The following is a 162,815-nucleotide window of genomic DNA, read 5'->3' as shown; positions in this document are numbered from 1 at the left end:
GGCGACGCCTAATTTTCAGGAGATTGGTAACCCGTTGCAAATCTATACAGTACTAAAAGTGACGCCCGGCTGTTTTAACCATTTACGGTAAGCATAAGAACATCAATCTTAGACTATGCCTCAGCGCAAATTTACTTTCATAGATTTGAGACATTTAAACCTCACTGGTTTTTGGTTGATAGCTTTAACCTTGGGAATGCTCTCAATCTGTCTGGTGGCTGACACAGCTAATGCAGTTTGTACAAGAAATTCTGGTATGTCTGAAATTGTCATTTTAGACAGCGATCGCGCAAAAACTTTTGAGGTAAATGTCGGTGACTTAATTGCGATTCATCTCCCAGAGAACCCTACTACTGGTTACCGTTGGGAACTCAGCAAAGTTGACCATCACCTTGTGGAGTTCGAATGTTCAAAGTACTCTAAGACATCAGAAGTTAGGATAGGTGGTGGAGGGATGCGAACATTCCATTTGAGAGCAAAGTCTCTCGGAACGGGACAGATCGTACTAAAGCGACGGCGTTCGTGGGAACCTGAGGCTAAAGCAATTGATCACTTTACTGTGAATCTTGTCGTTAAGTAAGCAATTTAATTGTCTTCTTGAGTTTTTAGCGATGTGGAAAAAGGGGGACAAGGAAGCATCTACCTTGTATCCCCCATCTTCCTATATCGGTTGAAATCAGTCCCCAGTACCACGTTTTGGCTTTTTATCTGATTCCTCAGCTTGCGGTTTAGCGTACTTACCTGGATACTTCTCATTAAAATAAGCTTCCATAACTTGTAAGACCATCGGTGCGCAAACAGTACCACCATGTTCGCCAGTATTTTCACCAAACGCGACCACAGTAATTTCTGGCTTATCGCTGGGAGCATAACCACCAAACCAAGTATGATTTGGACGACCAACACCGGCTTCTGCAGTACCACTTTTTGCCGCAGCTGGGGGAATTGATGGTACATTTAAGCGTGTACCTGTACCTTCAGACACCACCTTCCGTAATCCCTCGCGTAGGACTTTTATCGTGTCTGGTTTCATATTTAAAGATACTCGCCAGCTTTTTGCTTGTTCATTGTCTTTGAGCAAATGCGGTTGAACTCGGTATCCGCCATTAGCTGGGACGGAAAACATAATTGCAGATTGTAAAGGTGTGACTTGCAAAGCGCCTTGACCAATTGACATGTTAATAGAATCACCTACAGTCCAAGGCATTTTCCAATATTTCTGCTTCCAAGCATCATCTGGTACTAAGCCTTTTGACTCTTCATCTGTAAACTCAAAGCCAGTTCTTTGACCAAACCCATATTTACGAGCCCACGAAATTAAAGTTGGACCACCAATCCTCCTACCAACTTGATAGAAGAAGGTATCGCTACTCATCGCGATCGCCCTTGGAAATCCTAAGGGACCAAATCCAGCGTGGTTCCATTCCCCAAACGTCACGCCCCCAACAGTGAGGGATCCAAAAGTTTGTAATACTGTGTTGGGAGAAAATTTACCCGATTCAAGTCCAGCACTTGTCGTTACAATCTTAAAAGTACTAGCAGGTGGAAAGGCGCTTAGGGCACGATTAATCAAGGGATGGTCTTTACCTAGTACACTATCCCAGTCTTTCTTAGAAAGTTTTTGCTTGGAAAAGATATTTGGATCATAGGTAGGGTGAGACACCATTGCTAAAATAGCACCATTGTTTGGGTCTAAGGCGACGATCGCACCTTTAGTATTCCCCAAAGCTTTTTCTGCTGCTCGTTGCACATTTAAATCTATCGTTAAGTGTATATCTTTACCTGGCTTGGCCTGTTTTTCACCTAAAACTCGAATGGGGCGTCCTCTACCATCCACTTCAACTTGCCGACCACCCCATTCACCGCGTAGCTGATGCTCATAAGCCTTTTCAACTCCCATCTGACCGATCACATCTCCTAGCCGGTAGCCGTCTTTCTGCTTGTGTTTTAATTGTTGGGCTGTCAGTTCACGTGTGTAACCTAATATATGTGCTAACTCTCTGCCTTCCGGGTAGTAACGAACTGCATCAGTATTAATTTCTACACCCTGAAGTTCGTTTGCATACTCCTTTACCGCTGTGATTTGTGCTTCGTTAATGTCACGAGCAATCCGCACAAGTGAAGACGAGTTGGGACCTGCTTCGTCAAGTTTCTTATCCATTTCCTCTATGGGTATGTTAAGAATCTTTGATAAACGTGGAGCTACAACTGACCATGATGGTTTGGTGTGAGCCATAGGCCATAAATAGATAGAATGAGGATAACGAGTAGTGGCTAAAAGCTTTCCATTCCGGTCAAATATATTGCCTCTTTCTGGTTGTTTAGGTATCGTCCTAATCCGGTTTGCTTCAGCTCGTCTCCGATGCTGTGCTCCTTCAAATATTTGTAAATAAGACAACCGGGCTGCGATCGCACCTGTCATTAGTAAGGTAAATATAATTAAAAATACAGACTGGTAACCTCGTCCGACTGTTCGTGTATCTTTTGTTCTACCAAGATGACGTTGTTGTAGTAAAGCCATAAGACTAAGAGTAATTCCGAAATTTAGTATTATCTGTATACGAATAAGTTAAAGTTATACCCAGGATAAAGCATTAAAGTGTTAGAGGACTATATTTCTGATAGATTCTTTTTACCAGATACAATAAACCAAAGTGTAATATGTAGTCTGCTGATCCCGCTTACATAAATCCTCGATAAATAAGTAAAATTACTGAATATTCTTTACGATTATGGCTCAAACCGCAATACAAAATCAGGGTAAGAAGGTAAATTTTGAGTCCCTTGATGTGGAAATGTGTAATGTTTTTAAGTTTTTTAATAAAGAGCCTGCCGTGCATGGCATAGACTTGGACATTAGGCGGGGAGAATTTTTTAGTATTTTAGGTCCTTCTGGATGTGGTAAGACAACAACTCTACGTTTAATAGCAGGATTTGACAAGATTGACGCAGGTAAAATATTGATTCAAGGTCAGTCTATGACTAATGTCCCCCCTTATCGCAGACCCGTCAACACCGTGTTTCAAAGCTATGCTCTGTTTGACCACCTGAATGTATGGGACAATGTTGCCTTTGGACTGCGACTAAAAAAAGTCAGCCGCGCGGAAATTGAAAGCAGAGTTAAAGATGCTTTGGTTTTAGTGAAAATGGAGAGTTTGCGATCGCGCTTTCCCAATCAACTTTCTGGAGGACAACAGCAGCGAGTAGCATTAGCACGCGCACTTGTCAACCGCCCTGCTGTAGTGCTTCTAGATGAACCGTTGGGAGCATTAGACTTAAAACTACGCAAGCAGATGCAGGTTGAACTGGCGAATTTACACAAAGATTTAGGATTTACGTTTATCATGGTAACTCACGACCAAGAAGAAGCGCTATCCTTATCTGACCGCATTGCTGTGATGAACCAAGGGAGAATCGAACAAATTGACACACCAAAGGCAATTTATGAACAACCTAAAACAGCATTTGTGGCTGATTTTATTGGCAATACCAATCTGTTCGAGGGTGAAATAGCAGAAGTCAACGCATCCAGCGTACAAGTTTCCACAAAAACAGGGTTAACCATCGTCGTGACTCGTATCGAGAATACACCAACAGCTTTATCTCAAGCGGTATCTGTGAGCGTGCGCCCAGAAAAAATTCAGCTTTCACTTTATAAACCCAGTTTACAAACTAACTGTTTTGAAGGAAGGCTAGTTAATATTATGTATTTGGGTACACACGTTAATTATGTTGTGCAACTAACAAATGGTTTACAAATAACTGCTATGCAGCCCAACGTTTTTGGTAAAATAGCAGATTATGAAACGCCTATATACGCTTGGTGGGCAGAAAGTGATTGTTTAGTGTTGTAAATTTCCCAAAAATTGCTATATTTGGGTGTTTTTAGATGTAAAATACTGTCGATATAAGTCACAGCTTGGTATCACTTTATTTTTTAACTGTTTGATCAGTCCCATACTGCTAAGTTTATAAGGAGCTTTTACCCATTTCTTTTGGGGCTTTAATCCGAACTAAAGCTCTAAATCTTGCTTAGGGGAGAAGAAAATGATTTATGCAAAATTTTTAAGCTTCAACTTAATAGATTATTAACCAGAGGCGATATCGCTTTTGCTCAGATCCTAATGAGGAGCCTACTTTCGAGTTCTTTCCCCTCTCATAATTTCTTTTTAGACTCCACAGAACTGCATAAAGTTTCAACTCGTATGCCTATTGAAGTTCAGAAGACAAGCCTAAATTAATTAGGCAAACAAAATACTAGCTCCCACTAAAACTATTCTAAGAGGTTAAGAACAATGATCGTAGTTATGAAATCCCATACTCCGCTAGGAGAAATCGAGACAGTAATCCAAGAAATCCGCAAATTGGATCTCGTAGCAGAAACAATTGAGAGTAATAACAAAGTTGTAATTGGTGTGGTGGGTGATACAGCCGCTATTAGCCCTGATCACATACAACAAGTTAGCCCTTTTATTGAGCAGGTTATCCGAGTAAAACAGCCGTTTAAACGAGCGTCCTTAGAATTTCGCTATGGTGAACCATCAGAGGTTGTTGTACCAACTCCCAATGGTCCGGTAACTTTTGGTCGAAATCATCCTCTAGTGATAACTGCTGGACCCTGTTCAGTTGAAAATGAACAAATGATTGTAGAAACAGCACAGGTAGTAAAAGCTGCAGGTGCACAGTTCCTCAGGGGAGGAGCCTACAAACCTCGCAGTTCGCCTTATGCTTTCCAAGGACATGGAGAAAGTGCTCTAGAACTTTTAGCAAAAGCGCGTCAAGTTACAGGGTTAGGAATTATTACAGAAGTTATGGATACCGCTGACCTAGAAAAGGTATCAGAAGTTGCAGATGTGTTGCAAATTGGTGCACGCAATATGCAAAATTTCGCTCTACTGAAAAAAGCAGGTGCTACACTTAAGCCAATTCTGTTAAAGCGAGGGCTGTCTGCAACTATTGAAGAATGGTTGATGGCAGCAGAATACATTCTAGCAGCTGGTAATCCCAACGTGATTTTATGCGAACGCGGAATTCGCAGTTTTGACCGACAATATACAAGGAATACCCTTGATTTATCTGTAATACCTGTCTTGCATAAGCTAACGCATTTGCCAATCATGATTGATCCCAGTCACGCTACTGGGTACTCTGAGTACGTACCAACAATGACCAAGGCTGCGATCGCAGCTGGCACAGATGCATTAATGATTGAAGTTCATCCTAATCCCAAAGCAGCATTATCAGATGGACCTCAGTCTCTCACACCACAAGATTTTATAGAATTAATGCAGGAAGTCACTCCCATTGCTCAGTTCTTTGGTCGTGGTAATAAATTCAAGACTACAAAGGCTAAGGCAAACTTTGGTAACAAAATTGCCTCCAACGCACGTATCTAAACTAGTCAATTAAATTTTTTAACTTTAGGGTAGGCAATAATATACGACAGGAGCCCGAATTGAGAACTTAGAAGTAAAAAGGGCGTTTTGTCTGGCTTTTACACAAAAGCATTGTACCTTACCTACTTGCAGTGTGCTGTATTCTGGCAGCATTGATGTCTACCCTAGAATTCATTCATCATCCTGAAGTCATTGAATATCTGAGCAATTTATCGCTATTCGTTTTATTCAAGTGCATCAGTTAATTTTGCTTGCATTTATATAGTTATAGCGGTCGTTACGGTCACTACCCCAAACTATCCGTTTAGCAAATTAAGCAAGGCTGATGTCGCCAAGTAGCCAAACCATCTTGGTAATGATTTTTGCAGTCACATAAAAGAGGTAAAAAATGGTATATTCCAATGCTTGCTACACAACTAAAGGGGGAATCTTTGTATCACTTTCTGTAACTAATATTTCCTCATCTCTAGATATGGCGATAGAAGAGATTTTAGTACGTCTTGATTCCCAGCGTGGCGGCTTGCTAGCAAGTAGCTACGAATACCCTGGACGCTATAAAAGGTGGGCGATAGGTTTTGTCAATCCACCTTTAGAACTTGCCACCTGCAATAACACTTTCACCATTACAGCACTTAATGAACGAGGAAAAGTACTACTGAATTATCTGGCAGACCATCTTTTGCACCAACCAGATCTTGAGGCTCTAAACAAAGAGAATAATCGCATCGTTGGCTCGGTTAAACAAACGGAACGTTTATTTTCAGAAGAAGAACGGAGCAAACAACCATCTGTTTTCACTGTCGTTCGCGAGATATTATCTGCTTTCAGTAGTCCAGAAGATGAACACTTGGGACTTTATGGTGCATTTGGCTATGACTTGGTTTTTCAGTTTGAGCAAATGCCAAAGCTTCTAGAACGTTCATCAGAGCAAAGAGATTTGGTACTATACCTACCTGATGAATTGTTAGTCGTTGATAACCATCTGCAACAAGCGTTTCGTTTGCAGTATGATTTTGTAACTAGGAATGGTAGCACGAGGGATTTGCCTCGTACAGGTGAAATTATCGATTATCGAGGTAAGCGTTTTAACGTTACGAAATCCTCTGATCATGCACCAGGTGAATATGAACAACAAGTAAATACTGCACTTGATTACTTCCGTCGCGGTGATTTATTTGAGGTTGTTCCCAGTCAAAGTTTCTTTCAAGTTTGCGAAAACTCCCCTACCGAACTTTTCCGAACACTCAAAGAGATTAATCCTAGTCCCTATGGATTCATCTTTAATTTAGGTGGGGAATATTTGATTGGTGCATCTCCAGAAATGTTTGTGCGTGTGGAAGGTAGGCGCGTAGAAACCTGCCCAATTAGTGGTACGATTCGGAGAGGATTGACTGCAATTGATGATGCGATGCAAATTCAGAAGCTGCTTAACTCTCGCAAAGATGAGTCTGAACTGACCATGTGTACTGATGTGGATCGTAACGATAAATCGCGGATTTGTGAGCCAGGATCAGTGCGAGTGATTGGTCGTCGCCAAATAGAATTATATAGTCACCTGATCCATACAGTAGACCATGTAGAAGGCTTAATGAGAGCGGAGTTTGATGCTTTAGATGCATTTCTCAGTCATCTTTGGGCAGTTACAGTCACCGGAGCACCAAAACGCTCAGCAATGCAGTTTCTCGAACAGCACGAGCATAGTCCCAGACGTTGGTACGGTGGCGCAGTTGGATACTTAAGTTTTAAAGGCAACTTGAATACTGGCTTAATTCTACGCACTATTCAACTAAAGGACTCAGTAGCAGAAGTACGAGTCGGTGCAACAGTTCTTTATGACTCTGAACCAGAAGCCGAAGCCCAAGAAACTATTACTAAAGCTAGTGCCCTGTTTAAAACACTTGACAGAGTGAATCATAAGAGTGCCAGTTTGCCTGATATACTCACCCTTGACATTGAAGAAACTAATCCAGCATCTGGCAAGCGTGTTTTACTAGTTGACTATGAAGACTCATTTGTTCACACCCTAGCAAATTACATTCGGCAAACAGGGGCTACAGTTATAACATTAAGGCATGGTTTTACAGAATCAGTTTTTGATACAGAAAAACCAGACCTAGTTATCTTATCTCCTGGTCCGGGCAAACCGAGCGATTTTAAGATCACAGATACAATTGCAGCTTGCCTAAAGCGCCGAATCCCGATTGTTGGTGTGTGTTTAGGGCTACAGGGAATTGTTGAATCGTATGGAGGACAACTCGGAGTTCTCAATTATCCTCAACATGGTAAGGTATCTCGTGTTCGTGTTGTGGAGCCTGATTCTGTTTCCTTTAAAGACTTACCACAATCATTTGAAGTTGGCCGCTACCACTCTTTATATGCCCTCCAAGATAGTTTACCTAAAGAATTAAAAGTTACAGCTATTTCCGAGGATGGTGTGGTTATGGGGATTGAGCACAAAACCCTACCAATTGCCGCTTTTCAATTCCATCCAGAATCCATTATGACTTTGGCAGAAGGCGTGGGCTTGGCAATTGTCAAGAATGTAGTCACTGCATTCACAAGTAAACCCTCCCTAGTCCAGCAGTTTTAAGTATTGAGATTTTTGATTTTAGATGGCAACATGTTCTACCCACGGAAGCGAACAGTCAAGGCACCAAGGGTGCAAGGAAGAAGAAAAAATAGATAATCTTGCACGAAAGGTAGGTCAATTTAAAATCCAAAATTCAAAATCCAAAACTCAAGATTCCAAAAAGATATGATTTCTAATATGAATAACCAACAGACCGCACAGCTGAGCAAACCACGTCATATACTCGAAGAGATTGTTTGGCAAAAACAACACGAAGTTGCTCTTATGCTTGAGCAGTTGCCACTAGCCGATTTAAAACTTGGGGTAAGTTCTGCTCCTCCTGTGCGAGATTTTCTAAAAGCCTTACGACAAGGTTCTCCTAAACCTAGCATAATTGCAGAGGTGAAGAAAGCCTCACCAAGTAAAGGAATCATTCGTGCCGACTTTGACCCGGTAAAGATTGCCCAGGCATATGAGCGAGGCGGTGCTACTTGTATCTCAGTGTTGACCGATGAGAAATTTTTCCAGGGCAGTTTTAAGAATTTGTCGGTAGTTCGGAGTAGTGTGAATCTGCCTCTACTTTGTAAAGAGTTCGTTATCGATCCGTACCAAATTTATCTGGCGCGTGTCAATGGGGCAGATGCAGTTTTGCTAATTGCCGCTATCTTGTCCGACGAAACTCTGCAAAGTTTTCTCGAAATTGCTCACAGTTTAGGCATGACTGCTTTAGTGGAGGTACATACTTTAGCTGAGCTTGATCGGGTGCTAGCGTTGCAAAATGTGCAACTAGTCGGGATCAACAATCGTAATTTGGAAGATTTTAGCGTCGATTTAGAAACGACTAAACACCTGTTCGCAGAACGCCGGCAAAGGTTAAGTAGCTTGGCTATTACAGTCGTGAGTGAGTCTGGTCTGTACACATCTGCCGATTTAGCTTTTGTGGTTGAAGCAGGTGCTGAGGCTGTCTTGATTGGAGAATCTTTAGTTAAGCAAGCTGATTTAGAGCAAGCTGTAAAGCAACTTAAAAAGAAACCTGCCTGAGTTTTGCATTTTTTTTCTTTCTTTCCCCTAGCTAAATAATAGTTGCCTTTGAGTAGTTAATTATTATGACTTACATTTCTCAACATTTTGAATCTTTACGTGCAAAAAAGCAATGTGCTTTGATTCCTTTTATTACTGCTGGTGATCCTGATTTGGAAACTACCGCAGAAGCCCTAAGAGTTTTGGATGGAAGCGGTGCAGATTTGATTGAGCTAGGAGTTCCCTACACTGATCCATTAGCTGATGGACCTGTTATTCAGATGGCTGCTACCCGTGCGGTTAAACAAGGAACCCGTTTAGCTCATGTTTTAGAGATGGCGCAGTCGATAACTCGTAGTTTGCGATCGCCTATTATCCTCTTTAGCTACTATAACCCAATCTTAAATATGGGCGTGCAGCAGTTCCTTAAAAAAGTTGCAGATTCTGGGATCAAAGGGTTAGTTGTACCGGATTTGCCTCTAGAGGAAGCTGGTAATTTGCTTCAGTTCGCTGATAGCGTTGGAGTTGAAGTTACATTGTTAGTAACCCCCAACAGTTCCCAAGAGCGCATTCAAGCTATTGCTCGCCAATCGCGTGGATTTATTTACCTAGTGAGTGTCACAGGTGTTACAGGTATGCGTTCCCAAGTGCATGGCCGTATTAAGACTGTTCTCAGTGAAATTCGCAGTGTCACAGACAAACCTGTTGGTGTTGGTTTTGGCATCTCTAGCCCAGAACAAGCGCGTCAGGTGAGGGAATGGGGTGCAGATGCAGTGATTGTGGGAAGTGCTTTTGTGCAACGTTTAGGAGAAACTACACCATATCGGGGACTGCGAGCTATTAGCGATTTCTGTAACGAATTGAAGGCATCAATTACCCCCACTGTCGCAATTTAAAGTTAAAAGTCATAAAGCCCACTTCATATTTAACGCATCGGTATTTTTTAAGGAGAAATAATGTTAACAAATACATCAACAGACAATGTTTCTACCACCCTATTGCGTCAACAACCTGATACACTCGGTCGCTTTGGTCAATTTGGCGGCAAGTACGTCCCTGAAACATTGATGCCTGCATTACACGAGTTAGAGTCTGCGTTTTACCAATATCGTAATGATCCCAATTTTCAAAACGAACTCCAACATCTTTTACACGACTATGTCGGACGTGCTACGCCCCTATACTTTGCTGAACGTCTAACTAATTACTACGGTAAAGCTGATGGTAGTGGGCCACAAATTTACTTAAAGCGCGAAGACTTAAATCATACAGGTGCTCACAAAATTAATAACGCTTTAGCTCAAGTATTACTAGCTAAGCGCATGGGTAAGCAAAGGATTATTGCTGAAACAGGAGCAGGTCAACATGGCGTTGCAACCGCGACAGTATGCGCCAGGTTTGGTCTGAAGTGCCTAATTTACATGGGTATCCACGATATGGAACGACAAGCTCTGAATGTGTTTCGCATGCGCTTGATGGGAGCAGAAGTTTGTCCTGTGGAGGCTGGTACTGGAACTCTCAAAGACGCAACCTCCGAAGCAATTCGGGATTGGGTGACAAATGTGGAAACAACTCACTATATCCTAGGTTCTGTGGCTGGTCCTCATCCCTACCCCATGATGGTGCGAGATTTTCAATCGATAATTGGTAAGGAAACTCGCAAGCAATGCCAGGAAAAATGGAGCGGACTGCCCGATATTCTTCTAGCTTGCGTCGGTGGAGGTTCCAATGCTATTGGACTTTTCCATGAATTTGCAGAGGAACCATCTGTACGCATGATCGGAATTGAAGCCGCAGGTGAAGGGATTGATACAGATAAACACGCAGCAACTATGACACGTGGTCGCATTGGTGTTTTACACGGAGCTATGAGTTATGTTCTGCAAGATGAAGATGGTCAGATTGTTGAAGCACACTCTATCAGTGCTGGGTTAGATTATCCTGGTGTGGGGCCTGAACACAGTTATTTTAAGGACATTCAACGCGCTGAATATTACAGCATTACTGACCAGCAAGCATTACAAGCATTTCAGCGGCTCTCACAACTAGAAGGAATAATTCCTGCACTAGAGACAGCTCATGCTATTGCTTACTTAGAAACGCTTTGCCCGCAGCTGAATGGTAACCCCCGAATAGTTATTAATTGTTCCGGACGTGGTGACAAGGATGTGCAAACGGTTGCCAAATTTTTCACTCATCCATAAAAAGTAATTTTCAATCTGCGTAAATCTAAATTAATAGGAGTCTTATCAAATGGTGTAGAATGATGTTCTTATGCTTACCGTAAATGGTTAAAACAGCCGGGCGTCACTTTTAGTACTGTATAGATTTGCAACGGGTTACCAATCTCCTGAAAATTAGGCGTCGCCAAAATGTAAAATGACTTTACAGGTTTCTGAGTGCACATGACAAAACGGTTAACTAACCTCTGATTGTCTAATGCTATAAATGTTTAACGCCTAAATTTATAATTCCAAAACCTTGTCTGCTTTCTTCTGCTTTTATCATCAACCAGCAAAACCAGGTTCTGCTTTGTTAAGCCGGTTATAAACGCTCAAAAGCTTCTCGCACAGTAGCTTAAATGCTCATAAAGAATAGGTAATCTCGCAGTGTGAAAGGAGTAAGCATAATGCTTTAGACACTTTTTTATCTGAAAGTTTTTAAATCAGAGAGTTTGAAAAATCAAGTTTTTCTGAAGAAACTGTAATTTTTGCAACCTAAATCAAGATTCAGTAACTAGGATAAGATGCTGTTTATGAACGCGACTGCTGCTAAAAACTCTTCCAGATTTTTTTGTATCAACACTGTTGTGAAAGGAGTCACTTTGTTAAGTTTGTTACTCCTAATTATATATCCAGCCAGTGCAGAAACCACCGTCTTTTCTAGACAAGAAGCAGAGTCGTTAAATGAACCCCAGGTAGAAGAAAGCACATCTGGAATGAGTCAGGTGACAAACGTTAATCAACTAAGTGATGTTCAACCTAGTGATTGGGCATTTCAAGCATTACAATCTTTGGTTGAACGCTATGGTTGCATTGCTGGGTATACTAATGGTACCTTTCGCGGTAATCGGGCGGTAACCCGTTATGAGTTTGCTGCTGGGGTCAATGCTTGCTTAGACCGGGTTAATGAACTAATTGGGACAGCAACAGCAGATATAGTCAAAAAAGAAGACTTGGCAACTTTACAAAAGCTACAGGAGCAGTTTGCTAGAGAATTAGTTGCTTTACGGGGCCGGATAGATACTTTAGAAGCACATACAGCTGAACTGGAGGCTCATCAGTTTTCCACAACTACCAAAATACAAGGTCAGGCAATCATTTCTGTTAGTGCTGGTGGATTTAATGGCAGAACCATTACTATCCCTGGTAACCCTAGTAGTCCTGGGAACCCCGGCAACACAGCTGGTCCTGGAAACCCTGGTAGCTTTGGGAACCCTACTGGTACTTCCCCCAATCGAGTTATTGCTTTCCAACCTAATCCTACATTGTTGTTTCGAGCAGGTGTAGATTTAAACACTAGCTTCACTGGAACTGACTTGCTTAAAATCCGCCTTGATACTGGAAGTACTGATCTTAGTGGTGGACCATCGGCAAGCAATGCTCCAGGTCTGCTGGAGCCAAATTTTGGTAGTGTTATAGATTACTCAGTCAAGCCACCAGTAAATCGTCAGCTAATTCTCGATAGATTGTATTATACCTTTCAACCCTTTAAAGACTTTCAGGTCACTGTTGGTCCAAATATTTACCCAACCGATTTTGTAGACCGCAACAGTTATGCTTACCTAAGCTTCCTAGACTTTAGCACTTTAGCTTTTACCAATAACCTAATTCTTTTCCCAGTTGGGGGTCTTGCTGCTGGAGCCGCAATTGATTGGAAACCAAATAATGGGCCAATTTCAGTGCGAGGTTTATATGCCGCATCAGACGCCGCCAATCCAGGACGTAGCGGACAGATAAATGGTGCTGCATCGTTTGCTCCGTTACTATACCCCAGTTTTAATCCCCCTAACACTTCCAATACACCGCGAGGCTTGTTTGGAAGTACCTATCAAGGTATGGTGGAAATAGAATATGCTCCTTCAAGGGCGTTCGCTGTGCGCCTACAATACAGTGGCGGTGAATTAACCAGTAACCACTTTGATGTGATTGGAGTAAATGCTGAATTAACCCTTGCACAAAAGTTTGGTATCTTTGGTCGATACGGTTACGGAAGTTTTAATAACACCTCCTTCGGCAACGTTAAGCCCAATTACTGGATGGCCGGAGTTGCAATGAGAGATTTGCTTAGACGCGGTTCTTTAGCAGGTGTTGCTGTTGGTCAGCCATTTATTGCTAGTCAAATTGGCAATTCAACTCAGACCAATTTCGAAGCGTTTTATAACTACCCGTTTAGTCAAAGTATCCAATTAACACCAACAATTCAAGTGATCGACCACGCCGGAAATCAACAAGGTAACGGCACAATCATCACAGGAACACTCCGTTCAGTCTTCTCTTTTTAATTCTCATTTATAAAAGTAGGAAGATTATGATCCAACTCAGTCTTGAAAAAAATTTATCAACTACTAACGAGCCCTCTCGTTGGTCTCTAATATTACAGCAATTGCTTGACGGTCAATCTCTTTCTGTTTCCCAAGCGTCAGATTTAATGTGCGGCTGGCTCACTGAAGCTATTCCTCCGGTTTTATCCGGTGCGATTTTAGCAGCAATTCAAGCGAAGGGGGTATCTGTTGAAGAATTACTTGGCATGGTCGAGGCTTTACACTCCCAGTCAGTAAAACCAAACTTGCGCGATCATTTTGTTAATTCACCATTGGTTGATACATGTGGTACTGGTGGAGATGGAGCATCAACGTTTAATATTTCGACGTCTGTTGCTTTCGTTACAGCAGCTTGTGGGCTAAAAGTTGCAAAGCATGGTAATCGCTCAGCTTCTGGTAAAACTGGCTCTGCTGATGTATTGGAAGCTTTAGGTATCAATCTCAAAGCCGACGCTGAAAAAGCTCAAGCAGCCTTAGATGCAGTAGGGATCACTTTCTTATTTGCACCAGATTGGCATCCAGCACTTTCAGCGATCGCTCCATTAAGAAAAACTCTCAAAGTCCGCACAGTTTTTAATCTACTTGGCCCGTTGCTTAACCCACTACGACCAACAGGACAAGTGATTGGTGTTAATAACCCAACTTTGATAGAGACTTTTGCGAAAGTTCTTAATCATTTGGGGACGCGTCGAGCAATTACACTTCACGGACGGGAAAAATTAGATGAAGCAGGATTAGGAGATAAAACCGACTTAGCAGTGCTGTCAAACCGACAAATACACCGACTCGAACTAGATCCAAGGGACTTAGGTTTAAACCCAGCTCCAATTAGTACACTACGAGGTGGAGACGTTCAAGAAAATGCAGAAATCCTCAAAGCGGTTTTGCAAGGTAAAGGTACTTTGCCGCAGCAAGACGCAGTTGCTTTAAATACTGCTTTAGCGCTATATGTTGGTGAATATCTCACCGATAGTGGTAATTATACAAACACTTTTTCTGATGCCGTCATTCTTGCTAGAGGTGTTCTTCAAAGTGGAGAACCTTGGAGAAAATTGGAACAGTTAGCCAAATTTCTCGCTTAAAAAACCTCTAATACCCAAACTCCACCTCTGATCTCTGGCACACGGGCTTGGGAGAGGGGTGGTTTCAGGATCTAAAGAAAACCCTAAGCTTTCTTAATATACATACGTTGCTCGAACTCTAAAGCCAGTATTGGATCGCTAATTTGTCTTGCCAACTGTTTTACCAACTCTGGCGGTGAGATTTGTGGGTGAGATTTCAAAACCTGCCGAACCATATAACTAGCGATGGGGCCAACTGAATAAGCTAACTCACGCTCACATTTACTCATAAAATTGGCATCGACTGTTTGAGCAGTTTTAACTGGTTTGTTGCTAGGCGAAACAGTAGATGATTCCAATAAAGCCATTGCCTGTTGCTTCAACTGTTCTTGTTGCCTTGGCGCTACATAGGTAGCTAAAATCTTTACCAATTCTTCGAAGTTTTCTGCCTTTACTAAGGCTTTTTGTAATATCGTTGGCGCGATTGATCCTATTGATTGCTTCAGAAGCTGTTCAAGTTTTGTATACTGTTGTGAGTCTATCGTTAGATCGGGTCCAAGTTGTACCCTAGTCGAAGAATTACTATTAGCAGTAGAAGAAACAGCAGGTGCCTTTTGAAATGACTGGGGTTTCGGGGAGGCTACGCTTGGGTTTGTTTTTGAGGATTGTGGTGGGTTCTGTAGAGTAGTAGGGAAATTGTGAATATTTTTCGACGATTTCTCGTTGTCTTCTTCCTGGTTATTCTCTTGAATTGTGTTTTGTCTCTCCTGCAATTGTTGGAACACTACGGAAATATTTCCAGGTAAGATATCAATTACAGCTTGTGTGTCAGATAGCCAGACATGAAGGTCAATGCCTTTTTCCTGTGAAAGTTTTTGTAGTTGAGCAATGCATGTAGCAACTGACAATCCATTTCGCGGATTTGCTGCAACAAGGGTTTTTAGGAGCATTTGGGAGAATAATTCTGGCTCCTGTGTTCTAGAAGCAGCGGCGATTAAGCATTGTCCATACTCTGTATCACATTGCAAATCTTCAACCCAGCTATCGAGAGAAGTCGCTTCAGGACAATCTAGAATAATTATATATTGAGCTTTGTAAGAACGTCGTAGCTCTTGTCTTAACCAAGAACGACTCAGGCGCACGCCATCAGCTAAAACTAACCAGGCTTCTCCATCTTCGATTTCTTCAACGCACCCGCGTAAGTACAATAAAGAAGTTTGTGTCCCTTTGAGAGTTCCCAGTTGTGTTAAGGATTTTGTTTCTGATTTACTATCCCAGCGAATCCATTGTTGAATTCTGCCTCGGATTTCTGACAAAGTTTTGCTTTTTGGCGAAAGATGCTCTACTTCAAACCCACCAGCCCCGCCAAACACCCGTCCCAAGTCAGTAATTGTTTTGTTATTAGAGAGCCCATCGATAACCAGCGCCCGTCGCAGCTTGCACGATTGAACCTTGGAAGGTTTAAATCCGAGAACTAATTCTCCGACTCCTTCGACAATTCGCTTGGGTGTTTGCAGAGGATATTCTGGGTAAAGTCTACCATCCCCACGATTAAGTTTTTGCTGGTTAATCAAACGTAACTGCTGATTTAATTTATCAATATATTGCAGCGTCTGGCGATATACATATTTGTAAAGTCCATCAGCTTCTATGATGCCTTGTGAATCGGCTGCCTCGCCTAATAACCCCTGCATTAAATAGTAAGTAAATATTCCATGCCCTAGTTCTGGGAACTCCCAAGACTGTTGTCCTTGATCGCAAGATAGTAAGGCACAAAATCCTTTACTTCGGGCGGCGCGTTGTCGCAAAACGTCCATCATCTGTGGTGTAGGGTTCACTAAAGTCTCGGAGGTATTTCCGCCTCTGGCTTTACCAGCGCCTTTCCCTAACAACCTCATGTCGCCGCTGTGACATGTATCTAGGCAAACTAGCTGATGTTTAGCAGAACTAGTCCCCAATATTTGCATTAGTTCTTGTAAGTTCAACCCTGTACCCAGCAAGTTGTCTATTTGCGTATCTCGCATACACAGTACAGCTTGCTGATTATTTGGCTCCAACATTCCGTGCCCTGAGAAATACAGCAAGATGGAGTCTTGAGATTGGCTTTGTGAAACAATTCGTTGTAGACTGGCACGAATTGCGGCCAACGTCGGGGGTTGTTGTGCAAAATCGTGATGAATAATGACTTCTTTGTTAGGAAATCCCTGAGTAGCTTTGTTCAGTGCTTCACCTAAACCTTGGCAATCTACAGCTGGATAGCGTAAAGAAGCCAAGCCTTGATCTTGATATTCGTTAACACCTACTAGCAAAAGCCAAACTTTAGCTTTCCCGGTTGCTAGTATACCAGTTGAGTAGCTAGAATAAACACCTACAGAAGACATATTTATTATCTGACTCCTCAAACTTCTGTCCCTAAAGCGCAGAAGTTTATTTTACTTACATCTATATTATTAATAATCAGAATGGCTCTCGGGCTTTCCGTAATAGGAAACGTAATCAAGAGGGCTTTTGTTTAAAACAAAATCACACAATGCTCATTGTGTCAATTACTATGCCGTGGTCAAAACGGCTATGTGTTATGGATGGGACAAGGGTGTCTGTGTTACAGTACCCGTCCGTTGTTATCTGTGATAGATCTTTTTGTAACCTCGTTATGCAAAAATAATATGCGTTCTCGTCAAGGTATAACTGAGCTATTTTCTACTTTTTTACAATTAGACACAGACAGGGTAATTGGTTGGGCTGTTGATGGAAGGCTGCGCCGCAATATCCTACATTGTCAGGCGCGTCTACCACAACCAGAGGAATCAGAAAATTTTTGGGTATCTTACTGGTGTAAGATCTGGCAGGAACAACCAGAAAGTTTAGCAAAAGGACATTTATCAGCTTATTTACAAGAGGTTTGCTATTGGGCTGCTCAAAAAACAATTGTTAAGGTTTCCTCTACGCAATACTCTGTGTCAGACTGCTTTCAGATGGCGATCACTCGTATTGATAAGGTTTTAAAAGGGTTTAAACCTAACATAGGCTTCAGCCTTAAGAGCTACAGCAGTGTGATTTTCAGTACTGAACTCAAGGAATTACTGTGTCAGCAACAAGAAATTGATATTTGTACCAATTGGCGGTTGTTGCGAAAGGTGACTCAAAAGCGTTTGGTAGAATCTTTACAAAATGTTGGACTTAATGCCGACACAATACAAAGCTATGTATTGGCTTGGAAAGCCTACCAAGCTTTATATGCTCCACAGAAAGCTAGTGGCACCCGCCAACTACCAAAGCCGGATGCAGCCACATGGCAAGCGATCGCCGAATTTTATAATTCGGAACGCCATACTCAACTGTCTGTACCAGGGGTAAATTGTACTGTCGAAACAATCGAAAAATGGTTAGTTGGCTGTGCAAAAGCAGTGCGCAGCTATTTTTACCCAGATTTTGTCTCTATAAATGCCCCAAGAGGGGATGATTCGTCAGCAGAATATCAAGATATATTACCCCAACTTCAGCAAGAATCGTTAATAACAGAATTCATCGCAGAAGAAGAACTACTTGACAGACAATCCCAGCATTCTCAAATAAGCACAGTATTAGCGGCAGCATTAAATGATCTCGATCAGGAGTCACAAATCATCATACAATCGTACTACAATGAGCGTTTAACTCAACAGCAGATTGCACAAAAGTTGCAAATCAAGCAGTATACTGTTTCTCGTAGGCTCACCAAGGCTAAAGACTCGTTATTACTCAAGCTTGCTAACTGGAGTAAAGAATCATTGCATATTCAACTTAATCCCTCGGTACTTAACTACATGAGTACCTTCATAGAGGAATGGTTACAAGCTTTCTATAGTCCTTCGTCTTCTTAGTTCAAGGAACTCGCTGCATCTTCTAACCAAAGATAGTAGATAAAGGATCTACACACTCTTGGTAATCTTTTTCTGAAAAAAACTGAGCTTTTTAGTTGGAGTGGTGACTATACTATGTTTAACCCAGACGCGCTAACTTTAATAAACTCTGACCATCTCTGGTTAGAAATACCTGAAACTGAGCTTGCTAAAAATTGGCAGCAAAGCCAAGCTTTTTCAACATCTAGTCGCCGTTGGATTACATATCTCAACCGCTTGAGCCTAAATACTTTTCTGCCTTGGTTGCGAAGCGAGTATGCTCCTGAGGCAAATCCTTTTCCCAGTGTAGCAAATTTACCGAGTATTTCGGAAGTCGTTAATGGTACAGGGATTTCCTTGAAAGGAGTACGATTAGCATTGATTCCAACTGAAGCTGCTGATTTAAGTGAACTGCGCGTTCCCCAAGAATGGGTAGATATTCCTAGTTGGGTAGCTGATTACTACTTGGCTGTACAAGTCAATGTGGAAGAACGGTATATCAGAATTTGGGGATATACAACCCACAAGCAACTCAAGAGCATGGCAAGTTACGATGCGGGCGATCGCGCTTATTGTTTAGATGGAGAAGACTTGATTTCTAATATCAGTATTCTGTGGGTAGCGCGTCAAATATGTCCCGAAGAAGTCACCCGCCTTGAGACGCCACAACTGCCAGAATTATCCGCACCACAAACAAACAACCTGCTTAACCGCTTAGGAAATCCCGCGATCATTTCACCACGTACTGCCGTACCTTTTCAAATTTGGGGAGCGCTTCTAGAACATGGCGGTTGGAGACAACGCTTGTACGAACAACGCCAAGGAATGCAACAACAGTGGTCAATTACCCAATGGTTGCAAACTGGTGTGTCAGAGTTTGGTCAAAAGTTTGGCTGGGGAAGTATTGATTCGCAGCTCAATCTTGCCGGAGCACGCGGCTCTAGCCAGGCATCTACATTGCCTACTTTAGTACGAAGATTAACCATTGCTGGAGAACAATACGAACTACGTGTGCAACCCAAAGGTAACATTACTTCAAGAGTATGGCGTTTCGAACTCCGGAAAGCAACTAGGGGCGAGTTGATTCCTAGTGGAGTTAAATTTAGACTCTTGACTGAAGATTTACAGCCATTTGATGGTAATCAAGTGCGAGCCAAAACTCCTGTAGATCAGCTTTATATTGAAGTGGCTTTGGGCACTTCTAGTCAAGGATTGGTCTGGCAAACAGAGCCCACTCCAGAAGACTACCAATCTGAAATCTTGTTCTTTTGAACAACCTCTTCGACTAGCGGCTTACATTACGGGCAAGATCGAGAAGATCCCTATTTTTCGGCGTTTTTAAAGCTCTTGCTGGAGCAGGATACTGAAATGTGAGTTTTGGGAAGCCATGATTATTTTGTAGGAAAGCTAAAAACAGGAAATTTTCAGCGTAATTTATTTACTTAAAACTGTATTAAATAATAAATAACATGAATCAACAATACAAAAATGATAGCACAAATTCAGCCCGGGACTTTAGTTAGTAATCGTTATCGCATTCAGAAACTTCTTGGACAAGGGGGTTTTGGACGAACTTACTTAGCATTTGATACTCAACGGTTTGGTGAAAAATGTGTTTTAAAAGAGTTTATAGCTGGTGCAAATGCCAAAGCGGATATAGTTCTCAAATCTCAGGAATTATTTGAACGAGAAGCAAAAGTTTTATACCAGATTCAACATCCGCAAATTCCTAAATTTCTTGCTTGGTTGACTGAAGAACAGAGGTTGTTTATCGTACAGGAATATATTGATGGACAAACTTACTGGCAAATTTTAAACCACCGTCTCTCTCAGCAAGGTAGGCCATTTTCTGAAGCTGAAGTAAGAGCATGGTTAATAGATATGCTGCCAGTCTTGGAATATATCCACGGATGCAAGATCATTCACCGGGATATTTCACTAGACAATATCATGCTTCCCCATAACAAATCCAAGCCTATACTGATTGACTTTGGAGTTGTTAAGGATAAATTCACTCAGATTTTGGCTTCTGAAACGAATATTCGCTATTCATCTCGCGGTTCAATCGTAGGAAAAATTGGCTACTCGCCACCAGAACAACTGCGTTTTGGAAATTGCTATCCCTGTAGTGATCTCTACGCACTTGGCGTTTGTGCGGTTGTCCTTTTGACTGGCAAAATGCCACATATGTTGATAGATAATTCCCTGCGCTGGAAATGGCGTTCTCATGTACGTATTAGTGATTTTTTGGCAAAGATACTGGCCAAAATGTTGGCAGAATTACCAAGTGATCGCTATCAATTAGCTAAAGAAATTCTCCTGGAGCTTAATCCATCACAAAATCATATTGCACAAACAGGGAATCAAAAAGCAATTACTGAACCGCCTACACAAATACCTGTTTCTGAAAATCCAAGGTTTTTGGAAGAATGTCGGCGAGAATTGACTAGTTTTGTGGGACCTTTAGCCAGCGTTTTGATAGAAAGAACTTTGGATAAAACTCCACAAATAGCGACAAAAGAATTTATTAAAGTACTTAGTGAGGCAATTCCTAACCCAGAAATTGCACAAAAGTTTGTAAATAGCGTTAAACTTCCTGTTGAACCTGATTTACTAAAACTTGAGAATATGACCATGCAGGAACCCTTAGGAAGCTATCCTGCAATTAGTAATCCAAAGTTTCTGGAAACTTGCCGGCGAGAACTGACCAGTCTTGTTGGAACTTTTGCTAGCGCTATTCTTCGAGATACATTAGATCAATATCCACATTTAACACCAGAGCAACTTGTTGAAACGTTAGTGGCAGAAATTCCTAACCAGAAAAGAGCAGAACAGTTTAAAGAGCGCGTCTACCGACATAAGTAGCAAAAAATCGAAAAGTATAGGTACTCGCCCTTGACGCTGCATCCGGGCGATCGCGAAGCGTGGCGGCGAAGCCAATCGCATAAAGGCGGCTCCGTGCGTGAGCATCGCGAAGCGCTGCTAGTTTGTAGAAGGCTGGAAAGCTCGTTAACTCAAGTCACAAGGAATCAGAGTCATTACTAAGCCATCCACTGGTAGGGTTTTTGAGTTGGGCAATGCATAAAGAAAATTTTCTATCTGTAGGTAATTAATAGTGAATTGACAACAGGTTAATTGAAAGCAGTCAAAAATCTGAATCATTGCAGTCTACACTTTTAAGATTAACACACTTTTCTAGATTTTTCACAAAGAATAACTTCAAGTAAGGAGAGAAAATATATGAGTTCATTAGTTAAAAGAACTAACCTTACAAAGGAAAAAAGTATACATATTGATGGAAATCTTTTCATCATTGTCTGTATCTCACTGATATCTATTTTAGGGGTAACTAGTATTAGCCCTGTAATGCCAATAATTGCCAAAGGGCTTAACGTTCCACCCCAACAAATTGGACTAATAATGGCAGTTTTTCTAATCCCAACCACAGCTGGAGCTTTTATGTTTGGAGCATTAGCTGATAGTGTAGGTATCAAGAAAATCCTGATTCCTTCATTGCTACTGTTTGGGGCAGGTGGAATTCTATGTACATTTTCCCAAGATTTCCGCAGCTTATTAGAGTGGCGCTTCTTGACAGGTATTGGTGCTGCTAGTTTAGACACTTTGGAACTAACTATCATCAGCAGTTTATATAGTGGTAAAATGTTGACTGCTGCAATGGGGCTTAACGCCGCAGCAATTGGGATTGCTGCCACAATTTATCCGGTTATTGGTGGAGTATTAGGAGGGTTAAGTTGGAGATACCCATTTCTACTATCGATATTAGCCTTTCCACTTGCGTTGTTGATTTGCATCAAACTAAAGCTATCTAAGAAGCAAAAGAACGCTCAGACTGTGAATTTTAAGGGTTACCTCAAAAATATCTGGGAGAGTATTAATGATGTGCAAGTCTTTGTGCTACTGTTCACAGTGTTTGTTTTATTCGTTGTTGAGTTTGCTACCTGCTACGCCTATATCCCAATTTATGCGGGAACTTATCTAAACGCTTCTGGTGCAGAGATTGGTATTATCATTTGCTGCTTCCCGCTTGCTATGGCTTTTACTGCCTCACAATTAGGTTTACTAACACGTTGGATTTCAGAAAAAAGGTTGATTGTATTCGGTTGTATTCTATGTGCATTATCAGTAGTACTTGTCCCTGTAATTCATAGCCCTTGGTTGCTGACCGTTCCCTGCGTTATATTTGGTATATCTCAAGCTTTGGCTTTTCCACCTTTACAAGCAATATTAGCAGAAACTGCCCCGGAGGGCTACCGGGCTGGTTTTATGGCACTGAATGTTACAGTGCAATCCTTAGGAAGGTCAGTGGGTCCCTTATTCGCAGGCATTACCTTTGGTTTTTGGGGAATTCAAGGAGTGTTCTATACTAGCACGGCTCTTGTCATAATCACAACTGTAGTCTTTAGTTTGTTAGTAGCACAAAGAGTGCCGAAATGCTCTCACAGCTAGAACTAGAGAACTAATTTCAAATATAAATGGAAGTGCCAATTTCCCAGGGGTTGAGAGAAGTGCTACTCTCGACCTTTAAGTATATAGTTCAGAAATTTTAATAAAAAGTGGATATATAGCGATATTTAAGCGAATCAATATAAAAAGGGGCTCAAAACCCAAATTTACTAGCTCTTTCTTTAAATAGCGATAAAACAAGTTCTGTTAAGAGTGTGCATATCTTTCAAAGGTTTACCTCTACTTATTAAATGTGTAAACCAAAAGGAGAAACAACAATGACTCAACCGTCCCCAATTCTACAACGTGGTGCTACAGGTGCATTTGTGGAACGTTTACAACGCGATTTATCCCAACTGGGATATGAAATTGGACCTAATGGCGTTAATGGTGAATTCGATGAATATACCGAAAACGCTATTAAAAAATTCCAGCAAGACCACAATTTAACAGTAGATGGAGTCGTTGGACCACAAACTGGAAAACAGTTAGGCGCTGCTCTCGCTTAACCTAAATGTTAAGTGAATGGCGGGTTAAATACTCAACCCGCCATATCATTAAATACCAGTTCTACGAATTACAAAGTAACCCGTTAGTTGATTAAATAATAAAAGCATGAAAACCAAAGGAATAAGTCAATCAACTATGACAACCCAACCAAAGAGTCCGACGAATATATTCAAGGATCGGAATTTATATATTTTAAGCTGTATAACTTTGATTGTAGTTTTAGGAGGAAATATTCTCAATCCTTCTCTGCCAACCATTCAAAAATTTTTCCAGGTTTCTAGCGAGCAAGTCTCATGGGTAACAACTCTGTATCAGTTACCAGGTGCGATTATAACTCCGATATTTGGAATGTTAGCTGATACTATTGGCAGAAAACAAATTCTCATTCCCTCACTGTTGCTGTTTTCTCTTGGTGGAGGTTTAGGTGGGGTTGCCCAAACTTTTCGCGCGCTACTGGAGTGGCGATTTGTACAAGGTGTTGGTGCTGCCAGTCTAGAAGCTCTAGTGTTCACAATTATGGGCGATATTTATTCTGGGAGAAAGATGCCAATAGTGATGGGATTTAACGCTAGCTTGATTGGTATCAGTTCCGCTCTTTTTCCTCTTATTGGCGGATTCTTAGCAGCGTTTAGTTGGCGATATTCACTTTTAACATCACTAATTGCCATTTTTGTTGCACTGCTTATATTCATAGGACTAAAACTTCCCAAGCATCAAACTACGCATCAAGCTCCAGTGCAAAAAGTTGAACTTAAATCTTATATTCGTCAAACTTGGAACAGTATTAACAATCCTCACGTCTTGGGATTACTCTTTGCAGCAATGGCGCTATTTACATTGCAAATTGGAACCTGCTTTACTTATATTCCTATCCTTGCAGGAAATTTTTTCAAGGCTTCGGACTCATTTATTGGCATTATGCTTGCCACTATATCAATATCTGTTGCTATAGTCGCTTCCCAGCTAGGATTCTTTGTGCGGCATTTCTCAGAAATTAAGCTAATCAAAATTGCTTTTATTCTGTTTGCTCTGGGAACATTAATTATTCCGCTAGTTAATAACATTTGGCTACTGTTTATTCCGATTTGTTTACTTGGTGCAGCCTTTGGTTTATCATTTCCATCCACCCAAGCACTACTAGCTGGACTTTCCGCACAAGAATCTAGAGCAGGTTTTATGGCGGTGAATTCGACAGTTCAATCGTGGGGTCAAACACTTGGTCCCTTGCTTGGAGCCTTGATCGATTTTATTTGGGGAACAAAGGCAGTTTTTTATATAAGTGCTGTTTTTTCGGTGTTCTCACTCGTTGTATTTCATCTGCTGCTAACTCCTAAGAAATCTGAGTTTACCCTTGCTCCCACATCACAAACAGCGTTTTTTGCTCAACCTGAAGCTCCAAGATCTATAGCAGCGCCTACAATTCTGCAACAACCAGTTGCCCAACTATTGCATGTGCAAACTAATAGAATAATTGAACTACCTGAGGATTTCTCAGTCATCTATATCGGCAAGCCAAATGGTCGTATTCCTGTAGAGGTAGACGTTTCAGACTTACCCAATTCTGGACTTACCTCACGTCTTCACGCTCAGATTCGCTTTGACCAAAACGAGTACTATATTCAAGATATGGGCAGTTCTAACGGAACTTATATTAATAAGTATCCTTTAGTCCCTGGAATTTGGTATAAATTGAAACCGGGATTAAGGTTTAGTCTTGGTCGACGAGATTTGATGACATTTATGTTTGAAATATCCTAGCCAGAGTATCTAATATCAATTCTCCATAAATATGCGTATAAGTTTACCCCCCTGTAGTTCCCCCTTAGTAAGGGGGAACTACAGGGGGGGTGAATATAAGAAACGGTAGGAGCGGGAGGATTACGGCGGGATAGCTAAAGTCATTTATTTTTTGAGACTTCAGAGTATTTTAAGAGAAAGTCAAAAATAAAACTATAATGCTTAATTAAGAGTTGGTAATAACAGGTGCTGAAGATTCATAAAAATTTTTTATAGTATTAAAAAATCAGGCAATTATGTGTAATATTTATATAGGATCTGTAGAAAATTAAAATAAAAACCATGAAAATCGGAACAAAAGTAAATATCATTTTAGTGATAGTTTTTATTGGCAGTATTTTAATTAGCAGTATTGCTTTAGCAAATGTAATTCGTTATAAAACAGAAGAAGAAATAAGTAATAAAGCAGTGATACTTATGGAATTTGCTAACTCGGTGAGACAATATACTAATGATAAAGTACAACCTTTATTATTACCTACAATTGATAGCAAAAAAGAATTTATCCCAGAAGCGATACCGTCTTTCTCTGTGAGAGAAGTGTTTGATTTTTTGCACAGAAAACAAGAGTATAAAAATTATATTCACAAAAATGCCACTCTAAACCCAACAAATTTAGTAGACAAAGCCGACTCATTTGAAGCTGATATTGTTCAAAAATTCCGCAAAGATTTGAGTTTAAAAAGCTTAGTTGGTTACCGAAAATTATTTGGGCAGCAACTGTTTTATAGTGCGCGACCTTTTGTAATTGAAGAACCAAGGTGTCTACGGTGTCATTCTACTCCCGAGCAGGCTCCAAAGAGTCAAATAGCAACATACGGTGCAGAAAATGGTTTTGGTTGGAAGCTTAATGATATCATTGGAACTCAAATAGTTTATGTTCCAACCCAAGACGTTTTTAAAATTTTTAATCAGTCTTTTATTCAGGTTATAGTAGTTTTAGGAATTATTTTTACAATCATCACTGTAACCATAAATTCCTTGTTGAGAAGAACGGTTCTAAGACCCATTAAAAAAATTGCTGCGGTGGCAGAACAAGTTAGTATTGGCAATATGGATGCTGATTTTGGGAAACAATCCAAAGATGAAATCGGAGCTTTAGCAGAAGCTTTCAACCGGATGAAGTATAGTTTAGAAATCGCTCTCAAGATTCTAAATAATAAGTAAATCGCCAAAGCAAAGAGATGAAGCCAATCACCCCTACCTGCTTTCTCCTGTTGCAGAGGCTTCTCTAGCGGCTCTCGGTAGGGGTTTGCAAGGGTCAGCTTGCAATGAGTCATTAGTAGGTACTAACCTCCGGATAAGCACAGCAAGAGCCAAATTTTTTTCGATTGCTGATCTGGTGTGCATAAACCCAGTTGAGTGATGGGTATGAAAGAAATGAAGAGGTTGAAACGCAGGAGCCAAGGGAGCAACAAGCAAAAGCACTTCCCAAGGTAAACAGCTTTTCCGCCTAAACACCATCTTTCAAGTTTTCCTTAATCACTTTTTCTGAGAGGTATCTAAAAATGGACACCAAAATCATACTGGATATGTGCCGACAAGTTAACTTCCCAACCAGTAAGCGGATCACTATCCTTGGTGCTGGAATTGCTGGTTTAGTTGCTGCCTATGAGCTAGAACGTATGGGTCATGAAGTAGATATTATGGAAGGCAGCCCACGAGTTGGCGGTCGAATTTGGACTCATCGTTTCAGTGACGACGAACAAGCGCCCTACGCAGAGCTGGGAGCAATGCGCATTCCTAAAGAACATCAGCACACACTACACTATGTCGAAGAATTGGGACTCGCTGACAAGTTGTGCAAATTTGTTACAGTCTTTGAAGAACACAACGCTTTCATGAACGTCGAAGGGAATATTTTCCGCATTAAGGACGCACCTCGTCTATTCCAACAGCGCTATCAAGGAATCTTTACTGATACTCGTTACAGTGAAAGAACAAGGCTTTTTGCAGCATGGCTGAAAACAATTGTCGATGCCATCTCCCCTGGCAATTTACGCGAAAGTTTAGACGCTGATCTAAAGTCACACTTAATGGATGAGTTGGAACGCTTGGATTTAGGCGCTTATTTTAGCTCTGATGGTGAGACTATTGACCTACAGTCATTTATTCGAGATAACCCTGGCTTTCGGGCTCGTTGCAGTAAAGCCTTAGATATGTTCCTTTCAGACATCGTCGTTGAGACTAGTCACGATTTATTACAGATCAAAGGGGGAATGGATCAAATTATCCAACGTCTGGTATCCTCTATCAAGGCTCCTATTAAGTGTAACCAAGAAATTGTAGCGCTACGGGTGCGTCAAGACTATACAGAAATTGATTGGGTAGAAAATGGACAGTTACATACCCGTCGATGCGACTATGTATTATGTACAATTCCCTTCTCAGTGCTGCGGAAGATGGAGTTAAGCGGGTTTGACAGCAGAAAAATGCATTCAATCCACGAAACGATCTACTGTCCTGCAACTAAGGTGGCATTCCACACCCAGCAGGCTTTCTGGGAAAAACACGGGATCAAAGGTGGTGCATCCTTTAGTGGTGAGGGAGTTCGCCAAACATATTATCCTTCTGTGAAATTCAACCCAAATAGTGGTAGTGTAATGTTAGCGAGCTACACTATTGGTGATGATGCTGACCGCTTAGGAAATATGTCTGAGCAACAGCGTCATGACTACGTCAAAAATATTGTCGGCAAAGTTCACCCCGAACTTCAAACTCCTAGTATGGTTGCGGACGTGGCTTCAATTGCTTGGGGTAACTACAAGTGGAGTGCCGGGGGATGCACAGTTCATTGGGGAGATAATATGTCGGATGAATCTAACCATAGCATTAATTACTTGGAAGCCGCTAGACCGCAAAACACTCTGTTCTTCGCTGGTGAACATTGCTCCAAATATCCGGCTTGGTTGCAAGGTTCGATAGAGTCTACACTTGAAGCTATTTACGATATCGTATCCCATAAACCTGCAACAGTGACCAAGTCTCCTTTTATCAGTGTAGAAAATGGTAAAACTTTCCAACAAAATCAAAATCGTCAGTCTGTTAAAGTTGCTTAATCATCTCAATTTGCCCCACAATCCTGTGTTTGTATTCTGGGGCAAATCAAAAAAGTTCCAGCGTCGCCAAGACTCACTCACACTTTACGAAGTCGTCGTTATTCGGGTTTTAGTAGTTCAATAATTAAGCTTTTCGGTAACTCCTGGGTCAGTTCTACAAAAGCGCAGATATTGCCTTCTAAGTATATAGTTCAGACAAGTGCATAAGTATATTCGCTCTCACTCTATATACTCCTAGTCAACTTATGGTTACCAACCCTAACTAATTTTTCGCTTTCTTGCCTTACTATGTATAAGTGTAAATATGAGTATATTAAATTTTCCTCGCCTACACTTCCAAGGTTTTGCCCGCATTCACGCACCTACAGGACATAAAAACGGTCTGGTTGACGTCGGTAGCAACATAGTTTATAAAGATGGTAAGCCATTTGACCACACCCTACCAGCATCCGAGTACCACGAATATCTTTATAATTTGGGTCCTCGGTTTAATGCCGAAGGGCAATTAGATGAAAATGGTTCTTTTAGTATGGCAATGGGGTGGGACTTTGGTGGCAATGGTCACTTCTCTATCGAAGCACAAATTGTTAGCACTCAACGAGAGTTTGGACACATTGACCAACAAGATCCAGTAGTAGGGTGCAGTGTTGATTTATGGGGTCATTATAACGATTACGTCAAAACTAGTTTCAATCGCGCTCGCTTCTTTGAATGTGACCCAGCTTCTAACTGGACTAATACAATCATGTTGGGTCAGCTGGGTTTTGGACGTCAAGGCGGTTCCCATGAAGTCCCCTATATGCTTTCTGCTCCCATCACAGGTATGCAGTTAGCCCGCTGGCAGGATTTCAACCACATTCGAGAATTACCGGAACACTGCCTTAACCATGAGTTTAAACGAGCTGCTGTTTATCAGTTTGCAATTCCTAAAGAATCTCAAGATTTTCTGTGGGGTGAAGAGGTTACCCAGTCGCCCACAGTATCGATGTTGCAAGAAGCAATGAACGAAGAGCATGTTTTGGGACTGGTGGTGCAATTTAGTATCAGTAATATGTCCGCTCCAGTTCAACCTGACTCCCCTTCTTTTTGGGAACTTCACGGCACTATTGGTTTATGGTGTAAAGAAGAACTTAGTACCTATCCTCACGGTCGGCTACTCACCCCCCGGTATACACTTCAAGAGGGTGAAGCTTCATCTAGACTGCTTTCCAACCTTACCCTACAAGTCACTTCTCAAGGTGTGAGTTTGAATATGATTACTGCAGTGCCTGGGGTAGGACGTGCCGTAAAGCCAGGACCAGTACCAACCCATAAGATAAATTCTAAGCTAGACCTTGGCAATTTGGAAGTGCGTACAACTAAGACTCAACGGTTGATAGCAAAGATCCCCAAGCAGGCATACCAACAACAGGCGCATCGTCTAACAAGTGGGATTGTAGATGTACCTTTAACGGAACAATTTGAAAATTTGCGCGATGAAATAGAACAGCAGGAATTATGCATTATCGGGACAACCCCTGACGGAGATCGGCAAATTCTGGTTCAAGAAGAAGAAATAAATCTCCAGACAGATGACGCTTGTCTGTTTGTCGAGTTTCCTAATTGGAAACAAGGTGAAGACTATGCAGTCGAGTTAGAGGTGCGGTCTTTTGTTCGAGGGCGTCCGGCAGCAGTGAAGGAGATTTACCTGCGCCAGTTCTACAATCCCAGAGCATTCCCGCAACTACGCTACACGTTTGAAGCACAAGAAGCCAATATCGGTAAGACTTTTCATTATCCCCGCAGTTCAGAGATGGAAATTGTCCACTTTAAGCCAGGGAAGCGAGAAGCTAAGGGAGACTTTGCTCCTACATGTGTTATTGCCACCAACTCTGAGGGGCGCGCCTGGGTAACCTTACGTGGTGCTAAACCGGGAACGACACGAGTACTGCTGTCCGCTCGATCTGACGAGCTTTTGTGTGATAAAGATTGCCTTAATGAAGCGGAAATTGCTTACGATAACAATGATCAACTAGGTTTTTGGTCTGGGGCTGGCTTTTTTGCAGTACGGGTGATGAGTGACGATTGGCATTTAGAAGATATTCCGGATGAAGCTGTAGATTTTGACCTTATATATAAACACATTCTTGCTTTCTACGAGTTTAGTTTCTCATTCATGAAAGTAGATGTCTTCAGTCTTGCTGACCAGTGCAAGGTTGAAACATACGCGCGACTGATGTGGCAGATGTCTGACCCTCGTAACAAATACAAGACCTACTATATGCCTCCATCACGAGATATGTCCCAACCCAAGACGGCGCTGTTGCGAAAGTTCCTGCAACATCAGCAGCGAGTCGGCTACGTTCCTCCTGCTACACCCGAAGCAAAGACCGCCCAGCGCACGATCCAAACTCGTGATGAATTGGTGAGTGCTCTGCAACAAGCGGCTGAATTAGAAGTGACTGTGATGCTGCAATACGTTTATGCAGCATACTCTATCCCCAATTACGTTACTGGATCTGAGTATGTACGTCGCGGTTTGTGGACTCCCGAACAGTTGCATTTAGCTTGTGGCGACGGTAAGGAAGTACATAATTACGGTATGCGCGGAGTGTTGCTGGAAATTTCCCGTGAGGAAATGATTCACTTTTTGATGGTCAATAATATATTGATGGCAATTGGGGAACCTTTCTACCCAGCAGTACCTAAGTTCGCCGAACTTAACCGTTGCTTTCCCATTGATGTAGATTTTGCCCTAGAACCATTCAACGTTGCATCCTTACAGCGCTTTATTCGCTTGGAAATGCCCGATTTCTTGGAAGAAAACCTTGCCAACGAGCCTATATCTGGAGATCCAACTATTGACCGTCTACACGGATATGGTTCGTTAAGTGAACTGTACTATCAGATTCGAGAGGGGTTGCAAACCATCACAGATCTGTTTGTGGTTAAAAAGGGTTCTGTTGGTGGAGAGCATCGTTTATTCTTGCGTGATGACTTTAATAAAGTTCACCCAGACTATCAGCTCCAAGTTGACGATCTAAATAGCGCACTCTTCGCCATCGACTTGATTGTTGAGCAGGGAGAAGGATGTAACGCTCAATCACCCAAATTTGAGCGTTCCCACTACCAGCAATTCTATCGTTTGGCAGATGCGCTTGCTAAAGAGCAGATGATAAATCCCCGGACGGGAGACAAATTGCCCTGGAACCCCTCCTACCCCGCCTTGCGTAACCCGTCACTCCACAACCGAGATTACAACACCAATGTCGTCACCGTCCCCCAAACCCGCGCGGTAATGGAGATATTTAATGAAAGTTATTTTCTGATGATGCAGCTAATGGTGCAGCACTTTGGTTTGATGCCTACTAGTAGCTTGCGACGCTCTAAGTTAATGAATGCTGGCATTGATGTGATGACTGGTATGATGCGTCCCCTAGGTGAGTTGCTGATGAGTATGCCCTCGGGCAAACGTGGTAAAACAGCAGGTCCATCGTTTGAGATTGCCTCACCTAGTTATATTCCCACACCTGAAGTGGCAATGAGTGCGATCGCTCGACGATTTCAGGGACTAGCAAATCGCTCTCGAGAGTGTGAAGTTATCCCCAGCAGTGTCTGTTCACTGTTCGATTTCTACGCGAGATTCTTTGAAGGCTTGGCTAATAATCCTCAGTCTTTGTTCCATTGAAATAGTTCTTTATTAATTAGAAGTTTGGGATAAACGACAAACAACTAGCACTAAACCCACAAACCCCAGGAAATAGCTATGAACGACATTCTTGAAACAGATGTATTAATAATTGGTGGCGGACCTGTTGGTCTAGCATTGGCCGTGGAGCTACGCTACCAAGGTATAGATTGCATCCTCATTGAGCAAACCGACGGCGAAGTTACTGACCCAAAAGTAAGTACAGTGGGGCCACGCTCAATGGAGTTTTGCCGCCGTTGGGGAATTGCTCAGCAAATACGCGATGCTGGCTGGCCTGCCAACCATACTCTAGATATTGCCTGGGTAACATCTGTTGGAGGGCACGAAATATACCGAGTCCACTTCCCATGTTATGCTGAGCGATCGCTCCCTGACTACTCCCCGGAGCTAGAGCAAGTATGTCCTCAAAATTGGTTTGCCCCGGTGTTCCTAAACCACCTAGGACAATATCCACAAGGATCACTTCGGCTTCTTTCTCGCTTAGATAGTTTTGAGCAAACCAATGATGGTGTAATCGCCCAGGTGACAAACCTGGAAAAAGAGTCGAAAGAAGTCATTCACGCCCGATACATGGTAGCATGCGACGGGGCTCGTAGTATGGTACGTAAAGCTTGTGGGGTTGAAGCTCCCACATTCCACTCCACCCAAGTATTTCAAAGTGTTGTTTTCAAGGCACCTGAACTAGCAAGTCAACTCGGATTACACAACGCAATGGTCTTTTATTTAGTCAACCCAACTATCCAAGAACCATTGCGAGCAGTAGATGGCAACTCATTGTATCGCTTAATTCTAAAACCGCAACAAGACGGTCAAATGCGCGACGCCAACGAAGCCATCCGTGCAGCTATATCAATCGATACCCCTATCGAAATTGTTTCCAATATGCAGTGGCGTCTAACCCACCGAGTTGCAGACCACTTCCGCTCAGGACGAGTCTTCTTCGTTGGCGACTCTGCCCATACACTCTCACCCTCTGGCGGATTCGGTATGAACACCGGGATTGGTGATGCAGTTGACCTAGGCTGGAAACTAGCCGCCACTCTCAAAGGCTGGGCTCCACCTGAATTGCTCAACACCTATGAAATTGAACGTCGCCCAATTGCAGTCCGAAACATGGAAGAGGCAAACGCCAACTTGCAACGCACGCAAAAACGCGCCATTCCACCAATCATTATGCAAGATTCCCCTGAAGGCGAACAACTTCGCTCTTCAATGGCTGAGGGTATGGAACGCAGTAACGTTAAACGCGAATTTGATGCGCCTGGGGTTCACTTTGGCTTTCGGTACGAATCTCCTGTCGTTATCCCCGACGAGGCTACACCCCCCGGCGACGATCCTCACCAGTGGAAGCAGAGTAGCTACCCTGGCTGTCGTGCACCCCACGCTTGGTTAGAACCTGGTAAATCGACCCTTGATTTATTCGGTCATGGGTTTGTGCTGATGTGCTTTGATTCTTCTTTACAGGAAGTAGAGTCATTTGTCAATGCTTGCCAACAAAAAAGAGTACCAATCATCAGCCAGCACAGTGAAAACCCTGAAATTGCCAAGCTTTACGAGCGTAGCTATGTTTTAGTACGACCTGATGGACACGTAGCTTGGAGAGGTAATACGCTACCTAAAGAACCAACAGCACTGATTGATCGAGTTAGAGGCTGCTTTTAATTGAACAGGGTGTAGGGGGTAGGGGCAAGAGTATAGGGATTCAAACCGAATCGCACTTATAGGGCGGGGTGTCCTCAAACTCCTACGATATTCCCTACACCCGAAACTTGCAACCCCACACCCAGGAGCGAAGCGACGATAACTCCTTTCCTTGCCCAAAAAGGGGAGGGCTGTAGACGCTAAGAACACCAAGAATAAGCTAAGTAGGTTTCACCCGCTCTCACTTGCGTCTACGTTTGTGTTCGTCTTCTAGAACTATTGCACAAATCTACTTGAGTTATGAAACTTTACTACGCCCCAGCATCATCATACTGCCAGCGAGTCCTCATCGCTTTGTATGAGAAAGAAGCTAACTTTACACCTATTTTAGTGAATCTTTTTGACCCGGAAACCCGGAAAAAGTATACGCAAATTAACTGCTTTGCTAAAATACCTACCTTGATTAGTGAAAAAGAAAATATTCTATTTGAGGCAAACATCATTATTGAGTACCTTGATCAAAAATTTCAAAATACACCCCGCCTCATTCCTGTTGACCAAGAACAAGCCTTAGAGGCGCGGATGTTGGAACGAATAATCGATGTATACATTAACGGTGGGAGAGAAATGCTGTTTGCTGATACCCAGCGTCCAGAACAAGAGCGAGGAAAAAAAGAAGTCGTCAAAGCAAAGAGATTATTGGAAACAGCGATCGCTCTACTTGATGAAAAACTGGCGAATCGTACTTGGTTAGCAGGCGAAGAGTTTACAATCGCGGACTGTGCTGCTGCTCCCACCCTTGCATACCTACGTATAGTTTACAACTACAAACACCTTCCTAACTTAACAAGTTACGTCAGGCGTTTGGAGTCCAGACCATCTGTAGCTCAAGTTCAAAGCGAGGGACGCGACCAGATGATGCAAATGCTTGCTGGATTACAATATCCCTTACAACTGGTGTCTTAAGAGAACCCTTGAGTATTCAAAAAATATACTATTTTTCATTGGAGTTGACAATGTCCATTTCTACAATGGAGAGATTAAATCCATTTTTGCCTGAAGTGATTTCAGAAGCTGTTGACTTAGAGGGGCTGATTAACCAACTGTGCGATCGCTGATTTGATGCGTTTGTGGTGGTGCTGCGCAATTGAGCTTACTGCATAAGTTCAATTCTCTGAACCCTATTTAGATATGATAAGATAACTATCTTAGATTTTCCTCGCCTACACTTCAAAAATTTCGCCCAGATTCACGCCCTAACAGGACACAAAAACGGTTTACTAGATATCACTAGCAAATTACGTTAGGTGTTTAGAGAAAAGACTATCTGTAGCGCGAGTTTTCAATGCCGGATGGAATCAGATGACACAGATGTTATCTACACTGCGTTTGTAAAGACACGATTCTGTTTATCTATAATTTTGTTGGAGATAAAAAATGTCTACTTCCACAATAGAAAGATTAAACCCATTTATACCTAAAGTTATACAAGACCCCTACAAGGTCTATGAACGCTATAGAGAACAAGATTCAGTTCATTGGGGGATTTCTTCAAATCCCCAGCTGCCAGGAGCTTGGTACATCTTCAAGTATGATGATGTTATGAAGGTGATGGAAGACCGCAGATTTGGGCGGGAATTCGTAAAACAAGAAGTGGAAACCACTCCTGTGCCGACAGCTTATGAAGCGTTTCTTGGTTTGGTTAGTAAGTGGATTGTCTTCCGGGAACCACCCGATCATACACGGCTCAAGTCACTGGCAAGCAAAGCATTTACTGCAAAGATTGTCGAAAACATCCGTCCTGCTATCTTCCACATCGCCGATAATCTGCTAGATAAAATCCAGAACCGTGGAGAGTTGGATTTGGTTGAAGAGTACGCTTTTCCTCTGCCAACCAAAGTAGTCGCCACTATGCTAGGTGCTGATCCAGAAGACTTGCCGTTATTCCGTCGATGGGCTCTTGCTATGCAACATGCCAGCGCCTCCCGCTTGACACCGCCACCGGAAGTCTATGAGCAGGCAAACCAAGCAGCTCAAGCATTTATTGACTATTTTACCCCTTTGATTACAGAACGACGTACCCAACCGCGAGAGGATTTGATCTCAGCACTCGTCAAGGCTGCTGATGAGGGCGACAAACTCAGCGACTTTGAGATCGTCGCTACTTGTACTCACCTGTTAACCGCAGGACACGAAACCACAATTAACTTGATTGCCAAGGGAACTTTGGCGTTGCTGCAAAACCCAGATGCACTTAATATGCTGCGATCGCACCCCGAGATGATTCCTCCTGCTGTAGAGGAGTTAATTCGCTACGATACCCCAATCCAGATGATTATTCGCTGGGCATACGCAGACATTGAAGTCGGTGGGAAGTTAATTCGACGTGGGGAAAGTGTGGGACTTATGCTTGGTTCTGCCAACCGAGATCCTGAGCGCTTCAAGAATCCGGATGTCCTAAATATACAGCGTGAAGACAACAAACACTGTGGCTTTGGCAGCGGTATCCATTTCTGCCTTGGGTCAGCGCTAGCCCGTGCCGAGGGACAAATCGCTTTGAATGTCCTACTTAACCGTTTACCTGAACTTCGTCTACTAGACGAGAAGATCGAATGGGCAAACAACATTGTATTTCATGGTCCCAATCACCTACATGTTGGCTTCCGAAAACCAGTAGGTATGTAATAGCTCTTAAGCACAAAAACCCCATTTCAAAAAAAACTTAGTCTTAAAGATAAAAAGGAGTCAGGAGTTAGAATACTCCACCAATAAAGGGATGGAGTTTAAATGAGGAAAAAAGTTTCATCTTTGTTTGCCTATAAGGGACGAGGTTTTAAACCAATATTCGTCCGCCCTTCGGGTTCAGCAATCGCTCATGGGGAAAACCCCTAAGACCCCGCTGCTTCAGCACTTGTACAGAATTCAGGATGAATCTGCAGAACTGGCTCCTCCTGAATTCTTCTTGATAAAATTCAATTCACAAACCGGGCACCTAAAAATCATCCCACAAAAAATAATCAATAAAGTGTAAATCATGAAAGTTATTAAAGGTTTAACCAAAGCTATTCTTTACGTAAAAGACATCCACGCCCAGGTAAGATTTTACCGTGACATGTTAGGACTTGAAATTAAACACCAAATAGGTTTAGAAAAAGAAAGTGAAAAGTACTGGGTAGAATTTGTAACAGGTGAATGCACTTTAGTATTGCATGGTAATGTGCAGAAGCAAGCAGGTACAGATAGACCCACACTCTTAGCATTTCACGTAGATGATATTGAAACAGCTCACAAAGAACTCACAGAACGCGGGGTTAAACTCAGTGCTATTCGTTCTCCTTCACCAGGATTACAAGTAGCTGAAGGTGCTGATCCTGAAGGAAATCCATTCACTATCGATTGCCAAAAATAAGAAGTTGCTGAGCAGAAGTATGAAACGAAAAAAAGGGGTATTTTAAAACTCTTTCCCTTCACGACGTCTGTTGTCACCTGGAAGACTTCTGCATACCCGTTACTGGCTCGCCTTTGGGTAAGGCGAATTCATCCCGTGAATAAAAAATAAAAAATAAAGTACATATCATGGAACAAAACTCTATTCAGCCTGAGAATAAAAGCTGCCCTCACCTTGGCGAAAAATACCAACCATTCGTCAATCCACAACTTGAAGATCCATATTCCTTCTATAAACTGACAAGACAACAAGAGCCACTATTTTATAGTCCACTGTTGAACAGCTATATTCTCACTACCTATGATGAAATCTTGAAAGTACTTAAAGATCCAGCAAAATTCTCATCAGCGGATACTCTAACTCCGGTAATCGAATCCACCCCAGAGACACAGGAAATCCTCAAACAAGGTTTTCCTCAAGTTCGTGATTTGCTTAATAGCGACGGCGAAGAACACAAACGCCTGCGTACTCCTTTCATGAAAGTGTTTGCACCAGAACGGCTTGAGGCTATGGAAGGATCAATTCACACTATTGCTAACAGGTTAGTAGACAGCTTTGTCAATGATGGTCATGCCGACATCATATCGCAATTTTCCTATCCCCTGCCCCTTGAAGCTATCCTCACAATGTATGGTATTGGCCCAGACAGGATGGCAGATCTCAAGAAGTGGTGCTATGACATGGATGAATTCATTTCGACACCAATGACGCCAGAACGTCAGCAAGAATGCGCTCGTAGTTTTGTAGCCATGCAACACTACGTTGCAAGCCTGATTGAGGAGCGGCGGCAAACACCTCAATTGGACTTAATTAGCGAGGTACTGTCCTCTGACCTAACCATGATAGAGTTAGTGAGTATTTTATGTGGGTTAATACAAGCAGGACATAGGACAACTTCCCATTTGATTGGAAATGCCCTTAAACACTTGCTAGAACATCCACAATTGTGGCGAGCTATTTGTGACCGCCCGTCACTCATTCCTATAGCTATTGAAGAAATACTGAGGTATGATGCTCCAGTCACATCTATGACTCGCACAACAACAGAGGAAGTTGAGCTAGCAGGAGTCATTTTACCTAAGGGTAGCCGAATCTATTTAATATATGGCTCTGCCAATCGGGATGAAAGTAAATATACCGATCCTGATATTCTTGATATAGAACGATTCAAAGATATAACCCCTAACCATCTTAGCTTTGGTCATGGTGTTCACCGCTGTATTGGTTCCAATTTCGCTCGCCGGGAAGCAAGGATTGCGTTGGAGATTTTATCTAAGCGGCTACCAAATCTACGACTCTGCCCCAACCAAGAAATCGTCCACTCCCCGAATATGATATCTCGTGGATACTCGCACCTAGAGGTAGAGTGGGATGTTGCGTGAGAGAAGTGTACCTACGATTTAAACTTCACCCTAGTAAATTATTGTTCAATGTTGATATAGGAGTAATAAATAAAATGGTTACCGACTTAATTCTCCAGGACGACTGGCATGTAGTAGCAGGCTCTCAAGACTTGCAATTAGGAAAAATCCTCAAGGTTTGTCTACTGGGGCAAGACATAGTACTGTGGCGTAGTAGTGACCAAGTCGTAGCTTGGGAAGATCGCTGTCCTCATCGAGGAGCGAGTCTGGCAGGGGGATGGATTGAGAACGATACTCTGGTTTGTCCCTATCACGGTCTTGCCTTTAATGGTCAAGGTAAATGTATAAAAATTCCGGCTCACCCAAATCAACTACCACCAGAACGGTCAAAGGCTTGTGTGCGACCATACCACGTTCAAGAGCGTTACGGTATGATCTGGGTTTGCCTGGGAACACCACAACATGATATACCTGCCTTTAGGGAGTGGGATGACCCGAACTATAATAAATTTTTCTTCACTGGTGCTCTCTATCGTTCTAGTGCTTTACGCGCCTTTGAGAACTTCATTGATATCAACCACGTTCCTTTTGTCCATGATGGAACCCTAGGTAACCCGGAATATGCTCAAACTGGTAACTATAAAGTAGAAGTTAAGCCAGATGGTATTCACATCCACGAAGCAGGTGCTTGGCAAGCTAGCCTGCAAATGACTGGAGAGGGAAACACTGACCGTGCGAACTTCCACATTTCGCGTCCCTTGACTGCGTGCTTGCGTAGGGGAACAGACCTTGAACGCATGACAATATTCTTTACAGTCTCCCCTACAGATGAGGAGAAGTGTTTCGCCTGGAGATGGATGTTACTCAACTATGAGGTTCCAGAAAAAGAGTTCAGGGATTTCACAGATACGATTATTCATCAAGATGTTGAGGCTGTAGAATCCCAGAAACCACACCGTCTACCCTTAGACCTACAAGCAGAGTATCATCTACCAAGCGATCGCGCCACTATTATTTACCGTAAGTGGCTCAAAACCAAGGGTGTAACTTTCGGTGCTATTTAGCTAGACAGCCCCACGAGATGCGCAACGCCCTAAGTAAATAAAAGTAACAGAGTGATAGAAAGGACTATAAAAGAGAGATAACACGGAGCAGAAGTAGTAACCCAAGTTGCTAGTTATGCATGTAGGCGATCGTAAGGGTCGATAAAGCAATAAAATCCCCTCCAGAAAGAAATGTAGGAGGGGAATATGTTCACTAAAATAATTACGATGATTTGGGTATTTCTGCCAAAAGTGGATGCTCCCAATTTGACTCTCTTTGATTTCAAATATTTTTAAATTTTTATTAATTCCTTTTAACTTCAAAAGTTATCGATACAGTTCCAGAATTTTAGTAACTTTATAATAAAAATGCAGAAAACTGGTGAGGGACGGGCGCACAGCGCCGTATTCATTAATTTAGGGGGGAGGAGGGCAGTTACTTTCATCTGAGAAACCCTAGTCGAGTACTGCTTCGTGAATGCTAGTTGTAGCAGGCGCGGTGCCGTAATATGATATGCTAATGCCTCTGAAGAGGACAAAAACCCACCTTTTCATGGCTTTTTATTGAACAGACAATTTATGAGATTTGATTCTCAAAAACAGAATTTTTTCTCCCGAATATTAATGGTGTTATTTGTCATTTTTGTAATTATAAAACTACAAAACAATCCTCCTATAATTCCAATTTTGGGATTTCATGGTATCATTGATACTAAAATACCAGCTTCTCAATTTGCTAAAGCAAGTCTTCACTATCCGAAAAAAGACTTAGAGAAACTTATAGAATATTTTATTGTTCATAATTATTGGTTCTTAACATCTCAAGAATTGTACGATTTTTTCTTAAAAAAATCAGAAAAAATTCCTGAAGAACATTTGCGGCAAAAGCCTATTTTAATCTCCTTTGATGATGGTTATAAAACTGTACATACAAATTTGCTACCTATTTTGTATAAGCTCGAAGAAAAATATGGTAGCAAAGTCAAAGTTGTTTTGTTTATCAATCCTGGAACTTTAGCGAGGGAGGGGAGTATTGATTCAACTCACTTACGATGCGAGGAATTAAGAGAAGGATTAGAAGCCGGATTTTACGATATTCAATCTCATGGAAAAAATCATAAAAAATTAACGAATCTTGCTACGACAAGGTTAGTTCAAGAACTATTAGAAGCCCAGACTGAATTAAGAGAATGTACAAAAGACCTAGATCCAGAACATCAAGTAGCGTCTCATCTCGCTTACCCTTATGGAGCTTACAATAAGCTAGTAAAATTCTATGCTTCTAAATATTATTTATCAGGCTATATGTACAATAATGAAATACTAAGTTACGAAAATTTGACTGACAATTACGAAATTCCTAGGCTACGGATTAACAGACAAACATCTGTTGGAGAATTGATAGAAATCGTTGAAAGTGCTTATTGAAGAAGAGGCAATAGTAATAGGAAAATTCTCGATGGGATTTCTATGCAACAAAACACTACTATCACTGTTGCCGATGGAAAACGTGTCTATCCCTTGGATGCACTGCGTGGATTTGCAATTTTAGCAATGGTCTTATCAGGCACTATAAGTTATAAGATTTTGCCACATTGGATGTATCATGCTCAGGAACCCCCACCTACCCATACTTTTCATCCTCACCTATCTGGTTTGACTTGGGTAGATGTTGTTTTTCCACTTTTCCTGTTTTCTATGGGATCTGCGATCCCCTTGGCATTATCTCACCGTGTTACTCAAGGATTCAACACGAAACAAATCATTTTACATATCCTCAAACGAGGTTTTTTGTTAGGAACATTTGCAATATTTCTTCAACATATTAGACCATTTACAATAAATCAAAACCCAACAACACAAACTTGGTGGATAGCTTTGCTGGGTTTTTTGATACTCTTTTGTATGTTTGTTCGGTTGCCTGTTAAGGTAAAATTGAAGCGCTACACAAGATGGATTACCTTGATTGGGACTTTAGCAGCAATTATCTTTGTCTCGCTTGTGAGATATTCAGATGGTAGAGGATTTTCGCTTTCTAGAAGCGATATTATCCTGATTGTCTTGACAAATATGGCTGTTTTTGGTTCGTTAATCTGGTTTTTTACTAAAAATAATTTGTTGTTGCGTGTCGGTTTATTAGGTGTATTGATTGCTTTGCGGTTATCAGCTACCGTTAAGGGCAGTTGGATTGCTGTGCTTTCGTCGGCGTCACCTATTCCCTGGATTTTCCAAATTGATTATTTGAAGTATTTGTTTATCGTTATTCCAGGAACAATTGCTGGTGATTCAATTCTAGTTTGGCAGCAAGCTTCACTAATAAATGAGGGCGATGAGGAGCTTAAATTAAGCTGGGATAAGCTGCGGTTTTATAGCATAATTACATTGATGTTGCTTATTTGTCTGGTTCTACTAATTGGCTTGCAAGCTCGATGGGTATGGCAAACAACGTTGATCATTGGGCTGCTTTGTTCAAGTAGCTGGTTTCTATTTATCAATCCGGTTCATCAAACGGAAAAGTTGCTCAAATCGTTCTACCAGTGGAGTGTTTACTGGTTATTACTGGGCTTACTCTTTGAACCATTTGAGGGTGGAATTAAAAAAGATCCCTCGACGTTGAGTTACTTCTTTGTTACCACTGCGATCGCGCTTCTTCTTTTGATTACTTTTATTATCCTCATAGATATCTTTAAACAGCAAAGAAATCTTCAACTTTTTATTGAAAATGGCCAAAATCCTATGATTCCCTATGTAGCGTTTGCCAATCTCGTCTGGCCTATTCTTCACTTAACTCAAATTGAACCATTTATTCTAGAATATACAAAGACCCCGTTACCAGGCTTTCTAAAAGGGGTTATTTATACATTATCGATTGCGTATATTGTGAGTTTATTTACAAAGCTTAAGCTCTTTTGGAAAACATAGGCGCTGCTAAATTTCTGCGCTGTCTCATCCAATACCTCTTGGTTAAGCAAAATTATGAAGTATTAATTAGGAAATTTTGCGACTCCTATTGTGCTATTTTTAGCATACAACGGAGAAACAATCTGCCAATTTGAAGCTTTTAAGGGAACTAAGCCATGATAAGAATTTTAAGGGTTAAGGAAAATGGTCAGTTTGGCACTACTACTTTCAAACAAGCTCCCATAGATTCAACTGATCCCAGACTAAAAGAAAGTGACAAGTATGTAGCGAAAGAAGGTGACCTATTTGCTTTCTTAAGTATTGATTATGATGGGACTGATAATCAAGGTGTTCGACATAGAGATCACTGGAAAGTCACTTTTAAAAGACGACTTCAGCCGAAGCAGGGCGAAGCTAAGCAAACCTGGTTTGTGTTTAGAGCGCATGTAGAAGAATTAGAAGCTAGCGTTGTAAACGATTAGCTTTAAGGCATCCCAATTAAAAAGAATATTATGTAGTGCGGGCATCTTTCCCGAGTTATGTAAATGGATCGCCATGCCCGCACTACAATTTAAACATTCGGGATGCTCTATCACAGTTATTTTTATGACACCTGTTAGCAATCCAAAAGCCCCTCCTTGGAGTAGATTATGGTTAATTATTGGACTATTTATACTTGTAGGAGTGTTTGAGTTTTCTACTCCACCAGAGTATGTGTTTGGTTACCTTTTTATAGGTCCTATTCTACTAGCAAATACGCATTTGAGTCGAGTTTCAAGGCTGCGGCTGACTCTTCTTGCTTGTTTTGTCACGGTTTTAGATGCTTGGGTTTCAGACTTCTATAGTGTAAAAATTTCTACTATTGCTAATAGAATTATTGTAATATTCGCTTTGCTCGTCACAAATTTTCTTAGCACTCGTAACCGTCTCTATCAAGAAGAACTCTCGCAACAAACAGCAAAACTTCAAGCACAAGAGAAGCTAGCCAGCGTGCGAGAAGATTTTGCCTCAACCCTAACGCATGATCTGAAAACTCCTTTGTTAGGTGCAATTGAAACTTTGCACGCGTTTGCACGAGAAGATTTTGGTTCTGTTCTTTTTGCCCAAAAGAAAGTTTTAGCTACCATGATTCGCAGCCACCAAAACAGTTTACAAATGGTTGAAACCCTTTTGGATGTATATCGTAATGATATTGAAGGGTTAAAGCTTCACTTAGAACCTGTGGATTTGGTTGCGATCGCGCAAGAAGTTGCAGCAACGTTAACCGATCTCGCATCCAGTCGCCGTGTTTACATTTCGTTCAATTATGGAGAATCAGAGTTTCGTAAGTTTCTCTGGGTTTATGGTGATGTTTTCCAACTTCAGCGAGTCTTTACCAATCTCCTGACTAATGCCATTAACCACTCACCCAGAGGTGGTAGAATAGAAGTCGCATTAGAATCCCGTTTTTCTGAGCAGATTGTCAAAGTTATCGACTCGGGATCAGGTATTAGGTTGGAAGAGCTACCTCATCTATTTGAACGGTTTTACCAAGGGCAGAGCGATCGACAAGCAAAAGGCTCAGGATTAGGGCTTTACTTATCTCGCCAAATTATTGAAGCTCATGGCGGTAAAATATGGGCTGAGAACCTTACTCCTAACGGTGCAATTTTTGGGTTTAGTTTGCCTGCACTAGAGCGCTAGAATTAGGGTACATGTAGTAATTAATTAGCAATGGAAGTTCTAAAATAATGCTAGCTGAAAAGCTACGAATTCTATTAGTTGAGGACGATGAACTCTTTCGGCTTGGTTTGCGTGTTAGACTGCAACAAGAAACAGAGCTAGAGATTGTTGCTGAGGCTGAAGATGGTGAGACAGCGGTGGAATTGGCGAATCAGCACCAAGTAGATATCGTGTTGTTAGATGTGGGTTTACCCGGAATTGGTGGGATCGAAGCCTGTCGTCAAATAAAACAACAGCATCCAAAATTACCAGTTTTAATTTTGACGTCTCGTTTTCAACAATCCCTAATTGCGAGACTAATTGAAGCAGGCGCTCAAGGCTACTGCTTAAAAGGAATTGCTGCACAAAACCTGATTTTAGCAGTCCGTTCTGTTGCAGCCGGAGCTTCATGGTGGGATCAAACTGCAACAACAGAGATTAGAGCAGCTTTTGATAAGGGAAGCAGTAGTATAAACTCATCTAACTCTGCCGAAATAGCACATGAATTAACTAACCCATTGACGCAGCGTGAATTAGAGATTTTAGAACTGCTAGCGGACGGTAAGACAAATCAAGAAATTGCCGAGATTCTTCACATTGTCTCTGGTACAGTTAGGGTACATGTCCATACAATTTTGCAAAAGCTCAAGGTACATGATCGTACTCAAGCTGTGGTTGTAGCAATGAAGAAAAAGTTAATTGCTCCAAACCCGTTGGAGTAATTAAAACAGTGAACAGTCAACAGTTATCAGTGTTCAAGGTATATGGTGCAATGATAACTGATAATTGATAACTGATAACTGATATACATATGCATGGACTCGCTTTGGAATGGCAAGAAGCTGATCAAATCAGAACCCAAAAAATATTTGTTAGAAACAATAATCTATATCCTAATATTGTTCGTCTAGGTCGCCAGGTAGATTGTGATATTGTCTTTAGTGAGTATGATTTGAAAATTTCTCGGCGACATGCAGAAATATTTTTTAAATTACAAGACAGTAATTTCTACTTGCGCAAAATACCACAAGCTACTCGTTCTCCAGTTATTGACAATAAAGTACTATATAGTGGCGAAGCAATATTAAAACAAGGTTGTATGATTATGTTAGGACAAACTATAATTAATATCATTCGAGTTTTTAGTCCTTCTGAAGCTAGTTTAATTTGCTCAAATATTCAATGCCCAAACCCTAATAAAAATCGTGTTGTAAATGCAAAATATTTACTCTCTGGTTGCCCTTGGTGTGGCATATCTCTAGCAGAGGCAGAAACATTTTATCCTCAAGGGTTTTATATTCGACCTATTGATTTGTAGTCATACCATAACTCTAATTTAACTTTTTTTGTTATTGCCTGCATCATTATTTCTAATAAAAGCAAATCAACCACATTTTTGCCTGAGTTTATTAGTAAACAAAAAAATGGTAAAAAAGTTGAAATAGAGGAAATCTCAGTTGTTGTTTGATGATAAATTTTTAATATATCACTCAAAGTACTTGTCAAGCTAATTGAAATAAATATATATAAACAAATAGTCAGTAAACGCATTTTTTGTACAAAAAAGGTCAAATTGCCGCTTTCTCCCTTAAATCTACGAGCAAATGTAGATAGAGTATCCCAAATTCCCCAAAATGAGATAGGAAATAAGTATCTGAAAACTGCTCCTATCGGTGTAATAGGGTAATCATAAAAAATATTTTTTAAATCAGCATGAAACCGATAAATCCAAACAAAAAATATAGTTTTTTCAATAAAGAAAATAACATATTTAAATGTATCCAAAAAATCTTTTGATAATCCTATTAATGAAGTAAAAACGTCAACACTATCAAATCCTATCATCACCAAAAGCAAGGATATTAATAGTTTACTAATGGCTAGAGATTTTAAGTTAGTAGGATTATGCCATTGAATGACTTTTTGTTTGCGAGTTGGGCGTTCTACTTGTTGTCGTCGTAGATGTTCTACTCTTTCTCTTGCTTTTGCTTTTGTTTTGTGGTGCTGGCGTTCTATTTCTTGTCGCTGTTTCTCAAAAAAGTTTAACGCTATTCGCCACCAATATTCAACACTTTTAGGTCTATTTTCTACTTTCAGTTGCAATGCTGCAGTTATCATACTCAACCAAGGCTCATCTACTCCTTGGGGACGCCAGCGATCATTTGGATAACGATTTAATGATGATGGGGGTAGCTTTCCAGTCAGCATTTCATACAGCATCATTCCCATTTCAAATAAATCGCTTTCTGCGCCTACAGGCTTTCCTCTAATGAGTTCTGGTGGTGCATAATCAGGAGTAAAAGCACGAGCAGTTTTTGTTCCTAATCCTTGTCGGGATGCTCCAAAATCTACTAATACCAGACGTCCTTCTGGTGTTAACATGATATTATCAGGTTTTATATCTAAGTGATAAATTCCTTTTTGATGTATGGTAGTTAACGCATCAACTAAAGAGTTCATCAGTACTTTTACTTTTCGTGGCTCAAGCCGTTTACTTGGCTGTGCATCTAATTCTTCTCGAAGGGTATTACCTGTAATTATCTCCATTACCAGGTAAGCTGTTCCTCTTTCTTCAAAAAAATTCTCTACCCGCACAACATTGGGATGATTTAGTTGTGCTAAATTTCTTCCTTCTTGCAAAAACAGTGTGATCCCGTGTTTATACCCTTCTTGTTTATCAGGTGGTATTATAAGTTCTCCTGTAACTCTATTTCGGAAAGCATGGTTACGAGGATAAAATTCCTTGATTGCTATTGTTTTCTCTAGCAAGATGTGAATTGCTTGATAAGTAATACCGAAACTACCCCTACCTAAAGCATAATCAATTCGATAAGTACCACCTTGTAACAAGGTACCGTGCGGCAGAAAATCTCCCATTAGCTTAGGCAAGTTAGCTCCACAACTAGGACAGATTTCTGTGTTTAATGCTATACCTTTCTGATGGCAGTTTAGACATCGCATAGTTTTTCTATAGAGTTTCGGCAAATCATCCGAGTTGTTAATATTTCAAGCCTTAAACAATTAGTAGAGTCTTATATTTTTTGTGCAACACTAATAAGAATTACGGATTAACACAGGTTTAATCGTGTGCTAGAAGTTATCCCAGGTTACTGAGTTAGACTTAAGGTTAAAGACTAACTTTCTTCTCCTCTCCTATTAATAGGTGTCAGATCTAATTAACTTATGCACTTAGGATATCAAAATGAAAAAACCGTAACAGATCGCTCGCAGGTTGGATGTCCCGTACATTAACTTTTATGCTTATAGATAACAACTCCACTTGATTAGCAAAACAAGGTAATAAGCAATAGGCAGTTAATTTCTCATGAATAAATTAGTTTTCTATCTTTATTTTAAACTATTATTTGATATAACTATATTCTTGTAGTTTAAGTTTTCGTATGATTGCCTGTGTAATTGTTTTTACTAATAGCAAATCGACTAAATTTGTACTTACGTTAATTAATACTTCAAAAAAATACAAAAAAGGTGATATCTCTAATAATTTCGACGTGGTTGTTGGATTTATATATTTCAATAAATTGTTATTACTAAATAAATAAATTGTAAAAAATATCGATATCAATACATATGAATAAATAGTAAGTATTCGGATTTTCTCTGCTATATCAGTTAAACTAACAGCTTCGTTCTGCAATCTGTTAGCAAATGTAGATAAAGTATTCCAAATGCCCCATAAAAATATGGGAAATAGGTACCGGAAAACTGCTCCTATAGGTGTAATAGGGTAATCATAAAAAATATTTTTTAAATCGGTGTGGAGGCGGTATATCCAAATAAAAAATGTAACTCTTTGGATGAATAAAATAAGATATTCCAGGATATCTAAATAATCTCTAGGTAGTCCTATTAATAAAGTAACCACATCAATACTCTTAAATCCTATCATTACCAAAATCAAGGATATTAATATTTCACTAATAGCTACAGACTTTAAGTTAATATAATTAGACCGTTGAGTTGATTTTTTTTGATACTCTACTCTTTCTCTTTTCTTTTCTTGCTGAATTTGGTGTTCTGCATATCGTCTTTGCTGTTCTTCAAAAATTTCTTCTGCTTCGGATAACTGTTCAGTATCTGCTACTCTTGATGAAGTTTTGCTTTCGCCTAAATTTGCTGACACTAGCTTAGTACCACATTCAATACAAAAGTTGACGGAATCGTTACTTGAAGCTCCACAATAACTGCAATACTTCATATTTTTTTATTTTTTTGAAGAATAATGCCAACTTTAAGTATAAATTCTTAGCATATATATAGATGCATACATTTTATGTATAAAAATCAAGAAACACTAAGTTATGGGGCCAATAATTTGTGATATAATTTGAGTCTTTTTAGAGGGGTGTCAACCAATATTTAACACCTCTAACTACTTTATCTTTAAAACCAAACTCGACTAATTTTTCTTGAGGTTGACCAACAAAAGTCCAGTGCGGTACATCATTTTCTACCGTCTGAAACCAGCCATTGCGATTTAAGGCTTGTTTCTGTGCTGGATTTGAGACACGTAAATCAATTGCTAATCCCCATAGATGTTGTGACGCTCCAGGTGGTGCAACTAAACCAAGTATATCAGTACTTTTACCTTGACGTACTTTTTCTAAGGTTGAGTTATTAGCGTATTTGTGCCAAAATCTAGTATTAGTTTCAAAGGTGCGGGTACAATCACTAGGCCCGTAGCCAGATTTGAGAGGAATTGCTACTTGCGATCGCGCCTTATTTAAAGCTTCAGCAGCATGCTGTTGTAAATAGCAGTCATTGGTGTTATCAACCTTACCCATGACTAACGTGTATTGAAACTCTTTTGTTTCTTCCTCGTTAGCAAAGATAACTTTTGGTGGCAATTTAATATCAGGTTCTTTATTAACAAATGCAGCACCATATGCACGTAACAAAGTGTATTCAAAACTACCAGGCTGAGGAATTGTTGATAAGTTAGACTTAATGATGACCAAAAAGCGCTCTTGATTACTCAATAATGGATTAAGCTTTGGTGGAGGGATTGGAGTATTTACTGCGCCTGGTTGAGTAATATTCTCGCACGGCTCATTTCTCGCCGACGAGCTAGTGAGCGAGCAATCTTGAACCTGTTCGTTTTTGGTACTAAGTTGCTGACGATTTATTTCATAGACAATAATTATAGCAGAAGCTATCAAGCCAACAATACAAATAAAAAGAATTTTCTTTAGATGCTTTTCGATTGGTAGATTTATATTTAAAAAACGCATTTCGCACGCACCTGATACATCAATATCACTATTAAAGTCAAAACAAATCCTGTGGTGCAAGCTTTTTACCTATTTCAAGCTAAAATTGAAAAAACTCAAACCTTGCTGACTTTCTGACCTGTCAGCACCCCGACCTTAAGGTGCGGGGCTTCTCCCAAGGGGAGACGCTTACGCGTAGTTTACTTCCCCGAAGGGGTACGAGCCTCCCCTTTAGGAATTAGCTGACCCGTCTAAGTGCTTTGCGCACTACGTTATTGGAAAGCGTTAAAGTTCCTACCTACAGATACGTTCGCGCAAGCGTCTCCCCTTGGGAGAAGCCAGTCTGTAGTCCTAGAACCAGATGGTTAAACAGGTTTACCGGGTTAAGCCAGTGCTGTTTGGAGAGTACCGACCAATAACATTGACAAGGCTAACATCACCCCATCCATGGGAGGCTCGTTTGAGCAAAACCGTTATGCGTACAGGGCGAAAAACTTGAAATGGTAATTGTCCCATTGAAAGTACAACACAAGAGTACACCGAGTCGAGTAGCCCCAAGGCGTTAATGGTAAATAAAAGCCCCAAGGTGGTAATAGTAAATAAAAAATGTAAAGCCGTCCTACAAGGACGGGGTTTCAGACCCAAGGATTTTGATGGCCATGCACAATTCTGTTGAATTCCAAGACGCTTTTGAAGTGATCGTCGTCGGTGCAGGTCACTCAGGTTGTGAAGCAGCTCTCGCCGCAGCACGTCTTGGATGTCGTACCCTACTATTAACACTTAACTTAGATAAAATTGCCTGGCAACCTTGTAATCCAGCAGTGGGCGGTCCTGCAAAATCTCAGTTGACTCATGAGGTTGATGCACTTGGCGGGGAAATCGGTAAGATGGCAGACCGTACCTACCTGCAAAAGCGCATTCTTAACTCTTCGCGGGGACCTGCAGTTTGGGCGTTGCGTGCTCAAACTGATAAGCGGGAGTACGCAGCAGTTATGAAGACGATTGTCGAGAACCAAGAAAACTTGACAATCCGAGAAGGAATGGTAACAGACTTGGTACTGGGTAATAACGATGAAGTCATTGGGGTTGAAACATACTTCGGTGTAGCCTTTGAGTGCAAAGCTGTCATCCTAACAACGGGTACGTTTTTGGGAGGACGGATTTGGGTTGGCAAAAAGTCAATGGAAGCGGGACGCGCTGGAGAATTTGCTGCTGTGGGTTTGACAGAAACCTTGAATCGCCTTGGTTTTGAAACAGGAAGACTCAAGACAGGAACACCAGCACGGGTAGACAAGCGTTCGGTAGACTACAGCAAAATGGCAGAACAGCCAGGAGATGAACAAGTAAGTTGGTTTAGCTTTGATCCTGAAGTTTGGGTAGAACGGGAACAGATGCCTTGTTATATTACCCGTACAACAGCCGAAACTCATCGCCTCATTCAGGAAAATTTGCACCTGTCACCAGTCTATGGTGGTTGGGTAGATGCTAAGGGACCGCGTTATTGTCCGAGTATTGAAGATAAGATTGTGCGTTTTGCGGATAAGGAAAGCCACCAAATTTTTATTGAACCAGAAGGGCGGGATATTCCAGAGCTTTATATCCAAGGATTTTCCACAGGTTTGCCAGAAAACTTGCAAATTCAAATGCTGCGAACTCTTCCTGGACTGGAAAAATGTGAAATGCTCCGCCCAGCTTATGCTGTCGAGTATGATTATTTACCTGCAACTCAGTGTTATCCCACGATGATGACGAAGAAAATTGCTGGGCTATTCTGTGCAGGACAAATTAACGGCACAACAGGTTATGAAGAAGCCGCAGCACAAGGACTTGTTGCAGGAATTAATGCGGCTCGCTTTGCGAATAATCAAGAGATGATTATTTTCTCGCGTGAAGAAAGTTACATCGGTACACTGCTCGATGATTTGTGTACGAAAGACTTACGCGAGCCATATCGTATGCTCACTAGCAGGTCAGAATATCGGCTAATATTACGATCTGATAATGCAGACCAGCGCTTAACACCATTAGGACGAGAAATTGGGTTAATTAATGACCGTCGTTGGGAGTTGTTTAGTCGCAAACAGAATAATATTGCGGCTGAAAAAGAGCGGTTGTATGGAACTAGGGTGAAAGAAAACGATGAGAAGGGAATTGCGATCGCGTCCGATACCCAACAAGCCATCAAAGGCTCTATTACCCTAGCCGATTTACTCCGGCGTCCAGGATTTCATTACGTTGATCTTGAAAGATACGGATTGGGAAATCTGAGTCTTGAGAAATCAGAGAAAGAAGGCGCAGAGATCGACATTAAATATTCTGGTTATCTTCAAAGACAGCAAAATCAGATTGATCAGATTGCTCGTCAGGCGAACCGTCAATTACCAGCGGACTTGAACTATGCAGCAATTGATACCCTTTCTAAAGAAGCACGAGACAAATTAACTAAAGTCAAACCGCTTACTATTGGTCAAGCAGCACGTATCGGTGGAGTAAACCCAGCCGACATAAACGCTTTACTGATCTATTTAGAAATGCGTAAAAACAAGACGCAGTCAGAGATTCCAGCGTTAGCTTAAACCAAACTTCATGAAGGATGAGTATAGTAGTAAGGTAAAACATAAAGAGACTGGTATGATAGTTAACAAGATTTTATAAACGGGCATCTTCAGCAGCTTCTGCATATCAGTCGCATTTAATACCACTCAAAAATCAACTCGTCTATTTGAGACGGGTTATTTGACTTTGCATTCAAAATCCCTACACAGAAAGGCTATAAGGGTAGACCTTAATACCTGAGAAGCCGTGCTATAATATAAAACTGCTATGTCACAACAAGCCAGCACCAACCTTACTGTTTTAGAACCCTCGGAAGATTTAATAGCCAGCGAACCTTGGTCGATAGAAAGTTATGCTGACAGCTTCATGGATGAAATATTTGCCGATATTGACCAGATTCTAGACAGTAGTGGAAACCAACTTCCCCCAATTTTCCAGCCTAAAGCTCACAGCCGAATCACTACCTTACAACAAATAATTCACCTTGGTCAGGAAAGCGCTACACCTGATTGGGCTGTAAAGTTAGCAAACTCGTTAGGATATCGCACAGAGGGCTTTGATAAGTCGGATTCTACAGCAATGCCTTCTGAATATGCTCCTTTGCAGACAGTTATGATGCCCCAGATTGTTTTGCAAGACTCAGGGCTACCACAGGTACAGACAGTACCTCAAGCTAAAAAAAAGCGAGCAAGTACTGTTTTGGTAGACAATCCTAGTGTTAGTAAAGTCCGCAAACCACGCCGGAAACGTTCGTTCCTTTTAGTGAGACTTCTTTCTCTGGGGATTCCTTTAGGCTTACTTATTACTGGCATTATTTGGTTAGTAAATTCTGGAGTGCTAAATCGTTTCATCAGCAAATCATTCCCTCAGTCTGCTTTAAACCCACAATCACAGCCAGAGCTACCCACAAAAGAAAAACTTGAAGCAGACTTAGTTGACTATATTATGGGGTCACTTGCCGCTATCGACAGACAAGAAGCAAACACTCAAAAGTCTGGCAAAACTCTAATTGCTAATGTAAATTCACCTAACCAAACAGCCTTTGCTTATATTAGCAATCAACCTACAGGTAATCTCCCAACACCTCTAACTGCTAACAACACGACACCAGCGCCTAACCGACTTGTTGAGCGGCTTTATATACCCGTTTATCAAGCGCCCTCACCTATGCGCTACGCACCCCCACCTATTCTTGAAGCTCTCAAACCTTTACCACAACCGCCATCACCCCAGCAAATAAAACAGAATACTTTCCCTGCTCCTATAAAAACTCCACCAAAATTAGCTAAACCAGGAGCTATAACTGCACTTGCAAATATCAAGCCAGTAGCAGTACAAAAATCAGCTGTAACCATAAAACAACCACCAAAACCTTTACCTGTTCTTCCATCTCAAGTAAAACAACCAAAACCCTCTACACCAATAGATTCTGAGGAATTATCAGCTAAACAGCAGGTGGTAGCCGTGGTTTCGGCTCCTGTTACTTCTCATGTGTTGGAAGGATTGCTAGAGTTAGGAAATAAATCTGCCGCTTTATTTAAAATTGACGGTGTAACCCATCGTGTTGAAATAGGTGAAAATATTGGCTCAAGTGGTTGGGCTCTTGTCGAGGTTGCTAAAGGTGAAGCTGTGATCCGCCGTAACGGGGAAGTGCGATCGGTTTACATAGGACAGAAGTTTTAAGCTTCGATTACCCTGGTATTAGAGTTGTAAACTGGTGTTTGGGCTAAAAGCTGTTGTTCGTAAAATTGAAGGACGTTAAGATGTACTCCCTACCTAGTCTCATCACCGCCTTGTCACTGTCGCTCTACGGGGTTTTAATATTTAACGTCGGTCAAGCTAGAAGAAAGTATAAAGTCTCACCGCCCCAAATGACAGGAGATCCAGACTTTGAAAGGGTGCTGCGCGTTCAACAAAATACCCTGGAGCAGTTAATCTTTTTTCTTCCTGCTTTATGGCTATTTTCGTTTTACGTCAGTCCCTTATGGGGTGCTGGAATTGGCGCAGCTTGGTTAGTTGGTCGAATTGCTTATGCTTGGGGCTACTATCAGGCAGCAGAAAAACGCTCAATAGGTTTTGGTATTAGCATCATCAGTGCATTTGTGTTACTTCTGGGTTCATTCGTTGGGATTGTCCTGAGTTTTACTTGAACTCCTCACCCTTTATCGGCAAATTCTTCTTATAAGCTAGGAGGCTGAATCTGAATGCTAGAAATTAGTATTGACGAAATGCAACGAGATCCGTTGAAGTATCTTCGCCAAGTAGAAGAAGGGGAAACTATTGTCGTTGTTCGAGAAAATAAGGCGATCGCTGAAGTTAAACCAATTAAGAATGATCAACAGTTGCGACCATTTGGTCTATGTGCTGGCGAGTTTAAAGTGCCAGATGATTTTGACGAACCTTTACCGGAGAACATTTTAGAAGCATTTGAAGGAAAATGAAAATTTTATTAGACACTCATATATTCCTTTGGTTTATTAGTGCAGATAACCGATTACCAACTGATGTTAGAAATATTATTCGTGATATAAACAACCAAGTATATCTGAGTGTTGTTTCGGTTTGGGAATCCATTATTAAATATCAATTAGGAAAGCTACCACTACCTGAATCACCGGAAACTTATCTTCCTAAACAACGGGAGCGTCATCGTATTACAAGCCTTGATCTCAATGAAGATAGCGTTGCTCAACTTGTAAAACTACCATTGTTACACCGCGATCCATTTGATAGAATGCTTATCTGTCAAGCTTTACAGCATAATTTAATTATTGCTACAGTAGATGCGGCAATCCGTAACTACTCCATTAATATTCTTTTATTGTAGAAATTGCTGCTTCTAGTGCATCCTACTTCTACTGGATAGAATTTGGGTGTCATGGCTGGTGATGCTTCTTTAACTTTCTCAGAAGCATAATCATGCAACTCATCTACCGTAATCCATCCATCCCCATCTTTATCTGCTGCACCTTTTTCTATCCCTTCTACTAAATATCTTGTGTAGACTGATAATTCTGAACTTTCTTCTGCAAAAGAAGACTGTGTAGATGTGGATGATGTTAGTATTGCTCGTCCTTTACCACCGAGTTGTGCCTGAATATCTACTTTACTATCGTCTTTGACTGTTAATCCTTTAGCGATCGGCTAGCGACTGCCTCGTTGGTGCTTGGCTCTGGCTTTGTGATCCTGATCGTTTTGGCGGTAGCGATCGCTCAAGTAGGACGTCTTCAAAGCAACATTTATACAAAGAAACACTAGTTGAGAGAGTTTGAATGTTTCTCTTTATAGTCGCACAAATATAGTAACCATATCCCAGCCACCATAAAGTATGGTAAAAAGCAGCTAACTGCTAGCTGCCCATCTCGGAGAAAACAATTAATTCTCTACCAGGAACATAATCTTCTATTGCTGTCTTAGCTGCTGCTTCTAAAAGCCGTTTTTGCTCATCTTTGGTCAGAGACTTTTGTTCTTGGTGAATTAGTTCTAGAGCAGTTTCCGCGATCTTTACACAGTCCTTCGTACTCAATTTTGGTAGCGCTTGAAGAATTTCGTGGGTTTCCATCTTTATGGCTGCTCAAAGTCACTTATTGTACTTATATGTTTATACAACATTTTCAACCCACTTTCAGCATCCTATACTTTCATCTGGCGTTTATTTCGTAATTGTCAAACCCTCCAAAGTATTTTTTTACACTTTTCAAATACGTAAATCTGCCCTTTTTTTCCTCAAACAGAACCTAATTTTTTGAGAGATGTGCACAAGGGATACAGGGAAGCGGCTACAAAACTTCCTGATCTATTTTGGTGTCAAAGCGAAATTTATTTCTGGGCGAAACAACAATGCAAAATCAATGCTTCAGATTAGAGGGTTAAACCCTTCACGAATTAGCCCAAAATATTATATACCAAAAAACTTTAAAATCTGATCATTTTGTTTTGATTTACTTTGAAAATATCAAATAGTGAAATGAGCAGTTGTCAAATGCGCTTTGCTGCATGGCGATCGCACGCTTGAACTGTTCCAATTACATCAATATGTTATTAACACTTTAAAAGCTGTTTTCTGGTCAAGGTATGGATATCAAGAAAGGGCATCGTTAAGATATCAGTTAAATAGAAAAATGTTATGCTTTCTACTTGCATAAAATACTAGTACCATGGTAGTATTCATAGAGTAAAAACTTAGAAAAATTAAACAAGATTCAAATGTTTAAATAAGTTTTTGGTCGGTAATTAAGTCGTTTGTTTAATTACAGCGCTTTGCAATTTTATGAGCTAAGTTGCTTCGGATTTTGGTGTCTAGACAACCCCCTCCACACCATCGATTTACCTCATTCATCTGTAGGCTGCTGTATATATTAAGAATTACTTTTAGGCTTTGTTCTAAAAGGTGACAGAAGACGGTATGACCTTGGAAATGCCACTCATATCTATTTAGCATATTTCAGCATAAACCTCAATTTCTTAAGAGTGTAAAATAATGATTGCAACTGTTAATCTAGAAACCCAGGTTTCTCAGCAACTACAGCACATTTTGTTGGATATAACAAATGCGCAAGATTTATCTAAACATCCCTTTGTGCAACGTTTTTCTAAGGGAGAATTTTCACAAAATGCGATCCGGCAGTTTGCGATAAAAATGCTACCTGGCTCAAACAGGTTTAACATGGCTTTTCTCAAAGTTGCATCAAAAATGGATAGTTACCATGCTAGAACTATCATGCTAGAAAATGCATATACCGAACATGGAGAACTCAATCCAGATAAAGCTCATGTGTCACTTTTTATGCGATTTATGAAAGGGATTAACTGCCCAAAAATTGATATTAATGCTGATGATGGAGCATTCAGGATTCCAGCATTACGTTTTAAAAAGTTTGAAGTCTGTGATGATGAGCCTGTAGCCGTTTCACTAGGGCGATTTGCAGCAATCGAGCAAGTTTTACCAGGAGTATTTACCAAATATATAGAAGGGCTTCGCAAAATATTTCCAGATATTGATGACCATACTATCGAATATTTCCGGATTCACTGCCACTTAGATCCAGAACACACAGATGAGTTAATTCAGGTAGCTGAAATGTGTGTTAAGTCTGAGTCTGATATTGAGTTATTCCGCCAAGGAGTTCAAGATATGGTTAACTCAATTGCCGATATGTTTTCTTGGATGGATGAGAACTTAGAAAAAGAGGCTTTAGCTTTACAAAGCTAATACATTAGTAATTCTCGTTTTAAGGTTTCATAACATTGAAATCCTTACGGTCAGAGGATTTTATAATTACCTCTTTTTCACGTTTTTTTGTTGCCACTCTGAATTCTGTCAAAAATTGCCCCATCCTCAAAAAACTTCTTCTGGATATTCTCCCACCCCCCCAGATATTGGGCATTGAAAATGCTTTGAATCTGAGGATACTTCGACCCCATCTCTACTGCCAAGTAGGGGTGCTGAAATAAGCTACATCCTTATGAGTTGAGTTGCAAATAACCATTATCCGTTAATGGAGGTGATGTCTGGTTCGGTACTATTGTGCAAAGCTGCCAATAATTGCTCTGTGATATCAATTAGCTCATACACAGACTCTTGCGTAGGTTCCGTTGTTTTGAATCCATGAGCGATCGCATCACGTAATGATAGCGCATTCATAAGTAACTGATACTCAGGTCGAGAAATTACACCCTCAGTCACTAATTGTTTCACTAAATAAAGCGGATCAAATCTTTGTAAACTAAGTCCTTCATGCTCTGCAACAAGTCTTAAAGTTGCCTCAACTAGAGCCCAAGAATAGAGGATCGCTGACTCTGGGTTTTGTGTTGCAAGTTGCTTTGCCAGTTGCAGTCTTGTTTCTATTTCAGCTTGCTGAAGAGAACTTTCAGCTTTTGGAGAATATGCAGCATCCTCTGGATTAGTCATTACTAATTCAAATCGCCAACCAGGGTGTTGCTCTACAACCTGGGCTAGATTCCGCAAATATTGTGTGGAGGAGGAATTAAGTGAAGAGCGCGACTTAACTTCAATGATCACCGCTTCTTCTCCCCGTCGCACTATCATACCAGGGCGATAGCTTGTAAGAAAATCAGGTAGGTCTTCAGGGCTTGGATGAAAAGAAACCTCGTACCCCTTGCTACGATATTCTTCTGCTAGCTTCAGTAATCGCTCTCTTTCTAGGTTTGCAGTTGGGGTTGCCATTAAATAAGTACCTCTTGGTCTCTTTTTACGGTTTCAACTCCCCAAATTTAGGGCTCCACCATCCTTTCTGGGTGTTGAAATAAGCTACATCCTTATGTTTGCTATCGTTTCGAGATTTAGGGTTGGAACAACGCAGCATCACCTTACTCTGTCCATCTTTGGTGTAGCTGTACTCTTCGAGAGGTTTCTTACAGACTGGACAAGGATATGTGGTTACTTTGGCTGGAAGCTTTTGAGGATTTGCCTCTTTAGCTGCTTGAGAACGAGGAGCTTCCCAAGTCTTAGTATATTCGCTCCAGAACAAAACAACGTTTTCACACCCGCTCACACATTTGAGAAAGTACTTCTTTTTAACCTTACTGCTAGGAATTTTGGCTAGATGATTCTTGCACTGAGGACAACGAGTCCTAGATTTCTCAAAATTCCGCTCAGTGACAGGATTCCCTTTAACCTCTTTTGACGAAGCTTGAGCTACAACTTTTGCTTTTGCTAAGGCTGGTGCAAAATAATTCTCGTTCCAATTTGTCAAATAATTTTGCCAGGATTGTTTACCCAAGGCAATGCTGTCTAGAGCATCCTCCATTTTTGCAGTGAACTCTGTCTCTAGCAAATCAGGTAGCGCTTTCAGCAAGAAAGCATCAACCTCCAAACCTAAACCTGTAGGCTGTATATTTTCCTTTGTTAGCTGGATATAACCTCGTTTCTTGAGGGTTGCAATTGTGGGAGAGTAGGTACTTGGACGACCAATCCCTTTACGTTCCATCAGTTGTACTAGTTTTGGTTCGCTGTAGCGAGGTGGAGGTTGGGTTTGTTTCTTCTCATGACCAGCATTTTCCAAAGTAAGCATTTGCCCTTGTTTTAGGGTTGGCAGAAGAGTATCCTTGCTAAGGTTAGCCCAGTAACGAGCATAACCAAGGAACTCTACAACTTGCCCTCTGGCTTGCCATAGAAGTGGACCAGATTGTGTTATAATAAGCGTTTTTCTCAGTTCAGCAGGGCGACATTGGGAGGCGATCGCGCGTTTCCAAATCAGAACATACAAGTTAAACTCATCTGTGGAGAGTTGAACTCGCAACTCAGCGGAAGGACGAAAAACATCTGTTGGACGTATAGCTTCATGGGCTTCTTGAGATGTTTTGCTACTACGATGACGAGCTAACTGCTTCGGTACATTCTCAGGATCATTTTCCTCCAACCACTTACGCGCACTACTGCAAAACTCTGGGCTTAGCATAACGGAGTCCGTCCGCATGTAAGTAATCAACCCCGCCTCATATAGCTTTTGCGCTACTAGCATCGTCTTCTCTGGCGGAAATTTTAGCCTTGAACCAGCAGCTTGCTGAAGAGTAGAAGTGATGAAGGGTGGAGGTGGTTGGCGATTGACGATTTTCCCCTCATATTTGATGATTTGGTGAGGGTGACGCCGCGCCTCTTCTACTAAACTTGTTGCTTCTGCTTCCGAAAGCACACGAGTAGATTCTGGTGCTTTTGTACTATTCTTATCTGCTGTATCGTCGTGAACTTCTGCTTCTGCCTCTGGTGCTTCATTAGGAGCATTCTCCTTACCTTTGTAGAAAGCACGGAAACCTTCAACATAATCTACCCAAACACTCCAATAGTCTTGGGGCACAAAAGACTCAATTTCTCGTTCCCGTTGACAAATCAAGTGTAGGGTAGCACTCTGAACTCGCCCAACACTTTTTGCTCCATTATTTAAAGTCCAAACTAAAGGGCTTCCTTTGTAACCAACCAGCTTATCCAAACAATCTCGACACAATCCTGCGCCTACCAAGTTAAAATCAAGTCGTTTAGGATTAGCGATCGCCGCCCGAACCGCAGACTCTGTAATCTCAGTATAAACAACTCGTTTTGGTTCCTTTAAACCCAGAGCTTCTTTAAGATGCCAAGCAATCGTCTCCCCTTCTCGATCTGGATCAGTTGCTAATACAACTTCCTGAACCTGTTTAGACGCCGCCTTTAGCTGCTGAATAGTTTCCTTTGCCTGTTGATTGCGTGGTACATAGCGACATTGCACACTAGAACCATCTATAGTAAAACCTAACGAATCCTCACCTTCATCACTAAGTTCTCGAATATGTCCACAACTGGCACGAACAATCCACTCTGCGCCCAAAATTTGGCTCAGCTTTTTGACTTTACCTGGAGACTCGACGACTAAAAGGCGTTTAGGCATAGTAAGGGCATAGGGCATAGGGCATAGGGCATAGGGCATAGGGCATGAGGTCTGAAGCTTTTCTCACTATATAGAGTAAATGCAACTTAAAATGTGGAAAAGCTTATACGTTAGAAGAAGTAGGGGGAGCAGGAAGTAGGGAAGGAAAAAAAGACAACTTTATTTTATTCATTGCTCTTTATCCCATGCCCCATGCCCCATGCCCCATGCCCCATGCCCCTTATCTTAGTTGACAAAATTTAAACTAATAAGATACGATTATAAGCTGTTTGTCTAATTCCTGCTCGGATCAGGTAGGGACATCGTAAAAGCTGGTAAAGTCAATCTCGACACATAGCCCAGCTACCTGTACGGCAACCTCAAGAAACATATTTATGACCTACGCGATTATTGAAACTGGCGGCAAACAATTAAGAGTCGAACCAGGTAGATTTTACGACATTGAACTGCTTTCTGCTAACCCAGACGAGCAAGTTACCATAGAATCAGTTCTGTTAGTGCAGCACGACGGCGAAGTCACTATTGGACAACCGCTAGTCGAGGGTGCAAAGGTAGAAGGGACAGTGATGCGACATCTAAGAGGTCGTAAAGTCCTGGTTTACAAGATGAAGCCGAAAAAGAAAACCCGTAAAAAGCGGGGACATCGCCAGGAAATCACTAGATTAATGATTAATTCCATTAGTCTTAACGGTTCAGTGTTCACCTCAGAACAAGCTGCTGGAGAAACTGAATCACCTACTACTACAGATATTGAGAACCCATCTACAGAAAGCTCTCAAGAATAAACAATCAAATTAAAGTACAACCAAGGATATTATGGCTCATAAGAAAGGAACAGGCAGTACACGAAACGGTCGTGACTCTAATGCTCAGCGTTTAGGTGTCAAACGCTACGGTGGTCAGACCGTTCTTGCAGGAAACATTCTTGTACGCCAGCGTGGTACTAAATTCCACCCTGGAAACAATGTTGGTATTGGAAGTGATGACACCTTATTTGCTTTAGTTGACGGCGTGGTAACATTCGAGCGCAAGGGCAAATCCCGCAAAAAGATTAGTGTTTATCCAGTCGCTGAAGCAGTAAGTTAAACAAGGAGTCAGAATTCAGAATCCAGAATTCAGAATTAATGCAAGTGAAGCTTAAAACCTTTTCTTTATTCTGACTCCTGACTCCTGAATTCTTATCTTAAATATACTTTTGAGCTAGCGCGCCGCCTGCTATACTCGACAGGGAAAGAACAGATACAATCCAAAAGTACTGTCTTTCCCCAAGTCCAGCCAATTGAAATTCTATTCGAGCAAATGCAAGGGTTGCAATTATCAATAATGTATCAAGGAAGACTTTGAACCACGCAATCATTAAAAAGAATAAGAAAGCCGCAAGAATAGTCAAAACAAAAGACCGAACATTTAATCTTAAAAAGATACTAGAGTAGTCGACCATTTTCCACCAAGAACTGGTCAAGCTTTCTATAAGCAATAATACAGTAATTACAACTAACAACCATATAAACCAAGCAACATTTGCTTTTACGAGCACCCAACCAAGTATACTATAGGTAATCAATAGTAGTGTCAGGGAAACCCAAGGAAGTCTTGTAACAATAAGCATGGGTTGGCATTCCACTAAGTAGAAAGGCTGTACGTGCGCGTGCTTGCATGACCCACCTAAAGATCTTGCAGCAGTTAATGACCACTTAACAACAAAAAGTATACATTATCTAATATCGTATTTTTTATGACTCAAATCAATACATAAATTATGCTTTTGCTGGGAATTGTTGACAAAAAAGTTAAAGATCATCTTAAACATTTGTAAACTGTAAGCATATAAGTAAACGCGTGTCACGTCTTGTTAAGGGATTATTATGAGACAACTGGTTATAGCTGAGCGCGTATGCCTCATTGGTCATATACTGGCAAAGGCTTTTGGACTGGTGGGCATACTACTAGTCATACCTCATGCCGAATTTATTCTGAGCTTCGGCGGTGTCGGCGAAACGGCCATGCAGATGAGTCTGGCTGATGGTGGTGTGGTAGATATTATTCTAGGGACGGTAGCTGTTTCAATTTATGCGTATCGAGTGCTAGGGTGGCGCAATTGGTTATCTTTTATGCTACCTGCTGTATTGATATCTGTAGGCAGTGAATTATTGGGAACAAGCACTGGTTTCCCCTTTGGCGATTACAGTTACCTAAGTGGTTTAGGATACAAAATAGCGGGTCTAGTACCATTTACGATTCCCTTATCCTGGTTTTATGTAGGCTTATCTTCATATCTAATTGCTCGTGCAGGTCTTGGAGTAGCAACAAAACCCAGTTTAGTGCGCCAAATCGGTGCTATAGCACTTGGAGCATTATTTTTTACATGCTGGGATTTTGCTCTAGAACCGGCTATGAGCCAAACTTCTTTCCCGTTTTGGTATTGGGAGCATCCTGGAGCATTTTTTGGAACACCTTACCAAAACTATGCCGGTTGGTTCGGTACGAGCGCTTTGTTTATGAGTGTAGCAGCGGTGTTGTGGAGAAATATTTCCATTAAATTAGAGCGATCGCAACTCAGCGTACCGATGATTGTTTATCTAAGCAATTTTGTCTTTGCTGCTGGACTAAGTTTAGGATCTGGTTTTGTGCTTCCAGTGTCACTAGGCTTGTTTTTTGGCGTCATCCCAGCTGTAATACTTTGGTCAAGGGTGGCAAACACAGTTCCTAGTGTCGCTGTCACACCAACAAATACTGAAGTCTCAGTAACAAGCATTAAAGTTGGCGTCAAGTAATAGGAGCAATGGGCAACGGGCATAGGGAATAGGGTGATAACAAAAAGCGAATCCTGCGTACTATTAAGGAACTTGGTGCTAAATATTTATCAATCTAATCCTCCTCCCATGCCCCATGCCCCATGCCCCATGCCCCATGCCCCATGCCCCATGCCCCATGCCCCATGCCCCATGCCGTGATCATCCTAAGTGCCATTTCATTACTATTGCTGCTACTTCAAGGAAGTGCCACAGCAATTCTACTCTCTCGCCTGCTTAAAGGACCTAGTCGCCACCCTCCGATTGAACCTCAAAGTCCGACCCCAGAACTTTTGGGTGCTGTCAGTGTTGTTATTCCTACCTTAAATGAGGTTCTTCGCATTGGTCCTCTTTTAGACCGGATAAGTCGGCAAAGTTACGAGGTTCGGGAGATTATTGTTGTGGACAGCAGATCTCAAGATGGTACTCGTGACTTGATAAAAGCTGCTCAGGAAAAAGACCCTCGCTTTCGCCTAATAACCGATGATCCTTTACCTTCTGGTTGGGTAGGGCGTCCTTGGGCTTTGCACAATGGCTTTTTGTATAGCGCAGAGGCGAGCGAGTGGTTTCTTGGTATGGATGCTGATACACAGCCTTCACCTGGTTTGGTAGCAGGTTTGGTAAAGGTAGCAGAAGCTCAGGGGTATGACTTGGTATCTCTTTCCCCCCAGTTTATCCTTAAGTATCCAGGGGAGTGCTGGCTACAACCAGCTTTGTTAATGACTTTACTATATAGATTTGACCCATCTGGTGTACATACAAAGCAACCTGAACGGGTGATGGCAAATGGACAATGCTTTTTATGCCGTCGCTCTGTTTTAGCTGCTGTGGGTGGCTATAGTAGTGCGAGTAGTTCTTTTTGTGATGATGTCACTCTGGCAAGGAATGTCGCTGCATCTGGCTTTAAAGTGGGCTTTTTAGATGGTGCAAAGGTACTCAAAGTCCGGATGTATGAAGGGGCAATGGAAACGTGGAAGGAATGGGGAAGAAGTCTTGATTTAAAAGATGCTTCTTCTCGCGCGGAAATATGGGGGGATTTATGGCTATTAACTTTAGTTCAAGCATTACCACTACCAGTTGTCCTAACCTACTTGTTGTTTTCTCCCCGTTTATTGCTTCTTCCTTATCCTCTTATCCTTTTATTGGGACTGAACTTGTTTCTTTTACTGATTCGCTTCGGAATGGTTTTGGCGATCGCACCTTCTTATGACCGCCAGCAAGCAAAAGGTGGCTGGTTATTTTGGCTCTCGCCTTTAGCTGATCCAATAGCAGTAGCGAGAATCTTCCTATCAGCATTTAGTTCTCCAAAAGAGTGGAGAGGAAGGAAGTATACTAGTTTTGACTCAAAATGATGAGGTCAGTCCCTCAGCGAGCCTTCCTTATAATTAGGAGCGCTCGAACCGCAAATAGTGGTGACAATAAAGTACAACCTCTTTTGACCTCTCCTCTGGCTAAAGCCAAGAGGATTCTAAACTGATGTTGTTACGCGAGATAAAATCTCGCGTAACAACGTTTACGATATATTTTCTTTAGCGAACCAAAGACGTTATAGCGTTTGGGAACGGTCAAAACTTCCCTTATTACCTTGGCTAGACATAAGCCTAGCTGTGTTTTTACTTTTACTAGGATGTTGCAAGCGCCATTGCAATCGGCGTTGATAACTAGATTGTTTTTGGTCTTATACATTCCCCGTTTAACTCGTTTGCCTGATGGTTTCCAGCTTTCGGGTTTTTCACCGAGTTTTGGCAAGAAATCACCATCCAAAAAGCTCGTCTTACTGGTGTAAGATTCCTCGGTTTCAGTAAACTGGATACCAATTCCCTCACACAGTGTAAGGATGCGTTCTTTAAGCTTGGACGTTGGGATCTGTACGAAGTTTTGATTATTGCGCTTGCCTAGAGTTATCTTGTCTTTCACTCCCTGACCCCAACCGAATACCACGTTACCAATCTTATGGTTAAGGCAGTAGTTGACAATGAATCTAGCTGTCTTATTAATAGCATCCCGCATTTGACGGTTACGCAGTTCTGTTAAATCAGCTAATTCATCATTCCAGAAACCTTGTGGCTTTCCTGTTTTGATCTTTTTAACTTTGCGGTTGTAATTAGTGTTAAGTGACTTGAGTTGCCTACCGTCAATGATGAAAGATTTGCCCAGTGTGGAAACGCAGGTTAACCAATTATTTGTGCCAGGGTCAATCCCCAAAGCTTGAGAATGATCTAGTCCCAGCAAACAACTTACTGCCTCATTTCCAGATTTGTAAACGTAAAGAGCATATAGCTCGCGGTTACGTGGAAGTATCCGAACTTCAACCAGTTGATGAGACTTAAAGCCGTATCCCCCTGGAATCCAAACATCATTTAAGATATCCTTGGACAACTCCCGTGAAATTGCTAAACGACACATCCCTGTTTCTATATCTGGCTTTACGGCTTGAGCGGGAAATGTGACGACAGTTAACCCATCTTTGCGATAACCAGGGATACGCGGAAAACCTTTTAACTCGCCACTAAAGAACAATGGCAGCAATTCATTGTAAGAGCGGAAGCTTTCAATAACTGACCTAATCGTTTGCTGTGCTTGTTGTCCTCCCATGATCTGATAGTGTTCGCTGCTTGCAAACTCTTTACACAGTGAAGCATAACTATCAACACTAACTTTCTTGGTTTTAAACCCAGAACGGTAAAACCCGTCCTTGTCAAAAAACTCAACCCGTTCACAAGCCTCAAAATGTTTCTGTCTAATTGAGTAAACAACTTGGTTGGAAAGCTTCGAGGCTTGCTCACAAAGCAAAACCAAGAAACTGTAAGTCTCGTTATCAATAGCGTCAGTTAACCTAATTTGTTGGGTTTTGTACAACTGGTCATCACCTCCATTTTATTTAGCTATAGTATTAGATACATATTATAACTAAAAAGTTCCAGAAAATGTCTAAACTTTCACCGGCATATTATGAGTACCGACGCGCTGAAGGTTCTGTAACATCTTTGAATTATCACTTTGTGTTCTGCCCTAAACGTCGAAAAGCAGTACTTGTCAATCAAGTGGCTGCTAGACTCCAAGAAATTATTTTTGAACTAGTCACCGAACATGGGTGGAAACTCATAGCGCTTGAAATTATGCCCGACCACGTACACTGCTTCTTGAACGTCCCGCCTCATGAATCGCCTTCTGATATTGCCCGATGGATTAAAGGGAGAGCGTCTCACCACCTGAGACAGGAGTTTCCAGAACTTAAAAAAATGCCTTGCCTTTGGAGTCCTAGTTATTTTGTTGCTTCAACTGGTCAAGTCAGTACTGAAGTGGTTAAGCGATACATCGAAGACCAGCGTTCTAAGTAGATACTGGCTAGTTAAAACTAGCCTTTAGCTTTCATCCCCCGGCTAGAAGCCGGAGGCTCTCAGCATATTATTGGTAGTAGTATGCGGATCGAGCGTAGCAAAATTTATCCCTCTTCGGTTTCTGTTTCTAAACGAGCGCTCTTGCTGGCTCCTAAAGGAGCATCGCCTCGTTCCAATTCCCAAAGAATTTGATTTCCTTCCCGTCGTACTCGTGATACGATCCAGTTTCGCCACCGCCACTCGTCTCCTCGACTGGTGACAGCACTAGCGTGGACGTCCATAAGGTCTGCGAGTTCAGAACTGGTGATTAAGTAGCCTTTTTTAGCGATTTCATCAGCAATATGGAGGGTTTCGATCAAGTTGCGGAGTTGCGCCACTCTTGTCTCGCGCGGTATATCGTCGTTTATAGCGTTACCAGCGATATGAGGTTCCATAGTAATTATATTTATTGGCAGAGTACTGATTTGCGTCTTTGTGTTAATTATTGTAGAATTTGTCTCAAAATCAGATACTTTTGATACATTTTCCTCATCTTTTTGTGGTAAAGATAGGTGAGAGTTTCGTGGTGAAGATAATTGAGAGCTAGAGTCACCCAGTTTTTGTAGGGATGGAGTTTTCCCACTGGCAAATGCACGAGCGATCGCATCGCAGCGTTCGTTACCTATATTACCTGTATGACCCCGAACATGTTGCCACTTTATCTGTCGGCTATTGAGTTCATCTAACTTTTCCAAAAGATCTTGGTTAAGAACTGGATTTCCATCCGCCTTTTTCCAACCTTTCTTTTTCCAGCTTTTTACCCACTTGGTAACGCAGTTGATTAAATATTCACTGTCGGTATAGAGAGTGATATTTTCCTTTTGTCCAGACGCTTTGAGATATTCCAGCCCAGCGATCGCTGCTTGCATTTCCATTTTATTATTGGTAGTTCGCGAAGATGCACCACCTATTTCGTGAATTGAATTATCGTCGAAGTAGATGACCACACCCCATCCGCCAGGACCAGGGTTACCTGTGCAAGCGCCATCTGTGTATATGCTTTGAATTATAGGAATTGAAGACATAGTAAAGAATTTATCTGGAAAGTATACAGGTTAACACAATGGATTCGGGCATAGGGCATAGGGCATAGGGCATGGGGCATAGGGCATAGGGTATTGGGTTTAATTCTTCCCTTGCTTCCCCTGCTCCTCTGCTAAGAGCTCCCTGCTCCCTTGCTCCCTAATATTGTTGAATTTGCGGTAATTAACACAACTTTGTAAAAATTTCAACCGCTTGAAATATAAAAATTTACATAAAATTACGTATTTTTATCGGTTTGATCTAGGAGAGTATACAGTTACAAATGAACAATAGCGTTTCTCTATTGCTTGAATACAGGCACTTCTAAAGGGGACGATTGTTGTACTTCTGCCGTGTACTGTATTGCATCTGAAAGAGAACCTCTATAAATTCAGAGTTGAGCTATAGCAGCAACTGTTGCTACATCGGTAAACTCACATCAAACAACAGAAGAGCATTTATATGAAAAACTTTTTCAGTCAATCAGCAATAGCAGCAGGTGTCGTCTTATCATCTGTACTTGTTTCACACCCGGCAACAGCTAGTTCTTTCTTTGAGATAACTGTAGAAAACCCAGGTGTTCAAAAATCAGCACTTGCTAACGATTCAGCAACTGGCGTTTATGTAGAAAATTTTGATTCTAAAAGCACAACCTATAACAACGGCATTAGCTTTGCTGGTAATTCCAGTGTTGGCACCTACGACAATGCTCAAGTAGTGTTAGCAGACCAGTTCGGCGGTGTTCGTGGCAAAGGAAATTATTTAACTGTCCATCCAGGTAGAGCACAAGCACCAAGTACATATACTAAATCAACCCTGACTCTAAAAAAGTCACAGCGATACTTTGGCTTATGGTGGTCAGCTGGAGATGAAAATAACGAGATGGACTTTTACTCTGGTAACACGCTTTTACAAAAATTTACAACAGCAGATGTTATCAGTTTTATCAATCAGCAGCCTAACCAAGAAGCTTACTACGGCAATCCAAATTCCAAGTTTAAAGGTCAGGACTCACGTGAACCTTTTGCTTTCTTAAACTTTTTTGCTGACCCTAATGACTCAAAGGTGACCTTTGATAGGATTGAATTCATCAATAGCTCTAGTAACAGTGGTTTTGAATCAGATAACCATACTATAGCGGCTGAGTACACTAAAATTTCTGGCAAACGTATCGTTGTTTCAACGCCTGAGCCTTCCGGTGCAGTAGCATTAGGTATAATTGCAGGAATTTGTCTATTATTCCGTAACAGAAGAGTTTTTGCTAATTAGCCGAATTTACGAAACTTCTGTTGACTGTAAGCGAAACTACCCAGCAAATACTGATAAAAGCCTGAACCGACGATTTATCAAATTGCCGATTCAGGCTTAATTTACAACAGAGACAGCCAAAAGCCTAAGCTTGAAGGTTAGCTTGTTCTTGTAACCAAGGATCAACAGGTTGTCCGTCTTTGCGACGCAGCTCGATTTCAACGACCATCACTTCTTTTGATCCTGGGGGAGCAGGTTTCTGATTGAAAAAAATGTCATAATCTGCTGGATTATGGTTATGCTCTTTCAACCAATCTTGGACCTTAATTGTCGCGAAGAACGATTGCCCTTGCTCAAACATGCGGGTGATCTGCATCTGTAAAGAGAAAGGATCTAGTTTAGCCATTGTCAACTCCTTTGATGACACTATAATAGGGGAATGATGCTATACTTCTATAAGTACGGCAGGAAGTGCCGGAATTCACGCTTGAGGAGCTAGTTGCAAGACTAGGATAACACTGACAAAAATCATGTGTGCCCAAGAAGCCCAGTCCTCTGTGACTGAAGCACTTCACAATTTTATCTAAACCAAAGGGTAGGCATTTTGTCTACCCTCAAAATCTCTTGCTCTTCAAACCTTTTGAGAACCATAAACGTTGTAGCTTTTGCTCATCAATAACTTTTATCAATTTAAAAAGAAAAAGTGTTTGTTAACAACGGCAAGAGTTTATAAAGTAGAGATGGTTAACCAATATATAATTGGGGTTTGTTTAGCAGAACTTTAAGCCTGATTAAAGGAAACTAAATGAACAATATTACCTTTATTTAAGTCTGAATTTGAAACATTAAGCTTGTGGAACTCTCTAATAAATCTGAATACGCACTTCTAGCCCTTTTAGAATTGGCAAGTTGCTACAACAGCGGTGAATCTTTGCAAATACGACAGATAGCAGCGCTACAAGATATACCAAATCGCTACTTAGAGCAACTCTTGGCTACTTTGAGGCGTGGAGGTTTAATTAAGAGCATACGTGGAGCCAAAGGCGGTTATGTCCTCGCTCGAGATCCACGGAAAATTACAATTTTAGATGCTTTCAACTGTATTGAAGGCTCAGATGTTGTTAGCTCCCCAGATGATACTTCTCCTACAACAGTTGAAAGTGATGTAATACATGAAGTTTGGCAGGAGGCGCGTCAAGCAGCTTATGGTGTTATGCAAAACTACACGCTTCAAGATCTTTGTGAGCGCCGAGCAGTCCGAAGAAATATGGAGCTTATGTACTACATATAGTACTATTGACTAATTACGAATTAGATGGGTCGGTTTTCCTACCCCCTCAGTCATTGAGATTTTAGTCAAAATCTAAGAGGGGTTGTTATTAGGAAGGGTAAACGTATGTTCCCGTTTGATTTTTGGCATCATAACTCCTGCTATGGAGGAGAACCACTTTCTCGTAAAAGCCGTTTAGAGCGTAAACTCAGATTCCTTAAGACTATACGGGATGATTTAGATAGTAAACTTGCTGGTCTAAATGCTGCTATTAATAAAGTCGAGGAGCAGCTAGGTCAAGAAGATGTAACACGAGTCTAAGGCGTTATAGAAGGAGTCAGAATTCAGGAGTCAGGAGTCAGAATGAATAGAATTGGGTTTTACCCAACTCTATTGAAGAGACTCTGCGATACGGGTGATTAAACCCCTTTATTCATCAATTGGTCACACTCAACCTTCATTCTGAATCCTGAGTACTGACTCCTGAATTCTCTTGATTAACTTTTCAAGTTAATAGGGCTACCTTGTACAGTTGGAGCTGAGTTAACGCCTAGGATTTGATTGATTGTTGGAACTATATCGATATTCCGTACTTGCTTTATAGTCCCTGGTTCAATATCTGGTCCAGCAGCAAAGAAAATAGCGCTCATGTTGGGTAGGGTAGCATCATAACCGTGGGCTCCATAGAAATTGGGAACTGAAAGCACTGGAGTACTCGAAGAAAGATCTCCTAAACGTTGAACAACAGGGCTTTGTGTACCGTCAAAGTTATAACCCTCAGTCAAAAGGGCTAAAACGTCGCCTGAATCTTGACCAATAGATTCATTAGTACCTATACCAAAGGAAGGATCATTGAGATCATTTGGTATGGGTCTAGGATAAATTTTGTCGAATACTGGCACGCTTTCTTTTTCTTGCGTGTAGTTCGGGTTATTGTCTACAAAAGCTTTGAGAGTATCAACAACTCGTTTCTGAAGTGTAATATATTCTTCACGCGTGACCGTACCATTTGGTTCTCGTCCCTGTAAATTGATGTAGACATTAACCGCAGGACCAGAGGTAATTGCTCGTACTTTAGTGGTATCGAAGCCATTGTTTATTAGCAGGCTATTTATATTTACTGCTGTGTGGAAGGGAGCAAAACCGTGGTCAGAAACAACTATGATGTTGCTATTAGGTCTTCCCTTCCGATCAGTACCTACCAACTTAATGATTCGCTCAACAGCTCTATTAGCAACTTTGTAAGCCGTCTCTACATATTTCTGATAACGAGCAACTTTTGCTTGGTCTTGGCGATCGCCGATTGTATTAGGATCTCGAGGATTGGTTGCTTGACGAGAGTCGGTCAGCAAATACTGGTGTTCGGAACCGTCAGGTTGTTCAATATAGGCTAGAACTAAGTCCGCATCTGGTTTCTGCCTTATTGCTCGTAGTACAACACGAGTCTGGTAGTCAACAAACGTGCGGACTTGATCTTCGTATGCTTCTTCCAGTTCAATATCTGGAAAACTATCTAAGCCTGGGGTGAGACGTTCAGGAATGCGGAAATCTGCTTGATAAGACCAGAAACCTACGTTGTTGTTAATATCATCCACATCAGCTATAACAGCCTGGTTACGTGGAATGGAATTGGCTGAGTAGCGGATAATCCGAACAGTAGAGAGGTCAGAACCAAGATTGGTAACGTAGAAGCCAGTTCCAGCTTTATTAGAGCTACCTTCCAGGTAAAAGGGACTAGAGGTTTTATCCTTGGCTCGAACGTAAGCAGGTCCCGTTGACGGTAAGCGGAAAGGACCTGATTTTATGCCGTTAGTAGCGTCAAAAAATACTAGTGTGTCATAGTTAACTACAGGGTCATCAGTAGTATCTAGAGCAGCAACTTGAATCGTGTAGTTAACACCACCAACCGTAAAAGTCTCAAGTGGGGTTTTTTTCTGAAGTATGGTGCTGTAAAATTTCTTACCTGCAGCTTTAAGTTGGTCTTGTGTGGTCTGAGGAGCTTCAGTGAAATCTGTTCTGGTAAGGCTAAATCCTTGAGCGGACACTCCAGCAAAGGCTCCGAAGGGAACTGTATAGTCTACAGTTCGCTTATTAGAAGACTGAATAATGGGACTATTTGTTATACCTGGTACTGTGATATCTACGCCATCTGCACCGGGGAAAGTAGCTGCAACAACTTTTTTCCCATTTGCTTGCAGGGATAACCAAATCGGTTCTGCTGTTGGTTCAGGACTTTCAGATGGTCCTGAAACTGAGTAACCACCAATTGGTGCAGCAAACCCACTGATAGTTTGGTTAAAGGGGCTAGCAACCAACTTAAAAGTATTAGTGTTAATATCCGTGCGGGCTGTGGTCGAACCAGTACCAATAGCAATGTGACACGCAGCAGTCAGTGAAGGGGTACAAGTTATATTCTGTTGCGCGACAATTCCTTTACTCTTCAACAGTCCTAAGCCTCGATCTGCACTAAGTACATTATTAGAAAGATATTGATTTGCTAAATATTGTGTTCCACCATCAAGTGAAATAAGAATCACTTTTGGATGTGGTGACTTTGCGATTGCTTTCCCTAGGAAACCTATTTGAGAAGGTATTACTGTAATCAAAATGAAGGCGAGAAATGCTGCTGCGGTTAGAGAAAAAAACCGCCTGCGCGAGTAACGATTCCCACTCCACAACGCTCTCGCAAATCGATAAGGTATGATACCGATACTAGCCAGATATAGATTGAATCTGCCTCCCACTTTCTCCTTACCTCCATGTTTATACTTAGATAAGACAGTTGCCAACTTTAGCTTTAGCAGTACTAAGTTAAAGGAAGGATATGAAGTCTTTATGGGAGTTTTAATAGAAAGAATTCAGGAGTCAGGAGTCAGGAGTCAGGAGCAAGAGTTCAGAATTAAATTTTGTGGCGCTGGCGGATGTCTTCTTTTTCAATAGGTGTACAAATCGTAAGTAACTGATACCAAATGTGTACACTTTAATACATAAAAAACCTTCTATTCGGATGCTTTTGTGACATCTCACCAAATCTAGATGCTTCATCCTTTCTGGTGATGGCACAGAGGAATTCTAAACGCTAGGGTAAAGATACCAGCGTTAACGAACTCTGGAGCCTAAATATATGAAAAAAATTATTTCTGCTAGTTTAGTAACCTTAGCCGCTGCAACTGGTTTTCTACTGAACAATCAATCAGCTCAAGCTCACTACCCATACTACAATAGGTATCCTTACCACCATATATATCCAGGACCATACTGTTATCCTTATACTCAATGGCTAGTTAGGGAAGATCCAGCGGATCATCCTCAAGCTTACTCAGATGGCTACCGTCAAGGACGCGAAAGTTCACGAAAAAATGAGAAGTATAAGCCTCGTACTGCTGGTGGTGAATTCGCTCGCGGGTTTAGGGATGGCTATTATGGAAGATCATTCACAGGTCAAAGAGTCATCGTGGCTGACAGATATCAACCGTATGTTACATCAAATTGTGGTTGGTTTTAAAACAGTGAACAGTAAACAGTTATTAGTAATCGAGGCGTATGGTGCAGTGATAACTGAATAACTGTTAAAATTGTGTGTCGCCAAGGATAAACACATTATTCTTGACTGATAACTGATAACTGATAACTGTTTGTTGTGGCTGGGAGAGAGCTTTTGGCAACGATTAAGTGCAAAGATGTGACGTTTACCAATATTCAAGCAATTTTGTTTGATAAAAACGGCACCTTAGAAGATTCAGAAGCGTATTTGCGATCGCTCGGACAAAGAGGAGCAAGGCTGATAGACGCTCAAATTCCGGGAACTGGGGAACCGTTGTTAATGGCATTTGGTATTAATGGCGATAACCTAGATCCAGCAGGTTTAATTGCAGTTGCAAGTCGCCACCAAACAGAAATAGCCGCAGCAGCATATATTGCTGAAACAGGAAGAGGATGGTTTGAATCATTAGCGATCGCGTCCCAAGCTTTAGACGAAGCTGAGAAATATCTTGGTACAACCCCTTCACCACTGTTTGTAGGTAGTTTGGAACTTCTAAAATCCTTATCACAAGCAGGGTTGAAAATTGGTATTCTTTCTGCCGCAACAACACCAGAAGTGCGTGATTTCGTCAAACATCATGACTTAAGTGATTATATTCAACTATCTATGGGAGTTGACGAAGGACCAACTAAACCAGATCCAGCGTTGTTTTTACAAGCTTGTAACGCCCTGGGAGTAGAACCAAGTGTTACACTCATGGTTGGAGATTCTGTTGGTGACATGCAAATGGCACGTAACGCCAAAGCAGCAGGTTGTATTGGTATAACTTGGATAAATAAGTTGGATAATGTTCAAGGTGCAGATGTCGTCATTAATCAACTTAGTGACATTCAAGTTGTATAGTAATACTCGTTGTTCTACACACCTTGTTTACCGGATCAGTTATCACTTATCAGGAAGAGCAGCAGTAATCTATTAACATTGCAGCATATACCTTGATCACTGATAACTGTTTACTGTTTACTGATAACTGTTAAGTTCCCTGTTCCCTCTCTCCAGCAATGAATTTAATCTTGTGCAAATACTTAATAATTCCAATAAGCTTATTTGGAGTTTGCTCGAGTGCTTTGGTAGCTACTGCTCAAGCACAGGAGTACAAACCGATTCCTGTATTGGAATTTGGAAAAGAACTCAAAGATACACTTTCAACTAAGGATATTCCTTTTGGAGACTCTGGATTTGCACGAGATTACTTTGTCAACTTGGCATCTGGTGATCAAGTCATTATAGAAGTAAAATCTGATAGTTTTGACACAATTGTTACCCTACTATCTGCTAATGGTTCCACAGCAGGAGAAAATGATGATGGTCCCGATGGAACTACCAACTCCTTGTTATTTGCTCGAATTGTAAAATCTGGTAAATATATTATTAGGGTACATGCTTTTGGGGATAAGAAAGAAACCGGTCCATTTAGCCTAAAAGTCACACGTTTGCAGCCTGAAAAATAACCAACATGTTTATCAGCGGTTGTAGCACCAATGTCAAAACTATCTATCGTAGAAACATCAGCAACAAAATCGTTTCCTGATCTGTTTGAGGTTGCCGAGTCCCTAGCTAGGGATTTTGCAACCCGTGCTGCTACTCACGACAGAGATAATTCCTTTCCATTTGAGAACTTTGAAGCTCTCCACAAAGCACAATTATTAAGTTTAACTGTGCCAGTAGAATTTGGTGGTCAAGGTGTAGGATATACTACCGCTGCGCATGTGATTGAAAGGATAGCGAGTGGTGATGCTTCTACTGCCTTAGTGTTGACAATGCACTATTTACAACATGCTAATGCTGCTCGCACTCGTCGTTGGAATCCTTCCGTGTATGAACGCCTGTGTCGGGAATCTGTGGAAGGCATTGCTCTAATAAATGCTGCGCGTGTGGAACCAGAATTAGGGACTCCTGCTAGAGGCGGATTACCTGCAACTCTTGCCAAACGAACATCTGATGGTTGGCAACTAACTGGTCACAAACAATACACAACTGGTAGTCCAATTTTGCGCTATTTCGTGGTATGGGCACGTACAGATGACTCAGAGCCACAGGTAGGGAATTTTTTGGTACCACGCGATCGCCCTGGTGTAAAAATTGTGGAAACTTGGGATCACCTAGGAATGCGTGCAACAGGAAGCCACGATCTAATTTTAGATAACGTGTTGATTCCGCCAGAGTACCTTTTAGATGTCCGTCCTCCAAAAGCTTGGGCACCACCTGATCCATTAACGATGGCGGGTAACAGTTTGCTGCTGAGTGCCTTGTATCAGGGGGTAGCAACAGCAGCACGAGATTGGTTAGTCAGCTATTTGCATCAGCGATCGCCTTCTAATTTAGGCTCAAGTTTAGCAAATTTGCCGCGCTTCCAAACATGTGTTGGTGAAATTGAAGCACTACTTTATGCTAACAATCGACTGATCTATACTCTTGCATCTGATATTGACAAAGGTCAACACGATACTAGTGTAAATTTACAAGCGCAAACAGTGAAATATTTAGCGACAAATAACGCTATTCGATCTGTAGAAATTGCAGTAAAATTAATAGGAAACCCAGGGTTATTTAAAACAAATCCTCTTGAAAGACATTATCGTGATGTTCTTTGTAGTCGCATCCACACACCTCAAGACGATGCGGTTTGTTTGGCATTGGGTAAATCAGCACTCTTTAAGTAAATTTTTTTGAAGTTAACTTCCTAAAGAGCGTTAAATCGTGGTCGTATTTCTACAGGAAACACAAAACAATTTAATTAATCTTGACTAATGACCACAAAGCTGATCCCATATTCCAACAATAAATTATGGATGGCGGCAATTAAACCGCCAATGTACAGTGTTGCCATTATGCCCATCTGGGTTGGAACGGCTGTAGCTTATGCAGAAACTAAGATATTGAACTCAACAGTTTTTTTCACTTTTTTAATCGCTGCAATTTTAATTTTGGCCTGGGAAAACCTCAGTAATGATGTTTTTGATTCAGAAACAGGAATTGATATAAATAAACACCATTCTTTGGTAAATTTGACAGGCAATAAATTATTAATATTCTGGCTAGGAAATTTATTTTTGGGTCTTGGTTTATTGGGAATACTAATGATTGCTTGGTGGCAACAAGACCTAACTGTAATTGGGATAATCCTGTTGTGCTGTGGTTTAGGCTACCTTTACCAAGGCCCTCCCTTTCGTTTAGGATACCATGGTTTAGGTGAAATTCTTTGCTTTTTTGCTTTTGGACCATTAGGAGTTGCAGCAGCATACTACAGCCAAACCCAAACTTGGTCGCTCACCAGTATAGCAGCCTCACTGATTGTGGGAATTGCCACAAGCTTAATTTTGTTTTGCTCACATTTTCACCAGGAAAAGGATGACATCGCGGCAGGAAAGCGATCGCCTATCGTTCGTCTAGGTACAAAAAAAGCCGCCTATCTTCTACATTGGTCTACAGGCAGCATTTACGCACTAAGTTTTATATTTGTGCTTTTGGGAATTTTCCCAGTTTGGACGCTACTGAGTTGGCTCAGTTTACCATCTGCCATAAAGTTATGCTCTCACGTCCAGGAATATCATGACCAACCCGAAAAAGTCAGTAATTGTAAATTCATTGCTGTCGCAGTTCATTTTTGGGCTTGCTTACTGTTTGGTTTAGGATTCTTCCTCTATAGCGGTTTTCAACTCAGTTAAAGAACCAATTACCCCTCACCCCCAGCCCCTCTCCCAAATATGGGCGAGGGGAGAAATTTTTCCAGTTCCCCTTCTCTCAAATATGGGCGAGGGGAGAGAGCGTTCCAGTTCCCCTTCTCCCAATATTTGGGAGAAGGGGTTAGGGGATGAGGGCTATCAATGCTCCGGTCAAATATTGTTCTAATCGATACCAAGCATGTGAAACCTTGATGAATAGTCCTTTAGCCTATCTTAAAAACCTTTCTGATGACTGGTTGTTCAATTACAACAGCCGTGAGTTCCAGCGAATTGCTGAAGAATTGTATTTAGAACTAACTCAGCTATCAAAAGGTCAAAATCCTCCAAAAATTGTCTTAGCCGAACCTCATCCAGTTAGGTTTCTAGCAGTTTTTATAGCTGCTTGTGCAGCTAATTGCCAAATTTTTCTTTGTAACCACGACTGGGTAAAACAAGAATGGAAACAAGTCCTTGATTTAGTCGAGCCAGATGTGATTTGGGAAGCAGAAGGTGCAGGCGGTTTGAGAAAGGTAGTGGGTACAGGGAAGAGGAAAATACAAGTAAAAGAAATTGCTTCCTCTCAGACTCCACTGATCATGATTCCTACTGGTGGATCATCAGGAAAAATAAAGTTTGCGATTCACACCTGGCAAACTTTAGTAGCTTCTGTGGAAGGTTTCACAAAATATTTCGGACTAAATCAAGTTAATTCCTTTTGTGTGTTGCCACTATATCATGTCAGTGGCTTAATGCAGTTTATGCGTTCCTTTATTACCAAAGGCAAACTGAGCATAGCACCATTTAAAGAAGTTACATCTGGCAAAATATACGATATTGAATCATCAAAGTTTTTTATATCTTTAGTACCAACCCAGTTACAATGGTTTCTACAAAATCCGCAACTGACAGAGTGGTTAGCAAAATTTGAAACTGTACTTTTGGGAGGTGCGCCAGCTTGGAATGAACTTTTAGAGAAAGCCAGATATTATAAAATACGCTTAGCTCCTACCTATGGCATGACAGAAACAGCTTCTCAAATTGCCACTCTTAAACCAGATGATTTTCTTAATGGTAAAGTTAGCTCAGGAAAAATTCTTCCCCATGCAAAGGTAAATATTTGTAATGACCGAGGTGAGGGTTTAAATAGCAATCAAATAGGAAATATCAAAATTCAAAGTCAATCGTTATTCTTGGGTTACTACGACTCCCAAGTTACGTTTAAAGATTTGGATAACAATAATAATCTAAATTATTTACAGGTAGATGACTTAGGTTTTTTAGATGAAGAAGGTTATTTAAATATCATCGGGCGTAGTAATGATAAAATCATTACAGGTGGGGAAAACGTATACCCAATAGAAGTCGAATCAGCGATTAGAGCAACTGAAATGGTAGAAGACGTTTGTGTAATTGGTATTCCAGATGAGTATTGGGGACAAGCCGTAACAGCTATTTATATTTCTAAAAGCTCGCATACCTCTACAGTAGATATACAAAGCCTTATAAAAGATAAACTCAGTAAATTTAAAATTCCTAAAAATTGGGTTTCAGTATCAACTTTGCCCCGCAATGCTCAAGGCAAAATTAATCGGCAAAACCTACAGCAGTTAGCGTTGAAATTACTAAACAATCACATGTGAATTTTTAACAAAAACAATTCAGCTTGGCAATTCTATGAGACTGACTCTTATTGTAGTAAAATACCAATCTCATTAATTCCGACTCCTGAATTCTGGCTACTGACACCTTGTTTAAATAGCCTCTCTTGATTTTCTTCGCTCTGCACTTTCTGATTCTCTGCGATTTGTCTCTAACCATTCTTTGATATGTTCAGGCAATTCTGTTTTACTTCTAGTATCTGTTTCAATACAAACGTGTCTAGTCAAGCTTTTTGAGACCATTACGTCAGCAACCATAAGCTCATAAGTAATTTCGAATTTATCATTACCTAGCTGTTGAGGCACTAACCTAATAAGTAAATTATCTCCACAAAATATTGGTCGTAAAAAATCTACACTAGCATGAACAATTGGAAAAGCCACAGATGGATTAGTAAAAAAATCTTTGACATTAATCCCTATCTTTGATAAAGACTCTTCATAAGCTTCGTGGCAAATAGCCAAGACGTTGGCAAAATAAACAACTCCGGCAGCATCTGTATCTTGAAATCGAACGGTACGGTTATAAGTGAAAGACATATTAGAAAGTTTGTATGATATGAGTGATTAGGTTAGAGGTTCTCTTAACTATAAAAATTATATAGACTTCAAAGTGAAAAAATACCAAAGCTGTGAAAATACATAAACATAATTTCTTATTTATCACGGGTTAAATTGACTGCTGGTTGTAAAATCTCATCTTCTCAGAAATGCAGGGTGTGGGGTATAGGGTGTAGTGATAGCTCATCTGTTACACCAAGCTTTGTTAGTATCTCCGAATATTGCATCGAGCGGTTTTTGCGCATTGAATAAACACAGGTTTGGTTATGAGACTCCCCATACCCTATGCTTTACAAGGATTCCTAACCCCTGAATTCTATTTTGTAAAGTTTTGTATAGAATATGTTGTTGTTACAAAGCAGTGACACTACTGGTACCCGAATTATGGTTTATTCATGATAGTGAGTAATTCTCGGTTACTGGGGTTTCAAAGGAGACTGCAATGTCAGTGAAGAGTGCTGTGTGGAAACAGTTATTAGGGCTTGCTGTTAGTAACGTTTGTATATTCTCTACCAATTGTACAACTGCCCAAATTACGCCGGATGGGACTCTACCAAATAATTCCAACGTTACATTAAATGGCAGAGTCTTTAATATCACTGGGGGAACGCAAGCAGGGCGTAATTTATTCCACAGCTTTCAGCAGTTTTCTATTCCCACCGGGGGTACGGCTTCTTTCAACAACCGACTCGATGTTCAAAATATTTTTAGTCGGGTAACGGGTGGGTCAGTTTCTAGTATTGATGGAATAATTAAAGCCAATGGCACAGCAAATCTCTTTTTCCTCAATCCAAGTGGAATTATTTTTGGGAAAAATGCTTCACTCAATGTTGGTGGCTCATTTGTTGCTACTACTGCTAATGCCATTCAATTTGGTAACCTTGGCTCTTTCAGTGCAAATGTCCCTAATAATCCAGAGTTGTTGACAGTTAATCCAACAGCATTGTTTTACAACCAGATTGTCAAAAATGCATCCATTCAAAACAGTTCAACCGCTCCTGCTGGTATTGCACCAACAGGAGAAGATTCGTCTGGGTTACGTGTTCGAGATGGCAAGAGCTTGCTGCTGGTGGGTGGTAATGTCAGCATGGATGGCGGTCAATTAAATGCTTATGGTGGAAGAGTTGAGTTAGGGGGATTGGCCGCATCTGGAAATATTAATTTAATCTTAGATGGGAATAATTTGAGGTTGGGATTTCCTGAGAATGTTACTCGTGCTTCGGTATCGCTTACGAATCAAGCGTTTGTGGATGTATCTGGCGCAGGTAGAGGAGATATTGCGGTTAATGCCCAAAATATAGAAATTTTGGGAGGAAGTTTACTCTATGCTGGTATTGGACAAGGTTTGGGAACACCTGAAACAAAAGCTGGAGATATTACGCTTAACGCTACAGAACAAGTAAAAGTACAGCAGGGAAGTCAAATAAGAAATGACGTGTATCTCAACGCTACTGGCACAGGTGGAGATTTGACAATTACTACCAAAGATTTATTAGTGAGCGATGGGGCAAAGGTGGGTGCGAACACATTTGCTGTAGGTAAGGGAGGCAATTTAACAGTTAATGCCTTGAATACTCAACTAATTGGTACATCTACTGATGGTAGTACCCGGAGTGGTTTGTATACTTTTGCTGGCAGAGGCTCAACTGGAGATGTAGGAAATTTAACAATTAATACTCAAGATTTACTTGTGCGCGATGGGGCAGAGGTTAGTACTAGTACGTTGGGTGCAGGTAAAGCAGGTGATTTGACTGTCAATGCAACGGGTAGCGTGCAAGTAATTGGTAGGTCTGCTGATGGTCGTCAGCTTGCCAGTGGTTTGTTTGCTTCTGCTAACCAAGGTTCGACGGGGGATGCAGGAAATCTGACAATTACCGCTAAAGATTTACTTGTGCGTGATGGGGCAGAAGTTATTGTCAGCACTTTTAGTGCTGGTAAAGGAGGCAATTTAACAGTTAATGCCTCCAATAGCGTAAAACTGATTGGTACATCTGCTGATGGAAGTTTTACCAGTGGTTTATTTGCTGAGGCTACCCTAAACTCAACTGGAGATGCAGCAGTCGGGAAGGCTGGAAGTTTAACAATTACTACAAAAGATTTACTCGTAGACGACGGAGCAGAGGTTAGCGCTAGCACTTTCGGTGTAGGTAAAGGAGGTGATTTGACTATTAAAGTTCAGAATTTGCTTGTCCAAAATGGAGCAAGGGTTTCTGCTAGTACGTTTGGTGCTGCTAGTCAAGGTTCAACTGGGGATGCTGGAGACTTGACGATTACCGCTAGAGATGTACTCGTAGAGAGGGGACAGATTAGTACTGGTACCTTTGGTAAGGGCAAAGGAGGCAACTTGATTGTTAATGCTGATCACATTCAACTGATTGGTAGGATTGTCAATGTTAATACCGCTGCCGGTGGTTTACTTGCTTCCGCTGAACCTGGTTCAACTGGTAATGCAGGAAATTTGACAATAACCACTCAAGATTTAACGGTGAGTGACGGTGCCAGTGTACTTGTTGATAGTCGTGGCATGAGTAACGCGGGTATTATGACGATCAACGCCAATCGCATCCGTCTTGATAATGAAGCCTCTCTCAATGCTAACACTCGTAGCCCCAACAAAGACCCCAACCGGGAACAAGCGACAATAAACGTAAACTCCCCACTTTTAATCCTCAGTCGAGGCAGCAACATCACCACCAATGCCACAGGTACAGGCGTTATTGGTGGCAACATCAACATTGATACTGACGTTTTAGCCGTTGTAAAAAAGAGCAATATCAGCGCCAATTCTACTGATGCTAGAGGAGGTCGGGTAGTTATTAATACTCAAGGGCTTTTTCGCTCCCCTGATAGCACCATCACAGCTACAGGGGCAAATTTTCAATTAAATGGCACGGTACAAATTAATACTCCCGAAGTTGACCCCAGTCATGGTTTAGTGACTTTACCCACAGTCTCCGAAAAACCCCCAAAGCTAGTTGACTCTAATTGTCGTGCCTTTAATGAAATAGCAGGTGGTAGTAACTTCACCATCACCGGACGCGGTGGCTTACCCCCCAGCCCTTACGAACCCCTTACCAGCGACGCGATATGGTCAGACACTCGCCTCCCACAGACTACAGCACACAAAAATCAACCCAACAGACACGCTGCTCAAATTAAACCTAAACCCATAGAAATTGTTCCTGCTACTGGCTGGGTGTTCAACGGAAAGGGTGAAGTCACCCTCATCTCTTCTGTACTCAACACTACCTCTAGTGGTACTCAAACGAGTTGTCCTGCAAGGTGAACATCTCTTCCAATTACCCCCTAGCTTCATGCGATCGCTCTCTCAAAGGTAAGTTAACCATTGAGCGTAGAGTTTGCTCCTAATGCATTAACTTAACGGTTGATAAATATCTTCAGAACTAGGATTAAGATATGGGCGGTGTAAATCAATACCTAGTTGAGCAAAATGTTCATGGATTGTGCTAATACGCTCTTCTGGAGAGTGCTTGTCGTTTTGCCAAGCTTCTAGCAAAGCGTTAGCAACAATTTGACAACGGTTCATGCCGAAACTTTCTGTACGAGCAAATTTTTGGCTTGGTTGTTCTGCGACACTCAGCCCTGGTGCTAAAAACTTGGTGAATAAGGGAACTTCTTTGTGAAAATCTGATTGATGCTCTCTATAAATATCCTGAAGAATTTCTCGTATTAGGGTATAGTTATGGCGCTCAAAGTAAAGTTTTCCTGAATCATAGCGTCGATACGCAGATCGATTGTATGGAACCTGAAAGCTAAAGGGAATAGCTGCATCATTGAGTTCCCGTGTTACCCTATCCATGAGGGCGATCGCACCCGACGGAGTTAAGTTAAAATAAATTCTGCCTACACCCAAATCAGTATCTCGATAGCCAAGTTGTTCTTGACCAACATTACTGACTGCAATATAGAAGCTATTTTGTAATCTGTTTTTCGGCATCCAAATAGCAACCAACCCACCAACCTTAACAGATTTTATCGCCGGTTCTAAATGACAATCACGTTCAACGTACAATGTCAACCCGCCTTTAGTCACCGCTATACTTCCGTCAGGTTCCCGCCGTAATACTTGCCAACCAGGGTCAAAGTAACCTTTACCATGATTGTTATTATGCAGTTGCTCGTAAAATTCCCAGTCAATCTCCAGCAAAGAATTATTTTCTAAATTTTGGCATGGCACATCATGAGCAGGATCAGCACTCATTGCTAAAGTTGTTTGCAGAGAGCCATTGTAATATATCCCATGAAGGAAGTTCCGCAGTAGCAAGGTAAGATACTTCTGCTGCAAAGCTGGTGAATTTTGCTGAAATCGATCTGCTACTTTAGTAGGCAGTGCAAAGGGTTGATATTCAGGATGACGAATACAAAAGTTTGGCTCAATCTGTATATTATTAGCAATATCAAACAAGGAATTGAGCAGTTGATTGGTAGTAGAATTACGCATAATTTAGGATATGAGTGAGAATAAATACTTAAAGAAGGAGTCACGAGTCAGAAGCGATGAGATAGGGATTTCACCAGAAGCAGAAGCGATGAGATAGAATTCCCAAGCTGAATTCCGACTCCTGTCTCCTGAATTCTTTTTTATTAACATCCACGTAGACGTGTGTTGTCGTAATAAAGGCGAAGTAAATTTTGCTTTTTCTCTTGGTGCTGGCGATGTGTAACTTTTGCGAAAGGCTTAATGATTTCCGATTCTGAAACACCAAAAACTGTTAATACAGAGTCTTCAGGTTTCGTGAGTAGTTTTTTTGCAAGTTGCAGTTTGCAAATAGCAGCATTATTAAAGTATCTACGGTGCTCAATCATTTCCTGAGTTTGATGAATTAACACTAAACCTGCAAATTGAATAGCTTGTAAGCAGAAATCTGGGCGGTACTCCAGTATGCTTGAGAAAGCATTGAGATATGCTTGGATTAAAGCCAGTATTGAAGGTTGAAGAACTTCCAAAGGCGTAGCTGCTAAATGTAGAGATTCTTCTAACTCAATGATTGGATCTATAACCAAGCTATCTAGCCAAATTTCTAAATAATTGGCTATTAGAGTTCCTAGATCAAATGCTGGATCTCCCCAAGCACAAGCTTCCCAGTCGATAAATCGCACAAGGCAATTATCTAGTTGATCCCATTTTGAATGCACTAGAATATTGTGGAATTTTAGGTCGTTATGAGTTAGGCAACAAGGTTTCCATTCATTTGACAACTCTGCAATTGCTGCTTCTAAACTTGCGTAACACTGATAGAGAGTGTAGAATTTCAGTGCATCCGTGGGAATCAAGCCAAAAGTCTCTGGTCCTATTGAGCCTATTCCTTGTGCTGGATTGTAAACTTGATAGCGAAACTGTCCTTGCGGAGGAGTTGCCATAAATTTACGATACTCTTGGTGATTGAATGTAGTGCGATGCAGCATTCCCAAAGTGGTACCAATTGCAATGGCAATTGCTTTTGGGAAGTACAAGGTATTTTGATAAAAATCTGCCAGATCGACATACTCCGTCAGGTAGTTACGGACGATGATGGAATTTTCTTCATCGAAATGTGCTACTAATGGTATAAGCTCCGAGATATTTCCTAAAACAGGAAAGCGCTGAAGTAATTGCTCAAACAGCCACTCGTTGAAAAACTCTTGCGGATTTACTTCATTTTCAATGCAGCGTTCTTGTTTAACCAGTAGCTTTTGATTTTCGGATACACTAACTACTAAGTTGAAATTTTTCTTGCTATTTGAAGGTAATTCAGCGTTCCCTAATAAGCTCTTGTTTGAGCTAATAAGACCATTTTCTTGCAAGTATTTTGTAACGTTATCAGAAGATATTGAAAATACCATATATTCTTTCCTAAAATCTAAAATTTTTAGAAACCACAATATTTTTATTGCCTATCTATAGCAATACTGTCTAGGTTTGATAATTTTTATGAGTGCCTGTATAGCTGACTTTCGTTCAACTTCGACACCATAGATAGATCTACACAATCATCGATTGTTAGGCTTTCTACAGCAGCAATCGTTGAGTATTAATAATCTATTAATATCCGATTTTTTGGATTAACGCTTGCCAAAATGGCAACAATACACTCAGAAATGATCCAAATATTACTAGAAAATTATAAATAATTCTTTAGGGTTTTTATCCTGATTTTTTCTAACTGCTGTGCAAATCTTAATAGATTTCATCCTTTAGTTAAGGCTCTAACATGTACAGCAACAAATATCTTCAACAAAGCATTTTCTATGTTCATTAGTGAAGGGTTTAACCCCTCATAGTTAAATCGTTGATTCTACCTTGTTTATGTACTCGGAAATCAATTTTAAGTTCATTGCCAACATTAATTAGTGCAGGGTTTAACCCCTCATAGTTAAAGCGTTGATTCTATCTTATTTATGTACTCAGAAATCAATTTTAAGTAGTATCTTGAAATGCGCTGAAATCGAAATAGATAGAGACTAGCGGTATGTGTTTAGCCGCTTACCTCGCCTGCTGACTGGGTGTAGGAGATAGGGTGTAGGGGGTAGGGTATGAAGAATATGTGGATTCAAACCCCATTGCTCTTGGGGTGGGATGTACATTGGCAGATCTCTTCCACTACACCCTACACCCTACACCCCACACCCTACCTCCTACACCCAGGAGCGAAGCGACGATTTTTCTTGCTGCAAGGTCCACTTTAGGGTAATATAAATGTACTAATCTATTTTTGGTAGGGAGAGTGGAGCAATGTCAGAGAAAACTGACAATGATCGTGTCATGGAGATTTATGCTACCTTCCCAATAGCTGACTCAGCATCATGGTTAGCGCCACCACGCCCAAAATAGTCATTAATCCCGCAGGCATAAACTTACGTGTCTTAGCAAGTCTAAAAGCAAAGAAAACCACGAGAACAGAGGTGATAATCACCGCTAAGCTTAAACCCCAAGATTGACCTTGGATTTGGATAATAGCAGCAACCAGGAGTAATAAGCCGGTAATGCTACCACTGATCAGGGAAACTAGGCTACTAGCTTGTTTGTAACCAATAACACCACCAACAATGGCTAAAATGCCGTAGGCAAGAGCGGCAACAATACCTAAAGTCATTGTTAAAACCTATGTAGATTTTGATTTTGCTGCAAGAAGCGTCAGCAGACAATTTAACATAGCTGTTTAGCTAGATAAACGAGTTGATTGATGGATAATCAAGCGATCGCAAAGATCCAATTCCTTCAGCGTCAAGCAGCCTCCCTCTTACTTTACCAATCTGTTCTGGAAGGTGAAGTAGGCAATGCATTTCTTGACCTGTTAAAAGCCATACGTTACACTGATGCCGATGCACTAGGTTGCCTTGAAGCTTACGGTAGATACTTCAATTCTTTAGCCACAAGAAATCAAAACTGGGAGGAGTATTTAATCACTCAAATAGAGAGATCTGAGAATCCTTTTAGTATGCAGGCTCAACAGATAGATTTTGACCAATTGCCTGCATCGTTGATTGCAGCAGTTCAACACGATCTACAAGCCCTGCAGGATCTCTATGAATGCAGCAGCGCATCATTAAGTGAATGGGTACAAGATGTAGCGCGTCTACCTATTTCACCAGTAGTATGGTATAACGAGCAGGTAACACAAGATGTGGCAACGCAGCACATTTCATCTCTATTGAAGTCAGAACATTGGGCTGAAGCTGTAGAAGATTTGGCAACTTATTATAAGCAATTTGGCACAGGATTATTTGCAGAGTATAAGGCTTTACGTTGGCACTCTGGAAAATTTGTTGGCATTCGATATCCTGATCCGGTAAAGTTGAGTGAACTTGTGGGTTATGAATCTCAAAAAGACACTTTGCGGAAAAATACAGAATTTTTATTATCAGGGCAAGTAGCACTACACGTATTGCTTTATGGTAGTCGTGGATCGGGAAAATCTTCCTTAGTGAAAGCTTTGTTAAATGAGTATGGAAGTCAAGGCTTACGCTTACTGGAAGTGGGAAAATCTGAATTGCAAGATTTGCCTGTAATTTTAGAACAGTTACGGAGAAAGCAACAAAAATTTATCATCTTTGTCGATGATCTTTCCTTTGAAGAAGATGACGACGCTTTTAAAGCGCTCAAAGTTGTTTTAGAAGGTAATTTAACAGCGCGATCGCAGAATGTTGTAGTCTACGCAACTTCTAACCGACGTCACTTAATTCGGGAGTTTTTTGCAGACAGACCAACACCTAAAGAAAAAGAGGAAGTTCACGCATGGGATACAATGCAAGAAAAGCTATCGTTTAGCGATCGCTTTGGTTTAACATTGACTTTTGAACCTGCTGATCAAAAAACTTATTTAGAAATTGTCCGGCATTTAGCGTCGCAAGCTGGAATTAATATAAGGCAGGAAGACTTAGAATATCAAGCCTTGCAATGGGCTACTCGTCACAATGGTCGTTCTGGAAGAACAGCAAGGCAATTTGTTGATTTCTTGAAAGCTGACGTAGCCGTGTTTGGTTCGCAAAACTCTCTACAAGAACGTTAAGCAATAATTTGAGTTGTAATGACTACGAAAAATACTTATTCTGATAACTTGATTATGCTAAAAACCAGCAATATGCAATCAGCAACAAGTGGCAATCGGTTGATTATAGGTACAGTTGCCTTTGGTGTCAGTTTTGGTCTTAGTTTGGTTCTTAGTTGGAATTTTAGTAAAGCCTTTCTCTCAGGGTTAATTACTGTACCAGCAACCTATTTATCAGTTTTATTTGTAGATAAACGGAGAAGAGCTAATGAGATGATAATTTTAGATTCTCTTCAAAAGAGAATTAAAGAACTTGAGGTTGTGAAGTCCCGTATATTTACAGAAGTTAATCAGCTTGAAGCTCACAGTACATTATTATATACAGAGTCAAATAAGCTGCAAACTCAAGTAGCAGAACGCCTTAGTCAAAGAGACTTACTAAATCGAGAATTAAACAGTTTTGTAGGCGAGAGAAATCAGTTATCCGCAGAAATCGTCTATCTTAAAAATGAAATTCAACAATTAGAAACTACGAAAGCAGAATTAAATACTTCATTTTCTGCCCTAGCAGCCGAAAAACGTCGATTAGAGTTGAATTGCAGTATAACGCGCTCAGAGATAACTCAACTACAAAACCAAATCGGAGAATTCACACACCAAAAAGAAGAAATAGAAAGTAATTTAATCTTACTTAATCGACTCAAACCTCAACTAGAGGAAAAATTACATGCGCTAAGAGTTGAAATTCAAGAATTAGAAAGCCAAGGCAAAAAGCACAACCAATTGATTTTAGACAAAAAAATTGAGAAAAAGAATGTTGAGGCTAGTTTAAATTCTTTGCAAGCTAAACTAAACGAGCAAAAAACAGAACTTAAACAGTTAGAAGGACAGGTTGCATTACTGCAAGAGGAACGTGACCAATTACAAAACCAAGTTTGGGAACTGCTGCAACAAACAGAAACCCTTGAACAAGAACTCATCCCAGAGAGTAATATTGGGCTGCTTCCTCTGACTAATTTACTTGAATCTTTAGAAAGAAAAGAGAATATAGCCAGTATTTCGGAAAATTTGCCAGAAGAGTGGATTGAATTTTTGGCTCAGCTACCACAACATGAAATTGAAGTCTTGAAAGCTATGCTCAAAGAAGAAAATCCTAATTCTCATTTAAAAAAAATTGCCGAACAAAATATTACAATGCCGCATTTATTAATTGATTCGATAAACGAGCGAGCTAACAATACCATTGGGGAATTGATAATTAACCCATATGCTGAACCTGTTGAAATTTATCAAGAACATATGATAAATGTCAAAGAAATGATATCAGCATATGAAGCGTTGATCACTAACAAAACTTCAGCAAAATGAATTGAGTATTGCAAGCGATGCCCACCTTTAGGATAAAATCCACCCTTAAGCTAAAATAAGGTGATGTGAGGTGATCTGCATGGCAAAGCTCAAAATCTCGAAAAAAATATCTACTGGTTTGATAAACTCTCTTGGAGCAGGGGTAGTACCAAGAGTAGGACTAGAACATATAGCAGTAGGACGTCAGCAAGAACTTGGCAGCCTATTACAGAATCTTAATGATATAGCAGAGGGAGTAGCAGCATTTCGCTTCATAATAGGTAATTATGGCTCAGGTAAAAGCTTCTTGCTGCAACTCATTCGCAGTCATGCTATAGAGCAAGGTTTTGTCGTTGCTGATGCTGATTTATCCTCGGAGCGCCGGTTAGCTGGAACGAACAATGAAGGTTTAGCAACATATCGAGAGTTAATGAGCCGCCTCGCTACAAAAACTCGTCCTGATGGTGGCGCTTTAGTTTCAATCTTAGAAGGATGGATTAACAAAATCCAACAAGAAGTTGCCAAAGAAACCGGAATGCGCCCTAACGACGAGGGTTTTGATGACAAAGTTGAAGAGAAAATTAGGGAAGTCGTTGAGTATATTCAAGACTTAGTGCACGGATTTGATTTTGGTAGCGTCGTGATTGCCTATTGGCGTGGATACCGTTCAGACGACGATACATTAAAGGGCTCGGCTTTGCGCTGGTTACGAGGAGAATTTTCCACAAAAATTGAGGCAAAAGCGGCTTTAGGAGTACGTGTAATTATAGATGATGATAGTTGGTATGACTACATTAAGCTCTTAGCCAAGTTTGTTGCTGAAATTGGCTATAAAGGGTTTATCGTCATGCTTGATGAGGCTGTGAATCTGTACCAAATATCTACCACAGTCACTCGTGAGAAAAATTATAACAGGCTCTTGGGTGTTTTTAATGATATCATGCAGTGCAAAGCAGAGCATCTTGGGGTTCTTATCGGTGGAACCACAAAATTTTTAGAAGATCCAAACCGAGGACTTTTTGCAGATCAGGCTTGGCGTAGACGCACCAAAGAAAGCCGTTTTGCTACCCAGGCTGGTATTCAAGAAAATATGGGACCAGTTATTCGGCTTAACCCACTCACTCAAGAAGAAATCCTCACGTTGTTGCTCTCTTTAGCTCAGATACATGCTCTTAACTTTGGTTATGAGCAGACTTTGACAACTTCTAATCTCAAAGAATTTATCACGGAAATCGTCGAGCGTTTAGGCGCAGAAGCATTGCTCACACCAGGAGAGATTGTCCGAGATTTTATCAGCGTGCTAAATATCCTTTACCAAAATCCAAAAATTTCTTTTAGTGAACTCATTCACGGTAGTGATTTTAAGCCTACAGCATACGGTAAAGATCCTGAAGAAGAGGATGATGCAGCAGAATTTACCCTATAGCACTTTTAGTTGCTACTTCAATTAAATCTTCGATCTTCTTAATATTTGGATCTCCTGCTAAGTAACCAATTCCACGATGTAGGTGAAGGCGAAACTGCATTGCGAGAGTTTCTCTATCTGTACTCAAGCCATCATTGTGGCAGCGTTGCTTAAGAGCAAGTAGCAGAATATCAGACATTTCACCGCCAAATACCCGCCAAGTCATTTCTACATTGCTATCAGTGGGTATTGGTACTGGTGACGGAGGTGCGGATTCGGCTAGGGAACGACAAAACGCCCAACGGCATAATATATTCCATTGATCAATTTTAGTATTGCGTCTGAGTTTGAGAAGTTGGTCTTTGGCTGTTTGGGATAAGCGAATCCGATCAACTGGTGGTTCCATAAGTTGTTGGTATTTAATTTGTATATGGGATGCGGGGATTTTTGAATTTTTGATTTTAGGAAGTGTGACTGGCTTTACAATTCGTTTGATGCGATCAAAAACATTTCTCGAATTATGACAAATCAAACTCCTATCCCGGTTGTTGTCAATGGTGCTGCTGGTAAAATGGGCCGTGAGGTGATCAAAGCGATCGCGCAAGCACCAGACATGAACTTAGTAGGTGCAATTGACACCACTCCTGAACACCAAGGTAAAGATGCTGGGGAACTTGCTGGTTTAAGTGAACCATTGGAAATTCCCATCACGAATCAATTGGAACCAATGCTAGCGTTTGCATCTCAAGAAAAACAACCAGGAGTGATGGTTGATTTTACCCATCCTGACTCAGTGTATGACAATATTCGTAGTGCGATCGCCTATGGGATTCGTCCTGTTGTTGGTACCACAGGCTTAAGTCCAGAACAAATTCAAGATCTAGCAGAGTTTGCTGATAAAGCTAGCACAGGATGCTTAATTATTCCTAACTTCTCCATTGGTATGGTGCTATTGCAACAAGCTGCAGTCGTTGCATCTCAATACTTTGACCACGTTGAAATTATTGAACTGCATCATAACCAAAAAGCAGATGCTCCCAGTGGTACAGCAATTCAAACTGCGCAAATGCTAGCAGAGATGGGTAAAGTTTTTAACTGTGCTATTGTGGAGGAAACAGAAAAATTACCAGGCGCACGAGGTAGTGTAGCAGGAGAAGGTATTAGGATCCACAGCGTTCGATTACCAGGATTGATTGCTCATCAGGAAGTGATTTTCGGAGCACCTGGTCAGATCTACACCCTTCGACATGATACGAGCGATCGCGCTTGTTATATGCCAGGAGTCTTACTGGCAATTCGTAAGGTTCTCCAGCTAAAGTCGTTAGTATATGGATTAGAAAAAATATTGTAAATTTTTAATTCCAAATCTACACATCCAAAATCCACTATGCTAGTCCCTCTAACTCGCGAGAAATTTGAACAACTCATCCCCCGAATTGCAACTGGCCCACAGTACAAATATTATTGGGGGAAATTTTCTGATTTTTTGCAACGACTGTTAATTTCCGTGGTTGCTGCTGCAACTGTTTTACTAGTAAAAACGATTTTTGGACTTGAATTGGGTCCGATTCTATTTTTGCTAGGTTTATTTTGCGCTCTTTATTGGTTGTGGGGACCAGTATTTTGGGCAAGTCTGCGCAATGCAAAATGTCGCAGTTACAAGTACAGTGGGTTTTTCCGTGGTCGAGTATTGGATTTGTGGCTTACAGAAGAGTTATTAGGTAAACAGGAAACTGTTAATAGTAAAGGCGATTTAGTGATTGTCGAAAACAGGGAGAAGCGGATTAACCTAGAGGTCGGTGATGATTCAGGATTTACAGCTGAGTTGAAAGTACCGTTACGTGTTCCCTATAAAGTAATTGCTCGCGGTCAAGCTGTAGAAATGCTCGTGATGTCAAATCGTCCTGATTTGAGTGAGATTGAAGAAATTACCGATCTTTATATCCCCAGTCGCCAACTTTGGGTTAGCGATTATCCTTACCTAAAACGTGATTTCTTCTCCGTCGTCAGCAGTCGCCTACGTGATGACCAAGATGAACCACCCCGTCGCCGTCGTCGCCGTAAAGCAGAATTTTGAAGGAATTGTTCGACCAAACCGAACAATTCAAAAAAGGCTTATACCATTTTTATATGAAGCTCCATATATTGACCCTCGGCTACGCCGTCCCCCCTTACCAAGGGGGGACTACAGGGGGGGTAAAAATAATGTGCAGCTTCACAAAAAATTGGTATTACTCCAAAAAACGTTTGTATAAAGTAAGGTAATACCATCAATTTCGCTCCACAAACCCCATCATGATCGCAGCCAAAGACAAACCCACAAACTTAACCCCAGAAGAATACTTTGCCTGGGAAGAACAGCAACTACAAAAACACGAACTAATCGACGGTCAAGTTTACGCCATGACTGGCGGTAGCGTTAATCATAGCCGCATTGCAATTCGATTTACGACTACGCTTGATACCCATTTAGACGCTAGTAGTTGCATAACAGGTAACTCAGACCTGAGAGTTAATATTGTAGGAACCAATAACTATACCTATCCAGATGCCAGCGTCACCTATGACGATCGCGATAAAACTACAACCCAATATATTACCTACCCCTGCTTAATCGTTGAAGTTCTCTCCGCCAGCACGGAAGCCTACGACAGAGGCGGCAAATTCCGAATGTACCGCCAAAACCCAGCCTTAATAGATTACCTGCTAGTCAGTTCTACCAGCATCGAAATTGACCTGTATCACAAAAACGACGCAGGCGACTGGTTGATTATCAACTACAAAGCAGGCGATACTATCGAACTCAAAAGCATTAACCTCAATTTCCCCATTGAGCAAGTCTATCGCGGTTTAACCCTTGAACCGGAGAATGGGAAATACAATAAAAGCATTACCCGTTAACCATTCCCTTCTACTTATTGCCCAATATGCTAACCCTAGAAATAGCCATTCAAAAAATCCAACAACTCCCCCCCGAACAACAAAAAAAAGTAATCGAATTTGTAGAATTCCTAGAATTTCAAGCTGATCGCCAACAACAAGATAAACGACCCGAAACACCACCCCAACATGATCAAGACTTTTTCGCCCTAGCCGGAATTTGGGAAGGGAAAAACATTACCCTAGACACCATCCGCAAAGACGCATGGGTTGAAGAGAATCAATGGTAACGGGAGCAGCACCTCGGCTCAATACCAAGAAGAATTTAAAAATTTGCCACTTTGGCAACCAAGCTTTAATTAACTCAGATAAATTGTATATGTAAGCGAATTCAAGGGTGTTGTTATCAGGGTGTATTAACCTTACCAACGTTCTAGAAAAGTTATCAGGGCAATAATCAGTTGTTGTTTGCCAGGTAAGGAATTTAGTCATTCCTTAATGGATGCAATACTTTATAAAGGGGAACAATAGTTCCCCTTTATTAGTTCTTAAGGAAGAATTCAGGAGTCAGGGGGAGCATCCCAAATATGTAGTTTATTTTTTATTGTAGTGCGGGCATCTTGCCCGCTTCAGTAATAAACAAGCATCTTGCCCGTTTCAGTAATAAAGTAGGGAGCAAGATGCTCCCACTACTCGGGTCAAGATAATTACTAACAATGCTGGTATCGAGTAAATTCTAGAAATTATTTATTATCTAGAGTTTTGTTAATTTCTTGCTTTTGTATTTCTCTCGAATTTTGAATCTCCAAAAGGGTATTTTCCCAAAATTCTCCTTCAAACTTACCAGCAAACTTTCCAAGAGGATGTTCGGAAATCTGAGTTTTTTTATCTTTCTTTTTCGGTAGCTGATTAAGTGTCATATTATTAGCGACCATTTTGATATTTATTGTTATACAAAATCTGTATCCTGCAAAAATTTAAGAATCGCTGGATTCACAACCTCGCAAGCACCAGATGAAGCATCATGAGAGCAGTTGGGTAGAATCTGTAACTTTGCATTAGGGAGAAGTTGTTGTAATTTTTTACCATCGCTAGCAGGAAACCAATTATCTTGTTCGCCCCATAAAATTAATGTAGGACACTTAATAGCATTAAGGTTCTTTTGGATTGACTCAAGTTTATTTGGTTTATTGACTTGCAGATGCTCAATTTCTCGGGCTGCTATTTGTAATTCTTCGGTTACTTTCGTAAGAGTACCAGGAAATTCAATGAATGGGTAGGTCATCCAATAAACATCTTCCTGTGTAAGTGTTGATGGATCAAATAGCACTGAACGCCTTTCGATCGCCATAATTTCTCTTACAAGTGGTGCAAATAAATATGTCAGACGTAAAGAATCTATTGTTTGCACAATTTCCAATGGTAGTTGAGAAAGCAGCCACATTCCCCAGTGTGGTAAATTTTGAGGGAAAATAGGTACATTGATTACCACTAATCGTGCTATCAAATCAGGTTTTTCTTGAGCAAGAGCAAGCGCAATTAAAGCTCCTAAAGATTCTGCGACAACAACAGCAGGTTCATCACATAATGCTTGAATAATTCTCTCTAATTCAATTAATTGATGACCGCTTTGTTCTCGACGGGATACAGGTTTTTCCGAAAAACCATAACCCTTCGCATCAAAACAAATAACTCTAAAATATTTAGATAATGGCTGAACGCTGTGACGCCAATTGTAACTCCAGCTACCAACCCCATGCAATAAAAATAAGGGTTTACCTGTACCTTTTTCCCCATAAGCAATTTGTACAGGATAACCATTTGCGTCAGTAATTATTAAATTTTGCCGCCCTTCAGGAAAATAATCTTGCCACCAATCTTTCATTACTTTTAGTTTAACTACCGGTTAAAGCTCCTATCAGTAGTTTAATTACTAACACGACAAAAGCCACTAATCCAATAGCAAAAACCGACAATCCACCCAAAACTATCAATACAAACCAGCCATCTGCACTCTTTCTACGCCTGGGAGATTTTAGGTGTTCTTCAAGAAGTTTAATATTATACTGGTTAGCTGTCCAAGCAAAATCAAATAAGTCTCCGAATACTGGTATTGCTCCGATTAAACCATCAATAATGATATTCAAAGCCATTCTACTTAATGTAGAGGCTGAAACACCTAAGCGTGCTGCTTCAAAAACTATGTACGCAGATAATAGAAAGCCTAAAAAATCACCGCCTACAGGTATAATTCCCATAATTGGATCTAGACCAACAGGGAGTTTTATTATAGGGATGGTAATCACTCTATCGAGCATACGGCTCATCTCACGTAGCCGCATCAGAGTGGCTGCTTTGGAATCTGGTTCAATAGTGGGAAACTGATGACGAGGCTGAGACATTTCTTTGTGCGATCGCGGTTCTATTCCGGTTGTTGTAGCACCAATTAAAGCTGTCTCGCTTTTGCTGTCTAGCTCTAGCTTTATAGTTGAGCAGCAATTTGAAATGACTTCCGTTGGTGTTTATTAGCGTTAACAAGTATAGCAAAGTTCCTGAAATCCTATTGAAAAAGGCTATAAGTTATATTAATTAACTGGGATGAAGCCAACGATTGTAAGGCTTAGCTGTAGGGGATCTTGAATCGAAAGATTGTTTAGAGTTTATGTAACAATACTTAGAAATTAGTTAGTTACAAGGAGCCAGTCGCATGAGTCAAGAATTAACACAAGAGTGGTTGGCAGAAATTAAGGCACTGAGAAAGCAGATAACGGAATTACTCTCAGAACGAGATACGTGGTGGAAAAGTGCTGAAAAATGGCAGAAACTTTATAACACCGAAGCAGAACAACGCCGTAAAGATGCTCAGATGTCTCAACAGGCGATCGCGTCTTTGAAAACAGAAATAGGAAAACTCAAAGGTGTTGACCAAGTAGAACCTAATGATACAACAACAGCAGCAGCTATTTCCCAAGAAATCTCAGGTATCAACTCTATAGACGAGTTGAAAGCCAAACTGATTTCTGTTATCACTGAACGCGATCGCCTGTTATTACTATTGAAAAATGAGCAAGACAATCATGCTCAAACGCGCAAAAGTCTCACTACCGCTTTGGGTGACGCTATTGATAGTTTGACCAAACAGAGGGAAGGGGAGCAAAAGAATTAAAAATTCAAAATTCAAAATTCAAAATTTTTAATTTAAAGTCCCATAATTTCCGCGACTGCTTCGACTTCTGGCTCAATACCTTGTTTAAATTGACTATGATTGTGTTTAATAGCTGTTTCTGGATCTTTAAGACCATTACCAGTTAGTACACAAACTACAGTTGCTCCTGTAGGAATTTTATCTTTCACTTGTAACATTCCTGCTACAGAAGCAGCGCTAGCTGGTTCACAAAAAATACCTTCCTCTGATGCCAAAAGGCGATAAGCATCAAGAATTTCGTCATCGGTGACGGCGTTAAAACTACCCATGCTTGCTGATTGAGCGGCGACGGCTTTTTCCCAGCTTGCAGGGTTACCAATGCGAATTGCTGTAGCTATCGTTTCGGGATGGGTTACGGGTTGACCATTTACTAGAGGTGCTGCACCGGAGGCTTGAAATCCCATCATTCGAGGTAGGCGATCGCACTTCCCGACTTGATGATATTGACAAAAACCCATCCAATATGCAGTGATATTTCCCGCATTACCCACTGGAATACACAACCAGTCTGGCGCATTACCTAAAACATCAACGATTTCAAACGCTGCTGTTTTTTGTCCTTCCAAACGGTATGGATTGACCGAGTTCACCAAAGTAACTGGATACTTTTGTGCTATTTCGCTGACAATTGTCAACGCTTTGTCAAAATTACTTTTAATTGCCAGTACTTCTGCTCCATACAATAATGCCTGCGCTAACTTGCCCAAAGCCACGTAGCCGTCTGGAATCAAGACAAAAGCACGCATTCCTCCGCGCTTAGCATAAGCAGCAGCTGATGCTGAGGTATTGCCCGTACTAGCACAAATAACAGCCTTCGCTCCGGCTTCCTTTGCTTTGGAAATTGCCATTGTCATTCCTCGGTCCTTGAAGCTACCAGTTGGGTTAAGACCGTCGTATTTGACAAAAACACGCACTTGCCTACCAATCCTTTCTGCAATCGAAGGAACTGGTATCAGGGGTGTGTTACCTTCTAGTAGAGTTATAACTGGTGTTTTTTCATTAACAGGCAAGTATTCGCGATATTGCTCTATTAGTCCTGGCCAAGGTTGGCGATGAGATTTAGCTACAGACAGGCTCAAAGTCACTTTTTTATCGTAGATTATGTACTGATGTTCTTCGTTGAACAAAGGGTTACTGCTTCCAGATCGATACTACAAAACTTGCATCGATTACAGGAACCCATAAAAAAGAATTCAGAATTCAGGAGTCAGGAGTCAGAATATATTACCCATAAAGGGATGGCGTTTTAAACAAAAAGTTTTAACCCCTGTCTCGTCCACAAGGGACACGGTTTTAAACTAATAATCATTCTGACTCCTGAATTCTGACTCCTGACTACTTTCTAAAAAATATACAATTTTTTAATTAATCTTAAAATAACTCTATTATAATATCTCTAATGGTGTGATTTGAGTTCTGAATATTACTTAACAATGTCTACATCTGTTCTTTCCAGCCAAAATTCTCAAAATGTCTCCGTGAGCCAGGCGGCTAAATCTTGTTATCAAGTTGACCAACAAGTTAAGCTCATGAGCTTGGAAGCAGAGGTTGAATCGCTCTTACAACAGTTGCAGAACTTGAAACTACAACGAGTAGGTGCTACTCAGGAAGAGTAACGAAATAAATGTTAAATTGATTTCAAACTCGATATAACAATCAAAATAATAAGAAGGATTACAGCCCCGTGCTTCTAAGCCGGGGATAAAATCCAACCCTAAGCGTTTTAACCCAGAGCATATCCTGAGCCTATGCTCAATACACTCGCCCCTATTCAATGTGCTTTGTCAAAATAGCCGAATTATTTAACTTTTCCTTACAAGGGTACTGGCAAGGCGATTTTGGAATTAGCTTACAAACTTGGTCTAACTCTGGCAAATTTAAACAAATCCGCACTTTAAGCTTGTTTTCTGGTGCTGGGGGTCTCGATATAGGATTTCACGAGGCAGGTTTTGATGTTGTTGAGATGGTTGAGATAGACAACCGATTCACTAAAAGCCTATGCGCTAATGTAGGTATTGGAAAAAAATTCTCTTCAGCAAAAGTACAATCTAAAGATATTAGAGATTATCATCCCGAAAACTTAGGGGATATAGATTTTATTATAGGTGGTCCTCCCTGTCAAACCTTCTCTGCTGCAGGTCGTCGTGCGGCTGGTGTTTCAGGGCTTCAAGATTCCAGAGGAACCTTGTTTGAGGAATATTCTCGTTTGTTAAAGCTCCTCCAGCCCGAAGGTTTTATTTTTGAAAATGTTTCTGGGATCACGGGTGCGGAGAAAGGACAAGCCTGGAAACAGATCACAGATGCTTTTGAGAGTGCAGGATACAACATTTTTTATCGTCTTCTTGATGCAGCTGACTATGGTGTTCCTCAGCATCGGGAACGTATATTTATTGTTGGGACTAAAAACACCAGCTTTCTTTTTCCCCGACCAACCCATGGACCAGATTCCTGCTCTAAAATTGACCATGTTTCCGCTAAAAGCGCTGTTGAAGACCTAGAATTACTTAAAGTTCCTAATCAACTAAATGGTAGATACGGGCATCTTCTCCCAGAGATTCCACCCGGTTTAAACTACAGTTTTTTCACCGAAAATATGGGTCATCCAACGCCAATTTTCGCATGGCGTTCTAAGTTTTCGGATTTTTTATACAAAGCACACCCAAATTATCCCGTAAGAACTATTAAGGCTCAAGGTGGGCAATATACAGGACCTTTTCATTGGGATTCTCGTCCCTTCTCAGTAGAGGAACTAAAAAGGCTTCAAACTTTCCCAGATAATTATCAGCTTGTAGGAAATCGAGGGGTTTGCATTCAGCAAATTGGCAACTCAGTCCCACCTCAACAAGCACGGATATTAGCACTTGCAATTTTAGATCAATTGTTTGGGGTTAATCTGCCATTTAAGTTAGATTATTTACCTCAAAATCAAGAGCTTTCATTCCGTAAGAGAAAACGTTCACAAACAGAAAAATATGCAAAAATGGCTAAGTCAGCCATTGAGAATACTCAACTTGAGAATAAGAGGATTAGTTTTGAACCACGGATATATCATGCAAACATTGGAGACAATTTTTCTTTTGAAGTTTCTTCAAAAGAAAAAGCAAATTATACAGTTCAAATCAAAATAAAAGAACAAGAAGTTTATTTTGTGGTTAGCGAGGTCTTTTACCAAGAGACATCGTTAGAAAAGACAAAGATTAAAATACACGTAACATATAAAGACTCAAAGCCTTGGTCAATTCAACAAGAGAAAATATCAATGATTTTTTCTGCAAATAAGAAATCTGTTCTAGCTGCTTGGAAAGCGTTAGAACATGAGCTTAAAAGGCTGCATATTAAATCGGATCTTGTACAGCTTAATAACTACTATCAATACACTCCTCTTCTTAAGATAGAAGTATTGCTTCCTGAAGAAGCGACAAAAGAAAAGTTTTGGAACATTTTTAAGGCAGTTTCTGAATCTATTTGCACTCGTCAAATTTTAAGTACTACTGCTCTTATAGAGATATGGAAACTCCAGTCAAAAAATGAGGTATCAAAATTTGCAGTTGAACTTAAAAACATCGGCTTTGAAGTACGAAATAAAAATACAAATATTCAAATACCTGATGACCATTACCTGATCCCCTATTCTTTTCCTACACTTGCACCAGAAAGTGTACAACGTAAAAAAAGCCTCTTTTAAGCAACCCAAATTCACCGCCCATAAATATCTACTCCCCTGCTCCCCTGCTCCCTACTAAGAGCTCCCTCCTGATTCTTTATCCAGGAATTCGCACGTTCTTGACCGAACTTCGCTGCCAAAATTAAGGCTCCCCAAGCTTTAACCTCTGATCGATTTGGTTTTACTTTTAAAGCTGCTTCTACACGGTTCCATAGTCTTCCTGTATCTGCCTTCAGTAGAGTGGTAATTTCTTGAGCGTTGTCGGGGGATGCTTCAAACACCTGTAAAGCTTTTTCCCATCGACCATCAATCAAATTGGCTAATACTTGTTGACTAGGACTAGCCCAACTTTTATCTGCTTGGATTTTAGTAAGTTGAGAGTGCAGGTGAATGAGATCGATTTGTGCTTGTGCTGTTGCAGGAAAAGGCTGTTGTCGCTGTGTTTTCATAAACTCTAACCAGTTGAATGCTGGCGTCCACAATCCGCTACGAGCAATTAACAGCGCATTTTGGTAAGCTGAATCTTTAAGAGCTGGTGGTGTTAGAGAAATTTCCTCTAACTGAATCGGGTTAACAGGTTTGACTTGATAAATATGTAGCCGAGGTTCTAAACCTATTGTTTGATTAACAACTAACTGTTTTGCCTTACCAGTTATCGATTGCCATTCTGGTAGTTGTCCCTTAGGACTTGTCCAAGACAACATGAGTCTCAGGTTAGTCTGTTGAGGATTGTAGTGCAAGATATGACCGTAGGCGATCGCATTCGTTCCTTGTTGGCGCTGTCCTTGCAAATAAAACCAAAGCCCTGGTGATGGTGTCCCTCCTTCAAAACGACCTACTTTAGTTAGTGGTAGAGGATCTTGATTATCATCTGTTGTATCACCTAAGGGAGCGAGAACAAAAGATTCTTCTGGTCCAGAGATAGGTAGTTGAGTCGCCAAATCGTAAGATAGTTCTGACTCAGATTTTAATTTGGAGTTAATTGACTGTTGATATACACGCATCTCAACAATATATTTACAATTTAACTGGCAATTCTCACGCTCCTGAAGAACTGGCAATAAAAAAGATTTTTTTGATTCTCCATCCAAAGAAACGATTTCTCCAGCTATTTTCCCGTGATCTCTCAGATAAGATTCAATTTGTGGGATAGTTTGAGAGATTTCTCCATGACTCAAGGAGATTTTCGCCCATTCCGGTAAAATTCGGTTCAGCCAGCTTAGTTGGTCTGGATTGCATATAAACAGCATACTCAGCCAACCAAACATCGCGATTAAACTACCGCTACATAATAACAACACGATAGAAACCATTGAATCTAGCCCTCTTCGTCTTTGATGAGGGGTCAAGTCTTTGTCATCATTTTCTAGTGGACTTGATATCAACTGCTCTTTTTTTACTTTTCTCCTGACACGCTTGTTTGTGTTTGAATTAACTTGATGATGCCTGTATGATTTTCGTGCTGGATTTATCATAGTGCTTCTTATTACATCTAAATCAGTAATTTAGTACAGTATTTTCTTTTATACTCTTGTTCCTTAGATCTTGGCTAGAACCTGACACGGGAATGGGACATGCCCCATGCCCAATACCCTGGTATAAATCAGTAAATTCTCCCATGTCAAAATAAAGTTATCTTGAATACACTCTCTGCTTAGATGTGTGAGTAGAGTGTAAGAAGTTGAAAGTTAAACTGATTTGCCGCCAATACCCTATATGGGCGCTTGTCTGGTTTTTGATTTTGGTATTCAACGGACTACCAAACAAAGCGATCGCAATCGAGAAGCAAGAATTCACAGAGGACACTTCTTTTTCTTCTGGGCTTCCTGCCGATGATCCTATGGCGCAAGTCACATCAGTTTCTCAACTCAAAGACGTACAACCCAGTGACTGGGCATTCCAAGCATTACAGACTTTAGTAGAACGCTACGGTTGTATCGCAGGTTATCCAAATGGAACTTATCGTGGCGATCGCGTCTTAAATCGGTTTGAATTTGCTGCGAGTTTGAATACTTGTTTGGATAACGTATCACACATAATTCTCAATAGCAAGAAAGATCTCCTAAACCGGGAAGATTTGGCAACCTTGCAGAAATTACAGGCAGAATTTTCCCCAGAATTAACAGCTTTACGAGGTCGAATTGATAATCTTGAAACCCATACTGCTGAAATTCAAGCCCATCAATTTTCACCAACCACTAAACTTTTTGGACTAGCAACAATTGCTATTCAAGGGCGAAGCCACAACCGTGCTGACATTAATCCTAGAGATGGCAAAAAAGACACGGCAGACCCTGGCACAAACGCCAACGTGATGACATTATCAGTTCTTTCTCTAACGACTCAATTTGATCCTCGTAGTTACTTGGTTACGGGTTTGTTAGCCGGTGGTGGTTCAACTGCTCCCAGACTGACTAATGACTTTTTCCTAGGTTATGAATACACCACAAATAACAACTTAATATTAAGTGACCTCCACTATCACAAATTAATTACTGATAACTTAGCGATGATGGTAGGAACAGCAAATGTCAATATGACCACTGCTTTCCGAGGTCCTAATCGATATGAAAGTGCTGCTACAGGACCTCTATCTTATTTCGCTCAAAGGAACCCAATCTTAGATATTGGATTTGGTCAAGCTGGAGTAGCTTTTGATTGGCAATTTGCAAAACGCGCTAGCTTGCAAGCAATGTATTCTACTTATGAATCAGGAAATCCTGCAAAACGCAGTGGTTTATTTGATGGAAACACCACAACAGGCGTGCAATTACTACTGACACCAAGCAAAGCTGTAGATGTCAGTTTATATTATGTTAATAACTATTCCAGTAATGGCTGTTTACTGACTTTTGTCGGCGATGAATGCTTAACTGCTGTTAATCCCAAAACTGGTAAATCAGAACCCCTACAAACTAATGGTGTTGGTGCAACTGTAAATTGGCAAATTTCGCCTAGTGTCACTTTGGGGGGTTGGGGAGGCTATACTAATTCTCATATTCCAGGAAAATCGGGAAATGTAGAAACAACAAATTACATGGTGTATCTAAACTTCCCGGATTTATTTAAGAAAGGTAATTTGGGTGGACTATATATCGGACAACCTCCAAAAATAATTAGTAGTACCTTGCCTACTGGAAACAACGTTCCTGACTTTATCAATACGGGTGTAGGACGATCAGGTGGACAACCAGGTACAACAACTCAAATTGAAGGTTTTTATCGTGTGCAGCTAACGGATAACCTCAGCGTTACACCAGCGCTCATCTATATCATGCAACCTGGTCATACACCAAACAGCGATCCCATTACCGTTGGTATCATACGCAGTACTTTTACTTTTTAACATTGTAGTTTGCAGGCAAAAATAACCAGTAGTACTTTGCCTACTGGAAATAATTTTCTTGACTTTGTAAATATGGGTTTAGGAAGTGCGGGTGGACAACCAGAACAACTCAAATTGGGAGTTTTGATCGCTTGCAATTCACAAGATCACCTCAGCGTTACACCAGGGTTCGTCTATATCATCAACCTGGTCATATACCAAACAGCGATAGCGTTCGCGTTGGCGAAGCCTCTCCGCCAGGAGAAGCGTCTCGAAGAGAAGCGCTGCTGCCGTAGGCAGATCGCGTTACCGTTGATATCATACGAAGTACTTTTACTTTTTAAGTTACTGGTTGAACTCCGCAGTTCTTTCTGTGTATTCGATTGGTAACACTGCCATTAAATTTTCGTGGGGTCGCGGAATCTGATGAGATGATAGGAACAACTTGTCACCATCCTTATGAGGGTTCATTTTCTTAGCCGCTTCAATCCCCGCTTCCACAGCAATTTTAACCTCAGAGACAGGACCGCGAACAACAATCGTCACAAAAGCCCCACTCACCTTTTCCATTTGTACTAACGTGACACGGGCGGCTTTACACATCACATCAGCAACAGCAAGTGCTGGAGGTAAACCCCGCACCTCAACCATACCGACCGCATTAGACATGAACTTAACTCCCTAGCAATATGCATTACCTAGATTATTGCAGGAAGACAGACCATTTGGCTCGCGAATTTCCACCAGATACACTATGTAATTTGGCTAATGGTTTATAGTTGGACATCCCTTAATGTTATAATTTCGACTATAAGAGATAATTTATAAAGTAAACATTAAAACCCTGTAGGTTGGGTTGAACGCTCGTGTTACCCAACAAAATCCTAAAAATGTTGGGTTTCGTTACTCAACCCAACCTACGTAAATTAAAGGTTTTTGGTGATAATGGGACTTAAGATTTACTTTATAAATAGCTTCTAAAAGCAACAACAATGCGCTTATTATCGAACCTCGACACCCACAATATAGTAAAGAAGAATTTGCAAGGTTGGGTGATGAAATTTACCACCGTGATATTTATCCGCAGCTTCAGCCCGACAGTGTAAGCAAAATAGTTGCTATTGACATTACAACAGGCGCTTGGGAAATAGATAATGACGAGATTGTAGCCTCTAAGCGTCTTGAAAAACGTTACCCAGACGCACAGATTTGGATTGTGCGAGTTGCTTATCGCTATGTTCGTCGATTTGGCATAAGCCATAATCAACAAGAAAAAATAGCATGATTCTTGAAAACGTTAATGCAGATTACGAGCCAATTATTCGTGTTGTAATTCAGGATTCTAATGGAGAAATTCAGATTTCAAACTCGTCAAACTTGATAACCTCTGAATCCGGTTTACGTACGTCAAAACGATAGCTACTAACCGTACCTGTACCTGTGTCAAAGATGCTAAAAACAGTGAGATCATTACTTGCAATATAAGGCGCGGGTTTACCATCTTCACCGAGTAGTGGAGCTATAGTTGGCACCACTGGTTCTAAACCATTAGGATTGCCAAGTTCAGCATATTCTTCTTTATACCCTATCGGCACTTCTCGCTTGTTAGCATACCAAGCAGCACCATAAGAATTACCTACATTAGATGTTTCTAAAAAGTGCATCCCCGACTCACTATAAAACCGATTCCATAAATGAGAATGCCCAAAAAACACTAATTGGACATGCGCTGCTTCAAGTAACGGTATAAGATCACGAATAATGTAGTCTGCGTTCTTTGGATACTCATAACGCACCGCTTTAATATCCCCGTTTTCGTCTCGCTCAATCACCTGTACTGGGTCAGTATAAGCAGGGACAATGTTACCACCTAGAGTATGCGGTGGATGATGCAACATAACAACTTTGTATTTTGCACTTTTAAACTCAGTACTGTTAAGCTCTTTCTCTAACCAGTTGTACTGTGTGCTACCTTTAGCAATTGGTTCATAAATATGCTGTCCGTAGCCCCAGTTTTCAGGGTTTTGGAAATCTGCTTCTCGCTCGCGATATCTACCCCTAGCAGCTTCATCTAATCTAGGAGTCCGCCACATATTTGTTACGTACAACACCACCAGACGTACATCACCAAAACTGAGAGCGTAATAAGTTTTGCCACCCTCTTTACTTTCTGGTAAACTGAAAATCTCTTCGTAGGTATCAGTGTTAAAAGAATTCTCTTTTAGTGATTGCTCTCCATAAAACTTTTTAGCAACTGCACGAGGGATGGTATCATCAAATTCATCATTTAAACTTCCCTTGCCAAACCGCCCCATCACTTCATGATTGCCAAGACAAGGAAACATTGGTGCGTTTTGAATGATTTCTCCACCGTAGTAAGCTATGTTAACCCCATCGCTATCCATTTTATAGTTAGCGTGACCTTGAAGACAGGGGAAGAAAGCACCACCACGCTGATCATCAAACCATTCCGACGCACGATCAGGAGTATTTACCAAATCACCTGCAAACAAAACTGCGTCAACTTGCCCAACCGTCTCTACAACTTTTTGTAGATTAGCGGCTACCATTGGTTTGATTTGATGGTCAGATGTCAGCAGAATTTTTAATGCTGTACCTGTGCTTGGTGCAGGCGCAAGAGTAAAGACAGCACTATTAACATTTTCTCCATCTTCCCGTACGCTAGTAACTCGATAAGCAACCCGTGTTCCTGGAGTTAATCCACTCACCTCAGCCTCATGTCGCCAAATATTACGTTCAACAGGCTGTTGGTAAAGTTGTCCGTCTTGGCTTTGGGTTCCTACTCGTGAATTTTGATCTTCACGTAAACGGCTAAGTTTACTAGTAGTCGCAATAGTCGTTTGATCGAGACTGTCACCCCAAGCAACTTTGTGTTGAGAGCCAGCGAATTCGGTAAACCATACAACTCGTACTGAAGTTTCGGTAGGTAGTTGTAGAAACGGATCAGTCAGTAATCGGGGTGCGGCTGCCATAAATTGTTTGCCCAGATAAAAGCACAGCTACCAGCGTAGATACACGGGTAAATTTACCACATGTTGAGCCACCGATTTACAGCTTTGTTGAATAGTTGTTTCACCTGGTGCTTGCGATACCACCTCTGAAAAGCCTTTTCATAATCTTCGCCTTTAGTTTGGGAAACGTTCAATCCGTCAAGAAGTACACCCATCCCCGAAAATAGCAAAACATATAACGACCAAGAAAGCCCACCAGTTGCTATTAAATTCACTAGCAGCAAAACACCGTTAATAATGATATAGTTACGTAAACGTTTCTTAAATCTATCCTGACGGTAAATATTAAACGTTTGACGCTGTTGTATTTCTCCTTGTTGTGCTAACCATTCCCGTTCTGCGAGTTTCAGGGATTCTGGGGATATATCTAACTCTGCTGCAATTTCTTGGATCTGTTCGTAGGAAAATTCTTTGTTTTTATCGTCAGCATGACGCGCGATCGCCAAATGAAGAATTTGCTGCACGTCTTCTTGACTATAGGAGTTACTGGTTTTGGTGTCAAAAGCCGCCATAGTTAAATTTATTCTTTCTCTTCTATGTCTTTAATATAGACCTTATGCAACTGTATGACTGCTACCAACAGTACGATTTCTACTATCCCTAGACTAGCAAATCAAAATGTTAACGTGGGTATAGGGGACATGTTGTGTTCGATTGGAGAAACTGTCAAATGGTTGAAGAAAATGGAGCGATCCGCACCCTATCCATAGATATTGGTGGTAGTGGTGTTAAGGTGATGGTTTTGGATCGTCAGGGTAAGCCCTTAACAGAAAGGGCGCGTGCAGAAACACCCCAACCAGCCAAACCAGACAGTGTGATTAATGCAATTGAAACCTTAGCAGCTACTCAAGGTGAGTTTCATCGAGTTTCGGTAGGTTTTCCCGGCGTTGTTCGCAGAGGAATTACAGAAACAGCAGTGAACTTACATTCAAGTTGGATTGGATTTGATTTAGCAACAGCATTATCAAAGTCTTTAAACGCACCTGTAAGAGTGATTAATGATGCTGATATGCAAGGTTTAGGAGCCATTTCTGGCAAGGGTGTAGAATTGGTGGTTACTTTAGGTACAGGATTTGGTTCCGCGTTGTTCGTAGATGGGAAACTTGTACCAAATTTAGAAATGGGACATCATCAATTTCGTAAAGACGAAACCTACGAAGAACAACTCGGACGCGCAACACTAGACAAAGTAGGTGAAAAAAAATGGAACAAGCGTTTGGAGAAGGCGATCGCTTCTCTAGAACATTTATTCAATTATGATTACCTTTATATTGGTGGCGGTGAAGCAGAAAAGGTAAATATCAAACTGCCTGACAATGTAAAGATTATTTCTAATATCACCGGGTTATTAGGTGGTATCGCATTATGGCGCGATGAGGTGTAGATGAGGTGTAGGTTGGGTTGAGGAACGTAGACGCCCCCGGCGGCTTCCCGTAGGGTAACCCAACATTTTTAAGGTGTGATTTACAGGAATAAATATACCGCAGCCGTTGGTTTCGACTTCGCTCAACCAACTGAGAGATCGTGAGTTGTAGGTTGGGTTGAGGAACGTAGACGCCCCCGGCGGCTTCCCGTAGGGTAACCCAACATTTTTAAGATTTCGTTGGGTTTCACTTCGTACCCCTACGGGGAAGCAAGCTACAACCCAACCTACGCAACTAATAATCAAACTTCTCGCAGAATAGGCTGTTTGCCCTTACAACATGTTTCATCCGTAGCAACATTTAAGCAAATTGATCTAAGATCCTTATATCAAATAAAATAGATCCTGCTATGTCCCTCACCTTCAGCTTTGCTCTGACTCAAAACCAGACATTTGAACTACGGTGTGAGAATGGTTCCCGACGTTTAGATAGCGTAGAACTGAGTAAGCTGATTGATGTATGTGAAAAAAATTACTATCCCCGACACCAAGATAGCACACCCGAACTCATCCAATTAGGACAACGGCTATATCACTGGTTAGATGGTAAAGAAGGATGGCTCAGAAGGGCGTTAGATCAAGCAGATGAAGGGACAATTTATTTAGATTTAAGTCAAACAAACGAAGCTCAAGGATTAAACCCAGACACAGAAAGGATGGCGTTGGGACTCGCCCATTTACCTTGGGAATTGCTACACGATGGCACAGTCTTTTTACTGACACGGCAAGATATAGCAGTATTGCCAGTGCGCTGTATGCAGCAACGAAACACCCGTGTAATTGGTGAGCAAAATCGCCCTCTACGTTTGCTATTTATGGCAACTGCACCAGAAGATCCTAAAGTTGCACCTCTGGCATTTGAACAAGAAGAAGCTAATATTTTGGAAGCAACCAAGGATCAGCCGTTGGCGTTGATTGTTGAGGAAAGCGGTTCAGTTGATGAGTTGAAAAATCTGGTTGCATCTTACCAAGAAGACTATTTTGATGTCTTCCACATCACAGGACACGGATTAATTTATACCAAAAATTACAGCTTTTTGCTTCGCCCAGGACAAACAATACCAGATCATACCCCTTGTTTGCTCACTGAAGACGAAGTAGGAAATGTAAAACTTACCACTGTGAATGACTTAGCAAAAGCCTTTCGCGGACGTTGGTCAAAAGTGATTTTTCTCTCTGGTTGTCACACAGGAGAGGTAGCGAATAAAGGGACAGTACCCTCAATGGCGCAACAATTGGTGAAGGCTGGGGCGGGTGTTGTTTTAGGTTGGGCGCGTCCGGTGTATGATCGCACAGGTATTATTGCAGCACAAGCACTTTATCACGCTTTGGCAACAGGTGATACGATAGAGCAGGCGGTGAAAGTAGCCCAGCAAGAGATGATTGCTCAAAAATGTACCGATTGGCATTTATTAAGGATTTATCGAGACACACGCCCAATTGAAAAGTTAGTAACACCCTTGAGAACAAGGGGAAGAGAAAAGCTGGTATTTACACCGCCAGAGCAAGAATTTTTAGACGAGAATAATATAGTTAAAGTCGCTAGTCGTTCAGAATTTGTAGGACGCAGACGAGCTTTACAAAGGTGTTTACAGGCGTTACGACAAACAAGTGAACAAATCGGCGTGTTCATTGCGGGGATGGGGGGACTGGGTAAGAGTAGCTTAGCAGCGCGACTGTGCACGAGAGTCAGAAGTCAGCGCCAAGAATTTCAGCAGGTGGTGTTGGTGGGAACTTTGGATAAAGCAGGTTTGTTAAATAAGCTTGCGGGCAAGTATGAACGGTTTGCTGATGTTCCTGCACTACTTAACGAACCAAAGGTTTCTCTTAAGGGACGATTGCAAAACTTTTTTGACGCAATAGAAACAACCCACAATCAGCCCTTACTGTTAGTATTGGATGACTTTGAGCAGAACATCCCCAAAGCTAACATTGAAAATGGCTCATTGCGGATGACAGCACAAGCCTACCAAATTTTAGAGGCGATTTGTGCAGCACTAGCAGAAAATAACGCCGTGAGTCGGTTGATTGTCACCTGTCGCTATTTGCAGGAAGACACTTTACCACCTCATCGCCTGCATTTAGAAAAATTGGCAGCGATGAGCAGAAGCGATATTGATAAAATTTGCCGTCCGTTAGGTAAAGAAAATCAGCAACAGGGGATGACGCAACGGGTGATTAAGATAGCCGATGGTAATCCTCGCTTGTTGAAATGGCTTTTAGAAGTGATTGAGCAACCGAGTTTAGAACCAGATGATTTGTTAACTCGTTTAGAAGCGGTTGAGCAAAAGTTCCGCGAGAATATCTTGGCACAGACTTTGCTGGATGCTTTGGAAGTTGAAGAGAAAAAGTTCCTAGCGCGGTTGAGTGTGTTTCAATTGCCAGTAACAGAGGATATTATTAGCGCTACTGAACAGAACCTCACCCCTGCTGAAGGTAGCGTGAGGTTATCGCTAAATAAACTAACAAGTCTTAGCTTAGTCGAATCTGCCACCACTCACCCCAGCCAAACACCTACTTATCGAGTTACTACAATTTTAGAACCATTGCTAGAACAGGTATTAGATCAAGTAGAGTGGCAAACAACTAGACAACAAGGTGTCAGGAAAATCTATCAACTCTGGTGGGAGGAGTCTGAAAATAGAACAGAAGCACAAGTTCTGGAAATTGTACGCTTGGGATTGTTAGCGAAAGAGCAAGAAATAGCTGTCAGGGTTGGTAACGCGATCGCTATGAACTGGGTGAATAGTTCCCGGTTTCTAGAAGTATCAGAACTGTGTCAGCAAATCTTGAAAGTGTACGAAGACTACCGCATTTTGGGAGCGATCGCTCGTGCTGAACAGGTTTTAGGTTTAGTAGAAGATGCTGCTCACCACTATCAGCAGGCTTTAGAACTTTGTCCTCAAGAGGATGTTAAAAAAAAATCCTCCATTATCCACAACATGGCTGGATTAATAGCTCAGCAGGGAGAAATCTCAAAAGCGCTCGCACTCTACGAACAATCTTTGCAAATCAAAGAGAGCATCAACGACGTGCGTGGTAAAGCTACTACCCTCCACAACATGGCATCCCTATTAGCCCAGCAAGGAGAAATCCCAAGAGCGCTCGCACTCTACGAACAATCTTTACAAATCAAAGAGAGCATCAACGACGTGCGTGGTAAAGCTGCTACCCTTCACCAAATGGCATTCTTATTAGCCCAGCAAGGAGAAATCCCAAGAGCGCTCGCACTCTACGAACAATCTTTGCAAATAGAAGAGAGCGTCAACAATGTGGGTGGTAAAGCTGCTACCCTCCACCAAATGGCATTCTTATTAGCCCACCAGGGAGAAATCCCAAGAGCGCTCGCTCTGTACGAACAATCTTTGCAAATCAAAGAGAACATCAATGATGTCCGTGGTAAAGCCGCTACCCTCCATCAAATGGCAGGATTGTTAGCCCAGCAGGGAGAAATCCCAAAAGCACTCACACTCTACGAACAATCTTTGCAAATAGAAGAGAGTATCAACAATGTGGGTGGTAAAGCTGCTACCCTTCACCAAATGGCATTCTTATTAGCCCAGCAGGGAGAAACCCCAAGAGCGCTCGCACTCTACGAACAATCTTTGCAAATAGAAGAGAGCATCAACAATGTGCGTGGTAAAGCCACTACCCTCCACAACATGGCATTCTTATTAGCCCAGCAGGGAGAAATTTTAACAGCGATCACATTCTACGAACAATCTTTGCAAATCTATGAAAGCATCAACGATGTGCGTGGTAAAGCCACCACGCTCCACAGCATGGCAGGATTATTAGCCAAACACGGAGAAATCACACGAGCGATCAGACTCTACGAACAATCTTTGCAAATAGAAGAGAGCATCAACGATGTGCGTGGTAAAGCTGCTACCCTCGCTTACACGGCTTATCTGGCAGGTGAAACAGGAGATAAAGCCAGAGAATTAGACTTGTATTTACAAGTTGCAGCGACACTTGCTCAAATTCGAGCTTATGTTGACTTGGTGACGGTTCTAGGTAATTTGGGTTTAGCAGATGAAAGCAAAAATTTGGTTTACTTCGCTCAAGCAATATGGCTGACGCTGCGGATTCAAGCACCCCCAGCAAGTACAATTAATCTCATCCGATATTTGTATAATCACGTACCAAAAGGTGAGGAATTAGAAGCTTTGCTAGGGGCTACTGCAATGTTTTTCTGTAACTACCGAGGTGAAGGACATCCGCAGTTAGAAGAACTTCGGGACGTAAGTCGGAAGATGATAGCAGGAGCAGCTGGTAGGCAAGGAATACAAACACAGGAAGCTTTTGAGACTTGGTGGACTCAGCAACGCCTTAATGATCCAGAGTATTTCCTCCCCCAACTTAACCAGCGTTTAGAGGAGATTGTCGGCGATGGATGGGTGTTTGACAGAGAATGGGTCTGAGGTAGGGTGGAACACCAAATATTCTTTTTTTCGTTCAGTATCAGTGATTACTGATTAGTGCGCAGTTTTTGTTAATTTAAATATCATTTTCAAAATCGCTATAACTGTTCACCTCACCAAGTAAAATTTCCCACACCTGTACTTCATGAGTATCGACCGAATTACCTGCCATATCGTTTCATGAACCAGTTGTTCCTATGTCACACCCCGACCTTACATGAGCATAGGGTATTCGGGGAATTACCAATGCCTTACACGCAATAATTAATGACTCTAGGCAAAAATCCAGCCCTAGAGTAGACGTTTGCAGCTTTTTTAAGCTAAAGTGGTAATGAGTTTGTTTTAGATTAGGTAATATAACACCATCCTCAACTAACACAGAAATTCTATTGCTCCAGCCTGTGATTTCCGCAGCAATCTATAGCAAGAAAACAGGCGATGAAAAAGCGGATATATAAGTAACCAAAAGCTTAAAAAATTTATAATATGCAAAAACAAGTAGTATCTACAAAACCCATTCGTTCTATTGAAGATGCTCTTGAGCGTTGTCAATCGCTCAATATGCGTGTAAGTCGTCAGCGCCGTTTTATTCTAGAGCTTCTTTGGCAAGCAAACGAACACCTTTCGGCTAGAGAGATCTACGATCGCCTAAACCAGCAAGGTAAAGCCATAGGTCATACTTCTGTTTATCAGAACTTAGAAGCTTTATCCAGTCAGGGGATCATTGAGTGTATCGAACATTGTGACGGGCGTTTATATGGAAATATCACTGATCCTCACAGCCATGTAAACTGTCTGGATACAAATCAAATTTTAGATGTTCATATACAATTGCCAGAAGATATTATTCGTCTGGTTGAAGAACAAACAGGAGTGAAAATTACTGACTACAGTATTAACTTTTATGGCTACCGTCAACCAGAGTGATGGCAGAGCTAAGATTAGATTTTGGGTGTGGAGCAAATCACCTTGATGGTCAAATTTATAGCAATTTCATCAAAGAAGTCGAGATGATTTTGATAGCAGGCGTAGGGTGCGTTATAGACGAAGTCCGTAACGCACCATGTTTAAAAATGTTGGGTTTCGTCCCTCAACCCAACCTACTAGATAAGAGAGTTTTGATCTTAACTAAAGCGTATTGACTTATAATAAAGTACGTAGTTGAAATGTCTTCGCTCGATAACTGTGTTGGCGCTAAAGCGCAACTACGAACTTATTTTTTAATTAAGCGGATATCATATAATCCCCCTTCTACCAAGTTTGGGAGAAGGGGTTAGGGGATGAGGGCTATCAAAGTTTCGGGATACCATTCATATATTGATGACATCTTCGTAAATGTCTGACATTGTGAGATTTAAACCCACTGATTTTAATTGTAATTTATCCTCTTTACCCAAGGTTTCTAGTAACCAATTTTCTTGAGAATCTTTGCGATAAACTTCTACTTTGATTTCATCTTGAGAAACTAATACATATTCTTGTAAACTTTCTAAAGTTTGGTAATTAACCAGTTTTTCTCGTCTATCGGTTGTTTCTGTACTAGGTGATAGTACCTCTATAATTAAACAAGGATAATTTAATAAAAACTTGTCTTGGTCTTCAGGATTGCAGGTAACTATGACATCAGGATAGTAAAATATGCTTTTATTTAGTTTTGCAAGTTGTATCCTGACCTTCATATCAACCATAAAGACACTACAAGATCCACCCCGCAAGTGCGATCGCACTCTACTAGCAATATTTAGGGTAATTATATTGTGTTCCTTACTACCTCCAGTCATGGCGAATACTTGACCACCAAGATATTCGTGGCGAATTTCGCTGGTTTCTTCTAATCGGAGATATTCTTCAACGCTAAAGAAGTTTATAGGAGACTGCATGATTTTTCCTCAACATTTCTTCATACTGTAGGCGCGATAGCGAAGCGCCCAAGGGGCGATCGCTCTTTTTTCTATTCTCCTACAACCGATTAATGTTCGGACTTCTGGAAAGTCGAACTATCGAAACAATCGCTACATTAAAAGACGTATAGAAAAAAATAACTGTTTACTGGCGTTTATCAATGACAGCAGCAACCGCTACCATTTCCGACAATCCTCTACTCAAAGGTTCTGGCTTACCTCCCTTTGCAGATATTACACCAGACGAAGTCATACCAGCCTTTAATCAGCTTTTAGCCGAATTAGACGAAGAACTTTCTAAATTGGAAGCTAACGTCAAACCAACTTGGAACGATTTAGTTGAACCATTAAATAAGCTAACAGAACGGTTAGGTTGGAGTTGGGGAGTAGTCAACCATTTAATGGGTGTCAAAAATAGCACTGAACTACGCGAAGCTTATGAAAGTGTACAGCCCCAAGTTGTGCAGTTTCTCAATAAGCTAGGTCAAAGTAAACCTATTTACAATGCTTTTAAGCAAATCCAAGCAAGCGATCGCTGGTCAACTTTAGACAATGCTCAGCACCGAATTGTCGAAGCAGCTATTCGGGATGCAGAACTTTCCGGTGTGGGTTTAGAAGGTGAAGCGCGCGATCGCTTTAATGTTATTCAGATGGAGCTAGCAGAGCTTTCTACGAAGTTCTCTAACTATGTGCTTGATGCTACAAAAGCTTTTGACTTGACGCTAACTACCAAAGAAGAAATTGATGGTTTACCTCCTAGCTTACTGAGTTTACTAGCACAAGCCGCACGGGCTGAAGGAGAAGAAAATGCGACACCAGAAAATGGTCCTTGGCGAGTGACTTTAGACGCTCCTAGTTATGGTCCTTTCATGCAGCATAGTACCCGGCGTGACTTGCGCGAAAAACTTTACAAGGCTTTCATTACTCGTGCTTCTTCAGGCGAGTTGGATAACAACCCATTAATTGAACGCATTTTAGAGTTACGTCAAGAACTAGCTGAGTTATTAGGCTTTAAAACTTATGCTGAATTGAGCTTAGCAAGTAAAATGGCTAAGAGCGTACAAGCAGTAGAATCATTATTAGAAGATCTACGCGAAGCTAGTTACGGTGCTGCTGTTAAAGAATTGGAAGAACTCACAGCTTTTGCAGCATCAAAGAAAGCGCCAGAAGCAAACGATTTGCGACACTGGGATATTACCTTTTGGGCAGAACGCCAACGAGAAGAAAAATTTGCCTTTACAGCAGAAGAATTACGTCCGTACTTCCCCCTTCCCCAAGTGTTAGACGGTTTGTTTGGGCTAGTGAACCGGCTTTTTGGTGTAACTGTTACTCCTGCTGATGGTCAAGCCCCGGTATGGCACGAAGATGTACGTTATTTCCAAATTGCTGACGAAACAGGTGATCCAGTCGCTTACTTTTATTTAGATCCCTACAGTCGTCCCGCAGAAAAACGCGGCGGTGCGTGGATGGATGTATGTATTACCCGTAAAAGAATTAATGAAAATGGGACAACCAGTACCCGCCTACCTGTAGCCTATTTGGTATGTAATCAAACTCCTCCAGTAGATGGTAAGCCGAGCTTGATGACTTTTTATGAAGTGGAAACTTTGTTTCATGAGTTTGGTCACGGCTTACAGCACATGCTGACAAAGGTAAACTATTCTGACGCAGCAGGCATTAATAATATTGAGTGGGATGCAGTAGAGTTAGCCAGCCAGTTTATGGAAAATTGGTGCTACGATAGACCTACCTTGATGGGAATGGCGAAGCATTACGAAACTGGCGAGCCTCTACCAGAAGATTATTACCAAAAGCTAGTGGCAGCTAAGAATTACATGAGTGGTACTGCTACGCTCAGGCAAATTCACTTTAGCATCCTTGACGTGGAATTGCATTACCGCTATCGTCCGGGTTCTGGGGAAACGCCAAAACAAGTGCGCGATCGCATCGCCAAGACTACGACGATATTACCCCCACTACCAGAAGACAATTTCTTGTGTGTTTTCGGACACATTTTTGGAGGTGGTTATGCGGCAGGCTATTACAGTTATAAGTGGGCTGAAGTTCTCAGTGCTGATGCATTCTCCGCTTTTGAAGAAGTTGGTTTACAAAACGAACAGGCGATAAAAGCTACAGGTAAACTTTATCGTGATACAGTTCTTGCTCTCGGTGGTAGCAAGCATCCAATGGAAGTCTTTAAATCCTTCCGAGGTCGTGAACCTATTACTGAACCTCTGTTGAGGCATAATGGTTTAGTCCGTGCTTCGTGAGATTGGCTATCAAGACTTGGGAAGACCGCAATGAGCGCACCAAGCCTTGTGCCCTCACCTCCTACCCCGAATGGCACTAAGTTAAAGGTTAAGATTGACGCGGAGAGGGGAGACGGGGAGACGCGGAGATAGAATTTTCCCTGTGTCACCCCGTCACCGCGTCCCCGTATCAGACCCTTTTTAGGTTTTTCTTAGTGCCATTCCCTCCTACCCCTCTCCCAAGTGTGGGAGAGGGGAGAAATGGTTCTAGTTCCCCTTCTCCCATTTATGGGAGAAGGGGTTAGGGGATGAGGGCTGTCAACGTGCTCCCTACACATTTGAATTTGCATTAGCTACGTAATATTTCAAAAATACAAGATGAGCCATACTATAAGATTTTTTCAATAGCTAAAAAAAGCAGAAATTTTTAGTTCTTCTTTACAAGACTTTACTTAGGTTTTATTGAAAAAATTAAAAATAAATTACATCTGATAGATTTAGCATTTATTATTATGCAGAATTATAAGTATGCTTAAATGGTTTAACCTGGTTAAAAGAATTAAGTAACAGGGTGTAAATGAAGAAGAATTCAGGAGTCAGAACAAGAACGTGGGGAATTCAAACTGACCACTAATTGTAGACCTCACTCATTTTTGATCAAGGGGGAGTCTTGAACCCTCTCACTCATCCGCTAGTCATGCTGAATTCTGACTCCTGACTCCTGAATTCTCTTTAGATAAAATTCGCTTTTTCTTCGCTGTTAGTTCCCCAAATAAAAGGAGGTTAAAATGATAGAAAAAATTTTACTAGCTGTTTCTGGGTTGGGACATGCTGAAGAAATGCTTAAAACTTTGATGGATATACCATCAATTCAACGCGCGAAAGTTACAGTTTTACACGTTGTTCCTGATCAGTCTTCCGCTACAGCCCTAACAGAGAAGTGGGAAGAAGGTGGAAAAATCTTGGCAAATGCCATTCAATATTTGAACTTAGACCCGAGTAAAGTTTCTTCTATTTTGCGCCAAGGCGACCCGAAATACGTAGTTTGCCAAGTAGCTGATGAAATCGACGCTGATTTAATTATTATGGGTTCACGTGGTCTTAAACGGCTACAATCGATTTTAGCAAACTCTGTCAGTCAATATGTTTTCCAGTTGTCCTCTCGACCCATGTTACTGGTTAAAGACGACATTTACGTCAAAAAAATTAACCGTATTATGGTGGCAATGGACAATTCTGATGCAGCAAAACGCTGCCTAGAATTAGCTTTGTTTCTTCTTCAAGATATTAAACAAGGCGAGCTTATTTTGGCAAATGTTAATACAGATTTGCGTGGAAAATCACCTGAAGCATCGGAAATTCCAGAACAGAATCCTGTTTTAGCATCAGCGTTAGCAGAAGCCAAAAAGCGGGGTGTGCATGCTCGCTGTGTTAGCAGCAGTGGTAAACCTGCTGAACAGATTTGCCGTTTGGCACAAGACTCCAACGTAGATCTATTATTGGTAGGTTCTCCAGATCGCCGTCCGTCAATTGCTAAGAGTTTGGTTGATATAGATCGACTTATAGGCTCTTCTTTATCTGACTACGTTAGAGTCAATGCTACTTGCCCAGTATTATTGGCACGCACAACAGGTTGATGTAGCAAAAACCCTTACATTTTTGTAGTGTAAGGGTTTTTGTTTTATAGTCAAAGTTTTAACAATCTTTTTAACCCACTCCGAAACAGTTATCAGTGAACAGTAAACAGTTATCAAACGTTCTGTGGGCTGTAACAACTGATAACTGATAACTGATAACTGATAACTGATTAACTGATCCGGTTAACTTTCGCGAGTAGCAGTTTGAATGTACAGAATTATTAAAAAAACAGCGGGAACTAGCACGAACAGAATGCTCGCTACGAACCCTAGGTCATTAACTTGCATGGCAAGAAAGCCTCTCTTTGATTTGGATTTTTAGTTAACAACTTTAGGATACCATTATCGATGTCAATATGGCCGGCGTATCACGAAGTGGCGGCTTCCGCATCGCCATATTGTTAAGGCTTTGTTACTACCTCAACAGGACCATTTACTAACGTCTGGCAAGCGAGGCGGCAATTTTGTGGCTTTTTTTTCAAAAGTCGGTTTTCTGCGTCAGTTCGAGGCGATAAATTTTCCATTCCTTCAACTATCTCGACGACACAACAGCCACACTGACCGTAGCCACCACAGTTCATCATCTTACCCATCAGCTTATATATGTCAACGCCATTTTCCATGGCTTTTAGACGAAGATTTGCACCGTTCGCTGCTATAACCTCTTTATCTTCTTTAACAAACTTAATATTGCCCATACCTAATACCTCATTTAATACATTATCAGACTCTAAAAATTGACTTTTGACCCAATGTGAGATAGTCTCTTCCCTATTATATTGATTTTTTACAAAATATTAAGAATTATGTAATAGTATTGATTTACATAAAAATGCGGGGCATGTACTGCTCCGCATCCAGGAAAACCCATTCCTTACTTATAGTGATGGGTTTCTTATTTTAATTACTGTAAATATACTATCAATGTTTCTTGCTTACCTAAAACCAACGGCTGCTTGCCAAACAAAGGCTAGCAGTAAGAAAAACAAAGGAATAAGAGGTAGAACATCTACTAAAGGATCGAAAAGTTGGTAAGCTTCTGGTAGTTTTGCTAATAACAGTGCTGCTTCCATAATTCTTAAATTCACCTATCTAAACACAAGTCTCACAATTGAGAATTATCTTAACACGCCCCAGTCCTTTTACTTTTATTTTGAAAAAAGAGTTATTCAGAGGGAGTTGTTAGCAGAGGGGCAGGGGAGCAGAGGAGTACAGGAGAGAAATTACATTGGTAGGAAACAAGCCAACATTATGCAGAATAATTTCCCTTTTTCCGCTCCTACTCCCTGTTCCAAACGCTTAATGATTATCAAGCAATAATGCAATTTATTAAGTTTTCAATAACACTTGTGTCAGCTTGTACGTTAATACCTGACGACTCTACAGGAATTGTGTATCCTGAAAACAACTAAGCTAATGATTCAATGGAGGCCTAATGACTCCTAATATTATGCGTCAGTTGTGGTCTGTGGTTGAAACAGCACAAGCTGCGACGCTATTGCAGTTAGACGATGCTAGTTTGGTACAGTGGTTGGTAAAACAAACTAAAACGCAAGCGTTGCTAGATTGTCATGAAACTGATTTCCTCAGCGACTACATTCAATCGCGGCTGAACCTTATTCGTGATATTGCGTATAATCGCTATTTACCCTGACGCAAAACAGACAAAAGCATGAGCCAGGTTAACCTATTAGTTTTTTGGTAGGGTTAATGAGATCTCAGCACTTTTGTCAACAGGTAGATTTGATCATTAGGTGTCAAAAGGTAAATAACCTTCTATTAAACAGTCAGAACCCAAAACACGTACTTCTACTCGTTCTAAGGAGAGGGCTTGCGTCATGCTAGTAAAACCTAAATCACCTACAGGTGTCGGAGCCTGACTCCCACCAATTATTTTAGGAGCAATAAAAGCAAGAACTTTTTGTACTGCGCCTTGAGCGATCGCACTAGCGGCTAAAGTTCCTCCACACTCCCACAGCACATTACAAAAGCCCCGCTCATAGAAGTAGGACATAACTTTATCTGGCGTGAGGGGTGTTAACTCTAGCACTTCCACGCCCTGTTTTTGCAATCGTCGTTGAAAATCAGGGTTAGCATCTTTTTCCGTCAACACCAAAGTAGGAGCCTCAGAAGTTTGCCAAAGGTGAGCTTCTTCGGGCAAATTAAGACTGCGGCTCATAACAACCCGTAGAGGATTATGAGCCCCTTCTTTATGGCTAGTCAAATAAGGATTATCGAGTTTAACGGTGTTTCCGCCCACAATTATCGCATCACAAGCCGCCCGTAGTTGATGGACTTCACTTCGGGAACTTTGGTTTGTCACCCAAGCACTATGACCATTAGTGGTTGCAATTTTCCCATCTAAAGTCATGGCATATTTTAAAATTCCAAAAGGCCGATGATGGAGAATGCGATGAATAAAGCCTTCATTTAGTTTCTTGCAGGCTTCTTGTTCTACTCCCACTAAAACTTCTATACCAGCTGCTCGTAACCGAGCAATACCACCGCCAGCGACTAGTGGATTGGGATCTACCATACCCACCACGACTTTTGATACCCCAGCAGCGATTAAAGCTTCTGAGCAAGGAGGGGTACGCCCATAGTGATTACAAGGCTCTAGGCTTACATAAATAGTCGAACCAAAAGCGCGATCGCCTGCTGATTTAAGTGCAAAAACTTCTGCATGAGGCTCACCCGCTCGTGGATGAAACCCCTCGCCTACAATCTCCCCGTCTTTAACAATCACCGCCCCGACAAGAGGATTTGGAGATGTCCGACCTAACGCATTACGAGCTAGCTCCAGACACCTTTGCATCATAACGCGATCAAAATCTGTGCCTACAGTTTCTAATGGCTGTGAATTCTTTTGGATCACTGACCTTTTTATAGAAGTATCTGGCTCTTGCAACTACTCGGCAATTATCCATGATTTTACCATTGATGTCTACTGATAACTGATAACTGTTCACTGATAACTGTATTACGATTGCTCTGCCAGTTTGAGGTTTTGCCACCAACGACTTAACGGATAATAAACAACAGGAGCCCAAAGACTACTGAGAATAGCACAAGCAAGAGTAACCTTTGGGTAATATGCCCAAATATCTACTGTGTTGCGATCGCCCATCAGAACCAGTTGTAATGCGAAGATAGTTTGCTCAAGAACAGCCATTCCAAACACAATTAAGGCAATAGAAATAAAATCTTCTTGTATAAAACGCTGCTTTTGCATTCCTCCGGTCAAAATTCCCACAATTCCTAGACTGATGATATGAGTGGGGTCAGGAGATGTCATAGCATCTTGAAGTAACCCCATAACTATACCAGCCAAAGCACCGACAAAAGCTGTGCGCTTTACACTCCAAGCTACAACCCAAATTAACAGCCAGTTTGGTCCTATACCCAACAATTCCATTCCTGGAAAGCGAGTTGGCAACATCAGCACACATAAAAGTACCGATCCAACAATCACCGCCCAATTGCTCAGTTGACGTAGTCTAGGATGCCATAGCGAAAGCGGGCTAATTTGTTTTTTAGGTTTTCGCGAGCTGAATTTTTTGCGCTTACCACGCTGAAAGACAGGCATCATGATTTTTTTATTTTGATACAGGAGGGTTTACTGGTTGCTGGTTTTCCGGCTTAGAATATACTGTTACCCAATCCAATGAGTGTATCGGTGGGAAAAGTTCAATTTTTGCTACTGATGCTGGGAGTTTCGTCAAATCTAAAGACTTAACACGTCCAACTGCTAAACCAGACGGGAACTTTTGACTATATGTAGATGTAGCAACTAAATCTCCAGGCTTAACATTCGGTACCTTTTCATAAAACTCGAGTACTGCTTCAGCAGAAGAAGCACCCCGCAACACACCTTTAGCTCCTGTACGAGTGATTGTTACACCTACTTGGCTCTTCAAGTCACTGATTAACAATACTCGACTAGTATTAGGAGTCACGCTTTCTACCAAACCTACTAATCCACCATCAGCTTTAACTATAAAATTTGGTTGAATTCCTGAAAGGCTACCACGATTTAAAGTCACTTGTTGCCACCAATTGTCCGCACTGCGCCCTACCACTCGAGCTGGAATTGGACGTGATGAAACAGGTTCTTTTTCAACGTAACCCAGCAACTGTTTTAGCTTATTATTTTGGCTTTCCAAGTCTGCTATTCTGGTCTGTAGCTCTAATACCCGTGCATCCTGAGCATGTTCTGCTGGAGTTCCTCCAATCTGAAGCATCTGGAAGGGACGAGAAATTGCTTGATACAACTCCAAAACAAGCGTACCTTGAGTCTGCCGAATTATCCAAGCGCTACCAATCACTAAAGCTAACAGCCCTATTTGTAAGCCTTTGCTCCACCACCAACGACCTGCGGTAAACATATATATCCTTTATTAAAAACTCATTGTGTAATAGATATTGGATTGTTTGTACAATCCAATACCTGGAAACCTATAAATACTACATATTTCGAGAGCGTCCACTGAAGACTCGTTCGAGCTGCTTGAAATTTTCCAACACTCGACCTGTTCCTAATACAACACAACTTAAAGGATCAGCGGCAATATGTGTTACAATACCTGTCTCATGACTAATTAGCGTATCTATCCCTTTGAGCAATGCTCCACCACCAGCCAGCATAATCCCTCGATCAATAATGTCTGATGCTAGTTCCGGAGGTGTGCGTTCTAGAGTACGCTTTACTGCCTCTATAATGACTGACAAAGGTTCCGACATACTTTCACGGATTTCTGGTCCTTTGATTGACACAGTTCGTGGTAGCCCAGAAAGCAAGTGTAACCCTCGGACTTCCATCATTGCATCATCATTATCCATTGTGGGATAGGCAGAGCCAATCCGAATTTTAATATCTTCAGCAGTACGTTCTCCAATAACCAAGTTATGAACTTTTCTCATGAACTGCATGATCGCTTCAGTCAGTTCATCACCAGCAATACGTACTGATTCACTTAATACTGTACCTTGAAGGCTAAGAACGGCAACCTCTGTTGTACCCCCGCCGATATCAATGATCATATTACCAGTGGGTTCTGCAACTGGTAGTCCTGCTCCTATTGCTGCTGCTACAGGCTCATCGATTAAGTATACTTCCCTTGCGCCTGCCTGAGTAGCAGCATCCATCACAGCTCGTCTTTCTACTCCTGTGACTCCACTAGGGATTCCAATGATAATCCGAGGTAAAACTAGAGACTTGCCTTCATTAACTCTTTGAATAAAGTGTTTTAGCATGAGTTCTGCTGTATCAAAATCAGCTATCACACCATCACGCAAGGGTCGCAAAGCAATCACATTACCTGGTGTTCGACCAAGCATTTTTTTTGCATCTTCCCCTACCGCCAGTGCGACTTTTTCATTTTGATCAATCGCAACAACTGAAGGTTCCTGAAGAACAATACCTTTCCCTGATACGTATACAAGAGTATTAGCGGTACCGAGGTCGATACCCATATCCCGAGATAACGAAAACTTACTAAAAAGACCCACCTTCTCTACGCCCCCTATCTGTAAAACTTTTGACGATCACTGAAAGTCGGAATCGAGCAGGATCGTATTATGTTTTGTGACTTTAGTCTAGTAAAACAAATCATATTTTTGGAGATAATTTTATTATTTTATTTATATTCTTTAGCCGCATCTGTATATCAGTACATTTTTGCAGTTTTTTTAGACTAATTTTTATCTTTTAATCTATGTAATTTTAACTGTTATATATTTGACATTATCCTTGAAGATTGTAATTCGCTATGATGAAAATTATCATGAATAAGTACGCTTGTACTCAAAGGTAAGGTAGGTCACTGACCCCTGCCTAAAGACTAGGGGCTTGAAAGAGAAAGATTAACCACCTTTTGAATTCAAGTTAAACCAGTGTCTAGACGCTAGCTGCTTTTGCTAGGACAAACATCTGAACCGGTTATGCGTGGTAGCTCATAGGACGGAAAAATGCCTCCCTAGTTTTTCTCCTCTCCATCGGTCAGCGTCGAAGGGATACATATACCTAGAAATAGGATTTATCATCAATGTTCGTACCAGTTGTAGACCAAAACAATAGACCACTGATGCCAACAACCCCAGCCAGGGCAAGACGTTGGATCAAGTCAAAGAAAGCAACACCATTTTTTAAAAAAGGAGTGTTTTGTGTTCGACTCAATGTAGAACCCTCTAACCGCAACTACCAACCAATAGCCGTAGGAGTTGACCCAGGTTCAAAGCGTGAAGGATTTACCGTTAAATCAAAAGCGCACACATATTTAAATGTGGAAACACACGCGGTTGATTGGGTGAAAGATCACGTTGAGACACGTCGTGACATGCGACGTACAAGAAGAAACCGTAAAACACCTTGCCGCCAAAATCGTAGAAATAGGTTAGCTAATAAACAACGGTTAGCGCCGTCCACAAAAGCTAGATGGCAATGGAAGCTACGAATATGTAAATGGTTGTCTGCTATGTTCCCGGTTACTGCTTTTGTTGTAGAAGACATCAAGGCTAAAACCTGGAGAAACGGCAAGAAGTGGAACCGCATGTTTTCACCTTTAGAAGTTGGTAAGCAATGGTTCTACGGTGAATTAAGGCTTCGGGCGTCACTAGAAACAAAGTCAGGTAACGATACTTACGAGTTACGACTGGTCTTGGGGCTGAAAAAGTCTAAGAACAAGCTTTCTAACAAGTTCGATGCTCACTGTGTTGATTCGTGGGTACTGGCTAATTGGTACACAGACGGTCATTCTAGTCCAGACAATACCAAGTTGATTAAAATTATTCCTCTAAGGTTTCACCGTCGTCAACTTCACCGACTAGAACACGCACCAGGAAACATCCGTTCTCGTTATGGCGGAACAATTAGCGTAGGATTCAAGCGCGGCTCTATCGTTAAACACCCCAAATATGGATTTACCTATGTTAGTGGCTGGCAGGAGTCGCCTACTAAGAAAGATCCAGACAGAAAAACAATTAGCTTGCATAGTTTGCAAACTGGCAAGCGATTAACTCAAAATGCAATACCTACAGACTGTAAGTTTTTATCTTACAACTCGTGGCGTGTTGCCAATTAATTGTAAAGCCGTCCTAAAAGGACGGGATTTCAAACCCAGGAGTTTTTGATGAGTATAAATCTTGTCATTTTGGTTGGTCGTGTTGGTAGCGATCCTGAAATTAAATATTTTCAAGATTCTGGTAGCGTTGTTTGTAAAATGCCTCTAGCTGTAAATCGTAGAACTCGCAACAATGACCAACCAGACTGGTTTAATCTGGAATTATGGGGCAAAACTGCCGAGACCGCTGGAAATTACGTTCGCAAAGGTAGTTTAATTGGTGTGACAGGTTCTTTAAAATTTGAACATTGGCAAGACCGTAGTACTGGAGCTAATCGCTCTAGACCTGTGATCCGTGTAGAAAGACTAGATCTGCTCGGTTCCAAACGCGATTCTGAAGCTGAAATGATGGATAGCAATCCTGATCATTTTTGAATAGGGCATAGGGCATGGGGCATGGGGCATGGGGAAATTCCAACCTTAAGCATCACCAGTTAAGTGGTTATGCAAAATTATTTATATATTTCTTGAAACTGGAATCCCCGTTTCACGAGTATTTCAGGCAAAGTGAATATAAAATTAATTTTGCGCGAGGTACTTACCCAATGCCCATTGCCCCATGCCCATTGCCCTAATAACTAATTTGCAGCGTTACCGATGCTTCTATAAGTTGCTCACCACCAATGACTGGGGTAGAGGTATCTTGTTTTTCTGCGAAGGAAGCTGTAGCACGTAATAAGGGACGTGGTGGTGGAGGTGTATTTGCACCATCAATTTGAATGCTCACCACTTCTTTTGCTTTATAACCTAAAGTACTTAAAACGGTGTCAGCTTGCTGTTGTGCTTCTTGGGTTGCTTCCTTAAGTGCTTGTTTTTGAGCTTGTGCGATCGCTTCGTCTGTAGCCACAAAACTAACACCGTTAATCTGAGTCGCACCAGCTTTTACAGCTTCGTCTAACAAAGTACCAGCGCGATCGGTAGCAATGCGAAAACTTACAGTATTGCTGGCAGAATACCCCGAAATCTGCTGCACGTTATTTTTATAACTATAGACCGTATTAAGGCTAATACCTGTTGTTTGTAATTTCTCTACATTACGGCTTTTGAGTAAAGCAATTACAGCTGACGATCTTCGTGCAGCCTCTTTTTGCACCTCTTGTGCTGTTTTACCTTGGACTTCTACACCTAAACTTACCTGAGATAAAGTTGTTGGAATTTTTTCTACTTTGTGACCACTAACAGTCACGGTTCGCAACATTTTCTCTTTCTCTGCTGCTAACCCAGGCTGGGTAAAACTGACATATAGTAACAAGATTATAGTTATACTCTTCCATAGGTTTCCAGTCTTTAACTGAAAACCAGATAAAGTAACTTTATTCATACAATTTTCACTCCTCTTGAAAATGAGATTAAACAACCTACGTGAAGTTTGTAGTTGCGCTAAAGCGCTAAAGCGTAACTACAAACCCATATTCGTTAATAGGACAACTAACCCCTAACAATCTTTACTTTGGCATTGAAAAATTCAAAACCTCGATTGGTTGCATTTTTTGAAACTAAAAAAATTTAAACGGATCTTTGTATTGCTTACTGGCTACTGAAAACTGAACTAAAAAATTATTTACCACACAGGCAAACAGCGGCAAGTTGTATGTATCGCAGAGGTGATCAATCAGCCTCAGCGCTAATAAGAGCAGATTCCTGTATAATGGTGTCTTCAACAGAGCGATTCCCAAGACCAGCTAATTCCACAGGATCTGACGATAAATAAATAATGACCTGTCAATTGACAAAAAAGTCAGGGAGTTACAGGCATAAGCCTAGCTGCTTGGTAAATTAGAGAGACTAATATCCGCACAACCAATGCAGTTAGATCTCACAACATTCTCATCATCCATATTGGCAACTACCCCAGAAACAGCAGAGATTTCAATGGTGGTAGCAGCAGTGCTACTGAGCTTAGTAGTCATTTACCTCGCTAGCAAAGTTGGTGGCGAGTTCTCGAACCGTCTGGGTTTTCCGCCTGTATTGGGCGAACTTGTAGGTGGTGTGATTGTAGGCGTTTCTTGCCTACATTTGTTAGTCTTTCCAGAAGGAGGAGCAGAAAGTTCTAGCTCTTTACTCATGAACTTCCTCCAAACGACTGCGGGTTTAAGCCCTGGAGCAGCAGATGAAGTTTTTAGAACGCAATCGCAGGTGATTTCTGTTTTAGCAGAATTGGGTGTCATCATTCTGCTATTTGAAATTGGCTTGGAGTCAAACTTAAAAGACTTAATGGCAGTTGGAACCCAAGCGACTGTTGTAGCAGTTGTGGGGGTAGTGACTCCTTTCGCGGCTGGTACTGCAGGATTAATGGTTTTTTTTGGAGTTCCCGCCATAGCTGCTCTTTTTGCAGGAGCGGCTCTGACTGCAACGAGTATCGGGATTACTTCTAGGGTGCTGTCAGAACTGGGGTGTCTTAATTCTAAAGAAGGACAAATTATTTTAGGCGCTGCGGTGATTGACGATGTTCTAGGAATTATCGTTTTAGCTGTGGTAGCAAGCCTTGCTAAGGATGGCTCGGTAGATGTAGCCAAAGTTGTTTATTTAATTATCAGTGCTACTTGTTTTTTATTGGGCGCGATCGCACTTGGCAATGTTTTCAATAAGTCATTTGTTGGGGTTGTAGAACACCTGAAAACACGCGGAGAACTTGTCATACCAGCATTCATCTTCGCGTTTGTTATGGCATATCTTGCAGCGGCAATTCAGTTGGAAGCAATTCTAGGAGCTTTTGCAGCGGGCTTAGTTCTAGAAGAGACAGATAAGCGCAAAGAATTGCAAAAGCAAGTCGTTCCAATCGCCGATATGCTAGTGCCAATTTTCTTTGTTACTGTTGGAGCCAAAACCGATTTAGGAGTTTTGAACCCAGCAATTCCTAGTAACAGAGAAGGCTTAACTATGGCAGTTTTCTTGATTATAGTCGCCATACTAGGAAAAGTTGTTACAGGGTTAAGTGTCTACGGTCAAGACAAAATCAACCGTTTAGCAATTGGTGTTGGGATGATTCCTCGAGGCGAGGTTGGATTAGTGTTTCTTGGGATCGGTGCTTCGACTGGAATTCTCTCTAAACCCTTAGAAGCAGCAATTATCATGATGGTTATTCTTACAACTTTTCTAGCCCCTCCATTATTACGCTTCGTATTCCCAGAACCAACACCAGTTGCAATCTCAGAAGAGGAACTTTTGGTGTATGGTTCCGCTGAAACACCCTTAGTAGAAGAGCAGGGAGTTCAAGGGGAATAGCCCCTGTGGGGAAGTCAAAAGTCAAAAGTCAAAAGTTACAGAGCAAGGGGGGCAGGGGGCAAAGAGCAGGGATTTTTACAACTAACACTTATACCCCATGCCCCATGCCCCATGCCCTATTCCCTATTCCCTATGCTTATCATTGGAAACTTCTATTGTTAGATGTGCGTCTTTTGTGGTTGGAGATTTTGTCATTATAAACAGGACTAAATTAATATTTAAAATTAGGAATTAGGAAGCATATACCACAAATTAAATTTTTTTGGAACGTTATAGTAGTGACAAATTTCTGCAAATCAATTAACAATACAGCAAATAGTCACACACTTGATAAATTATTAGAAATAAAACAATTTAATAAACCCCCTTACTGATTTAATTAATATTAATGGGCATTTACTCAAACCAATTGATTGTTCACCATGAACAGTCAAAAGCTCAGTAATTGAAAATGCTATAACAACAGGAAACTTTGGGGAGGAACATGCTGGAGTTCAGCGCTATCGACTCTGTTTAGACAAGATTATGGACCACCTTATTCAGTATCGGAAAACAACTTCTATCGTCGTAGGAATGGTACCAGGTTATACCCTAAACCCGAAACAAATCAAATTTCTAGGGGCAATCGTTAACCAATGGATAACACAATTACCAAACCCAGAGGTTGACAGAGTGGACTCTTACTCAAAAAATGTTGATGAACACAAAGCAAGCGCCTCTCCTACAAATGCTTATAATGTAAGTCCTGATAGTAAACCTAGGTACCCAAAGACTAGTGACCATTCGCAAAGGACGACTCAAATTGGAAGTTTACAAGTCACAGGAGATTATTTTGTCAATCTTCCTGAAAGAGTAGATATGGCTCAGCGAGACCATGCTGAGGTGTGCGTAGGTGTTTATGCTAATTCAGCGGATAAAGATTGTCCTGATGTTAATGGGTTAGAAGTGTATTACTACGACAGTGGTCTTGATTCAGCTGGTGCTGTTCGTCATAAAATCCTTACAAAGTGTCAACTTTAAGGATCGACGAATAGAATGACCAACATTTTATGTACTTAGGAAAACTCTTGTACTCTCAATTTTAGTAGAAACAGGTTATATGACTGGTAAGGAGAATATGGTTAAACTGAAAACTGCACAGTACCAAAATCAAATGGGAGAGGTGAACCGAGTGGTATTCCCCAATACTTAACACGAGAGTGGCATTGTCCAATATTCCAGATTACTATATTACGCTATAGCAATCCTAAATCACTTACAAACAAATTTGCCTTGTCAACGCCAGATGCTACAACGGGTGCTTAGTTTAAGTTTGAACTCTTTCGGTCTTGCCAAAACCAATAAGCGTCTAACTCTAGATATTGTTCTAGCTATTATTAAGTTCTTGGCAAATCAGTTAATAGCAGCATAAACTTATTACGCAGTGCATCGAAAAAAACAATCCTACACGTAGGAACCTCTGGCTATCCAGAATGTTACTAACTGCTATTGACTACTCAGGGTAATTGAAATTCACTCTTTGTGAGTGCAATTAAGAATAGCTTAACTGAAATTTTATGAACTAATAAAAAATGAATAAAAATTCAAAACAAAACCTGTTTTTACAACAGTAATTATGTCTTTAAAATAATGGATAACTCTGTATACAGCATTGAAGGTCATAGCATGCGCAAGTCGCATCTGTTGACTTTCTTATTTAAAGCTAAAGTTTGGGTGGTGATGGTGGGAGGACTTGCCCACATTTTGTCAAATTGACGGCTTCCATCAACGCGAATCAGGAGAAAACACTGTGAAACTACACTGGTTACTACTACCGGGTACTTTTTTAACCTTTTTACTATCGTCACCAGCTCATGCAGCAAGACTGCAATCTTGGCACTTTGATGCCAGTCATAATCAACTAGAAATTAATACTGAAGGTGATGTTCAACCACAAGCACAACTCATCTTTAACCCAACTCGTCTAGTTATTGATTTACCAGGCACAGTATTTGGGCGTCCGCAGCTTACTCAACCAGTGGGTGGTACAGTTCGTGCTATTCGGATTGGACAACTTGACGAAAAAACAGCTCGCATCGTCGTTGAACTCACTCCTGGTTACACCTTAGACCCCAAGCGTGTAAAGTTTGTTGGTAGAAGTGGAAGCCGCTGGATGGTACAATTACCAAGACCAGAAGCACAGAGAGTCAACGCTCCCCCAAATAATATTTACAGTGTCGTCACAAATGGCTCAAGCACGCCTCCTAATCTTAGCGCCCTAGAACCCATCACTCAAATTGAAAACTTCCAAGTTACTGGAGATGGGTTCTTCCTTCGCACTAGTGGTGGTAACCCTCAAATTAGGATAAACCGCAGTGGGGATAGGAGGATAATCTACGTAGACATTTCTGGTGCGGCTATATCACCAAATTTGGGAGATAGAGATGTACCTGTGAATCAGTTTGGTGTTAACCGCGTTGAGTTCACCCAACTGCAAACAAGACCATCTGCTGTGCGCATGACTTTACGGGTTGAGAAAGATAGCCCCGATTGGCAAGCAAATAACAGTGGGAGTAATGGGTTGGTGATTCTTCCTACTCGTGGTTTTGGCAGAGTACCCATGAGTCCACCTCCGATATCAGAAAATAGATTATCAAGCCCTATCCCATCAGTCAACAACTCACTCTCCACACTCTCCACACTCTCCACAATACAGTCTGTGGAAATAGGTGGTACTGGTACACAACTTATTATTAGATCTGACCGCAATTTATCTGCCACCGGTGGTTGGGATAGAGCAACCGGTATGTACCGTATTACTATCCCTAATGCTAGGTTAACTACATCAGTTAAAGGTCCTGATTTTAACTCTTCTAGCCCAATCCTTAGAGTTAGACTGCAACAGCAAGATCCTCGTACAGTTGCTGTTTTTGTTCAACCTGCACCAGGAGTACAAATTGGGCAATTAAATCAGATTGGAGACTCTTTTGTAACTCTAGAGCTAAGGCGTGGAAGTAGCTCATTCACTCCTCCGGTAGCTTTACCTCCCATACCACGATCATACCCACAACCACTATCAGGATTACCTAACCCTGATTCAACAGCGCAGAGCCAACAGCGAGTTCCTCATGGACGAGTTGTAGTCGTGATTGATCCAGGACATGGTGGTCAAGATTCTGGTGCTCCCGGTATAGGTGGGTTACTAGAAAAGGATGTCGTTCTGCCTATTGGTAAGAAAATAGCAGCAGTTTTAGAGCAGAATGGCGTACAAGCTGTGTTGACACGTAATAGTGATTTTTTTGTGGGGCTTCAAGGACGAGTAGATATAGCAGATCGCGCAAGTGCTGATTTGTTTGTCAGTGTTCATGCTAATTCTATTGATAATCGCCCAGATGTTAACGGGTTGGAAGTTTATTATTACGACAGTGGTTACAATCTCGCTGAAGTCGTTCGTCGGACTATTCTCCGCAGTATCAGTACCATCAAAGACAGAGGAACCCGCAAAGCCAGATTCTACGTCCTAAGAAAAAGCTCTATGCCCTCCATTCTCGTTGAAACTGGTTATATGACTGGTACAGAAGATAATCCTCGTCTAGCAAACCCAGAATATCAAAATCGTATGGCAGAAGCGATCGCAAATGGTATACTTCAGTACCTGAAGCAACAAAGGTAGTAGTTGTGAATTGTTAGTAGAAAGACTAACAAACTTTCTCAAGACCCAAGAAGCTTAGGGGACGGGTTATACTCGTTCCTGTGTAATCTATCGTGCTTATATACGCAGATGGTCCCTTCTTTAAAGAGAGAAGTTATTTCCTACTGGTTGCTGTCTAATCAACGAACAACAAAAAATAACAACCAAAAGTGTTTACATCTTCATTAGAACGTGCTCCGATTGGTATTTTTGATAGTGGTGTGGGTGGGTTAACGGTATTGCGACAGCTTTATCGGCAACTTCCTAATGAAACAATTATTTATTTTGGTGATACAGCTCGACTTCCTTACGGAATTAAAACGCCTGCTGAGATTTTACAGTATGTGCGGGAAATTCTTCATTGGATGCAACAGCAGCAAGTCAAGATGGTCATCATGGCATGTAACACTAGCTCTGCTCTGGCTCTGGAGGTTGTCTCGCAAGAATTTAAGTTACCCATTCTTGGGATTATCTTACCAGGGGCTAAGGCAGCTGTTTCCTGTGGTAAGAGAATTGGTGTCATAGCTACCCCAGCAACCGCCAAGAGCAACGCTTACCGACGTGCTATCCTAGAAATGGCTTCCGATGTTAGAGTGTGGCAAGTCGCCTGCCCAGAATTTGTCCCTCTCATTGAACAAAACCGCATTAATGAACCCTATACTGTTGATGTCGCACGCTCTTACTTAGAACCTTTATTAGAGCAAGAAATTGACACTCTAGTATACGGATGTACCCATTATCCTCATCTTGCTCCAGTTTTGCGATCGCTACTGCCTTCTCATGTTAAGATAGTAGATCCTGCTGTTCACATTGTGACAGCTTGTGCGCAAGAGCTTGATTTACAGGGTGCAAGAAATACTCATCTTCCGCTACCAACTCGTTTCGCTGTTAGCGGCTGTCCACAACAATTTGCTAATTCTTCAGCACAGTGGCTAGGCTATACTCCAATGGTAGAAATGGTGGATTTAAGTGAGTTGAGAGTGAGGAGTTAAAAGCTTTTATTCCTCACCCCAAGCTTTTATCGCACCACGCTAGTTACTTCAGTTACCTTGGGAGTGACTGCCCGCTTGTTTTGTTCTTCCTGACTAGCTAGAGGAAGATTTTCGTTATGAGTTTTGTTTCCGGTTCGCTTTGCCAGTGCTAATAATAAATAGACTGTTAACAAGTATCCGGAGGCTAAAATAAAAATCATCATAGGAATTCGTTCGTAAATCATTTTTCTCCCAGCACTTGGATTTAATAAATAAAAAATCGAATAAAAACTAGCCGAACATTAAGTTATACAAGCGCGCATCTATAGGTAGAGAGTTTTTCTCAGCCGACACCATAATTTCGCGAATAATGTTTTTTGCAAACTACACCTATCACAGCAATTAAATTGCTGCTTCAGCAGTCTATCTAGTCTGCATGATTTCGTGCGCTCATAAAAGGTAAGCAAAAGCCACGCTTGTTCTCAAATTGGACTCAAGACGTATACCTGCTTCCCATTTGGGTAGCGTACAGCTCCTACTTCGGAATTTTACTAATCGGATCCCTAACCAAAAGATTAGATCTGTTGGTTTTAGCGACGATTACTTATTTAGACCCACCACACCAAATAAGCAGAAATACCTAATCAGTCATTTCCTTTTGGTGGTGTGAATACCTTGAATATTTAAAGTCCCTTGATTTTAGCGTAACACAAGGAGCCTGAAATTTAGCCACCTATTCTGCTAAATTAAAAATTTTCTCTTCTTGCTGTTGAAAGGTTTCAACGTTATTCTTCTCTAAAATTTAATTCATGTGTCATAGATTATGTGTGAGGGATGAGAAACATTTTTATAGTTGGTTACCAGTATTACTTAGATCATTTTAATACAAAACGTTTATTTTTTCTTAATAAATCCTTTTTTTTCAAGGTCAACTACTAGTCATCTTATAAGTTTATCTGTATTAAAAATATCTTCGAGCTTAACCCCTGTATTCAATTATAAGTATTTTTTTTTGCCGTGGCCTCTACCAAAAGCCAGTATTAACGCCCTGTTGATAATAAATAAACGGTAAAAGGGTAAAAAAGTAATTTACGCTACCAAACTAAAACTAATCCCCTACTCCCTACTCCCTACTCCCTACTCCCTACTCCCTCTTTTTCAGGAAAACTGCGAGTAGGCCCGACCTTATCTTAAAATAATTGTATGATATGTAAATTTTCGTAAATAAAGCCAGAGTCTGCCCATCCATGACTTCAGCCACTTCCCTTTTTGCTCCTGTGGAAGCCGACCTGCGAACACTAGCAGATAGCTTGAAACAGCTAGTTGGAAACCGCCACCCTATCCTTTATGCAGCTGCCGAACATTTATTTGGAGCTGGAGGAAAGCGCATCAGACCAGCAATTGTCCTGCTGATATCGCGAGCGACAATGCTTGAACAAGATATTACGCCACGTCATCGTCGCTTAGCCGAGATTACGGAAATGATTCACACAGCAAGTTTAGTACATGACGATGTTGTAGATGAATCCGAAATGCGGCGTGGTGTTCCCACGGTTCATAGTTTGTTTGGCAGCCGTATTGCTGTCTTGGCAGGTGATTTTCTTTTTGCCCAATCTTCTTGGTATTTGGCAAACTTAGATAATTTAGCAGTGGTAAAGTTGCTATCAGAAGTAATTATGGATTTGGCAACTGGGGAGATCCAGCAAGGACTCAATAGCTTTGACGCCACTATCTCTATAGAAGCGTACCTGCAAAAAAGCTACTATAAAACAGCATCACTAATTGCTAACAGTGCTAAGGCAGCAGGACTAATCAGCGAAGTTTCAGAAGAAACCGCTGAGCATTTATACGCCTTTGGACGCTATTTCGGTTTAGCGTACCAAATTGTAGATGACATTCTAGATTTTACTAGTTCGAGCGATACTTTAGGAAAGCCAGCTTTTTCAGATCTTAAGAGTGGTAATCTCACTGCACCAGTTTTATTCGCTATGGAAGAAAAATCGTACTTAAAAGTACTGATTTCCCGAGAATTCCGCCAGGAGGGCGACTTCCAGCAAGCAATGTCATTAATTCAAGATAGTCAAGGTATTCAAAGAGCGAGAGAATTAGCCACTAATCATGTTAAGGTGGCTGTTGATCATCTTTCTGTTCTCCCGCCCTCTGAATCTCGCCAAGCTTTAATAGACATGAGCGAGTATGTGTTGAATCGCCTATATTAATAAAATTTTAGATTTTAGATTTCCCCAAAATCTAAAATTTTATTAGGCAATGTCAGGAGGTATCGGATTACGCGATCGCATTTGTTGCACTTGTTCTTGAACTAACTTTTGCAACTGGACTCGCTTAATTTCTTTTGTCTTGGTAGTTGTCGCAGGAGTTTCAAAAAAAACTATACTATCTACGGGGTCTAAAGCCAGGAGTTGAAACAAAAGATGAGTAACCAATATGGGGGCTAAGATTATTTGAGGGTCAAGCCCAGCAGATAAAGTTACTGGAATATCCTGTATTGTAGGAAAAGCATAAATCACGCGCTTTTCTAACTCTGGGTTAGTACGGTTGCTTAATGTAGTGAAAACCCAGTCTTCTTCCGAGTTTTGGAGAATGTAGTACTGGGGGTAGCGTAACGATGAAGCGATCGCAATGAGAGCGGGAGCTATTGATGCGATGAGCTGCGGTGTTACACCATCTTTGGGTGCATTGTCAATTAGCAATTGAATTTGTGCTTGTAAATCCATAATTACCTGTTCATGGCACTTGGGTATTGGCTGTTAATGCTCGAAATAATGCAAACCATCAAAAAAAATAGGGAATAATAGCCTAAGCCAAATCCTGATTTGCGGGATTTCCCTGCGTTTAGCTTATACGCAAAATCCTTAAATCCAATACCTTAAGGTCACACAGGTTGTACAGTATGTTAGGGTCTTTTGTGAAAAACGAGACTATGAATTTAGCTGCAACCACCACTATTCAGGGAGTAAATGCTATTGGCGTGGAGTCGATCTTTCAACTCCTGTTCAAGGAGCTTCAGCACTCAACTAAAGCTTCACAGCAGAATTGTCACGATGTAGCAATGCGAATTGCCGCTGAAGTTTACCGGATTTGTAATGAGAGTAAACGTATACAAGCTGCCGGTACTGTGGAAAACTCCGCAATTACACTAGCGAGACATCGACTGCAACAGTGTCTGAGGTACTATGAACTAGGATCAAATCGAGGCAGGGTAGAATTACACAGTACCCTAAGTGCGATTATTTATCGCTATATAAATCCTCCTCAGAGACAACTAAGCTATCAAGGACGGCTGGTCGTCATCGAGGATTTCTTACAAAGTTTCTACGTAGAGGCATTAAACGCCTTCCGAAGGGAAAATCAACTTACTGGTAGCTATCGTCCGAAAACTCTTTTAGAGTTAGCAGAATACATGGCATTTACCGAGCGCTACGGGAAGAGGCGGATTCCCTTACCAGGACGACAGCAACAGCTAATTATTTTACGAGCACAAACTTTTTCTCAACAACAACCACCCGAGACATGTGTTGACATAGAACAAGCCGCAGAAGGAAGCGGAAATGAGGGTGATGGCTCCTGGGAAGATCCAGCAGTGCAGCAATTACGCTCAGCAATGGCGACGCAATCAGATCCAGAACCTCAAGAAGACACATTGCGCTCTGTAGTGATTACCGAACTGATGAATTACTTACAAGAGCGTCAACAATCAGACTGTGCTGATTACTTCACTCTCCGTCTTCAAGATCTCTCTGCACAAGAAATTGAGTCTATTTTAGGCCTAACTCCACGTCAGCGAGATTACTTGCAGCAGCGCTTTAAATATCACTTGATACGGTTTGCTTTATTGCATCGTTGGGAGTTAGTTCACGAGTGGCTAGAAGCTGATTTACAGATGAATTTGGGCCTGACACCCCAACAATGGCAAAGTTATAAAGACCAGCTTGACGAAAAACACCGATCATTATTAGAGTTGAAGCAACAAGGACAACCCGACGAGAATATAGCCAAAATCTTAGGGTTGTCTATGGCACAACTTCAAAAAAGGTGGTTTAAAATTCTGGAGCAAGCTTGGGAAATTCGTAACTCTCTAGTGTCCGGATCAAGTCCATCTATTCATGAATAGTGACTCAGAATCCTTACTTTCCCAGTTACTTGCTTCGTTATTGTCAATCAATGGCAAAAACGATGCAATTACCCCGGTATGTAAGGGTGTGACGGGGGAGAAAGTCCTCTCGACGAAGAAGCGCACCACTTTTTTAAATGGTGTGCAAGAAGAGTTGGGAGGGGTACCCCAAACCTTTCGACTAGGAGAAATTCCTACTGTGCAACAACGTTTCCAAACCGTCGTTAAACGTCGGTTAAAAGTCCACATTCAAGATAACCCACCTTTATTTCCTTGGGAAACACAATTAGTCGAATATCCCGAACGCGTAGATCAACCAGTGATGGTACTAGCATCTGCTTGGGGATGGTCAGCACAGCAGTATAAGCTGCACCTGCCAATTCCATTGCCAGAGCACATCTTCAAGCAACTAGTAGACAAGTGTCAAGCGTTGCTTGAGTCTTCGCTACCTCTAGGGGCTAAATTAGTTCAAGCAGTGGAAAGCTTTTTCCCTGAAGACTCCCAAGCAATAAACGACGTAGCAGGGTTGGTTCTAAGGCCTAGTTATCGTTCTGGAGAAGCTTTAGATACTATGCCCAATCTCGAGGGTAACTACTTAGATTTGCAGCCTCGTCAACAAATGGCTTTGTCTTTGTTAGCTGCCAAGCATCTGCTAGAAAACTTGACTTTGCCAGTATCGACGACCAATCCAATAGTAGAGAGACAATGGTTAACTAGTGCGGGTGTCCTTAACCTTAAGGTAAACTACCAGCTTACAGGTAAACTATTAAAAAAGCTGCGAGTCCAGGCCGATTTGCCCACTAAAGGAATCCTGAAGCTTCAAGGCGATACCTCCCAAGCATTGGCTCAGTCGACAGGTCCAGGATGTTTGAGTGTAGAATTACTTTGCACCGAACAGAGCCAAACTTATACCTTAGAAGTTGAGTTGAAAGAAGTTGCTCAGCAACCATTGTTGTTTGTTATTGTTCCGACAGCCTAGCAAGACAGTTCCATTGCTAGCATTGCACTTTCAATAACCGCCGTAACTATGAGATGATATCCTGGTTTTGAAACTTATCCTTTTTTTAAGCAGCATTAGGAGGACATTTGTAAGCTCGGTTGGTGTCCTAATTTTGTGTCAGTGGCGTCTACTGTATCGCTCGCTGCGTATACCTAAGCTCCTGCTTGGTGTTGAAAATGTTTAATTTTTTGCAAAAGCAGTCGGCGTTGAACCTTCCTTAGCTTTCAATAGCATGGGAAATTTAATAATTTTGAGGTGCTAATGCTAGCATTGGTAACCAGCCACAAAATTTGTGGACCGAAAAAACTGTGACCGAATTAAGTGACTCATTGACTTAATTTCATCTCGGTGTTTTCTTCCTAAATGCACTCGTTCTAAAATTCAGTTAACATCTGACCACTTACACATCTATGCCTTTGGGTAGATTTTTAGTAAACTAGACTCACAAACAGCTAAAAAAAGCAATTTTTATTTAAAAAACAAGGCTGACGTCAATCTTAGGCGTTGTAACTGCGAATTTTTAAAGATAACATGGGAAATAGTTCCTGATAAGATTCTCGCAGCACACGTTTGGCGTCAGTTTTTTATGGACATCCAGTTAATCAACATCGGTTTCGGCAACATTGTCTCTGCTAACCGAGTCGTTGCCATTGTCAGTCCAGAGTCTGCACCAATTAAGCGGATCATCACCGATGCAAGGGATCGAGGTCAACTTATTGACGCAACCTATGGTCGCCGGACTAGGGCTGTCATTATTACCGATTCAAGTCATGTTATTCTTTCAGCGATTCAGCCGGAAACGGTAGCCAATCGCTTTCTAATTTCTCGTGACCATCAGGTTGTCGATAATTAATCAGCAACAAATCTATATCACGACTTTATTTTATGCTCTATTTCGTAGTAGTATAGTAAACTGGCTAAATATTAACATCTCCAAAGCTGCAAAATTTTTTATTTAGCAGCTATTGTGCGCATAAATGCGCATAATAATGGAAACTATCTATCGATAATTCAGAGATCGAGCACAGATGCAAATTTTATCTAGAGAAAGTGATGCTACTACCAAAGATAACCCATCTCCAGGGAGGCTTATTATTTTTACTGGACCTAGTGGAGTTGGGAAAGGCACTTTAATGCGATCGCTCCTCCAGCGTCATCCTGAATTATATTATTCTATATCAGTAACGACTCGCCACCCTCGACCAGGAGAAGTGGATGGAAAAGACTACTACTTTATCACCCGTAGTAAATTTGAGCAACTAGTAGCGTCTGGCGAATTCCTAGAATGGGCGGAATTTGCAGGTAACTGCTACGGTACCCCTCGTGAACCTGTAGAAAGACAGATTCGCCAAGGAAAATTTGTTGTACTGGAAATTGAATTAAAAGGGGCACGACAAATCCGGCAGACATTTCCAACTGCCGAAAGTATCTTTATTTTACCCCCTTCTTTTGAGGAATTAGAGAAACGGATACGTACTCGCGGAAATGATTCGGAAGAAGCGATCGCTAGGCGATTGAACAGGGCTAAAGCAGAAATTGATGCAGCGGATGAATTTGACACTCAAATTATTAATGATGATTTGGAAACAGCTCTCCATGCTCTAGAAGCCGCTTTATTTAGCTAATACAACGCTAATAGTCAATAGTCAAAAATCAAAAAAACATTCAACTATTGACTATTAGAAGACGCTTAATTAATTAATTAATTAACTAAACAAACCTTGAATGACTGGTAGATTAGCGGTTAAAAAGTAAGCGACTATTGCTCCACCAATACCACCGATCAAAAAAGCACTTCCAAAGCTGTTCCAGTTTTCACCGGAACTGAAAGATTCTGGAGGGTTAGGTACAGTGGCAGTTGCGACTGGTTTAGGGGGATTGCTATTACCATACAAAGATAAAGCCAGAGTCAAAAGTGCAACAAAAGCTAAGGTTGACAATAACCCAGCTAAGTTTGCTTGATCTGTATTCCGCAGCTCACCTGTTTTGGCAAAGGGACCAAAAAACCAGTAACCATGAGCCATACCTACTTCTAAACCTCTTCTGAAGGTTGTTATTCCTGGTCGATAGGCTGGTAAGTTATTAATGAACCATTTAACCAAACCAGAAGAGTTAATTGGCGTTTCTAGATTTCCGCGTTGTGGATCACGCCATTCTGGAAAAACAACTTCTCGATTTCTAGCGTCGCTAGCAAGATTTTTTGATGCATCTATACCTTGTACCATATTTTATGGTTGCCTCTAAATAAAGTGGTGGCATTTTTTATATTAATAATAATTGACGCTAAATATCATTTTTATTATTGAAGTTTAATAAAATTAATTTCGCTTTTTTTAGTAACATAAAACTCGCACGCTGATTACAACAGCATTACGAGTTTAAAAGTAAAGCTAATAAATAGAACTCAGGAGTCAGGAGACAGGGATGTCGCCATCAGACCATTCTGACTTCTAAATTCTGACTCCTGAATTCTTTTTTAAGGTAGTGGGTGGAAAAGAAGGTCAGGGAACCAGTAGTTAAATAAAATCAACAAAACAGCAGTTAGAGACAAATTGACAAACAACAAAACAGGTGCCAAAGAAAGGTATTTAACCAAGTCGTTTTGCTGCGACATAAATCATTACTCCAAAGTAAGTCAAAACAAAAAATTTTGAAACCACACAATTTTAGATTTTGTGGAAAGTTAAGCCAGAGAGAGCCAGTAAGCTGTGTAAAACAGGGTATAAGAGTTAGGTGTTAGGGGATAGTGAGTTAGTAACATCCATCCCCTATCCCCTTCTCAATGTTCCCTGCTCAGCAAACTTTTCCAGCTAGATTTTAGATAATTGACTCAAGGGCACAATCTAAAATCGGAAAGCTTACAATCATTATCAGCGTGGGGAAATGGGGATTTCTTCATCCTTCGCTGTTAATTGACCCGATAACAATTCTTGCACAGCTGCTACAGGCCATGAGAAGCCAGAAAGGATAATTGGCAGTGCCGTAGTTAAATCAATGACGACTTCCTTAAGTTCCACGTCACCACCCTCTTTCTTGATGGTTTGTAGATAAGTACGACCTACCCAACCGATCCATCCGGTGATGTACAAAAAGAGAATACTAGGAATTAAAAAGTCACCAGCGCGATCAAGACGACCATCAACAATCAGGTGAGGTAAACCTTCGGGACCACACAGTGCTTGGGAGTAACGCTCGAACCGTTTTTTTCCTGACTCGGGGTCAGAAGTAGTATTACGAGCAGTCTCAACCCTTGACAAGAAGGCTGGAGATTCACCACAGGGTACAAGTTCATTGCCAAGCGCTTTCGCGGCTGGGGCAAAATTAAACCAAAGACAAATAGCTAAAATCAGAGCAAACAAGCGTCGCATGGAATTGTTTCCTTTTATGACGAAACAAAAATTTTTCTGTACAAAACGAAGCGGCTTGTACAAGGACTTTATCAATGTGGGATTCACGATGAAATCAGCTTAGATTAGGAATTCGCCAGATGTCAATCTGGCACATTTCCCTAGATTCTCTGTTATTTAATCGTGTTTTTAGTATATGGAAATAATACTCTTGCATGTGTACGGAGTAAAGTTTAAGTCAATAAAAGTTAAAATTTTTTAAACCTTCTGGTGAATAAAGAGGGAGCAGCCCCTCCGGGGAAGTCAAAAGTCACGCATTCAAAAGTCAAAAATTAGGGGCAGAGGTGCGGGGGTGCAGGGGAGCGGGGGAGCGGAGAATGTTACTCATTAGGGTAATAAAACTATTTGATTATCACATAAGGATATTTTTTGCAGATTTTTACAAAGTTAATAAATTAAGTGAAGGGAAAAAATTTAGTTACGAATCTTAAAGGATAAATGAGAAATGGCAACAATTTTAGCAATAGAAACGAGCTGTGATGAGACAGCCGTAGCAATTGTTAACAATCGACAAGTTTATAGTAGTATAATTAGCTCCCAAATCCCGATGCATCAACAGTATGGCGGGGTTGTGCCAGAAATGGCGTCTCGCCAGCATTTAGAAACAATAAATGGGGCAATATCTTTTGCTTTAGAAGAGGCAGCACTGGATTGGGGGAAAATAGATGGTATCGCCGTAACTTGTGCGCCTGGGCTTGTAGGGGCGTTATTGGTAGGATTAACTGCTGGGAAAACGCTCTCAGTAGTCCATCAAAAACCGTTCTTAGGAGTTCATCACCTAGAGGGTCACATTTACGCGACTTACTTGAGTGAGCCAACGCTAGAGCCACCTTTTTTAAGTTTATTGGTCTCTGGGGGGCATACAAGCTTAATTTACGTTAAGGATTGTGGAATATACGAAACTTTAGGAGAAACCCGTGATGATGCAGCAGGTGAAGCTTTTGATAAAGTAGCACGCTTGTTACATCTAGGATATCCAGGTGGACCAGTCATTGATCGCTTAGCACAAGAAGGTGATCCCCAAGCCTATACCCTACCAGAAGGAAAAGTTTCTTTACCTAATGGTGGTTATCATCCATATGATGGGAGCTTCAGTGGGCTAAAAACGGCGGTACTACGTTTAGTACAACAGTTAGAAAAAGATGGTCAGCCTGTACCCACAAAAGATATAGCAGCAAGTTTTCAGGAAACTGTAGCGCGATCGCTCACCAAAAGAGCGATCGCTTGTGCCCTTAACTATAATCTTTCCACGATTGCTGTTGGTGGGGGCGTAGCAGCCAACAGTGGGTTAAGAAAACATTTACAAGCAGCAGCAACCGCTCATAATCTAAGAGTGCTTTTTCCACCCCTAAAATTCTGCACTGACAACGCCGCCATGATAGGCTGTGCTGCTGCTGACCATCTTAACAAGGGTCATACCTCTTCCCTTACCTTAGGAGTTCACTCTAGACTAGCGCTGTCTCAGGTAATGGAATTATATCAAGGGGCATAGGGCATGGGGCATGGGGCATGGGGCATGGGGCATGGGGCATGGGGCATAGGGCATAGGGCATGGGGCATAGGGCATGGGGCATAGGGCATGGGGCATGGGGCATGGGGCATGGGATTTTGTTCAATTCTTCCCCTGCTCCTCTGCTCCTCTGCTCAAGAGCTCCCTATTCCCTACTAACTATAGAGCGAATATGACCTGCCACTGCCTCTGGTTGTTCTAACATTGCTAGATGACCACACTCAGGAATTTCAATGACGTTGTCACCACAGTATTGAAACAGGGGGTGAAAACTAGCTAAATGACGGACATACTTGGGTTCCATGACCTTATCTTCTGCACCAGCTAGGAAATAAATTGGCTGTTTCATTTGGGAAACTAGCTGTGGCAAATAGTTAATTTCTTCTTCTGTAGTCGAGTCTAGCAATGTTCCTAAAGCAGCTTCTGGATCAGCCACAACAAAATCAATCACTCGCTGACGTGCCCAGTAGCGATCCAAGGGACGAGCTACACTTGCTCGAGTGAATAGCAAATCAATTAAAGGTACTTGACTAAGCCATCGAGGACGAATTTGCAAAAATCTTTGACCCGCTGAGCGAAATTGTTCAAAAGCTTCTTTGAGATAAATGCCCCCACCAGCGTTAATACAGATAACTCCCTTGACACACTCAGGCATTTGAGAAGAAGCCCACAGAGCGATCGTACCTCCTAAAGAGTGACCAATCAGCCAAACACTGGTCATATTGAGTTGTTCCATCAGAGCTACTAAATCCTGAGCATAAGCTGCTGGGGTATAAAGTGAGTCAAAAGGATTAACAACCCCGTCACTGTAAGTCGAAGCGAGGCTTAAAGAAGCTTGTTCAGTACTATAATCAGTTTTTGCCTTAGATCTTGACTCGCCAAAACCTCTTAGATCATAAGATAAGCATTGAAAACTCTCTGACAAACGGGAAATCACAGGTTGCCAATATCCACGGCTATTGAGCCAACCATGGACAAATACAAGAGTATGGGGGCAAGAGGTGGGGGCTGTTAGTTCATATGCATGTGGAACGCCCAAGATTTCGATGGTTGCCATAATTTTATGGTACCCCTAATTGAGAGAGTCGGGGATTATAAGAATTAAAATTTAAAAAATTTGTAATTGATTTGTCTCCTTCTTTATTTTCCTAACAATCTGTGGCGCACCCCCTCAGAAATTTTATGACCTAAATACTCAGGAATCAGGCTTTCATTTGGGCCGAGTAAGTAGAGAATCAGGCGTGTACGTCCCCGCCAAACCAGTAAATTAGCATTTACCACTAAAAGATCTTCCTGCCAAATTGCGTACATCACCTTATAAAACAATCCTGGCTGATTATCAGCTTCAATGACGAGAGCTGGCAGGTGAAAGACTGGATCCACGTAGAATTCGGTTTGTACCTGAGCTAAACCAGCATCAAGATTAAATTCTACTGCTAACATTTCTTCTACCTCAAATCGCCCAGCTAAGGCTTCGCGAATGGCACGAGAGACATTTTCTGCTGTTTTGTCTGTTAGGGCTTTACTGTCACGAGAGATCAGCAGCTTAATAAAAACTAACATTGGTGGTCGTATCTGACCGTATAGACTTATCCCATGAATTGTTAATCCATAAGCGGCTAACACACCAAAAATATCGCTTAGGAGAAAAGACTGGTTACGATAGGCAAAATGGAAAGCAGTTTTGGTCCCTTCTGCTTTCATCTCAATCACAACCCGCCTAGTTTTATATAAACGGTAGGCTAACCGCAAATTTTGTAGTTGAATTTCACTACTGACAAATTGCTCATAAAACTGTGGAAACGCTCGGTTAAAGCGTTTTAGAAGTTCCAACGTTGAAGATTTTAGACCAGAGACCATCATTAAGAGGGAGTAGGGAGTAGGGAGCAAGGGAGCCGTGAGCAGGGGAAGAAGGAAAAAATTGGTTTTAGACTTTTAAACTATACCCAATACCCAGTCTCCATTGCCCCTAATCCCCAGTCCCCATTGCCTCTTTTTTGTAAAAAAACTTAACCGAGCGGTATCGATTGGGAGGGAGCTAATTATCAAAAAATTTGGGTTGAAAACCCCGTCCTAAAAGGACATCTTTGTGTTAGTATTTAACGATGTCAGTAAAAGACATTTAAATAAAACCTACTCTCGGACTGGGAGAAAGTCACGCCTAAAACACTCTTGAGGAGACACGCCAGATGCTTCAAGCCGGGAAACCCGTCCAACGCACTGGCTTATCAGTACGCCTTAAAGGCAAACGTATTGAGCCTAGGAACCTGTCAAAGCAAGATATTAAGACTGGAAAGTCTTAGGAATCTTCGTCTCTTTAGGGCGGAGAGTGTCAAATTACCCGAACCACGCTGGCATGGGTTTTTGGAAAACTTGGTTTAGTACTCCTGAAGCTGTCTCAACGACTAAAGCGGCTAACTTTGAAGAGATGAGTCTCGAAGCTACGGGCAATTCTAGTCCTAGCAGCGACCTCTCTAGCACTGGGCGAGGCGTTGTGGAGCGCATTGTTTTTAGTACAGAGAGAGAAATCGATCTGTATGAACTAGAGGAACTTTGTGATGCAGTTGGTTGGTCACGCCGTCCTCTAAGAAAAGTAAAAAAAGCTCTTGAGCATAGTTTTCTCGTTGCTTCTATGTGGCAAGTTAGAGGAAACAAAAAGCGGCTCATCGGTTTTGCACGTGCTACCTCAGATCATGCTTTTAATGCCACTATTTGGGATGTGGTAGTTCATCCAGACTTTCAAGGTAAAGGACTGGGTAAAGCACTGATGAAATATGTACTCAAAAAACTCAGGAGTGAAGAAATTAGTAATGTAACTCTTTTTGCTGATCCCCATGTTGTGGACTTCTATAAAACTTTAGGGTTTATGTCTGACCCAGAAGGGATTAAAGGTATGTTCTGGTATCCTCAGTAAACTGACGTTCTCTGTAAACGTGGTAGCCTTTGGAAATCCCAGAAGTAAGGCAGTAAGAGATAAAATTTGTTTTGTGGGCGAATCCGCCTCCTTTTGGGCGGTGGAGTCTCATCTTAGTTCCTTCTCTGCCAGTGTCCAATGCAGCGTTGGCATCATTAATAAATCGTTTTTTATCGAAAAACTTAATTTGTTTTCGTAATTTTTATAAAAAGTTGTCGCGAGATGTTATAATTGGTATATAATCTACAATAGATAATAAATCAACGGGATGTAGCGCAGCTTGGTAGCGCGCCTGCTTTGGGAGCAGGATGCCGCAGGTTCAAATCCTGTCATCCCGACTGTTTCTGCAAAATTAATACCGATATAGGTCAAGTCTTGTAAAACGACTTCAAAGGCTTACTATCCCTCGTGTCTATGCTCAGACTTGAAAATAGTAAGCAGATCAATACTGCGTAGGTTTTGCCCGAAAATTCGCCCTGAACTAAAGTTCGGGCTAGTAGCTAAAGTGAGCTTTTAACTCACTGGGTAATCTTTTAACCCATTTTAATGGGTTTCAGCCTTGAGCCGGGCAATAAATTTCCCGGATCTTAACTATGTATCGTATTTTGGTACATAGTTCCATTACGCCTACTCATAGCTTCAACCGAACCGTATCGGATTACTTTTTAATTGAAAATTAAGATTTTTATTTCGTGTAAAAAAAAGAACACTAATATTACGTGCTTTAACGAAAAAAAGTATTTTCTTCTTTTCTGAAACAACCCTTCTTCTTTACCATGGGTGTGGTTCCTTTTTGTACAGGCTGTTTTATATCTAAAACAGATTACACAAGTTATATCCGGTCGCGTGGGAGAATGCTAAACAATACCTTTGTTGAAAAGGGGATTTTAACAGTTAACATATCCATTGAATAACTTTACAATCAATTTAGATAAAATAGTGTTTCTGTATAAAAAATGCCACATTTTTAGAGACATTGTATGGAACGATTTAGTGTGTACAAGCGTCAACTGTTACAAGTTTTAACCATAAAATGGCTTTATCACTTTAACTGGGTAGGAAATTTCTAGATCCATAAGAGCACTACACAGCCAACGTATACAGGGTTTTGCACCTAACAGTAGGGCAAACCTGACCAAAACAGAATACAGAACATAGGAGTGAGGGGTTGGAAGTACAAACCAAAGCCAAATTATAGATTTGGTATCAACAATTAGTAATGGGATTGAACATCCTACTAATAACCTATATCAAAGAATTCTGAACTCTTCTTTAAGAAGAACAAACAATAGCACAGTTAACCAGCGAAGAAGATACTATAACTAAAACAAGTCGGTTCTGTGTAAATCTAATCTAAGTCTCGGCTAAATGAAAATTATTGATGCTAGGAGAAGTCATGAAATCATTGGTTCGCTGGGGTACAACAATCGGTTTAGTGGGGAGTACTATGCTGGTAATGGCATTTAGCGGAAATTCCCCAGTACTAGCATTAACAGACCAACAAATTAAAGAGAAGCTAGATTCAGTACCTGTGTTTTTAATAACAAATCCTCAAGGGTTACCGCTGAGCCGTCCCCTACAAGGTCAAAATGGCCAAAAAGGTGGCTCAGTTACAGGTGTGTATATGAGTCAGCAAGAAGCTCAAGCTTTTATCAACGATCTTCGTGCGGTGAAAGACAAAGATCCAAAATTGACTGAAATTGTCAAAAGTCTACAAGTGACAGCAGTACCTTTAGGAGTCATTTATCAGCAACTGCAAAAAACGAAAAATCAGCCAAACCGTTTAGTTTTTGCCTTTAAACCTGTAGATCAAGAAGTCAAAGGCGCAATGGAATTGCTACGTGCTAGCGGTCAATCAGTACAGCAGCTTAAGAGTCCTCCTGTTTTTGCTGTTAGATTTGCACCAGATAAAGGGTATGTGCCTATTAAGGTACCAACCCAAAAGCAGGAAGTTATTCCGTTGTTTTTAAGTGAAGAAGATGCGAAGGGTTTGTTGAGTCAGGTGAAGCCAAAGTTCCCGAAAGCTGATATTCAGGTAATAGATGTAGATGGAGTGATCACCACATTACAGAAGAAAAATGACCCTTGGCTGAACCAGGTTATCCTATTCCCCGACAAAGCAGCTAGAGAGTATATCCAAAAGCTGCCTAAAAACAATACTTCTTCACCTGCTCAGAAAAAATAATCCTATGCCGCAAAATACAGGCATGATGGATCAACAGCCAGAAGTCATTTCTGGGTTACAACTTTGGCAGTGGCGTAATACAGCTAAAACAGCTGCGATCGCCACTGATGTTCCTCCAACTGAGGTGGATTGGTTATTACAAGAAGTAGCTGGATTAGACCGCCTGGCATTGCGTTTAGAGTCTTTCAAAAACCAGCCGCAAATCAAACTCCAGCTACCTTTCGCTGAATTAGAGACTCTCTGGCAAAAACGATTAAAAGAACGCTTGCCAGTACAATATATTACAGGAGTTACACCCTGGCGACATTTTAAAATCGCAGTCTCAAATGCTGTTTTAATCCCTAGACCAGAAACAGAGTCTTTGATTGATTTAGCCCTAGAAGCAGCGAGTTTGCCTCTTCAGCAAGGACACTGGGCTGACTTAGGGACTGGTAGTGGCGCGATCGCACTCGGACTGGCAGATGTTTTTAAGTCAGCCACAATTCACGCTGTTGATTATAGTCCTCAAGCGCTTGCCGTTGCAGCACTAAACGCTCGTAACTACGGCTTTACAGAGCGTATTCACTTTTATCGAGGTTTTTGGTGGGAGCCTCTTGAATTTCTTAAAGGTCAATTCAGTGGTATGGTTTCCAACCCACCTTACATCCCTACTAGTACTTTACCTTCTCTACAACCAGAAGTCGTTAACCATGAACCTTCCCTAGCTTTAGATGGTGGTGCTGATGGCTTAGCGAGTATCCGTCATTTAGTACAAGTCTCAAGCTCTTATTTGCAGCCTGGGGGTATATGGCTAATTGAAATGATGGCAGGACAAGCACATGCAGTCAAGGAAATGTTACATAACCACGGCAGCTATTGTAATATTCAAATTCATACTGACTTAGCTGGTATTCAGCGCTTTGCCCTCGCTTATAAAGTTGGGGCATAGGGCATGGCGCATAGGGCATACAGAGTATTCTAAGTACTTAGACAGAATTAATTACACTAAGCAGCTTTATTACGCCCCATCGCCCATTACCCATTCCCCATGCCCCATTCCCCGTGCCCCATTCCCCTATAATTATGCAAGTTTCTTTTGATGCTCTTGTAGCTGCTGTAAAAGCTGGCAAATTAGTAAGTTTTCCTACAGATACGGTTCCGGCATTGGCTACTCTACCGGAACAAGGATTGTTAATTTTTGTTGCGAAGCAGCGTAGCCAGGATAAACCCTTAATATTAATGGCAGCGGATCTAGACGATCTCAAACCATTTATCGTGGGTAGCGATCGCGAGTATGAAATTTGGCAAAAAGTTATCAATAAATACTGGCCAGGGGCTTTAACTTTAGTATTACCAGCTTCAGAATTGGTACCAAAAGCAATGGTTTCGACTCAAAAGACAATTGGGGTACGAGTACCTAATTGTGCGAGCGCCCGAGCTATTTTAAAGCAAACAGGACCTCTTGCCACGACTAGCGCTAATCTATCTGGTCAACCGCCTCTAGAAACTATGGAAGAAATTGAAGTACAGTTTCCTGAAGTTTTAACTTTAGCAAGAGAATATAAACAAGAAAGACAGGGACTAGGTGTACCGTCTACGGTTGTAAAGTGGACTGGGGAGAATTGGGAGATTTTGCGCCAGGGTGCTGTTGAGTTTACAGATGAGTATAATAAGAAACTCTAGACTTTTTGATTCAACGCAAAACTAGATAAGAAAGGTGTACGATGTAGCGAACCTGGCTTCTCCAGTCTGGTTCAGATTATCTGTATTTTTCTATCCCCCCTATTTTTATACAGAAGAATTCGGTTGGCATTTGCGTAAGTCCTAAGAGATTGGTAATGGAGGAACTCCAAAACCTTTTTTTGCGTTTTTTTAGTTAACTGAGCAAGTTTAAGTTGCAAAATAAAGATTATGAATTGGAGCAACTGGGTTTATCTAGTAGTAGGAATAGCACTGGGGATAGGTTTTCGACAATTATTGGTGGGGTTAAAGAGATCTCCTAATTCATCAGATGTAAAGCCAAAGGATGTGTCCATGCTTATGGAGCAGATGAAGCAAACACATCTGGCTTACCAAATGGCTAAAGAAATAGGTCAGTTTAAGGCGGGTTTTTTGGCTCGGACTACCCATGTATTGCGATCGCCCCTCAATGGTTTGATTGGGCTGCATCAGTTAATTTTGTCAGATTTGTGTGAAAATCCTGAAGAAGAGAGAGAATTTATCGCACAAGCGCACGAACGAGCTTTGAAGCTACTAAAGCTGATTGATGAAATTCTGAGCGTTGCTAGAACACAACATGGTACCAATAAATTAAATCTTCAACCTCTACAGCTAGCTGAAATTATACAGGAGGTTCATAACCTCACTTACATGCTAGCTGAAAACCGGAATTTTCCTTTTAACGTGTTACTACCAGATCCGGAAATCTATGTTTTAGGGGACTTTTCCTGGCTCAGACAAGTATTAGTGAAGCTAATAGACACTACAATTTCTAAGATGGATGAAGGCAGTATCTACATTACTGCTGGTGTAATACCCAAAAATAAATTTGCTTACATTTGGCTGGATATCCCAACTGATGCTATTTCTTGGAGTGAGCCAATAGACTTACTTTCTTCAAAGCAAGAGCCTAATGACACTGACAAAAACGATGAAATTCTTGCTTCAGGGATGAAGCTATTATTAAATCAAACTGTACTGGAAGCGATGGGAGGAAAACTGGAAATCGTCCCTTACACTCAACATCCCGAACAGCAGAAACCACAAACGGAACTTCTGTTCGGGGAGGGAGCAGCAAAACAGGTTTCTAGACTACAAGTTTCTATCCCCCTAGTGATTCCTGAAGACGAACTTCAGGAGTGAGAAGAGGTTGGTTGTATAGAACCATCGTTGTTGAGGAGTTGGACTGGAAACCGATTCTTTCGTAAAAGGTTTGCTGGTGAGTCGTCGTCAGGTAAACGCGCTCAACCCGGTTCATACGTGGATGACTTAAAACAGTTTCCACTAACTTGCTCCCCAACCCAGCGCCACGATAATCTGGGTGAATGACAACATCCCATATAGTGGCGCGGTATACACCATCTGAAGTCGCTCTAGCAAAGCCAATCAGTTGCTCTCCATCCCATACAGTAATCACTGGCTCACTGTTAGTAATGGCTAAGCTCAGATCATCTATATTACGACCTTCTGCCCAGAAAGCAGAAAGGTTTAATAGGTGTTGGAGTTGGTGAATATCGATTTTAGACTTGCGATCGCTAAATTGAATCTGAGAATGATTCATGAACATTTCCTATCGAGGGCAGTCTCTTTGAATAAGAATTTAGGAGCCAGGATTCAGGAGTCAGAATAGTTTGTAGGGATTCAACCCATCATTGATTATAGACTCCTAGTGCTACAGAATTCAGAAGCGAACGTATGACTCCTGACTTCTGACTTCTGACTACTTTTTAATAACTTATATTTTGCAAGATACTACCTGTCGTTGTATATGTACTAACTACTGAAAACCCTCATAATTCAAGATTTAATGACAAATCCACTTCCATAAAGGATGACTTGGTCCTTGCTGACGTATGCGAAAAAGCTGTTTTTCTAACTGTCGCTTTTCCTGTTGTGGTAGCCCAAATAGAATATTACGACTTTGCCAAACTAAAACAGCCGTCGTCATACCAAGACAAAAAGATAACCCAAGGGTTGCAACTGGATGATAGAAAAGCCCATATCGTACTGCTGCCCATGTAAAGTATTGGCGCAATAGTGCAATCTCAGCACGTAAATTCCATAAGGAAGCAGATCCGACAGTCAGCCATAAAAGGCTAACAACCAACCACCTAGTGTACACCTGAATCTGGTGTAACTTCTGTACTTGTTGAGCAAAAGATGGATCGTTGGTTTCAGTTTGTTCCATTGACGATGGAGAGTGGAAGGAGATGATAGGGGTTGGCTGTTGGGGTTCTCTTAACTACTACTTACATTTGACTCAGCGCTTTCTACCGGCTTGGATTTACTGCTGCGCTGTCGCCATAAAGCGAGTAGGGGACTGGCGAGAAAAATACTCGAATAAGCCCCCATTGTAAAACCAATAATCAGAGCCAAGGCGAAGTTCTTTAGAGTTTCACCGCCAAATATAAATAGAGACAACAACGTAAGCAGTACGGTTAATGTGGTGTTGAGCGATCGCGTAAGGGTTTGGTTAACTGCATCATCCACAACTTTATCTATTGGGTCATTCGGATGTTCGTGGAGGATTTCGCGGATGCGGTCATAAATCACTACGGTATCCGTAACTGAAAAACCAGTGATGGTCAAAATAGCAACAACAAACAAGCTATCAGCCTCAACACCTGCCACTAATCCCAAAATCGAGAAAAACCCAGCTGTAATTAAAACATCATGGAATAGAGCAACAATAGCGATCACAGCGTAGTCTGCTTGGAAGCGTACGCTTAAATAGATCACAATGCCAATAAACGAGACAATTAACGCCCACAATCCCTTAGAAAACAACTCTTGACCCAATGTTGGACCCACAGTATCAATCTGAGTCTTTTTGGGGTTAAATGCTCCTAATTTTTCGCTCAACGCTGTTTGTAACTTTGTGCGTTGGTCGCCATTTAAAGCTTTTGTGCGAATTGATACTGCTTGCTGGTTTTGACCCACAATTTGGATGCTGCTATTAGGTAACCCTTGAGCATCGACAACTTCACGAACAGTTGTTAACTCAATGGGTTGAGCGCAGTTTTGTGTCTGTTGACAATCCCGTTCTAACTGCAATCTAGTCCCACCGACAAAATCCAAACTTGGACGTAGTGGCGCACCTAAAGTTTGCCAAGAAATAATCATCCCAATGATTCCGATGAGAACTAAGACGCCAGAAAGCGCCCACCACAATCCCCGATATTTGATTACGCTGATTTTCATAATTATGCCTCCGCCTTAGAATTAATAGACGTGGGCAGATTAGGACAAAACAGTTCTGGCTTACGCAAAGTAGGAAATCCTAATGTCAGCAATAGCAATGTGCGACTACAAGTAATGGCTGTAAACAAATTTACTCCTAACCCTAAAGCCAATGTAAGAGCAAAGCCTTTGACTAAACCTGTTCCTAACCAAAAAAGAGCTGCACAAGAAATCAATGTTGTCACATGACTATCTAAAATACTAGACCAAGCTCGATAAAATCCTGCCTCTACTGAACGATACAAAGTTTTACCAGCTCGTAATTCCTCACGAGTGCGCTCGAAAATCAGTACGTTAGCATCAACTGCCATCCCGATACTGAGAACAAACCCTGCTATGCCGGGTAGTGTTAAAGTAACACCTAGCAATGCAAAGCTAGCATATGTTAGCAGAGCATAGATGATTAAGGCAATATCGGCAACTACCCCTGGTAATCGATAATAGCCCACCATAAAGATTAATACTAAAACCAACCCGCCTACCCCAGCATAAATACTGCTTTGAATACTATCTTTACCCAAAGTTGCTCCAACTGTACGGATTTCGCCAATTTCGACTGGTACCGGTAACGATCCACCGTGTAGCTGTACACCTAAATCTTGAGCTTCTTGAGGAGTGAATCGACCTGTAATGACAGCTTGTCCGCCAGTAATACCAGCCGTGGCAAATTCTGGCGGAACAGTGGGATAACTGATGAGTTCTTTATCTAGAAAAATCCCGATACTGCGTCCAGTTCCGGCTAAGTTTTTAGTTATTTTGGCAAACAGATCACCACCCGTTTTATCAAATTGAATGGCAACATTCCAGCTAGTCCCTTGAGTTGGTTCACCATAAGCGTCTTTGAGATATTTGCCAGTCAACGGTGGATTTGTACTTTCAAATAATTTATCTATCTCTTGATTATTCTTTTTAATTTCTTCTTGATTTTTAGCAATTGCTGCTGTATCGTTGGTTTTCTTCAATTGTTCTTGCTTAGCTTTCAGTTGAACCTGAGTTGCATGGAAAGCAAACAATTGGGCTTCTGTACCTGGCTTTTGTTGACGAAACTCTAATTGTGCCGTACCTCCGAGGACACGTTCTGCTTGCTGTGGATCATTTACACCTGGCAGTTGTACTAGAATTTTGTCTGTTCCTACAGTTTGGATGACAGGTTCAGAAACACCAAGACCGTTAATACGACCTTCAACAACTCTTTTAACAGCTTCTAATTCCCGTTCTGTAATTTGCTTGATTTCTGGTGTTGTTTTTACCTGAATTGTCAGCTGAGAGCCTCCCCGTAAGTCTAATCCTAAAGGTACCGAGATTGTGGCGATCGCAGCAATAGCGGCGATGACCAAAACTATAATCAGGGCTAATAGCGATCGCTGTCTTTGCATAGTAAGTAGTTCTTCAAAACTTTAACTTTTGCTATATTTTTTTTCGCGAGACATTCTCGCCTATATAAACTGCCATTCGATTTTACCCAATCGTTTCCGTGGGCGACCTACAACGGGTATGGCGGCAAATGCTATAGTAGCGCTTTTTAAGCCCATTAAGCGTGAGGAGTTTTGATTTTTACTGGGCATGGGGCATGGGGCATTGGGCGATGGAGTTTGACTAATTCATGCTCCCCCTGCTCCCCCTGCCTCCCCTGCCTCCCCTGCTCCCTGCTCCCTCCTAGACTCGCAAAGCGACCATTTTCTTTACAGCTTCTACGATTTGCTCTGGTTGGACAATCGTCAATCGTTCAAGGCTGCCGTTATACGGTGTTGGAATATCCTGAGAAGAAAGCCTTAGCACTGGTGCATCCAATTCATCAAACAAACGGTCATTAATCGAGGCTATAAGTTCTGCCCCAATACCGCCTGTTTTCATACACTCTTCTACGACGATCACTTTATGAGTTTTGCGTACTGATTTACCGATGGTATCAAAATCCAAAGGTTTGAGGGATATCAAATCAATAACTTCTGGATTAAAACCTTCTTTTTCTAAAGTTTTGACTGCTTGCAGAACATGATGACGCATACGCGAATATGTCAAAATTGTAACATCATCACCTGGTCTAACAACCTCTGCTTTATCCAAAGGCAGTAAATATTCTGTTTGAGGTAGCTCTTCTTTTAAGTTGTAAAGCAAAACGTGTTCAAAGAACAAAACTGGATTTTCATCACGAATAGCTGATTTTAAGAGACCTTTGGCATTGTAAGGTGTAGAACATGCAACAATCTTTAATCCAGGAACAGCTTGGAAGTAAGCTTCTAGTCGCTGAGAATGTTCTGCTCCTAGCTGTCGTCCAACACCACCTGGACCACGGATGACCATTGGAATTTTGAAGTTGCCGCCAGAGGTATAACGCAGCATCCCAGCATTATTTGATATCTGGTTAAAGGCAAGAAGCAAAAAGCCCATATTCATGCCTTCAATTATTGGTCGTAACCCAGTCATCGCCGCTCCTACCGCCAAACCGGTAAAGCTATTTTCGGCAATAGGTGTGTCTAAAACTCGCAGCTCACCATATTTTTTGTATAAGTCTTTAGTAACTTTGTAGGAACCTCCGTAGTGTCCTACGTCTTCCCCAAGAACAAATACTGTTGAATCCCTTGCCATTTCTTCCTCAATGGCTTCCCGCAAAGCGTTGAAGAATAGTGTTTCTGCCATTAGACTTTGTAATGCGATTTATTGTTATTGCATCTTATCGCGCCTGTGCCAAAAATATGGTAGGGATTGGACTAAAGTCGAGTACCTTTCTTGAACTGGCTCCCCTACACCCCACACCCAGGAGCGAAGCGACGATAAAGCGGTACTTGACAAAAGCTTTATTTTGGTAATAATTTTAGAACGAAACTCAAAATACCAGTAAATTGGGAAATCAAGCACCTTCCCTGATTGCCTGAGTTACCTGACTGACTTGGCCCACTTGATTATTCTCAGGAAACCTTCTAGGTCTTCCTGGTTTGCGCTTATGCCTTTGGTTGATTGATTTCTCGCTTGCTGCTGCTAATTCTTCTGGTGTGCATTTAAACAACCGTAAAGCCTCTAAATATTTTTTAGGTGTCATTGTAGGTTCGGTACGACCTGCTTCCCAGTTCCGCACACTAGTTTCGCTGATAGCAAGCCTGAAGGCAACCTCTGCACGGCTAAGCCCCGCACGCTCTCTCAGGACTTGCATATCCATATCTAAATGCTCCCCTTAAAAAAAGTTTAACTAATTACTAAATCAATTGACGTAAAATTGTCAACTGAAGATGTTTTGTTAACTATATTATTTATAAGCTATTAACCCGCTATCTGGCAAATGGGTGATTACCTTTTTTTGAAAAAAAATCCATTTCTTAATAGTAATCCCACGCCAAGTCACTAAGACAGACAACAGATCAAGTAGCATCTACAATATCCGTCGCCAACCTAGTACCTTTGCGTGAGATTAACACAAAAAGGACCCTAATTATCAGAAAATTTTGCCGCTGTTGATCAAAAGAAGACAGCTTAATGTAGCCACCGTGCAGCATCTTTGGCATGGTAGGTTAAAATCAAGTCAGCACCAGCACGCTTGAAACCAATAAGAGTTTCCATAACCAAGCGCTGTTCGTCAACCCAACCATTGAGAGCCGCAGCTTTGACCATAGAATACTCACCAGAAACATTGTAAGCAGCAACTGGTAAGTTAGAAGCTTGCTTGACGCGCCAAATAATGTCCATGTAAGCTAAGGCAGGCTTAACCATAAGCATGTCAGCCCCTTCAGCTATATCCAATTCAATTTCTTTAATCGCTTCTCTAGCGTTACCAGGATCCATTTGGTAAGTTCTGCGATCGCCAAACTGTGGTGCTGAATCTGCCGCATCACGGAAAGGACCATAGTAAGCTGAAGCATACTTAGCCGCATACGACAAAATTGGTGTATCCTCAAATCCAGCTTCGTCCAAACCAGAGCGAATTGCCTGTACAAATCCATCCATCATCCCTGAAGGCGCGATGATATCGGCACCGGCTTTTGCTTGGGAAACGGCTGTTTTCTTCAACAATTCTAGGGTGGGGTCATTCAAAACCCGTCCAGTCAAGTCACCAGTTTGTAGATAACCGCAGTGACCGTGACTGGTATATTCGCATAAGCAAGTGTCAGCAATAATAATCAAATCGGGTACAGCTTGTTTAACAGCAGTAGCAGCCTTTTGGACTATTCCACAGTCATGCCACGCGCCGGTAGCATCTAGATCTTTATCGGCGGGAATACCAAATAAAATAATGGCAGGAATTCCTAAATCATAAACTTCCTTTGCTTCCTCGACAATTTTGTCTACTGAAAGTTGGTATACTCCTGGCATTGATTTAACTTCATTGGCAATTCCGTCTCCTGGCACAGCAAACAGAGGATAAATCAAATCACTTGTGGTTAAAACTGTTTCACGTACCATCCGGCGCAGTTGTGTGTGGGTACGTAACCGACGGGGGCGATGAATTGGAAACATAAGGTTCTTTAAGGTAATAACTAAGTTTTGAGGAAATGCAGCAGTGAAGGTGCTTGCTTACTCCTTGAAGAAGTATAGTACGACGCCGTTACATAAGGCTTACTAAAAATTACTACTAGCTAGACATTACATACCTAACTAGCTGAATTTTGGCACTTACTTCCTTCCTTCCTGCTTGATCGTGGAGAAGTCAGCGCTGCTTCTTCAGGCAGATGCGTTGCTGGTTATTGAGTTCTATCTCAGTCTTGAAGCTTAAACGCTTGTGAGATCTTTCAGCCTTGATAATCAGCCTTCGCTTGAAGCTTGTCTAGTTCTTGCTGAGTTAGCAAAGCCTTAAACCATTTATCTGTTTTGGGCATAACTGTTTTTGAACACTATGGTCTTATTAGACCATATTGCCAGTACAGAAACACCTACATAAAGGGACTTCATACCCAAAAAGAAATATCCATGGGTAATTATGTCCAAGAATTTAAGTTAAAGCTTCTAGCCCCTGATCCTAACTATCGAGCTATTCAAGCTATTAAAATTATTCAAGCACGAAGCTCACCACTAGCACCTGAAATTCAGGAAAATTTTGGAAAGCAGGCTAACAGTCTCCGTCCTTAAGGAACGGAGACGCGGTAGTGATAAGAGTAGCCTTTACAAAGATGGTAAGCTACCGTATTCGTGGAAACCGTAGCCATAGCCGCTTTCCCTTTACAGGTTCGGTCTATAATTGACTAAATAAGCCTGAAGATGAAGGGATAACGGAAAGGTTTATCTGGGGTACTAAGAACATTAAAAAGCGCCCAAATTGTTAATCCCCAATGCAGCAGATAGCCGAGACCAGCTAGAGGGAACAACAAACCAAAGCTGATAAACAGCAACGCTGCAATAATGATTCCCCACAACCATACATTAAAGTGGAAATTGATCGCTTCCTTCGCATTCTCCTTAACAACAGGATCTTCAGATACGAACAATATAGCAATAGGTATACCTATGGACACAAAAGCAGTGCTGAAAAAAATGGCTCCGTGACACAGAGCTGATAAAAGCTTTCGCTTATCCGTGTCGTACATTTCTTTCTCCATCTATTTAGGTGATTAATTACATTACGACCCTATCACAAGCCTCGTTGTCTTAAGATTAAAAGACTCGCTAATTTTGAAAAAAGTTAAGTTAAGTTAAGTAACACGCAAGCAAATAGCAAATAAATACATTTATGTCTACTGAACTTGAGTTAGAAGTTTGCAGAGCAGTTGAACATCGCCGAAACTTTGCAATTATTTCTCACCCTGATGCTGGGAAAACCACGCTTACAGAAAAGTTACTCCTGTACGGAGGTGCAATTCACGAAGCTGGAGCAGTTAAAGCAAGACGCGCACAGCGTAAGGCTACCTCAGACTGGATGGCGATGGAACAACAACGGGGTATTTCCATTACCTCCACAGTACTACAATTTGAGTATGATGCCTGTCAAATAAATTTACTCGACACTCCAGGACACCAAGATTTTAGTGAAGATACTTATCGTACTCTAGCAGCCGCAGATAATGCGGTAATGCTGATAGATGTAGCGAAAGGTTTGGAGCCCCAAACAAGAAAGTTGTTTGAAGTGTGTAAAATGCGGGGTATCCCTATTTTCACATTTGTGAACAAACTAGACCGCCCAGGAAGAGAACCATTAGAATTATTAGATGAAATAGAGCAAGAGTTAGGTCTACAAACCTACGCGGTAAATTGGCCAATTGGGATGGGCGATCGCTTTAAAGGTGTCTTTGATAGAGAACAACAACAAATTCACTTGTTTGAAAGAAGCGCTCACGGTAGCCGCGAAGCAGTAGATACAGTAGTTGATTTAGGCGACCCCAGAATTGAAGAACAACAAGATTTATACTACCAACTGAAAAATGACATAGAACTCATAGAAGGGGTGGGACCAGAATTAGATTTGGATCTGGTACATCAAGGTAAAATGACGCCTGTCTTCTTTGGCAGTGCTATGACTAACTTTGGGGTAGAGCTATTTTTGAAGCACTTCTTGGATTACGCCCTTAAACCTGGTCCTCATAACAGTACTATCGGAGAAGTTGCCCCTACCTACCCAGACTTTTCGGGGTTTGTGTTTAAACTTCAAGCAAACATGGATCCCAAGCATCGCGATCGCGTCGCTTTTGTTCGCGTGTGTACGGGTAAGTTTGAAAAAGATATGGCAGTAAATCATGCCCGTACAGGCAAAACTGTCCGCTTATCCCGCCCGCAGAAACTATTCGCCCAAGAACGAGAATCAATCGACGTTGCTTATCCAGGAGATGTTATTGGTTTAAATAATCCTGGAGTTTTTGCTATTGGTGATACAATTTATACTGGACAGAAATTAGAGTATGAAGGGATTCCCTATTTTTCACCAGAGTTATTCGCAAGCTTGAGAAATCCTAACCCTTCAAAATTTAAGCAGTTCCAAAAGGGCGTTTCTGAATTACGAGAAGAGGGTGCAGTGCAGATTATGTATTCAGTTGATGAAGCCAAACGAGATCCAATTTTGGCGGCGGTAGGTCAGTTACAATTTGAGGTGGTACAGTTCCGCTTACAAAGCGAATACGGTGTCGAAACTCACTTAGAATTATTACCTTATAGTGTTGCTCGTTGGGTCGAAGGTGGTTGGGAAGCAGTCAATAAGGTTGGACGTTTATTTAATACCACCACAGTCAAAGACAGCATGGGACGCCCAGTGTTACTGTTTCGCAATGAATGGAATTGCCAACAACTGCAAGAAGATCATCCAGAGTTGAAATTAACGGCGATCGCTCCAGTGTTTTCAGGTAACAACTCAGTCGATAGTTAAAGCATGGGCATGGGGCATGGCGGATGGGGCACTGGGGTTCAATGAAGTCTTGCTCCTGTGTTCCGGTACTCTTGTGTTCCCCCCCCTTACTTATTGTCCGATGCCCTATGCCCTATGCCCGATGCCCTATGCCCATTGACCTCTGAACATCAAAATCTCTATGGCTTCACAACCTGAAGAATCCTTGGATGTTGGTTTAGCTGCCCTTAAACAAGGAGATTATCAAAAAGCATTAGTGATACTTAAAGCCGTCGCTACCAAAGAAGGCAATAATCCAGCTGGTCTACAAGCAGAAATAGGGTTAGTTGTGGCTTATGCGCGTACGAGTCAACTAGACGAGGCGATCGCTTTATGTAAGATTCTTATCCAAAGTCATAATTCCCAAGTTAAAGAATGGGCAGAACGCTCTTTAGAGCAGTTGACAAAAAGCCATCTAAACACTCAAGCAGCACAGGCCTCTGATAATACTATACAAAACACTCAAGCATTACAAACCTCCGATCATATCTCAAGTTCTGTAGCCACTGATAATGTAATATCGAAGCAGCAAGAGCAACCCAGACAACCAGAAATTAAAGAGAACGAAAAATCTTTTGCTTTTGAGAAAGGGGCTTTAGCAATCCGTCCCAAAGCTAAAACAATTTATTGGCGTCAAGCAAAAAGAGCCAAGGTATGGCAACCCTTACAGAAGCTGAACTTAATACCTTTACGGTTGCTAATGGCAGGAACATTCCTTGCTTTATTTTGGGTAACGCGCCAGTTGTTAGTTCTGGCAATCACATTGCTCAACAATGTGTTAATCAAATTGCCAAATATACCGCCAATACAGCTGAATTTTGATTTATTTGTTTTTATTTTACTACTCGGCTTAATTTGTTTCTCTCCTTGGGTATTAGATGCGCTACTAACACGGTTTTATAATCAGCGTCCACTATCTCAGGAAACCTTAAATAGGCGTAGTCGAGAGACTATACGGTTACTGCAACGCTTTTGTAAACAACAAAACTGGCGTTTACCAAACTTAAGTGTTTTACCAATATCAGCCCCAGTAGCATTGACTTATGGTAATTTACCTCGCAATGCTCGCATTGTGGTGAGTCAAGGTTTATTAGAGCAACTAGCAGATGATGAAATTGCCACAATTTATGCTTTAGAGCTAGGACATATTGCTCATGGGGATTTTGTGGTGATGTCCTTACTGTTGGTTTTCACAATTCCAGTCTATATGCTGTACCAGCAATTTTCTCGATGGGGAGATAGAAAATCACAGCAAGTGTGGCGTTCTGTTATGGGGATTATGGCAAGTCTCGCCTATGGATTTTGGCGCTTGTTAACATTGGCTGGGTTGTTTATCTCTCAATTACGCCTTTACTACAGCGATCGCCTGACAACCGGAATCACTGGTAATCCTAATGGTTTGGTTCGTGCTTTACTCAAAATTAGTATTGGTCTTGCTGATCATGTTCAAAAAGAAGAACATACTTCTTGGCAGTTAGAAAGTTTGAACATCGCAGCACCCGTTAGTTACCAACAGACTCTTTTTTTGGGTAGTGCTGCTGGTCACAATACCTTTGAATCATTATTAATGTGGGATTATCTTAATCCTTACCGGTGGTGGTTCGTAATCAACAATACTCATCCGTTGATGGGCGATCGCTTGCAACGTCTTTCATCAATAGCCGAATACTGGCATTTAGAAAAAGAAGTCTATTTCGCAAGTCAACAAACCTTGAAAATTCAGCACCAATCATTTTTTCGTCAAATCGCTCCCTATGTGGGAATATTAATCGGTTTTGTGCTTGCTGGTTTGATGTGGCTTGTGTGGCAAATCGGCTTTACATTCAAGTTGTTCAATCTAAAGTGGATATATGATGATTGGTCTTTCGTCACAGGTTGCTTATTGATTGGCTGGAGCATTGGTCTTATGATTCGGATCAATTATTTTTTTCCAGAAATTAAAACCCCTACTATTTACACGGATGAAGATTTGCCAAGGCTGTTAGCTAACCCAGCAGCGATTCCCATTGATAGTGTTGGTATCCGTCTTGTAGGTAAATTATTAGGTCGTTGTGGTACCAGCAACTGGTTGTCTC

140 protein-coding genes, 1 tRNA gene and 1 pseudogene are annotated in these 162,815 nt (G+C 41.3%); 91 read left to right on the top strand and 51 right to left on the bottom strand.

The annotated features are described in order from the left end of the window. Positions 1 to 115 precede the first annotated feature (115 nt). The gene (locus tag G4P69_RS05815; RefSeq protein ID WP_208339225.1) at positions 116 to 580 is read left to right on the top strand and encodes a protease inhibitor I42 family protein; all 465 of its coding nucleotides are present in this window, start codon (positions 116 to 118) and stop codon (positions 578 to 580) included. Between the two features lie 96 nt (positions 581 to 676). Here G4P69_RS05815 and mrdA read toward each other — a convergent pair whose 3' ends face one another. Next, positions 677 to 2,521 (bottom strand): penicillin-binding protein 2, encoded by a 1,845-nt coding sequence (gene mrdA, locus G4P69_RS05810; protein WP_208339226.1) that lies wholly within the window; start codon positions 2,519 to 2,521, stop codon positions 677 to 679. Positions 2,522 to 2,732: 211 nt separating this feature from the next. Between mrdA and G4P69_RS05805 the strand changes: the two genes are divergently transcribed. After that, positions 2,733 to 3,854 (top strand): ABC transporter ATP-binding protein, encoded by a 1,122-nt coding sequence (locus tag G4P69_RS05805; RefSeq protein ID WP_208339227.1) that lies wholly within the window; start codon positions 2,733 to 2,735, stop codon positions 3,852 to 3,854. Positions 3,855 to 3,869: 15 nt separating this feature from the next. On the opposite strand, the pseudogene G4P69_RS05800 reads toward G4P69_RS05805, so the two are convergent. Then, a pseudogene (locus G4P69_RS05800) lies at positions 3,870 to 3,965 on the bottom strand (AAA-like domain-containing protein); the annotation flags it as partial. Between the two features lie 330 nt (positions 3,966 to 4,295). Between G4P69_RS05800 and aroF the strand changes: the two are divergent. From aroF to trpD, 7 genes are all read left to right on the top strand, one after another. Beyond that, positions 4,296 to 5,396, top strand: a complete 1,101-nt coding sequence (gene aroF / locus G4P69_RS05795) for a 3-deoxy-7-phosphoheptulonate synthase (RefSeq protein ID WP_208339228.1) — start codon at positions 4,296 to 4,298, stop codon at positions 5,394 to 5,396. A 388-nt stretch (positions 5,397 to 5,784) separates the two neighbouring features. Continuing rightward, entirely contained in the window at positions 5,785 to 7,986 is a 2,202-nt protein-coding gene (locus tag G4P69_RS05790; protein WP_208339229.1) for an anthranilate synthase, read from the top strand. A 177-nt stretch (positions 7,987 to 8,163) separates the two neighbouring features. Further along, positions 8,164 to 9,006, top strand: coding sequence for an indole-3-glycerol phosphate synthase TrpC (gene trpC, locus G4P69_RS05785; protein WP_208339230.1), 843 nt, complete (start codon positions 8,164 to 8,166; stop codon positions 9,004 to 9,006). Positions 9,007 to 9,071: 65 nt separating this feature from the next. Beyond that, on the top strand, positions 9,072 to 9,881 hold the full coding sequence (gene trpA / locus G4P69_RS05780; RefSeq protein WP_208339231.1) for a tryptophan synthase subunit alpha: 810 nt from the start codon (positions 9,072 to 9,074) through the stop codon (positions 9,879 to 9,881). Between the two features lie 60 nt (positions 9,882 to 9,941). Next, a complete protein-coding gene (trpB, locus tag G4P69_RS05775; protein ID WP_208339232.1) occupies positions 9,942 to 11,189 on the top strand; it encodes a tryptophan synthase subunit beta in 1,248 nt (415 codons plus the stop codon). Between the two features lie 551 nt (positions 11,190 to 11,740). After that, entirely contained in the window at positions 11,741 to 13,489 is a 1,749-nt protein-coding gene (locus G4P69_RS05770; protein WP_208339233.1) for an iron uptake porin, read from the top strand. A 26-nt stretch (positions 13,490 to 13,515) separates the two neighbouring features. Further along, positions 13,516 to 14,610, top strand: a complete 1,095-nt coding sequence (trpD, locus tag G4P69_RS05765; RefSeq protein WP_208339234.1) for an anthranilate phosphoribosyltransferase — start codon at positions 13,516 to 13,518, stop codon at positions 14,608 to 14,610. 83 nt (positions 14,611 to 14,693) lie between these two features. Here trpD and G4P69_RS05760 read toward each other — a convergent pair whose 3' ends face one another. Beyond that, positions 14,694 to 16,970, bottom strand: coding sequence for a caspase family protein (locus tag G4P69_RS05760; RefSeq protein WP_208339235.1), 2,277 nt, complete (start codon positions 16,968 to 16,970; stop codon positions 14,694 to 14,696). A gap of 285 nt (positions 16,971 to 17,255) precedes the next feature. Here G4P69_RS05760 and G4P69_RS05755 point away from each other — a divergent pair, with 285 nt between their 5' ends. The 21 genes from G4P69_RS05755 (at position 17,256) to G4P69_RS05650 (ending at position 45,401) form a co-directional block, all read left to right on the top strand. Continuing rightward, the gene (locus G4P69_RS05755; protein ID WP_208339236.1) at positions 17,256 to 18,452 is read left to right on the top strand and encodes a sigma-70 family RNA polymerase sigma factor; all 1,197 of its coding nucleotides are present in this window, start codon (positions 17,256 to 17,258) and stop codon (positions 18,450 to 18,452) included. A gap of 114 nt (positions 18,453 to 18,566) precedes the next feature. Further along, positions 18,567 to 19,742, top strand: coding sequence for a DUF1822 family protein (locus G4P69_RS05750; RefSeq protein ID WP_208339237.1), 1,176 nt, complete (start codon positions 18,567 to 18,569; stop codon positions 19,740 to 19,742). Positions 19,743 to 19,958: 216 nt separating this feature from the next. Then, on the top strand, positions 19,959 to 21,335 hold the full coding sequence (locus tag G4P69_RS05745) for a serine/threonine-protein kinase (RefSeq protein WP_208339238.1): 1,377 nt from the start codon (positions 19,959 to 19,961) through the stop codon (positions 21,333 to 21,335). Between the two features lie 375 nt (positions 21,336 to 21,710). Continuing rightward, entirely contained in the window at positions 21,711 to 22,937 is a 1,227-nt protein-coding gene (locus tag G4P69_RS05740) for an MFS transporter (protein ID WP_208339239.1), read from the top strand. A gap of 275 nt (positions 22,938 to 23,212) precedes the next feature. Then, positions 23,213 to 23,443: a peptidoglycan-binding domain-containing protein gene (locus G4P69_RS05735; RefSeq protein WP_208339240.1), complete on the top strand. Its 231-nt coding sequence runs from the start codon at positions 23,213 to 23,215 to the stop codon at positions 23,441 to 23,443. 136 nt (positions 23,444 to 23,579) lie between these two features. Beyond that, complete coding sequence (locus G4P69_RS05730) at positions 23,580 to 25,202, top strand: MFS transporter (protein ID WP_208339241.1); 1,623 nt, start codon at positions 23,580 to 23,582, stop codon at positions 25,200 to 25,202. Positions 25,203 to 25,523: 321 nt separating this feature from the next. Beyond that, complete coding sequence (locus tag G4P69_RS05725) at positions 25,524 to 26,408, top strand: c-type heme family protein (protein ID WP_208339242.1); 885 nt, start codon at positions 25,524 to 25,526, stop codon at positions 26,406 to 26,408. Between the two features lie 341 nt (positions 26,409 to 26,749). Beyond that, positions 26,750 to 28,300 carry a flavin monoamine oxidase family protein gene (locus tag G4P69_RS05720; RefSeq protein WP_208339243.1) on the top strand — a complete coding sequence of 517 codons (1,551 nt, stop codon included), beginning with the start codon at positions 26,750 to 26,752 and terminating at the stop codon, positions 28,298 to 28,300. A gap of 304 nt (positions 28,301 to 28,604) precedes the next feature. Further along, a complete protein-coding gene (locus G4P69_RS05715) occupies positions 28,605 to 31,967 on the top strand; it encodes a ferritin-like domain-containing protein (RefSeq protein ID WP_208339244.1) in 3,363 nt (1,120 codons plus the stop codon). Positions 31,968 to 32,045: 78 nt separating this feature from the next. Beyond that, entirely contained in the window at positions 32,046 to 33,650 is a 1,605-nt protein-coding gene (locus tag G4P69_RS05710) for an FAD-dependent monooxygenase (protein ID WP_208339245.1), read from the top strand. Between the two features lie 279 nt (positions 33,651 to 33,929). Next, a complete protein-coding gene (locus G4P69_RS05705) occupies positions 33,930 to 34,595 on the top strand; it encodes a glutathione S-transferase family protein (RefSeq protein WP_208339246.1) in 666 nt (221 codons plus the stop codon). 471 nt (positions 34,596 to 35,066) lie between these two features. Further along, positions 35,067 to 36,314, top strand: a complete 1,248-nt coding sequence (locus G4P69_RS05700) for a cytochrome P450 (RefSeq protein ID WP_208339247.1) — start codon at positions 35,067 to 35,069, stop codon at positions 36,312 to 36,314. A 349-nt stretch (positions 36,315 to 36,663) separates the two neighbouring features. Further along, a complete protein-coding gene (locus G4P69_RS05695; protein ID WP_208339248.1) occupies positions 36,664 to 37,038 on the top strand; it encodes a VOC family protein in 375 nt (124 codons plus the stop codon). A gap of 167 nt (positions 37,039 to 37,205) precedes the next feature. Continuing rightward, positions 37,206 to 38,459 carry a cytochrome P450 gene (locus G4P69_RS05690; protein ID WP_243902141.1) on the top strand — a complete coding sequence of 418 codons (1,254 nt, stop codon included), beginning with the start codon at positions 37,206 to 37,208 and terminating at the stop codon, positions 38,457 to 38,459. A gap of 74 nt (positions 38,460 to 38,533) precedes the next feature. Next, entirely contained in the window at positions 38,534 to 39,502 is a 969-nt protein-coding gene (locus G4P69_RS39015; protein ID WP_243902142.1) for an aromatic ring-hydroxylating dioxygenase subunit alpha, read from the top strand. A gap of 558 nt (positions 39,503 to 40,060) precedes the next feature. Then, entirely contained in the window at positions 40,061 to 40,909 is an 849-nt protein-coding gene (locus tag G4P69_RS05675; protein WP_208339249.1) for a polysaccharide deacetylase family protein, read from the top strand. Between the two features lie 42 nt (positions 40,910 to 40,951). Beyond that, positions 40,952 to 42,403: a DUF5009 domain-containing protein gene (locus G4P69_RS05670; protein WP_208339250.1), complete on the top strand. Its 1,452-nt coding sequence runs from the start codon at positions 40,952 to 40,954 to the stop codon at positions 42,401 to 42,403. A 155-nt stretch (positions 42,404 to 42,558) separates the two neighbouring features. Continuing rightward, complete coding sequence (locus tag G4P69_RS05665) at positions 42,559 to 42,864, top strand: hypothetical protein (RefSeq protein ID WP_208339251.1); 306 nt, start codon at positions 42,559 to 42,561, stop codon at positions 42,862 to 42,864. A gap of 124 nt (positions 42,865 to 42,988) precedes the next feature. Beyond that, complete coding sequence (locus G4P69_RS05660; protein ID WP_208339252.1) at positions 42,989 to 44,065, top strand: sensor histidine kinase; 1,077 nt, start codon at positions 42,989 to 42,991, stop codon at positions 44,063 to 44,065. A gap of 47 nt (positions 44,066 to 44,112) precedes the next feature. After that, the gene (locus G4P69_RS05655; protein ID WP_208339253.1) at positions 44,113 to 44,805 is read left to right on the top strand and encodes a response regulator transcription factor; all 693 of its coding nucleotides are present in this window, start codon (positions 44,113 to 44,115) and stop codon (positions 44,803 to 44,805) included. A gap of 89 nt (positions 44,806 to 44,894) precedes the next feature. Further along, entirely contained in the window at positions 44,895 to 45,401 is a 507-nt protein-coding gene (locus G4P69_RS05650; protein WP_208339254.1) for an FHA domain-containing protein, read from the top strand. Here G4P69_RS05650 and G4P69_RS05645 read toward each other — a convergent pair. From G4P69_RS05645 to G4P69_RS05635, 3 genes are all read right to left on the bottom strand, one after another. Further along, positions 45,377 to 46,933: a serine/threonine protein kinase gene (locus tag G4P69_RS05645; RefSeq protein ID WP_208348749.1), complete on the bottom strand. Its 1,557-nt coding sequence runs from the start codon at positions 46,931 to 46,933 to the stop codon at positions 45,377 to 45,379. The two genes, G4P69_RS05650 and G4P69_RS05645, sit on opposite strands and share 25 nt — an antisense overlap. Positions 46,934 to 47,444: 511 nt before the next feature. Then, entirely contained in the window at positions 47,445 to 48,227 is a 783-nt protein-coding gene (locus tag G4P69_RS05640) for a hypothetical protein (protein ID WP_243902144.1), read from the bottom strand. A gap of 214 nt (positions 48,228 to 48,441) precedes the next feature. Continuing rightward, entirely contained in the window at positions 48,442 to 49,335 is an 894-nt protein-coding gene (locus tag G4P69_RS05635) for a D-alanyl-D-alanine carboxypeptidase family protein (RefSeq protein ID WP_208339257.1), read from the bottom strand. A 632-nt stretch (positions 49,336 to 49,967) separates the two neighbouring features. On the opposite strand from G4P69_RS05635, the gene mnmG reads away from it, so the two are divergent. From mnmG to G4P69_RS05610, 5 genes are all read left to right on the top strand, one after another. Next, positions 49,968 to 51,890 (top strand): tRNA uridine-5-carboxymethylaminomethyl(34) synthesis enzyme MnmG, encoded by a 1,923-nt coding sequence (mnmG, locus tag G4P69_RS05630; RefSeq protein ID WP_208339302.1) that lies wholly within the window; start codon positions 49,968 to 49,970, stop codon positions 51,888 to 51,890. Between the two features lie 247 nt (positions 51,891 to 52,137). Beyond that, positions 52,138 to 53,553: a hypothetical protein gene (locus G4P69_RS05625; protein ID WP_208339311.1), complete on the top strand. Its 1,416-nt coding sequence runs from the start codon at positions 52,138 to 52,140 to the stop codon at positions 53,551 to 53,553. An 80-nt stretch (positions 53,554 to 53,633) separates the two neighbouring features. After that, complete coding sequence (locus tag G4P69_RS05620) at positions 53,634 to 54,020, top strand: MAPEG family protein (protein WP_208339258.1); 387 nt, start codon at positions 53,634 to 53,636, stop codon at positions 54,018 to 54,020. 54 nt (positions 54,021 to 54,074) lie between these two features. After that, positions 54,075 to 54,311 carry a type II toxin-antitoxin system Phd/YefM family antitoxin gene (locus G4P69_RS05615; RefSeq protein ID WP_208339259.1) on the top strand — a complete coding sequence of 79 codons (237 nt, stop codon included), beginning with the start codon at positions 54,075 to 54,077 and terminating at the stop codon, positions 54,309 to 54,311. After that, positions 54,308 to 54,697 carry a type II toxin-antitoxin system VapC family toxin gene (locus tag G4P69_RS05610; RefSeq protein WP_208339260.1) on the top strand — a complete coding sequence of 130 codons (390 nt, stop codon included), beginning with the start codon at positions 54,308 to 54,310 and terminating at the stop codon, positions 54,695 to 54,697. The genes G4P69_RS05615 and G4P69_RS05610 overlap by 4 nt, the downstream gene beginning before the upstream one ends. A 522-nt stretch (positions 54,698 to 55,219) precedes the next feature. On the opposite strand, the gene G4P69_RS05605 is transcribed toward G4P69_RS05610, so the two are convergent. Further along, positions 55,220 to 55,432, bottom strand: a complete 213-nt coding sequence (locus tag G4P69_RS05605) for a hypothetical protein (RefSeq protein ID WP_208339261.1) — start codon at positions 55,430 to 55,432, stop codon at positions 55,220 to 55,222. Positions 55,433 to 56,350: 918 nt separating this feature from the next. Between G4P69_RS05605 and G4P69_RS05600 the strand changes: the two genes are divergently transcribed. Next, positions 56,351 to 57,082, top strand: coding sequence for an iron-containing redox enzyme family protein (locus tag G4P69_RS05600; protein ID WP_208339262.1), 732 nt, complete (start codon positions 56,351 to 56,353; stop codon positions 57,080 to 57,082). Positions 57,083 to 57,358: 276 nt separating this feature from the next. Here G4P69_RS05600 and G4P69_RS05595 read toward each other — a convergent pair whose 3' ends face one another. Both G4P69_RS05595 and topA read right to left on the bottom strand, forming a co-directional pair. Then, the gene (locus G4P69_RS05595; protein ID WP_208339263.1) at positions 57,359 to 58,057 is read right to left on the bottom strand and encodes a hypothetical protein; all 699 of its coding nucleotides are present in this window, start codon (positions 58,055 to 58,057) and stop codon (positions 57,359 to 57,361) included. Positions 58,058 to 58,082: 25 nt separating this feature from the next. After that, positions 58,083 to 60,251, bottom strand: a complete 2,169-nt coding sequence (gene topA / locus G4P69_RS05590; RefSeq protein WP_208339264.1) for a type I DNA topoisomerase — start codon at positions 60,249 to 60,251, stop codon at positions 58,083 to 58,085. Between the two features lie 374 nt (positions 60,252 to 60,625). Between topA and rplU the strand changes: the two genes are divergently transcribed. Continuing rightward, positions 60,626 to 61,036, top strand: a complete 411-nt coding sequence (gene rplU, locus G4P69_RS05585; protein WP_208339265.1) for a 50S ribosomal protein L21 — start codon at positions 60,626 to 60,628, stop codon at positions 61,034 to 61,036. A gap of 31 nt (positions 61,037 to 61,067) precedes the next feature. Beyond that, positions 61,068 to 61,337 carry a 50S ribosomal protein L27 gene (gene rpmA, locus G4P69_RS05580; protein ID WP_208339266.1) on the top strand — a complete coding sequence of 90 codons (270 nt, stop codon included), beginning with the start codon at positions 61,068 to 61,070 and terminating at the stop codon, positions 61,335 to 61,337. A 97-nt stretch (positions 61,338 to 61,434) separates the two neighbouring features. Here the strand turns inward: rpmA and G4P69_RS05575 are convergent, their stop codons facing one another. After that, positions 61,435 to 61,860: a hypothetical protein gene (locus G4P69_RS05575; protein ID WP_208339267.1), complete on the bottom strand. Its 426-nt coding sequence runs from the start codon at positions 61,858 to 61,860 to the stop codon at positions 61,435 to 61,437. Between the two features lie 256 nt (positions 61,861 to 62,116). Between G4P69_RS05575 and cruF the strand changes: the two genes are divergently transcribed. Both cruF and cruG read left to right on the top strand, forming a co-directional pair. Beyond that, complete coding sequence (gene cruF / locus G4P69_RS05570) at positions 62,117 to 63,025, top strand: gamma-carotene 1'-hydroxylase CruF (protein WP_208339268.1); 909 nt, start codon at positions 62,117 to 62,119, stop codon at positions 63,023 to 63,025. A 164-nt stretch (positions 63,026 to 63,189) separates the two neighbouring features. Beyond that, entirely contained in the window at positions 63,190 to 64,395 is a 1,206-nt protein-coding gene (gene cruG / locus G4P69_RS05565; RefSeq protein ID WP_208339269.1) for a 2'-O-glycosyltransferase CruG, read from the top strand. A gap of 130 nt (positions 64,396 to 64,525) precedes the next feature. Here cruG and G4P69_RS05560 read toward each other — a convergent pair whose 3' ends face one another. Continuing rightward, complete coding sequence (locus tag G4P69_RS05560; protein WP_208339270.1) at positions 64,526 to 65,902, bottom strand: RNA-guided endonuclease InsQ/TnpB family protein; 1,377 nt, start codon at positions 65,900 to 65,902, stop codon at positions 64,526 to 64,528. A 68-nt stretch (positions 65,903 to 65,970) separates the two neighbouring features. Between G4P69_RS05560 and tnpA the strand changes: the two genes are divergently transcribed. After that, complete coding sequence (gene tnpA, locus G4P69_RS05555) at positions 65,971 to 66,384, top strand: IS200/IS605 family transposase (RefSeq protein WP_208339271.1); 414 nt, start codon at positions 65,971 to 65,973, stop codon at positions 66,382 to 66,384. A 104-nt stretch (positions 66,385 to 66,488) separates the two neighbouring features. On the opposite strand, the gene rnhA is transcribed toward tnpA, so the two are convergent. Continuing rightward, the gene (rnhA, locus tag G4P69_RS05550; RefSeq protein WP_208339272.1) at positions 66,489 to 67,448 is read right to left on the bottom strand and encodes a ribonuclease HI; all 960 of its coding nucleotides are present in this window, start codon (positions 67,446 to 67,448) and stop codon (positions 66,489 to 66,491) included. Between the two features lie 460 nt (positions 67,449 to 67,908). Between rnhA and G4P69_RS05545 the strand changes: the two genes are divergently transcribed. Beyond that, on the top strand, positions 67,909 to 68,715 hold the full coding sequence (locus G4P69_RS05545) for an Npun_F0296 family exosortase-dependent surface protein (protein WP_208339273.1): 807 nt from the start codon (positions 67,909 to 67,911) through the stop codon (positions 68,713 to 68,715). Positions 68,716 to 68,839: 124 nt separating this feature from the next. Here G4P69_RS05545 and G4P69_RS05540 read toward each other — a convergent pair whose 3' ends face one another. Further along, positions 68,840 to 69,100 carry a hypothetical protein gene (locus G4P69_RS05540; protein WP_208339274.1) on the bottom strand — a complete coding sequence of 87 codons (261 nt, stop codon included), beginning with the start codon at positions 69,098 to 69,100 and terminating at the stop codon, positions 68,840 to 68,842. Positions 69,101 to 69,547: 447 nt separating this feature from the next. On the opposite strand from G4P69_RS05540, the gene G4P69_RS05535 reads away from it, so the two are divergent. Further along, positions 69,548 to 69,985, top strand: a complete 438-nt coding sequence (locus G4P69_RS05535; protein ID WP_208339275.1) for an RrF2 family transcriptional regulator — start codon at positions 69,548 to 69,550, stop codon at positions 69,983 to 69,985. Positions 69,986 to 70,090: 105 nt separating this feature from the next. Next, entirely contained in the window at positions 70,091 to 70,285 is a 195-nt protein-coding gene (locus G4P69_RS05530) for a hypothetical protein (RefSeq protein WP_208339276.1), read from the top strand. Between the two features lie 176 nt (positions 70,286 to 70,461). Here G4P69_RS05530 and G4P69_RS05525 read toward each other — a convergent pair whose 3' ends face one another. Next, positions 70,462 to 72,708 carry an alkaline phosphatase family protein gene (locus G4P69_RS05525; RefSeq protein WP_313890539.1) on the bottom strand — a complete coding sequence of 749 codons (2,247 nt, stop codon included), beginning with the start codon at positions 72,706 to 72,708 and terminating at the stop codon, positions 70,462 to 70,464. A 380-nt stretch (positions 72,709 to 73,088) separates the two neighbouring features. Between G4P69_RS05525 and G4P69_RS05520 the strand changes: the two genes are divergently transcribed. The 6 genes from G4P69_RS05520 to G4P69_RS05495 all read left to right on the top strand — a co-directional run bounded on the left by G4P69_RS05520 (position 73,089) and on the right by G4P69_RS05495 (position 78,813). After that, the gene (locus G4P69_RS05520; RefSeq protein ID WP_208339277.1) at positions 73,089 to 73,469 is read left to right on the top strand and encodes a hypothetical protein; all 381 of its coding nucleotides are present in this window, start codon (positions 73,089 to 73,091) and stop codon (positions 73,467 to 73,469) included. 153 nt (positions 73,470 to 73,622) lie between these two features. Beyond that, the gene (locus G4P69_RS05515; RefSeq protein ID WP_208339278.1) at positions 73,623 to 74,351 is read left to right on the top strand and encodes an HAD family hydrolase; all 729 of its coding nucleotides are present in this window, start codon (positions 73,623 to 73,625) and stop codon (positions 74,349 to 74,351) included. Positions 74,352 to 74,575: 224 nt separating this feature from the next. After that, complete coding sequence (locus G4P69_RS05510) at positions 74,576 to 74,959, top strand: PPC domain-containing protein (RefSeq protein WP_243902146.1); 384 nt, start codon at positions 74,576 to 74,578, stop codon at positions 74,957 to 74,959. A 30-nt stretch (positions 74,960 to 74,989) separates the two neighbouring features. Beyond that, positions 74,990 to 76,171 (top strand): acyl-CoA dehydrogenase family protein, encoded by a 1,182-nt coding sequence (locus G4P69_RS05505; protein ID WP_208339280.1) that lies wholly within the window; start codon positions 74,990 to 74,992, stop codon positions 76,169 to 76,171. Between the two features lie 87 nt (positions 76,172 to 76,258). Then, complete coding sequence (gene menA, locus G4P69_RS05500) at positions 76,259 to 77,176, top strand: 2-carboxy-1,4-naphthoquinone phytyltransferase (protein ID WP_208339281.1); 918 nt, start codon at positions 76,259 to 76,261, stop codon at positions 77,174 to 77,176. Positions 77,177 to 77,385: 209 nt separating this feature from the next. Next, a complete protein-coding gene (locus G4P69_RS05495; RefSeq protein ID WP_208339304.1) occupies positions 77,386 to 78,813 on the top strand; it encodes a 2-succinylbenzoate--CoA ligase in 1,428 nt (475 codons plus the stop codon). A 111-nt stretch (positions 78,814 to 78,924) separates the two neighbouring features. Here G4P69_RS05495 and G4P69_RS05490 read toward each other — a convergent pair whose 3' ends face one another. After that, entirely contained in the window at positions 78,925 to 79,371 is a 447-nt protein-coding gene (locus G4P69_RS05490; RefSeq protein WP_208339282.1) for an acyl-CoA thioesterase, read from the bottom strand. Positions 79,372 to 79,834: 463 nt separating this feature from the next. Between G4P69_RS05490 and G4P69_RS05485 the strand changes: the two genes are divergently transcribed. Continuing rightward, positions 79,835 to 82,678: a two-partner secretion domain-containing protein gene (locus G4P69_RS05485; RefSeq protein ID WP_208339283.1), complete on the top strand. Its 2,844-nt coding sequence runs from the start codon at positions 79,835 to 79,837 to the stop codon at positions 82,676 to 82,678. 87 nt (positions 82,679 to 82,765) lie between these two features. Here the strand turns inward: G4P69_RS05485 and G4P69_RS05480 are convergent, their stop codons facing one another. The 3 genes from G4P69_RS05480 to G4P69_RS05470 form a co-directional block, all read right to left on the bottom strand. After that, positions 82,766 to 83,854, bottom strand: a complete 1,089-nt coding sequence (locus G4P69_RS05480; protein ID WP_208339284.1) for a T3SS effector HopA1 family protein — start codon at positions 83,852 to 83,854, stop codon at positions 82,766 to 82,768. 143 nt (positions 83,855 to 83,997) lie between these two features. Then, on the bottom strand, positions 83,998 to 85,236 hold the full coding sequence (locus G4P69_RS05475) for an aminoglycoside phosphotransferase family protein (protein WP_208339285.1): 1,239 nt from the start codon (positions 85,234 to 85,236) through the stop codon (positions 83,998 to 84,000). A 932-nt stretch (positions 85,237 to 86,168) separates the two neighbouring features. Then, positions 86,169 to 86,486 carry a TMEM14 family protein gene (locus G4P69_RS05470; protein WP_208339286.1) on the bottom strand — a complete coding sequence of 106 codons (318 nt, stop codon included), beginning with the start codon at positions 86,484 to 86,486 and terminating at the stop codon, positions 86,169 to 86,171. 90 nt (positions 86,487 to 86,576) lie between these two features. Here G4P69_RS05470 and G4P69_RS05465 point away from each other — a divergent pair, with 90 nt between their 5' ends. The 3 genes from G4P69_RS05465 (at position 86,577) to G4P69_RS05455 (ending at position 90,654) form a co-directional block, all read left to right on the top strand. Continuing rightward, on the top strand, positions 86,577 to 87,902 hold the full coding sequence (locus G4P69_RS05465; RefSeq protein ID WP_208339305.1) for an ATP-binding protein: 1,326 nt from the start codon (positions 86,577 to 86,579) through the stop codon (positions 87,900 to 87,902). A gap of 18 nt (positions 87,903 to 87,920) precedes the next feature. After that, positions 87,921 to 89,249 (top strand): tellurite resistance TerB C-terminal domain-containing protein, encoded by a 1,329-nt coding sequence (locus tag G4P69_RS05460; RefSeq protein ID WP_243902148.1) that lies wholly within the window; start codon positions 87,921 to 87,923, stop codon positions 89,247 to 89,249. 79 nt (positions 89,250 to 89,328) lie between these two features. After that, a complete protein-coding gene (locus tag G4P69_RS05455) occupies positions 89,329 to 90,654 on the top strand; it encodes an ATP-binding protein (RefSeq protein WP_208339287.1) in 1,326 nt (441 codons plus the stop codon). On the opposite strand, the gene dndE is transcribed toward G4P69_RS05455, so the two are convergent. Then, positions 90,644 to 91,039 (bottom strand): DNA sulfur modification protein DndE, encoded by a 396-nt coding sequence (gene dndE, locus G4P69_RS05450; RefSeq protein WP_208339288.1) that lies wholly within the window; start codon positions 91,037 to 91,039, stop codon positions 90,644 to 90,646. The genes G4P69_RS05455 and dndE overlap by 11 nt on opposite strands. Before the next feature lie 114 nt (positions 91,040 to 91,153). Here dndE and dapB point away from each other — a divergent pair, with 114 nt between their 5' ends. The 4 genes from dapB to G4P69_RS05430 all read left to right on the top strand — a co-directional run bounded on the left by dapB (position 91,154) and on the right by G4P69_RS05430 (position 93,803). Beyond that, positions 91,154 to 91,984: a 4-hydroxy-tetrahydrodipicolinate reductase gene (dapB, locus tag G4P69_RS05445; protein ID WP_208339289.1), complete on the top strand. Its 831-nt coding sequence runs from the start codon at positions 91,154 to 91,156 to the stop codon at positions 91,982 to 91,984. Between the two features lie 36 nt (positions 91,985 to 92,020). Beyond that, complete coding sequence (locus G4P69_RS05440; protein ID WP_208339290.1) at positions 92,021 to 92,710, top strand: phosphate ABC transporter permease; 690 nt, start codon at positions 92,021 to 92,023, stop codon at positions 92,708 to 92,710. A gap of 218 nt (positions 92,711 to 92,928) precedes the next feature. After that, on the top strand, positions 92,929 to 93,534 hold the full coding sequence (locus G4P69_RS05435; protein ID WP_208339291.1) for a Uma2 family endonuclease: 606 nt from the start codon (positions 92,929 to 92,931) through the stop codon (positions 93,532 to 93,534). 26 nt (positions 93,535 to 93,560) lie between these two features. Beyond that, the gene (locus tag G4P69_RS05430; protein ID WP_208339292.1) at positions 93,561 to 93,803 is read left to right on the top strand and encodes a DUF2281 domain-containing protein; all 243 of its coding nucleotides are present in this window, start codon (positions 93,561 to 93,563) and stop codon (positions 93,801 to 93,803) included. 453 nt (positions 93,804 to 94,256) lie between these two features. Here G4P69_RS05430 and G4P69_RS05425 read toward each other — a convergent pair whose 3' ends face one another. From G4P69_RS05425 to G4P69_RS05415, 3 genes are read right to left on the bottom strand one after another with little or no spacing between them, the layout of a single operon-like run. Beyond that, positions 94,257 to 94,448, bottom strand: a complete 192-nt coding sequence (locus G4P69_RS05425) for a hypothetical protein (RefSeq protein WP_208339312.1) — start codon at positions 94,446 to 94,448, stop codon at positions 94,257 to 94,259. 14 nt (positions 94,449 to 94,462) lie between these two features. Then, the gene (locus G4P69_RS05420) at positions 94,463 to 95,398 is read right to left on the bottom strand and encodes an alpha/beta fold hydrolase (RefSeq protein WP_208339293.1); all 936 of its coding nucleotides are present in this window, start codon (positions 95,396 to 95,398) and stop codon (positions 94,463 to 94,465) included. A 10-nt stretch (positions 95,399 to 95,408) separates the two neighbouring features. Beyond that, positions 95,409 to 95,915: a DUF4112 domain-containing protein gene (locus tag G4P69_RS05415; RefSeq protein WP_208339294.1), complete on the bottom strand. Its 507-nt coding sequence runs from the start codon at positions 95,913 to 95,915 to the stop codon at positions 95,409 to 95,411. A 305-nt stretch (positions 95,916 to 96,220) separates the two neighbouring features. On the opposite strand from G4P69_RS05415, the gene G4P69_RS05410 reads away from it, so the two are divergent. Continuing rightward, entirely contained in the window at positions 96,221 to 96,679 is a 459-nt protein-coding gene (locus G4P69_RS05410) for a hypothetical protein (RefSeq protein WP_208339295.1), read from the top strand. 32 nt (positions 96,680 to 96,711) lie between these two features. On the opposite strand, the gene thrC is transcribed toward G4P69_RS05410, so the two are convergent. Next, positions 96,712 to 97,803 carry a threonine synthase gene (thrC, locus tag G4P69_RS05405; protein WP_208339307.1) on the bottom strand — a complete coding sequence of 364 codons (1,092 nt, stop codon included), beginning with the start codon at positions 97,801 to 97,803 and terminating at the stop codon, positions 96,712 to 96,714. Between the two features lie 348 nt (positions 97,804 to 98,151). Here thrC and G4P69_RS05400 point away from each other — a divergent pair, with 348 nt between their 5' ends. Together G4P69_RS05400 and G4P69_RS05395 are read left to right on the top strand one after the other, a co-directional pair. Further along, on the top strand, positions 98,152 to 98,334 hold the full coding sequence (locus tag G4P69_RS05400; RefSeq protein ID WP_208339296.1) for a hypothetical protein: 183 nt from the start codon (positions 98,152 to 98,154) through the stop codon (positions 98,332 to 98,334). A 284-nt stretch (positions 98,335 to 98,618) separates the two neighbouring features. Further along, positions 98,619 to 100,403 (top strand): DNA cytosine methyltransferase, encoded by a 1,785-nt coding sequence (locus G4P69_RS05395; RefSeq protein ID WP_208339297.1) that lies wholly within the window; start codon positions 98,619 to 98,621, stop codon positions 100,401 to 100,403. An 11-nt stretch (positions 100,404 to 100,414) separates the two neighbouring features. Here the strand turns inward: G4P69_RS05395 and G4P69_RS05390 are convergent, their stop codons facing one another. Then, positions 100,415 to 101,857 carry a hypothetical protein gene (locus G4P69_RS05390; protein WP_208348746.1) on the bottom strand — a complete coding sequence of 481 codons (1,443 nt, stop codon included), beginning with the start codon at positions 101,855 to 101,857 and terminating at the stop codon, positions 100,415 to 100,417. Between the two features lie 206 nt (positions 101,858 to 102,063). Here G4P69_RS05390 and G4P69_RS05385 point away from each other — a divergent pair, with 206 nt between their 5' ends. Continuing rightward, positions 102,064 to 103,728 (top strand): iron uptake porin, encoded by a 1,665-nt coding sequence (locus tag G4P69_RS05385; protein ID WP_243902150.1) that lies wholly within the window; start codon positions 102,064 to 102,066, stop codon positions 103,726 to 103,728. 324 nt (positions 103,729 to 104,052) lie between these two features. On the opposite strand, the gene G4P69_RS05380 is transcribed toward G4P69_RS05385, so the two are convergent. After that, positions 104,053 to 104,376, bottom strand: a complete 324-nt coding sequence (locus G4P69_RS05380; protein ID WP_208348743.1) for a carbon dioxide-concentrating mechanism protein CcmK — start codon at positions 104,374 to 104,376, stop codon at positions 104,053 to 104,055. 379 nt (positions 104,377 to 104,755) lie between these two features. On the opposite strand from G4P69_RS05380, the gene G4P69_RS05375 reads away from it, so the two are divergent. Next, positions 104,756 to 104,992, top strand: coding sequence for a hypothetical protein (locus G4P69_RS05375; RefSeq protein ID WP_243902152.1), 237 nt, complete (start codon positions 104,756 to 104,758; stop codon positions 104,990 to 104,992). Between the two features lie 70 nt (positions 104,993 to 105,062). Here the strand turns inward: G4P69_RS05375 and G4P69_RS05370 are convergent, their stop codons facing one another. Beyond that, complete coding sequence (locus G4P69_RS05370) at positions 105,063 to 106,700, bottom strand: purple acid phosphatase family protein (protein WP_208339298.1); 1,638 nt, start codon at positions 106,698 to 106,700, stop codon at positions 105,063 to 105,065. 53 nt (positions 106,701 to 106,753) lie between these two features. After that, complete coding sequence (locus G4P69_RS05365) at positions 106,754 to 107,251, bottom strand: 2TM domain-containing protein (RefSeq protein WP_208339299.1); 498 nt, start codon at positions 107,249 to 107,251, stop codon at positions 106,754 to 106,756. A gap of 158 nt (positions 107,252 to 107,409) precedes the next feature. Between G4P69_RS05365 and G4P69_RS05360 the strand changes: the two genes are divergently transcribed. The 3 genes from G4P69_RS05360 to G4P69_RS05350 all read left to right on the top strand — a co-directional run bounded on the left by G4P69_RS05360 (position 107,410) and on the right by G4P69_RS05350 (position 113,513). Next, positions 107,410 to 108,123, top strand: a complete 714-nt coding sequence (locus tag G4P69_RS05360) for an ROK family protein (protein ID WP_208348740.1) — start codon at positions 107,410 to 107,412, stop codon at positions 108,121 to 108,123. 389 nt (positions 108,124 to 108,512) lie between these two features. Further along, positions 108,513 to 112,586, top strand: a complete 4,074-nt coding sequence (locus G4P69_RS05355; protein WP_208348738.1) for a tetratricopeptide repeat protein — start codon at positions 108,513 to 108,515, stop codon at positions 112,584 to 112,586. Positions 112,587 to 113,072: 486 nt separating this feature from the next. Then, entirely contained in the window at positions 113,073 to 113,513 is a 441-nt protein-coding gene (locus G4P69_RS05350; RefSeq protein ID WP_208345607.1) for a Fur family transcriptional regulator, read from the top strand. Between the two features lie 383 nt (positions 113,514 to 113,896). On the opposite strand, the gene G4P69_RS05345 is transcribed toward G4P69_RS05350, so the two are convergent. Beyond that, on the bottom strand, positions 113,897 to 114,466 hold the full coding sequence (locus tag G4P69_RS05345; RefSeq protein ID WP_208345604.1) for a Uma2 family endonuclease: 570 nt from the start codon (positions 114,464 to 114,466) through the stop codon (positions 113,897 to 113,899). Positions 114,467 to 114,648: 182 nt separating this feature from the next. On the opposite strand from G4P69_RS05345, the gene G4P69_RS05340 reads away from it, so the two are divergent. Beyond that, positions 114,649 to 116,757, top strand: a complete 2,109-nt coding sequence (locus G4P69_RS05340; protein WP_208348736.1) for a M3 family metallopeptidase — start codon at positions 114,649 to 114,651, stop codon at positions 116,755 to 116,757. 767 nt (positions 116,758 to 117,524) lie between these two features. Next, on the top strand, positions 117,525 to 118,373 hold the full coding sequence (locus G4P69_RS05335; protein ID WP_208348726.1) for a universal stress protein: 849 nt from the start codon (positions 117,525 to 117,527) through the stop codon (positions 118,371 to 118,373). A gap of 183 nt (positions 118,374 to 118,556) precedes the next feature. Here G4P69_RS05335 and psbM read toward each other — a convergent pair whose 3' ends face one another. The 3 genes from psbM to G4P69_RS05320 all read right to left on the bottom strand — a co-directional run bounded on the left by psbM (position 118,557) and on the right by G4P69_RS05320 (position 119,446). Beyond that, the gene (gene psbM, locus G4P69_RS05330; RefSeq protein ID WP_208345182.1) at positions 118,557 to 118,661 is read right to left on the bottom strand and encodes a photosystem II reaction center protein PsbM; all 105 of its coding nucleotides are present in this window, start codon (positions 118,659 to 118,661) and stop codon (positions 118,557 to 118,559) included. A gap of 113 nt (positions 118,662 to 118,774) precedes the next feature. Further along, complete coding sequence (locus tag G4P69_RS05325) at positions 118,775 to 119,071, bottom strand: 2Fe-2S iron-sulfur cluster-binding protein (protein WP_208345181.1); 297 nt, start codon at positions 119,069 to 119,071, stop codon at positions 118,775 to 118,777. 237 nt (positions 119,072 to 119,308) lie between these two features. Next, entirely contained in the window at positions 119,309 to 119,446 is a 138-nt protein-coding gene (locus G4P69_RS05320; RefSeq protein ID WP_208345180.1) for a photosystem II reaction center protein K, read from the bottom strand. 362 nt (positions 119,447 to 119,808) lie between these two features. Here G4P69_RS05320 and G4P69_RS05315 point away from each other — a divergent pair, with 362 nt between their 5' ends. Further along, entirely contained in the window at positions 119,809 to 120,027 is a 219-nt protein-coding gene (locus G4P69_RS05315) for a hypothetical protein (RefSeq protein ID WP_208345179.1), read from the top strand. A 96-nt stretch (positions 120,028 to 120,123) separates the two neighbouring features. Here G4P69_RS05315 and ribD read toward each other — a convergent pair whose 3' ends face one another. The 4 genes from ribD to G4P69_RS05295 all read right to left on the bottom strand — a co-directional run bounded on the left by ribD (position 120,124) and on the right by G4P69_RS05295 (position 123,845). Beyond that, entirely contained in the window at positions 120,124 to 121,191 is a 1,068-nt protein-coding gene (gene ribD / locus G4P69_RS05310) for a bifunctional diaminohydroxyphosphoribosylaminopyrimidine deaminase/5-amino-6-(5-phosphoribosylamino)uracil reductase RibD (protein WP_243902675.1), read from the bottom strand. Positions 121,192 to 121,353: 162 nt separating this feature from the next. Continuing rightward, the gene (gene mreD, locus G4P69_RS05305; protein ID WP_390691845.1) at positions 121,354 to 121,965 is read right to left on the bottom strand and encodes a rod shape-determining protein MreD; all 612 of its coding nucleotides are present in this window, start codon (positions 121,963 to 121,965) and stop codon (positions 121,354 to 121,356) included. Between the two features lie 4 nt (positions 121,966 to 121,969). Further along, positions 121,970 to 122,758, bottom strand: coding sequence for a rod shape-determining protein MreC (gene mreC, locus G4P69_RS05300; RefSeq protein WP_208345176.1), 789 nt, complete (start codon positions 122,756 to 122,758; stop codon positions 121,970 to 121,972). A gap of 79 nt (positions 122,759 to 122,837) precedes the next feature. Continuing rightward, positions 122,838 to 123,845: a rod shape-determining protein gene (locus G4P69_RS05295; RefSeq protein WP_208345175.1), complete on the bottom strand. Its 1,008-nt coding sequence runs from the start codon at positions 123,843 to 123,845 to the stop codon at positions 122,838 to 122,840. A 572-nt stretch (positions 123,846 to 124,417) separates the two neighbouring features. Here G4P69_RS05295 and G4P69_RS05290 point away from each other — a divergent pair. Together G4P69_RS05290 and G4P69_RS05285 are read left to right on the top strand one after the other, a co-directional pair. Continuing rightward, positions 124,418 to 125,452, top strand: a complete 1,035-nt coding sequence (locus tag G4P69_RS05290) for an RRXRR domain-containing protein (RefSeq protein ID WP_208343887.1) — start codon at positions 124,418 to 124,420, stop codon at positions 125,450 to 125,452. A 48-nt stretch (positions 125,453 to 125,500) separates the two neighbouring features. Continuing rightward, the gene (locus G4P69_RS05285; RefSeq protein WP_208343888.1) at positions 125,501 to 125,866 is read left to right on the top strand and encodes a single-stranded DNA-binding protein; all 366 of its coding nucleotides are present in this window, start codon (positions 125,501 to 125,503) and stop codon (positions 125,864 to 125,866) included. A 196-nt stretch (positions 125,867 to 126,062) separates the two neighbouring features. Here the strand turns inward: G4P69_RS05285 and G4P69_RS05280 are convergent, their stop codons facing one another. Then, on the bottom strand, positions 126,063 to 126,812 hold the full coding sequence (locus G4P69_RS05280; protein ID WP_208343889.1) for an SIMPL domain-containing protein: 750 nt from the start codon (positions 126,810 to 126,812) through the stop codon (positions 126,063 to 126,065). A gap of 482 nt (positions 126,813 to 127,294) precedes the next feature. On the opposite strand from G4P69_RS05280, the gene G4P69_RS05275 reads away from it, so the two are divergent. The 5 genes from G4P69_RS05275 to murI all read left to right on the top strand — a co-directional run bounded on the left by G4P69_RS05275 (position 127,295) and on the right by murI (position 133,378). Further along, positions 127,295 to 128,716 (top strand): cation:proton antiporter, encoded by a 1,422-nt coding sequence (locus G4P69_RS05275; RefSeq protein ID WP_208343890.1) that lies wholly within the window; start codon positions 127,295 to 127,297, stop codon positions 128,714 to 128,716. 525 nt (positions 128,717 to 129,241) lie between these two features. Next, positions 129,242 to 129,736, top strand: a complete 495-nt coding sequence (locus G4P69_RS05270) for a hypothetical protein (RefSeq protein WP_208343891.1) — start codon at positions 129,242 to 129,244, stop codon at positions 129,734 to 129,736. A 79-nt stretch (positions 129,737 to 129,815) separates the two neighbouring features. Continuing rightward, complete coding sequence (locus G4P69_RS40400) at positions 129,816 to 129,908, top strand: hypothetical protein (RefSeq protein ID WP_390691844.1); 93 nt, start codon at positions 129,816 to 129,818, stop codon at positions 129,906 to 129,908. A gap of 597 nt (positions 129,909 to 130,505) precedes the next feature. Beyond that, positions 130,506 to 132,368 carry an N-acetylmuramoyl-L-alanine amidase gene (locus tag G4P69_RS05260; protein WP_208343892.1) on the top strand — a complete coding sequence of 621 codons (1,863 nt, stop codon included), beginning with the start codon at positions 130,506 to 130,508 and terminating at the stop codon, positions 132,366 to 132,368. Positions 132,369 to 132,556: 188 nt separating this feature from the next. After that, complete coding sequence (murI, locus tag G4P69_RS05255) at positions 132,557 to 133,378, top strand: glutamate racemase (protein WP_208343893.1); 822 nt, start codon at positions 132,557 to 132,559, stop codon at positions 133,376 to 133,378. A 26-nt stretch (positions 133,379 to 133,404) separates the two neighbouring features. Here murI and G4P69_RS05250 read toward each other — a convergent pair whose 3' ends face one another. Further along, positions 133,405 to 133,602: a hypothetical protein gene (locus G4P69_RS05250; RefSeq protein WP_208343894.1), complete on the bottom strand. Its 198-nt coding sequence runs from the start codon at positions 133,600 to 133,602 to the stop codon at positions 133,405 to 133,407. A gap of 1,002 nt (positions 133,603 to 134,604) precedes the next feature. Between G4P69_RS05250 and sds the strand changes: the two genes are divergently transcribed. Then, positions 134,605 to 135,576 carry a solanesyl diphosphate synthase gene (sds, locus tag G4P69_RS05245; protein ID WP_208343895.1) on the top strand — a complete coding sequence of 324 codons (972 nt, stop codon included), beginning with the start codon at positions 134,605 to 134,607 and terminating at the stop codon, positions 135,574 to 135,576. Positions 135,577 to 135,618: 42 nt separating this feature from the next. Here sds and G4P69_RS05240 read toward each other — a convergent pair whose 3' ends face one another. Further along, positions 135,619 to 136,092 carry a hypothetical protein gene (locus G4P69_RS05240; protein WP_208343896.1) on the bottom strand — a complete coding sequence of 158 codons (474 nt, stop codon included), beginning with the start codon at positions 136,090 to 136,092 and terminating at the stop codon, positions 135,619 to 135,621. A 206-nt stretch (positions 136,093 to 136,298) separates the two neighbouring features. On the opposite strand from G4P69_RS05240, the gene hetZ reads away from it, so the two are divergent. From hetZ to gmk, 4 genes are all read left to right on the top strand, one after another. Further along, positions 136,299 to 137,489 (top strand): heterocyst differentiation protein HetZ, encoded by a 1,191-nt coding sequence (gene hetZ, locus G4P69_RS05235; RefSeq protein ID WP_208343906.1) that lies wholly within the window; start codon positions 136,299 to 136,301, stop codon positions 137,487 to 137,489. After that, positions 137,482 to 138,468, top strand: coding sequence for a PatU (locus G4P69_RS05230; protein WP_208343897.1), 987 nt, complete (start codon positions 137,482 to 137,484; stop codon positions 138,466 to 138,468). Before hetZ ends, G4P69_RS05230 begins: the two co-directional genes overlap by 8 nt. Before the next feature lie 607 nt (positions 138,469 to 139,075). Next, positions 139,076 to 139,342 (top strand): extracellular matrix/biofilm regulator RemA, encoded by a 267-nt coding sequence (gene remA / locus G4P69_RS05225; RefSeq protein ID WP_208343898.1) that lies wholly within the window; start codon positions 139,076 to 139,078, stop codon positions 139,340 to 139,342. 175 nt (positions 139,343 to 139,517) lie between these two features. Beyond that, complete coding sequence (gene gmk, locus G4P69_RS05220) at positions 139,518 to 140,114, top strand: guanylate kinase (RefSeq protein WP_208343899.1); 597 nt, start codon at positions 139,518 to 139,520, stop codon at positions 140,112 to 140,114. A gap of 81 nt (positions 140,115 to 140,195) precedes the next feature. Here gmk and G4P69_RS05215 read toward each other — a convergent pair whose 3' ends face one another. The 3 genes from G4P69_RS05215 to G4P69_RS05205 form a co-directional block, all read right to left on the bottom strand. Beyond that, complete coding sequence (locus tag G4P69_RS05215) at positions 140,196 to 140,714, bottom strand: photosystem I reaction center subunit XI (RefSeq protein ID WP_208343900.1); 519 nt, start codon at positions 140,712 to 140,714, stop codon at positions 140,196 to 140,198. A gap of 251 nt (positions 140,715 to 140,965) precedes the next feature. Next, complete coding sequence (locus G4P69_RS05210; protein ID WP_208343901.1) at positions 140,966 to 141,103, bottom strand: Photosystem I reaction center subunit IX; 138 nt, start codon at positions 141,101 to 141,103, stop codon at positions 140,966 to 140,968. Positions 141,104 to 141,359: 256 nt separating this feature from the next. Beyond that, positions 141,360 to 141,857: a Photosystem I reaction center subunit III gene (locus G4P69_RS05205; RefSeq protein WP_208343902.1), complete on the bottom strand. Its 498-nt coding sequence runs from the start codon at positions 141,855 to 141,857 to the stop codon at positions 141,360 to 141,362. A gap of 484 nt (positions 141,858 to 142,341) precedes the next feature. Between G4P69_RS05205 and tsaD the strand changes: the two genes are divergently transcribed. Further along, positions 142,342 to 143,388, top strand: a complete 1,047-nt coding sequence (gene tsaD, locus G4P69_RS05200) for a tRNA (adenosine(37)-N6)-threonylcarbamoyltransferase complex transferase subunit TsaD (protein WP_208343903.1) — start codon at positions 142,342 to 142,344, stop codon at positions 143,386 to 143,388. A 163-nt stretch (positions 143,389 to 143,551) separates the two neighbouring features. Here the strand turns inward: tsaD and G4P69_RS05195 are convergent, their stop codons facing one another. Next, positions 143,552 to 144,463, bottom strand: a complete 912-nt coding sequence (locus G4P69_RS05195) for an alpha/beta fold hydrolase (RefSeq protein WP_208343904.1) — start codon at positions 144,461 to 144,463, stop codon at positions 143,552 to 143,554. 83 nt (positions 144,464 to 144,546) lie between these two features. Continuing rightward, entirely contained in the window at positions 144,547 to 145,266 is a 720-nt protein-coding gene (locus G4P69_RS05190) for a hypothetical protein (protein WP_208343907.1), read from the bottom strand. 496 nt (positions 145,267 to 145,762) lie between these two features. Here G4P69_RS05190 and G4P69_RS05185 point away from each other — a divergent pair, with 496 nt between their 5' ends. The 6 genes from G4P69_RS05185 to G4P69_RS05160 all read left to right on the top strand — a co-directional run bounded on the left by G4P69_RS05185 (position 145,763) and on the right by G4P69_RS05160 (position 151,346). After that, entirely contained in the window at positions 145,763 to 146,320 is a 558-nt protein-coding gene (locus G4P69_RS05185) for a GNAT family N-acetyltransferase (RefSeq protein WP_208345924.1), read from the top strand. A gap of 264 nt (positions 146,321 to 146,584) precedes the next feature. Next, positions 146,585 to 146,658: transfer RNA gene (locus G4P69_RS05180), tRNA-Pro, on the top strand. 1,058 nt (positions 146,659 to 147,716) lie between these two features. Next, entirely contained in the window at positions 147,717 to 148,505 is a 789-nt protein-coding gene (locus G4P69_RS05175) for a Tic22 family protein (protein WP_208348723.1), read from the top strand. A gap of 22 nt (positions 148,506 to 148,527) precedes the next feature. Further along, positions 148,528 to 149,433, top strand: a complete 906-nt coding sequence (prmC, locus tag G4P69_RS05170; RefSeq protein ID WP_208348760.1) for a peptide chain release factor N(5)-glutamine methyltransferase — start codon at positions 148,528 to 148,530, stop codon at positions 149,431 to 149,433. Between the two features lie 131 nt (positions 149,434 to 149,564). Then, complete coding sequence (locus tag G4P69_RS05165; protein WP_208348755.1) at positions 149,565 to 150,167, top strand: L-threonylcarbamoyladenylate synthase; 603 nt, start codon at positions 149,565 to 149,567, stop codon at positions 150,165 to 150,167. A gap of 228 nt (positions 150,168 to 150,395) precedes the next feature. Beyond that, on the top strand, positions 150,396 to 151,346 hold the full coding sequence (locus G4P69_RS05160) for a sensor histidine kinase (protein WP_208348721.1): 951 nt from the start codon (positions 150,396 to 150,398) through the stop codon (positions 151,344 to 151,346). Here the strand turns inward: G4P69_RS05160 and G4P69_RS05155 are convergent. From G4P69_RS05155 to hemB, 7 genes are all read right to left on the bottom strand, one after another. Further along, on the bottom strand, positions 151,306 to 151,764 hold the full coding sequence (locus G4P69_RS05155; protein ID WP_208348718.1) for a GNAT family N-acetyltransferase: 459 nt from the start codon (positions 151,762 to 151,764) through the stop codon (positions 151,306 to 151,308). The two genes, G4P69_RS05160 and G4P69_RS05155, sit on opposite strands and share 41 nt — an antisense overlap. A gap of 243 nt (positions 151,765 to 152,007) precedes the next feature. After that, positions 152,008 to 152,391, bottom strand: a complete 384-nt coding sequence (locus G4P69_RS05150) for a hypothetical protein (RefSeq protein WP_208348715.1) — start codon at positions 152,389 to 152,391, stop codon at positions 152,008 to 152,010. Between the two features lie 50 nt (positions 152,392 to 152,441). Beyond that, complete coding sequence (gene secF / locus G4P69_RS05145; protein ID WP_208348713.1) at positions 152,442 to 153,404, bottom strand: protein translocase subunit SecF; 963 nt, start codon at positions 153,402 to 153,404, stop codon at positions 152,442 to 152,444. A 2-nt stretch (positions 153,405 to 153,406) separates the two neighbouring features. Then, positions 153,407 to 154,819 carry a protein translocase subunit SecD gene (gene secD, locus G4P69_RS05140; RefSeq protein ID WP_208348711.1) on the bottom strand — a complete coding sequence of 471 codons (1,413 nt, stop codon included), beginning with the start codon at positions 154,817 to 154,819 and terminating at the stop codon, positions 153,407 to 153,409. A gap of 280 nt (positions 154,820 to 155,099) precedes the next feature. Beyond that, a complete protein-coding gene (locus tag G4P69_RS05135) occupies positions 155,100 to 156,083 on the bottom strand; it encodes an alpha-ketoacid dehydrogenase subunit beta (RefSeq protein ID WP_208348709.1) in 984 nt (327 codons plus the stop codon). A 211-nt stretch (positions 156,084 to 156,294) separates the two neighbouring features. Next, a complete protein-coding gene (locus G4P69_RS05130) occupies positions 156,295 to 156,600 on the bottom strand; it encodes a helix-turn-helix domain-containing protein (RefSeq protein ID WP_208348706.1) in 306 nt (101 codons plus the stop codon). Positions 156,601 to 156,911: 311 nt separating this feature from the next. Then, positions 156,912 to 157,892, bottom strand: coding sequence for a porphobilinogen synthase (hemB, locus tag G4P69_RS05125; protein WP_208348703.1), 981 nt, complete (start codon positions 157,890 to 157,892; stop codon positions 156,912 to 156,914). A 450-nt stretch (positions 157,893 to 158,342) separates the two neighbouring features. On the opposite strand from hemB, the gene G4P69_RS05120 reads away from it, so the two are divergent. Next, a complete protein-coding gene (locus G4P69_RS05120) occupies positions 158,343 to 158,501 on the top strand; it encodes a hypothetical protein (RefSeq protein WP_208348701.1) in 159 nt (52 codons plus the stop codon). Positions 158,502 to 158,614: 113 nt separating this feature from the next. Here the strand turns inward: G4P69_RS05120 and G4P69_RS05115 are convergent, their stop codons facing one another. Then, entirely contained in the window at positions 158,615 to 158,956 is a 342-nt protein-coding gene (locus G4P69_RS05115) for a DUF4870 domain-containing protein (protein WP_208348752.1), read from the bottom strand. A gap of 143 nt (positions 158,957 to 159,099) precedes the next feature. On the opposite strand from G4P69_RS05115, the gene prfC reads away from it, so the two are divergent. Both prfC and G4P69_RS05105 read left to right on the top strand, forming a co-directional pair. Continuing rightward, positions 159,100 to 160,722 carry a peptide chain release factor 3 gene (gene prfC, locus G4P69_RS05110; RefSeq protein ID WP_208348698.1) on the top strand — a complete coding sequence of 541 codons (1,623 nt, stop codon included), beginning with the start codon at positions 159,100 to 159,102 and terminating at the stop codon, positions 160,720 to 160,722. A gap of 160 nt (positions 160,723 to 160,882) precedes the next feature. Further along, the coding region (locus G4P69_RS05105; RefSeq protein WP_208348692.1) for a M48 family metalloprotease at positions 160,883 to 162,815 on the top strand (1,933 nt) is incomplete at its 3' end.

The sequence above is a fragment of the Aetokthonos hydrillicola CCALA 1050 genome (assembly GCF_017591665.1).
GTDB lineage: Bacteria > Cyanobacteriota > Cyanobacteriia > Cyanobacteriales > Nostocaceae > Aetokthonos > Aetokthonos hydrillicola.
The sequence above is the reverse complement of the archived record's forward strand: the minus strand, read 5'-3'. Positions and strand labels throughout refer to the sequence as shown.

Coding starts and splice junctions, on each gene's coding strand:
- G4P69_RS05815 (WP_208339225.1), top strand. CDS start 116: ATGCCTCAGCGCAAATTTACTTTCATAGATTTGAGACATTTAAACCTC.
- mrdA (WP_208339226.1), bottom strand. CDS start 2,521: ATGGCTTTACTACAACAACGTCATCTTGGTAGAACAAAAGATACACGA.
- G4P69_RS05805 (WP_208339227.1), top strand. CDS start 2,733: ATGGCTCAAACCGCAATACAAAATCAGGGTAAGAAGGTAAATTTTGAG.
- aroF (WP_208339228.1), top strand. CDS start 4,296: ATGATCGTAGTTATGAAATCCCATACTCCGCTAGGAGAAATCGAGACA.
- G4P69_RS05790 (WP_208339229.1), top strand. CDS start 5,785: ATGGTATATTCCAATGCTTGCTACACAACTAAAGGGGGAATCTTTGTA.
- trpC (WP_208339230.1), top strand. CDS start 8,164: ATGAATAACCAACAGACCGCACAGCTGAGCAAACCACGTCATATACTC.
- trpA (WP_208339231.1), top strand. CDS start 9,072: ATGACTTACATTTCTCAACATTTTGAATCTTTACGTGCAAAAAAGCAA.
- trpB (WP_208339232.1), top strand. CDS start 9,942: ATGTTAACAAATACATCAACAGACAATGTTTCTACCACCCTATTGCGT.
- G4P69_RS05770 (WP_208339233.1), top strand. CDS start 11,741: ATGAACGCGACTGCTGCTAAAAACTCTTCCAGATTTTTTTGTATCAAC.
- trpD (WP_208339234.1), top strand. CDS start 13,516: ATGATCCAACTCAGTCTTGAAAAAAATTTATCAACTACTAACGAGCCC.
- G4P69_RS05760 (WP_208339235.1), bottom strand. CDS start 16,970: ATGTCTTCTGTAGGTGTTTATTCTAGCTACTCAACTGGTATACTAGCA.
- G4P69_RS05755 (WP_208339236.1), top strand. CDS start 17,256: ATGCGTTCTCGTCAAGGTATAACTGAGCTATTTTCTACTTTTTTACAA.
- G4P69_RS05750 (WP_208339237.1), top strand. CDS start 18,567: ATGTTTAACCCAGACGCGCTAACTTTAATAAACTCTGACCATCTCTGG.
- G4P69_RS05745 (WP_208339238.1), top strand. CDS start 19,959: ATGATAGCACAAATTCAGCCCGGGACTTTAGTTAGTAATCGTTATCGC.
- G4P69_RS05740 (WP_208339239.1), top strand. CDS start 21,711: ATGAGTTCATTAGTTAAAAGAACTAACCTTACAAAGGAAAAAAGTATA.
- G4P69_RS05735 (WP_208339240.1), top strand. CDS start 23,213: ATGACTCAACCGTCCCCAATTCTACAACGTGGTGCTACAGGTGCATTT.
- G4P69_RS05730 (WP_208339241.1), top strand. CDS start 23,580: ATGACAACCCAACCAAAGAGTCCGACGAATATATTCAAGGATCGGAAT.
- G4P69_RS05725 (WP_208339242.1), top strand. CDS start 25,524: ATGAAAATCGGAACAAAAGTAAATATCATTTTAGTGATAGTTTTTATT.
- G4P69_RS05720 (WP_208339243.1), top strand. CDS start 26,750: ATGGACACCAAAATCATACTGGATATGTGCCGACAAGTTAACTTCCCA.
- G4P69_RS05715 (WP_208339244.1), top strand. CDS start 28,605: ATGAGTATATTAAATTTTCCTCGCCTACACTTCCAAGGTTTTGCCCGC.
- G4P69_RS05710 (WP_208339245.1), top strand. CDS start 32,046: ATGAACGACATTCTTGAAACAGATGTATTAATAATTGGTGGCGGACCT.
- G4P69_RS05705 (WP_208339246.1), top strand. CDS start 33,930: ATGAAACTTTACTACGCCCCAGCATCATCATACTGCCAGCGAGTCCTC.
- G4P69_RS05700 (WP_208339247.1), top strand. CDS start 35,067: ATGTCTACTTCCACAATAGAAAGATTAAACCCATTTATACCTAAAGTT.
- G4P69_RS05695 (WP_208339248.1), top strand. CDS start 36,664: ATGAAAGTTATTAAAGGTTTAACCAAAGCTATTCTTTACGTAAAAGAC.
- G4P69_RS05690 (WP_243902141.1), top strand. CDS start 37,206: ATGGAACAAAACTCTATTCAGCCTGAGAATAAAAGCTGCCCTCACCTT.
- G4P69_RS39015 (WP_243902142.1), top strand. CDS start 38,534: ATGGTTACCGACTTAATTCTCCAGGACGACTGGCATGTAGTAGCAGGC.
- G4P69_RS05675 (WP_208339249.1), top strand. CDS start 40,061: ATGAGATTTGATTCTCAAAAACAGAATTTTTTCTCCCGAATATTAATG.
- G4P69_RS05670 (WP_208339250.1), top strand. CDS start 40,952: ATGCAACAAAACACTACTATCACTGTTGCCGATGGAAAACGTGTCTAT.
- G4P69_RS05665 (WP_208339251.1), top strand. CDS start 42,559: ATGATAAGAATTTTAAGGGTTAAGGAAAATGGTCAGTTTGGCACTACT.
- G4P69_RS05660 (WP_208339252.1), top strand. CDS start 42,989: ATGACACCTGTTAGCAATCCAAAAGCCCCTCCTTGGAGTAGATTATGG.
- G4P69_RS05655 (WP_208339253.1), top strand. CDS start 44,113: ATGCTAGCTGAAAAGCTACGAATTCTATTAGTTGAGGACGATGAACTC.
- G4P69_RS05650 (WP_208339254.1), top strand. CDS start 44,895: ATGCATGGACTCGCTTTGGAATGGCAAGAAGCTGATCAAATCAGAACC.
- G4P69_RS05635 (WP_208339257.1), bottom strand. CDS start 49,335: ATGCGTTTTTTAAATATAAATCTACCAATCGAAAAGCATCTAAAGAAA.
- mnmG (WP_208339302.1), top strand. CDS start 49,968: ATGGCCATGCACAATTCTGTTGAATTCCAAGACGCTTTTGAAGTGATC.
- G4P69_RS05625 (WP_208339311.1), top strand. CDS start 52,138: ATGTCACAACAAGCCAGCACCAACCTTACTGTTTTAGAACCCTCGGAA.
- G4P69_RS05620 (WP_208339258.1), top strand. CDS start 53,634: ATGTACTCCCTACCTAGTCTCATCACCGCCTTGTCACTGTCGCTCTAC.
- G4P69_RS05615 (WP_208339259.1), top strand. CDS start 54,075: ATGCTAGAAATTAGTATTGACGAAATGCAACGAGATCCGTTGAAGTAT.
- G4P69_RS05610 (WP_208339260.1), top strand. CDS start 54,308: ATGAAAATTTTATTAGACACTCATATATTCCTTTGGTTTATTAGTGCA.
- G4P69_RS05605 (WP_208339261.1), bottom strand. CDS start 55,432: ATGGAAACCCACGAAATTCTTCAAGCGCTACCAAAATTGAGTACGAAG.
- G4P69_RS05600 (WP_208339262.1), top strand. CDS start 56,351: ATGATTGCAACTGTTAATCTAGAAACCCAGGTTTCTCAGCAACTACAG.
- G4P69_RS05595 (WP_208339263.1), bottom strand. CDS start 58,057: ATGGCAACCCCAACTGCAAACCTAGAAAGAGAGCGATTACTGAAGCTA.
- topA (WP_208339264.1), bottom strand. CDS start 60,251: ATGCCTAAACGCCTTTTAGTCGTCGAGTCTCCAGGTAAAGTCAAAAAG.
- rplU (WP_208339265.1), top strand. CDS start 60,626: ATGACCTACGCGATTATTGAAACTGGCGGCAAACAATTAAGAGTCGAA.
- rpmA (WP_208339266.1), top strand. CDS start 61,068: ATGGCTCATAAGAAAGGAACAGGCAGTACACGAAACGGTCGTGACTCT.
- G4P69_RS05575 (WP_208339267.1), bottom strand. CDS start 61,860: ATGCTTATTGTTACAAGACTTCCTTGGGTTTCCCTGACACTACTATTG.
- cruF (WP_208339268.1), top strand. CDS start 62,117: ATGAGACAACTGGTTATAGCTGAGCGCGTATGCCTCATTGGTCATATA.
- cruG (WP_208339269.1), top strand. CDS start 63,190: ATGCCCCATGCCGTGATCATCCTAAGTGCCATTTCATTACTATTGCTG.
- tnpA (WP_208339271.1), top strand. CDS start 65,971: ATGTCTAAACTTTCACCGGCATATTATGAGTACCGACGCGCTGAAGGT.
- rnhA (WP_208339272.1), bottom strand. CDS start 67,448: ATGTCTTCAATTCCTATAATTCAAAGCATATACACAGATGGCGCTTGC.
- G4P69_RS05545 (WP_208339273.1), top strand. CDS start 67,909: ATGAAAAACTTTTTCAGTCAATCAGCAATAGCAGCAGGTGTCGTCTTA.
- G4P69_RS05540 (WP_208339274.1), bottom strand. CDS start 69,100: ATGGCTAAACTAGATCCTTTCTCTTTACAGATGCAGATCACCCGCATG.
- G4P69_RS05530 (WP_208339276.1), top strand. CDS start 70,091: ATGTTCCCGTTTGATTTTTGGCATCATAACTCCTGCTATGGAGGAGAA.
- G4P69_RS05520 (WP_208339277.1), top strand. CDS start 73,089: ATGAAAAAAATTATTTCTGCTAGTTTAGTAACCTTAGCCGCTGCAACT.
- G4P69_RS05505 (WP_208339280.1), top strand. CDS start 74,990: ATGTCAAAACTATCTATCGTAGAAACATCAGCAACAAAATCGTTTCCT.
- menA (WP_208339281.1), top strand. CDS start 76,259: ATGACCACAAAGCTGATCCCATATTCCAACAATAAATTATGGATGGCG.
- G4P69_RS05495 (WP_208339304.1), top strand. CDS start 77,386: ATGAATAGTCCTTTAGCCTATCTTAAAAACCTTTCTGATGACTGGTTG.
- G4P69_RS05490 (WP_208339282.1), bottom strand. CDS start 79,371: ATGTCTTTCACTTATAACCGTACCGTTCGATTTCAAGATACAGATGCT.
- G4P69_RS05485 (WP_208339283.1), top strand. CDS start 79,835: ATGTCAGTGAAGAGTGCTGTGTGGAAACAGTTATTAGGGCTTGCTGTT.
- G4P69_RS05480 (WP_208339284.1), bottom strand. CDS start 83,854: ATGCGTAATTCTACTACCAATCAACTGCTCAATTCCTTGTTTGATATT.
- G4P69_RS05475 (WP_208339285.1), bottom strand. CDS start 85,236: ATGGTATTTTCAATATCTTCTGATAACGTTACAAAATACTTGCAAGAA.
- G4P69_RS05470 (WP_208339286.1), bottom strand. CDS start 86,486: ATGACTTTAGGTATTGTTGCCGCTCTTGCCTACGGCATTTTAGCCATT.
- G4P69_RS05465 (WP_208339305.1), top strand. CDS start 86,577: ATGGATAATCAAGCGATCGCAAAGATCCAATTCCTTCAGCGTCAAGCA.
- G4P69_RS05460 (WP_243902148.1), top strand. CDS start 87,921: ATGACTACGAAAAATACTTATTCTGATAACTTGATTATGCTAAAAACC.
- G4P69_RS05455 (WP_208339287.1), top strand. CDS start 89,329: ATGGCAAAGCTCAAAATCTCGAAAAAAATATCTACTGGTTTGATAAAC.
- dndE (WP_208339288.1), bottom strand. CDS start 91,039: ATGGAACCACCAGTTGATCGGATTCGCTTATCCCAAACAGCCAAAGAC.
- dapB (WP_208339289.1), top strand. CDS start 91,154: ATGACAAATCAAACTCCTATCCCGGTTGTTGTCAATGGTGCTGCTGGT.
- G4P69_RS05440 (WP_208339290.1), top strand. CDS start 92,021: ATGCTAGTCCCTCTAACTCGCGAGAAATTTGAACAACTCATCCCCCGA.
- G4P69_RS05435 (WP_208339291.1), top strand. CDS start 92,929: ATGATCGCAGCCAAAGACAAACCCACAAACTTAACCCCAGAAGAATAC.
- G4P69_RS05430 (WP_208339292.1), top strand. CDS start 93,561: ATGCTAACCCTAGAAATAGCCATTCAAAAAATCCAACAACTCCCCCCC.
- G4P69_RS05425 (WP_208339312.1), bottom strand. CDS start 94,448: ATGGTCGCTAATAATATGACACTTAATCAGCTACCGAAAAAGAAAGAT.
- G4P69_RS05420 (WP_208339293.1), bottom strand. CDS start 95,398: ATGAAAGATTGGTGGCAAGATTATTTTCCTGAAGGGCGGCAAAATTTA.
- G4P69_RS05415 (WP_208339294.1), bottom strand. CDS start 95,915: ATGTCTCAGCCTCGTCATCAGTTTCCCACTATTGAACCAGATTCCAAA.
- G4P69_RS05410 (WP_208339295.1), top strand. CDS start 96,221: ATGAGTCAAGAATTAACACAAGAGTGGTTGGCAGAAATTAAGGCACTG.
- G4P69_RS05400 (WP_208339296.1), top strand. CDS start 98,152: ATGTCTACATCTGTTCTTTCCAGCCAAAATTCTCAAAATGTCTCCGTG.
- G4P69_RS05390 (WP_208348746.1), bottom strand. CDS start 101,857: ATGATAAATCCAGCACGAAAATCATACAGGCATCATCAAGTTAATTCA.
- G4P69_RS05380 (WP_208348743.1), bottom strand. CDS start 104,376: ATGTCTAATGCGGTCGGTATGGTTGAGGTGCGGGGTTTACCTCCAGCA.
- G4P69_RS05370 (WP_208339298.1), bottom strand. CDS start 106,700: ATGGCAGCCGCACCCCGATTACTGACTGATCCGTTTCTACAACTACCT.
- G4P69_RS05365 (WP_208339299.1), bottom strand. CDS start 107,251: ATGGCGGCTTTTGACACCAAAACCAGTAACTCCTATAGTCAAGAAGAC.
- G4P69_RS05360 (WP_208348740.1), top strand. CDS start 107,410: ATGGTTGAAGAAAATGGAGCGATCCGCACCCTATCCATAGATATTGGT.
- G4P69_RS05355 (WP_208348738.1), top strand. CDS start 108,513: ATGTCCCTCACCTTCAGCTTTGCTCTGACTCAAAACCAGACATTTGAA.
- G4P69_RS05350 (WP_208345607.1), top strand. CDS start 113,073: ATGCAAAAACAAGTAGTATCTACAAAACCCATTCGTTCTATTGAAGAT.
- G4P69_RS05345 (WP_208345604.1), bottom strand. CDS start 114,466: ATGCAGTCTCCTATAAACTTCTTTAGCGTTGAAGAATATCTCCGATTA.
- G4P69_RS05340 (WP_208348736.1), top strand. CDS start 114,649: ATGACAGCAGCAACCGCTACCATTTCCGACAATCCTCTACTCAAAGGT.
- G4P69_RS05335 (WP_208348726.1), top strand. CDS start 117,525: ATGATAGAAAAAATTTTACTAGCTGTTTCTGGGTTGGGACATGCTGAA.
- psbM (WP_208345182.1), bottom strand. CDS start 118,661: ATGCAAGTTAATGACCTAGGGTTCGTAGCGAGCATTCTGTTCGTGCTA.
- G4P69_RS05325 (WP_208345181.1), bottom strand. CDS start 119,071: ATGGGCAATATTAAGTTTGTTAAAGAAGATAAAGAGGTTATAGCAGCG.
- G4P69_RS05320 (WP_208345180.1), bottom strand. CDS start 119,446: ATGGAAGCAGCACTGTTATTAGCAAAACTACCAGAAGCTTACCAACTT.
- G4P69_RS05315 (WP_208345179.1), top strand. CDS start 119,809: ATGACTCCTAATATTATGCGTCAGTTGTGGTCTGTGGTTGAAACAGCA.
- ribD (WP_243902675.1), bottom strand. CDS start 121,191: ATGATGCAAAGGTGTCTGGAGCTAGCTCGTAATGCGTTAGGTCGGACA.
- mreC (WP_208345176.1), bottom strand. CDS start 122,758: ATGTTTACCGCAGGTCGTTGGTGGTGGAGCAAAGGCTTACAAATAGGG.
- G4P69_RS05295 (WP_208345175.1), bottom strand. CDS start 123,845: ATGGGTATCGACCTCGGTACCGCTAATACTCTTGTATACGTATCAGGG.
- G4P69_RS05290 (WP_208343887.1), top strand. CDS start 124,418: ATGTTCGTACCAGTTGTAGACCAAAACAATAGACCACTGATGCCAACA.
- G4P69_RS05285 (WP_208343888.1), top strand. CDS start 125,501: ATGAGTATAAATCTTGTCATTTTGGTTGGTCGTGTTGGTAGCGATCCT.
- G4P69_RS05280 (WP_208343889.1), bottom strand. CDS start 126,812: ATGAATAAAGTTACTTTATCTGGTTTTCAGTTAAAGACTGGAAACCTA.
- G4P69_RS05275 (WP_208343890.1), top strand. CDS start 127,295: ATGCAGTTAGATCTCACAACATTCTCATCATCCATATTGGCAACTACC.
- G4P69_RS05270 (WP_208343891.1), top strand. CDS start 129,242: ATGGACCACCTTATTCAGTATCGGAAAACAACTTCTATCGTCGTAGGA.
- G4P69_RS40400 (WP_390691844.1), top strand. CDS start 129,816: ATGACTGGTAAGGAGAATATGGTTAAACTGAAAACTGCACAGTACCAA.
- G4P69_RS05250 (WP_208343894.1), bottom strand. CDS start 133,602: ATGATTTACGAACGAATTCCTATGATGATTTTTATTTTAGCCTCCGGA.
- sds (WP_208343895.1), top strand. CDS start 134,605: ATGACTTCAGCCACTTCCCTTTTTGCTCCTGTGGAAGCCGACCTGCGA.
- G4P69_RS05240 (WP_208343896.1), bottom strand. CDS start 136,092: ATGGATTTACAAGCACAAATTCAATTGCTAATTGACAATGCACCCAAA.
- hetZ (WP_208343906.1), top strand. CDS start 136,299: ATGAATTTAGCTGCAACCACCACTATTCAGGGAGTAAATGCTATTGGC.
- G4P69_RS05230 (WP_208343897.1), top strand. CDS start 137,482: ATGAATAGTGACTCAGAATCCTTACTTTCCCAGTTACTTGCTTCGTTA.
- remA (WP_208343898.1), top strand. CDS start 139,076: ATGGACATCCAGTTAATCAACATCGGTTTCGGCAACATTGTCTCTGCT.
- gmk (WP_208343899.1), top strand. CDS start 139,518: ATGCAAATTTTATCTAGAGAAAGTGATGCTACTACCAAAGATAACCCA.
- G4P69_RS05215 (WP_208343900.1), bottom strand. CDS start 140,714: ATGGTACAAGGTATAGATGCATCAAAAAATCTTGCTAGCGACGCTAGA.
- G4P69_RS05210 (WP_208343901.1), bottom strand. CDS start 141,103: ATGTCGCAGCAAAACGACTTGGTTAAATACCTTTCTTTGGCACCTGTT.
- G4P69_RS05205 (WP_208343902.1), bottom strand. CDS start 141,857: ATGCGACGCTTGTTTGCTCTGATTTTAGCTATTTGTCTTTGGTTTAAT.
- tsaD (WP_208343903.1), top strand. CDS start 142,342: ATGGCAACAATTTTAGCAATAGAAACGAGCTGTGATGAGACAGCCGTA.
- G4P69_RS05195 (WP_208343904.1), bottom strand. CDS start 144,463: ATGGCAACCATCGAAATCTTGGGCGTTCCACATGCATATGAACTAACA.
- G4P69_RS05190 (WP_208343907.1), bottom strand. CDS start 145,266: ATGGTCTCTGGTCTAAAATCTTCAACGTTGGAACTTCTAAAACGCTTT.
- G4P69_RS05185 (WP_208345924.1), top strand. CDS start 145,763: ATGGGTTTTTGGAAAACTTGGTTTAGTACTCCTGAAGCTGTCTCAACG.
- G4P69_RS05175 (WP_208348723.1), top strand. CDS start 147,717: ATGAAATCATTGGTTCGCTGGGGTACAACAATCGGTTTAGTGGGGAGT.
- prmC (WP_208348760.1), top strand. CDS start 148,528: ATGATGGATCAACAGCCAGAAGTCATTTCTGGGTTACAACTTTGGCAG.
- G4P69_RS05160 (WP_208348721.1), top strand. CDS start 150,396: ATGAATTGGAGCAACTGGGTTTATCTAGTAGTAGGAATAGCACTGGGG.
- G4P69_RS05155 (WP_208348718.1), bottom strand. CDS start 151,764: ATGAATCATTCTCAGATTCAATTTAGCGATCGCAAGTCTAAAATCGAT.
- G4P69_RS05150 (WP_208348715.1), bottom strand. CDS start 152,391: ATGGAACAAACTGAAACCAACGATCCATCTTTTGCTCAACAAGTACAG.
- secF (WP_208348713.1), bottom strand. CDS start 153,404: ATGAAAATCAGCGTAATCAAATATCGGGGATTGTGGTGGGCGCTTTCT.
- secD (WP_208348711.1), bottom strand. CDS start 154,819: ATGCAAAGACAGCGATCGCTATTAGCCCTGATTATAGTTTTGGTCATC.
- G4P69_RS05135 (WP_208348709.1), bottom strand. CDS start 156,083: ATGGCAGAAACACTATTCTTCAACGCTTTGCGGGAAGCCATTGAGGAA.
- G4P69_RS05130 (WP_208348706.1), bottom strand. CDS start 156,600: ATGGATATGCAAGTCCTGAGAGAGCGTGCGGGGCTTAGCCGTGCAGAG.
- hemB (WP_208348703.1), bottom strand. CDS start 157,892: ATGTTTCCAATTCATCGCCCCCGTCGGTTACGTACCCACACACAACTG.
- G4P69_RS05120 (WP_208348701.1), top strand. CDS start 158,343: ATGGGTAATTATGTCCAAGAATTTAAGTTAAAGCTTCTAGCCCCTGAT.
- G4P69_RS05115 (WP_208348752.1), bottom strand. CDS start 158,956: ATGTACGACACGGATAAGCGAAAGCTTTTATCAGCTCTGTGTCACGGA.
- prfC (WP_208348698.1), top strand. CDS start 159,100: ATGTCTACTGAACTTGAGTTAGAAGTTTGCAGAGCAGTTGAACATCGC.